General features: G+C 42.8%; 187 protein-coding genes. 87 read left to right on the top strand and 100 right to left on the bottom strand.

Annotation, left to right across the window (positions count from 1 at the left end):
* Window positions 1–177 precede the first annotated feature (177 nt).
* Window positions 178–1,047 carry a sigma-70 family RNA polymerase sigma factor gene (locus D1614_RS14050; protein WP_119438582.1) on the top strand — a complete coding sequence of 290 codons (870 nt, stop codon included), beginning with the start codon at window positions 178–180 and terminating at the stop codon, window positions 1,045–1,047.
* Window positions 1,048–1,079: 32 nt separating this feature from the next.
* Here D1614_RS14050 and D1614_RS14045 read toward each other — a convergent pair whose 3' ends face one another.
* From D1614_RS14045 to D1614_RS13980, 12 genes are all read right to left on the bottom strand, one after another.
* Complete coding sequence (locus D1614_RS14045; RefSeq protein WP_119438581.1) at window positions 1,080–1,961, bottom strand: class I SAM-dependent methyltransferase; 882 nt, start codon at window positions 1,959–1,961, stop codon at window positions 1,080–1,082.
* A gap of 22 nt (window positions 1,962–1,983) precedes the next feature.
* Window positions 1,984–2,430: a hypothetical protein gene (locus tag D1614_RS14040; RefSeq protein WP_119438580.1), complete on the bottom strand. Its 447-nt coding sequence runs from the start codon at window positions 2,428–2,430 to the stop codon at window positions 1,984–1,986.
* 93 nt (window positions 2,431–2,523) lie between these two features.
* Window positions 2,524–3,231 carry a DNA alkylation repair protein gene (locus D1614_RS14035; protein ID WP_119438579.1) on the bottom strand — a complete coding sequence of 236 codons (708 nt, stop codon included), beginning with the start codon at window positions 3,229–3,231 and terminating at the stop codon, window positions 2,524–2,526.
* Window positions 3,232–3,288: 57 nt separating this feature from the next.
* Window positions 3,289–3,690, bottom strand: coding sequence for a GFA family protein (locus D1614_RS14030; RefSeq protein ID WP_119438578.1), 402 nt, complete (start codon window positions 3,688–3,690; stop codon window positions 3,289–3,291).
* Between the two features lie 1,093 nt (window positions 3,691–4,783).
* A complete protein-coding gene (locus D1614_RS14015; RefSeq protein WP_119438575.1) occupies window positions 4,784–5,161 on the bottom strand; it encodes a heavy-metal-associated domain-containing protein in 378 nt (125 codons plus the stop codon).
* 77 nt (window positions 5,162–5,238) lie between these two features.
* Window positions 5,239–7,443: a TonB-dependent receptor gene (locus tag D1614_RS14010; protein ID WP_119438574.1), complete on the bottom strand. Its 2,205-nt coding sequence runs from the start codon at window positions 7,441–7,443 to the stop codon at window positions 5,239–5,241.
* Window positions 7,444–7,551: 108 nt separating this feature from the next.
* Window positions 7,552–8,049, bottom strand: a complete 498-nt coding sequence (locus D1614_RS14005; RefSeq protein WP_147384224.1) for a hypothetical protein — start codon at window positions 8,047–8,049, stop codon at window positions 7,552–7,554.
* A 191-nt stretch (window positions 8,050–8,240) separates the two neighbouring features.
* Window positions 8,241–9,422 (bottom strand): TolC family protein, encoded by a 1,182-nt coding sequence (locus D1614_RS14000; RefSeq protein WP_119438572.1) that lies wholly within the window; start codon window positions 9,420–9,422, stop codon window positions 8,241–8,243.
* Window positions 9,419–12,520 (bottom strand): efflux RND transporter permease subunit, encoded by a 3,102-nt coding sequence (locus D1614_RS13995; protein ID WP_119438571.1) that lies wholly within the window; start codon window positions 12,518–12,520, stop codon window positions 9,419–9,421. Before D1614_RS13995 ends, D1614_RS14000 begins: the two co-directional genes overlap by 4 nt.
* Before the next feature lie 11 nt (window positions 12,521–12,531).
* Window positions 12,532–14,052, bottom strand: a complete 1,521-nt coding sequence (locus tag D1614_RS13990) for an efflux RND transporter periplasmic adaptor subunit (protein WP_119438570.1) — start codon at window positions 14,050–14,052, stop codon at window positions 12,532–12,534.
* 196 nt (window positions 14,053–14,248) lie between these two features.
* The gene (locus D1614_RS13985; protein WP_119438569.1) at window positions 14,249–14,689 is read right to left on the bottom strand and encodes a DUF6769 family protein; all 441 of its coding nucleotides are present in this window, start codon (window positions 14,687–14,689) and stop codon (window positions 14,249–14,251) included.
* 158 nt (window positions 14,690–14,847) lie between these two features.
* Window positions 14,848–16,497, bottom strand: a complete 1,650-nt coding sequence (locus D1614_RS13980; protein WP_119438568.1) for a dipeptidyl-peptidase 3 family protein — start codon at window positions 16,495–16,497, stop codon at window positions 14,848–14,850.
* Window positions 16,498–16,929: 432 nt separating this feature from the next.
* Between D1614_RS13980 and D1614_RS13975 the strand changes: the two genes are divergently transcribed.
* Window positions 16,930–17,814, top strand: coding sequence for an enoyl-ACP reductase FabI (locus D1614_RS13975; protein ID WP_119438567.1), 885 nt, complete (start codon window positions 16,930–16,932; stop codon window positions 17,812–17,814).
* Window positions 17,815–18,123: 309 nt separating this feature from the next.
* On the opposite strand, the gene yidC is transcribed toward D1614_RS13975, so the two are convergent.
* From yidC to D1614_RS13925, 10 genes are all read right to left on the bottom strand, one after another.
* The gene (yidC, locus tag D1614_RS13970) at window positions 18,124–20,067 is read right to left on the bottom strand and encodes a membrane protein insertase YidC (RefSeq protein ID WP_119438566.1); all 1,944 of its coding nucleotides are present in this window, start codon (window positions 20,065–20,067) and stop codon (window positions 18,124–18,126) included.
* 3 nt (window positions 20,068–20,070) lie between these two features.
* Window positions 20,071–21,678 (bottom strand): CTP synthase, encoded by a 1,608-nt coding sequence (pyrG, locus tag D1614_RS13965; RefSeq protein ID WP_119438565.1) that lies wholly within the window; start codon window positions 21,676–21,678, stop codon window positions 20,071–20,073.
* A gap of 625 nt (window positions 21,679–22,303) precedes the next feature.
* On the bottom strand, window positions 22,304–22,813 hold the full coding sequence (locus D1614_RS13960) for a flavodoxin (protein WP_119438564.1): 510 nt from the start codon (window positions 22,811–22,813) through the stop codon (window positions 22,304–22,306).
* A gap of 12 nt (window positions 22,814–22,825) precedes the next feature.
* Entirely contained in the window at window positions 22,826–24,877 is a 2,052-nt protein-coding gene (locus D1614_RS13955) for an alpha-ketoacid dehydrogenase subunit alpha/beta (protein WP_119438563.1), read from the bottom strand.
* A 7-nt stretch (window positions 24,878–24,884) separates the two neighbouring features.
* Complete coding sequence (locus D1614_RS13950) at window positions 24,885–26,189, bottom strand: dihydrolipoamide acetyltransferase family protein (protein ID WP_119438562.1); 1,305 nt, start codon at window positions 26,187–26,189, stop codon at window positions 24,885–24,887.
* 267 nt (window positions 26,190–26,456) lie between these two features.
* Entirely contained in the window at window positions 26,457–27,368 is a 912-nt protein-coding gene (locus D1614_RS13945; protein WP_119438561.1) for a dihydroorotate dehydrogenase, read from the bottom strand.
* On the bottom strand, window positions 27,362–28,138 hold the full coding sequence (locus D1614_RS13940; protein WP_119438560.1) for a dihydroorotate dehydrogenase electron transfer subunit: 777 nt from the start codon (window positions 28,136–28,138) through the stop codon (window positions 27,362–27,364). The genes D1614_RS13945 and D1614_RS13940 overlap by 7 nt, the downstream gene beginning before the upstream one ends.
* Before the next feature lie 781 nt (window positions 28,139–28,919).
* A complete protein-coding gene (locus D1614_RS13935; RefSeq protein WP_119438559.1) occupies window positions 28,920–29,342 on the bottom strand; it encodes a helix-turn-helix domain-containing protein in 423 nt (140 codons plus the stop codon).
* A gap of 807 nt (window positions 29,343–30,149) precedes the next feature.
* Window positions 30,150–33,026: a TolB-like translocation protein gene (locus tag D1614_RS13930; RefSeq protein ID WP_147384222.1), complete on the bottom strand. Its 2,877-nt coding sequence runs from the start codon at window positions 33,024–33,026 to the stop codon at window positions 30,150–30,152.
* Between the two features lie 102 nt (window positions 33,027–33,128).
* The gene (locus D1614_RS13925) at window positions 33,129–33,830 is read right to left on the bottom strand and encodes a DUF7847 domain-containing protein (protein WP_147384221.1); all 702 of its coding nucleotides are present in this window, start codon (window positions 33,828–33,830) and stop codon (window positions 33,129–33,131) included.
* A gap of 180 nt (window positions 33,831–34,010) precedes the next feature.
* Between D1614_RS13925 and D1614_RS13920 the strand changes: the two genes are divergently transcribed.
* Window positions 34,011–34,955 (top strand): response regulator transcription factor, encoded by a 945-nt coding sequence (locus D1614_RS13920; RefSeq protein ID WP_119438556.1) that lies wholly within the window; start codon window positions 34,011–34,013, stop codon window positions 34,953–34,955.
* 5 nt (window positions 34,956–34,960) lie between these two features.
* Here the strand turns inward: D1614_RS13920 and D1614_RS13915 are convergent, their stop codons facing one another.
* On the bottom strand, window positions 34,961–36,538 hold the full coding sequence (locus tag D1614_RS13915; protein ID WP_119438555.1) for an ArnT family glycosyltransferase: 1,578 nt from the start codon (window positions 36,536–36,538) through the stop codon (window positions 34,961–34,963).
* Window positions 36,539–36,705: 167 nt separating this feature from the next.
* Between D1614_RS13915 and D1614_RS13910 the strand changes: the two genes are divergently transcribed.
* The 5 genes from D1614_RS13910 to D1614_RS13890 all read left to right on the top strand — a co-directional run bounded on the left by D1614_RS13910 (window position 36,706) and on the right by D1614_RS13890 (window position 41,214).
* Window positions 36,706–37,383: a response regulator transcription factor gene (locus tag D1614_RS13910; protein WP_119438662.1), complete on the top strand. Its 678-nt coding sequence runs from the start codon at window positions 36,706–36,708 to the stop codon at window positions 37,381–37,383.
* Between the two features lie 36 nt (window positions 37,384–37,419).
* Window positions 37,420–38,709: a sensor histidine kinase gene (locus D1614_RS13905; RefSeq protein WP_119438554.1), complete on the top strand. Its 1,290-nt coding sequence runs from the start codon at window positions 37,420–37,422 to the stop codon at window positions 38,707–38,709.
* 120 nt (window positions 38,710–38,829) lie between these two features.
* The gene (locus D1614_RS13900; RefSeq protein WP_119438553.1) at window positions 38,830–39,267 is read left to right on the top strand and encodes a PepSY-like domain-containing protein; all 438 of its coding nucleotides are present in this window, start codon (window positions 38,830–38,832) and stop codon (window positions 39,265–39,267) included.
* Between the two features lie 95 nt (window positions 39,268–39,362).
* Window positions 39,363–40,193 (top strand): PepSY-like domain-containing protein, encoded by an 831-nt coding sequence (locus D1614_RS13895; RefSeq protein ID WP_119438552.1) that lies wholly within the window; start codon window positions 39,363–39,365, stop codon window positions 40,191–40,193.
* Between the two features lie 283 nt (window positions 40,194–40,476).
* Window positions 40,477–41,214 (top strand): phosphatase PAP2 family protein, encoded by a 738-nt coding sequence (locus D1614_RS13890; RefSeq protein WP_162304507.1) that lies wholly within the window; start codon window positions 40,477–40,479, stop codon window positions 41,212–41,214.
* Here D1614_RS13890 and D1614_RS13885 read toward each other — a convergent pair.
* The 6 genes from D1614_RS13885 to D1614_RS13860 all read right to left on the bottom strand — a co-directional run bounded on the left by D1614_RS13885 (window position 41,186) and on the right by D1614_RS13860 (window position 47,333).
* On the bottom strand, window positions 41,186–42,436 hold the full coding sequence (locus D1614_RS13885; protein WP_162304506.1) for a tetratricopeptide repeat protein: 1,251 nt from the start codon (window positions 42,434–42,436) through the stop codon (window positions 41,186–41,188). The two genes, D1614_RS13890 and D1614_RS13885, sit on opposite strands and share 29 nt — an antisense overlap.
* Before the next feature lie 166 nt (window positions 42,437–42,602).
* On the bottom strand, window positions 42,603–44,021 hold the full coding sequence (locus D1614_RS13880; protein WP_119438549.1) for a M56 family metallopeptidase: 1,419 nt from the start codon (window positions 44,019–44,021) through the stop codon (window positions 42,603–42,605).
* Window positions 44,005–44,400: a BlaI/MecI/CopY family transcriptional regulator gene (locus tag D1614_RS13875; RefSeq protein ID WP_119438548.1), complete on the bottom strand. Its 396-nt coding sequence runs from the start codon at window positions 44,398–44,400 to the stop codon at window positions 44,005–44,007. The genes D1614_RS13880 and D1614_RS13875 overlap by 17 nt, the downstream gene beginning before the upstream one ends.
* Window positions 44,401–44,632: 232 nt before the next feature.
* A complete protein-coding gene (locus tag D1614_RS13870; RefSeq protein WP_119438547.1) occupies window positions 44,633–45,322 on the bottom strand; it encodes an energy transducer TonB in 690 nt (229 codons plus the stop codon).
* Between the two features lie 193 nt (window positions 45,323–45,515).
* Window positions 45,516–46,199 (bottom strand): energy transducer TonB, encoded by a 684-nt coding sequence (locus D1614_RS13865; RefSeq protein ID WP_119438546.1) that lies wholly within the window; start codon window positions 46,197–46,199, stop codon window positions 45,516–45,518.
* Between the two features lie 363 nt (window positions 46,200–46,562).
* Window positions 46,563–47,333, bottom strand: coding sequence for an amidohydrolase (locus D1614_RS13860; RefSeq protein WP_119438661.1), 771 nt, complete (start codon window positions 47,331–47,333; stop codon window positions 46,563–46,565).
* Between the two features lie 229 nt (window positions 47,334–47,562).
* Between D1614_RS13860 and D1614_RS13850 the strand changes: the two genes are divergently transcribed.
* Together D1614_RS13850 and D1614_RS13845 are read left to right on the top strand one after the other, a co-directional pair.
* On the top strand, window positions 47,563–48,489 hold the full coding sequence (locus D1614_RS13850) for a glutaminase (protein ID WP_119438544.1): 927 nt from the start codon (window positions 47,563–47,565) through the stop codon (window positions 48,487–48,489).
* Window positions 48,490–48,678: 189 nt separating this feature from the next.
* Entirely contained in the window at window positions 48,679–49,947 is a 1,269-nt protein-coding gene (locus tag D1614_RS13845; protein WP_119438543.1) for a metallophosphoesterase, read from the top strand.
* Window positions 49,948–50,020: 73 nt separating this feature from the next.
* On the opposite strand, the gene D1614_RS13840 is transcribed toward D1614_RS13845, so the two are convergent.
* Window positions 50,021–51,625, bottom strand: a complete 1,605-nt coding sequence (locus D1614_RS13840; protein WP_119438542.1) for a fumarate hydratase — start codon at window positions 51,623–51,625, stop codon at window positions 50,021–50,023.
* 314 nt (window positions 51,626–51,939) lie between these two features.
* On the opposite strand from D1614_RS13840, the gene D1614_RS13835 reads away from it, so the two are divergent.
* The 3 genes from D1614_RS13835 (at window position 51,940) to D1614_RS13825 (ending at window position 57,544) form a co-directional block, all read left to right on the top strand.
* The gene (locus tag D1614_RS13835) at window positions 51,940–53,946 is read left to right on the top strand and encodes a sialate O-acetylesterase (protein ID WP_119438541.1); all 2,007 of its coding nucleotides are present in this window, start codon (window positions 51,940–51,942) and stop codon (window positions 53,944–53,946) included.
* A gap of 88 nt (window positions 53,947–54,034) precedes the next feature.
* Complete coding sequence (locus D1614_RS13830; RefSeq protein ID WP_119438540.1) at window positions 54,035–56,443, top strand: TonB-dependent receptor; 2,409 nt, start codon at window positions 54,035–54,037, stop codon at window positions 56,441–56,443.
* A gap of 282 nt (window positions 56,444–56,725) precedes the next feature.
* Window positions 56,726–57,544, top strand: coding sequence for a PhzF family phenazine biosynthesis protein (locus D1614_RS13825; RefSeq protein ID WP_241558112.1), 819 nt, complete (start codon window positions 56,726–56,728; stop codon window positions 57,542–57,544).
* Here the strand turns inward: D1614_RS13825 and D1614_RS13820 are convergent.
* Window positions 57,534–58,784: an outer membrane protein assembly factor BamB family protein gene (locus D1614_RS13820; protein WP_162304505.1), complete on the bottom strand. Its 1,251-nt coding sequence runs from the start codon at window positions 58,782–58,784 to the stop codon at window positions 57,534–57,536. The two genes, D1614_RS13825 and D1614_RS13820, sit on opposite strands and share 11 nt — an antisense overlap.
* Before the next feature lie 117 nt (window positions 58,785–58,901).
* Between D1614_RS13820 and D1614_RS13815 the strand changes: the two genes are divergently transcribed.
* From D1614_RS13815 to D1614_RS13800, 4 genes are all read left to right on the top strand, one after another.
* A complete protein-coding gene (locus tag D1614_RS13815) occupies window positions 58,902–59,609 on the top strand; it encodes a class I SAM-dependent methyltransferase (protein WP_119438538.1) in 708 nt (235 codons plus the stop codon).
* A gap of 159 nt (window positions 59,610–59,768) precedes the next feature.
* A complete protein-coding gene (locus tag D1614_RS13810; protein ID WP_119438537.1) occupies window positions 59,769–59,999 on the top strand; it encodes a hypothetical protein in 231 nt (76 codons plus the stop codon).
* A gap of 103 nt (window positions 60,000–60,102) precedes the next feature.
* Window positions 60,103–60,912, top strand: a complete 810-nt coding sequence (locus D1614_RS13805) for an FRG domain-containing protein (protein WP_119438536.1) — start codon at window positions 60,103–60,105, stop codon at window positions 60,910–60,912.
* 94 nt (window positions 60,913–61,006) lie between these two features.
* Window positions 61,007–61,912: an aldo/keto reductase gene (locus D1614_RS13800; RefSeq protein WP_162304504.1), complete on the top strand. Its 906-nt coding sequence runs from the start codon at window positions 61,007–61,009 to the stop codon at window positions 61,910–61,912.
* A gap of 193 nt (window positions 61,913–62,105) precedes the next feature.
* On the opposite strand, the gene D1614_RS13795 is transcribed toward D1614_RS13800, so the two are convergent.
* Complete coding sequence (locus tag D1614_RS13795) at window positions 62,106–63,155, bottom strand: Gfo/Idh/MocA family oxidoreductase (protein WP_119438659.1); 1,050 nt, start codon at window positions 63,153–63,155, stop codon at window positions 62,106–62,108.
* 228 nt (window positions 63,156–63,383) lie between these two features.
* Between D1614_RS13795 and D1614_RS13790 the strand changes: the two genes are divergently transcribed.
* Complete coding sequence (locus D1614_RS13790) at window positions 63,384–64,109, top strand: cytidylate kinase-like family protein (RefSeq protein ID WP_119438534.1); 726 nt, start codon at window positions 63,384–63,386, stop codon at window positions 64,107–64,109.
* A 369-nt stretch (window positions 64,110–64,478) separates the two neighbouring features.
* A complete protein-coding gene (rbp, locus tag D1614_RS13785; RefSeq protein ID WP_119438533.1) occupies window positions 64,479–64,961 on the top strand; it encodes an RNA-binding regulator in 483 nt (160 codons plus the stop codon).
* 77 nt (window positions 64,962–65,038) lie between these two features.
* On the opposite strand, the gene D1614_RS13780 is transcribed toward rbp (D1614_RS13785), so the two are convergent.
* The 3 genes from D1614_RS13780 to D1614_RS13770 form a co-directional block, all read right to left on the bottom strand.
* A complete protein-coding gene (locus tag D1614_RS13780) occupies window positions 65,039–66,034 on the bottom strand; it encodes a glycosylasparaginase (protein WP_119438532.1) in 996 nt (331 codons plus the stop codon).
* Between the two features lie 95 nt (window positions 66,035–66,129).
* On the bottom strand, window positions 66,130–67,782 hold the full coding sequence (locus D1614_RS13775; protein WP_241558111.1) for a chloride channel protein: 1,653 nt from the start codon (window positions 67,780–67,782) through the stop codon (window positions 66,130–66,132).
* Between the two features lie 127 nt (window positions 67,783–67,909).
* Window positions 67,910–69,688 (bottom strand): chloride channel protein, encoded by a 1,779-nt coding sequence (locus D1614_RS13770; protein ID WP_119438531.1) that lies wholly within the window; start codon window positions 69,686–69,688, stop codon window positions 67,910–67,912.
* Window positions 69,689–69,797: 109 nt separating this feature from the next.
* Between D1614_RS13770 and D1614_RS13765 the strand changes: the two genes are divergently transcribed.
* On the top strand, window positions 69,798–70,670 hold the full coding sequence (locus tag D1614_RS13765) for a TIGR01777 family oxidoreductase (protein ID WP_119438530.1): 873 nt from the start codon (window positions 69,798–69,800) through the stop codon (window positions 70,668–70,670).
* Window positions 70,671–70,817: 147 nt separating this feature from the next.
* Complete coding sequence (locus tag D1614_RS13760) at window positions 70,818–72,947, top strand: FUSC family membrane protein (protein ID WP_119438529.1); 2,130 nt, start codon at window positions 70,818–70,820, stop codon at window positions 72,945–72,947.
* A 233-nt stretch (window positions 72,948–73,180) separates the two neighbouring features.
* Here D1614_RS13760 and pckA read toward each other — a convergent pair whose 3' ends face one another.
* Both pckA and xerD read right to left on the bottom strand, forming a co-directional pair.
* A complete protein-coding gene (gene pckA, locus D1614_RS13755) occupies window positions 73,181–74,785 on the bottom strand; it encodes a phosphoenolpyruvate carboxykinase (ATP) (protein ID WP_119438528.1) in 1,605 nt (534 codons plus the stop codon).
* A gap of 401 nt (window positions 74,786–75,186) precedes the next feature.
* Window positions 75,187–76,086 (bottom strand): site-specific tyrosine recombinase XerD, encoded by a 900-nt coding sequence (gene xerD / locus D1614_RS13750; RefSeq protein WP_119438527.1) that lies wholly within the window; start codon window positions 76,084–76,086, stop codon window positions 75,187–75,189.
* A 143-nt stretch (window positions 76,087–76,229) separates the two neighbouring features.
* Here xerD and aroQ point away from each other — a divergent pair, with 143 nt between their 5' ends.
* The gene (gene aroQ / locus D1614_RS13745) at window positions 76,230–76,646 is read left to right on the top strand and encodes a type II 3-dehydroquinate dehydratase (RefSeq protein WP_119438526.1); all 417 of its coding nucleotides are present in this window, start codon (window positions 76,230–76,232) and stop codon (window positions 76,644–76,646) included.
* A 99-nt stretch (window positions 76,647–76,745) separates the two neighbouring features.
* A complete protein-coding gene (gene pyk, locus D1614_RS13740) occupies window positions 76,746–78,158 on the top strand; it encodes a pyruvate kinase (protein WP_119438525.1) in 1,413 nt (470 codons plus the stop codon).
* An 82-nt stretch (window positions 78,159–78,240) separates the two neighbouring features.
* On the opposite strand, the gene D1614_RS13735 is transcribed toward pyk, so the two are convergent.
* Window positions 78,241–78,711, bottom strand: coding sequence for a hypothetical protein (locus D1614_RS13735; RefSeq protein ID WP_119438524.1), 471 nt, complete (start codon window positions 78,709–78,711; stop codon window positions 78,241–78,243).
* Window positions 78,712–78,978: 267 nt separating this feature from the next.
* Between D1614_RS13735 and D1614_RS13730 the strand changes: the two genes are divergently transcribed.
* A complete protein-coding gene (locus tag D1614_RS13730; RefSeq protein ID WP_119438523.1) occupies window positions 78,979–79,503 on the top strand; it encodes a nitroreductase family protein in 525 nt (174 codons plus the stop codon).
* On the opposite strand, the gene D1614_RS13725 is transcribed toward D1614_RS13730, so the two are convergent.
* The 3 genes from D1614_RS13725 to D1614_RS13715 form a co-directional block, all read right to left on the bottom strand.
* On the bottom strand, window positions 79,496–80,641 hold the full coding sequence (locus D1614_RS13725) for a pyridoxal phosphate-dependent aminotransferase (protein WP_119438522.1): 1,146 nt from the start codon (window positions 80,639–80,641) through the stop codon (window positions 79,496–79,498). The genes D1614_RS13730 and D1614_RS13725 overlap by 8 nt on opposite strands.
* 259 nt (window positions 80,642–80,900) lie before the next feature.
* Window positions 80,901–81,833, bottom strand: coding sequence for an SIS domain-containing protein (locus D1614_RS13720; protein WP_147384219.1), 933 nt, complete (start codon window positions 81,831–81,833; stop codon window positions 80,901–80,903).
* Between the two features lie 84 nt (window positions 81,834–81,917).
* Window positions 81,918–82,799 (bottom strand): fructosamine kinase family protein, encoded by an 882-nt coding sequence (locus D1614_RS13715; protein ID WP_119438520.1) that lies wholly within the window; start codon window positions 82,797–82,799, stop codon window positions 81,918–81,920.
* A gap of 192 nt (window positions 82,800–82,991) precedes the next feature.
* Here D1614_RS13715 and D1614_RS13710 point away from each other — a divergent pair, with 192 nt between their 5' ends.
* Complete coding sequence (locus D1614_RS13710; protein WP_162304502.1) at window positions 82,992–85,019, top strand: ATP-binding protein; 2,028 nt, start codon at window positions 82,992–82,994, stop codon at window positions 85,017–85,019.
* Between the two features lie 15 nt (window positions 85,020–85,034).
* Here the strand turns inward: D1614_RS13710 and ftsY are convergent, their stop codons facing one another.
* The 4 genes from ftsY to rpmB form a co-directional block, all read right to left on the bottom strand.
* The gene (gene ftsY / locus D1614_RS13705; RefSeq protein WP_119438518.1) at window positions 85,035–85,985 is read right to left on the bottom strand and encodes a signal recognition particle-docking protein FtsY; all 951 of its coding nucleotides are present in this window, start codon (window positions 85,983–85,985) and stop codon (window positions 85,035–85,037) included.
* A 188-nt stretch (window positions 85,986–86,173) separates the two neighbouring features.
* Window positions 86,174–86,326 (bottom strand): DUF4295 domain-containing protein, encoded by a 153-nt coding sequence (locus tag D1614_RS13700; protein WP_119438517.1) that lies wholly within the window; start codon window positions 86,324–86,326, stop codon window positions 86,174–86,176.
* Window positions 86,327–86,334: 8 nt separating this feature from the next.
* Entirely contained in the window at window positions 86,335–86,523 is a 189-nt protein-coding gene (gene rpmG, locus D1614_RS13695) for a 50S ribosomal protein L33 (protein WP_119438516.1), read from the bottom strand.
* A gap of 11 nt (window positions 86,524–86,534) precedes the next feature.
* A complete protein-coding gene (rpmB, locus tag D1614_RS13690; protein ID WP_119438515.1) occupies window positions 86,535–86,777 on the bottom strand; it encodes a 50S ribosomal protein L28 in 243 nt (80 codons plus the stop codon).
* Window positions 86,778–87,245: 468 nt separating this feature from the next.
* Between rpmB and D1614_RS13685 the strand changes: the two genes are divergently transcribed.
* The 30 genes from D1614_RS13685 to D1614_RS25565 all read left to right on the top strand — a co-directional run bounded on the left by D1614_RS13685 (window position 87,246) and on the right by D1614_RS25565 (window position 116,832).
* Window positions 87,246–87,899 (top strand): peroxiredoxin, encoded by a 654-nt coding sequence (locus tag D1614_RS13685; RefSeq protein ID WP_119438514.1) that lies wholly within the window; start codon window positions 87,246–87,248, stop codon window positions 87,897–87,899.
* Between the two features lie 177 nt (window positions 87,900–88,076).
* Window positions 88,077–88,601, top strand: coding sequence for a UpxY family transcription antiterminator (locus D1614_RS13680; RefSeq protein ID WP_119438513.1), 525 nt, complete (start codon window positions 88,077–88,079; stop codon window positions 88,599–88,601).
* A 139-nt stretch (window positions 88,602–88,740) separates the two neighbouring features.
* Window positions 88,741–89,538, top strand: coding sequence for a hypothetical protein (locus D1614_RS13675; RefSeq protein ID WP_119438512.1), 798 nt, complete (start codon window positions 88,741–88,743; stop codon window positions 89,536–89,538).
* Between the two features lie 265 nt (window positions 89,539–89,803).
* Complete coding sequence (locus tag D1614_RS13670; RefSeq protein ID WP_119438511.1) at window positions 89,804–90,331, top strand: ArsR family transcriptional regulator; 528 nt, start codon at window positions 89,804–89,806, stop codon at window positions 90,329–90,331.
* A gap of 20 nt (window positions 90,332–90,351) precedes the next feature.
* Window positions 90,352–90,750, top strand: a complete 399-nt coding sequence (locus D1614_RS13665) for a BT0820 family HAD-type phosphatase (RefSeq protein ID WP_241558110.1) — start codon at window positions 90,352–90,354, stop codon at window positions 90,748–90,750.
* 94 nt (window positions 90,751–90,844) lie between these two features.
* Complete coding sequence (locus D1614_RS13660; RefSeq protein ID WP_119438510.1) at window positions 90,845–91,645, top strand: polysaccharide biosynthesis/export family protein; 801 nt, start codon at window positions 90,845–90,847, stop codon at window positions 91,643–91,645.
* 210 nt (window positions 91,646–91,855) lie between these two features.
* Window positions 91,856–94,213: a GumC family protein gene (locus D1614_RS13655; protein ID WP_119438509.1), complete on the top strand. Its 2,358-nt coding sequence runs from the start codon at window positions 91,856–91,858 to the stop codon at window positions 94,211–94,213.
* 243 nt (window positions 94,214–94,456) lie between these two features.
* Window positions 94,457–95,875 (top strand): UDP-glucose 6-dehydrogenase, encoded by a 1,419-nt coding sequence (locus D1614_RS13650; protein ID WP_119438508.1) that lies wholly within the window; start codon window positions 94,457–94,459, stop codon window positions 95,873–95,875.
* 125 nt (window positions 95,876–96,000) lie between these two features.
* A complete protein-coding gene (locus D1614_RS13645; RefSeq protein WP_119438507.1) occupies window positions 96,001–97,806 on the top strand; it encodes an SLC13 family permease in 1,806 nt (601 codons plus the stop codon).
* 233 nt (window positions 97,807–98,039) lie between these two features.
* Entirely contained in the window at window positions 98,040–98,270 is a 231-nt protein-coding gene (locus tag D1614_RS13640) for a hypothetical protein (RefSeq protein WP_119438506.1), read from the top strand.
* A complete protein-coding gene (locus D1614_RS13635; RefSeq protein ID WP_119438505.1) occupies window positions 98,260–98,526 on the top strand; it encodes a type II toxin-antitoxin system RelE family toxin in 267 nt (88 codons plus the stop codon). Before D1614_RS13640 ends, D1614_RS13635 begins: the two co-directional genes overlap by 11 nt.
* A gap of 353 nt (window positions 98,527–98,879) precedes the next feature.
* On the top strand, window positions 98,880–99,104 hold the full coding sequence (locus D1614_RS13630) for a hypothetical protein (RefSeq protein WP_119438504.1): 225 nt from the start codon (window positions 98,880–98,882) through the stop codon (window positions 99,102–99,104).
* Window positions 99,101–99,361: a Txe/YoeB family addiction module toxin gene (locus D1614_RS13625; RefSeq protein WP_119438503.1), complete on the top strand. Its 261-nt coding sequence runs from the start codon at window positions 99,101–99,103 to the stop codon at window positions 99,359–99,361. The genes D1614_RS13630 and D1614_RS13625 overlap by 4 nt, the downstream gene beginning before the upstream one ends.
* 479 nt (window positions 99,362–99,840) lie before the next feature.
* The gene (gene wecC / locus D1614_RS13620) at window positions 99,841–101,043 is read left to right on the top strand and encodes a UDP-N-acetyl-D-mannosamine dehydrogenase (protein WP_119438502.1); all 1,203 of its coding nucleotides are present in this window, start codon (window positions 99,841–99,843) and stop codon (window positions 101,041–101,043) included.
* A gap of 96 nt (window positions 101,044–101,139) precedes the next feature.
* Window positions 101,140–101,514 carry a GIY-YIG nuclease family protein gene (locus D1614_RS13615; protein WP_206610023.1) on the top strand — a complete coding sequence of 125 codons (375 nt, stop codon included), beginning with the start codon at window positions 101,140–101,142 and terminating at the stop codon, window positions 101,512–101,514.
* A gap of 168 nt (window positions 101,515–101,682) precedes the next feature.
* Window positions 101,683–103,002: a non-hydrolyzing UDP-N-acetylglucosamine 2-epimerase gene (gene wecB, locus D1614_RS13610; protein ID WP_119438501.1), complete on the top strand. Its 1,320-nt coding sequence runs from the start codon at window positions 101,683–101,685 to the stop codon at window positions 103,000–103,002.
* A gap of 143 nt (window positions 103,003–103,145) precedes the next feature.
* The gene (locus D1614_RS13605) at window positions 103,146–104,642 is read left to right on the top strand and encodes a lipopolysaccharide biosynthesis protein (RefSeq protein WP_175579282.1); all 1,497 of its coding nucleotides are present in this window, start codon (window positions 103,146–103,148) and stop codon (window positions 104,640–104,642) included.
* A gap of 64 nt (window positions 104,643–104,706) precedes the next feature.
* Entirely contained in the window at window positions 104,707–105,909 is a 1,203-nt protein-coding gene (locus tag D1614_RS13600) for a polysaccharide pyruvyl transferase family protein (protein ID WP_119438499.1), read from the top strand.
* Entirely contained in the window at window positions 105,906–106,784 is an 879-nt protein-coding gene (locus D1614_RS13595) for a glycosyltransferase (protein ID WP_119438498.1), read from the top strand. Before D1614_RS13600 ends, D1614_RS13595 begins: the two co-directional genes overlap by 4 nt.
* Window positions 106,771–108,075 carry an O-antigen ligase family protein gene (locus D1614_RS13590; RefSeq protein WP_147384217.1) on the top strand — a complete coding sequence of 435 codons (1,305 nt, stop codon included), beginning with the start codon at window positions 106,771–106,773 and terminating at the stop codon, window positions 108,073–108,075. The genes D1614_RS13595 and D1614_RS13590 overlap by 14 nt, the downstream gene beginning before the upstream one ends.
* Before the next feature lie 18 nt (window positions 108,076–108,093).
* Window positions 108,094–109,257 (top strand): glycosyltransferase family protein, encoded by a 1,164-nt coding sequence (locus tag D1614_RS13585; protein WP_119438496.1) that lies wholly within the window; start codon window positions 108,094–108,096, stop codon window positions 109,255–109,257.
* Between the two features lie 12 nt (window positions 109,258–109,269).
* Window positions 109,270–110,205: a polysaccharide deacetylase family protein gene (locus D1614_RS13580; RefSeq protein WP_119438495.1), complete on the top strand. Its 936-nt coding sequence runs from the start codon at window positions 109,270–109,272 to the stop codon at window positions 110,203–110,205.
* Window positions 110,206–110,372: 167 nt separating this feature from the next.
* Window positions 110,373–110,831, top strand: a complete 459-nt coding sequence (locus D1614_RS13575; RefSeq protein WP_162304501.1) for a hypothetical protein — start codon at window positions 110,373–110,375, stop codon at window positions 110,829–110,831.
* Window positions 110,828–111,805 carry a GNAT family N-acetyltransferase gene (locus D1614_RS13570; protein ID WP_119438493.1) on the top strand — a complete coding sequence of 326 codons (978 nt, stop codon included), beginning with the start codon at window positions 110,828–110,830 and terminating at the stop codon, window positions 111,803–111,805. The genes D1614_RS13575 and D1614_RS13570 overlap by 4 nt, the downstream gene beginning before the upstream one ends.
* 1 nt (window position 111,806) lies before the next feature.
* Window positions 111,807–112,880 carry a glycosyltransferase family 4 protein gene (locus D1614_RS13565; RefSeq protein ID WP_119438492.1) on the top strand — a complete coding sequence of 358 codons (1,074 nt, stop codon included), beginning with the start codon at window positions 111,807–111,809 and terminating at the stop codon, window positions 112,878–112,880.
* Entirely contained in the window at window positions 112,840–114,069 is a 1,230-nt protein-coding gene (locus tag D1614_RS13560) for a hypothetical protein (RefSeq protein WP_206610022.1), read from the top strand. Before D1614_RS13565 ends, D1614_RS13560 begins: the two co-directional genes overlap by 41 nt.
* The gene (locus D1614_RS13555; RefSeq protein WP_119438491.1) at window positions 114,062–114,760 is read left to right on the top strand and encodes a WecB/TagA/CpsF family glycosyltransferase; all 699 of its coding nucleotides are present in this window, start codon (window positions 114,062–114,064) and stop codon (window positions 114,758–114,760) included. The genes D1614_RS13560 and D1614_RS13555 overlap by 8 nt, the downstream gene beginning before the upstream one ends.
* 585 nt (window positions 114,761–115,345) lie before the next feature.
* The gene (locus D1614_RS13550; RefSeq protein ID WP_119438490.1) at window positions 115,346–115,648 is read left to right on the top strand and encodes a nucleotidyltransferase domain-containing protein; all 303 of its coding nucleotides are present in this window, start codon (window positions 115,346–115,348) and stop codon (window positions 115,646–115,648) included.
* Window positions 115,645–116,130 (top strand): hypothetical protein, encoded by a 486-nt coding sequence (locus D1614_RS13545; RefSeq protein WP_119438489.1) that lies wholly within the window; start codon window positions 115,645–115,647, stop codon window positions 116,128–116,130. The genes D1614_RS13550 and D1614_RS13545 overlap by 4 nt, the downstream gene beginning before the upstream one ends.
* A gap of 219 nt (window positions 116,131–116,349) precedes the next feature.
* On the top strand, window positions 116,350–116,832 hold the full coding sequence (locus tag D1614_RS25565; RefSeq protein ID WP_147384215.1) for a hypothetical protein: 483 nt from the start codon (window positions 116,350–116,352) through the stop codon (window positions 116,830–116,832).
* A gap of 382 nt (window positions 116,833–117,214) precedes the next feature.
* Here D1614_RS25565 and D1614_RS13535 read toward each other — a convergent pair whose 3' ends face one another.
* From D1614_RS13535 to D1614_RS25735, 3 genes are all read right to left on the bottom strand, one after another.
* On the bottom strand, window positions 117,215–117,913 hold the full coding sequence (locus D1614_RS13535) for a hypothetical protein (RefSeq protein ID WP_119438487.1): 699 nt from the start codon (window positions 117,911–117,913) through the stop codon (window positions 117,215–117,217).
* A 272-nt stretch (window positions 117,914–118,185) separates the two neighbouring features.
* Window positions 118,186–118,371, bottom strand: a complete 186-nt coding sequence (locus tag D1614_RS13530; protein WP_147384213.1) for a hypothetical protein — start codon at window positions 118,369–118,371, stop codon at window positions 118,186–118,188.
* A gap of 610 nt (window positions 118,372–118,981) precedes the next feature.
* Window positions 118,982–119,167, bottom strand: coding sequence for a hypothetical protein (locus D1614_RS25735; protein ID WP_162304500.1), 186 nt, complete (start codon window positions 119,165–119,167; stop codon window positions 118,982–118,984).
* Between the two features lie 667 nt (window positions 119,168–119,834).
* Here D1614_RS25735 and D1614_RS13525 point away from each other — a divergent pair.
* The 4 genes from D1614_RS13525 (at window position 119,835) to D1614_RS13510 (ending at window position 125,427) form a co-directional block, all read left to right on the top strand.
* Window positions 119,835–120,557, top strand: coding sequence for a sugar transferase (locus tag D1614_RS13525; RefSeq protein WP_119438485.1), 723 nt, complete (start codon window positions 119,835–119,837; stop codon window positions 120,555–120,557).
* An 843-nt stretch (window positions 120,558–121,400) separates the two neighbouring features.
* Complete coding sequence (locus tag D1614_RS13520) at window positions 121,401–122,351, top strand: UDP-glucuronic acid decarboxylase family protein (protein WP_119438484.1); 951 nt, start codon at window positions 121,401–121,403, stop codon at window positions 122,349–122,351.
* Between the two features lie 241 nt (window positions 122,352–122,592).
* Window positions 122,593–123,981, top strand: coding sequence for an exopolysaccharide biosynthesis polyprenyl glycosylphosphotransferase (locus tag D1614_RS13515; protein ID WP_119438483.1), 1,389 nt, complete (start codon window positions 122,593–122,595; stop codon window positions 123,979–123,981).
* The gene (locus D1614_RS13510) at window positions 123,982–125,427 is read left to right on the top strand and encodes a capsule assembly Wzi family protein (RefSeq protein ID WP_119438482.1); all 1,446 of its coding nucleotides are present in this window, start codon (window positions 123,982–123,984) and stop codon (window positions 125,425–125,427) included.
* Window positions 125,428–125,647: 220 nt separating this feature from the next.
* On the opposite strand, the gene D1614_RS13505 is transcribed toward D1614_RS13510, so the two are convergent.
* The 5 genes from D1614_RS13505 to D1614_RS13485 all read right to left on the bottom strand — a co-directional run bounded on the left by D1614_RS13505 (window position 125,648) and on the right by D1614_RS13485 (window position 130,969).
* On the bottom strand, window positions 125,648–126,496 hold the full coding sequence (locus D1614_RS13505; protein WP_119438481.1) for a tetratricopeptide repeat protein: 849 nt from the start codon (window positions 126,494–126,496) through the stop codon (window positions 125,648–125,650).
* A 203-nt stretch (window positions 126,497–126,699) separates the two neighbouring features.
* Window positions 126,700–126,978 (bottom strand): tetratricopeptide repeat protein, encoded by a 279-nt coding sequence (locus D1614_RS13500; protein WP_119438480.1) that lies wholly within the window; start codon window positions 126,976–126,978, stop codon window positions 126,700–126,702.
* A 21-nt stretch (window positions 126,979–126,999) separates the two neighbouring features.
* The gene (locus D1614_RS13495) at window positions 127,000–128,124 is read right to left on the bottom strand and encodes a glycerate kinase (RefSeq protein ID WP_119438479.1); all 1,125 of its coding nucleotides are present in this window, start codon (window positions 128,122–128,124) and stop codon (window positions 127,000–127,002) included.
* A gap of 18 nt (window positions 128,125–128,142) precedes the next feature.
* Window positions 128,143–130,329 (bottom strand): RelA/SpoT family protein, encoded by a 2,187-nt coding sequence (locus D1614_RS13490; protein WP_119438478.1) that lies wholly within the window; start codon window positions 130,327–130,329, stop codon window positions 128,143–128,145.
* Window positions 130,330–130,456: 127 nt separating this feature from the next.
* Entirely contained in the window at window positions 130,457–130,969 is a 513-nt protein-coding gene (locus D1614_RS13485; protein WP_119438477.1) for a ferritin, read from the bottom strand.
* Window positions 130,970–131,276: 307 nt separating this feature from the next.
* On the opposite strand from D1614_RS13485, the gene D1614_RS13480 reads away from it, so the two are divergent.
* The 6 genes from D1614_RS13480 to D1614_RS13455 all read left to right on the top strand — a co-directional run bounded on the left by D1614_RS13480 (window position 131,277) and on the right by D1614_RS13455 (window position 137,317).
* Window positions 131,277–132,587, top strand: a complete 1,311-nt coding sequence (locus D1614_RS13480) for an acetyl-CoA hydrolase/transferase family protein (RefSeq protein ID WP_119438476.1) — start codon at window positions 131,277–131,279, stop codon at window positions 132,585–132,587.
* A gap of 215 nt (window positions 132,588–132,802) precedes the next feature.
* Window positions 132,803–133,207, top strand: coding sequence for a methylmalonyl-CoA epimerase (mce, locus tag D1614_RS13475; protein WP_119438475.1), 405 nt, complete (start codon window positions 132,803–132,805; stop codon window positions 133,205–133,207).
* 26 nt (window positions 133,208–133,233) lie between these two features.
* Complete coding sequence (locus tag D1614_RS13470) at window positions 133,234–134,793, top strand: acyl-CoA carboxylase subunit beta (protein ID WP_119438474.1); 1,560 nt, start codon at window positions 133,234–133,236, stop codon at window positions 134,791–134,793.
* Between the two features lie 12 nt (window positions 134,794–134,805).
* The gene (locus D1614_RS13465) at window positions 134,806–135,171 is read left to right on the top strand and encodes an OadG family protein (RefSeq protein ID WP_119438473.1); all 366 of its coding nucleotides are present in this window, start codon (window positions 134,806–134,808) and stop codon (window positions 135,169–135,171) included.
* 60 nt (window positions 135,172–135,231) lie between these two features.
* A complete protein-coding gene (locus D1614_RS13460; protein WP_119438472.1) occupies window positions 135,232–135,657 on the top strand; it encodes a biotin/lipoyl-containing protein in 426 nt (141 codons plus the stop codon).
* A gap of 19 nt (window positions 135,658–135,676) precedes the next feature.
* Window positions 135,677–137,317, top strand: coding sequence for a sodium ion-translocating decarboxylase subunit beta (locus tag D1614_RS13455; protein ID WP_241558109.1), 1,641 nt, complete (start codon window positions 135,677–135,679; stop codon window positions 137,315–137,317).
* 420 nt (window positions 137,318–137,737) lie between these two features.
* On the opposite strand, the gene D1614_RS13450 is transcribed toward D1614_RS13455, so the two are convergent.
* The 10 genes from D1614_RS13450 to D1614_RS13410 all read right to left on the bottom strand — a co-directional run bounded on the left by D1614_RS13450 (window position 137,738) and on the right by D1614_RS13410 (window position 150,896).
* Entirely contained in the window at window positions 137,738–139,309 is a 1,572-nt protein-coding gene (locus D1614_RS13450) for a sulfatase family protein (protein ID WP_119438653.1), read from the bottom strand.
* A 158-nt stretch (window positions 139,310–139,467) separates the two neighbouring features.
* Window positions 139,468–141,075: a sulfatase family protein gene (locus D1614_RS13445; RefSeq protein WP_119438471.1), complete on the bottom strand. Its 1,608-nt coding sequence runs from the start codon at window positions 141,073–141,075 to the stop codon at window positions 139,468–139,470.
* A gap of 144 nt (window positions 141,076–141,219) precedes the next feature.
* Window positions 141,220–141,396 carry a hypothetical protein gene (locus tag D1614_RS25660; protein ID WP_155523337.1) on the bottom strand — a complete coding sequence of 59 codons (177 nt, stop codon included), beginning with the start codon at window positions 141,394–141,396 and terminating at the stop codon, window positions 141,220–141,222.
* Window positions 141,397–141,417: 21 nt separating this feature from the next.
* Complete coding sequence (locus D1614_RS13440; RefSeq protein WP_119438470.1) at window positions 141,418–142,188, bottom strand: LytR/AlgR family response regulator transcription factor; 771 nt, start codon at window positions 142,186–142,188, stop codon at window positions 141,418–141,420.
* A gap of 23 nt (window positions 142,189–142,211) precedes the next feature.
* On the bottom strand, window positions 142,212–143,282 hold the full coding sequence (locus D1614_RS13435) for a sensor histidine kinase (RefSeq protein ID WP_119438469.1): 1,071 nt from the start codon (window positions 143,280–143,282) through the stop codon (window positions 142,212–142,214).
* 10 nt (window positions 143,283–143,292) lie between these two features.
* The gene (locus D1614_RS13430) at window positions 143,293–144,693 is read right to left on the bottom strand and encodes a TolC family protein (RefSeq protein ID WP_119438468.1); all 1,401 of its coding nucleotides are present in this window, start codon (window positions 144,691–144,693) and stop codon (window positions 143,293–143,295) included.
* 56 nt (window positions 144,694–144,749) lie between these two features.
* Window positions 144,750–147,806: an efflux RND transporter permease subunit gene (locus tag D1614_RS13425; RefSeq protein ID WP_119438467.1), complete on the bottom strand. Its 3,057-nt coding sequence runs from the start codon at window positions 147,804–147,806 to the stop codon at window positions 144,750–144,752.
* Window positions 147,806–148,879: an efflux RND transporter periplasmic adaptor subunit gene (locus tag D1614_RS13420; protein ID WP_119438466.1), complete on the bottom strand. Its 1,074-nt coding sequence runs from the start codon at window positions 148,877–148,879 to the stop codon at window positions 147,806–147,808. The genes D1614_RS13425 and D1614_RS13420 overlap by 1 nt, the downstream gene beginning before the upstream one ends.
* 319 nt (window positions 148,880–149,198) lie before the next feature.
* Window positions 149,199–149,858 carry a porin family protein gene (locus D1614_RS13415; protein WP_119438465.1) on the bottom strand — a complete coding sequence of 220 codons (660 nt, stop codon included), beginning with the start codon at window positions 149,856–149,858 and terminating at the stop codon, window positions 149,199–149,201.
* Window positions 149,859–150,002: 144 nt separating this feature from the next.
* Entirely contained in the window at window positions 150,003–150,896 is an 894-nt protein-coding gene (locus tag D1614_RS13410) for a carbohydrate kinase family protein (RefSeq protein ID WP_119438464.1), read from the bottom strand.
* A gap of 221 nt (window positions 150,897–151,117) precedes the next feature.
* On the opposite strand from D1614_RS13410, the gene D1614_RS13405 reads away from it, so the two are divergent.
* Window positions 151,118–152,653, top strand: a complete 1,536-nt coding sequence (locus D1614_RS13405) for an alpha-N-arabinofuranosidase (protein ID WP_119438463.1) — start codon at window positions 151,118–151,120, stop codon at window positions 152,651–152,653.
* 112 nt (window positions 152,654–152,765) lie between these two features.
* Here D1614_RS13405 and rplT read toward each other — a convergent pair whose 3' ends face one another.
* The 4 genes from rplT to thrS all read right to left on the bottom strand — a co-directional run bounded on the left by rplT (window position 152,766) and on the right by thrS (window position 156,068).
* Window positions 152,766–153,110 carry a 50S ribosomal protein L20 gene (gene rplT / locus D1614_RS13400; RefSeq protein ID WP_119438652.1) on the bottom strand — a complete coding sequence of 115 codons (345 nt, stop codon included), beginning with the start codon at window positions 153,108–153,110 and terminating at the stop codon, window positions 152,766–152,768.
* A gap of 139 nt (window positions 153,111–153,249) precedes the next feature.
* Window positions 153,250–153,438 carry a 50S ribosomal protein L35 gene (rpmI, locus tag D1614_RS13395; RefSeq protein WP_438268354.1) on the bottom strand — a complete coding sequence of 63 codons (189 nt, stop codon included), beginning with the start codon at window positions 153,436–153,438 and terminating at the stop codon, window positions 153,250–153,252.
* 101 nt (window positions 153,439–153,539) lie between these two features.
* A complete protein-coding gene (infC, locus tag D1614_RS13390; protein WP_119438461.1) occupies window positions 153,540–154,094 on the bottom strand; it encodes a translation initiation factor IF-3 in 555 nt (184 codons plus the stop codon).
* A gap of 24 nt (window positions 154,095–154,118) precedes the next feature.
* Entirely contained in the window at window positions 154,119–156,068 is a 1,950-nt protein-coding gene (gene thrS / locus D1614_RS13385; protein WP_119438460.1) for a threonine--tRNA ligase, read from the bottom strand.
* 659 nt (window positions 156,069–156,727) lie between these two features.
* On the opposite strand from thrS, the gene D1614_RS13380 reads away from it, so the two are divergent.
* The 6 genes from D1614_RS13380 to D1614_RS13355 all read left to right on the top strand — a co-directional run bounded on the left by D1614_RS13380 (window position 156,728) and on the right by D1614_RS13355 (window position 166,756).
* Window positions 156,728–158,944, top strand: a complete 2,217-nt coding sequence (locus tag D1614_RS13380; protein ID WP_119438651.1) for a S9 family peptidase — start codon at window positions 156,728–156,730, stop codon at window positions 158,942–158,944.
* Between the two features lie 54 nt (window positions 158,945–158,998).
* On the top strand, window positions 158,999–160,045 hold the full coding sequence (locus D1614_RS13375; RefSeq protein ID WP_119438459.1) for a TerC/Alx family metal homeostasis membrane protein: 1,047 nt from the start codon (window positions 158,999–159,001) through the stop codon (window positions 160,043–160,045).
* A 90-nt stretch (window positions 160,046–160,135) separates the two neighbouring features.
* A complete protein-coding gene (locus D1614_RS13370; protein WP_162304499.1) occupies window positions 160,136–160,717 on the top strand; it encodes a DUF502 domain-containing protein in 582 nt (193 codons plus the stop codon).
* 292 nt (window positions 160,718–161,009) lie between these two features.
* The gene (locus tag D1614_RS13365) at window positions 161,010–162,167 is read left to right on the top strand and encodes an efflux RND transporter periplasmic adaptor subunit (protein ID WP_119438457.1); all 1,158 of its coding nucleotides are present in this window, start codon (window positions 161,010–161,012) and stop codon (window positions 162,165–162,167) included.
* A gap of 10 nt (window positions 162,168–162,177) precedes the next feature.
* The gene (locus tag D1614_RS13360; RefSeq protein WP_119438456.1) at window positions 162,178–165,342 is read left to right on the top strand and encodes an efflux RND transporter permease subunit; all 3,165 of its coding nucleotides are present in this window, start codon (window positions 162,178–162,180) and stop codon (window positions 165,340–165,342) included.
* A gap of 16 nt (window positions 165,343–165,358) precedes the next feature.
* The gene (locus tag D1614_RS13355; RefSeq protein ID WP_119438455.1) at window positions 165,359–166,756 is read left to right on the top strand and encodes an efflux transporter outer membrane subunit; all 1,398 of its coding nucleotides are present in this window, start codon (window positions 165,359–165,361) and stop codon (window positions 166,754–166,756) included.
* Between the two features lie 87 nt (window positions 166,757–166,843).
* Here the strand turns inward: D1614_RS13355 and D1614_RS13350 are convergent, their stop codons facing one another.
* From D1614_RS13350 to D1614_RS13325, 6 genes are all read right to left on the bottom strand, one after another.
* A complete protein-coding gene (locus D1614_RS13350; protein WP_119438454.1) occupies window positions 166,844–167,722 on the bottom strand; it encodes a tetratricopeptide repeat protein in 879 nt (292 codons plus the stop codon).
* 109 nt (window positions 167,723–167,831) lie between these two features.
* Complete coding sequence (locus tag D1614_RS13345) at window positions 167,832–168,125, bottom strand: 4a-hydroxytetrahydrobiopterin dehydratase (protein ID WP_119438453.1); 294 nt, start codon at window positions 168,123–168,125, stop codon at window positions 167,832–167,834.
* Between the two features lie 83 nt (window positions 168,126–168,208).
* Entirely contained in the window at window positions 168,209–169,864 is a 1,656-nt protein-coding gene (locus tag D1614_RS13340) for an FAD-dependent oxidoreductase (RefSeq protein WP_119438452.1), read from the bottom strand.
* 256 nt (window positions 169,865–170,120) lie between these two features.
* Window positions 170,121–170,441, bottom strand: a complete 321-nt coding sequence (locus D1614_RS13335) for a DsrE/DsrF/TusD sulfur relay family protein (RefSeq protein ID WP_119438451.1) — start codon at window positions 170,439–170,441, stop codon at window positions 170,121–170,123.
* A 114-nt stretch (window positions 170,442–170,555) separates the two neighbouring features.
* A complete protein-coding gene (locus D1614_RS13330; protein WP_119438450.1) occupies window positions 170,556–173,192 on the bottom strand; it encodes a WD40/YVTN/BNR-like repeat-containing protein in 2,637 nt (878 codons plus the stop codon).
* A gap of 203 nt (window positions 173,193–173,395) precedes the next feature.
* Window positions 173,396–176,011: a glycoside hydrolase family 3 protein gene (locus D1614_RS13325; protein ID WP_119438449.1), complete on the bottom strand. Its 2,616-nt coding sequence runs from the start codon at window positions 176,009–176,011 to the stop codon at window positions 173,396–173,398.
* 107 nt (window positions 176,012–176,118) lie between these two features.
* Between D1614_RS13325 and D1614_RS13320 the strand changes: the two genes are divergently transcribed.
* Window positions 176,119–176,646 (top strand): YkgJ family cysteine cluster protein, encoded by a 528-nt coding sequence (locus tag D1614_RS13320; RefSeq protein ID WP_119438448.1) that lies wholly within the window; start codon window positions 176,119–176,121, stop codon window positions 176,644–176,646.
* A gap of 11 nt (window positions 176,647–176,657) precedes the next feature.
* Complete coding sequence (locus tag D1614_RS13315; RefSeq protein ID WP_241558107.1) at window positions 176,658–177,077, top strand: DsrE family protein; 420 nt, start codon at window positions 176,658–176,660, stop codon at window positions 177,075–177,077.
* Between the two features lie 61 nt (window positions 177,078–177,138).
* On the opposite strand, the gene D1614_RS13310 is transcribed toward D1614_RS13315, so the two are convergent.
* The 3 genes from D1614_RS13310 to D1614_RS13300 form a co-directional block, all read right to left on the bottom strand.
* The gene (locus tag D1614_RS13310; protein WP_038562297.1) at window positions 177,139–177,360 is read right to left on the bottom strand and encodes a DUF2795 domain-containing protein; all 222 of its coding nucleotides are present in this window, start codon (window positions 177,358–177,360) and stop codon (window positions 177,139–177,141) included.
* Between the two features lie 92 nt (window positions 177,361–177,452).
* Window positions 177,453–178,010 carry a cob(I)yrinic acid a,c-diamide adenosyltransferase gene (locus tag D1614_RS13305; RefSeq protein ID WP_119438447.1) on the bottom strand — a complete coding sequence of 186 codons (558 nt, stop codon included), beginning with the start codon at window positions 178,008–178,010 and terminating at the stop codon, window positions 177,453–177,455.
* Window positions 178,011–178,109: 99 nt separating this feature from the next.
* Entirely contained in the window at window positions 178,110–178,811 is a 702-nt protein-coding gene (locus tag D1614_RS13300; RefSeq protein WP_119438446.1) for an ABC transporter ATP-binding protein, read from the bottom strand.
* 239 nt (window positions 178,812–179,050) lie between these two features.
* Here D1614_RS13300 and recG point away from each other — a divergent pair, with 239 nt between their 5' ends.
* The gene (recG, locus tag D1614_RS13295) at window positions 179,051–181,153 is read left to right on the top strand and encodes an ATP-dependent DNA helicase RecG (RefSeq protein WP_119438445.1); all 2,103 of its coding nucleotides are present in this window, start codon (window positions 179,051–179,053) and stop codon (window positions 181,151–181,153) included.
* A 14-nt stretch (window positions 181,154–181,167) separates the two neighbouring features.
* Here the strand turns inward: recG and D1614_RS13290 are convergent, their stop codons facing one another.
* The 10 genes from D1614_RS13290 to D1614_RS13245 all read right to left on the bottom strand — a co-directional run bounded on the left by D1614_RS13290 (window position 181,168) and on the right by D1614_RS13245 (window position 190,258).
* Window positions 181,168–181,824 (bottom strand): cation diffusion facilitator family transporter, encoded by a 657-nt coding sequence (locus D1614_RS13290; RefSeq protein ID WP_119438444.1) that lies wholly within the window; start codon window positions 181,822–181,824, stop codon window positions 181,168–181,170.
* 190 nt (window positions 181,825–182,014) lie between these two features.
* Entirely contained in the window at window positions 182,015–182,515 is a 501-nt protein-coding gene (locus D1614_RS13285) for a hypothetical protein (RefSeq protein WP_119438443.1), read from the bottom strand.
* 198 nt (window positions 182,516–182,713) lie between these two features.
* Window positions 182,714–183,559, bottom strand: coding sequence for a D-amino-acid transaminase (gene dat, locus D1614_RS13280; protein WP_119438442.1), 846 nt, complete (start codon window positions 183,557–183,559; stop codon window positions 182,714–182,716).
* A gap of 148 nt (window positions 183,560–183,707) precedes the next feature.
* Window positions 183,708–184,019 (bottom strand): RNA-binding regulator, encoded by a 312-nt coding sequence (rbp, locus tag D1614_RS13275; protein WP_119438649.1) that lies wholly within the window; start codon window positions 184,017–184,019, stop codon window positions 183,708–183,710.
* Window positions 184,020–184,326: 307 nt separating this feature from the next.
* The gene (locus tag D1614_RS13270; protein ID WP_119438441.1) at window positions 184,327–185,040 is read right to left on the bottom strand and encodes a tRNA threonylcarbamoyladenosine dehydratase; all 714 of its coding nucleotides are present in this window, start codon (window positions 185,038–185,040) and stop codon (window positions 184,327–184,329) included.
* Window positions 185,041–185,048: 8 nt separating this feature from the next.
* A complete protein-coding gene (locus D1614_RS13265; RefSeq protein WP_119438440.1) occupies window positions 185,049–185,735 on the bottom strand; it encodes a TatD family hydrolase in 687 nt (228 codons plus the stop codon).
* A 20-nt stretch (window positions 185,736–185,755) separates the two neighbouring features.
* Window positions 185,756–186,403: an isoprenoid biosynthesis glyoxalase ElbB gene (gene elbB, locus D1614_RS13260; RefSeq protein WP_119438439.1), complete on the bottom strand. Its 648-nt coding sequence runs from the start codon at window positions 186,401–186,403 to the stop codon at window positions 185,756–185,758.
* A gap of 114 nt (window positions 186,404–186,517) precedes the next feature.
* A complete protein-coding gene (metA, locus tag D1614_RS13255; protein WP_119438438.1) occupies window positions 186,518–187,435 on the bottom strand; it encodes a homoserine O-acetyltransferase MetA in 918 nt (305 codons plus the stop codon).
* 120 nt (window positions 187,436–187,555) lie between these two features.
* Window positions 187,556–188,860, bottom strand: coding sequence for an O-acetylhomoserine aminocarboxypropyltransferase/cysteine synthase family protein (locus tag D1614_RS13250; protein WP_119438437.1), 1,305 nt, complete (start codon window positions 188,858–188,860; stop codon window positions 187,556–187,558).
* Between the two features lie 81 nt (window positions 188,861–188,941).
* On the bottom strand, window positions 188,942–190,258 hold the full coding sequence (locus D1614_RS13245) for an ACT domain-containing protein (protein WP_119438436.1): 1,317 nt from the start codon (window positions 190,256–190,258) through the stop codon (window positions 188,942–188,944).
* 385 nt (window positions 190,259–190,643) lie between these two features.
* Between D1614_RS13245 and D1614_RS13240 the strand changes: the two genes are divergently transcribed.
* Entirely contained in the window at window positions 190,644–191,123 is a 480-nt protein-coding gene (locus D1614_RS13240; protein ID WP_119438648.1) for a MarR family winged helix-turn-helix transcriptional regulator, read from the top strand.
* A 14-nt stretch (window positions 191,124–191,137) separates the two neighbouring features.
* Here the strand turns inward: D1614_RS13240 and D1614_RS13235 are convergent, their stop codons facing one another.
* Together D1614_RS13235 and D1614_RS13230 are read right to left on the bottom strand one after the other, a co-directional pair.
* Window positions 191,138–192,940, bottom strand: coding sequence for a glycoside hydrolase family 15 protein (locus D1614_RS13235; RefSeq protein ID WP_119438435.1), 1,803 nt, complete (start codon window positions 192,938–192,940; stop codon window positions 191,138–191,140).
* A gap of 84 nt (window positions 192,941–193,024) precedes the next feature.
* Complete coding sequence (locus D1614_RS13230; protein ID WP_119438434.1) at window positions 193,025–195,226, bottom strand: bifunctional alpha,alpha-trehalose-phosphate synthase (UDP-forming)/trehalose-phosphatase; 2,202 nt, start codon at window positions 195,224–195,226, stop codon at window positions 193,025–193,027.
* Window positions 195,227–195,440: 214 nt separating this feature from the next.
* Between D1614_RS13230 and kamA the strand changes: the two genes are divergently transcribed.
* From kamA to D1614_RS13200, 6 genes are all read left to right on the top strand, one after another.
* Window positions 195,441–196,745: a lysine 2,3-aminomutase gene (kamA, locus tag D1614_RS13225; RefSeq protein WP_119438433.1), complete on the top strand. Its 1,305-nt coding sequence runs from the start codon at window positions 195,441–195,443 to the stop codon at window positions 196,743–196,745.
* Window positions 196,746–197,582 carry a putative beta-lysine N-acetyltransferase gene (gene ablB, locus D1614_RS13220; protein ID WP_206610021.1) on the top strand — a complete coding sequence of 279 codons (837 nt, stop codon included), beginning with the start codon at window positions 196,746–196,748 and terminating at the stop codon, window positions 197,580–197,582. It begins immediately after the preceding gene.
* Complete coding sequence (locus tag D1614_RS26070; protein WP_119438432.1) at window positions 197,579–197,782, top strand: hypothetical protein; 204 nt, start codon at window positions 197,579–197,581, stop codon at window positions 197,780–197,782. Before ablB ends, D1614_RS26070 begins: the two co-directional genes overlap by 4 nt.
* Complete coding sequence (locus tag D1614_RS13210) at window positions 197,772–197,999, top strand: hypothetical protein (protein WP_119438431.1); 228 nt, start codon at window positions 197,772–197,774, stop codon at window positions 197,997–197,999. The genes D1614_RS26070 and D1614_RS13210 overlap by 11 nt, the downstream gene beginning before the upstream one ends.
* 192 nt (window positions 198,000–198,191) lie before the next feature.
* Entirely contained in the window at window positions 198,192–199,028 is an 837-nt protein-coding gene (locus D1614_RS13205) for a mechanosensitive ion channel family protein (protein WP_119438430.1), read from the top strand.
* A gap of 183 nt (window positions 199,029–199,211) precedes the next feature.
* The gene (locus tag D1614_RS13200; RefSeq protein WP_119438429.1) at window positions 199,212–200,456 is read left to right on the top strand and encodes a glycoside hydrolase family 27 protein; all 1,245 of its coding nucleotides are present in this window, start codon (window positions 199,212–199,214) and stop codon (window positions 200,454–200,456) included.
* Window positions 200,457–200,772: 316 nt separating this feature from the next.
* Here the strand turns inward: D1614_RS13200 and D1614_RS13195 are convergent, their stop codons facing one another.
* From D1614_RS13195 to D1614_RS13175, 5 genes are all read right to left on the bottom strand, one after another.
* Window positions 200,773–201,558, bottom strand: a complete 786-nt coding sequence (locus D1614_RS13195) for a hypothetical protein (RefSeq protein WP_119438428.1) — start codon at window positions 201,556–201,558, stop codon at window positions 200,773–200,775.
* 18 nt (window positions 201,559–201,576) lie between these two features.
* On the bottom strand, window positions 201,577–203,241 hold the full coding sequence (locus D1614_RS13190; protein ID WP_119438427.1) for a RagB/SusD family nutrient uptake outer membrane protein: 1,665 nt from the start codon (window positions 203,239–203,241) through the stop codon (window positions 201,577–201,579).
* Window positions 203,242–203,256: 15 nt separating this feature from the next.
* The gene (locus tag D1614_RS13185; RefSeq protein ID WP_119438426.1) at window positions 203,257–206,460 is read right to left on the bottom strand and encodes a SusC/RagA family TonB-linked outer membrane protein; all 3,204 of its coding nucleotides are present in this window, start codon (window positions 206,458–206,460) and stop codon (window positions 203,257–203,259) included.
* Between the two features lie 341 nt (window positions 206,461–206,801).
* Window positions 206,802–207,983, bottom strand: a complete 1,182-nt coding sequence (locus D1614_RS13180) for a DUF5009 domain-containing protein (RefSeq protein ID WP_119438425.1) — start codon at window positions 207,981–207,983, stop codon at window positions 206,802–206,804.
* Between the two features lie 23 nt (window positions 207,984–208,006).
* Window positions 208,007–208,879, bottom strand: coding sequence for a M23 family metallopeptidase (locus tag D1614_RS13175; protein ID WP_119438424.1), 873 nt, complete (start codon window positions 208,877–208,879; stop codon window positions 208,007–208,009).
* 53 nt (window positions 208,880–208,932) lie between these two features.
* Between D1614_RS13175 and D1614_RS13170 the strand changes: the two genes are divergently transcribed.
* A complete protein-coding gene (locus D1614_RS13170) occupies window positions 208,933–209,406 on the top strand; it encodes a DUF4268 domain-containing protein (protein ID WP_119438423.1) in 474 nt (157 codons plus the stop codon).
* An 11-nt stretch (window positions 209,407–209,417) separates the two neighbouring features.
* On the opposite strand, the gene D1614_RS13165 is transcribed toward D1614_RS13170, so the two are convergent.
* The 4 genes from D1614_RS13165 to D1614_RS13150 form a co-directional block, all read right to left on the bottom strand.
* Window positions 209,418–209,915, bottom strand: coding sequence for a cupin domain-containing protein (locus tag D1614_RS13165; protein WP_119438422.1), 498 nt, complete (start codon window positions 209,913–209,915; stop codon window positions 209,418–209,420).
* A complete protein-coding gene (locus tag D1614_RS13160; protein WP_119438421.1) occupies window positions 209,915–210,292 on the bottom strand; it encodes an SRPBCC domain-containing protein in 378 nt (125 codons plus the stop codon). The genes D1614_RS13165 and D1614_RS13160 overlap by 1 nt, the downstream gene beginning before the upstream one ends.
* A gap of 86 nt (window positions 210,293–210,378) precedes the next feature.
* On the bottom strand, window positions 210,379–212,370 hold the full coding sequence (locus D1614_RS13155) for a DUF3078 domain-containing protein (protein WP_119438420.1): 1,992 nt from the start codon (window positions 212,368–212,370) through the stop codon (window positions 210,379–210,381).
* Window positions 212,371–212,495: 125 nt separating this feature from the next.
* The gene (locus tag D1614_RS13150; protein WP_119438419.1) at window positions 212,496–212,954 is read right to left on the bottom strand and encodes a CYTH domain-containing protein; all 459 of its coding nucleotides are present in this window, start codon (window positions 212,952–212,954) and stop codon (window positions 212,496–212,498) included.
* Between the two features lie 87 nt (window positions 212,955–213,041).
* Between D1614_RS13150 and D1614_RS13145 the strand changes: the two genes are divergently transcribed.
* Together D1614_RS13145 and D1614_RS13140 are read left to right on the top strand one after the other, a co-directional pair.
* A complete protein-coding gene (locus tag D1614_RS13145) occupies window positions 213,042–213,596 on the top strand; it encodes an HDIG domain-containing metalloprotein (protein WP_119438418.1) in 555 nt (184 codons plus the stop codon).
* A 160-nt stretch (window positions 213,597–213,756) separates the two neighbouring features.
* Window positions 213,757–214,914 (top strand): hypothetical protein, encoded by a 1,158-nt coding sequence (locus tag D1614_RS13140; protein WP_119438417.1) that lies wholly within the window; start codon window positions 213,757–213,759, stop codon window positions 214,912–214,914.
* A gap of 60 nt (window positions 214,915–214,974) precedes the next feature.
* Here D1614_RS13140 and D1614_RS13135 read toward each other — a convergent pair whose 3' ends face one another.
* The 3 genes from D1614_RS13135 to D1614_RS13125 form a co-directional block, all read right to left on the bottom strand.
* Entirely contained in the window at window positions 214,975–216,471 is a 1,497-nt protein-coding gene (locus tag D1614_RS13135; RefSeq protein ID WP_119438646.1) for a TolB family protein, read from the bottom strand.
* 11 nt (window positions 216,472–216,482) lie between these two features.
* Window positions 216,483–217,475, bottom strand: a complete 993-nt coding sequence (locus D1614_RS13130) for a GntR family transcriptional regulator (RefSeq protein ID WP_119438416.1) — start codon at window positions 217,473–217,475, stop codon at window positions 216,483–216,485.
* Between the two features lie 71 nt (window positions 217,476–217,546).
* Window positions 217,547–219,328, bottom strand: coding sequence for an L-fucose isomerase (locus D1614_RS13125; RefSeq protein ID WP_119438415.1), 1,782 nt, complete (start codon window positions 219,326–219,328; stop codon window positions 217,547–217,549).
* A gap of 327 nt (window positions 219,329–219,655) precedes the next feature.
* Here D1614_RS13125 and D1614_RS13120 point away from each other — a divergent pair, with 327 nt between their 5' ends.
* Together D1614_RS13120 and nhaC are read left to right on the top strand one after the other, a co-directional pair.
* The gene (locus tag D1614_RS13120; RefSeq protein ID WP_119438414.1) at window positions 219,656–222,316 is read left to right on the top strand and encodes a DUF5686 and carboxypeptidase regulatory-like domain-containing protein; all 2,661 of its coding nucleotides are present in this window, start codon (window positions 219,656–219,658) and stop codon (window positions 222,314–222,316) included.
* Window positions 222,317–228,158: 5,842 nt separating this feature from the next.
* Complete coding sequence (gene nhaC, locus D1614_RS13105; protein WP_119438411.1) at window positions 228,159–229,622, top strand: Na+/H+ antiporter NhaC; 1,464 nt, start codon at window positions 228,159–228,161, stop codon at window positions 229,620–229,622.
* The last annotated feature ends 1,064 nt before the right edge of the window (window positions 229,623–230,686 follow it).

Genomic DNA, 230,686 nt, shown 5'->3' with positions numbered 1-230,686 from the left:
TGCTCTACCTTGTTTGCATACTGGAGATGACAAACAGGTTCCGCAGAAATAATGCAATTTCGCCGCAGCTGGGAGGCATTTTACCCGGCCAGGTGTACTACTTTTTGCATCGTAACTTTTGAAGCCAGCATTGTATAAAATGATCAGAAAAACAATAACAACAGAAACAGAAGAAATATGCGGCAGTTAAAAATAAACCAGCAGATTACCCATCGAAACGAGAACTCTGTTAACATCTATTTTAAAGAAGTGGCCAGGCATTCGTTTGTTTCTCCGGAAGAAGAGGTGGAACTGGCACGGAGAATCAGGGAAGGCGACGAGGCAGCCTTGCAAAAACTGGTGGAAGCCAACCTTCGTTTTGTAATTTCGGTAGCCAAACAATACCAGAACCAGGGCTTATCCTTTGTCGACCTTATCAACGAGGGGAATGTCGGATTGGTAAGAGCTGCCGGAAAATTTGACGAAACCCGGGGCTTCAAATTTATTTCCTATGCTGTGTGGTGGATACGCCAGTCGATTATGCAGGCCCTATCGGAACAAACCCGAATTGTAAGATTACCGCTCAACCGAATGGCTTCCATTTCCAAAATAAAAAAAGCCACCTCATTTCTGGAACAGCGGTTTGAACGAGAACCCACCAACCGCGAATTAGCGGATTACCTGGAAGTAAAGGAAGACCTGGTGGCTAAAAACAATGCCATCAAATTTCACCACATTTCATTCGACAAACCTTTGTCGCACGATGGAGACAGTGACTTTACGCTTTACGACCTCATACAAACCGACAATACGCCTTCTCCCGACACCGAGCTGCTGGTCGAGTCGACCAGGATCGATTTGATTCGTACATTGCGAAAACTGGACAAACGAGAAGCGAAAATCATTATCCTGCATTATGGTTTAAACAATCACAAACCACACAGTCTTACTGAAATATCCGAGATTTTACAAACATCTACCGAGCGGGTCAGACAGATCAGAGGTGTTGCCCTGTCGAAAATGAAAAAACTGTTATCGGGAACAACCTGTATTTACAACGACATTTAACACTGCACTTGCTGCCATTTTCATCAACTAGCTCATCCCAATCTTTTGATGACTGTTGATTTAAAATTGTATTGATTCACCTCCTGCTTTTTCAGGGCAAACCGGGTTGTATCCAGGTATTTTTCAATAAACGGCAAATCGGGGGCATAGTAAAAACTTCCGCCGGGTTTTAAGCCATGCAAAATATCCATGTAGGCTTTTGCATACCCAATGTAGTTACCGTCTTCCCGTAAATGGTGGTGGTTAAAATGATTCGAAAACCCCAGGTTGCTAATGATTGTCCCCCACTTTGCGTGCCCGTAATCAAACTCCAGCCAGTCGCCGGTGAATAAATTGGCCGCCTCAAACAAAAACCGGTCGATCCCGAAAACTTCCACACCCCGCTCGTGCAGAAATTTTACCAGGTTTCCCTCTTTCCCGCATCCCACATCCAACACCGGCTGCATCAACGATTCGGGATCAATTGTTAAAATCCCGAGTTGCAAAGCTGCGCTGTACTCCGAACAGGCAACCGGCTCAATATAAGGCCCGGCATTTTCGTACAACTTACCGCCAAAGGCATTGTACTCCTGCAACCAGCTTTTTAGCTTTTTATAATGATTTTCGGAGATGGCGTCGACCGATTGGTCCTTTTGCTGAATGGAGGCCAGTAAATCGGCATAAACGTCGCGTAAAGCCTTTTTCGATTCGGCACCAAACGAGTAATACTGGTTTACCCGGCAAAACTCTTCATGCGCTTTATCGGCGGCATAGTCAATCAAAACACACTGCTGTTCCGGGCTTAGCTCATTGAGTTTTGAAATAGCCTCAACCGTTTCACGAATAAAACGAAGCAGACCGGGCTGGTCGAGAAACAGATTCTTTCCCCGGTTGGAGGCGATTTGCTTATCAATACTTTCAAGGAAATTATTCATGTAACTTTTGTTGTATCCTTAATTAATCGCTAAACTTTTTGTTTATCATTTTAGAACCCCAAGCAACTCCCACCTGAAGAACAATCATAACAATTGCCCATAACAATGACGCAAATGTTTCCTGGGTACTTATATCGTCGTAAACTAAATGCACTTTGGTACGAAAATCTGTTTGCAAACGGTTTATTTTCATAAAATCTGTATTCCCCAAATATTCTTCACAGTTGAGTTTAACATTGGTTCTTACTTTATTGTGTAAAATAAAATTCTGAACCGAGTCACAATAAGAGACCAATATTTCTGCATCTGCTGGCATGTCGGAACGAATGTGTTGAAACATTCTCATTTCGAACAAAATAAACTCATCAGAAATTCTGTCTTTTTTTATCCAATTTAATAAAAGGCCGCCTACGATAATTAAATAAACAACATTGAGCAATGTCTTCAGGGCAATTCTTTTTTGCTTCATTTTCAGTTTTTGGAATGTTGGTCAATTTTGATTTTAAAGATAATCTTTTATGTTAATCCCAATCATTTCCAGAGCAAATGCTTCTCAATACGTTTATTTCTTCATTGCCTCCTGCCTCAATTCCCTGGGCATTTTTTCGATGGCGTACCGCAAAGCCGTTCGCGGCATCACGGCTTTTTTTTGCATCACATACTCAAAAACCCTTTGCTGATCGTACTGACTGGCGGCTTTTAACATCCAGCCATAACCTTTCTGGACCAGGTCGTCGGTATCGAGCAGCAGCAAGTCGGCAATTTCAAAAATATCGGTATGAAACCGTCCTTTCCGTGCAGGAATGATAAAGGTAACGGCTGCCGCACGTCGCATCCACCGGTTTTCGGATTGGGTGAAGGTTTTCAACTCTTGTACATAATCGGGGTACATTTCCATAAACTCAGCCAGCGAATGGTTGCAAAAGGTATCGCACGAAGCCCAGTTGCTGATGTACGAATCCACCCAATGCCGGAACAGCTTAAAATCATCGGGCTGAAATTGTTTTCGAAGAGCATACGTCCAGTTACAGGCAATAAACGACTCTTCAATCATTCCCGATTGCCACAGCGTTTCGTTAAGGGCGAATATTTCGGCTTTGGGCAGGTGTTTTATATCGGCAAAGCATTCCTTGCTGATCTTTTGCACCACAGCGGTTTTAACGCCGTAAAAACGAATGGTTTCCTTGAAAAAGCGCTGGCTGTTTTTTTGGGTGTTTTCGTCGGTGCTTTGCAGCAAGCGCTCCCGAACGCGGTTAATTATTTCATGCATAGCTGATGGTTTTAGTTGAAGGTATCTGTTACTTTCTTTGCAAAAGTAATGCTTTTGTTAACCGGGAAGCTTTTCAAATTGGGGAATTTCTCCCAGGTTGTTATCCCAGTTGGCTTTGTAGGCCAGAAAAATATGTCCCTTGGGTTGTATCGGCACATCGGTGTTGAGGCTCCCCGCAGGCACTACCAACAAAGCTCCGTCCATTTGCGTGTTGGGCAGTGCCGAGCCGCAGTTGGTACAAAACGCTTTTACGTGCTGTGTTGATTTGTACTGAAAAGACTTGACGCTATCCTCGCCCGAAATCCATTTAATGCTAGCGGTTGACGAAAACAGATTGGCGGCGTGCGCCGAGCCCGTATCTTTCCGGCACCACTTGCAATGGCAAAGAAAAAAATCCTCGAAATCGCCGTTTACTTCAAAAACTACTTCACCGCAAAGACAAGATCCTTTATGTGTCATTCTATTTTATTTTTAAGCTTGAAACCCGAAGATGTAAATATTTTTTTCTCTACCTACCAGCAGGCAGTTGTCTTAGGCCCCATTATCAATTAATTAAATGCAAAGTGCTTTCTTTTTATCCCCGGAGGAAAAGATTAACCAAAAAACAAACGCGCTTGTTGGCTGATTGTTTTGTTAAATTGATTGAAATTGCCTGTGTAATTAACCGGCCTCAGTCTCCGCAAAAACGAAATAGTTGAATTGAAGGATCAGGAATCCAGAGGATTCAAATATTTGTAGCCAGAAAATGTGCCGAACAAATATTCGACTCCGGCCGGAGTCGCACCTTCAACGAGGGGTTCTCCTTTTTACAGACATGCAATCCTTCCGGGATTTTGATTCATTTAAATAAAAACTAAAACATTCAATGTATGAGGATCAGGAATCCGGAGGATTCAAATGTTTGTAGCTTGGAAAATACGACGAACAGCCATACGACTCCGGCCGGAGTCGCATACAGAACCACTACCCTTTTTTCTACAAATATGTAATCCCTCCGGGATTTTGTTATGCGGGCTTTAGCTATCGTCCTGCCAGTTGCGGCTTTCAGCACCATTACCCATATTCGAACATCGTGTAATTATCTGTTTTTCAGGCTTCCTGCAGCCGTGTAATTGTCCAGCCACGATTGTGGCTGGCTTGCCGCAGCCGTGCGACAAAGGAAAAAATGTTCCGGAAAGCTTGCTGCAGCGCTGCAACAAGGAAAAAAATATTGTGGCTCGCCTCCCGCAGCGCTGCAACAGGCAAGAAAAAGTTGTGGCTGGCGTCCCGCAGAACTGCAGCACCCAAAAAGCAAACGTAGATTGCCTCCCGCAATTCTGCAACAGGCCATTTAAAACTGTGGCTCGCCTGTTGCACAGCTGCGGCAAGGGTGGAAAAACATTTTTTTGCCTCGATCTGTATTGTTACACGCCCTCTAAAGCATTGGCAAATCCATCCCCCCTTCAGCGTTCGGCATTTTTATATTTCGCTTACGTGCTGCCGATAAAACAAACAGGAGCGGATAATCAATACCCGCTCCTGTCCTATTTTCGCTCCGAAAGTAATTACAACTTTACTTATGCTCCCGTTCCTGATGCTGTTCGTGATCATGATCGTGGCCGGCTTCCTTTGCGTGGGCCACTATTTTTTTGTACTCCTCCTGGCTGATCTTTTCGGCTTTGTAGCCCTTTTTCTCCACAGCTTTAGCCATGTTTTCGTCACTGCTTTTTCCTTCTTTGTACTCAACCATAATGGTATTCGAAACGTGATCAACCTTCAGGTCTTTCACCCCTTTCTCAAATTTCAGGTACTCAGAAAGCGTTTTCTCGCAATCAGAACAGTCCATGTTGCTTTTAAAGCAAACAACTTTGTTTCCCTTTTTTTGCGCGTAAAGCGGATGGGTGGCAAAGCCTGCCAGCAACACGATGGTAAGAATCAATAGTTTTTTCATTTTTTTAGTTTTTTAGTTTCCAACTACGAGCGTCGAGTCTGTTGCCTGATCGCTCCTGACTCACAGCCCGCAGCTGATTATTCATAATTCAAATTAAATCGTAATCCGAGGTACACTTTTCGCCCCATTACCGGCCCCCAAACTTTGGTGGCGTCAAAATTGGGCCCGAACGGATTGTCAGCTCCCTGTATCGGGTGCGACTGTTTAAAATCACCCAGGTTTTCAGAGCCAAAGTAAACACTCCAGTACCTGAAATACTTGGTAACCTGTGCATTCATCACCACATACGGATCGAAAGCAAGGCCGCCTGCACTAACTTCGCCGGGATATTCCGGAATACGCCCGCCGCCGTTAAACTGAACCGTGTAATCAAACATCCACTTTTTCAGGTTGGTGGTGTAATTCAGGTTGATCAGCCCTTTGTAATCGTTGGTAAGCGGTTTATCCACCAACTCTCCGCCAATGGTTTGTTTGATGTTGTTGATTCGGTAAGCCAGCAACAAATCGAGCCTTTCGATGGGTTGCCAGCGCACATCAAACTGCAGGCTGTTGGCAAACGAAGTCCCCTGTAAAGGTGTCAGCATCACATAATCAGGAGATGTTTCGCGGTCAACAATCAGCTGCGAATCAAAACTGGTGCGGAAAAATTCCGCATTCAGTGTCAGCTCGCGTCCCAGCAAAGTGTAATTCTGAATAAAGGCAAAACCGTAGTTCCAGGCTTCCTCCTGCATCACATCGTCGGTCCACTGCAAAGGGCGCGATGAAGAGAGCAAATAAACATTCTCCGAAAGCACATTGGCCGTACGGTATCCTTTCCCGGCACTGGTACGAATGGTAAAATGATCAGCAAAATGATAACGGAAGTGCATACGCGGCGTCACAAAAGTTCCGAACAGGTTATGAAAATCGGTACGCAAACCCGCCATCAGCGTAAGGTTCGGATTGGGCTTGAACGTATATTCAGCAAACAAACCGGGCACTTTTTCGGTGCGCTCGATGTTCTGATCGTAAATAGCTTCGTTGAAATCGTCGTACACAAAACTGGCTCCTGTATTCAGAATATGACGGGCATATGCGTCCAGGTCATGGGTTAGAACAGCGTTGGCATAAAACCGGGTTTCATCGGCATTGTAAGGCGTTAATCCGTAGTATGATTCGGTTTCGTGGCGCGAAAAGTTCGACAGCCAGGCGATGGCCGATTTGCCATTGTTAAAAGTATAGCCCGATTTTAGAAAAGCATCTATCCGGTCGTTTTTGATGTTCACCCCGAAAGGGTTATTCACCGAAGGCTGCATGTTCCAGTCAACCTCCTTCTGCCCGCCCAAACGTTCTTCGGTCAGGAAATTAACATAGGCCTGAGCCATGAAACCATTCTGATTATTGTACTTCCACCGGTTTGCTACCTGGAACATTTTCGACAGCGGCTCGTCCAGAAAACCGTCGTGGTTATGATCGTTGCGTTTCGAGAGATCGTGCCCGTGCACAAAAATCCCCGTTGTCAATGTATCGCCTTTCAGCCGAATGTTCCCGTTTCCGTTGTATTCGAGCCGGCCATCGATGTTTCCGTACAGGTTCAAAAACAGCTTTTCATCCGAATCGGGCTTTTTGAGCTCGGCGTTGATCTGCCCGGCAATGGCATCGTAGCCGTTAACCACCGAAGCAGCGCCTTTCGACACCTGGATGGATTCCATCCACGGTCCGGGAATGTAGGTCAATCCCGAAGCCGTAGCCAGTCCTCGCAGGTTGGGCATGTTTTCAATCTGCATCAGCGAGTAAGTTCCGTCGAGCCCCAACAGTTTGATCTGTTTGGCGCCGGTAATGGCATCGCTGTAGCTCAAGTCTACCGAAGGGTTGGTTTCAAAACTCTCGGCCAGGTTGCAACAGGCCGCCTTGTGCAGCTCCGCACTGCTGATGTTTTCTACCTGTATCGGGTTGATTGTAGATAAATAAGTTCCGCGGTTCTTTTTCACCACTTTTACTTCTTCAATCTCCAGGTTGGGCTCAAGCACCACTTCCAGTGCGCCCATTTCATGAACATGAACCACCTGCTTTTCGTAGCCAACAAAACTAAACACCAACATGTGCTGGTTGTTTTTCTGACCGATGCTGAAACTTCCGTCAGCCACCGAAGTGGTTCCCTGTGTACTTCCTTCCCAGTAAATATTTACTCCGGGAAGTGGTTGTTTTCCGTTTCCCTCTTTTGCGTATACAATTCCTTTTATTTCGTCGGCAAAAGAAAGGCCGGGTAGTATCATTAAAATAAATAATAAATATTGCTTCATTGCTTAAGATATTACAACCGGAATAGGATACAAACGTCCGTATTCCAACTGTTTAACATTGGTTAATACACTTATTACCCACCAAAACGATGGGCATCAGAAAAAATCTTAAGCCAGTGAAGGGATTTTTAGCTGTTGAATGCTGATTAGAAACTCGAGCGAAGACTCAAGCCTCGGTGGCGGAATGTGAACTTCAGATTCGTTCTCAAACGCTTCGGTATCCGGAAGTAAAGTTTCCGGCACATCCACCGTAACTATTTGAAGGGGCTGCGGCGTGGAAGCAAGAAACTTCACTCCCTCGTTAATCGCATTGTCCTTCAATTTGAAAAAGTAAATCTCGGGCGACTCACATCCACATTCGCTGTGGTGCCCGTGACAGGTGTCGTTTTCGTGGCATTCTCCGGCAGTGCATAACTGTTCATTTCCATCGGCATCGTGGGTGTGATGGCTGTGAAACTCGGTCTCGCAGGTATCCGGCCGAACAAAAACACTGGTGTACTTCTCGCCCGAACACAAGCAGGTACTGCTATACAAAACATAGCCCGACGAAGATATCAGAAAGATCATCGCCAGTAGTACAACCAATATGTTTCGAAAAACTTTCACCGTTGCAAATATAACACAAAAGGTTAAATAGCGTTGTTAACAGCTTGTTAAACGCCCTTTTGTATTCGCTTCCGGCTCGGCCCTCAAATAAAAACTCCCCGCAGCTAAGCCGACGGGGAGTATCATTTTGTTAAGGATTTCTATTCCCAGGTGATGATCTCATGGCAGGCCACGAGAAGTTATTTGATTAACTACTGTTCGAACTGCATCAGTTCGGCCTGGGTTTGGTGCAGATCTTTTTGAATTTCGATCATGTTGTTAAAGCTTTCGTAATACACCGTCAGCTCCAGAATGTAATCGATCATCGATATTTCTCCTGCTTCCAGAGCTTTGGCAGCCAGCGTGGTGTTGTTGCACAATTCCAATTCCTGCTGATAGTCGCTCAGACTGCTTTGCAATTGCAGACCTTTTGCATGTAAGGCTTTCAGCGAGTTATAAAACCTGAGTTGGTTGTCCTGCTCTACCGCCCTGGAAACTTCGGTAAGCGCGCGCGCTTCTTTTACTTTATTCTTGCTCTCCCACAGCGGCACCGACACTCCAACCGAAATCCCCTGAAAACGTTCTCCCACCACTTTTTCACTCATATAACCGGCCTGAAACTTTGGCAGAGCAAGGGCTGAGTTCAGTTTTTCATTTTGCCGGCCTACCTCGGTTTCAAGTTTAAGCCATGCCAGCACCGGGTTGTTTTGTTCGGCCTGCGCATACCAGCTTTCAAAATCATCGGGAATAATGATCGCCGGAAAGTCAGCGAGCTGAAGATCGATCTCTTTTCCACCGTTCAGACGAGTCAATTCTGCCAGCTGCTCCTCGCGGGTTACTTGCAGCGCTTCTGCTTTTTTGCTCAGATCGAGCAAGGCCAGGCGCGCTTTGTTGTAATCCAGCACATTGGCTTCACCTGTTTCAAATTTTGTTTGAAAAAGATCCACCATCCGGCGGGCATTTTCAATCCGCTCATCATATTCTTTCAGCATCGAATTCAGGTAAATCACTTGATTGCAAACCTGGCGGGTATGCAAGAATAATTCTTTTTGCTGACGTTTGTATTCCAGTAACACCTGCTCGTTTCTTAAATTCGAAATATCGCTTCGGCGGCTGTAAACCGTCGGGAAGTCAAAGCCTTGTGTTATGCTGATGTCTGTGCGGTTCCCGATGGACGAAGGACTTCCGAACAGGTAATTAAATTCCACTTCGGGATTGGGTAAAAAGAGGTCGGTTTTATTTCCGGCTGTCTCCGCATCCACTCTTCGTTTTAAAGCCACCAGCGTGGTGTTGTTCTGCTCTACTTCGCGCAATACCTGATCGATGCTGGTTTGCGCTCCCGCATCAACAGCCATTACGATAGTTGCCAGCACATAGATTATTAGTCGTTTCATTCTTTTTCGTTTTTGATGATTCCACGTTTTCTCAATTCAAAGTACACGATGGGTACCAGGAAAATATTCAGCATGGTGGACGTCAGCAGTCCGCCAAGGATCACTTTTGCCATCGGGCTTTGGATTTCGTTTCCTGACACGTTTCCGTTCAGTGCCAGCGGAATTAGCGCCAAAGCCGCGGTGAGCGCCGTCATTAGTATGGCGTTCAACCGATCTGAAGAACCTTTGATGATCGTTTCTTTCAGTGAGTTGGTACCATTGTCCAGTTTTTGGTAGTTTGAAATAAGAAGAATCCCGTTTCTGGTGGCAATTCCGAACAGCGTAATAAAGCCGATAATGGCGGGTATACTTAGAATTCCCGAGGTGAAATAGATGGAGAACACGCCGCCAATCAGTGCCAGCGGCAGGTTCATCAATATAATTCCAGCCAGTTTAAAGTCTTTAAATTCCTGGTAAAGCAGGAAAAAGATCAGCAACACGGCCAGTATGGAAGTCAGCAACAAAGTGCGCGATGCAGCTGCTTCGCTTTCAAACTGTCCGCCGTACTCGATCCGGTAGCCTTCGGGTAACTCTATTTCCTGTTCGATGTTGTTTCTAATGTCGGTTACCACTCCGCGCAAGTCCCGCCCGGCAACATTGGCCGAGATCACCACTTTTCGCTGAACATTTTCGCGCGAAATGGAACTTGGTCCGGCCACCGAAACCACATCGGCCACTTGCTCGAGGGGCACTTTTTTGCCGTTCTCCGTGTCAATCAAAGCCGATTTTATGCCCTCGATGCTCTCGGTAAAATCTTTGTTCAATCGCAAAATCAGGTCGAAACTGCGCTGCCCTTCGTAAATATCGGCTTGCTTTTCGCCCCCAAAAGCCACATCCACAAACCGGTTGAATTCCTCCAGCGAAATTCCATATTCGGCAAGTAAATCGCGGTTGGGCCGGATTTGAATCTGGGGAATTTCCACCTGCTGATCGACGTTTACATCTACCAGTCCTGCCACATCCGCAATCGTGGCTTTTACTTGATTTCCGATGGCGAACATCCGGTTCAGGTCGGTCCCAAACAGCTTGATCGCAATGTTTGCACGTGTTCCTGAAAGCATGTGGTCAATGCGGTGCCCAAGTGGCTGCCCCACCGTAAAGGCAATCCCCGGAACATGTGCCAGTTTATCCCTGACATCTTCCATAAACTCCTCTGCATCGCGTTTGTCAAGCGCAAATTTTACATCAATTTCGGCACTGTTGGTTGTCTGCGAATGTTCGTCCAGCTCTCCCCTGCCCGTTCTTCGCGCGGTGTGCAGAATTTCGGGTACCAAAAGCAACTCCGTTTCCACCAGGTTACCAATCTTGTTGCTTTCTTCCAGCGAAGTCCCAGGTTTGGTAATGACTGAAATGGTCAGCGATCCTTCGTTAAACGCAGGCAAAAAACTACGGCCGAATCCGGATAAGGTAACAAGGGCTAACACCAGGATGGCCAAAGTTGAAAATACAATCACCCGCTTGTGGTGAAGCGACCAGTTCAGCGCTTTTTCGTAAGCAACTGAAAGCTTTCTCACCAGCCATTTTTCCTTTTCGTTTTTCTTCAGGTATTTTTCGTTGGTAAGCAAAATCTTCGCGAGTAAGGGTGTTAATGTCATGGCAACAATCAACGACACAAAAAGCGACACAATGAATGAAATTCCCAGCGGTTTCAACATGCGCCCCTCCATCCCCGTGAGGAAAAAGAGCGGTAAAAAGGCCACCATAATAATCAGTGTTGCATTCAGAATGGAAGCACGGATTTCCTTTGAGGCTTCAAAGACCACATCAAAAGCCGACCGTCTTTTTAAGGCCGGTAATTGTTGGTTTTGCCGTAGGCGTTTGTATACGTTTTCCACGTCGATAATGGCATCGTCAACCAGCGATCCGATGGCAATGGCCATTCCGCCCAAACTCATGGTATTGATGTTCATTCCCATCAGTTTCAGCACAACAATGGCACCTAGCAGCGACAGCGGAATCGCCAGCAATGAAATGAGCGTAGTCCTGAAGCTTCCCAGGAAAAGGAACAGGATGATCACCACAAGGATACTGCCTTCAATCAAAGCTTTCTGCACATTGTTTACCGAAGTTTCAATAAAATCGGCCTGGCGAAAAATGCCGGTATCCAATTTTACGTCGGGAGGCAATGTTTTTTGAAGCACTTCCAGGTTGGCCTGAATTCGGTTCGTAACATCAATGGTATTGATATTCGGTTGCTTCGAGATCGAAATGATGACTGCCGGTTTCGCATTTTCAGAGGCATACCCCATTTTTACGGCACTCCCGATCTGAACCGTTGCCACATCGCGCACACGAACCGGTTTTTCGTTATTGGATTTGATGTACGAATTAGCCAGCGTTTCGAGGTCTGACGATCTTCCGATGCCCCGAACCACGTATTCGTTACCAAATTGGCGCACCACGCTTCCGGTTGAATTTCGGCTCATCGACTGACAGGCTTCTGCCAACTCGTCCATCGAAACTCCAAAATAGCCCATTTTGTGTGGATCAGCCAGTACCTGGTACTGCTTGTAGTCGCCACCGATGATCGTAACCTGCGAAACTCCGCCGGTAGCCAGTACCAGGGGCTTTACGTTCCACTCGGCAATGGTGCGAAGGTCCATCATACTGGTGCTGTCGGCCTGCATTCCGATAAAGAAAATCTCGCCCATCACACTCGATTGCGGCGCCAGCATGGGTTGTCCCACGCCCAGCGGCATCTGCGACGACACGCTGATCAGTTTCTCGCTCACAATCTGCCGCGCTTTAAAAACATCGGTTCCCCAGTCAAATTCAACCCAAACAAAGGAAAAACCATAGGCAGAACTTGACCGCACCCGGCGCACATCGGTAGCGCCGTTTACTGCGGTTTCGATAGGAAAAGTTACCAATCTCTCTACTTCCTCCGACGCCATTCCGTGTGCATCGGTCATTACCACCACTGTAGGCGCGGTCAGGTCGGGGAACACATCCACATCCATTCGGGAGGCCGTGCGGGTTCCCACCACAACCAGTGCCAACGAGCAAAAAAGGATGAAGTATTTATTGTTGAGTGAAAATCGGATTATATTATTCAACATGATTTCCGGTTTTAATGTACGTGTCCGGCGTGTGGGTCAAGCGCCCCGGTTGCCTGCGACAGTTTAATAAACATCGCTCCCTGTGTAACAACTCTCTCGTGCGAAGAAAGTCCTGCTTTTATCTCTGTTGAAAGTCCGTCGGTAGTCCCGGTTTTTACTTCCCGTTTTTCAAATAATTCAGGCGTAAGCTGAACATACACAAAGAAATATCCCTGTTCTTCGAGTAAAGCCGAATTCGGAACCACTACTTTATTTTCTTCCGAGGCCGTTTTAAGGTACAATTCAACAAAATCGCCCGGGATCAACTCCACTGAAGCATCTGTTCTTAAATGTACCGGAACCATGAAATTCCCTTCACCGGTGCTGTTTCCGGTGGCCATCAATTCACCATTCAGATCCTTCAATGCGTAAGATTTATTGCTTCCCATAGTCCGGATTACCGCATCCGAATAATGCTTCATACATTCGCGGTATTTGGGCTGAATTTCGGCGTACAACATATACCCCCGGTTCCGGGTTATGGTGGCCAGTGCCTGTCCGGGTTCGGCGTACTCGCCATTCTTCACCAACACCTGCCGGATGTAACCATTGGCAGGGCTTTTTACCCATTCGCCGCGATCGTTAAAGTTATCCTCCAGGTTCTGGTAAATTATTCGTGCATTTTCGTATTTATTCCGCGCCTCAAGCAAATCCTTCTCCGAAACAATCTTTTCCTTTGCCAGCTCCTGTTTGCGCTCGTAATCCAGTTTAGAGGTTGCGTAGTTGTTTTTGGCCTCGGCATACATCACCGCCGAATTATTCACTGCCAGCTGATTTCCGCTAATGCTGAATAAATTTTCACCGGCCGCAACCGTTTTTCCAGCCACCAGGTTATGGCTTACAAACTGCACCATTCCGTTTGATTTGGCAGTGAGTGTGATTTCATCCGAAGGAACTGACTGAACCTGCGCCACGGTTTTTATCACCTGCCCGAAAGGTTCGTTGGCGGGCAGTTCTGTTCTGAAATCGATTTTCCAGGATTGTTCTTTAGTAAAAACGGATGCATTAATCCCTGAAATTTCCGCTTTTTCTGCCGCTTCGTGGGCAGCTTCATCGTTCTGATACACCGTAATATTGGGGACTTCCAACCGAAACGTTTCTTCGCCTGATTGGATTTCATAAACCAGCTTTCCGCTTCCTGCCATTTCCGACTTGAGATTGAAACTGTAAATCCCCGGCCGATCCGTTTCTTCCAGTGTCTCGCTCACTTCGCTTGTATTCACTTGCAGTTTAAGCGTTACCCGTGTGTTATTGACAGGTTTAAAATTGCTCAGCCACGAAAAATGCGATAAAACATTGCTCTCTTCCCCCAAAACAAAAGGATCGGCTTCAGCAAAACACTCCAGGCTTTCGGAATAACCGGTGTATTGAAATTTTACTTCCTCGTGTTCATGGTCGTGATCGTGATCAGCCTCATTCTCCACCTTCGCGTTTTCTTTGCAGCCCCATGCTAATACGGATAACGCGGTAATAAAAAATAATATTCGTTTCATTTGTTTATGATTATACTAAGTATTGAAACTGTGATCCGGTATTGGATCTTTTGAAAAATAAGTGCGCATTCACTCTGAAATACAACCCACTGCCAGGTTGAATCAGATTCAAACCCATTTGGCATCGTACATCAAAAAGAAAGCGAAAGATTCCGGTCAGAAACCAGCATGAAATGTTATTCCAGTCTACCGGAATTTAGCCGACAAAAGGAGGACCTCTTAAGCCAAAGGCCTTGCTGGCCAGCGAATGATAAATGGGAAGTTGATCGTTGAAAACAATCTCGATAAAGAAACGGGGATTCAAAATCCCTGAATTTTCGTTGCCTTCGAGTGCGACAAACGATACATTGCTCAGCAAATCATGTGAACTGATGTGAGCTCGGATGTTTTGTTTGATATCTCCGTTGAAAAGCGCAATAATGTGAGAAAGCGTGCAGCAGTCAGACTCTTTATCCGGATCATCCGGATGATTCTCTTTGGTACAGATTCCGCTGCAGCAGGTTTCGGTGTTGCTCTGCTCCGTAACGGTGAGGTCGAAACAAAGGTTTTCGCTGTGATGATGATGCGGAATAACAGCATGCACCAGCAAAACCAGGTTTGCCAGAAGAATTAAGAATGCTGCCAGAATCCGTTTCATTGTGCGAATTTTAGTGCAAGATAAAAAATTTCCGGAACTAGATGTCTTTCAACGAAGTAATTGGCCGCCACAAAAAGCAGCTACACGTGCAAATACAAAAAAAATACCTGCCGGAAACTTTTCCTGACAGGTATTTCGCTTATGATTTTACTATTGATTTACAAGCCGAGTGCTTCCGGTCCCTGTTCAAAAACGATGTCGCGCGGAATTCCGGCTTCACCGATTCTATCCAGGTCTTTTTGCAAAGCTTCGCGGATGTTCCCTTTTTCGTCGATCATCTTTTTAGCCGTTTCGTAATCGCCGTCACCCTGGATTTTTAATACCGTTTCAGAAAGTCCAAGCATGGCCTGTTTCATTTTTTCAAAATCAACACGGTAGGTTCCTGTTGTTTCATCGCGCGTAAAAGCGCCTGTTTCCTGGAAGTAATAAAAACGCATCATGTTGGCTTTACCATGGGCGCTGGCGGCTCCAAATCTTACCGAACGGAAAATGCCCGCCATAAAAGTCACAAAATTATCCATCATGTCTTTGTCGCCCAGTTCTCCCATTTCGTTGAGCTGGTAAACGCACCACAAGCCCAGAATATCGGCTTTGTTTTCTTCAATCGAAGTATAGGTTTCTTTTAATGCCTCGCGCACCGTAGTGCTTTGGTCAACGGTATTTCCCAGCCCCAATCCGTGTGCTACTTCGTGAAACATGGTATTTTCAAAGAAAGCATCGAATTTAACGTGCGAACGTTGATCTTCGGCAATCAGAAGTTCAGCAATCGGAACCAATATCTTGTCAAATTTTGCCTGCATCGAATTTTTCAACTGAAGTTTGCGGCTTCCTTTTGATTCGCGCACCCGTTCGTCGTTGGGCAGGTTAATGGCAATGGTTTTACTTCCCGAGTTGCAGTCGCCGGCATAAAAAACGGCATCGTAAACATTCATATCCGAATCCACACCGGGTGTTTCGTTTTTGTATTTGGGCTCGCACGGCAGGGCTTTTTGTAGTCCCGGTAACAAAGCCGCATATTTTTCCAGCTTAACGCTCCAGTTTTTGTCTTTAATAAGAATGTACGATTCATGCGCAGCTTTGTAGCCATACAATTGGTCCTCGTAGTTTTCAATCGGCCCAATCACAAAATCGATGGTATTGTTTTTCATCTCCATCCAAGCTACATCGCTCTCGTAATATTCGTCGGTAAGCAAAGCTTCTGCCCTTTTTTCCAGGTAATTTTTCAAGCCTGGGTCTTCAGCCAGTTCAGCTGCTTGTTTCAGCAATGCCGAGGCCTTATCCACCTGCTCCTTAAAAGCGACGTGATATGGAATCGATTTTAATTCCCCGTCTTCGCCCCTTCTGATCAAGGTATACAAGCTTGTTTTTGTTTCATCTTCCCAAGCGTCAAATTCTGCCTTTGTCATATCGGCCGGATAGAAATTGGCCCCTGCAGGCTTGGCTCCAAAGCCCGGCAAAAACGGCTCATTGTTGTGCAATCTTTCCCACGGACCGTAATTGATGCTGATAAATTTCCGGGTGTACTCATCCCAGTCTTTTCCAAGCAATTCTTCTTTATTGCCGTAGGCTTCCTGCCAAAAAATGTCATCCATAATTTTAGCAGCTTCAAACAACAACGGCAGCATTTGTTTTTCTTTTTCTGAAAGAACAGACAAGTCGGTGGTTAACTTGAAAGAGGCAAACTCATCCGCCTTGTTCTTAATTTCCTGGTTCACTTCCATTTTATCTTGTTTTGTTTCCTTTTTAGAGGAGTTTGAACAACTGAATGTTGCCACTGACAACAACAGTATTAGAAAAGTGTTTCTCATATTTCTAGGTTTATGATAAATGATGAAAAATTCCAGTTCAAAGCTATAAAAGATCGAACGAATTCCAGCATCTAACGGGTGCTAAAGTTTATGAAATGCGAATGATTAACAGCATATTCTGTAGTAATCCGCCTTAAAGCATTGGCAACAAATCACAAATTTTAAAAGTGTTTTTATTCATTTGGCAAAGTCTTCACTACCAACCAGAAACCGCATAATATCTGTCTTCTCAACGAGGTCAATGTTAAAAAACAAACAAGTATCTGCGGTTTTCTACCCATTCATATAAAACTTAATTTTTGAACAGTTCTGAACAATATTCGGCGCAAACAGTTAATTATAGGCGAGTTTCACACGTAAAAAGTACATTCTTTATTCGTTTTATTTAAACTCAATTAAATTTGCAACTCATTATTTATAATTAAAACCATCATGGGTAATAACTTATTAAAAGGAAAAAGAGGAATTATTTTTGGGGCTCTTAACCCCGATTCCATTGCCTGGAAAGTAGCTGAAAGAGCACACGAAGAAGGTGCCAAAATTACGCTTACCAACACGCCGGTGGCCATCCGGATGGGTGAAACCAATGGACTGGCCGAAAAGTTAAATACCATCGTAATTGGAGCGGATGCTACTAATACAGATGATTTAACCAACCTTTTTAAGGAATCGATGGAATACCTGGGAGGAAAAATTGACTTTGTTCTGCACTCCATCGGAATGTCTCCCAACGTAAGAAAAGAAAGACATTACAGCGACCTGGATTATAACTACCTGGATAAAACGCTGGATGTTTCCGCCATATCTTTCCACAAAGTAATGCAAACCGCCCGTAAACTGGATGCCATCAACGAATGGGGTTCGGTAGTAGCACTGTCGTATGTGGCAGCGCAGCGTACTTTTTACGGGTACAACGACATGGCCGATGCCAAAGCGCTGTTGGAATCGTTTGCGCGTAGCTTTGGTTACATCTACGGACGTGAGCGCCGCGTAAGGGTGAATACCATTTCGCAATCGCCCACCATCACCACTGCCGGAAACGGTGTGAAAGGTTTTGACCGTTTGCTCGATTTTGCCGAAAGAATGTCGCCGCTGGGTAATGCATCTGCCGCAGAATGTGCCAATTACTGTATTACCTTGTTCTCCGACTTAACCAAAATGGTTACCATGCAGAACCTGTTCCACGACGGCGGTTTCTCGAACATGGGTATGAGTTTAAGAGCACTGGAGCAGTATGAAAAAGGACTTCATCAGGATTGTGCCTGCGGATCAGCCAATGACGATTATCCGTCAGCTGACGAACACCGTTACGATTGAGCAGTTTAAAATCACTCCATATAAAAAACCGTTCTTCTTGAGAACGGTTTTTTTTGTGAAAGTCAATTTTTAAAAATATCCAATTATCAATTTTGAATGTAAAATATCCAACAAAATCCGAAAAATTGGATATTCGGAATTCAACATTGGATATTCGGCATTAAAAAATAAAAACAAATCCCGGACAGGCGTATGCTCCTTAACTTTCATTTCAGTTAGTGATTCCTCGGAATAATAATTGCTTTACGCCCGGTACCAAAAAAAACAGCGACATAAATGCCGCTGTTCCTGAATTATCTTTTCTCTGAATTATTTTTTGCGTTTCTGCATTTGCTGTTGCTGCTTGGCCATTTCTTCCAAACGCTTTTGAAATCCGGATGCCTTTTTAGCCGGTTTCTTTTTATTGGCAGTCAGCTGTGCCCTGATTTTGTTTTCGTCAACAAACTGACGGATGGCGTAAGTTTGCCCGATGGTGATTACGTTTGCCAGGAAATAGTAATAACTCAATCCTGACGGATAGCTGTTAAGCAGGAAGAAGAACATCACCGGCATTAAATACATCATGGTTTTCATACCCGGCATACCCGGCGTACTTGCTGCCGATTGGCTCAACCTGGTTGAAATGATGGTTGTTATCGTCATCAAAACGGTAAACAAGCTGATGTGATTTCCCATGAAATCTCCGATTAACGGAATATTAAAATTCCAGCTAATGATAGAGTCATAGGTAGAAAGGTCTTTTGCCCATAAAAAGCTTTCTCCTCTTAATTCGATTGAAGTCGGGAAGAAAAAGAACATCGCAAACAGAATCGGCATCTGGAGCACCATTGGCAAACATCCACCCATCGGATTTACCCCGGCTTTTCGGTAGAGCGCCATCGTTGCCTGTTGTTTTTCCATGGCTTTTTCTGAACCGCTTCCAAACTTCGCATTAATTTCATCCACTTCAGGTTTTAAAACCTTCATTTTAGCCTGCGACATGTATGACTTGTAAGTGAACGGGAAAAGCACCACTTTAATCAACACAGTCAGAATCAGGATAATCAATCCGAAGTTATCGATGTATTGTCTCAGGAAGTTAAACACCGGAATGATCAGGTATTTGTTTACCGGACGTACAATGGCATAGCCCAGATCAATCTGGCTTTCCATATCCAGATCGTACTGTTTCAGTGTTTGATAGTGGTTAGGACCAAAATAAAACCGCATTCCGATGTCCTCTTTTGGAGACGCATCATATGGAATGGCTATATCGGCCTTAAAATTGGCCAGGTAATCCTTGTTGTCTTCGTAGTTGTATTTTTCCTGCTGAACCGATGCGTTCGGGAACGATTCTCCGGCAATAATGGTTGAGCTAAAGAAAAGTTGTTTGAATCCAACCCATTTAACACGGGTGGCCAGTGTTTCCGCGTCCGATTTGTTTTTGTTCAGGTTATCTACATCGTCCTCAAAAAATTTGTAGGTCATGTAAGTGTAACGGTCTTCACCAAAACGGGAATAGTGCTCCTGACGCGGAACATCGTATGCCCAGATAAAATTCAGGTACGATTGATTGCTGGCGATGTAGTTATTCATCCCTTCCATTTTTACGTCGAAACCAACCATAAACGAGTTGTGTTCCAGCGTGTAAACATATTCGATGAACTTGCCCGGTTCGGGCTCCAATCTAAACGTAACCGATTCTTTTCCACCCGGATGCTCCCGGTTGTACTTCATTTTTCCTTCGTTACCCTTTTTTACATCGGGGCCGCTCACTACCACATTCCGTATTCCACCCACCTGCTGGAAAAATAGCTGATCGGTTTCAACACTTCTGTTCTGCGCAAAAAAGTTCAGGCCAAATTTGGTTTCGGGCCCGTCGAACAAAACCAGTGCGGTAGAATCATAACGACTGTAATCTTTTAATTCAACTGAATAAATACGTCCTCCCTTGTTCGAGAAAGTAATCTTCATCCGGTCGTTTTCGAGTGTCGAAAATTCTTCTTCCCCAATGGCCTGGGTTCCAAAAATTCCGAACTCGTCTATTTTTTGTTTCTGAATGATGGAGTCGCCTCCCATCGCCACTTGTTGACTGGCAGCCTGTTCGGCCAGAAACTTTTGTTGTTCGAGCGCCCGCTGCGCTGCAACCTGTTCTATGGAATCGCGTCGGATCTTTGCCGCTTCAATTTCTTCTTTGGAAGGTTGGTTGATGTACGAAAACACCACCAAAATCAAAAAAATAAGAGCGATTCCAATTATCGATTTTTTATCCATCTTCTATTTTTCAACTATTGCATTTTTAATGAAATCAACAAACAGGGGGTGAGGATTAAGCACCGTACTGCGGTATTCAGGATGAAACTGAACACCTACAAACCACTTGTGCCCCGGTATTTCCATAATTTCAACCAGGTCGGTTTCCGGGTTTACGCCCACCGGTACCATTCCTCCGTCAATAAATTGCTGACGGTAAGTATCGTTGAACTCGTAACGGTGACGGTGACGTTCGTAAACTGTGAGTTTATTGTAAGCCGAGCAAACATGAGAGTTTTTATCAATAATCCTGCACTCATAGGCTCCCAAACGCATGGTTCCCCCGTAATGAGTGATGCCTTTTTGTTCTTCCATCAGGTCGATAACGGGATACTGGGTTTTAGGATTCATTTCTGATGAATCCGCACCTTCCAGCTTCAGAACATTCCGGGCAAACTCAATCACTGCCACCTGCATTCCGAGACAAATTCCAAAAAACGGAACATTGTTTTCGCGGGCATACTGGCACGCAACAATTTTTCCTTTCATACCGCGGTGACCAAACCCCGGGGCAATGATTATCCCGTTTAAATGTGACAGACGTTCTGCAACATTCTCACTATTAATTTCTTCCGAATGAATCCAGTTTAACTTAACCTTGCAGTGATTTTCAGCTCCTGCATGTGTAATCGCCTCTGCAATTGATTTGTAAGCATCGTGAAGCTCAACATATTTTCCAACCAAACCGATTTCAACTTCCCGCGTTGGGTTCTTATGTTTTAACAGGAAATTGTTCCAGGCAGACAGATCAATGTCTTCTTTAATGGCCAAATCCAGTTTCTTTAAAACTGTTATATCCAGTTTTTCCTCCAGCATTTTAAGCGGAACCTCGTAAATCGTTGGCACATTCACCGACTGAATTACTGACTCCAAACCTACATTACAGAAAAGTGCTACTTTTTTACGCACTGCAAGGTCAATGTCATGCTCGGTTCTAAGCACCAGAATATCAGGTTGAACTCCTGTTTCCAGCAGCATTTTTACCGAATGCTGTGTAGGTTTTGTTTTTAACTCGCCGGTTGCGGCCAAAAACGGAACCAGTGTCAAATGGATCACGATTGCTTTGTTGCCCAATTCCCATTTCAGCTGACGAACAGCCTCAATGTATGGAAGAGATTCGATATCGCCTACCGTGCCACCAATTTCTGTAATAACAATATCGTAATTCCCTTTCGACCCCAAAATTTTTATCCGGCGTTTGATCTCGTCCGTAATATGAGGTATAATTTGCACTGTTTTCCCAAGATAATCACCCCGTCTTTCTTTCTCAATAACAGACTGATAGATTCTCCCGGTGGTAACATTGTTGGCCTGGGAAGTTGCTTCGTTCAAAAAGCGCTCGTAATGGCCAAGATCCAGGTCGGTTTCGGCACCGTCTTCGGTTACGAAACATTCTCCGTGTTCATACGGATTCAGAGTTCCAGGATCTACATTAATATAAGGGTCGAGTTTCTGGATGGTAACATTGTACCCCCTCGACTGAAGTAACTTAGCCAGCGAAGCAGCTAATATTCCTTTTCCAAGCGATGAAGTAACTCCACCGGTAACGAATATGTATCTTGTTTCAGGCACGGTAAAAACTTTAAATTATTTGAAGCCACAAAATTAATTAATTAAAGCTAACCGAAAACTTTAGCAGAACGATTTTAGGCTATATCGCAAATAGTTAATAACAAACTTTTTTTAACAAACCATTCTATTTAACAATAATTAAACTAATTTCCTTTCCATATTTAGATCGCAGCGAGCAGCTGTTCGAAAATTTGGAATTTACTTCAATCGTGTGTTTAGGCACCAAATAATATCGGAGCTGACTAAAGAACGGGACTTCGTAAAAACTCATTTTACAAATGTATTTACATATGTAAAAAACAATCCATCACCATAGCAGAGCCCTTAATGCTGCATATCAATAACTTACAGCAATGAGCGCTTAAATGTAGAATAATCAAAAATGATCAACTGACAGACTGACAGTCCGGAAGATTACATTTGTAATAAGTATTTATTGAAACAACTTTTTCAGGAAGGATCAGTTGCCAACAATAAGAAAAAAAAGACAGGAGATTAACTAATCTACTGATAAAGAGTGTGTCATCCATTCAGCCTTGGTCCATTTTCTTTTGACCAAAAAAAGGCCATCCGTCCGTCAATTGACGTGCAGACAGCCTTCGCGATTGCAAATAGAAAATTCTTTTTAATTAAAGAATTCCTCTTTTAGTTTTTCCACCCACTTTCCAACTCTCTCTTTGGTTAAACGTGCCTGGTTTTCCTGATCAAGCGGAAGACCAATAAATTGATTGCCACGTTGTGCCCTGGATGCTTCGTAGGTATAACCTTCCACTGAAGTCTGCCCTACTATCTTGGCTCCGCATCCTTCCAGAATCTCGGCCAAAAGACCGATCGCATCGCAGAAATTCTCAGGATATCCTTTCTGATCTCCCAAACCAAAAATGGCAAAGGATTTCTTTGAAAGATCCATTTCTTCCAGATCCGGAACAAATTCATCCCAGTAATTGGGCAACTCCCCGTCGAACCAGGTGGGTGCACTTAAAATGAAGTGATCGTATTTTTCAATGATTTCTTTTGTCAACTCTTCGGCATTGACCGCTTCCAACTGGTCTTTTCCAAAAGCCTCCATAATTTTCTCGGCAACTTTTTTAGACTTTTGCGTGTGAAAGCTATATATAATCGCTGTTTTGCTCATGATTCAAAGATTTTAGTATTCAATTAATTCTTTTGCAGCATTGTAAATTCTTTCCACATTTGGCAACACGGCACGTTCCAGTATACGGTTGAAACCTACAGGAGTGTAAGTGGATCCCACTCGTTTAATCGGTGCATCGAGGTATTCAAATGCTTTTTCATTCAAAATAGCGCTTAATTCGCCACCAAATCCACCAAATACTTTGTCTTCGTGTACCACCAGCACTTTATTGGTCTTTTTAACTGAATTAAGAATGGCTTCTTCATCCAGGGGAACCAGCGAACGTAAATCGATTACCTCCACATTTGCCAAACCTTCTTCGGCCAATTTCTTAGCAGCATCGAGACTTAAATGTGTGGTGTTTCCGTAGGTAATAATAGTAAGGTCTGTACCTTCTCTTCTTACACGAGCTTTTCCAAAAGGCACTTCAAAATCATCCGGAACAACTGTTGCTGCTTTCGGATCCTGGTACAATGTTTTTGGCTCCATAAACATGGTTAGTCCTTTTGAACGCAAAGATGTGCGCAAAAGGCCTGCTGCATCATCAGCAAACGAAGGATATACGATACGCACTCCCGGAATGGCAGCCAACGAACCTTCGATGTTTTGCGAGTGGTACATACCACCTCCGATATAACCTCCGGAAGCTAAGCGAATGGTAATGTTCGGCGAAAATTTTCCGTTCGATCGCCAGTAGTCGTGGCTAGTATCAACGTATTGCTCCATGGCAGGCCAGAAATAGTCAGCAAACTCGGCCCCTTCAACAACCACACGGATTTTCTCGTCGTAACGCGACATTCCGTTGGCAGTTCCCAGGATAAAGTCTTCGGCAATTGGTCCGTTAAATACACGCTTCTCGCCAAATTCCTGCTGCATCCCTTTTGATACGTTGAAAATACCACCTTTGTCCTTGTTGGCCATATCCTGCCCCCAAATAAAGGTATCCGGATTTTCTCTGAATTCAGCTTTTAAGGTTTCATTCAGCGCTGTGATAAATTTCTTCTTTTCGCCTTCTTCGTTGTGTAGTCCTTCCGGGTATTTTTCAGAAACCATTGGTTCGGCAAACACAAAATCATGGATCGATTCCGGCGTCGGATCCGGAGCTGCCATTGCCGCTTTGTGTGCAGCCTTGATTACGGCTTTGGTATCGGCCTCAATGGTTTGCAATTCTTCTTCAGAAAAACGATTGTAACGCAACAATAACCTTCTGAATTTTCCCAGCGGGTCGTATTCGGTCACATAGTTCCTTTCAGCGTCAGAACGATAGAGAAGATGATCATCCGAATTTGAGTGTGACCCCATTCGCACACAGTTGGCTTGCAAAATAACGGGTTTGCTTTCTTCTATGGCAAAACGCTTGGCTTCGGCCATTGCATTCATTGAATCGAACACATCTTTTCCGTTACAATGGATGATCCGGGTGTTTTTGAATCCTGAAAAGTTATTGGCAACTTTTCGCTGAGCTGTCTGATCTTTCTTTGGAACAGAAATTCCATACCCGTTATCCTGGAAAACAAAAACAACCGGTAATTCCTCTTTATCAGCCCCGGTTATTGCTTCGTAAACATAACCTTCGCTAACCGATGATTCTCCCTGGCTGCTGATTGAAACCACCTTTTCATCGTAGTATTTAATCGCCCGGGCAACCCCTACTGCATGAAGCGTGTGGTTTCCGGTAGCCGACGAAACACTGTGGATGTTCCATTCAGGCTTTGCCAGGTGGTTCGACATATGACGTCCGCCACTTGAAGGGTCAGTCGCCTTTGAAATACCATTCAAAATTATTTCTTCGGCTGTCATTCCACACGAAAGTGCGGTGAGCATATCGCGGTAGTAGGGGAAAATGTGGTCTTTATTTTTCTCGAAATGCTGTCCGATGGCCAACTGAATACCATCGTGCCCGGCATAAGGCGCATGATACGACCAACCAATCGCCTGTTTCAGGTAATTGGGGGCTTTTTCGTCAATTGCGCGCCCAACAGTAAGTAAACGGTACCATTTCTCCAGCGTTTCTTTTGGAGTTGTTTTGATCGTATAAAGTTTTGGTACTTTTAAATCCTTCATAATAAAATTAAATTGCGCGGTTTGTATCAAAATTTTCTAAAATATCAGCTATTCGGCGCAGAAATGCTCCGCCCAAAGCACCATCAACTATGCGATGGTCGTACGATAACGACAGAAACATTTTGTGGCGGATTGCAATTACATCGCCGGTTGGAGTTTCCAGAACAGCTGGTTTTTTCTCAATAATACCTGTGGCCAGAATGGCTACCTGTGGTTGGTTGATAATGGGCGTTCCGATGATATTTCCAAAGGAACCAAAGTTGGTTATGGTAAAGGTTCCTCCCTGAATTTCAGCAGGATCGAGTTTGTTGGTGCGTGCAGCATTTGCCAAGCGGTTTAACTCTTTGGTAATACCAATCAGGTTACGTTGTTCAGCATTTTTAATTACCGGAACAATCAGGTTTCCATCTGGTTTTGCTACTGCGATACCAACATTTATATCTTTTTTAAGGATGATTCTGTCGCCGTCAACCGAAGAGTTTACCATCGGAAATTCGGCCAAAGCCATTGCCACAGCTTCTGTAAATACCGGCATGAAAGTGATCTTTTCACCGTATTTTTGTTCGAAAGCATCCTTGTTTTTCTTTCTCCAAAGTACCAACTCGGTTACATCGGCTTCAACAATTGAAGTTACATGAGGTGAAACCTGTTTCGACATAACCATGTGATCAGCAATCAACTTCCGGACACGATCCATTTCAATTACCTGGTCGCCTGCTCCTACTGAAACCGGCATTGGAGCCTTTCTTTCAACCGCAGGAGTAGCCTTAGGTGCTGAAGCTTGTACGGAAGGAGCCGCTTTGGGTGCTGGTTCCGTCCCTTTGTTCTCCAGGTAAGCCAGTATATCTTTTTTCTGAACACGTCCGCTTGCACCTGATCCTTCAATGGATTCCAGTTCTTCCAGTGAAACATTCTCCTGTTTTGCAATTGTTTTCACAAGCGGAGAATAAAAACGATTGGACAATTTACGGCTGTCATCCACAGAACTTTCTTTTGTTTCAGCCTGAGCTTCAGTCTTTTCATTTTTTGCTTCAGCCGGAGCAGCTTCTTCTGACGATTCTTCCACTTCACCGTCTAAACTAATAACAGCGAGAACTTCCCCCACAGCAACAAGGCTGTCTTCGGGATATAAGATCTTGGTAACAACTCCGTCAACCGGAGAGGGAATTTCTGAGTCCACTTTGTCCGTGGCCACTTCAAATAACATGTCGTCTTCTTCGATTGTATCTCCCTCTTTTACAAACCATTTGGTGATTGTTCCTTCCTGGATACTTTCACCTAACTTGGGCATTACGATGTTAAAGCTTGCCATACTATTAGATTCTTTAATTATTTTATTTTGCTATTTGCAGTTTCTATAACGAATTTAAAATTGAAATGTTCACATTGCAATTTTAAATCGACGCAAAAATATAACTAATAGAAGGTCTACCCTAAAACAAGCCCAGAAAAAACACTAAAAAGTATTTATCTATTATAGATTTTATTGAAGAAGATAACCGTGAATACAGTTATCACATTTGAGATTAAATCAAAATGACTACTTTTATTTCATGACAACAAATGTAATCTACACTAATTATATTTGTAATTCACCAATTAAATCATTCACTGACTGCACTTTATGTCGAAGCATATAATCTTCCAACTCGTTGATGATTTGAACGGGAAGTGTTGGGTCTTTAAAAACTGCGGTACCGATCTGTACAACAGATGCACCAGCCAGCATAAATTCAATGGCATCGGCAGCATTCATAATTCCTCCCATTCCAACTACGGGAATTTTTACAGCATTGGCCACCTGCCATACCATCCGAAGTGCAATCGGTTTAATGGCCGGCCCGGATAAACCACCGGTGATGGTTGATAGTTTTGGCTTCCTGGTTTCCGCATCAATTGCCATTCCCAGGAAGGTGTTCACCAAAGAAACCGCATCGGCACCCTGCCCTTCTACAGCCCGGGCTATTTCACTGATATCCGTAACATTTGGCGACAGTTTCACGATCAGGGTTTTATCATAAACCTTCCGAACTTCTCGCGTAACCATCTCTGCTCCCGGGCAGCTTACTCCAAAAGCCATCCCTCCTTCTTTTACATTGGGGCACGAGATGTTTAATTCAATACCGCGAATCTTGTCCAGTTCATTCACTTTCTCGGTTAAAGCAATGTAATCTTCTACCGTTGAACCGTTAACATTAATAATTAACTGTGTATCGTAATCTTTTATTTCGGGGTAAATATTTTCGATAAAATAGTCGATCCCCTTGTTTTGCAGCCCCACAGCATTTAACATTCCCGAAGGAGTCTCAGCCATGCGGGGATACTCGTTTCCATCCCTGTTTTTAAGCGTGCTGCCTTTTAAAAAGAATCCACCTACTATCGCCGGATCAAAGAAATCGGCCATTTCGCGTGCAAAACCACAAGTGCCAGACGCCAGGGTGATTGGGTTTTTAAACTCCAGGTTGTGGACTTTTACTTTTAAATCTACCATTTCAACTCATTAATATTAAATACCGGTCCATCAGTACAAACACACAAATTTCCTTTATTGGTTGGCTCAATACAGCACAGGCACACACCAAAGCCGCAGGCCATGAGGTTTTCAAGGGAAACTTCACAAAAAACATCCGCTGCTTTGGCAACTTTTGCAATGGCACGCATCATTCCGTCTGGTCCGCATGCATATATTTTATCGTATTTATTAAGATCATTTACAAAAACCGAATGTTGCGTCACGAAGCCTTTTTCGCCCAGTGAACCATCCTCTGTTGCATAATGCAGGTTGGCATATTTCGAGTAAGATTCAACATCTATATGGTCTTCTTTGGTTCGTGCTCCCAGCAAAATATCAACCTGCGTTTTATCTAAACCCGACTCTTTCGCCAAGAACAACATAGGGGCAACTCCGCTCCCCCCCCCAATTAACAATACTTTGTCAGTAGCAGCGGGATACGTAAAACTTTTTCCAAGCGGATATACCAGGCTAATATTGCATCCGGCTTCTATCTCAGTCAGCTTTTTTGATCCTCTTCCCAGAATCTTAACGATCATGGAGATAGTATTTTGGTTGTAATCCACCTCGAAAACAGAAAAAGGTCTGCGAAGAAATATTTCTTTTGCATCGTTAATCTCCACATTTACAAACTGTCCGGGAAGTATAGTTGGTAATACCGAATTGCTCCTCGCTTTAATCAGAAAATTGGTAGCATTCAGAGGTTTATTGTCGACTACCACAAAATCAGCTACAAATTTTTTTGCCATGCGTTTAAATTTGCGCACAAAGATAATAGATTATTTCTGCCGAGAGACAATAAAAAAGACCGTACGAAACGGTCTTGTATAGAAATTTATAATTAGATAAAAAATAAAGGGTCTGACTTGATTTAGTACAAATGTAACTATAATATTTACATCTGCAAATTATTTTCAATTTTCTCTACAATTTATATACAATCTTCATAAAAACCAGAAAGGCCACTATTACTAGTGGCCCAAGCGACTTCTGGATTTATCAACTTAAAATTGGGTTTGTAAAAATTATAATCTGTTAATCATCTTGTCTTTTGTTATTGTTGTAATTTGATTACGAAACAAATGTAAATAACAAATTTCACATATGCAAACTATTGTTGATTTATTTTTGTAAACAGCGTAATAATTTGCAAAAACAATTGTTAATGGCTTGTTTGCATATGTTTTTAATATAGTATGTTACTTATAATACAAATGTTTATAAAAAATAACTAGAGAGATAGTCAGATAATTCAAACACAAAAACCTTTGTCTTTTAGATAAAGTAGGCAATGAATGCGTTTTATCGAGTAAATACATATAAACAAAAACAGAAAGACCGATTTTAAAAACCAGTCTTTCTGTTCTTTTACCTCTACTAACAATTAGATACAGGTAGCTAAATTGACCAACAAAGTTCTTTACAACAACAATTAGTTACAAATGTATGCATTTGATTTTACATTTTCAATACCTGCTGGCAGATTATTAAATAAAAGTATATTACAATATTTTTAGAAAGAGTATTCCGTTACTTCTTACTTTGAAAGGTAGAGAAGGTACCATCTTTATAAAGTAAGATGATCTTCTCAACAGCATCCGACGAAAGAATTTGAGCGGTATCGATTTCCGATTTGGGTTCAATCTTTTCGGATCGTTCTTCAGAGGAAGTTTGTTTTGGCAAAATGTCCTGTTGAATTGGCTGTTTAAGCTCTATCGTATCATTTTTATCCGAGCTACTAACGCCGTCAATCATCTCCCCTAAACCGGTTAGTAACCAACGCGCATTAAGATCCTGAAACACTAAGAGCATTTTCTCAATGAAAGCAGCCCCTGGTTTGTTTCTGCCATTAAGTATATGGGAAATATTTGAACGTTGGACTTCTAACATTGACGCAAGTTCCCCTGCATTAATGTTTTTATAATCCATATACTCTTTGATTCTGTCTTTCATTTTTTCATAATTAGATTAACACTTGGGCAATCCAATTAAGTTGTGCGTCCAGTTAATCCATCGCTTTATTCACAACAAATGTAACATTAATTTTTACTTTCCCAATCAAATTGAAGTCATTTTTTTATACAAATAAGCCTACAAATTCAATTTAAATCCAATAATTAACTTCACTTAAAGTTTATATATTATTGAATAATAATGATATATGATTAATTTATGGGCTGTATTATTCGACAATATAGATATGTAATCAATATATCCATATATGACTTCAGTTAGTCGACATAAAGAATTGATACAATGAATAGTATGATAACAAACTTTCAACATAGCGAAGTTATTGTAGTTATACAAAAGATGATTAGAACTGTAAAAGCTTAAACATTTTCTTTTGTAATAAAACATGTTGGTGAATCATTTTAACTGATTACATAGTTATATCTGGCATGAAACTACGCGACACAAATGTAACGATGAGATATTTGTGCTATTAATTCATCTATACATATGTAATTACCTCCTACTTGTTAGGTTGTTACAAAAGTGATACTAATATATCTTTTAGGTCTCAAGCGAAATGATGCCTCTACTCTCCTTTTCGAATGAGTTATACCTTGTCAGTAGCCACTATTTATGTACACGGAGACACAATCTGAAAAATATTCAAATCTCAGAGGCTTAAAAATGACTATAGCTTCCCGTAAATGACTGTAAATATTTCGATTACATTAGATATGATATATTGCCCGTTTGTAATCAGATATTTTAATTGGCGGTTATTTCTTAGTTTGTACCCAAAATTTTCTAGAGTGATGAAAAATCGACCGATAAAAGAAGCGCAACATTCGCGCTCTTCACTTCGGGTAAATATGAAACACGACCTCCTATCTGAACCGGTGCATAAAAGCGCAGAAAATTGACATCATTCAATATCTCCACTCCCAAGGAAGAAATATTCTGAGAAAAGGTCCCGGTAACCTGACCGTTTGAATAATAATTGCGAATCATGTGCGCATAGTCGAAAAAGAGCGACGCACTTATTCTTTTCACATATGCGAGTCCACCAATGCTCCAGTCGGGATTTAGCAAAGGGAGTTTATAATCTACGGCTCCCACCAACATTTCTTTGGTGGAAGTTCGTTTCCATCCCCTTGGAAACCGAATATCATCGGAGTAACTGTAATGATCTCCATTTAGCCTTTTCTGGGCTCCTCCGTAAAGTCTCAATCCGTGATTTGCTTTTACTCCCGGCAAATACATAATACCTTCGCCGCTTAGCAGGCTTCCCAAATTGTGATCGCCAAAGGGAGAATGAACATAACTACCGTCCACTATTATTCCAAAGTCTGGTAATATGTCCTGGTAACTACGTTTCCTGATTTGATGGTAATACATTCGGTAGGTTAGCGACTGAAATGAGCCGCCTGGAAAACCGTCCGGAACCGAGGCATCGGCCTTGTAATGTGTGAAATCATAGCCAATTTCGGGTTGTAGCAAACGATGAAAGATACCGCGGGTAAGATTTACCGGAAATTGAATTGTTGTACTCAGATTGATATCCCGCCAGTCAAAACTCCTGACACTTGTGTCTCTGGATACTACTTGTCCATTCTGCACATATTCCGTAACCTGGCTGTATTGGGAAGACCGGCTTGCCCGGCTAATTTCAAAATCGATTACCGGATACCAGCCTTTGTAAATATAATGTGCATACAAGCGTCCGTAACTCTCGGCACTATCCCATTTGTATCCCAGCACCGTTTCCGCAGTCCCCAGCTTATTTTGAGACATAAGGCTAACGCCTGATTCAAATTCGTATGTATAAGGATCAACAAAAACCGGTGCCCAGCTATGAAAATTAAACAGATTAGCAGCCTTGCTGTATTTTTTTGATGTATAACTGGCGTTATCACTGGTGTGGAGATCAGGAACACCTTTTTCCTGGCCGGCCAGCGAACCAGCCAAAGGATAAGTCTCTTTCTGAACGTGGGTCAACTCTGCCGATCTCAATTCAACCGGTTGAATCAAACGATATCCGTTGGCAGTGTAATCGCTTAGAATTATCCCGCCAGCAGCATTAACAGCCGGATAAGCAACTCCAAAACGGGGTTCGTAAACCTCCTGAATTTTACTTGTATTAAAATCGAAAGTATAGAGTGCGTCTTTCCCTGAATAAGCACTTATAAAATACAGCTTGTCTTTGCTGATGTGCAACTGTTTTATATCTCCCATATCCCGGTCAAACAGTATATCGAATTTCTGAGATTCCAGGTTAAACTTTGCCAAACGTTTGCCATGCCTGGTAAGCAAAACTGCAATCGCTTCTTTCTTATTTAACCACTGGGGCGATAAAAAATAGTTATTCTCCGGAGTCTGATAGCGGCTTACCATTTTACCCGATGCCACATCGTAAACAGTGAGGTAATAATTACTTGAAAAATCGGCTTCAACCACCAGAATCTGATCGTGAGTGGAAGAAAGCACCGGAGCAAAAGCTTTAAATTCGGTATCAACACTTGTTTTGTGTTTAGTTTTCACATTCAACAGTTGAATACGCGAACGCCCGCTGTGCGACCAGCGAAGATCGGGTATCTGTTCCGACCAAACAATCCATTCTCCTTCATAACTGACAGATTCGTAAAATATAACCCCGGGACGATGAATCACTTCTTCCTCACCTTCCTGATTGATTTTTACAAAGGCCGGGATATCGTCAAAACTGGTTTTGTAAGAGACCATTTCATGGTCGTTAAGCCAATGATTGTACTCGTAATTTTTGTGTGTATTGGATGGTTTTGAAATGGTCAAACTTCCCGGCTCCACATAGGCTGCATCTTCACTTTTCCAAACATGCGCCAAACTGTCGAACACCGATTGATAAAGTTCAACCTTGTTCATTCCGGTTTCCGTTTTTAGAGCAGTATTAAACGGAGTGAGCGAAAAAGGTTTCCTGCCAACACGCTCCATCACTTTTTCCCAAAGGTCAGCGCCATAACGCTCACGTGCGTTGCCCACTAAATAATAGCCTAACTTGTAGTGGTTCGGAACGTAATCTTTGAACGATCCCAAATACGCTTTATCGTACGAATCCACTCCTTTTTCAACCGCCAAAGCGCGGTGTTCCATCAGAAACGAAGGCAAGCGCCCGCGACCGTAAGAACTAAGTGCTGTTTCTGTTACCACTGCATCTCCTTCAATAAACCACCACGGCAGATAAGTGCCAAAAACCAGCGCCGTTCCCTGTTCCCCCAAAAGCAGTTTGATAATCTTTGGCAGTTCTGAATTTATTTTATCGATCTGAACCACGTGCCTGAACTCGTGAACCGCCAGCTGCTCCAACCAGTCGAGTGCATAAATTGCCTGGTGTGGCGTGGTATAGAATTCAGAACGTTTGGGCGCATAAGCCACCAAACCATTCGAATTTACGGTTTGCGTATGCAGGATCACCGATATTTTTTGTGGCTCGTATTTCAACGAATAGCTTGCATAATCATACACTTTCTCCAGTTTTTGGGCCAATAGCTGTGCCTGACTTTCATAATAGTCAGGAAAAATAAGTTGAAAATTTTCAGTGTTGATCTGGCGCCATTTTATGGAAGAAGGATCCTGCCCCGTTTGAAAATATTGCGCCTTCGCTACAACTGCTGCCAGTAGAAAGAGAAAAAAGAGTAATTTTTTCATGCGGATGATAATTGGCATCCAAAATACTCAAAGCAATTCAAAAAAAAACAAAAGCCCGGAAAAATCCGGGCCTTCTGCCTGCTTTTGTTTTTTGTTTCAAATCTATTGTTCGTTCACACCAAGTATGGGTATTGGGTTGTCATCATCCGATTGATTTAACACCGACTGATAAAATGTAGCGAAAGCTGAATGTCTCCACATCCGGGCAAAAATGATCCCCACAAAGAACACCATGAGCCCCCCGATTGTGATAAAGAAAGAAAGGATCAGCATCGCAAATATTTCCCATCCGTGCCCGCGGGTCATCTGCCAGCTCTTCTCCACTGCTTTCATGGCTTCCAGATTTTTGTCCATCACCAGGTAAGGCACAAATATTAATCGGCACAAAACAATAATACCGGGGATAACAAGCATAATAAACCCGATCGCTACCAATGCCACCACAATCAGGTTGGCCAGTATAATGTTCAGGTAATTTTTCCGGAATCCTTCAAACAATGTTTTCAAATCAGCGTCTTCGCCGCGCATTGCCTGGAGAAACATTAAATCTCTGCCATATTTAATAACGGGCAAAAATAAGAAAGCATAAGCCAGTCCAAACAAAGCCATCGGCAATAAAATTAGCCCGGTAAACAGTGAATGATGATCATCAAATTTTAATCCCGCTGACGGGCCGTTAAGCAATCCCATAATTATAACAGCCACGAAAAGCATCAGAAACGATTTCCCAAACATCGTACGCCATCCGTAACTGAAACTTCCTCCGACAGAAGGAATCTGATTGTAATAATTGTCGCGTTCCATTTCTTGTAATTTTAATTTGTTTCTAAACTTCGTTTTTTGTTTTCGTTGACTCAAAGCTACGGCATCCTTCAAAATTTTCCTTCCTACTTTAGTTGGATTTCTTAAATTCACTACTTTCGTAGTTAGCAGTAAATACTGGGAGTTCGTAAAATTGTACGACACTACTTTAGTTTCAGAATCATGTGGATCGGCAACCTTGTTTACATTATCGTTTTTATCATTTCCGGCGGAATGGCGGCCTTGGGAATCCTTACCGCTTTCCAGTTATACCAAACCGAGAAAAAGCCGGCAATGGCCATGTTGCTTTATCACCAGATTTTCCTTTTCTCGTTTTTGATTTACAGCATTTGGGGAAACGCCGTTCTGCACCTTTTGCTCAACGACCTGCAACTAAGTACCGAGCTTAGCTCCAAGCTGGCGTTTTTCTTTCCTATGATCGGCATTCCTTTTATGGTCGTAAGTTGGTTTATGTTGCTGAAATTTTCCTTCCTGTTAAACGCACGCGACACTCAACCACTCTTTGCCTATCTCTTTTTCCCTATTTTGGTGCTGTTGGTTTTTCTGATTGATTTTCTGATTTATAAAGAAGTCATTGAAATGCCAGACAACGCTACCCTTTTTGTTATCCGCATTATTCTTGGGCTGAATTTACTGATACACTTGTTGTTCCTGCTTCCCTTTTTTATTATTGCTTCGCAGAAAAGGCTTACCAAAGAAACAGGATTTGGGAAAAAACAAGCGCTGCTTTATTTTCTATCCGTGTGCGTTTACTCCCTGGCAATGAATTTCTACGACACTTTTGATTTCATTTCGGGCGGAATTGCCATTGTCCTGCTTTTTGCCACGGGGGTTTTTATTCCTTTAACCGTAAAACTGGGGCAAAAATTACCTTCCGCTGAGTTGAGCATTGATTTTGAGGCTTTTTGCCAGGCTTACGAAATTTCAAAACGCGAAGCTGAAATCATCCTCGAGATTTGCGAAGGCCATAGCAATAAACTGATTGCTGAAAAACTATTCATCACCCTTCAAACGGTGAAAGACCACAATCACCGGATTTTTACCAAAACCGGCGTGAAGAGCCGCGTACAACTGGCCAACCTCGTTCGCGAGAGAACCGGCAATTAGAAAAATCAATCCGCTAGTTTCTTCAAAGCGATCAAAACCGTAGTTGGCGATTCAAACAAATCTTTGCCTTCATATATAATTTCGTACTCCGGACCAAGGTTGGCTTGCTGTATTCTTTTTCGTGTGGAGATCAAAATTCCATCCGGATACTCCTGAAAGAAAGCCCCAATTTCTTCCTTCTCGAGCGGGTGAATTGTCTTTTCCAGGTAGAAAGGATAAGCCGGATTGAACTTTTCAAAATAGGCGACTTCCCTATCTTTAAGCAAATCCAAACTTTGCAACACCGGGTTTTGATGACTGAGTTTTGGAGCCAGCACCCCAACAAAAATCAGGGCTGTTACAATTCCTGAAAAACCGGTAATCAAAAGCATTTTTTGAACCTGTTTTCGGAAAAACCAGGCTAAAACAAGCAGTATCGGAAACGCCAGTAACCAGGCATAACTTTCTTTTACTGGGGCAAGCGAAGAATCAAACTTTATTGAAATAAAGCCACCGATCGGCAATAAAATCCCGAAAAATAGAAGAACAACATAAGATGTGCGAAGCGACTTGAATTCCCGCAACTTTTGGGTGATAAAAAGCGCTATAAAAAAGGCCCCAAAAGGATAGGCCGGAACGGTGTAATTAGGAAGTTTGGTTTGTGAAACCGAGAAAAATGCAACAATACTTATTGCTGCAATCAGAGCAAAAAGCACAAAATCGTTTTCACGTTTTTTGAAAGCATACACAATTGCCTGTGGCAGAAAAACGGCAAACGGAAGCAGTCCAAGAAAAACATAAAGAAGGGGCACCAGGAAAAATCCATCGTGTCCTTCCATGGTATATGAAAAACGATGCAGGTTATGTTTCAGAAAAAATCCGCGTGTCCACTCCCAATCAGTTTGCAGGCCATTCAGAAAAAACCAGGGAAAAGTTATGCCCAGAACAATTGCCAATCCCCAAAGGGGCCTTAAACTCCGGATTGCTTTCCATGTAAAATTCCTGGAGAAGATCAGGAACAGTAAGAAGATCAGTCCGGGTAGCAAAATGGCCACCGGACCTTTGGAAAGGATGCCACAAGCCATTGCCACATACATAAAAACAAGCTCCCGGTTTCGCCCGGTTTTGAAGGCCGAGAAAAACGCCAGCAAACTCCAGGTAAAAAAGAAAACCAGGTACGGATCGGGAACAGCCAAATGAAACTGAATGGCCAAATGAATGGAGGAAAGAAGAACAAAAGCAGTCCAAAAAGCAGTTGGCAAATCACAAAAACGCCGGATGTACTGAAAACTAACAAGAATTGTCAAGGCCCCGAATACCGCAGAAAACAGGCGGGCGGCAAAAGGATTCACGCCAAAAACACTGTACGACAGCATCATAAAAAAATAATGCAAAGGCGGCTTGTCGGTACGCAAAACCGAATTAAAGCTTGGAACGAGCCAACTATTATTTTCCAGCATTTCGCGGGCGCAACCTGCATTTTTAGCTTCGTCGAGAATAAAAATACTTGTATCCCAACTGCCAAAAGAAAACAATCCCAAAGCAAATACAAACAGGTACAATGGAAACAAGGTGTGTTCAACCAGTTTCTGGAGCGTTTTCATCGTTCATCAAACTCTTTAATTGAATTGAATTCACCTGCAAGTTATTGAAACTAAAGTGATACATGAAAACCTTCCTGTTAATTTTTTGTGAATGAACGATTGCAGTATCTCCTTAAATATTTCAGAATTATTTCAGTTTTATATTTCTTACTTTGCATAAAAAAGGCGTGAAAATATTAATTGTTGAAGACGAACCTTCCTTAAAAGAAATTATGGAGCGCTACCTTACACAGGAACGCTACATTGTGGAAACGGCTGAAACATACGTGGATGCAATGAGAAAAATGGAAGATTACGATTACAGCTGTATTCTGCTCGATATCATGCTTCCGGATGGTAGCGGCTTGTCGCTGTTGAAGAATTTGAAGGCTCTGAACAAGAAAGACAATGTTATCATTATTTCAGCCAAAGATTCAGTGGACGACAAAGTAGCCGGGCTGGAACTTGGCGCCGACGATTATCTTACCAAGCCCTTTGACCTCTCGGAACTGAATGCCCGCATCAAAAGCGTTATTCGCCGAAACCAGGTTGGCGGACAACTGAGCATTGTACTTGGAAACGTAAAGCTTTACCCCGATAAATTTGAAGTACATGTAAATGAAACGCCTATTGAGTTGTTGCGAAAAGAATACGACATTTTGCATTTCTTTATGATCAGGCCGGGTTACCTGGTAAACAAAACCAACCTGGCTGAATCGGTTTGGGGAGACCACATTGACCAGGTTGACAATTTTGATTTTATTTATGCGCAAATCAAAAACCTTCGAAAAAAACTGAAAGAAGCAGGTGCTTCCATCGAAATAAAATCGGTTTACGGCCTGGGATACAGGCTGATTGCCGAATAAATTATGTATCTGCGGTAACCATTAATATAAAAGTAAATGAAACTTGTCCATCGAATAACCATACGTATATCCACAGTGCTGCTTCTCTTGCTCACTGTATGGGCCAGTATTTTTTATTTTATTCTGATGGATGAAATAAACGACGAAACGGATGATTCGCTGGAGGATTATTCGGAACAAATTATTACCCTGGCACTTGCCGGCCGGCAACTCCCCTCGGAAAACAACGGAACAAACAACAGCTATTTCATTCGGCCGGTAACCAACGAGTATGCCGCACAACACGAAGGCTTTCGCTACAGCGACGAAATGGTGTACATTGAGTCGAAAAAAGAAACAGAGCCGGCGCGCATCTTAAAAACAATATTTCGGAACTCAAACGATCAGTTTTTTGAACTAACCGTCGCCATTCCAACCATCGAAAAAGATGATTTACAGGAAACCATTCTTTATTGGATAATTTTCCTGTATTTGCTGCTATTGGTAAGCATTGCCCTTGTTAATTTCTGGATTTTGCGCCAAAGCTTCAGGCCTTTGTACGCACTTTTAAGCTGGCTGAGAAGTTATACTATCGGCCAAAAAATCCCTGTTCTTTCCAATTCTACCAAGGTAGAAGAATTTAAACGCTTAAACGAAGCAATGCTGAAAACTGCCCGGAGAAATGCGGAAATGTATGAACAGCAAAAGCTATTTATCGGCCATGCTTCGCACGAAATACAGACGCCACTGGCTGTTTGTAAAAACCGGCTGGAGTTGTTGATGAACGATCCTGAGCTTTCGGAGAAACAGCTGAAAGAGATCTTAAAAACATTAGAGGATTTGGAGCACCTGGTTAAGCTAAACCGGACACTGCTTCTGCTTACCAAAATTGACAATTTCCAGTTTCAGGACACAAAAACCATCAACATAAACGACCTGACAAAAAAACTTCTGGATGATTTTAATGAAGTTTTTGCCCATCAAAACATCGATGTCAACATTGAAGAAAGCAGCATTTTACAACCCCGAATGAATGAAACCCTTTCCAATATCCTGATTCGCAACCTTCTTAAAAATGCGTTTGTACATAATCAGGAGTATGGACAGGTAAGTGTTTTTATACAAAAATCGGAATTGATTGTTGAGAACAGCGGACAAACCAGGGCTTTGCCTGAAGAAGAGATTTTTAAACGTTTTTACCAGGGAAGCAAAAAAGCAGGGTCTACCGGGCTGGGACTGGCACTTGTCAATTCTATTTGCAAATTATATAACATCAAGCGGGAGTACACTTTTAACAATGACAGACATCGGTTCCGGCTTGTCTTTCCGGCCTCGATACTGATTTAACAGCACCTGGTTCATCCCTGAAACTTTCTGGAAAATTTTGTCAGTGTGCGCTTATTTCAAATTTATTTCAGAATTGTCCCTCATTTTTGTCCCCGTAATCATTAACAAAAAACAGAAACCATGAAACATTCTTTTTTAATACTGTTCTGCCTTTTTGCTCTGAACAGCGGAGTAAAAGCCGGCAATTATAAAATGATTCCTTTTGAGCAACTCCCGGAAACTTCGCGGAAGTTTATAAAAGATCATTTTCCCGATCTGAAAATATCGTACACAGCCAAAGAAGTAGATTTTCTGGAGCTTAGTTACAAAGTAATCTTTGCCGACGGAAACAAACTTGAATTTTCGAGGAGCGGACAATGGAAAGAAATTGATTTCAAGTTTTCAGCCATTCCGCCGAGTGCTGTTCCTCAACCAATTCTGGATTTTGTAGCACAAAACCACTCACAGCAAAACGTTCTGGAAATAGACCGGGAAAGATGGAAAACGGAGGTAAAACTAAGCAACGAGATGGAACTGAACTTTGACAACGATTACAACTTTATCGGGTTAGATGATTAATCTTACAAATCAATCGCCCCACCAAAAGACAGTATAATCATAAGTGCTGGAAAGCCACATTATCAATTCATATTAATTCATAAAAACAATTAGAAATGAAGAAAACAATTTATTTCGCATCAATTCTTTCGGCAGGCCTGTTGGCTGCTTCGTGTAGCGACGACGACAACTCAGTTTCAGTAAATGCAGCGGTAGAAAGTACTTTTGAAGCCAAGTACCCCAACGTAAACAAAGTTGACTGGGATTTGAAAAGCACCTACTATGTAGCCGAATTCGCGATGGAAAACAGTGAAATGGAAGCCTGGTTCAGCCAGGATGGAAACTGGATCTATACCGAAACCGATCTGGCATACCAGCAGTTACCGGAAGTTATTCGTAATTCTTTTGAAGCAGGAGAATATGCTTCGTGGGAAATCGACGACGTTGATAAAGTGGAACGTCCGGAAGGAGAAAGCTTGTTTATCATGGAAGTGGAAAGCGGCGACAAAGAACTGGATCTGTATTTTACCGATGAAGGCGAGTTAATAAAAGTAAGCGACAGCTCTTTAGATGACGATTATATTCCGCTACCCCTGTCGGAAGCCATCCTTTCGCACCTTGCCGATAAATACCCCAATGCGGTTGTTGTGGAATCGGAACTGGAAGACGGAGTATTTGAAATTCTGATAAAAGATGGTGATACATACCGGGAAGTTGAATATTCGGAGAATGGCACCTGGATAAAAACCACCACCGATGTAAAACAGGCAAATGTTCCGGAAGCGGTAATGACTGCACTTGCCAATTCGGAATATGCTGCTTACGAAATCGACGACGTTGAATTTGTTGAGACCGCCGATGCTGAGTTCTACCTTTTTGAGCTGGAGCAAAACGACACTGAAGTTTATCTGAAAATTTCTGCTGACGGTACAATCATCACAGAATAGTCAAAATTTGACGGTTAATACTTTTACAATCTATAAATACTTACTACGGAGCTATCCTGCTAAAAAAGGATAGCTCTTTTTTTGTATACTATCATAAGTTGGCCTCTATCCACGCAAACACAAAAAGATTACACAATCATCCCGATTTTTTAACGTACAACCTGTTTCCCAAGATTAAACTGCCTTCAGATAAACCTTTTGTTATCAAACAGGTAACAAACAGCAAACATTCCCCCCCTACTTTCATTGTAGCTTTGAACTAAACAAACCAACAATAGCAAAAGTGAAGAAATTTGTATTCAGGAACCGTTTTTTTCTGATTCCACAAGCGTTGTTCATCGTGATAAGCCTTGTTTTTATCTCCCTTTTCCCGAAAGTTGAAATCCATCTTTTTCTCAACCAATTACACGCTCCGGTTTTCGACCACTTTTTCAGACTGGTTACTTACCTGGGAAACGGACTGTTCTACCTGGCTGTTTTTCTGTTTCTAATGCAGCGAAAGTTTAAGTTCTTTATCGTATTTATTACGGCCATATTGCTAAGTAACCTGCTTGTTTTCGTATTTAAACAAGCTTTACTACCCGATATGTACCGCCCTTCCAAATATTTTGAATTGTACGAAACACACCAGCTGCATTTTGTTCAGGGAGTTAAACTGCATTCGATTCGCAGCTTTCCTTCGGGACACACCACCACCGCGTTTACTGTTTTCCTGATGTTGGCAACACTCACAAAAAACAATGCTACCAAATTTTCCTTTTTCATAATAGCATGGCTAACCGGTTATTCCAGAATCTACCTGTCGCAGCATTTTCTGATAGATGTAGTAGCGGGCTCGGTCGTCGGGAGCGGAAGTATTATCCTCAGTTTCAAACTGTACAAATACTACAAAATGCCTTGGATGCGCAAATCACTCACTCGCTTGTACCGAAAGGCACGAAAGAAAAGAATTCCGGCACGCGAAATACCTGCCGGAATTTCTTTACAGGAGGCTACTCTTCAAAAAAGAGATCTTCCTTAAGTTTTTCAATCCGGTCGAGGGCGTAAGAAATGTTCTTGCCGCCCTCTCCGGCTTCTTTGATGTATATATTATAGTAGTTTAGTGCCAGTGTTTTATTGGAGTTAAATTCCTCGTAAGTAGTCGCAATTTCAAACAGAACCTCCACTTTTTCCGGGTTGAGTTCCAATGCTTTATTCAGGGCTTCAACCGACTCTTTGAACATTCGCTGCTGTCCGAATATTTGCCCCAAATGATGATACATTTCGGCCACATAATCCGGCGTTGAAGCATCAATCGCCCATTGCATCAGTTTCCCGGCCTGCTCAAAATCCTTCATCTTTTTGTAGCATAAACTTTGGTAATAGATGACCAATGCATCGTTCGGATTTAACTGGTTCAGTTTATTGAAAATACCCAGCGCTTTGTCTTCAAAACCCGCAAAATAAGTGGCAATACCGTAGTTCATTTCGGTATCGTACTCCGGTTGTTTTTCCGCTTCCAGGTACTTTTCAAAATGAATCATGGCCGGCCCGTAACGTTTGGTACGGTACAGAAACATGGCTTTTTCCAGCAACAAATCAGGATCACCCGGAAACTGAATCAGGCCTTTTTCGATGGTCGCCATAATCTGATTCCCTTCTTTCTGCGGGTGATAGCAATTAAGCAGGTTCAGATACGAAGTATAGTCGCGCGGGTTGGCTTCCAGCACGTTTTCGTATAAATAAACGGCCTGCTTACGTTTAAAAACCTTAAACGCACAATAGGCCAGCTGTTTATTCCAAAATACATTGGACGAATCGCGTGCATAAATAGAAGAAAAAACATCGTAAGCTTTGTTATGGTCTTTCAGGTTGATAAACACACGCCCCAGTTTCCCGGCCAGCACCAGGTCGTCGGGCGCCAGATCAACCGCTTTTTGATAAAATGAAACGGCATCCTGGTTGTTTCCTAAAATGGCAAAACTTTCGGCTGTCTCTCCCAGCATTGTTACATTTTCGGGCTCATACATCAGTCCTTCTGAAAATGCTGCCACGGCCTGCTGGTAATCCTGCAGGTTTTGATACACCACGCCTTTTTTCAGGTACAACTCTGCCGAAGGAGCTTTCTCCAGCTGTTTATTGATTTCTACCAATGCTTTGGGGTAGTTCTTGTTTATAATCAGCTGATCGATGGAATGCTGCGCTTGTGTTAAAACGGGAAGCATCAGAAAACTGATCAGTATGTATTTAAATGCGTGTGTCATGTCTGAATCTTTATATTCGATTTTTTCTATCTGAAAGTGAATACCCAACGTATCCAGATTCCTCATTATAAGTGGAGTAAAGTAGACTGAAAATATTCTCCGCGTTTCTGACTGACTTCAATATCTTAAACAATCTACAGATAGAATACGACTAATAATCAAAGCTTTACTGCAACGCAAAATTGATCGGTACCGTGTAGCTTACGTCCACAAATTTTCCCTTTTGTTTTCCCGGTTTCCATTGAGGCAAGGTATTTACCACGCGTAAAGCCTCTTTGTCAAGCACCGGATCAACACCTCGGGCAATTCTGGCATCTTTTACGTAGCCGTCTTTTCCCACCACAAAAGTTACATATACTTTTCCCTGAATACCGTTTTCCTGCGCCAATACCGGATATTTAACTGTGTTCGCAATGTACTTGCGCAAAGCAAGCTCACCTCCCGGAAACACGGGCATATCTTCTACAATCAAGAATACATTGTCCGTGTCTTCATTTCCAACATAAGCTGATTTTTGCGATTTTTCGCTCCACATGTAAGTATTTCCCAGGCTGTCTTTGGACACCCGGATATTTCCGGCCGACAGAATTTCTTCAATTTTCTGAATGTCCGCATCTTCGCCGCTAAGTTTTATTTTCCCGTCTTCAATTGACAGTTGCAGGGAAGCCGACTTGTCAGTATTCGCTTCCATATCCATTGTTTCTTTGTTCTCGCAGGCAAAAACGGTTACCAGCGCGATGATGCTAATAGCACCTGCCACATATTTAATGTTGGCTAACTTCGATGATTTAATCTTTGAGATCATTTTAATGCGTTTTTTTATTAATGATGAGTTGAAATGATTGGCAACTTCAGGTTGGAGGCCCAACGCCTGGTTAAGCAGCAACTGCTTGTAACGAGCAGCATTTACGCCTGAATTCAGTACGGCACGATCGGCCAAAAACTCGTGGTTTTCGCGGATCACGCTTTTCAGCATCCACATAAAGGGGTTGAACCACTGCAGAATGGTCAGTACTTCCAGAATCAGCACGTCAAATGTGTGCCCCTGGCGAATATGTTCCATTTCGTGGGCCAGCACTTCTTTGTAGTCCTTGTCTTCTCTTCGCTGCGGGTTAACAAACACATAATTCAAAAAAGAAAAAGGACTCATTTCGGTTTCCAGTAATACAAACTTTATTTTTCCGCTTGTCTGAACCGGATTTTTACGGATCAATTTGAAAACCTGGTTTAACTTCAGCGCAAAGCGAAGGGTAAAAAAGAGCAGCCCCAGCAAGTAAACAAACATTATAAGCCAGTTGGAACTGATGGTTTTCACAACGCTTCCGGATAAGTCCTGCCCGTAAATGGTAACAGCTTCCATCAGGTTTCGGTAGGGAGTAACTGTAACCTCGGCCAGCATAATGGGTTGTGCTTCATACACCCGAAAATGCAGGAAAGGCAACAATACTGAAAATGCCACTGAAGCCAACAGGAACAGCCTGTTTAAACGAAAGAAAGTCTCCTTTCTCAAAAACAGGATGTAAATGAGCGAGAGCATCGACAAACTGATGCCCGATTCTACCAGAAAGTTAACTGCGCTGTTCATTTTCTTCCGGATTTTCGTTTTCAAGATCACGCTTTACATCTTCCATCAACTCGTCCAGCTCCGAAATACTCATATTGTCTTCGCGGGCAAAAAACGAAACCATTTCCTGAAAAGAACCGCTGAAGTAATTGCGCATGAAGTTCTTCATAAACGATCGCGTGTATTCCTTCCGGCTTATCAAGGGATAATATTCGTGGGTTTTCCCGTAAGCATTGTGCCCTACAAAACCTTTTCGTTCCAGTATCCTGATAATGGTTGACACGGTGTTATAGGCCGGTTTCGGTTCATCCATTCGCTCTACAATTTCTTTTACAAAGGCTTTTTCCAGCTCCCAGAGAAACTGCATAACCTGTTCTTCTGCTTTTGTTAATTCTTTCATGAATATTTAATTGATCTGATGTACTTATTTTTCTATGGATTAACGATAACTCTTCCTGCTTTCGGGTAACGAACCGAACAATATTTCATCCTTGTTACCCTGTTTCATTCTTGTTATGCGCTTCATAATCCCCTACCCTTGATAACAAATACCATACCTAAAACTAAAGAAATAGTTAAAAAACTATCTCTTTAGTTAATTTATTGCTGAAATATCGTTTTTCTTTCATTTTCTACTGAAGCTGAAAATTAATTACAGCTGTGTAATAAACCTTTACAGGCTTCCCCCGCTGTTTCCCGGGTTTGAACTTAGGTAAACTGTTAATCACACGAAGGGCTTCGGCATCAAGCGAGCTATCTACCGGACGGGCAATTTCGGCATTAACGGCGCTGCCATCCTTATCTACCACAAACTTTACGTACACTTTCCCCTGAATTCCGTTTTCCTGTGCAATTACAGGATATTTTACCTGATCGCTGATGTATTTGTACAAAGCCCTGTCTCCTCCCGGAAACTCAGCCGGTTCTTCAATAATGTTGAAGAAGATTTCTTCCGCCACTTCTTCCTCTTCCTTTGTTTCGATAACCGGAGCCACGTTTATCACCGTGTTTTCATCGGCTTCGGTATCTTCAATTTCAAGGTCGTCTTCAATTTGCACTTCATCGTCAACAATGTTCAGCACTTCCACCACTCGTGGCGGCGGTGGCGGTGGCGGTGGTTGCGTTTGTGGCTCGCGGGTGATCGGGATAAATTCTTCTTCCACTGCCTGCGCTTCCAAAACCCCGAGCGATTCAGCCTTCGCGGGTTTGGTGGTCCACTCAAAAGCCAGCAAGGTAACGCCGAGGGCCACTACCAACCCAATCAAAAAGAGGGTGTTTCGTTTTCCCTCCAAATCAGCTTTTAACGTTTTTTTCTGTTCCATGATTTAATAATTACGGTTTAACAATACTCCGTTCAGTTTTGCAACCACTATAAACTAAATCAACTAAATACTGTGGCAGATCAGATTGAGACAAACATATAACTAATTGTTTAGTTTTCAAACTAATTTATTAGTTATATGTTTGAGAAATTAAATACAAATAAGTTAAATAAAAGATTATTAATAAGATAGTTTATTGCAACTGGAAGTTAATAACGGCTGTATAGTATACCTTAACGGTCCTTCCGCCTTGTTTAGCAGGTCTGAAACGAGGTAAGCTTTCAATTACGCGTATGGCTTCCGCATCAAGCGAAGCATCGCCGGCACGCCCCACTGTTACGTTGATTGCATCGCCGTTTTCATCCACCACAAAGTTTACATAAACTTTTCCCTGTACCCCGTTTTCCTGGGCAATGATGGGGTAGTTCACATGATCGCTGATGTATTTGTACAAGGCACGCTCGCCACCCGGAAATTCGGCAGGTACTTCAACTGTGTTCACAAAAATCTGTTCTTCAGGCTTATCTGCCGGAACCGTAGGAAACACAGGTAAATCAACAATTACAGGATCACCCGGCTCTCCTAAATCGAAGATTGGATCTTCAGCTATGGCAATTTCGTCGGGAATAATGTTGATGAGCTCAATAACCTTAGGCTTCTCCGGTTCCGGAGCTTGTTCTTTGGGCTCTTTTAGAATAGGGGGAATTTCATCTTCCACGAAATAAACAGGAGTTCCGCCTTGTAGTTCGGCTTTTCGGGGTTTGGAAGTCCATTCAAATGCTGTAAAAACCAGCCCCAATGCAACTACCAACCCAATGAGAAAGAAGGTGTTTCGTTTTCCTTCCAAATCTGCTTTCAAAGATTTTTTTCGTTCCATGATTCTTAAAAATTTGGTTTAACAATACTTTTACCGCTCAGTTTGTTATACCCTCTTTTCAAATCACTCCAACACTCACAAATGGTGTATTAACATAAACCTGTAAGGAAGAATGACTGACTCACGAAAAAAATAACTTGAATTGAACTGATGATTTCCTGACTTTAAATTTAGCAGGCACTTTCAATTTAAACACTTTTTAACAATAACTGTGCCGTGCTTGGGTGCGCATGATTCTGAAAAAGAATTTAAGAAAACTTGCCATAAAGAAGGCTAATGAAGTTTATGAAGCTACATATGACCGGTTAAGATTGGTTGCTGGCAGTCCTTTGTAATCACAAGCAATTGCAAAAAGAATTACACTTACGCTTCTATTTTAAAGCTATCCCGGTCATCAAGTAAAGGAAAGCTTTTTCGAAACTTGTGAAGATCATCGTACGAAATCTCAAACGTCTGCACACTTTCTTCTTCGGGCAGAAAATCGGCAAAGCCTTTGGGCGAAATGCACGCTGAATTTCCAAGGTAACTCAATCCGGCGCCGTCAGACCCCGAGCGGTTTACACCGATACAATAACATTGATTTTCGATGGCACGCGCCACCAGCAGGTTTTTCCACACATGATGTCGTGGCGATGGCCAGTTAGCCACATAAATCAACACATCGTAGTCTTCTGTGTTGCGCGCCCACACCGGAAAACGAAGATCGTAGCAAATCAGGGGGCAAAACTTCCATCCCTTGTATTCCACAATCGTTTTCGAGCGTCCGGCCGCATAATGAAGGTGCTCCTTCCCCATTGTATACAAATGCCGTTTATCGTAGCTCATTGCTTTTCCATCCGGAAAAACCCAAATGGCCCGGTTGTAAGTCAGGCCTTGGTCTTCAATTATCACGCTCCCAACCACTGATGCATTCTTCCCGGCTGCCAGCTTCTTCATCCAATCGATTGTTGGGCCGTCCATTGGCTCTCGTAACTTTTGCGGATTCATGGAAAAACCAGTCGTAAACATTTCGGGCAGCACAATCACGTCTGTTTGAATATATCCGTCAAGCAAACGAGAATATTTTTCCAGGTTGGCTGCTGTATCTTCCCAAATAATGTTGGGTTGAACGATGGTTATTTTTAGGTTTTCCATGGTATTTATTTTATCCACTGCTCTCTTTATTTATGATAATCGAAACTCCGGATACGCTGTTCAACTGGCAGAACAAGTTCAACGTGCAAATTAGCTATTATTCGGGTATTCCTTCTTATTTTCGTCCAAATCCCGACAAAACTCATAATTCACAAGCACTGTGCTTTTTATCTTCACCTCCGTTAATCAGGGAAAAAACTGCGCGGCATCGTGCAAGAACAAAAACAGAATGACCACAAGAATTGATTACGGCGCCATCATCAACGAGATATTTGAAGCGGTTAAAAACGAAGAAAATACAGGCGAAGTGGCCCAGTATATACCAGAGTTATCGGGGGTTGATCCGGAGAAATTCGGAGTTTATCTTACCACTCTTTACGGCAAAGGCTTTGGAACCGGCGATTGGGAGACGCGTTTTTCCATCCAAAGTATTTCAAAGGTTCTGTCGCTGAGCCTTGCTTACAGTATTTTGGGCGACAAAATATGGGAACGCGTGGGTGTTGAGCCGTCGGGAACACCCTTCAATTCGCTCATCCAGCTGGAAACCGATAACGGTATTCCGCGTAACCCGCTGATCAACGGAGGTGCACTGGTAATTTGCGATATGCTCATTAGCGAACTCAAGGATGCTCCGATTGATTTTCTGGCCTTCGTGCGCAAACTGAGCGGAAATCCTGATCTGGAGTATTCTGCCGGAATTGCCCGTTCTGAAAAGTCGGTGGGCTACCGGAATATTGCGCTTTGCAACTTTATCAAATCGTATGGCAACATCCGGAACGAACCTGACAAAGTACTGGATTTCTATTTTAACATGTGTTCGCTCGAAATGAACTGCCGCGAACTGACTCAAACTTTCATGTACCTGGTGGATACGCATCATGTGACCAGTAACAGTGCCACTTTGCTTAGCATGAGCCAAACCAAACGCTTAAATGCCCTGATGCAAACCTGTGGATTTTATGACGAATCGGGTGAGTTCTCGTTTAAGGTAGGATTGCCCGGGAAAAGTGGTGTTGGTGGTGGCATTGTGGCCATTCATCCCGAAAATTACTGCATTGCCGTGTGGAGCCCGAAACTCAACCTTAAAGGAAATTCGTACCGCGGCATGAAGTTTCTGGAATTGTTCACCACCCGCACCGAACTATCGATATTTTAACCCAACGAGGCTTGCGTGAAAACGAACCGAAGCAATGTTTCCTGTTTGTTATTTGTCATTCATCAAAATACAGGAATAGTGCGTGTTCGTAACAACATTTTCAGAATAAACCTGTTTTTAGCAGTGTAATAGTATGTAGATTTAAAAGTTGAACCGTTTGAATCGCTAACCGAAAAGAATTACCTGTAAATGAGAGCCAGTATATTTTTATTGATTCCCCTGCTTATTTTTATGTTGCTCGTCGACTTTTATACCTGGCGCGGCATAAAACCACTGATCGCCCGGATACGGATGAATCGGATTAAGTTATTGTTAACCACAACCTTCTGGGGAATTTCAATGTTAATTTTCGCAAGTTTTGTTGTGTTTATGCTGGGTATCAAGCACGTAAAACAATCGGAAGCATACCTTTACGCCGGATACCTGGTGGCAGGTTTTGCGCTCTTTTATTTTCCAAAGTTTGTGTTTATTGTCTTTGTACTGATGAATGACATTCAGTTGGGTGTCCGAAAAATAGTTGGCTGGTTAAAAAAGAGTGCCAACAAAAAGGAAACAAAAGTTTATACGGGGAGAAAAATGGGGAGATCAGAATTTTTGTACCAAATGGGGCTGGCTTTGGCAGCCATTCCTTTTGCCTCTATTCTGTACGGAGTTACAAAAGGAAAATTCAATTTCAGGGTAATGCGTGAGAAAATCCGCTTCGAAAACCTTCCGGCTTCGTTTAGAGGATTGAAAATCGTTCATATTTCCGATATGCACCTAGGCAGTTTTAACCGAAAGTTTGAACAGGTTGCCAAAGCAGTGGAACTGATCAACGAGCAGGAACCCGACCTGATTCTTTTTACCGGTGACTTGGTCAATAATTTTGCTGAAGAAACCAACGACTGGGCGCCCGTTCTTGCTCAGATGAAAGCCAACCTGGGGAAATATTCGATTTTGGGAAATCACGATTACGGCGATTACTCCGAATGGAAATCACCTGCAGAAAAGGCCAAAAACCTGGCAGCAATCAAAGGTTTTCATAAAGAAATGGGCTTTCGGCTACTGCTAAACGAATCAGAAACCATTCGAATTGACGGGGAAGAGATTGCATTGATTGGCGTAGAAAATTGGGGAAAACCACCCTTCCCGCAACACGGAGATTTAAAGAAAGCAACGGCTGAAACGGATGCGAACCAATTTAAACTGTTAATGAGCCATGATCCTTCGCACTGGGATGCCGAGGTTTTGGATAAAACCAACATTGATCTGACTTTTTCGGGGCACACACACGGAATGCAGTTTGGAATCGAACGTGCCGGAATCAAATGGAGCCCCGTTCAGTACAAATATCCGCGCTGGGGAGGCCTGTACAAAGAAAGCAAGCAATACCTGTATGTGAACCGGGGTTTTGGCTACATCGGTTTTCCGGGAAGAATTGGAATGCCTCCCGAGATTACGGTAATAGAGTTAGCCTGAAAAAATTTGCAAGCAAAAAAAGAACCGTTCTCTTTATAAGGAGAACGGTTCTTTTTTTATATCAGTTCAGAATTTACAGCGCTTTAAAGAAGTCTTTCCCTTTATCATCCACAATAATAAAAGCAGGGAAATTCTCTACTTTGATTTTGCGAACAGCTTCCATCCCCAATTCAGGGAAATCTACTACTTCAACTGATTTTATGCTGTTTTTCGCCAGAATTGCAGCCGGTCCGCCAATCGACCCCAGGTAGAAACCTCCGTGTTTTTTGCAGGCATCGGTAACAGCCTGTGAGCGATTGCCTTTGGCCAGCATAATCATTGAACCACCGTGATCCTGGAATTCATCCACATACGGGTCCATACGTCCTGCAGTGGTAGGTCCAAAACTTCCGGAAGCCATGCCTTTTGGTGTTTTGGCAGGCCCAGCATAATACACCGGATGATTTTTGAAATATTCCGGCATTGGTTGACCTTCATCCAGCATTTTTTTGATTTGTGCATGCGCAATATCGCGGGCAACAATCAAAGTACCGTTCAAATTCAGGCGGGTTTTGATCGGGTATTTGGTAAGTTCTTTCAGCACTTCTTCCATCGGACGATCGAGGTCGATATCCACTGCCGGTTGCATAGCCGGAGCTTTCGATGGCAGGAAGCGCGCCGGATTTTTCTCCAGTTGTTCCAGGAAGATTCCGTCTTCAGTAATTTTTGCCTTGATGTTGCGGTCGGCACTACAGCTCACCCCCAGTCCCACCGGGCAAGATGCTGCGTGACGTGGCAAACGAATCACTTTTACATCGTGTACAAAATACTTTCCGCCAAACTGAGCACCCACGCCACTCTCCTGGCAAATTTTTGTCACTTTTTCTTCCCACTCCAGATCACGGAAAGCTTGTCCGCCTTCGTTTCCTTCAGTCGGCAAATGATCGAAATAACCCGCCGAAGCTTTTTTCACGGCAGCCAGTGTAGCTTCAGCCGAAGTTCCGCCAATTACCAGTGCCAGGTGATAAGGAGGACAAGCAGAAGTACCCAAATCCATGATCTTATCCTTTACAAATTTGGTCAGGTTTTCTTCGGTCAGCAACGATTTGGTTTGCTGGTACAAGTAGGTTTTATTTCCCGAACCACCACCTTTGGTCAGAAACAGAAATTCGTATTTATTACCCTGCTCAGCATAAATATCGATCTGTGCCGGCAAGTTGGTTCCTGTATTTTTCTCTTCAAACATGGTGAAAGGAACGACCTGCGAATAGCGAAGGTTTCTTTCGTCGTAAGTTTCATATATACCTTTTGACAAATGTTCGGCATCGTTGGCCCCGGTAAAAACGTTTTCCCCTTTTTTCCCAAGTACAATGGCCGTTCCAGTGTCCTGGCAGGTTGGAAGTTCGCCTTCGGCCGACACTGCCTGGTTCATCAACATTGTGTGCGCCACAAAGCGGTCGTTATCGGTTGCTTCCGGATCTTCCAGAATTTTGGCCAGTTTTTCAAGATGAGCAGCACGCAGGTAAAAAGAAACATCAGTAAACGCCTCTTTTGCCAATACTTCCAGCGCTTTTGGCTCCACCTTTAAAATCTTACGCCCGTCCACTTCAACCGTAGAAACATAATCTTTGGTAATCAAGCGGTATTCAGTATCGTCTTTTAAAATCGGAAATGGTTTTTGATATTTAAAATCTGCCATGGTAAAATCGGTTTAAAATGAAATTTCTTCAAAGATAAAACTATTCGTTGGTTTGTCTTTCTTTTAAACTTTTACTGACCATAAATTTAAAATAAATCAAGGAACACAATCTACGTTTGTGGAAATCGCCGGTTATAGACGAGAGCCCTCTACTACTGATTTGTTCTGCTCTTCGCACAGCCGGATATCTGGACTGAATTGCCTCCAAAAAGTTACGTCAACTAAAAGCGAATCATCTTCTTTTGGCAGAATATTTCCGCATTGGTTTCATTCATTTTAATTAGATTTGGCAAAACTTAAACCATCTCATAACAATGAAACAGAATAAACACCTGATCCTTCTGGCCTTCTTATTTTTTGTACTTAGCGCCAGCAGTGAGGTAAAAATGCCGCGTATTTTCAGCTCAAACATGGTGCTTCAGCAAGGAATTGAGATTCCTGTTTGGGGATGGGCAAGTGCGAATGAAAAGATAACTGTCATTCTCACTAAAACAGCTTCTCGCGAAGATTCATTAACGGGAGCAAAAGTATCAATGACCAGTATAGTGGCGTCTGCAAAAACAAAAACAGGAGAAAATGGAAAATGGATGATAAAACTTCCGGCACAAAACTATGGCGGGCCATTTACGCTGAGAATAAAAGGCGAGAACACGATCACTTTTGATAATGTGATGATTGGCGAAGTTTGGGTTTGCTCCGGCCAGTCGAACATGGAATGGAGCCTTCGAAACACCAATAATGCAGAAGAAGAAATAAAAACAGCCACACATCCGAATATCCGGCTTTTTACCGTACCTAAACGAGTGGAACAATCACCAAAAGACGACCTGGAAGGCGGGGAATGGCTCGAATGTTCTCCGAAAACCATCCCTACTTTTTCTGCCGTTGCCTATTTATTCGGACGCGAGCTTAGTGACAAACTGAATGTTCCCATCGGATTGATCCATACATCGTGGGGCGGAACAGTGGCCGAAACCTGGACCAGCGAACAAACCATAAAAAATGATCCTGATTTAAACGAGCCTTTGGCCAAATTACAAGCACTTGATCTGGACACGTATCGCGAAGAAAAAATAGCTTCCCTCAAAAAAATACTGGGTGGAGAAATCCCTGAAAAGGATCTGGGCATGCAAAACGGCAAAGCAGTTTGGGCTGCACCTGATTTTGATGACAAAGACTGGGGAACCATTCCAACACCGGGGCTGTGGGAAGAACAAGGCTATACCGATATTGACGGAATTGCGTGGTACAGGACCGTAGTGAACTTAACAGCTGACCAAATCAAAAAAGATCTGACGTTGCACCTGGCCAAGATCGATGATTCGGATATTGCGTTTGTAAATGGCAGCAAAGTGGGGCAAAGTCTTCAGTACAACACAGACAGAATTTATCCGGTTAAGAAAGAATACCTAAAACCGGGACGTAATGTGATAAGCATTCGCGTGGAAGATACCGGCGGTGGCGGAGGTATTTACGGAGATGCCCGGGAACTTTACCTGACTGATGGAGAAAACCAAATTAATATTGTCGGAAACTGGAAATTTAAAATTTCAAAAGCCACAATAGGCAGCTTTAACATTGGCCCCAACTCCTATCCTACTTTGCTGTACAACGGCATGATAAACGCACTTATTCCATACGCCATAAAAGGCGCCATCTGGTACCAGGGCGAATCAAACGCTGGCCGGGCCATGCAATACAGAAGAGTATTTAAAAACCTGATCACCGATTGGAGAACTCACTGGGGGCAAGGAGATTTTCCCTTCCTCTATGTTTCGCTCGCAAATTTCAGACAGCCCGTTGATCTTCCTTCAGAAAGCCAATGGGCTGAACTTCGCGAAGCACAAACCATGACACTCCGGCTTCCGAACACCGGAATGGCCATGGCGATCGATATTGGCGAAGCCGACGATATTCATCCGCGCAACAAGCAGGACGTTGGGAAACGACTGGCATTAAATGCATTTAAAATTGCCTATCAGATGGATGTAGTTAACTCGGGGCCCATATACCAATCGGTAGAATTCGCTGATGGAAAAGCCATCATTACTTTTTCGGAAACCGGAACAGGACTGGTGGCCAAAGATAAATACGGGTATGTAAATGCCTTTTCGCTGGCGGGAGCGGACCGTAAGTTTTATTGGGCAAAAGCCAAAATTATCGACGGGAATAAAGTGGAAGTAAGCTGCCATGAAGTAAAAAATCCGGTTGCTGTGCGCTTTGCCTGGGCTGATAACCCCGACGATCTGAATTTGTACAACAATGAAGGTCTGCCAGCAGTTCCATTTCGAACCGACGACTGGCCGGGCGTAACAAAATAGACGAGACAATTAAATTTTTAGACCTTCCTTCACAATTAATTTATCAATAAGAAGTTGATAATAAAACCTGATTTGTAGATTTGCGCCTATGAAGCACCTATATTCTATTCTCTGCCTTCTTCTAGTGGCTTTTACAGCCCTGGGCCAAAGCAACAATGCAACGCTAAAAGGAACGCTGAAAGACACCAAGGGAGTTCCGCTCGACATGGTGAATATTGTTATTAAAGAGTATCCTACGCTGGGTACAACCACCACTGCGCGCGGGGAATTTTTGTTGCGTATTCCGGCGCAAAAACACTTAACCATTGTATTTTCGTCGTTGGGCTATCAAACATTTCAGGATTCGGTTTATGCCAAACCTGAAGAGACAGTCATCAAAGAAATTGTGATGCCCGAACAAAACCTGGAACTGGCCGAGATTGTGGTAAAAGAGCAACGACGCAACGGCGGCAACCTAACCAGCATCGATCCGAGGGTGATCAATATCATCCCCAATGCTTCAGGGGCTTTGGAAACCATGCTAAAAACCTTACCGGGCGTTTCATCCAACAACGAATTAAGTTCGCAATACACCGTGCGTGGCGGAAATTTTGATGAAAACCTGGTGTATGTAAACGACGTGGAGGTTTACCGCCCGTTTCTGGTACGTTCGGGGCAACAGGAAGGACTCAGTTTTATCAACAGCGATATGGTTTCCACCATCGATTTTTCGGCCGGTGGCTTTAATGCAAAATACGGCGACAAAATGTCGTCGGTGCTCGATATTAAATACAAAAAACCAAGCGATTTTAAAGGATCGGCAACCGCAAGCATGCTGGGTGCTTCCGCTCATTTCGAAGATGTGGCTTTGAAAGGAAAGCTTTCACATATTTCCGGGATTCGTTTTAAGACCAACAGATACCTGTTGGGGAGCCTTGATGAACAAGGCGAATACAATCCAAATTTTCTGGATTTTCAGACTTACATTAGCTACCAGGTTTCGGAAAAGCTAGATGTTTCATTTTTAGGAAACATTGCTCAAAACCAGTATAATTTTATTCCTCAAACACGCGAGACCACCTTTGGAACCTGGCAAAACCCGTTGAATACCAAGATTTATTTTAGCGGACAGGAAGAAGATGTCTTTAAAACCTATCTGGGCGCGGTAACTTTTAACTACCATCCGTCAGTGAACCTGAACCTGAAATTTATTGCTTCGGCGTATCATGCCAAAGAAGAAGAAACCTACGACATTCAGGGGCAGTATTACCTCAACCAGCTGGAGCGCAACATGGCTTCGGGCGATTTTGGCGACAGCGTACTAAATCTGGGGGTTGGAACGTTTCTGAACCATGCCCGCAACTACCTCGATGCCACAGTTTACAGCATCTCGCACAAGGGAGCTTTTAATTCGGAGAATCACCTGTTAAACTGGGGAATAAAATACCAGCATGAAAAAATTGAAGACAAGCTGAACGAATGGATCTATCGTGATTCTGCGGGCTATTCTATTCCTTATTCCGATTCAGAAGTGCTGCTGTATTACACACTGAATGCCAAAAACAAGCTGAGTTCAAACCGAGTTACGGGTTACATTCAGGATACCTGGAGTGTTCCTGTAAAAAGTGGCGACTTATACCTGACGGGAGGAGTTCGTTTTAACTATTGGGATTTTAACGATGAGTTGCTGATCAGTCCGAGGATGACACTGAGTTATTACCCTGAGTGGGAAAAGAAAATGTCGTTTCGCTTATCGGCCGGAATGTATCACCAGTCACCTTTCTTCAAGGAGCTTAAAAACAGCGACGGCAGCATTAATTACAATTCTAAGGCTCAAAAATCGTTTCAGATTGTTGGAGGAAGCGACCTGATTTTTTCGGCCTGGGACCGCCCGTTCCGCTTCACCACCGAAGCCTACTATAAATACATGAGTCACCTTGTTCCCTACCAGGTCGACAATGTGCGGATTCGTTATTTGGGCGAACAGGAAGCGACCGGTTATGCCACCGGGCTTGATATGAAAGTAAACGGTGAATTTGTGAGCGGCTTGCAATCGTGGGCCAGTCTTTCCTTTCTGCAAACCAAAGAAGATGTAAAAGGCGACGGTCATGGTATGATTCCCCGTCCTACCGACCAGTGGATGAATTTCAGCCTTTTCTTCCAGGACTATCTTCCGGGAAATCCCAGCTACCGCATGCAGTTATCGGGCTTTTACGGCGCACGTCTACCTGCCGGACCACCCAACGGCGAACGTTACCAGGATGTGTTCAGAATGCCCTCGTACCGGCGTATCGACCTGGGATTTTCGAAAGTGTTTATCAGTACTGCCCAACCAAGCGAAGCTCCGTTTTTCAAACACATTACCGACATGTGGCTGAGCCTCGAAGTATTCAACGTACTCGACATCAACAATACGATTTCTTATTTCTGGGTTTCGAGTATTTACGGCGATCAGTTTGCCGTCCCCAATTACCTGACTGGCAGAAAATTCAATTTAAAACTAACCCTTAAGTTTTAGCATCTTAAACAGGTACAATCAACTTTATAAAGCTTGAAAGGATTAAAGAGATTGATGAGTTTGATTCCATTCTTCTTAATCTTTTCCGGCTGTCATGCCTGAGCCTACAAAACAAAAGTGTTAATTGTTGAAAATGTTGATTTTCAAAAAGTAGAACACCACGTTTGATCCTCGTTGCTGAGAAATTAAAGTAAAAAGAGCCCTTCCCCACTCCACATTTCCGTAATTCAATAATAATTAATAAGTTGCATAACTTTTTAGAACAAAGTAACTGTTGCAGCGATGAAATCAGAAACATTAAAACATCTTCCTCAGAAGATAAGCCTCCCTGTTTTTCAGGTAGATGCCTTTGCAAGCCAGGTTTTTTCAGGGAACCCGGCCGCTGTTGTTCCCCTTAAAGCATGGTTACCCGACGAAATCCTGCAAAAAATTGCGCAGGAAAACAATCTTTCCGAAACGGCTTTCTTTTGTGAAAGTGGTGACGGATTTGAAATTCGCTGGTTCACACCGCTCGTAGAGGTTGATCTTTGCGGGCATGCAACGCTGGCTTCGGCCCATGTTCTTTTCAATCATCTTGGGTATCCCAAAAAGGAAATCGCGTTTGAATCGCGAAGCGGTACATTGCGTGTCAGCAATAACGATAGCCTGATTTTACTTGATTTTCCAAGCTCTCCCATCGAAGAAATACCGATGCCGGCGGCCATAAAAGGAGCCTTTAATATCAATCCAAAATCGTGCATAAGAGGACGCAATGATCTGATGCTGATTTTTGAAGACGAAGATGACGTTGTAAAATTAAAACCCGATTTCGACTGGTTGGTGCAAGCGCAAACCCGTGGGGTAGTTTGTACTGCAGCCTCAAAAGAATTCGATTTTGTTTCGCGTTTTTTTGCACCCGCTGTCGGCATTAACGAAGACCCCGTTACCGGCTCAGCACATACGATACTGATTCCCTATTGGGCACAACAACTTGAAAAAACAGAAATGGTCGCCAAGCAGGTTTCCCAACGAGGCGGTATTTTATATTGCCGGCACTTAAACGAACGGGTGGAAATCGGCGGGAAAGCGGTTACCTTTTTACAGGGTGAAATTACGCTTTAGCCTTGATGTTGTAAGCCATTAACGAATCGCCGTGGCGCACATACAAAACGCCGTTGTGAATCACCAAATGTGCCCAATGTTCAGCTGTTCCCATCGGAACGCTAAAACGGCTGATTATTTCAAATCCTTCTTCAGGATCAGCTTTTGCCAAAGCCACTTCTCCTTCGCGCTCGGCATAGCAATAAAAGCGCTTATCTGCATAAATAACTGACCCGCCCCCAAATTCCTTGTTCTGATTCAAGGTTTCTCCTGTGTTCCAGTTAATCACCTGCCAGTCTTTTTTCAGGTACGACGAGCCATACAAACAGGTATCCATCTGAATAAGACCTCCCATCAGATTAATGAACTTATTATTCCGCCACACTTCAGAAACACTTTTCCCGTCCTCTGCCAACTGAAACTGCACCATGCCCGAATTCTTTGTTCGACCGGCAGTAACCACCAAAATTTTCCCATCGGCATACAAGGGCGTGTTGGCATGAATCCGGTTTTGCTGCACCTGCTCCACGCGCCAGTATTTTTCACCGGTTTTTGCATCAATTCCCATAACCGATTCTGAAGTCATCGCAACGACTAGTTTTAAGCCGTTGTGCTCAATTAAAATGGGCGAATTGTAAGTAGCGATTTCACCTTCACCCGGGCAGCTCCAAATTGTTTCGCCGGTGAAGCGGTTCAACGCAACCACGTTATTCTCCTTCCCTCCCGGAACACAAATCAGTTGATCGCCATCGATTAAAACCGACTCAGAATACCCAAACTGGATCACCGAATCAACACCAAAATCCTTTATAAAATCTTTGGCCCATATTTCTTCGCCGGTTTCGGTATCCAAACAATAAACCGCTCCCATTCCGCTTTCAATGTAAATACGGTCGTCAACCACCACTGGCGCAGAACGTGTTCCGTGAAAATTCAGACTAAAATCCTTCCCGTATTCTTTTTCATACAGCCGGGTTCCCTGTGTATCAAAAACAAACAGTGCCCCCATGGAAGCAATCGTATCTTTCAACCCCGTAACAAAAACACGATCGCCAATAACCGCAACCGAACTATGGCCGTAGCCTAATCCGTTGGCCGACCAAAGCAAGTCAGGACCTTCATCCGGCCATTTTTGCATCAGGCCTTTTTCCATGTAAATGCCGTCACGGTTGGGGCCCCGCCAATCTGAAATTTTAGCTTGTTTTTGACACGAAGCCATTATAAATGGGAATAGAAGAATCGGGAAAAAGAAATACTTCATTGTTTTGGTTTTTGTAAGAAGTGCCAAATTTATATTTATCAAAGGATTTGTATCTTCGCGGTGGTCAGAAATTACAGTCTGTACCCGATAAAATTCAGCATTAAACATTTTGCATTGATGAACGATCCGTTTGGCACAGCCATAAAAGAGTATTTTGAAAAGGGAAAAGCCCCTGACCTCGTGGTAAATTCAAACTACACCGAAGATGAAAACATCCCGGTTTCTTATTTTTTCAGAAATGCAAATGAGATGCCTGAATTGGAAAAAAAGGCTTTGCAATTATGCCGGGGCAGCATTCTGGATGTGGGAGCCGCAGCCGGTTGTCATGCGCTTGTACTTCAAAACAACCAACAGGATGTAACTGCGCTTGAACAATCGGAACTGGCTGTGGAGGTAATGAAAACCCGGGGCATTAGAAAAACCATCGTATCCGACATTTACAAATTTGAAGGAGCGCAATTCGACACCATTCTGTTGCTGATGAACGGTGCCGGAATTGGAGGCACCGTAAACGGATTAAAAAAGTTGCTTTTTCATTTAAAACCTTTGCTGAACGAGGGGGGACAGATTCTGATAGATTCCTCCAACATAAAATATCTTTTTGAAGAAGAAGACGGTTCGATGTGGATCGACCTGTCAAACGATGGGTATTACGGTGAAATGGAGTACGAAGTGTTGTTCCGAAATATCAAGTCAGCATTCGACTGGCTCTTCATCGATTTCAACTTATTGCAAAAAACAGCCATGGAAACCGGTTTTAAATGTGAACAGATGTTTGAAGGTGAACATTACGATTATTTGGCCAAACTTGAGATATATAAGTGATTTCCTCCTGATTGACAATGCATTTTAATCCTTAAAATTTTCATTTCGTAGAAAAAAACGTGTCGTTTGCAGAAAAACGGGCTTTGTTCACCGAAATGATTTCTCACTTTTAAGTGATTTACATAATTTGCATGAGAAATTCGAAAACAGAAATCGACAATGAAAACAATCATCCTTATCTCTTCCATCTTTTATATCCTCGGATTAAAAATCAGCAATAAGTTCGATTTCGTAAAAAGAACTACCCCTGTGGAAAAGATAATTGTTCACAAAGCCCAACCTGCTACACCGGAAAAAGCAATTGATTACAAGGAAGCTGAAGCCGACAAACCGGCCACAGATACGGTAAACGGTGGTTGCCCTACGGATAAAATACTTGAAAAAGAATAACCATTCGAAGAACAGACGAATATTTCATTACTCACATTGAGTGACCAAAGGGGATGTTTCATCCCCTTTTTTAGTACCTTGGGAAGAGTTAAATCTTTAACCGATGAATTGCAAAATCACCTCCAACGATATCAGAATTTCGAGCTGGGATCAGTTGGTCAACGAAGTATACCACGATTCATGGAAGCCGGAAATGGGCCGCTTCAGAAGCGATTATGCGTTCCGGGGGCTGTCGGATTGCCAATACCAGCTGGAAAACAGTTTTCTCCGGAATTGCGGACTTCGTCCCGAACTCGAATACCACATTCTTCGCAATTTCAGAAAGTATGCCCGCACCGAAGAAAGTCACCAAACCAGCACACAACTTCGTGCTTTGGTACTGGCGCAACACCATGGCCTGTCTACCAGACTTCTAGACTGGACTTATTCGCCTTTTGTTGCCATGCACTTTGCCACGGCCAATACGGAAAAGTTCGACATTGACGGAGTGATTTGGCAGGTGGACTTTGTTAAAGTAAACGAACAAATTCCCCGCCCCCTTAAAGTTTTGCTCGACTACGAAAAATGCAACGTTTTTACGGTTGAATTGCTTGAATCAGAAATACCTTCGGTACAAAAGCTGGATGAAATAATCGGTGCCGGTCATGTTTTGTTTTTTGAACCACCATCGCTGGACGACCGCATTGTAAACCAGTTTGCCTTGTTTTCGATTATGACAAGCCCGACCGCCATTTTGGACGATTGGCTGGTAAAACATCCCGAAGTGTACCGGCGCATCATTATTCCGGCAGCATTAAAATGGGAAATACGCGACAAACTCGACCAGGCCAACATAACTGAAAGAGTTCTTTTCCCTGGCCTGGACGGACTGGCGCGTTGGCTAAAACGTCATTATCAACCTAAAATCCACTAATTTGTTATCTTTAGTGAGAGTGAAAAATTCCGGGGTGAGTTTTTCTTTGGAAATACCATTTAAATCTAAACAAAACAATATGTCAGGCTTAAACATGAATCGCAGAAAGTTTATCGGTGCTCTGGGGTTGGGAACTGCCCACCTGCTCTTTTCCAACCCGTTGTACGCCGCAGACACCCGCTTTAGCAGTCTTGATCCGCTTCAAAAAGTTACATTGGGAAATTCGGGCATTCAAACAACTTTACTCGGGATGGGGACAGGTGTTCATGCTACTAACCGGTCCAGCTTTCTAACACGGCAGGATGAAGCCAAAAGCCTGGAGTTACTGCATCATGCGTATGAAAAAGGCATCCGCTATTTCGATTTGGCCGACACTTACGGAACCCACCAAATGCTGGCAAAAGCCATGGAAAAGATGGATCGGAAAGAGCTGACCATTACCACAAAGATATGGGAACGTGGTGGCGGAATTCCAGAGAACGAGCGTCCTCCTGCCGATGTGGTAGTGGATCGCTTCCGGAAAGAGCTGAACACCGATTACATCGATCTGGTGCAGTTGCACTGCATGGTGGATGACAACTGGACCGACAGCATGAAAGCGCAAATGGATATATTGGAAAATCTAAAAGCCAAAGGGATTATCCGCGGACACGGAGTTTCGGTTCATTCGCTGCCGGCGATGAAAGCGGCGTTGGAAAGTTCGTGGGTAGATGTCATTCATGTTCGGATCAACCCTTACGGAATTGCCATGGACAAACCAGACCCGCAGGAAGTGGTAGAGGTGATCCATCAGCTTCACAATTCGGGGAAAGGTGTTATTGGCATGAAACTGGTTGGCGATGGGAAGCTGCAAAATGACAGCGAAAAGATTGACAATGCACTCAACTTTGTGCTTGGGCTTGGCAGCGTCGATATGATGATCATCGGGTTTGAAGAAAAAGAACAAATCGACAATTACATTGGCCGAACACAAAAAGCACTGGCGAAGCTCCATAATTAGTGCCGGATGCGAGATACTTGATTCCGGATACTTGATACTGGATTCGATGACCAGTGACTACTGGTTCAAGGATTGATGGATTGAAAGACAGAATGCTGTAATGCTTAAATGCTTATGATTCGATACAGGATTCTGGATTGTCGATGCTCAATACTCTGTACTCATTACTAGTTTCTTTTGACTCTCTACCTGTTTAGCGAATTTCAACGGTTCGCTTTTCACGGTTGCTTTGCAGGCAAGCTTCCAAAATTCGGATAACACCGGCGGCCTGCTCCGGTTTCACCAACAATTCACCCTGCCTCCGAATAACATCGTACACATTATCGTAAAAAAGACCGTAATTCCCGGGAATCGTTTCCACCAGCTCTTCCACTTCATCCCCGCCTTCTTCGTAAAACAATGTTCCCCACTCTTCTGCCGGTTCTGAGCCCCAGGCCTCACCGGTTGGCAGATTGCCGGCTTTCAATAGCTCTTCCTGCGGATCGATCCCTGACTTGTAAAAAGTTCCCAACTCGCCATGAATTGTATACCGAGGCCCCGGATCTTTCACCAGGTAAGAACACTTCAAAAGAGCAGCAAATCCGGCATATTCGAGCCTGATATCGTAATAATCATAGACCACTCCCCCTTTTCTTACAATTCGCAAATGAGCGGTAACTTCTTTCGGCATTCCAAACAAGACAACAGCCTGGTCAACCATGTGCGAGCCCAGGTTGTAAAGCACTCCGGAATATTCGTCTCCTTCTTCCTTCCAGGTGTTGGGAGCAACGAAGGTTCGGTAGCGATCAAAATGAGACTCAAACTCAACCAGCCGGCCAAATTTTGCCTCCTTTATAACCTGCTGAACAGTTCTGAAATCGGCATCCCATCTCCTGTTCTGAAAAACCGTTAGCATCCGGTTCTTTTTTTCTGCCAGATCGATCAACGCTTCGGCTTCTTCACATTTTAAAGTCATAGGCTTTTCCACCACCACATGTTTCCCTGCTTCCAGGGCTTCTCTGGCCATATTGAAATGAGAACTGTCTGGCGTATTTACCACCACCAGCTCTATCTCGGGATTATCGAGGATCTCGGAATAACTGCGAACAATGGTCGCTTCCGGGAAAAGCTTTACGGATAAATTTTTTGTTCGCTCCAAAACACTTACGACCTCAAACCCGGGATTCACCTTCAATAAAGGCCCGTGAAATACCTGGCCCGACATTCCGAAAGATGCTAAAGCAGTTTTTATGGTTGTTTTCATAATCCGATTCTTTTGATTTTCAACAAACAAGCACACTCGCAAATATCCTTCAATTCAAATACCCAAGGTATTCGCGAACGTTTTAAAAGTAGCTATTTTGCATGACTCAGCCAGAACTTGTTAAAAAACATCTCCAAATTCACCTATTCTATAACATGTTTTATGTGTTTACAGAATATTTGATTGTAAATTAGTTTTGATGAACCAGTTGCTTAACTAAATCAAAAAATGGATAACTTCTTCAATAACTATTTACAGAACTACCGGCACATGAATTTTGAAACCGGTGATTTCCCAGGCCCTTTTATTACAATCTCCCGCCAGGCGGGATGTTCAGCCAAGCGAATTGCCATAAAATTGTCAAAGATTTTAACCGGATACAGTTATATGTCCGATACAAAAACTGATGCAGATTGGAAATGGGTTGACAAAGAGGTTTTCTCGCAGGTGGTTGACGAAATGATAACAGAAGTGGTTGAAGGTGGATACGACAACGAAAAAGGCGATGCAGTCAAATTCCTGAAAACCGTTGACAATGCATTTTCGGAAGAAACCATTTACGATATCTCGGACCAGAACCTGATCCTGACGCTTAAAGGTATCATTTGCAGGCTGGCTTGCCAGGGAAGGACCATCATTGTTGGGCGGTCGGCAGGCGTAATTCTCAAAAATGTACCCAACAAGCTTAATATAAGGCTCGAAGCACCAATCGATTGGCGAATCAACAGGGTGATGCAAATCAAAGACCTGACACGAGCCGAAGCGGAGAAGTTCATTGTTGAGATGGATGAAAAGCGGGATTCCTTTATCGAAAAAGTGATCGGAAGAAAAGCTGAAAACAACGATTTTGACGTAATTTTTAATTATGCTTCGCTGGAAGATGACCTGATTGTTGACTCCATTGTCAATATTTTAAGAAACATGCAGATTATTGCCCGTTTAAATGACTATTAGACGTTCTTGTTTAAATTTCCGCATTAGTTTGAGAAAACCTTATAAAACAATATATTTGAAGATCAATGAGAATAACAACTCCCGTAAACCGGGAGAATTAATACTTAAATCTCACCTTACAGAGGCCTTTTTTCGGAAAGGCCTTTTTACTTTCAAAAATTTTTCTAAAAAAAGAGTTGTAGGTATAGTGTAAATCTGATAAATAGTACTTTTATTTGCATATAGAATTTAATACGTTCTTCACCAAATTGAAACCTTGTGATTTTCTGTCTTAATTTCTAACGTTCTTCTTAATTCATTGATTTTAAAAGGTGTTAACAGCACCAGTGTTTTACAATTTATACATTACTTTATTTTTCTATTTTTTTTATGAATTTATTTGTTGCAAGGTTAAACTCATCTACTACAGATGAAGACCTACTGAATCTCTTCTCTGCTCACGGAGAAGTATCCTCTGCCAAAGTTATTATTGACAGAGAGACCGGGAACTCGAAAGGTTTTGGTTTTGTTGAAATGCCAAACGATGAAGAAGCAAATGCAGCTATTGCGGCTCTGAACGAAACGGAATTAGACGGGAAAAGCATTGTTGTTAAAGAGGCCAATCCTCAACAGGAACGCCCCAGAAGGGACTTTAACCGTGGTGGCGGTGGCGGCTTTAACCGTGGCGGTGGCTTTAACCGTGGCGGCGGCGGCGGTGATCGTCGTGGTGGCGGTGGCGGCTTTAGAAGTGATGACCGACGTGGCGGCGGAGACCGTAAATTCGGTGATCGCAGAGGTGGTGGTGCAGACCGCAGAGGCGGCGGAGATCGTCGCAGCGGAGGCTACGGCCAAAGCTACGACGAGCAATGGTAGACAACTAATGCTCTGATAGTATAAAAAAGGTGTTTGGAAGTCCAAACACCTTTTTATTTTTATCGGGTATAGGATTCTTACAACTTTTTTAACCAGGCTTCGGCATCTTCCATGCCGGTTTTCACCTCATTTTTAATCGCAAAATTAAAACCAGGCTGAATACAAAAAGAGCCATATTCACCCTTTTTGTTCAGCGCTATATAACCAATCTGGTGATTTTCATAATCCGGAATTTTTCGGGCAATACGTTTAACTGCTTCTTCGCAGGCTTCAGACGGAGACATGCCGTTTCGCATTAACTCTACCACCAGAAAAGTTCCCACCGTTTTCATTACCAACTCTCCGGAACCGGTAGCTACCGCACCACCTACTTCGCCATCCACAAACAAACCGGCGCCAATGATGGGAGAATCGCCTACACGGCCAGGCATTTTATACCCCATTCCGCTGGTGGTACATGCCCCCGATATTCTGCCGTCTTTATCAATTGCCAGCATTCCGATGGTATCGTGGTTGTCTTCGCTTACATTCTCAATATTTATTTTATTGCTGAACTTGTTTTGCTCTTTCTTCCACTTTTTCCATTCTTCCTTGCGTTTTTGGGTGAGCAGCTTCTCTTTTTTAAAGCCATTCTCCAATGCAAATTTCAAAGCTCCTTTACCGCTCAGCATCACATGTGGCGTTTTTTCCATTACCAAACGGGCTACAGAAATAGGATGTACAATATGCTGTAGGTAGGTAACACACCCGGCACGGCCTTTTTCATCCATAATGCAGGCATCAAGCGTTACTTTACCCTCGGCATCCGGAATGCCCCCTTTACCAACAGTAATCACATTAGGATCGGCTTCGGGAACACGCACACCCGCTTCCACCGCATCGAGCGAATGACCACCTTTGGAAAGTACCTTCCACGCAGCTTCGTTGGCTGGCAAACCATGATTCCATGTAGAAATTACAACCGGAATATTTCCGCCGTTTTCGGTACCAACTGATGACAGTCCCTGCTTTGCAAGGCCAATTCCGGCTAATGCCAAAGAGCCTTTCACCAAAAAAGATCTTCTTGAAGTCATAACTATCTGTTTCTAAATGTTCATTCAAAAATACGTAAAATCCACACACTCCTTTGTTGAATTGCTAAAGCATACATGGCTTGCAACTCCCGGAATCAATCGTGTGAAAAGTACTCCAATGTTTTCCGGTAGTTGGAAAATACCAAGGCACGAGAGATAAACCCAAGGTATTTACCTTCGTCAATAACGGCCAGGTTGTAGCGGTTCGAAGTCTCAAACTTCTCGGCCACGGTCTCCATGCTGTCCTGCGACGAAATATAAAACTCGGGCATGAACATTAAATCCTTCACCTTTACCTTATCATATAATTCCGGTTCAAAAATCAATGATTTGATCTTTGATAATTTGACCATGCCTTTTAAATAACCTTCCTTATCCACCACCGGAAATAAGTTTCGGTTCGATTTTGAAATAGCTTTTACGAGGTCTCTTAATGTTCCATCGGGCGAAAGAATAACAAAATCGTTTTCAATCAGTTTTTTCACTTCCATCGACCTCAACACCGCTTTGTCTTTGTTGTGGGTAATCAGTTCGCCGGTATCTGCCAGGCGTTTGGTATAGATTGAATGTGGCTCAAATGCCATAATGGTTACATAGGCTACGGTGGAGGTGATCAATAGCGGAATAAACATTCCGTAACCACCTGTTATTTCAGCCGTAAGGAAAATTCCGGTAAGTGGTGCATGCATTACTGCTGCCATCATTCCGGCCATTCCCGCCAGGGCAAAGTTGTTTTCCACTACATTAAGTCCGAATAAGGTATTCAGCAGTTTAATGACAAAATAACCAGCCAGGGCTCCTGAAAACAAAGTAGGGGCAAAGATTCCGCCATTACCTCCTCCCCCGGTGGTAGCTGACATGGCCAGCACTTTAAATATCAAAATACCGGCAACTACCAGTAACACGATATACGGATTATCTTTCCAGGGAGCAAAAAGAGATGAATCGAGCAATTCATGCCCGTGATTGTTAAAAACGGTAATAATACTGTCGTACCCTTCCCCCCACAGCGGAGGAAAAAGAAATATCAGCACTCCGACGATGAACCCACCGGCCAACATGCGAATAAACCAGCTATTAATGCCCTTAAACCGACTTTCGAAGTACATGGTGCCACGGGTAAAGTAAAGGCCTAAAAACCCCGTAAAAACGCCTACCAAAAGAAAAATCCAGATAGTGTTGATTTCGAAGGGAGCAACCTGAACGAATTTTAAAAGTACTCCTTCGCCCATAAAAAAGTATGCTAACACGGTGGCCGTTACGGCTGAAATCAACAGTGGAATTAAAAAGGCCATGTTCAGATCGAGCATCAAAACTTCGAGCGTAAAAACGATACCTGCCATTGGGGCGTTAAAGATACCGGCAATAGCACCGGCTGCTCCACATCCCACCATCAGCGTGATGTACTTGTAGCGAAGTTTAAAGATACGAGCCAGGTTGGAACCAATCGAAGCACCTGTAAGCACAATGGGTGCCTCCGATCCTACCGACCCTCCAAAACCAATGGTAAGCGAACTGGCCACCATCGACGAATACATTTTATGTGGTTTTAGCTTACTGCTCTTCTTGGATATGGCATACAAAATTTTTGAAACACCATGCCCGATATCGTCCTTAATAAAATACCGGATAAACAAAACGGTCAGAAAAATACCAAACATCGGAAAAAACAGGTACAGGTACCGGAATCCCTCCAAATCAATGTAAGAAGTAAGTCCTTCTGCCACAAAGTGAATACTCCTTTTCAAAATAAGAGCAGCCAAACCACTCAATAAACCCACAACCAAACTCAGTATATAGAGAAAATTCTTCTCACTGACTTTAGCTATCCTCCAAGCAACCAATCGGTTAAGTAACCTTTTGGGATTGTATTTTCTAAACATGTGAAACATTAATTATTTGTTTTCGGTAGCGGGTAAACACCCTCGCACGCGATATAAAACCTATATATTTTCCTTCCTCTATTACAGCCAAATTATACCGACCTGACACCTCAAACTTATTGGCAACCACCTCCATGTTGTCGTTTGGATCGATCGAATATTCAGGCATGTACATCAAATCTTTTATCATGATCACGTCATACAATTCATGTTTAAAAATCATATCACGTACATCGTCCATTTTCACCATGCCGATCATTTTTCCGTCATTTTCAACCACCGGGAACAAATCACGGTGAGCTCTTGCGATGGCTTCCGTAAGATCGCGCAAAGTAGCGTTAGGTTTTAGTATTTCGAAGTCGGTTTCAATCATTTCCCGTACGTCCATCATTTGCAATACATTGGCATCCTTGTCGTGCGTCAGCAGCTCTTTCCTTTGTGCCAGCTGAATATGGTAAACCGAATTAGGAGTAAAAGCTCTTACAATCAGGTACGAAAAAGTACCCGTAATCATCAACGGTACAAACAGTTGATAGCCCCCCGAAATATCCGCAATCAGGAAAATGCCTGTTAAGGGAGCATGCAAAACCCCGGCGATAAGCCCCGCCATGCCAATCAACGCAAAATTATTGGTATTTATCTGATGAAGGCCCGTTTGTTTAACCAGCAGAGAGAAGAGCATTCCGGTATTTACCCCCATAAACAGGGTTGGTGCAAAAATTCCACCAACACCACCTGCTCCAAAAGTAAGCGAGGTTGCCACAATCTTCAATAAAATCACAGCAGCGATCAGGATCATAGCCACCCAAAGTTCATCTTTAAATCCGTAAAACAGGCTATTGTCGAACAAATATTCCAGGTTTCCCGCCAGGCAATCGTTTATGGCCTCGTAACCTTCGCCGTACAAACTTGGAAACAGGAAAATAAGCAGTCCCAAACCGGTTCCTCCAATCAGCAAACGAGTACGCTTATTTTTGAGTTTTTCGAACAAACCGCCAACAAACAGGTACATTTTGGTGAAATAAACCGAAACAAAACCGGCGATGATCCCCAGCAAAATATAATACGGAAGATCGTTCATATTAAATGCCTGTTTTACTTCAAAAGGATACAACACATCCTGTCCGAGGAACAGATACGAGGTAACAACACCGGTTGCTGATGCCAGCAACAAAGGCACCAGTGAAAATACTGTAAGGTCGATCATAATTACCTCTACAGCAAAAACAATAGCTGCGATGGGCGCCTTAAAAATTGCGGCCATGGCCCCTGCGCATGCACAGGCCAACATCAGTATCGTATTTTTGTAACTCAGCCGGAAAGTAGTAGCTAACCACGACCCCCAGGCCGTTCCGGTAGCAACTGTAGGTCCTTCCAACCCCACAGAGCCCCCAAATCCTACGGTTAGTGAACTGGTAAGCACAGAGGAATAGAGGTTGTGCAAACGAATCTTTCCTCCCTGCTTCGAAATGCTGTGCAATACGTTGGGAATCCCATGCCGCACTTCGGAGCGAACCACATATTTAATGACCAGTACTGAAAGAAAAATACCAATAATAGGTAAGGCAAAATAAATATAGTTCTCTACATCGGTTGTTACCACCGAATGCACGATCCGCTGAGTCAGCCAAACCGTATTTTTAATAATAACCGCAGCAACCCCGGAAAGTATCCCGACAACGATACTCAAAATGGTGAGAAACCCCCTCTCGCTCAAATGTTTCAGACGCCATCGGTGTAAACGTACCCAAATATGTAAGTTACCTTTCATTTTCAGAAAAGCAAAAGTAACAAATAGGTGCTTCGCTTAACAATTTTTAAGAACTAAAAACAGCCAAAACTTGTTAGCTTAACAAACGTAAATTACAGAATTCTGCAAGATGAACGAACAAACGAAAACGGTTGTTATTACAGGGCAAAGCGGTTACCTGGGAAGTCTTCTGACAACCCAACTGAAAGCTGCCGGTTTTCCGGTGAAAGGTATCCCCCGCCCAACACTGTACCAAAAGGATGAATTGATGAACGAAATTCGGTCGTGTTATGCAATTATTAACCTGGCCGGAGCGCCGGTATTGCAACGCTGGACCCCAAAAAACAGAAAAATAATTTACGAAAGCCGGGTGTTTAGCGCCCACAACCTGGTTGAAGCCATCAATGAGCTGCCTGCCGAATTTCGTCCGAAGAAATTCATTTCGGCTTCTGCTATCGGAATATACAAAAACGGACTCCTTCACGACGAAAACAGTACTGTCTTTGACGATGGTTTCCTCGGAACCGTTGTTCAAGACTGGGAAAAGCCACTCGCTGAATTACCGGCACAGGTTCAAAAAGTGATATTCAGAATTGGCCTGGTGATTGGAAAGCAAGCCTCAACCATCACCAAACTGTTGTTGCCATTCAAACTTGGTCTGGGAGCAAGCATCGGAAACGGCCAACAAGCTTTTCCATTTATTCACCAGGAAGACCTGGCCCGTGCTTTTGAATGGGCGATGAAGGAATATTCAGAAAGCAATACTTTCAACCTGGTTGCTCCCGAAAGAATTGACAACACTACTTTTACCCGAAAACTGGCACACCAACTCAGGCGGCCTGCCTTTCTTTTTATTCCTGAGATAGCAATAAAATTAGCCTTAGGAAAAGCTTCCGTTCTGTTGACGCAATCACCCGAAGTTTCATCCCAAAAAATACAAAAAGCCGGTTTTAAGTTTCATTACCCCGATATCGATGCTGCTTTGCGTGAAATCCTGGGATAGATCGGCCTTATATTTCTTCAACATTACCGAATCGTTTCTTTATATTTATTTTAAATAAGGAAAGGACAGTGAATAAAATAGATGTCAACTTCATTCACTAGCTTTGCAGCAGAATTCATTTAATAACAACCAAATAGTAGAATTGAAATGGAATACCTGCAAAGCAACCTGAAAAAGCTCAAAAACGTTTTCTGGCGTCATCCTGACCGCCTGTTTGCTTTGCGTTCCACCATTTCGATGGGAGTTTTGGCCATTCCATTCATTGTAGCAGGAAAGCCATTCTTTGGGGTAACACTTGCTTTGGGAGCATTGGCCGGAGCACTTTCCGAAACCGAAGATCATCCCAAAGGACGAGTAAAAGCCTTGTCCATTACGGTTTTCAGCTTCTTTATCTCCAGTTTTGCCGTTGGGCTGCTAAATAATTACCCCTGGCTGCTCGGAACTGGTTTTGTTCTTTCCACCATTGTATTTATTCTTTTGGGCGGACTGGGAGAACGCTACCGCGCCATAACTTTTGGCTCTGTTTTGGTGGGAATTTATGCCATGCTGGGTATCGAGATAAGTCCTGCCTGGTACTGGCAGGCGGTGTTGTTGCCTGCAGGTGCCCTGTTTCATGGCATTCTCACGCTCATTTTGATGTATTTAAATCCCTGGCGTTTGTTGGACGAACAATTGGCCAAAGGCTTTACTACTCTTTCCAATTACCTCGAAAAAAAATCGATGCTTTTCCCCAGCGAGGAACAGGAACAGGCAAGCATCAACAAAGACCTGGCATTGCTAAATATCAGTGTTGTTAATTCGCTCGAAAAAATAAAAGAAGTACTCAATAATTACGGGAAAGAATTAAGGAACGCCGAACCTTTGCGTCCTTACCTGCAACGATTTATGCTTTTGCAAAGCCTCCACGAGCGAGCCGCCTCCAGTCACGAGCGTCATGATAAGCTCAGCAACGAAAAAGAGAACCTGGAAGTAATGGAAGGCTTTGGTGAAATGCTTCGCCAGCTGGCTTATGCTACCCGGCAAGTGGCCAACAATGTCCTTACAGGATCTTCGTATCATCATCCAATGGCTCTGGAGTGGATTTCAAATGCAATTGAAGAAAAGCTTAAACACATTGACGCAAACACTGCTCAGCCACTTGTATTGCTGCATCATAACCTGTACCGTTCGCAATTGTCGTTAAAGTATCTTGATGACACCGAAGAAGGGACAGCTATTCCCCGTTTAAAACGGGACAAGCGAAGCCCGATAGAGCGCTTTCGGTCGCTTTTGTCGTTCAAACATCCGCGAATGCGTTATGCGCTGCGACTTAGCTTAAGCTTTATGATTGGTTTTATCCTGGCAAAATCACTTCATCTCGACAAAGGAGCCTGGGTAATGCTTACCAGTTTATTTGTCAGCCAGATAACCTACAGCGATACGCGGCGCCGGCTTTTCCAACGCTTGCTGGGGACCGTAACCGGAGTGGTACTGGGAGCCTTGCTGTTGCATATTTTCACCACCACTGCGGCGCAGGTTCTTTTGATGCTGGGCTCGGCGATGGCCTTCTTTTATTGGCTGAAAACCAACTATTCGGTGGCAGTGATCTTTGTAACTACTTTTGTTATCAGCGCTTTTAACCTTATTTCGAAAGATGCCGGGTTGCACATCCTGGAGCCTCGCCTGATCGCCACCTTGCTTGGCGCATCTTTGTCGTTTATCGTCATACGTTTTCTGTGGCCCGGATGGCAGTACCGCCGTATGCCCGAACTGATTTCGAAAGCCATGCAAAAAAACAGGGCCTATTTGCAGGAAATTTTGCGCGAATACAAAGAAACCAGCAAAGATGACCTTGCGTACCGGATTGCCCGCAGAGAAGCTCATTTGGCAGATAACGAACTGGCACTGGCCTGGAACAGCATGCGCCAGGAGCCCAAGAGCAAGCGCAAATTAATGAAACATACTTTTACCCTCACTTACCTGAACCATGCCTTGCTCTCGCAGATTTCGGCTTTGGGCGCTCACCGCGAAACCCATCTTCCGGGTATCGAAAACATGCAGGAAATAATGGAACGGGTAAATAAGGTACTTAACGAAGCGGGCTGCTACCTGCAAAGCCAAACTCAGGGAAATACAAGTAATCTCTCCCCTACACTACTGGAGTTAAAACAACAGATTGTTACAACCGAATCAGGACTAAAAAAACAGCAACTCCGGCTTTTATACAACATTGCCGATTCTACGGCCAAAATAATGCAGGAACTTCAGGAAACACAAGTTGACAGGGCTGTCAATTAACGCTTAAGCTTTTCAAAAAATAGCACTTACTACTTCATTTAATCGGCAACACAAAACCTCAGTAAAATTTATTATACCGATTGGCAGTTGCTTTTTGATACTAATTCCGGGATAATTTCATCGTTTCCTTTAAAGCTAAAGCTGAAAAACAAGTGGCAATCTCACTAAATATTGGAAAACAAAAAGCCTCCCGTTTAACAACGGAAGGCTTTGTATAATAACTAAACCAATAATTAGTCAAGTTGAGGACCAGCAGCAACCAATGCTTTACCTTCTTCGTTATCAGTATATTTAACGAAGTTTTTGATAAAACGGCCACCTAAGTCTTTAGCTTTAGTTTCCCACTCAGCAGCATCAGCATAAGTGTCGCGTGGATCCAAAATTTTAGGATCAACACCTGGCAATGCAGTAGGTACTTCCAGGTTGAAGATTGGGATAACTTTTGTTTCAGCTTTTTCAATCGAACCATCCAGGATAGCATTGATGATACCGCGTGTATCTTTGATTGAGATACGTTTTCCTGAACCGTTCCAACCTGTGTTCACCAGGTAAGCTTCTGCTCCGTGCTCTTCCATTTTCTTCACTAATTCTTCACCGTATTTTGTTGGGTGAAGTGTAAGGAAAGCAGCGCCAAAACAAGCCGAGAAAGTTGGAGTTGGCTCAGTGATACCACGCTCAGTTCCGGCTAATTTTGCAGTAAAACCTGACAGGAAGTGGTATTGTGTCTGATCCGGAGTCAGTTTAGAAACCGGAGGCAATACGCCAAATGCGTCAGCACTCAGGAAAATCACTTTCTGAGCATGACCAGCTTTTGAAGGAACTGCGATGTTGTCGATGTGGTAAATTGGGTAAGAAACGCGAGTGTTCTCTGTTGTAGAACCATCGTTGAAATCGATTTTACCATCAGCATCAACAGTAACGTTTTCCAACAATGCGTTACGTTTGATAGCAGCGTAAATTTCCGGCTCTGAATCTTTGTCCAATTTGATGGTTTTAGCGTAGCATCCACCTTCAAAGTTAAAGATACCAGCTTCGTCCCAACCGTGCTCATCGTCACCAATTAACTGGCGGTTAGCGTCGGTAGAAAGAGTAGTCTTACCAGTACCAGACAAACCGAAGAAGATAGCAACATCACCGTCTTTACCAACGTTAGCAGAACAGTGCATAGAAGCCATACCGCGCAGTGGCAGGTAGTAGTTCATCATCGCGAACATACCTTTTTTCATTTCACCACCGTACCATGTACCACCAATCACCTGCATTTTTTCAGTCAGGTTGAATACAGTAAAGTTTTCTGAATTCAAACCTTGCTCTTTCCAGTTCGGGTTGGTTGTTTTGGAACCGTTCATTACAACGAAGTCTGGTTCACCGTAGTTAGCCAATTCTTCTTCTGTTGGACGGATAAACATGTTTTTTACAAAGTGTGCCTGCCATGCCACTTCCATAATGAAACGAACTTTCAAACGAGAATCTTCGTTGGCACCACAGAAAGTATCAACAACATACAATTTTTTACCTGACAGCTCTTTTGCTACCAAACTTTTCAATTCGGCCCAAACTTCAGGAGTTGTTGGCTTGTTGTCGTTTTTAGCTTGTTCTGAAGTCCACCACATTGTATCTTTTGTAGTGTCGTCCATAACAATAAACTTGTCCTTAGGTGAACGGCCAGTGAAAACACCAGTCATTACGTTTACTGCGTCCAATTCAGTAAGCTGACCTTTTTCAAAGCCTTCCAATTCAGGTTTCATCTCTTCTTCGAAGAGCTGTTCGTAAGATGGGTTATGTACGATTTCCTTCACATCAAGGATGCCGTACTTGGTTAGATCCAAATTTTTCATAACTACCTAATAATTAACTTTATAAATGTTTCGTTCGAATTATAAACGGGTAACAAAAATAATTTTTTTTTCGGATCAGCTCCTCTAATCCCGGGCAATTAGTTGTATTAGCAGACCAATTAAACAATCTGTTAACATTGGATTTTTCTTTCAAAAAGTGAATATCTGTGCGAATAAAATAATCATGATCACCTAAATCACCAATAGAAATGAAAGTAAAGATTTTTACTCTCCCTCGCTCCCTCTATATTCATTGAGAAGGAAGATCCGTCAGTTGACGAACCAGGGTGATTATGAATATTTAAACCATATTTTGCTGTTGATTTTCGATAGACTTTCACAGAAAATAAAAAAGGGTGCAACATTTCTATTGCCCCTTGCCATACTTTATACTAAAGATATTAAGACCGAGGATGATACTGATGAATGGTATTCCGCAGGTAATCCCTGTCCAGGTGGGTATAAATTTCTGTTGTTAAGATCGATTCGTGCCCCAGCATCTCTTGCACGGCTCTCAAATCAGCCCCACCGTTGATTAAGTGTGTTGCAAAAGAATGCCTGAATGTATGCGGACTGATCTTTTTGCCGAGCCCAACTTTTTCAGCCAGGTTCTTAATGATGGTGAAAATCATTACCCGGCTTAATTTTCTACCTCTCCGGTTCAGGAATAAAATATTCTCACTGTCCTTGCTTACCCGTAGTTTCTTGCGGTACGTGGTCAAGTATTTATTAATCTCCTCAATGGCACTTTTACTGGCCGGAACAAGACGCTCTTTCTCCCCCTTTCCTTCTACCTTGATAAAGCCCTGCTCAAAGAAAAGATTGGTGATCTTCAGGTTAACCAACTCCGACACCCGTAACCCACAGCTATACAATGTTTCGAGCATTGCTTTGTTTCGCTGTCCTTCCGCTTTGTTTAAATCGATCGCATTGATCAATGTATCAATCTCTTCCATCGTTAAAATATCCGGAAGTTTTCGTCCGATTTTTGGAGATTCCAATAATGCTGTCGGATCATTGGTAATCTTCCCTTCAATAAGAAGGTATTTGTAAAAAGATTTTATCCCCGAGATTGTCCGGGCCTGGGTGCGCGGGCTCACGCCCCTTTCGTTAAGCCATTCAACAAAAGCCTTGAGTTGGTCCAGCTTCACTTTATCGGGAGCCACTCCTTTATACTTATTTGCTAAAAAATCGGTCAGCTTATTGATATCGTTTATGTAGGCTGCTATCGAATTCTGAGACAAAGACTTCTCCAGTTTCAGATAATTTTCGTAGCCCTTTTTACTATCCTCCCATTTCATAATCTACCAAATTAAGTTATTTTTAATGTCTGTTTCTTCCCTACTGATTGTCATAATATTCAGAACCTACAAGTTCGTTTGCAATCATTAATTACGATCAGCCTAGAATAAAGTTACTATAAAAAAAATTAAAATTGAAATAAATGAAAATATTGATTATCAATGGTCCGAATCTCAATCTATTAGGTGTTAGAGAGAAATCGATATACGGCTCTGAAAGTTTTGAATCATTTTTTCAACAGTTAAAATCTGAATTTCCGGAGGTGGAGTTTACATATTATCAATCAAATGTTGAAGGAGAAATTGTAAACAAATTACATGAATTTGGTTTTTCGGCTGACGGCATCATCATCAACGCGGGTGCCTACACCCATACCTCGGTTGCCATTCGGGATGCCATTGCCGGAATAAACACACCCGTAGTGGAAGTTCACATCTCCAATACGCTCACCCGCGAAGACTTCAGGCATAAATCCCTGATCGGACCGGTTTGCAAGGGTTGCATCATGGGATTTGGATTAAAATCATACACACTTGCAGTAAAAAGTTTTGTAATTTAGGTAATGCATACTGAGCATTAAATTTAACTTCCGTTTAACGGAATATTAATCGTTGCCAGTGCTTTTATTGTACTTTTGCAGCCTTAAAATTTCGAAGATATGAGAGAGACAAAAATTGTAGCAACAATATCGGATCAGAGATGTGAAGTTGATTTTATCAAGTCGTTACATGAAGCCGGTATGAATGTGGCAAGATTGAATACTGCCCACATTACTACTGAGACCGCCAGAAAAGTGGTGAACAACATTCGGAGTGTTTCGGATAAAATTGCGATTATCATCGATACCAAAGGTCCGGAAATAAGAACCTGCAGTATTCAAAATGATCTGGAAGTAAATGAAGGAGAAGAAATTGCCTTTTCATTCTCACCTATCAATACCATCAAAAATGTTTGCGTTAACTACGAAGGTTTTGTTGACAACCTGAATGTGGGTGACAAGATTTTGATCGACGACGGAGACATTGCCGTTACTGTAAAAGAAAAACGAATTGATTATTTGCTTTGCAAGGTAGAGAACAAGGGGATAATCAAAAAGAAGAAAAGCGTTAATGTTCCGGGGGTTGAAATCAAATTGCCTTCGTTGTCGACCCGTGATGTGGAATTTATCCATTTCGCCATCGAAGAAGACGTTGATTTTATTGCCCACTCTTTTGTGCGCCACAAAGAAGATGTAAAGGAAGTTCAGAAAATTCTGGATGAACACAACAGCCTGATCAAGATTATTGCCAAAATCGAGAACATGGAAGGCGTCGATAACATCGACGAAATTCTGGAATATGCGTATGGAATTATGGTTGCCCGTGGCGACTTGGGAATTGAGCTGCCCGAAGAACGCCTCCCGGCCATTCAGCGCAACCTCGTTCGCAAAGCAATTCTGTATAAAAAACCGGTAATTATCGCCACACAAATGCTTCACTCGATGATTGATCATCCACGTCCGACCAGGGCCGAGGTAAGTGATGTTGCCAGCGCTATTTACATGGGAACGGATGCCATTATGCTGAGTGGAGAAACCGCTTACGGAAAATACCCGATCGAGGCAGTAAAAGTGATGAATAACATTGCAGAAAAGGTAGAACCGGATCGTGACAAGCGTGAATTACTGGTTCCCTTAAAACCGGATATCCCTGCATACCTGGCACAATCAGCTATTCGTGCAGCCCGCGAATTAAAACCCGATGCCATTGTGACCACTACCACCACCGGAAAAACAGGACGTTACCTGGCAGCACACCGTTCATTCTTCCCGGTATTTGTGAAATGCCACTCACACCGGGTAGTTCGGGAGTTGGCTTTGTCATTCGGAATTCATGCTTCTTTCCTTGAGGCCAAAAAGAACAAGATGAAGATACAAAAGGCCGCCATTCAGCAACTGCTAAACGAAGGCACCGTTCAAATGGACGATCTCATCATATACGTAGGAGGTCGTTTTGGAGAAGATGCGGGGGCTTCCTTTATCGAGATATCAACAGCTGACAAACTTTTTCTGAAACCGGTTGAACAACGTTAAAAAGCAAACGTAACTACATAAAAAAACCGCGGTATACCGCGGTTTTTTTGTTCCCTTAAACTTTACTTATTACTACTGTTTATTAATTTAAAAGGTGAGTGTAGCCTTTATTAATAAGGTCGGGCAAATAACTTGCGATCAATCCCAACGCAGTTTCATCGTCTACTTTTGCCGGAGTTAAAATCTCCTGGCGAGCCAATTCCTGCTGATTGATAACTGCTCTGTTAATTTTCTTTGGAACAGCACACCAGGCTCCTTTGGCTGCCTTGGCACCAAAGCCTGTTGGTGTTGAGCTGTAGCAAACTGCAAAATATTCAGACTGAACAAGGTATTCCGTTCCGTCTATTGTTTTTCTTTTCACCACAGTTACCGGAGTTTCGTTTTTACTGTAACTCAACTGCCACACTGCTTTTACCTGTTTTCCCATGTGAAGGTCCTGAACAAGGTTGATTTCGTACTCTGTGAATGCCGAACGGTTACCGGTTGCATTCGCCAAATTTGCACTCAAAAAAAACACAAGGATAAATGCTGCTAGATAGCTAATTCTTTTCATGACTTTAAGTTTTAAATTGAACAATCGTTTCTGTTTTCGTTTAATTTGTATGCAAATGACGTATAAATTACGCGTCCGTTACAACATTTACTCCTGCTTTATAACATGTTCTGTTCTTGGCTAATAATCAAAAAATGAGAAACTTATTTTGGCAAATCAAAGACGGGTAATAATTGACAGAAAATTTCATTTTTTTGAAAAAGAATTGAAACAAAGTGATTTTTTTACTTACGATTTTTGAAAGATGAAAAACGCTAAATTTACACGATGACACTACCTGATATTATCAAAAAACGCTTTTCCGTACGAAAATTCAAAGGCCAACCTGTAGAAAAGCAAAAGCTTATACAGATTCTTGAAGCCGGTCGTATGGCGCCATCGGCCGTAAATTACCAGCCGTGGCATTTTATTGTGGTTGAACAGGAAAAGCTCGCAGAACTCTGCACCACCTATTCCGCCCAATGGTTGCAACAGGCCCCTTTGGCCATTGTGATATGCTCAGATCATTCGCAATCGTGGAAACGGGGATCAGACGGTAAAGACTCTGCCGATATTGATGCTGCCATCGCCATTGATCATATGACTTTAATGGCCACATTTCTGGGACTTGGAACGTGCTGGGTATGCAATTTCAATGCAAACCGCTGTTCTGAAATACTTAAACTTCCCAGAAATATTGAGCCAGTGGCACTGCTGCCCTTCGGGTATCCGGATATTAGCGCTCCGAATAAACAAAGAAAAAGCCTGGATGAAATCGTTCATTACAACGAGTTCGGACAAAAGCTTAGCTAAAGTTTTCCTTTAAATACGTTGCGAGTCTGTTCATTCCTTCCTCAATGTTTTCGATTGAATTGGCATACGAGAAACGAATAAAACCTTCGCCGTTTGCTCCAAAATCAATTCCGGGAGTCACACCCAGATGAGCTTTCTCCAGTATATCAAAAGCCAGTTTGTAGCTATCAGTGGAAAGGTGTCGTACATTGACAAACACATAAAAAGCTCCGGTTGGCTCCACTTTTATGGAAAACCCCATTTCTGTCAAACGTTTTATCAGGTATTGGCGGCGTTTGTCGTAGGTTTGCCTCATGTGTTCAATATCTTCCCCGGCGGAACGCAAAGCTTCAATTCCCGCCCGTTGAACCGTAGAACCGGCACAAATAAAAAGGTTCTGCTGCAACTTTTGCATGCACCGCACATATTCAGCCGGAGCAATTACATAGCCCAACCTTAGCCCGGTCATAGCATATCGCTTGGAAAAGCCACTCAAAACAAAAGCGTTTTTGGTGAACTCCAGAATCGAATGGGCATTCTCGTTGTAAACCAGCCCGTGGTAAATCTCATCGGATAAAACAGGAATGTTAAATGCGGCTATCTCTTGCATTACTTCAACCGACAAAAGATTACCGGTAGGATTCATCGGACTGTTTATTACAATCGCCCTGGTTCTGTTTGTGATTCTTTTGGCAATTTCAGCTGGACGGTATTGAAAACCGTCTTCTTCAAAAACAGGAACTGCCACTGGCTTCGCATCAATAAAACGAATAAAATTGCTGTAGCAGGAATACCCGGGATCTGAAATAATCACTTCGTCACCGGCATTGCACAAAACGCCCAATGTCAACAATATGGCAGGAGAAGATCCGGAGGTAACCAGAATCTGATCCGGCGAAACCTCGACATTGTATTCCTGTTTGTATTTTAAAGCAATGGCAGAACGAAGCTCCGGGTCGCCCAAACTGTGGGTGTAGTGCGTGCGGCCCTCGGCATATGCCTTTTGAACAGCGGCCGACACACACGAAGGAACAGCAAAATCAGGCTCCCCCACCTCCATGTGAATCACATGGATACCTTTTTGTTCCATCAAAGCTGCTTTCTCCAGCACTTCCATCACAATAAAAGGGGTAATTTCTCCGGCTTTTTGAGCAATCATTCAAACGATTTTTGGTTTTCCAGCAAAGCGAACGTAAGATTTATCCGGCAAACTCGTTGAAAACAGGTCATCCTTTTAAGTGAAAAGCCACCTGTTTTCATCCGAATCTACAGTGTTATAAATCTTTATTATTTCTGATTTGTAAGTTAGTTCTTTCAGATAAAAAATGAACCACCATGCATAGAAATACGCAGGTTTTAATGCAAAAAGTCCGAATAATTGAATTAGCTCGATGACAATGAAAGTACACAAATGTAGGTTACTGCCTGTCTTTTGAGGGAAGATCAACAATCGTTACTTTTTTCCCAACCTCAAAAATCGACTTAACTTTCAATTTATCCAGCAAGTATTCAGCGGCAAAGAAAAAGATTAGCGGGTAAGTAAGCGGACTGTAAACTGCATCTACCTTGGCATCCTTTAACTCAAACACCTCCCCTCCTGCTTTTTCAATGGTTTTCAAAAGCTGCCGGGTCCTGCTCTTTTCCGGCCCTTTGTGGTTGATGGCAATCACCAAAGTATTCTTGGAGGTCTCTTTGTATCCGTGATCGTAATTGGAAGCCGAAATTGATTGTACCGGTTTCTTTAAAACCTCACTTAAAATCATGGCAGCCAGATCGGCAGTTGCAATGTTGGGCCCGTTGCCCAAAATATAAATACTCTTTTTGTACCAGCCTTTTATTCTGCGGCGTATCAATTCGCCCAGTTCGGCACCGGTTTCTTCAAAATACGAAAGTTCCTTTTTATATACCTGAATAACCTCTCGCGGATCAAAACCAAAACCCAGGTATAAAACCAAGAGAGTATTTAAGTAGGTTTTGGAAGGAATACGTTTTTCGATGCCGGAATGTAGCAGAATTTGATTTTTGCAATTGAGATGCGCCGCCAGTTTACTTTCTTCACTGTTTACAACCGCAGTAAACGACGAAAAATAATCGGCACACCAAAGTGTCTCAGAACTTTCTCCCGACTGGGAAATTAAAACGCCATTGGATAGTGTCCGGTTTTTAACCAGGTAATTAAAATAATCGGAAGCCCTTTCCGGAAACAGATCGATTCCGAGATACCTGAATGTTTTGGATGCAATGTACGAAGCGCCCATGCCAATATAGGGAACACCTTCCGGAAGTATTATCCCCTTATTTTTCTGATAGCAAAGCTCCGAACAGTAAGGAATTTCGTATAATTCATTCAACACCATTTTGTTTTCTGTACATTGTTTATCTTCAATATACAAAAAAGACCCCTAATACTATATCATTTACGCTGTTTTAACAAACTACAAATAACTTCGGGCTACCGACAAAGCCTGAGACCCATAGCCACCTCCAAATAAATAATAATGATTCAGAATATGGTACAGTTGATAAAGCCGGTTTCTTGCCCGCCAATCTTTTTGCAGAGGGTAGACATCGTTGTAGGCGTCAAAGAAACGCTGCGAAAAGCCACCAAACATGGTAATGATGGCAAATTCCATTTCCCGATCGGCATAATACACAGCCGGGTCGATAAGCGCCGGTCCCCCCGGGGTAATCATGTAGTTTCCTGACCATAAATCGCCGTGAATCAGCGAAGGCTGCGCATCCGGAGGAAGTAACTCAGGAATTCGCTCCATCAGTTTTTCATAGGTTGATTTTTCACCCGGAGTTAGCCCGCGTTCGCTTTCTATCAGCTTCAGCAGAAAGCCTATCCTTTGATCCCGGAAAAATTCAATCCAGCTGCTGTTCCATCCATTATCCTGCGGTGTGGCTCCGCAGTAGTTGTTATGATCAAAGCCAAAGCGTTTGTTTTGAAAACGGTGAATATGCGCCAATCCCCGCCCAAGCATTTCATCCGTATTTTTCCCCGGATTTCCGGTGGGTAAATACTCCTGCACCAGAAATCCGGGCGTTTCATTCTCTTCCTTACAGCAAATAACCGCCGGTACCAGCAGGTGAGCATCAGTGGCTTTTGCAAGCTCCTGCATTCCCTCGGCTTCCCGCTCAAACATATCAGCTGCACAATTGGCATTCGATTTCAAAAAAAACGCTCCCACATTGGTTTGCAACTTTGAAGCATTATTGATACACCCTCCGCCCAAATTTTTCGACGAAAGAATTTGCACTTTTTTATTCAATGCCCGTGACATAATACTTTCTATATCTCTCCAAAACAGATTCATCTTATTCTTTGAATTGTGATTCAATACCTAAAATAATACCATTTAAACGGGGCTTGCAAAAGAAGATTCAACTTAATGGCTTGAATTATGATTTCTGACTACTAAAAAAACTAAATCTTTTTTTTAGATTTGTTAAAAGCGACCAAAAAGATGCAAACCTTGACCAAGACTCTTTTAGTTCTACTTTGTTTTATGCATTTAAGTGCTTTCTCCCAATACAAAGTAATGATCAGCGATAATTATCCCCCATACAGTTTTAAAGATTCAGAAAATGAAATCACCGGTTTTAATGTTGATATAATTAAGGCCATCAGCACTCTTTATGATATAGATATTGAACTTGAAACCGGTACCTGGGACCAAATAAATCAGAAACTGAAGAACAACGAAATACAGGCGATCGGAGGAGCCAATTATCCCGGCTATCCCGACAGCGAATATCTTTATACACGCTCCATCGTCAATACGTCTCACTGTTTTCTTTACAACCACAATTTTGTAAAAAAAATTACACCTGAGTTTATTCGCACAGCGCATAAACCGCTTATAAGTCTGTATAAAAACGATGTTTTGGTGCATTACATTCTTTCGTTAAATCCCGATGCCGAATTCTTGTACGTAAACAATTACAGCAACCTGATCAGTAGTCTCGACCGCCCGGATGTAACCTGTGCCATTTCCAAAAGAGCCAGGGGCTTGTATTTTGCTGATTTAATGGGGAAAGATTACATCTACAACACTTCTCATGTTTTACTGGAACAAAGTATCGGTTTCAAAGTAAACCGTTCGGCCCCGGAGTTGGCCGACATGTTGGACAACGGCCTTGAAGTTATTATGGCAAACGGTGAATACAATCGTATTTACGACAAATGGATCGCTCCGTATTACCAGGAAAGAAACGAATGGGCAACTTATCTGAGGTACATCATCTTTGTGGGCATCCTGGCTACGCTGAGCATTTTTCTTCTAATGGCAGCCAACCGGTTATTGCAGATGAGAGTGAAAAAAAAGACACAGGATTTGCAACAACAACTGGAACTCAACTCACACATATTATCAGAACTAAAAGAGCAAAAGCAAAAGGCGGTTGAGAGCGAAAAAATGAAATCGGCCTTCTTAGCCAACATGAGCCACGAAATCAGAACTCCCATGAACGGTATTCTTGGTTTTGCTGAACTACTGAAAGAACATGCTCAAAACAATGAAGAACAGCTCCAGTTTATTGATATAATCAGGCAAAGTGGGGAGCGCATGCTAACAACCATCAACAACATCATTGAAATATCGAAAATTGAAGCAGGCGTAGAAAAAGTAAAGATTGAGAGCATTGATTTTCGAAAAATGATCAGAGAATGGGAACGTTTTTTTACCATCGAAGCTCGGCGAAAAGGCCTTGTGCTGCTTTTCCTGGACAAAAATCCGGAAAGTGACAGTTACTTCTGTACCGACGAACAAAAGCTGAATTCGATTGGCATGAACCTGATCAAGAACGCCATCAAATTTACCAGGGCCGGGCAAGTAACCGTTGAATACGAGTTTAAATCGAACAAGCTTCATTTATCGGTGACTGACACAGGTATCGGTATCCCGGAAGAAAAGCAAAACGATGTGTTTGGACAATTTATCCAGGCCGATCCCTCGCATTCCAGCGGCTACGAAGGTTCCGGATTAGGGCTTTCCATTTCAAAAGGATATGTAAAACTACTGGAAGGTTCTATCAGCTTGCAATCGACTCCCGGAGTAGGCAGTACTTTTGGGGTGGTTCTTCCCAACCTGAACAATCTGCATGACTGTGAAAAGAAACTTTCAACCAGCCGTCTTTTAAACAATACGGTTTTAAACAACCTCCGGATATTGATTGCCGAAGATGACGATATTTCCTACCGTCTTCTGGTGCATGTGCTTCAGGATATTGCGGCCAGCATAAAGAGAGCTAAAAACGGAGAAGAGATCGTACAAATGATTAAACAGGAGCCGGATACCGATCTTATTCTAATGGATATGAAAATGCCTGAAATGAGTGGAAAAACGGCCACTCAGACCATTCGCACTTTCAATTCTAAAGTCTGCATCATCGGGCAAACAGCAGAATCGCTGGAAAGCAACCAGTTTGCATTCTTAAAAGCCGGATGCAATGCATGCATCGAAAAACCGATAAACCGGAATAAACTTCTTCAAACCATCCAGACATGTATGGCATCTGCTGAAGAGTTGGCATAGATTGGACGTAGGATCTTACGAAAAAAGCGAATCAACAAATTCCCGGCGACGGAAGATTTGCAGATGCTCTAGTTTTTCACCAATCCCAATGTATTTTACAGGAATTTTAAATTGATCGGAAATACCGATCACCACTCCCCCTTTGGCTGTTCCATCGAGTTTTGTAAGTGCCAGCGCACTCACCTCTGTTGCTTTTGTAAATTGCTTGGCCTGCTCAAAAGCATTTTGCCCTGTTGAACCGTCCAATACAAGCAATACCTCCTGCGGGGCATCCGGAACAATTTTTTGCATCACTTTTTTGATCTTCGACAGCTCGTTCATCAAGCCAATTTTGTTGTGCAAACGTCCGGCGGTATCAATAATCACCACATCGGCGTTACTCGCCACAGCCGACGATAAAGTATCGTATGCCACGGAGGCAGGATCGGATCCCATTTTTTGCTTCACAATGGGTACATCTACTCGTTGCGCCCAAATTTCAAGCTGGTCGATGGCGGCAGCCCTGAATGTATCAGCCGCACCCAATACAACCGATTTACCGGCTTGCTTGAAATTATAGGCCAGTTTGCCAATGGTAGTGGTTTTGCCTACTCCGTTAACACCAACCACCATAATTACGTAGGGTGTATCAGATTTGGGAAGATCGAAGTCGGTAATATCTGCCGAATTGTTTTCCTCCAACAAGGCGGCAATCTCTTCTTTCAAAATGCCGTTTAACTCGCCAATACCCATATATTTATCACGCGAAACACGTTCTTCAATACGACCGATAATTTTAAGCGTGGTATCAACACCCACATCCGAAGTAATCAACACTTCTTCCAGATTATCCAGCACTTCGTCGTCAACCCTTGATTTACCAACAACGGCTCGACTTAATTTTTTGAATACGCTTTCTTTGGTTTTAGAAAGTCCTTCATCCAGACTCTCCTTCTTCTCTCTGCTAAAAATGCCAAATAAGCCCATTTTTTTAATTTGATTTGCAGGCTAAAGTAATACAATTATTTTGATTGTTCCCGGTTCTGACGAAGCTCGCCTCAAATTCTTAACAGGGAAAACAACAGGCTCGTAAATTCCTGTTTTTACAAGCACTAACAATGCACAAAAAAAGCTTTCATAAATATGAAAGCTTTCCTGTTATACAGTATATTTTCTTATTTTTTAAAATAAGTTTTAACGTCGTCGTTCGGAACAATTTCTTCCTTAAAAGTGTAGGCACCGGTTTTTTCCGATTTTACCATTTTAATCACTTTTGAATAGCCTTTACCGGCACCTTTCTGTAATGTTGCAACTGCTTTCTTTGCCATGTTTCAACTTATTTAATTTCTTTGTGAACCGTTACTTTTTTCAGAATCGGATTGTATTTTTTCATTTCCATACGATCCGGAGTATTTTTTCTGTTTTTAGTAGTAATATACCTTGATGTTCCTGGCATACCACTGTCTTTGTGCTCTGTACATTCCAGGATTACCTGGATCCTGTTGCCTTTACTTTTTTTTGCCATCGCTCAGATCTTTAAATGTTATCGATAAAACCTTTTCCCTGTGCTTCGGCCAAAGCGGTCTTCAAACCCTTTTTATTAATGGTGCGCATGCCGGCAGCAGAAACAGTAAGTTGTACCCAACGATCTTCGTCAGGCAAATAATACTTCTTTTTGAACAGGTTAACGTCGAAGCGTCTTTTTGTTCTTCTTTTAGAGTGCGAAACATTGTTTCCCACCATTGCTCTCTTCCCTGTTATTTGACAAACTCGTGACATTTTATTTTAATTTCTTGATGATCAAAACTAACACGTTACTCAAAACGGAGTGCAAAGAAAATACTTTTTTGGAAAACAATCAAATAGTTACACCAATTTTTGTAAAAACAATTAACAAAAAAATGTTGATTATTGTCCCCCTGGTCGGTGCGAATCTAAAAATTCACACAAAAACCCGTATTCAAGGTTGACTTTTCAACAATTATTTTCAACTAAAGATCATATCCGGAAATCATATTTTACTGAATAACAGGCGAAAGTAATCATTTTATAAATACCTCCTTCTCACAAATTCCAAACATCCTTCCTTTTACCACATCGGCCTTTTGTTCAATTCTGCACAAAACAATAGATTTTTCCAAAGAAACATCAAGAATTACAATGAAATAGACACAACCTTTATCAAGCGAATGTTCTTTTAATATTGTAAATTTGTTTGGTACACTTAAAATAAAAATTTAAAAAATCATGGAAGAACAAAACGTAAGCTCAATGCCAAGAATTGGCGACATGGCTCCCGATTTTAAAGCCAATACCACCTATGGTCCCATTCAATTTTCGGAATACATTAAAGACAGCTGGACCATCCTTTTTTCACACCCGGCAGATTTCACCCCGGTTTGCACCACCGAAATGAGTGGTTTTGCGGTTCGTGGAGACGAATTCAGAGCATTGAATTGTAAACTCATCGGTTTAAGTATCGACAGTATTCATGCACACGTGGCGTGGGTTAATAATGTTAAGAAGAACACCGGCGTTCTTTTCGACTTCCCCATTATTGCCGACATCGACATGAAAGTATCTCAGTTGTATGGCATGCTGCAACCCAACGAAAGTGAAACAGCTGCCGTACGCGCCGTATTCTTTATCGATCCTAAAGGCAAAATTCGCCTGATTATGTACTACCCGCTGAATGTGGGCCGTAACATGGATGAAATCCTTAGGGTGTTGAAAGCACTTCAGGTTTCCGACAAATACAGCGTGGCACTTCCGCTAAACTGGACACCGGGCGAAAAAGTGATTGTTCCGCCACCAAAAACAGTGGCAGAAATGGAAGAGCGCGAAAAGAGCGACTACGAAATGGTTGACTTTTACCTTGCCAGAAAAGATCTCGACGTTTAATTACGATACAAAAAAATGCCTTGCTTTTGCAGGGCATTTTTCGTTACTCCCCGGCCGCTTTGCATTTTCGATCCTTCAGGCTTTTTTCACTACCTGCCATTGAAGTTTTTCCGTATTCTTATTTGAAAAAGCAATCAGATTTAACTTACTTGCACGCTCTTACGAAGGCACAAAAATATGATACAGAAGGATCCCGAAATAAAAAGATGGTACGCCATTTACACCCGTTCGCGTGCCGAGAAAAAAGCACACGACGATCTTCTCCGGCAGGGCATCGAAAGCTTTCTGCCGCTGCAACGCAAACTCAGGCAATGGAAAGACCGCAAAAAATGGGTGGAACTCCCGCTCATGTCAGGCTATTGTTTTGTTAATATCACCCGGCACGATTACGACCGCGTACTGCGAACCAACAATGTTGTTTGCTACATTACGTTCGAAGGATCAGCTGCAGAAATCAGGAAAGAACAAATTGCGGCACTGAAAAAGATGTTGGAGCAAAACGAATTTGAAGTAGAAATTAACCACGAAACGTTTAGCCCCGGCAAAAAAGTGGAAATCATCCAGGGACCGTTGGTGGGCTTACGAGGCGAACTGGCCGACATCAGGGGTAAGCACAGGTTTTTACTTCAAATCGAGCAGATCGAACAAAGTTTTACGGTTGAAGTTCCGTCAGAATACCTGAGTGCAATCCCCGAAAACTAAAAAGAGCTTATTCCGGCGAGTGTAAAAACAACAAACGATAAATTTACCTTACCTCCGAACTATCAATCCACTAAAACAAGACAATAACACAAATAAATATTTTGTTTTGTTGAATGTTAAAATGTAAAATCCGAACCAGGTGAAAAAAATAAACATTGTCACTTTTCTTCTACTGACTTATTCAATTGCTTTTGCTCAAAATCCAACTTCAGGAATTGTAATCGGAACCAAAGTTGGGGCTTCCAAAATGATTACGGAGATCACCCCCGATTTCAAAGAGCACCTCACCGAATTTGACCACAAACCGGGACTTGCCATTGATCTGGAAATTTCAAAACTGCTACTGAACCACTGGGAAATTGGGACAAACATCTTTCTTACCAATCTTCGGGGAGAAAACGACAATCCTGATTTTACTGCCGAAGGATTTCACTACAAAATGAAAGACCCGATCGACGATCCGGTAGAATACACCAACCGGCTAATGGGGCAAAAATTTTTCGTAGGCTATTATTTCCGGTCGTTTGAAAACATCAATGCTCTCTTTACTCCCGAACCTTTTCTTCGTGCCGGCATCGGATACCTCCAATACGGTGTTGAATTAAAATACCAGGACCCGGAATTGGGGTCCATCTTTGGAAAAGGCACAGGAGATTTTACCAACTTCTCAACATCGTCCATGCTGTTTTTTCTTTCTGCAGGGGTAAAAAGCTACCTCTCCCCCAACTTCTTTATCAATACAACACTCAGCTGCAACTATACCAATTACGATTTTCTGGACGGTGTATACAACTATTACAACGATGGTACGCGCGCCGATCTCAGAGGAATTTATACCGAATTCAAACTCGGATTCTACTTTCAAACAAACGGCAGCGGAAAAAGCCGCCGACACGGAAAAGGAAGCAGTGCAGATCCCCTGCCATTTTCACGTTGATTGATCCTTTTTCCAAGTCCGCATCAGCAAAAACCTTAAAATCTGATTCACAAATTCCGATTTTAAGGTTTTTCTTCAAAGCTAAATACTACTGCCCGTTTTATTACGTATTATTGTCGGTCGAAAACAAGAATGAGTATTTTTGCTACTCAAAAAACTAACGTCCACTCATGCATTTTAATGTAACTGAGGAGGCGAAGCTGTAAGAAGCAACGTCACTCCAGCCAAGCACAGAAACACCATTTTCTTACCTCATTACAACAACATGCTTCAAACAATTATTACCAGCAAAACACGCATAAAGCTTTTGTTAAAATTCTTTCTAAACAAGGATACCAAAAGTTACCTGCGCAACCTGGAATCAGAGTTTGGTGAGTCGACCAACGCCATTCGAATTGAATTAAATCGTTTGGAATCAGCTGGATTACTGACATCTGAACTTTTGGGGAACAAAAAATTTTTCCAGGCCAATACGCGTCATCCGCTGTTTGCTGATATTCACAACATTTTAAGAAAGACAATTGGCATCGACCAGATTATTGAGCATATTACCTCTAAAATTGGCGACCTGAAAGAAACCTACCTCATTGGCGACCTGGCAGTGGGACGCGATTCGAGTGTAGTAGACCTTTTATTGATAGGAAAAGAGATCAACCAAACCTATGTTTCGGAGTTAATACAAAAAGCCGAAAAATACGTTGATCGAAAGATCCGGTATTTAATTATACTCCCCGAGGAAAAAGAAGCGTTTTTAAAATCCAATTCTTCTTTTTTAATTTGGACAAAAGAGTAAACAAGTAAAAAGCTGTTATCGTGAAAAAATCAATGATAATTGCCGTGGATTTTGACGGCACCATTGTAGAACACAAATATCCGCAAATAGGAAAAGAACTTCCTTTTGCCTTTGATACGCTGAAAGCGCTTCAACGAAAGGGCCACAAGTTGATTCTCTGGACTTACCGGACCGGGAAGGAACTTGATGATGCAGTTGAACTTTGCCGGGGAAAAGGCCTGGAGTTTTATGCCATAAACCGTAATTACCCGGAAGAAAAATTAACCGAAAACATTGGCCGGAAGATTTTGGCCGATCTTTACATCGACGACCGAAATTTTGGCGGAATGCCACAATGGACAGATATTTTCCAGACACTGCACCCGGAAGAAACTTTTAGTACTCATAAATATTCAAAAAAAAAATGGTGGAAAATATAGCAAATGGGAACCCGGGAATAATGGACGCCGGAAGTTTACCCAACAACTTAATTTTCAGCTTTAATCATACATTCAAATCCAATTATTTATCACGATGAGAACATTAAGAATAAAAAAGATCATTCTTCTTGCTGCAATCGCACTGTCATTATCGCTCTTTTCGTGTCGAAGCAGCAAAGAACTGATGTACATGAAAGATGTGCACAACAACCAGCTGATAAAAGCACTGGCCGACACTGCCACCGAATACATCATTGAACCGGGAGACATTCTGTATGTCAGCATCAAATCAATGAATGCCGAAGTAAACGCTCTTTTCAATCCGGAATCAAACATGGAAATGCAGAGTTCCAACTCGTACCAGAAGTATACAACTCCGCAAGGAGCTTATTTGTACGGATTTGAAGTAAACGACTTGGGGAACTTAACCTTGCCCATTATTGGCGCAATACCCGTTTCCGGCCACCCCAACTCAAGAATTGAAAAAATTGTTCAACAATACGCCGATAAATACCTAAAAGAAGCCATTGTGAAAGTAAAGCTTCTGAATTACAAGGTGACAATAATGGGCGAAGTAAAAAGTCCCGGAGTTTACTACAACTACAACAACAACTTCACCATTTTGGAAGCACTGGCCATGGCCAATGGCAATACCGACTATGCCAACATCACCAACATAATGGTGATCAGGCCCCAACCCGACGGGCAAAAAGCGATGATACTGGATATGTCGACTTCCAATTCATGGGCTCAAAAAGGCTTTTATCTTCATCCCAACGATTACATTTTTGTGGAACCCGATAAGCACAAAAATTTCCAGCTCAACGCACAAGCCTACTCCATGATCATTTCCTCAGCCAGTTTATTGCTGGCCGTAATCGGATTATTGAGGTAATATTTTGCAATTGCCCAAACGCTGAAACAGTACAAAATAACACTTGCACTTGCAAGAGTAAAAATGTTTTTTTTATCCAAAACATGATTCATATCCAACAAGGTTGATATTCGAACAAAAAACACTTGTTTTGAATCGATAAATCGATAATGACAGGAAGCCCTACAAAAATTAAATGGGTACCACATCTTCTAATAAAAACAAAACCATATGTCAGATAACACTTTAAACACCCAATCACTGACTTCCATTCAGGAGGACGAGATTGACATAAAACGATTGATTTTTCTTGTATTGGGAAAATGGTACTGGCTGGCCATTTGCCTTTTTTTAGGCTTAGCCGGTGCTTATTTCTATGTAAAATATACACCTAAAAAATTCCAGGTCGACACCAGCTTGCTGGTTACCAACGAACAAAAAGGGCTGGATGTGCAAAACATGTTCATGGAAAGCATGATGGGGGGTACCAATAAAGTTATGCTTCAGAATGAAATTGAGTTTCTTCATTCTTATACATTGACCAATCAAGCCATCAACAATCTTAACTGGCAAACGTTTTGGCAACAAAAAAACGTGTTTGTATGGAATGGCATTTACCTGAACGATCCTTATATGCTGAATAAGGCAGAAGGAGCATTGAATCCCGAAGGTGTTTCGATATTTATTACTCCCCTGTCATCAACTCAGTTTCGTGTCGAAGCTGACGATGAATTGCTTATTGAAAACCAACCGGTGAAAATTAAGTTCAATGAAGTTGCCGACTACAACAAGCCTTTCAAAAATGAATATTTTGGATTTACCCTGCACCCAAAGGAAAATCCGGAGAACCTGATCGGGAAGGAATATAAATTCAGTTTTATCGATAAAAACAAGCTTACACTTTCCTACTTAAAGAAAGTAAATGCCAATTTCAGTAAAGACAGCGAAGTAATCAAACTAAGCCTGGAGAGTACAGAACCCCTGCGCGATATTCATTACCTGAATGAGCTAGTACGGGTATACCTGGAACAAAAGCTGGAACTGAAAACCCAAACGCAAAAGCGTTCACTTGACTTTATCGACAGTCAGTTGTCGGGTATCTCAAGCGATCTGAACAAGGCAGAAAATACCTTTACCGAATTCCGTTCAAGAAACCAGATCATCGACCTGAGCAGCCAGGGAAGCCTGATCATGGAGCAGCTCAAGGAAATCGAAAAAGAAAAATCGCAGTTGCAAATGCAGCTGGAATATTTCAAAAGTCTTCAGCGCTACCTGGGCAATATTCAAAGTGCCGACCAGCTAATCGCTCCATCGGTGGTAGGCATTACAGATGCCTCCCTAAATTCGCTTGTAATCAAGCTCAGCGACCTCTACAGCCGCCGGAAAATAATGGAGTTTAGCGCACGCCAAAACAATCCTACGCTAATTCTTATGAACCAGGAAATTGAACAGATCACGGTACAGTTGCGCGAGATACTGGTGAACCTGGTCCAAAACACCGAAGTGTCGGTAAAAGCACTTAACGACCGGTATAACCGCATCAACAAGCAGCTCAACAACATGCCTGAACAGGAACAACAACTGATCAACATTCAGCGGCAGTACGACCTCACCAACGAGATCTACACCTTTCTGCTGCAACGCCGGGCCGAACTCGAAATCTCGCTGGCAGCAGCAGTGGTTGATATTCACATTATTGATCCGGCCCGTTACGAACGCTTGGTTCCAATAAACAAAAGCACGCTGCTTATTCTGCTCATTGGGGCCTTCCTAGGATTATTGATCCCCGCACTTATCATTCTGATTCAAGATTTCTTTGACAACAGCATCCAACTTCAGGAAGACGTTGAAAAATTAACCCCGCTTTCTATTTTAGGAAATGTCTTTCACAGTAAAAACAATTCAGAACTGGTGGTAATCAAGGACCCCGCAGCAGCAATTACGGAATCGTACCGAACCATTCGTACCAATCTGCAATATAAATTTACAAGTCCTAATCAAAAAATCATTGGACTGCATTCCGTACAACCATCCGAAGGAAAAACCTTTACCTCCATTAACCTGGCCAGCATCCTGGCCATGAACGATAAAAAAACCGTGCTGATTGGTGCAGACATGCGAAAACCAAGACTGCATCGTATTTTCAATTTAAATAATAAGAGCGGGCTTAGTACTTATCTCACAGGTCAAAACGAGATCAATGAGATCATTCGCCCATCTCAAATCGAACACCTGAGTGTAATTACCTCCGGCCCCATCCCTCCCAACCCGGCCGAATTGCTGGAGCGCGAAGCTTTTAAAAAATTACTCGATACATTAAAAAGCCAATTCGACTATATCATTATTGATAATGCTCCGGTATCGCGGGTAACTGATGGATTAATAACCAGTAAATCTTCGGAGCTCAACTTATTTGTACTCCGCTATAAAGTCAGCAAAAAAGACCAGCTAAAATTTATCAACGAAATCGCGGGCAAAGGGGGAATGAACAATCCTGCACTCATTATCAACGATGTAAAAATAAGCCGGTTGAGCTATGGATACTCCTATTCTTACAAACATGCATACGGGAAAGGATATTCTGATTAATGTTTAAGGAGAAAGAGAACACCCGTGATTTTATCCGGAGGATCATCCCGTTTAAGAAGATTGAATACATGCTGTCAACATGATAAATTTTCATAGAAAGAATTCATATAAATTCGCATTTTTACAGCTGGAAACAAGAACGGGACCGGATGAACACTTCCCAAAGAGGCATTTATCAGCCAACGGAGGTGATAATTCATCCGGCAAATACGAATAAACAAGAACGATAATACTTATAAACAGATGAAGCATACCATAAAAACCATCACCTGTATTGGCGCCGGATACGTTGGCGGGCCAACCATGGCCGTTATTGCCCAAAAGTGCCCGGAAATAAAAGTAAATGTGGTAGACATTAATCCCCAGCGAATTGCCGAATGGAACGACACCGATCTCGACAAGCTTCCCATTTACGAGCCGGGATTAAAGGAGGTGGTAAAAGAGGCACGCGGCCGCAACCTGTTTTTTTCCACCGAAGTGGAAGCCTGTATCCGCGAAGCTGAAATGATTTTCATCTCGGTGAACACTCCCACCAAAACCTACGGAGTTGGAAAAGGCATGGCTGCCGATCTGAAATACGTGGAACTTTCGGCCCGGCAAATAGCACGCATCGCCCCCGAGGGAAAGATTGTAGTAGAGAAATCAACCCTGCCCGTTCGTACCGCACAGTCCATTAAAACCATATTGGAGGCCGAAGGAAACGGCAATAAATTCCAGGTGCTTTCCAACCCTGAATTTCTGGCCGAAGGAACAGCTATCACCGACCTGCACAACCCCGATCGCATCCTTATCGGAGGAGATCAGGACGAAGACGGGCTCGCAGCCATCCAGGCCTTGGTGGATATTTATGCACATTGGGTGCCACGCGAGCAGATCATCACCACGCGGCTATGGTCTTCCGAATTATCCAAGCTCACCGCCAATGCATTCCTGGCACAACGTATTTCGTCCATCAATGCCATTTCGGCCTTGTGCGAAAGAACCGGTGCCGATGTCGACGAGATTGCACATGCCATAGGCGCCGACACTCGAATCGGACCTAAATTTCTGCGCTCATCCGTTGGCTTTGGCGGAAGTTGCTTTCAAAAAGACATTCTGAACCTGGTGTACCTCTGCCGGCATTTTAACCTGCCCGAAGTAGCCGATTACTGGGAAGGGGTGGTGAAAATGAACGACTACCAGAAACACCGCTTTGCCAAACAGATCATCGACAGTCTTTTTAACACGGTATCCGGAAAGAAAATTGCTTTCCTGGGCTGGGCTTTTAAAAAAGACACCAACGATACCCGCGAGTCAGCGGCCATTTATGTGGCCAAAGAATTGCTCGACGACCTGGCCGAGATCCACATATACGATCCCAAAGTAAAAAAAGAACAGATATTCAGGGACCTGGAGTATGTTTATTCACAGGATCCAACTCAATCCTTCGATCCATCAGTCCTTCAGTCGCTGATCACGATTCACGAGGAGCCTTACCAGGCATTGGAGAATGCACATGCAATTGCCATTCTCACTGAATGGGACGAGTTTAAAACCTACGACTGGCAAAAAATACATACCCGCATGTTAAAACCAGCCTTTGTTTTCGATGGCCGGAACATTCTGGACGCATCCGAAATGAAAAAGACCGGTTTTGAATACAGGGGAATCGGGAAAGGGTAAGTTAGCTGCAAGCTACTAGCTTCAAGCCGCAAGCTTCGAGAATCCAGCATCAAGTATCCAGTATCGAGTATCCATAATCGAATAACTGAAAACTGAGACTGAGACTGTAAACTAAAAATCCAGCTTTGAACATCGACATCCTGATAGCAATAATTGTAATCGTCTACATCCTGGCAGCATTCCTTTTTCAATGGCTGCGCCCGGGGCTGATTCTTTTTAGTGCTGCCGTTATATTTCTGGCCACCGGAATCATATCGGCACAGGAGATGATCCGTGGATTTTCCAATCCCGGCGTTCTCACCATCGGTGTGCTTTTCCTGGTAAACGAAGGAATCAAACAATCAGGGCTGATTACACGGCTGGCACAGGCCTATCTTCCGCGCAAAAAAAGCAGGATGACCTTTATGCTCCCCCGGATCATGGTGCCGGTTTCCTTTTTATCGGCCTTTTTAAACAACCTGCCCATTGTGGTTAACACCACTCCCATCCTGTTAAAATGGGCTAAAATGATGAACATTCCCTACAAGAAACTGCTCATTCCGCTGGCCTATGCCGCTATTTTCGGGGGTATGTGTACACTCATCGGCACCTCTTCCAACCTGGTGGTGCACGGTTTGATGATCGAAAACGGCTACAAGGGCTTTCATCTTTTTGAACTGGCAAAACTCGGGCTGATCATCGCCGCCTTTGGTTTTATTTACATGTCGGTGCTGGGTAACCGCCTGCTCCCCGGGCAACGGGTGCTTGCCAAAGCCAAAAAGAAAGCTGGCGTAAAAGACTATTATTACAACGTTCTGCTTAACGATGACAGTCATTTTATAGGTGAAACCATCAACAACGGCATGCTGAACAGTTTAAACGGACTGGAAGTTTACTCGGTTGAACGCGATGGAAAAATCATTCGCCCCGGACACGGACAGCTAACATTGCTTCCGGGTGATGAGTTGCTGTTGACCGGCAATTCCGACCGTTTGAACTACATCCTCACCCACAAGGAGATCCGCTTAAAAGGAGTCGACTTTCTGAAAGACACCGACCCCAACGAACTAAAAAATTACGAGGTAGTGCTGGCGCCGCGCTTCCCCGGGCTGGGGATGACACTGACTGAGTTCAACTTTTTTGAACACTTTAACGCAGCAGTGCTGGCCGTGCACCGAAACGGAGAACGCATTACCGCCAACCTCAACAAGCTCGAATTAAGAGTGGGCGACAACCTGGTATTGCTCGCCACCGACCATTTTGAGAAAAACTGGGGCAGCCGTTCCATGTTCTACCTGGTCAATTACATGCAGGACATGCCTGTTGAAAAAACCAGCCGCAAACGTTGGATCGCGCTCTTCATTCTGCTCACCATGGTGGCCGGTATCCTTATCAACGAGATGGTAAGCTGGGGCTTTGGCGTTCGGCTCAACATTTTTGTAATGGTAGCAGTAGCTGCCATGCTGCTTGTCTGGACCCGGATATTGCCCGCACAGAACTATACCAAAAACATTACCTGGGACCTGCTTATCGCCATTGCATCGGCTTTTGCCGTGAGCGCTGCCATACAAAATACCGGTATTGCGCAGGCGCTGGCACGCGAGTTCATCGAAACCGTACGCTCGCTCGGCCCCTGGGGGGTACTCGCCCTACTCTACCTGTTTACAACTGTTTTTACAGAAATAATATCCAACAATGCAGCCGTGGCACTGGTGTTCCCGGTGGCTATTGTTGCTGCCCAGATGTTGAACGTAGACCCGAAACCCTTTTTTGTGGCCATTGCCATTGCCGGAGCCTCCAGCTTTATGACAGCCCGTGGTTACCGTGCCAACCTGATCATCAAATCCATTGGCCACTATTCCGCCAACGACTTTGTCCGGATTGGCCTCCCGCTGCAGGTAATGGTCTTTATCCTCAGCGTACTGCTGATCCCTTACATCTGGAGTTTTTAGAAGAAAGCCACGAGCCACGAGCTCTGCGCTTAGCGGATCACAGCCGCTTAGCGCATAAACAGGCAGAAAGCACAACGCAAAGAGCATGGAGCAAAGAGCAAAAAAAAAGTAATGAGTAATTAGTACAGAGTAGTGAGCCGCGAGCTGCGAGTATCAAATAACGAGAATCCAGCATCAAAGATCAAGTATCCGGCATAAAGGTCATTTTCGTATATTTGTAAAAAGAATAAATCATGGATTCCATCATCATACATCCGAGAGATAAAAAAGAATTTCTTTTTTTCGTAGAACTGGCACAACGACTGGGCCTCGAGATCAATACCACCAGCGACGTCATCGACGCTCAGTTACTGGCAGATATGGAAGCAAACAAAAAAACCGGATATGTTGCTAAAGAAAAAGTTTTAAGCACGATCCAAAATATTCTTAACGAGCAGAAAACAGACTATAAAAATGAGGATTAGCTTTCTCAGCGGTTTTGAAAAAGACCTGGCTCGAAGTAAAGATCATGCACTGGCTAAAATTGTCTTTCAGTGTATTCAACAATTTGAACAAGCCGATACCCTCGATGAAATACCTAACGTCAAAAAACTAAAAGGCCACCCTACTGCGTATCGTTACCGAAAAGGAAAATACCGGATAGGTTTCTTTTTTGAAAATGATACAATAATTTTCGCAGCATTTGCACCACGAAGTAAAATATACAGTAAGTTCCCTTAAACGGCAGTTTCTTGAAATTAATCCCGATCCGTCAGCAGACAAGCATTGGGGAATCAAGCATCAAGCCACAAGCTTTGCGCTTAGCGGATCACAGCCGCTTAGCGCATAAACAGGCAGAAAGCACAACGCAAAGAGCGAAGAGTAAAGAGCATGGAACAGAGAGCAAAAAAACAAATAGTGCGTAGTGAGTACAGAGTATCAAGCATCCAGTATCGAGAATCAAGTATCGAGAATTCAGTATCAAATACAAAATCATCGAACATTAACACAGCTACACAGCAACACGGCAACACAGTAATCCCTGCCAACAAAAACTTTAGTATCTTTGTTTTAAACAGCATAAAATCATAAAGATGGAAACAACAATAAAAATAAATACCGATTCAATTACTCCGGAATTTATTGAAGGCATAAAGAAGTTATTTCCTCACAAAACCGTTGAAATAAATATACGATGCGCCGATTCCACCGAATACATCCTGAGTAATCCGGAATATGCCCGCGAACTGCAGGAAAGAATTGAAAGATATGAAACAAAAAAGAAGGTCATTTCTTTAAAAGAAGACGACCTGGTATGAAAACGATTGAATTTGTACCCGAAGCATTTGCCGAATATCAGAAATGGATTGAAACCGACCGCCGTGTTGCGCTTCGAATAGGAGATTTAATACGCGATATTCTTCGCCAGCCATTTAGCGGATTAGGTAAACCCGAAGCCTTAAAACATCAGTTTAAAGGGTATTGGAGCAGAAGAATCGACCGCGAACATCGGCTTATATACAAAATAACCCAAAATTCAGTAGTAATCATTTCATGCTTTTCGCACTATCAATAATGACAGAACAACAGCTGCCAGCCACGAGTATCAAGTATCCAATCCATCAATCCATCAGTCCTTCAGTCATTAGTCATTGGTCATTGGATATTCAAGCATTTTCGCATTAACAGCTTCAAGCCACTAGCTGCCAGCCACGAGTATCAAGTATCCAATCCATCAATCCATCAGTCCTTCAGTCATTAGTCATTGGTCATTGGATATTCAAGCATTTTCGCATTAACAGCTTCAAGCCACTAGCTGCGAGCCACGAGTATCAAGAATCGAGTATCAAGAATCGAGTATCAAGCATCCAGTATCGAGAATCCAATCCTTCAATCCCTCAGTCCTTCAGTCATTGGTCATTGATTATTGGATATTAAAACACGCATTAACAGCCACAAGCCGCAAGCTTCAAGCTACGAGCTCTGCGCTTAGCAAATACTCAGGCATTACAACAGAATACTCAAAAATCAAGTCAAAAAAATAAACCATAAATAATGCAAGTACAATTTATTGGCTTAGGCTATATCGGATTGCCAACAGCAGCAGTCGTTGCACAAAAAGGAATCCATGTACACGGTGTGGATGTTAACCCCAAAGTGGCTGAAACCATTAATCAAGGGAAAATTCACATCATCGAACCAGGCTTGGAAGAAGTCGTCAAAGAAGGGGTTGAAAAGGGTTTCTTCAAAGCCTCAACAACACCGGTCGAAGCTGACGTTCATTTGGTGGTCGTCCCCACTCCTTTCAAAGGAAACCATGAACCCGATATTTCCTTCGTAGAAAGTGCCACCATGGCGGTGTTACCTTTTTTGAAGGAAGGTGATACTTATATCATCGAGTCCACATCCCCCGTAGGGACCACCGAAAAAATGGCAGATCTGATTTTTCAGAAACGCCCGGAGTTAAAATACAAAATATACATTGCATATTGCCCCGAGCGCGTATTACCCGGAAATGTGTTGTATGAATTGGTGCATAACGACAGGGTGATTGGAGGAATCGACAATGCTTCCACCGAAAAAGCCAAAGCGTTTTACCGCACCTTCGTACAAGGTGAATTACACAGTACCAACGCGCGAACTGCCGAAATGTGCAAGCTCACCGAAAATTCCTCGCGTGACGCTCAGATCGCTTTTGCCAACGAATTGTCGTTTATCTGCGATAAGGCAGGAATCAACGTTTGGGAACTCATTGAACTGGCCAACAAGCACCCCCGTGTTAACATCCTTCAACCCGGTGCCGGAGTTGGAGGTCATTGTATCGCTGTAGATCCTTATTTCATTGTTTCGGATTACCCGCGCGAATCACGGCTTATCAATACCGCACGCGAGATAAATAATTACAAGGCTTTCTGGTGTGCCGAAAAAACAAAAACAGCGATGCTGGAATTTGAGCTAAAAAACGGACGGAAACCCACGACTGCCATTATGGGTCTCGCCTTTAAACCCAACATAGATGACCTGCGCGAAAGTCCCGCCAAATACATTGCCCAGAAGGTAATGCAAAGCGAACAAAACAACTTCCTGGTGGTTGAGCCCAATATCGAAGAACATTCGGTATTTAAACTTACCAACTACCGCGAAGCCTACGAGAAAGCAGACATTATCGCCTTTTTGGTGGCTCATAATGAATTCAAAACACTGGAATACAATAACGACAAAATAATCCTCGACTTCGCCGGAGTCTTCAAACGATAAGACCACGAGGGATCCGTGCAACCAAACCAGGTTAAGAAGTAGGAAAGTCCCTATTCTAAACAATGTTTAGTGCACGACTTTGCGAGGGAGTGAGACATGAACGACCGCGGCAAACTCCATTCCCCAGCAGAGAAACTTTTAAAACAAGCCACTCGGCAGCCTTACTACCTCAGCAGAGGACTACTTATGACTGCCTGGACCTACATAACAACAAATAAACACAACAAAGTTCTCTATACCGGAGTAACAAGTGAGCTAAAAGAACGCATCAAGAGCCACAAGGATAAAAAATACCCTAACGCTTTTACAGCACGATACCATGCCGACAAACTCGTTTGGTTCCAGAAATTCGATAGTATTATAGACGCTAGAGAAAGAGAGAAGCAAATCAAGGCAGGCTCCAGAGCTAAAAAGATAAAACTCATCGAAGAGATGAATCCTGAATGGAAAGACCTCTTTGAAACATTGTAAGGTGCTGGGGGGTGAGACCGCTTCGGTCGTGCCTCCCTCGCGGAACCTTACTACAAATAAAGTTAAGAAATAGGAAAGTCCCTACACCTAACAACGTTTATAGTACGACTTCCCGAGGAGCGCAGCGACGAAGGGAACTCATTACCTCAGCAAAAAACAATTAATAAAATGACAAATACAATAACAAAAAAACGCGTCCTTCTGGTCTTCGGCACGCGCCCTGAAGCCATAAAAATGGCGCCACTCGTCAAAGAATTTGAGAAGCATCCTGAGCAATTTGAAACCCTGGTGTGTGTTACCGGGCAACACCGCGAAATGCTCGACCAGGTGTTGCAGTTATTTGAGATCAAGCCACAATACGACTTGAACATTATGAAAGCCGGTCAGGATCTCTATGATGTAACCTCCCGGGTATTACTAGGAATGCGCGATGTATTAAAAGAAGCACAGCCAGACCTGGTACTGGTTCATGGCGATACAGCTACTTCAACAACGGCTGCACTGGCTGCTTTCTACCAACAAATACCGGTAGGCCATATCGAGGCAGGATTACGGACACATAACATCTACAGCCCCTGGCCAGAGGAGATGAACCGACAACTCACCAGTCGTTTGGCGAGCTATCACTTCTCCCCCACACCACTCAGCAAGCAAAACCTGCTGAATGAAGGAGTAAGTGAAGACAAAATTCACATCACCGGCAACACCGTGATCGATGCGCTTTACTGGGTCATCAACAAAATGAAAACCGACCACAACATCAACGAAACAATAACAAAAGCACTTGTTGACGTTGGACTTCCTTTAGATAAATTAAATTCATGGCACGACCTCGCGAGAAGCGATGAAGGAGCGACGAAGCGACCTCATGCCGATATGCAGAACTCAGCGAGCGAAGCGACGCTGCCTCTCCGCACACCCCGAAAGCTTGTTTTGATCACCGGCCACCGACGTGAAAATTTCGGACAAGGTTTTATCAATATGTGCGAAGCCATCAAAGAACTGGCAGAACAACACCCTGATGTCGACTTCGTCTACCCCATGCACCTCAACCCCAATGTCCGCAACGCCATCTCAAACGTATTCGGCAACCACGTCATTGCGAGGAGCGACGAAGGAGCGACGAAGCAACCTCTTGACTCACACTCCGGCTATCTTGAGAACACCTACTTCATCGAGCCCCTCGACTATCTTCCCTTTGTTCACCTGATGTCCAAAGCCTACCTGGTACTCACCGACTCGGGCGGCATCCAGGAAGAAGCGCCCGGCCTCGGCAAACCCGTACTGGTCATGCGCGACACCACCGAACGCCCCGAAGCCGTTCAAGCCGGAACCGTAAAACTGGTCGGAACCGATAAAGAAGTGATTATTCGTGAAGTATCTGCATTAATCAGCGAGCCAAAGGCATACGAGGCCATGTCGAAAGCGAATAATCCTTATGGGGATGGGATGGCTTGTAAGCGGATTGTAGAAGAATTGAAAAAGTAATTCGTGCTTATTCGTGATTTCCCTGTAGGGATGGAAAGGATGTGAGAAAATAGTGGTAGCATTATTAGATATAGAACTAAGGTATCTAAATCAACAACCGACATATGTCATCTCGAAATAATAGACGAATAGCAAAAAATACCATGATGCTGTATTTTAGGATGCTTCTAATGATGGGGGTATCTTTATTTACAGTACGGGTGGTCTTAGACACATTGGGAACGGTAGATTATGGACTTTACAATGTAGTTGGTGGTATTGTAACTATGTTTTCTTTTTTAAGTGCCACGATGTCTGGAGCATCTCAACGTTTTTTCTCTTTTGAATTAGGACGCAAAGACTATACTCAATTAAAAAGGATCTTTAGTATTACATTACTCATTTATGCAATATTTGGAGCAATTGTTCTTTTCTTAGCAGAAACAGTAGGTTTATGGTTTTTAAACCACAAACTGACTATACCCTCAGAACGAATAAGTGCTGCGAATTGGGTATATCAGTTTTCTATCTTTTCTTTTATTGTAACCATGTTTCGCACTCCTTATAATGCTATAATTATAGCTAATGAAAAAATGGATGTATATGCTTATGTTAGTATTGTTGAAGTAATATTAAAACTGTTAATTGTTTATCTTCTATTACTATTTTCTTTCGATAAATTAAAATTATATGCTGCTTTAATGTTCGTTGTAACATTAATAGTTGCATTGGTATATATAATTTATTCGCGACGAAAATTCGAAGAAACAAAATTTACATTTTATTGGAATATATCTCTTTTTAAAGAGATTTTAAGCTTTTCCTTTTGGAACTTATTTGGAGCTATTGCCGGTATATTCAAAGGGCAAGGAGTTAATATTGTTTTAAATATGTTTTTCGGTCCGGCAGTAAATGCGGCACGTGGTATTGCTTTTCAGGTAAATAGTGCACTCAACCAATTTGTACAAAACTTTATGACAGCGACAAAACCTCAAATAATAAAATATTATGCAGAAGGAGAAAAGGGAAAAATGTTTAAGTTAGTTTTTTTAAGCTCTAAACTATCTTTCCTATTACTCTTTATTGTTACAATGCCGGTCATACTTGAAACCAATTTTGTATTTAATCTTTGGCTAAAAGAAACTCCTGAATATGTCATTTTATTTAGCAGATTAATTCTTATTAATACGTTAATTGATTCTTTATCGTACCCATTAATTACAGCTGCCCAAGCCACAGGGAAAATAAAACAGTACCAAGCATTAATTGGAGGTGTAATGTTATTAAACTTACCTGTTTCATATTTCTTTTTAATGCTAGGCTATTCCGCTCAATCCGTTTTTATTATTGCAATTATAATTTCTATTATAAATCTATTTCTTCGTTTATTTATGTTGAAAAAGATGATAGGTTTATCTTTAAAGCAATTTGTGTCTGATGTTTTGATTCGTATATCCATAACTGCTGTTATTGCTTATATTCTTCCTTGTTTTGTTTTCATAAAATTAAGTTATGGCATCTCCCGATTCTTTATCGTTGTTTTAATGGGGTTTGTTTCATCTTGCATTGTAATTTACTCTATTAGTCTATTAAAAAACGAGAGAAAATATATAATTAAATCTATACTATTCATAAAAGACAAAATATTTCATTTAAACTAAAGAACCCATACAGGCTCTGCCTTGGGTAGTTTAGTTATTTACTAAAAAATGCCAAAGTTTATTCATGAAGAGAATTTTATATTTAATTGGTCCCTATGATCGATACAATTACGGTGATATTTTATTCCCGATACTTATAACGAAAGAACTAGTAACTCATTTCGATTCTATCGAAATTCTTTCAACGACCAAATCAGATCTTACAAAAATAGGTGGATTTAAAACAGAAGATTTTAAAGGTCTAAATAGGCTTAAATCAAATAATAAAAACACATTGGTTGTTGCTGGGGGTGAAAGTTTATTTGTTAACTGGGGTATACTCGCCTCATACCTTATCAAGCAATTCAGACATTTAAATGTAATATTTGTAATCATAAGGCGTATTTTTGGATATTCAGCTAAGTATAGACTTCAGAATTTCATTGGAAGAATACTTCTAGGTGGAAAAACATATATTCCACTAGCTGTTGGAAAGCATGAAATAAAAAATTTAAATTACTTAGTATATAATTCACTTGGAGGAACAGCTTTAAACAATGATCTACTAAAAAAATTCCCTAAAATAATAAGAAATTATAACAGTGTGGATTATTTGGCTGTTAGAGATAAAAAAACAAATCTGGTTTTAAAAAAGAATAATATAAAATCTCTTTTAGTTCCAGACATTGCAATTTTAATTTCTAAACATTTCAATAATACCTTTCTAAAAAGTAAAATTTCGAATCAAGTCAAAAACGAAAATATAACGAACAAGTCTTATATATTTTTTCAAATAAGTAAAAGCATAGGGAACGATAAAATAGACATAATAGCTGATCAATTAAGAATAATTCATGAAAAAACAGGTAAAGAAATTGTTTTGTGTCCTATTGGCATTGCTTTAGGCCATGACAATCATCTGGTATTAACTAAATTAAGTAACCAACTAGAATTTAATCATTTAATTTTTGACGAGAATGTGAATATTTGGGACATTATGTACCTAATTTCTAACAGCTGCTTATATATAGGGACAAGTCTACATGGAGTAATTACATCAATGAGTTATGGAATACCCTATGTCGGGCTTGAGATATTAAAAGTTAAAGCATATATAGAAACATGGGGAGTAAAGGAGATGTCAAAAATCTCTAATGTTAATAATTTCACAAATGATGCTATTAAAGCTTTAGAATTGAATTCCTATGATCAATTACGTAAATCATTCGAAATGCAAAAACAAATAGTTGAAGATTTTCTTGATAAAACGATAAGAACTTTAAAATGAAAAAGCTCATAAGTATCATTATAGTTACTTACAATTCTCAAAAGCTGATTTTTGATTGTTTGTCATCAATTATCGCACAAAATGATATTGGTAATAGTCTAGAGATAATTGTCGTTGACAATTCTAGCGATGATGTTGACAATATATTCGATCGGATAAAGGATCAATTTGGGGAAAACATCATACTTGTAAAAAACAAGATTAACGGGGGATATGGTCAAGGTAATAATGTGGGAATAAAAATTGCGAGTGCACCTATAATAATGATTATGAATCCAGATGTCAGGTTGTTTATTCCAATCTTTCAAAAAGCCATAGCTCATTTTTCAAAAGAAAACGTAGTTATGCTGGGGATGAGTCAATGGGCATCACCTTACAAAAAAGTTAGAGCGTTTGGATTTGATTCTGTCAAAATAAATTACTACACAGAGCTATTAATATCAAAAATCGCCTTTAAGCTTGATTTGTACAACCAAAAGTTAATGCACATTTCGGGTGCTTGTTTTTTTCTTCGAAAAGAATCATTTGAAAACATTGGAGGATTTGATGAAAATATATTTATGTATGGTGAAGAGGTCGACATAAAGTTTGGCTTATTAAGTAAAAATTGCAAGAATAAGATAAGGTATGACAACAAGATGAAGTATATACATCTTATGGGTAATAGAGAATACAATTTTACAAAAGACAAAAAGATTATTCATTCGCGAATTTATGTATGTAATAAATTCAATATTACTTCTATTAAATATATTAAAAATAAGATATTATCTATTAAGTTCCGCTTAAGCAAGATCAAGGAGAATAATGATTTAAAAAAAGAATACCGCAATACTCTTCAATATTTAAATGAAAAAAAACATGAGTGTTCTTAATATTCAATTATCCGATTCTCAGAAGAATTATTCATTTGATTTTATTTTTATTGCGCTATTAACTAGTGTTCTCTCTGGAATCATTGGTCCTTTGCCTGTTATATTATATCTAATTTATAAATTAGGTAAGTCAAATAATATTTCCGCTGCAATTGTATTACTCCTTTATGCAAATCACTCAATTGGAGCTTTTTTTAAATTTGTACAATTCCCTATTCCTGGTGCAATCGTAACATTATTGCTTGGAATACTTTTTATTAGAAAAGAAATATATTCTTTAGTCCGTTCGAATAGTTATTCCATTATATACTTTATAATCGTAATTGTAATTTGCCTATTTGCATTTTTATATGGACCAGTACATAGTTATAGCATAGCTAAGTTAATTACAATAACATTTAAAGGAAGCGTTTCGTTAATTGCTTTTTTACTGATCACAAGCAGAAATTTTAGCAATCGAAATGTTGCAGAAATTTTAGCAATAATTTGTTTGTTGTACCTAGCAATGGCATTTCAGTATGCGCGTTTCCCACACCCAACATCTGTTTTTGATTTTTCGTTTTTTCGCCAAACTGCTGTTCTCAACATGCATGACGATAACAGTATCTCAATTTCATACCACCACCTTGGTTTAACAAGTATGATGGGGATTGCATTTCTAATTTATGGCAATAATAAATCAGTCGTAACAAAAACTAATATTATTTTATTTATTCTTTTCCTGTATATAATTCTTTTGTCACAGGCAAGACAAGCCATTTTGGGTACAACAATACTTATTGGTGCCAAGATGTTTTTATCATCGAACAAACCAACCATAACAAAAACATTAAGATTATCACTTTTCTTTTTATTTGCGATTGTTCTGCTTCAGCTTATTAAAACCACTGAAATGCAGAATTCTTTGACTTTTAATCAAGGAATTGAAAAGGCAATTAACCGGGATTTTGCGGATGCTTTTAGTATTATTAAACAGTATCCAATCTTCGGAAAGGGATTAGGCGGGTACTCTAGCACAGGATTACGGAATTATCCACATAATATAATTCTGGAGATTTTATGTGAATTTGGAATTATTGGGTTCATATTATTAACTTTTACGGTAATGTCTTATGTAATGCTAAAAAAATTTAGCATTACATATTTTACACAAAATAAATCATTTTACATGCTAATAATTATAGCCTTTTTTATTCGTGCGTTGATTAGCAGTGATTTAACTGAAAATATTGCCTTGTTTTCTGCCCTATTTGCAATTCAATGTAATCCTTTATTCAAAAGAATCAACTAACATAATAATACATCATCGATGAAAAAAATTAACTGCCTAATATATTTATGCGTTGGAAATCCTTCTGTTCTTGAAGCTCAGGTATTAGAGCTTCTAAATTATTATAATTCGAACAACACTTTTCCAGAGGTAATTTTATTGCAAGGGTATAAAAATAAAAAGGAAAAAATTGCAATAGAAAAAAAATTACAACCATATCCTATAAAATATATATGGTTTAAATATTATCCGATATACTTTTTACCTTCAATATTTACAATCATCTCTTTATATAAATCACTGAATAGAATTATAAAGGATAAAAAATCATACTTCCTGCATATTAGGAGTGATATGTTTGGTTTCTTTGTCAAAATAATATTTGGAATAAAAAAATGGCCATTAAATATTCTTATTGACGTTCGTGGAATCGGTACTGCAGGATTAACATATAAAAAGAGATTATCTAATACCGCTTATGTTCGGTCTTATTTCAAAATGAAATTAATAAAATTCGAATACAAGCATCTTTTCAAGCAACCTTATATTCATTTATCTGTGGTTTCTCCTGCAATAAAAAAGGAATTTATTTCAAAATATAATTATCCTGAGAAATATATTACGGTTAATCCTAATATCTCCGGACAACAATTTAAATTCGACCCACTATCCCGAAAAAACATACGAAAAGAATATGGGTTCCGCGATAGCGATTTGGTTGCTATTTGTTCTTCAAATGGTGGAGCTAAATGGCAAAAAGATTTTGAAATTATTAAACATCTGGTAAACATCGGAATTAAGGTTGTAAACCTATCGCCGCATCCTGTTAAAATTGAAGGTTTAATTAATAAAATAGTACCGTTTCAAGAGATGCCCAAATATTTGTCTGCTGCAGATATTGCAATTTTATGGCGTGAAAATGATTTTATGAATGAAGTGGCATCTCCCTCAAAGTTTAGCGAGTTTGCTTCTATGGGTTTATTTGTAATCCATAATGGTTCTGTAGATATTGCTCAAAAGCACATAATCAATACTAATGCTGGAACTATTATTAAACAGCCCGAAGAAATAACCTATGAAAAATTAAAAAATATTGATTTTAGTAAAAGAGCGTATTGGTCTGATGCTGGGATTAGTTTATTCGGTATTGAAAATATTGCTGAAAACTATGTTTCAAAATATAACGAAATATACAATTCATAAATAAAACTATTCATGAAGCGCAGTATTTTATTTTACTACATCAAAACGTTATTGTCTATACTGCTTTTTTATTCAGGCAGCATATTTTTATTAAAATTATTCTTTTCAAAACGTGAATCATTGTTAATTCTCAACTACCATAATTTCTCAAAATACAACAACTACAAAATCAAACGCGGGAATATACAGGAAACCGGTTATGCCGATAATTTCGAAAAGCAAATGCGTTTTTATAAGAAGCATTTTAATTTTTGTTACCCCGAGGATTTTTTTGCTGGCAAATGCGCCAAAGGCATCAATGTGCTCATCACCTTTGATGATGGCTACAAAGACAATTACGATATTGCCTTACCCATATTGGAAAAATATAAAGCAGCGGCTGTGTTTTTTATTACAACCAATTTTATTGGCAGTAATAACTGGTTGTGGCACGACAAGGTGCGTTACCTGGTTGTTAAAGGTAAAATGAATGCAAACGAAGCGGAACATCAACTAAAAAAAATGAACCTTGGCTTTCCGGTTGATATTGCTTTTAAAAATAAAATTGAAACACTTTTTCATGAGACACCAAAGCGTTTGATAATGAGCTGGGAGGAAGTTAAACAATTGTCCGATAATGGTTTTGTAATTGGAGCACATACTGCTAATCATAGAATTTTGGATTCACTGGATGAAAATGAACAGCGAAATGAAATTAAACCCTCCATAAACAAGATTAAAGAAAACCTGCAAATCAAAACTGAGCATTTTGCTTTTCCAAATGGCTTGTACAATGAAACAACACTTGATATACTTAAAAACAACAAAATTAAATATGCATACACTACAAAAAATGGCTTTAATAAATTTGAGAATTGCTCAAAAGTGCGGTTAAAACGCATCGGGATAAATGCTTCTGATACTATTGATATGGTACTTTTAAAACTTTTACGCAACGCAAAAAAATGAGCATAAAAGCCAAAATAAAACAATACGGAATTAAAAACAGCTTAAAGCGGGCTGTTAAAGCAATGCTACGACGTATTGGCATTCAATACGAATCGTTTTGGTATATGGTTTATCATATCAACGAAGCAGAACTTTCCGGCAAAATGATGCGATACGACTATTCTGATGTGCAGGAACTGAAATACGAGGATTTTTTAAAAGGTGACCCACAGATTTTTACGAATAAAAAAATGGAACTGATTCAACAACGTTTCAAAACGGGGAAATATTGGGCTTATGGAATTGTGAAAAATAATACCCTTGCCTATTCATGCTGGGTAAATGCTGAAAAATTGCAATATCCCACCGTTATAAATAAAACAACACCTTTCAGCCAGAATGAAGGTCTATTGCAAGATGCTTATTGCCATTCTGAACACAGAGGCATGGGGTATCATTCAAAAATGAACCTCTACCGCTTGTTTAAGATGAAAGAAAAACAACTGAAGAGAGCAGTCGCAATCGTTCTGACTGAAAATATTCCGGCATATAAAACGCAACTAAAGTCAGGCTTCACTGCATCAAAAAAAGTTACTTTTTACAAAATACTCAACAAAACCTTCTTATTTGAAAAAGAACTGTCATGATTGAAATACAAGACGCAAAACTTTTTTTTGAAATACAATCAAAATTTGAACGGATACCCTTTACACAATCCGAAGCCTGGTATAATTATTCGCAAGCGAAAGGCGAATCCATCGTTTTTTTTGTTGATGATGAGAATGATACGCAAATTGCATTTTGGGGAAGAAAAAAGAAACTCCCTTTCTTTTCAAAACATATTTTACTTGTTGATACTCCTTTGTTGAAGCCAAATCTTACGGAAAGAACTATCCGTAAACGGTTTTTATCGATGATAGAATACAATTATATTGGATTTGAAATTGATTCAATTTCTGAATACGATGTCGAATACGAAGTTGGATTACGACGAGCTGGTTTTCTGAGACCTTTGGGATTTTCCAAGTGCCCTCTTTCAATAGAAATGGACTTAACTCAACAATTTAATTATGATTCGAATTGGAAGCGAAATGTCAAACAAGCTAAAAGTCTAAATATCACAATAAATGAAGTCAAAAATCCAACTTCTCATGACGCTCAAATTTTTTGTGATATTTTTAATGAAACAAAAAGAAATAAAGAACTAAGCTATTCGTTTAAAAATAAAGAGATTTTTAGTCTAATAAATAGCCATTCCATAAGCCTATTCATTGCCCAAGATAGAAACAATAAAATTGTTTCTTCTCAAATATTTTATTCAACCAATAAATATTGTTATTCCATTCTAAGAGCAAATAGTACAAGCTCAAGGAACAATAATGCATCATATTTATTATACAATGATATTTTTGAGACTTTATCAAAAAGTAACTATAAAACCTATGACTTTGGCCGAATTCCTCCAAGTAACCATTCTACAGACTCTGTTTATGTATTTAAAAATGCCTCGCGGGGAAGAAAAATTCAATACAATGGAGAGTGGGTATTCTATAAAAAGAAATGGGTGGAATATTTGATGTTCGTTTATAAACAATTTGTATTGAGAAAGCAACGCTATTAAAATGCTTAAAATATTGTTAATAACACCCAATCTAAATATTCCCGGTGGTGTTACCGAATTTAATAAAATGCTACTGCATTACAGTTCTCTCAAAATTATTTCATTTAACCTATGGGGAGCAGGGAAAAAACAAAATAAGGTCACAAAGTTCTTCGCGTTAATCCTTAACATTTTTCGATTTACAGCAATTGTAATTGTATCCAAAGCAAATATAGTTCATCTGGGCCCATCGCTTGGATCTAACTCCATTAAACGAGATGGCATTATGTGTGTTATCGCAAAGTTTTTCAACAAAAAAGTATATCTCCATTGGCATGGGTGGAATCCGGACAACGAGTTCTTACTTGAACCGCCAAAACTTAGATTTATACAAAAAACCATTTTTAGGGCAAATCATATCACGTTTCTGTCTTCTCACTTTCAAAGCCTTTTTATTTCAAAAGGCTATAAAAATAGTTCAAACGTGGGTAATACCTTTGTTGACGATAATTTATTAAAAGATTTCAAATTATCGTCTAATTCAAAATCAACGGTAAACATCTTGTTTCTTTCAACAATTTCGAAGAATAAAGGAATTTATTTAGCATTAGATGTATTTTCAAGCTTAGCTGATGATCATAATATTACCTTCACAATAGCAGGTAGTGGTCCTGAGTTAGAGAATATAAAAATGCAAGTTCCAAAGAATTTACAGAATAAGATATTTTTTCTTGGACACGTATCCGGCGCAAAAAAGGTAGAAGCGTTTAATGAAGCTGATATATACATTTTTCCATCCTACTACGAAGGGATGCCAACTTCGGTTTTGGAGGCAATGGCATTTGGGTTGCCAGTGGTTTGTAGTAAGGTAGGTGCCATACCCGACTTTTTTGAAAACTCAAAAATGGGTTTCATTCATGATAAAAATGACATTGAAGCATTCAAAAATTCAATCAAAAAACTAATTAATGACGAAGCGTTGCGAAACTCAATAGGCAGATTTAATCACAAATTTGCAACAGAATATTTTTTAGCATCAAAAGCTGTAGCCCGGATTGATGCAGATTATAAACAACTACTTATCCATGGATGCTAAAACACTCAATTCATTTCTTGCATTAAAGTCATATATAGAATCCCAAAACTTCGCCGGGTGGGACCCCTACGATGGCCTCAACTCCCGGGTATTCCAGGCTACGCCATTAAAGCATTGGGATTTGGCTCGTTTAGCCTGGATACAGGGTTTTAAACGCTCCCCCATTAATTTAAGAAAACTGTTGTTGGTGCCCAAAGAATACAATGCCAAAGGCATCGGCTTATTTTTAACAGGCTATTGTAATTTATTCAAAGCACAAGCATCTTCTCAATCCACCGGTTTTGGAACACAACAAGAGATACGAACGACCATTGATCATCTGGCGGAATTGCTCATACAACTGCAAAGCAAAACTTACTCGGGCGCTTGCTGGGGGTACAATTTCGACTGGCAGGCACGGCGCTTGTTTCTTTTTCCCAAAAATACGCCAACAGTTGTTGCCACTTGTTTTTGTGCTTCCGCTCTTTTTGAAGCTTACGAAATAACAAAAAACGAAACGTATTTGGAGACCGCATTGTCGGCAGTTAACTTTGTTATCAACGATTTAAACCGGACACCGAAAAAGGAGGGATTTCTATTTTCATACTCACCTCGGGAAGGTAATAATACGGTTTACAATGCTTCGTTGCTGGGTAGTAAGTTGCTGAGTTTATGTTATAAATACAGCAAAAAAGAACAGCACAAAGAACTGGCTAAAGAAAGTATTATTGCTTGTTGTAATGCACAGGAAAAGGATGGTTCGTGGGTGTACGGTGAATTACCCGTGCAGAATTGGATCGACAGCTTTCATACCGGATACAATTTGGATGCGCTGCAAACTTACCAGGAGAGCACAGGAGATCGTTCTTTTTCAGAAAATATTGAAAAGGGGTTTGAATATTATATCAAAAACTTTTTCAGGAAAGACGGAACACCTAAATATTATCATAACAGCACATATCCGATAGATATACATTGTCCTGCCCAGCTTTTTGTAACGCTAAACCGCCTGCACAAATTCGACGAAAATAAACAGCTGGCCCATACGGTGATGAATTGGACAATTAAAAACATGCAGGATAAGAAAGGATACTTTTATTATCAGTTAAAGAAAGGAATTAGTTCAAAGATTCCTTACATGCGTTGGAGCAATGCTTTTATGTTCTATGCCATGTCGTACTATTTATTAAATACCACTTCCAATGGATAACACCACCATCAACGGCGTTAATGTTTATTCATTTTCATCCCGAAAAGAATTAATCCGTTACGTTTCCACACAAAAGAAAAGCTTGATTGCAATAAATGCAGAAAAGATATTGCACGCCAACGAACAAACACGTTCCTTGATCAATCAGAATATTGGCTATGCGGATGGCATTGGTGCTGTTTGGGCCTTAAAGAAAAAAGGGTTTAAAGAAGTTGTCAAAATCCCGGGCTGCGAATTGTGGCTGGATATTGTAAAAGAGTTTTATCAATCAAAAAGCTTCTACTTAGTTGGTTCCAAAGAAGAGGTTATTCGGGCAACAGTGAAAAAGCTTCAGCAGGAATACCCGGGTATCAATATTTTGGGTTATCGTAACGGCTACATCAAAACACCAGAAGAACAAGCTGAATTAATTCGAACAATTGCCGAGCAAAAACCCGATGTTGTTTTCGTAGCCATGGGCTCACCCAAACAGGAATTAATCATGCAGGAAATGCAGCAACATCACCCTGCTATTTATCAAGGCCTGGGAGGTAGCTTTGATGTGTACATAGGCAATGTGGAACGTGCCCCCGAATGGTGGGTAAAAAATAACATGGAATGGACCTACCGCCTGATCAAACAGCCTTCCCGTATCAAACGGCAGATTCATTTGGTACGCTTTGCGTTTCTCTTGCTGATAGGAAAGTATTAAGGTTTTAGACCCCGCTGCCGCGACATTGCATCTCGTGATGAACAAACAACACCACATTACTTGCGGCGCATACAGCGCCCAATTTCTAGTAAACGATTTAATTGCGCCGCTTTTATTCGCTGCGCTCATTACCCCCGGGTTAAAACCCGGGGCTACAAAGGCCTGTCCGTCAACTGACGGATTCCGCCCCGCCGGGGCTTAAAACCCCGCTGGTGCGCGATTGCATCGCGTTCCCTCTCAAACCAGCAATAAAGAATAAGGAATAAAGAATAAGAAATAACTAATAAGGTTTTACCATTGCAAGAACTACCTTGAAGTGTTTTGAAACGACCATGACAAATATTTGCCACAAATAAGCATTATTAAAATCATGGGAGTTCCATCTAATACGGTTGAAAGCTTTTAATTTTAATTAGATGAAACGAACATGAGAAAGGTTTCACACATAAGAGAATGATTATAAGTCTGCGGGTTCTCCCGGGTGCTCGGGATTACCAACGAAAATTATCTCTTATAAACAGATGTAAACCTTCAGGGTTTAAACCGGCTACAATATATTTTAAGTAAATTTTCTACATTTGTATTATGCGGCTCACCAGCTACGAAATAGCATGTATAAAGGAACAAGCTACCCGGTATTTTGGGAAAGATGTAAAGGTGCATTTGTTTGGTTCCCGCACCGACGATTCGAAACGCGGTGGAGACATCGATTTGTTTATTCAATCGTATGAAAGGCAAATGCTCTCTGTTCGGAATAAGATTAAATTTCTGGCTGCTTTAAAGCAACAGTTGGGAGAACAAAAAATTGATGTTGTCCTTGATAATTCTGCCGAACGCCGCAAAACAACCTTTTTTCAAACCATCAGTAAATATGCCGTTGCTTTATGAATGTTGCCGATAAATCCGATAAACTGAGGGAAGCATTTTTGATTTGTGAAGTGCATTGGAAGCGTATTTCCTTTGCCCGTACTAAGGTGCTTAATTTTTTCCCTCTCACCGAAAACAACTATAAATCACTCGCGCCGGAAGACCTGAGCTATTTCGACCAGTTGATATTTCGCTTTTCAAAATTTCAGGACAATATGGGCAACCGTTTGTTTCCGGCTTTACTCGAAAACCTTGGAGAAGACACAACAGGTATCCCGTTTATCGATCTCCTTAATAAAATGGAACAATTAAAGCTTCTGGAAGACCACAACGAATGGCTTGAATTACGCGAAACACGTAATATTGTAACCCACGAATACCCGTTTTTTACCCCTGAAATAATTGAGGGATTAAACCTTTTAATTGAACAATTGGAGGTACTGCAAAAAATATGGAAGCGCATAGAAACATTTATTCGTTCCAGGTTCGACCTGGCGATTTAAGTTTTGCTGCGAATTTCCACCGCTGGTGCGCGATTGCATCGCGTTCCCTGTCAAACCAGCAATAAAGAATAAGAAATAACCAATAAGTAATAAGGTTTTACCATCACAAGGACACCCTGCTGATGAGAAATTACCCCGCTGCCGCGAGATTGCATCTCGTGGTGAACAAACAACACCACATTACTTGCGGCGCATACAACGCCCAATCTCTAATAAACGATGTTATTGCGCCGCTTTTATTCGCTACGCTCATTCCCCCGGCATAAATGCCGGGGCTACAAAGACAGCGCCCCGCTGGGGCTAATAACTAGCTGCTGCGTTATTGCATCTGTTTCAACAATACAATTTACGATGCCGCCCTGCAGCCGGTTCTTAAGCAACAGCGTTGCGGTACTATTTATAGAAAATTCCAGGAAAGAAAAAATAAGCCCCAGCGGGGCGGAACATCCTGCAACAACGCTGGTGCGCGATTGCATCGCGTTCCCCGTCAAACCAGAAATAAAAAATAAGAAACAACCAATAAGTAATAAGGTTTTACCATTACAAGGACACCCTGCTGATGAGAAATTACCCCGCTGCCGCGAGATTGCGTCTAGTGGTGAACAAACAACACCACATTACGGCGGCGCATACAACGCCCAATTTCTAATAAACGATTTTATTGCGCCGCTTTTATTCGCTACGCTCATTCCCCCGGGTTAAAACCCGGGGCTACAAAGGCCTGTCCGTCAACTGACGGATTCCGCCCCGCTGGGGCTAATACCCAGCTGCTAACACCGCTGGTGAGCGATAGCCTCTGTTTCAACAATACAATTTATGATGCCGCCCTGCAGCCGGTTCTTAAGCAACAGCGTTGCGGTACTATTTATAGAAAATTCCAGGAAAGAAAAAATAAGCCCCGGCGGGGCGGAACATCCTGCAACAACGCTGGTGCGCGATTGCATCGCGTTCCTCGCTAAACCAGGGACAAAATATAGAATAAGGAATAACAAATAAGAAACGAGTATCAAACATCAAGAATCGAGTATCAAGCATCAAGAATCGGGTATCAAGCATCCAAAAAAAGGCCCCGCAGGGCCTCTCTTTAATCCATCGCCGGCGCCGGGTCCGGAGTTTCTTCCTGCGAAGTTCTTCGCCCGGTGTAATCAACAATGATTCGGGCATTTTTGTACTTCGCATAAAAATCGGGATGCATAAACTGAAACGGAAGCATCAGCGTATCGATCTCTTCGCGCAGCAAACGGCTGGTTTCGGCAATCAAAGCGCCAATGTTGGTGGTAGAAGCTTTCCGGGTACCCGCAGCTACGCGGTTTTGCGGAATCGCCAGCTTAAAAGCAGCTGTTTTTTGCTGCAGTTCATCCAGCTCGGCCTGCGTTACAAAATAAGGCTCCAGTTCGGTCACCACAGGCACAGCCAGGTTATAAATCACCACTGCAATGTCGAACAATTCAGGATCAGAAACTTTGCTTAGGTACGAAGGGCTGTACTTCACCTTCTTCCGCAAATTGGCATCTTTGGTGGCCGTTGCAAAAGCAGCCAATGCGGCCGTCACTCGTTGTACCAGTTGGTTAAGGTCGATACGTAACTGCTCTTTTTCCAGGGTAAGCCCCGAAATCGCTTCTTCCTGCACTTGCCGGTGTCCTTCCAGTTCGCCCAGCTGCCCTTTAAACACCTGGTGCGTTAAAGTTAGCACCCCCGAAGAGGCAAACAGCGTTGAATGGTCCTCCAGCACCTGGTTAACAGCACTGAACATCCGGATCTTGTTAATTTGTTTTAAGTTCATACGTCTGTGATTAAATGGTTAGAAATTATTTCCAGCCCTCAATGATTTTTCCGGTTCGGATGCATAGTTCCCAACTGTTTGCTAAAATGGATGTTTGGAAAGAATACATGTTTACTGAATAAAAATTGAGTTATGGATGTTATCTTTTTCAAGATAAAACCTTCCGGATAAAAATCAAAATAAACACAACAAATTAACATACAAAACACTAGAATACTGATACTTGAATACAAACATCCATATAAAAGCGTCAACAAATATCAAACGAATGATCAATAAAAAAGAAACAACGACAATACTCTATTCACGGCAGGCAATCTTTTATGATCAGGTGTCATCACATCCCGCAGCAGTGCCATTCTTCCCCGCACCGCCGACAGAATAATATGCAGTACCGACAATGCTTTTCCGGTAAGTGTCAATTTGTTTCCGGCAAGTGCCAGCTGACAGCGCGTCATGTTCAGTTTGTTTCCGGCTACCTCCAACTGACAGCGCGTCACTCGCAACTTATATCCGGTCGCTAACAACTCGTTTCCGGTAAGAGACAATGCGTTTCCGGGTAATTTTTAGATACGAAACAACACCGCGCCGGATCGCATCTCCCAGCTGGTGCGCGATTGTCTGTCAACTGACAGATACTTCTTTGGGCACAAAAGAACAAATAGAAAATACGCAAGCCAGTAGCTTAGTGCTTAGCGCATAAGTAGCGAGATAGTCAAGAGCTTCAGGCTTCGAGCCACAAGAATTAAAGCATTGAATTGGAATACCGACATTTTTCGCTGACGGGATGGCTGTTTCCCCGTAAGCATGAAAGAAATAAGATCTTTACCATTTCAATAACAACCCTCAAATGTTTTCAAAACCTTCAAGGTTTAAATAAACAGAAACACGCTGTTGATGAAAAATTACCCCGCTGGTGCGCGATTGCATCTCGTGGTGAACAAACAACACCACATTACTTGCGGCGCATACAACGCCCAATCTCTAATAAACGATGTTATTGCGCCGCTTTTATTCGCTACGCTCATTACCCCCGGGTTAAAACCCGGGGCTACAAAGGCCTGTCCGTCAACTGACGGATTCTGCCCCGCTGGGGCTTAAAACCTGCTGCTGCGCTATTGCATCTGTTTCAACAATAAAATTTACTATACTGCTCTGCAGCCAATTCTTTAGCAACAGCGTTGCGGTGCTATTTATAGAAAATTCCGGATGAGAAAAAATAGACATTGTAGAACAACCCTGAAGCGTTTTCAAAACCTTCAAGGTTTAAATAAACAAGAAAACCCCCGCTGCTGAGCGATTGCATCGCGTTCCCTGCTAACCCGGCTGCAAAAAAATAAGAAATAAGGAATAACAAATAAAAAACAACGAATAAACACTACGCTAACAGGATGGTATTAACAGCACCACCTCCCCCTAATTCCGCTCAGCTACATTAGGGTACTCCCTGCCTGAACTACGAACGGCAGGCAGGCTCCTGGCCAGGAAGAGAAACGTTCGTAGTTCAAAAAATACAATAACCATAGCGGCGTATCCGCAAAATTTGCACTGGCAGAAATACAACAACGCCGTCGTACTAAAAAATAGCCGTCATTGCGAAAGAGGCGCAGCCGATTGAAGCAAACCATTCGCGAAGTCCGTGCAATTCGTGGATAAAATAAACACACCCGCTGCTGCGCGATTGCATCGCGTTCCCTGTCAAACCAGAAATAACCAATAAGTAATAAGGTTTTACCATTTCAAGAACAACCCTGAAGTGTTTTCAAAAACTTTAAGGTTTATAAACAGATGAAACCATCATGCAATTGCACCTCACGACAAATGCACATCAACGTATTCCGGTACAATTGACCAGTTGATCAATTTAGCAATTTTACAATTTAACAGTTTCGCCGTTTAACAGTTTATCAATTTATAAAAAATGACAACCATTGAAGAACCCAAAGAGGCATTTCCCTATACACCTCCCACAACTGAGATCAGGGAAAAATATGCCGAGATTTTTGCCTTGAAAGAACCGCTAAAGGTGCCTTTCCCAAAGCTCTTGTTTGATAAGGCAGTGGCCTTGTTTTTTCTACTGCTCGCCTCCCCCATACTCTTGTTGCTGCTTATTGCCAACTGGGTGGAAGGACTGCTGATCAAGGAAAACAAAGGACCGCTTTTCTTTTATTACTACGGAATGAGTCACGGTCGCAGGTTTAAAAAATGGAAGATCCGGCTGATCAAGGAAAGCTACATCGACAAAGAACTGCAGGCGATGGGTGACTGGCATGCCTACCAAAACGAATGGATGCCCGAAGCCAGAACCTACGTTGGAGCCTTTGTCAAAAAGTTTTACCTCGATGAAATACCGCAGTTCTACCTGATCCTAAAAGGCGATATGTCGTTTGTGGGGCCGCGTCCGCTGGCAGTGCATCACTACGAGCGCGACCTGGCACAGGGCAATGTCACACGCCGTTTGATTCGCGGCGGTTTGCTGGGCTACGGACACGTAAGAAAAGGCACCTCCGAATTCGGGAAACCCCTGTATGAATATGAATACGTGTACCGCTACCTTCACTACTCCCCTTTTCAACTTCTGATGACCGACCTTTATGTGATCTGGCGTGGCATAGTGGTGGTACTAAAAGGAGGCGGACATTAAGAAGATTGGAAGGGTGGAAAGTTAGAAGATTAGGAGATTAGAATGATGAGTAACGATGGTCGATTTCAGACCTCCGCCACAATGCCCCGCTGCCGCGAGATTGTATCTCGTGGTAAACAAACAACACACTCTAGTACAATTTATCAATTTCCCCTCCTGGCAGGAGGGGTGTCAGCGTGGCTAAACAAAAAAATTGAAATACCTACATATTTACGCTGACGGGGTGGTTGTTTTACTGCGACACACCACGGCGGCGCACACAACGCCCAATCTCCAACAAACGATTTAATTGCGCCGCTTTTATTCGCTTCGCTCATTACCCCCGGATTAAAACCCGGGGCTACAAAGGCGGCGCCCCGCTGGGGCTTAAGAACCCGCTGGTGCGCGATTGCATCGCGTACCTTATCAAACCAGAAATAAAAAATAAGAAATAACCAATAAGTAATAAGGTTTTACCATCACAAGAACAACCTTGAAGCGTTTTCAAAACCTTCAAGGTTTAAATAAACAGAAACACCCCGCTGGTGCGCGATTCCATCGCGTTCCCTCTAACCCGGCAGCAACAAAAAAATAAAGAATAAAGAATAAGAAATAAAAAACAAGGGATTCCAGCCTGGCTGACAGGCAGAATTCAAAAATCCGCGCAATCCGTGGATAAAACCCTACCGGCGCGAAAGCATCCAGAATCCAAAATCAAGTATCAAGTATCAATCTTCAAGCCTTAACTCAATCCATCAGTCCTTCAATCCCTCAACCCCTCAGTATACAATCGTTTTCCTTGTTACTTCTCCAAATAATAAGTAACATTGAGGCAGCCAAATTTTAGCCAAAACCAGTGATGCAATGAAAAGAATTCTAGTAACAGGAGGTGCGGGATTTATCGGGTCGCATCTGTGCCAGAGACTTTTAAACGACGGGCACGACGTGATATGCCTCGATAACTATTTTACCGGCTCGAAACAAAACATACTTCCCATGCTGGGGCATCCGATGTTTGAACTCGTTCGGCAGGATGTTACCCACCCCTATTTTGCTGAAGTGGACGAGGTGTACAACCTGGCGTGTCCGGCCAGTCCGGTGCATTACCAGTACAACCCGATCAAAACCATTAAAACCTCCGTAATGGGGGCAATTAACATGCTGGGCCTGGCCAAACGTGTAAAAGCCAGGATACTGCAGGCCAGTACCAGTGAAGTGTATGGCGATCCTACCGTTCACCCGCAACCCGAAGAGTACTGGGGGAATGTAAACCCCATTGGTCCCCGCTCGTGTTACGACGAAGGCAAACGCTGCGCCGAGTCGCTGTTTATGAATTACCACGTACAGAACGATGTTAAAATCAAGATCGTACGCATATTCAACACCTATGGCCCCAATATGAATCCCAACGACGGCCGGGTGGTTTCCAACTTTATCGTACAGGCCTTAAAGGGAAATGACATTACTATTTTTGGAGACGGATCACAAACCCGCTCTTTTCAGTACGTCGACGACCTGGTGGAAGGAATGGTGCGAATGATGCAAACTCCGGATAACTTTTTAGGGCCGGTGAACATTGGAAACCCCAACGAATTTACCATGAACGAACTGGCTGAAACCATACTGGAGCTAACCGGCTCCTCGTCAAAAATAGTCTTTCAGCCCTTACCGCCCGATGATCCCAGGCAACGCCGTCCCGACATTTCTCTTGCCCGGGAAGCTCTTAACGGTTGGGAACCTAAAGTGCAACTTCGGGAAGGACTAAAAAATACGATTGCTTATTTTGAACAGCTGCTGAAACAATTGGAGGAATAGACAATCATTTTCTTTTTTAAACAATAAAACAATATTTCCGACCTACGCTTTGTTTATACCATATCACTGGTTTACAAATGCCATCTGTGAATTGAAACAGTTTTTTACAAACCCGAGTTAATACTTGTCAAGCTGTCTGGTTCAGTTTTTTTATTGATTTAACCAGTTAGCTGTTATAAAGCAGCAAATATTTTGCATTAAACAATAACTTTGACAGTCGTTAGCAGAAACAGAAACTTAAATGAAATCCCGCGAAACCGAACTACTTATTCTTTACCTGGCGATTGATCTGGTCCTTTTAAACACGGCATTAGCCATTATGGCGTGGCTCAGTTTTGATATATCAGCCAGGGACTACCGTACCATGAGTATTTACCTCTTACACGGAAACCTCGCCTGGATCATATCGTACCTGGTATTTTCCAAAAAGAACCTGTTCCTTCGTGACAGCATCTTCAATCGTCTGGCTCGAATTACCAAGCGGCAGCTGGTATTTTACCTGGTAGCGGCCGTAATCGAATTTGTTTTTATCCCGGGGAATTTTTTACGGGTATTTTTCTTTCAATATACACTCCTGTTTTACCTCGGAAAAATCCTGTTTTACTGGGGCTTCTATCATTACCTGAAGTACCGGAGAAAAGACAGCACCAAATCGTTAAATACGGTGGTTATCGGATGCAACGAAACAGGAGAGATTCTGAAAAGAATCATTGACAGCAATCCATCACTGGGTTTTCGTTTTTCGGGCTATATTGGCTCTGTCAATACCGATATTGAAGGCTACCTCGGACACCCCAATAATCTGGAAGAGTTGATCGATCAACACGATATTCACTTTATCTACTACACGATATCGCTCTTTAACGAGGAAAACAACGAAGAAAAAGCAAAAAAAGTACTAAAGATCTGCAACCAGAAAGGTGTACGGCTTCGCTTTGTTCCCAAAAGCCAGTGGTGGTTCAGGAGTCATCAAAAAGATGTGGAATCGATCGGTGATTTGCTGGTGTTAAATCCGCAGGAAATCCCCTTGGACAAAGTAGCCTTCAGGGTACAAAAGCGTTTGTTTGACATTGCGTTTTCCCTGTCGGTGATTGTTTTTATCTTTTCCTGGCTCTTCCCCATTCTGGCAGTTGCAATAAAACTGAGCTCGAAAGGCCCTGTTTTTTTCAAACAGCAGCGAACCGGCATCAATAACCGCACTTTTTTCTGCTATAAATTCCGTAGTATGAATCCCAGTAACGATGCGGATAAAGTGCAAGCTACCGCAAACGACACTCGCATTACCCGCATCGGGCGCTTTTTACGCAAAACCAATATCGATGAATTTCCCCAGTTTATCAATGTCTTAAAAGGTGATATGTCAGTTGTCGGTCCGCGTCCGCATATGCTAAAACATACCGAAGAGTATTCAGCCCTGATCGATCATTACCTGGTGCGTCACTATGTAAAACCGGGAATAACCGGCTGGGCGCAAGTAAGAGGATACAGGGGGGAAACAAAAAGGCTCAGCGCCATGCAAAACCGTGTGAATGCGGATATGGAATACATTAATAACTGGAACTTTAACTGGGACATAAAAATTATCTGGTTAACGGTGTTCAGTAAAAGAGCCTGGAGAAACGCGGTATAAATGAAGACAGTAATTCCATCATTTGCGAAAAAGATCCTTGGGAAAAGGCTATTATTTTTTGCCTTTCTGTTTTTAAGTGTTTATCAAGGCAGCGGACAAAACATGGATCTCAGCTTCCATTCGCTTGCCGGTACCAACAACCGATTACCCTTTTGGCTGTGGGCCAATCAGCTGGGGCGTTATACTTCCGAAAACGAGACGATTCAGAACCTTGAATTCAACGGAAACTATAACAAAGCCATAGGCGAATCTGCCTTCCGTATTTCCAGCGGCGTACGTTTAAATCTGCTGCTGGCAAACAATAACGATGTTCGCTTTACTGAACTCTACGGGGGTTTGGGATGGAAAAGCCTACAATTAAATTTTGGAGCCTTTTCTGATCAGGAGAGATACGAAGGATTATCGACCACCAATGGCAATATGGCCTCTTCGCGCAATGCTCGCCCGCATCCGAAAATACGCGCAGGCTTTAACCGTTTTGTTCCGGTAAACACCTGGTTTTCGATTTACGGTTTTTACGAAGAGGGGCTGCTTAACGACAATCGCTACGTAGAAAACAGCCATTTACACCGCAAAGCTTTGTACCTGCGTTTTGGCCAGGCAGCATCGTGGCAGTTAACTGCCGGGCTCGAACACTTTGTGATGTGGGGCGGTACCCATCCCACCTACGGAGAGCTTCAGGAATGGGAAGCTTATTTTGATTATGTATTGGGAAAAGCAGGAGGCGAAAATGCTTTGCCAACCGATAAGGCAAACGTAGCCGGCAACAGTTACGGAACCTATCAACTCGAAATAAAAAAAGAATGGAACCGGTTTGCCGCAACCTTATACTTAAGTCATCCTTTTGATGATAAATCGGGGATGGAATGGGACAATTACAAGGATAACCTTTATGGCCTTTACCTGACAGGAAAATCGGAACGGCCGTTGATCAAATCCCTGCTGCTTGAATATTTCCATACAAAAAATCAAAGCGGAAGCACTCACCTTGTCCCCAAACCTGATGGAGAATTACACGGCCGGGGTCTGGATAATTACTATAACCACGGCGTTTACCGATCGGGGGTTACCTATCATCAAATGGCAATGGTAAGCCCACTGTTTGGCCCGTTAAACGACAGCGAAGGCATTTCTATGGGATTCGAAAATACCCGCTTCTCAGGATTTCACATCGGAGCCATTGGTTTTCTTACTGAAAGCATCCGCTGGAAAACGATGCTGACCTACAGCAACAATTTCGGTCAATACAAAAGCGGAGGTTTGGACACCTATCAACCTTCGCGGAAACAGGCCATGTCGCTTCTAGAGCTATCGTGGCAACCTTACGGAAAAGACCTGGAATTTGGTGCATCAGTAGCGGCCGACCATGGCAGCTTGTACGACCAGGGAAAATCAACAACCCGTTTGGGTGCTATGCTGTCGGTTAAATGGCATATCCTGAAATGATCCAAGGACTGAAGGATTGAGGGATTGAAGGACTGAAGGACTCAATTCCGGATACTTGATACTTTGTACTCATTACTTGTTCCTCTTTGCTCGTGGCTCGTAGCTGGATACCCGGTACTTGCGTCTTGGATTAAAAACAGCTACAAAGCCTTTGCTGCCGTACAATAAAAAACGCCCCGGGAAGACCCGAGGCGTTTTCTTTTGTTCAACCAAAATTAACTTACATAGCTGCTTTGCAAGCTTCAATCAATTTTGTTGCGTTGGCATTGCTTGCATCCAGTTTCAAAGCTTTTTCCAATACTTCCAGTGCTGAAGCAAATTCTTTTTTAGCCTTGTTTACTTCGGCTGTATAAGCTTCGTCGGCAGTTGATAAACTACCGGCGTTTACTTTTGTATTGGCCGCGCTTAAAATCTCTGCACCTTTTTTGTACAACTCGTTTCCTTCAGATACATACACATTGGCCAATCCTTTGCCAAGTTTGTCATCTTTCGGAAATTTAGCAACACCTTCTTCCAACGCTGCTTTGTACTCAGCATCTTTGTTCAGTTTGTTCAAAGCAACAGCTTTGTAATACTGGGCTGTTTCACCTTTGTAATTACCCGCTACAGAAGCAGTAAAAAAGTCAACAGCTTTTTGATAAGCTTTCCCTTTGTAAGCCACAATACCTGCATTGTACGACAAGCTTGCTTTTTCTTCCGGATTGGCTTCAATCGCTTTTGCGTAAGTTTCCAACGCTTCATTGGTTTTATCCAACTTGGCATAAGAACCAGCCATGTACTCGTAAGCCTTATCTACATTTGCCTTGGCAACAACTGCTTTTTCGAAATATTGAATAGCTTTTTCATATTTGTCGGCGTTATAGGCAGCCAAACCAATATTGAAATTGATGGCTTCAGGTACCTGAACATCTCCAAGATTAGCCATTGCCGATTCGTATAACTCCAATGCTTTTGCATACTCTTTGGCCTGCAATGCATCATTGGCCTGATTAATTTTTTCCGCAGCATCCTGTGCAAACGAAACCACAGCAAAACATACTGCACAAAATAACAATACTACTTTTTTCATTTTTTCAATTCGTTTAATTCTTATAAAGTCTAAAATTTTGACGTTTTTTTTGGATGAGCATCAAAAATAACAAATCTGATCAAAAAACCTAAAAAGCCGGTAGCAAGAATCTTGTCATACCACCAGACAATTGCGTTCAAATCCAACTACACCACAAAAATGGCCGCTGACACCCTTCCACTAAACAGTTCACCTTTAGTATGCTAAGGATTGTATTGATCAGGATTCCAAAAATTCAAAATATTTTGAATCAAATGGAGATTATTTTTCGCCTCCTCGTTGTCCGGATCTATTTCAATCACCCGGTTGTACGCATTAATTGCCTCTCCCCAATGCTGAAATTTCTGTTCAATACTTCCCTTCACTAAAAAATAGTCCACGCTGTTAAAAGCACCTATCAAATCAAAAGCCTCTTTTGCTTCCGAAGCTTTTTCATTCTTTAATAACACTTTTACCCTATTTAATTGTTCTGTTATTTCCATTTTATATTGATTGACAACATTTTATTTGCGTGATCCGATCCCGGTCAGAATTTTCACTGTTTTGGCAAACTCGCTGCCAAAAGCGTACAACAATTCAGGTGTATTGGCCATGGCTTCTTCCAGTGTCATTGCACCGTTTACCAGCGAATAAATTCCGTCGAATGCCTCCGACGCTTCGGCTTCTGTTTTCCCGCCAATGGCAAAAACAGGTTTTCCGCAGGCACGAGCCATCTTCGCAACGGCATAAGGCGCTTTGTTGTTCAGGGTCTGACCGTCAATCTTTCCTTCGCCCGTAATCACGATATCTGCCCATTCAATTTCTTCTTTCAGCTTCAGCTGTTCCAGCACAAAGTCGGCACCCGGCACAATCTCAGCCGCAAAAAAGGCCATCAGCGGCAAAGAAATTCCGCCGGCAGCACCCGCTCCATTAACTGTCCGCAGGTCTTTACCACTCTCCGACTCCAGGATTCCGGCCCAGTTTTTCAATCCGTTTTCCAGCTCAACCACCATGTCGGGAGTAGCACCTTTCTGCGGACCAAATACAGCGGCTGCGCCACTCTTGCCCAACAAAGGGTTATCCACATCGCAAATGATTTTAACGGTTACTTCCTGTTTGGTATCCGGTTTTTCAACAGAGGCTATTTGCCCAAGAATTCCGCCTTTGGCATTTAGTTGAACACCATTTTCATCCAAAAAACGAAACCCCAGCGCTTCCAGCATGCCCACTCCCCCGTCAACCGTTGCGCTGCCACCAATAGCGAGGTAAATTTCCCGGCAACCATTACCGATAGCGTCGGCAATCAGTTCGCCCGTTCCGAATGACGATGCTTCCAGCGGATTTAATTCGGAGCTGTTTACCAGTTTCATTCCGGAGGCGTCGGCCATTTCAATAACAGCTGTTTCGCCTGAAATCGCATATTTTGCCTGAACCGGTTTTCCTAAAGGTCCGGTAACGGTCAGATGCACCTGGGAGGCCTTTAAACTTTGTGCCAGTACTTCGCCGGTAAAGTCGCCCCCGTCGGCTACCGGAACTGTGTGCACCTCAAATTCGCCGGAAACTTTACTAAATGCTTTTTCCAGCACATCACAAAAGTCAAAGGCATTCAAACTGCCTTTCATCGAATTGGGTGCGATCAATATCTTCATAGATTGTATTTTCTTCTTTTATTTTTCGCCTCTGAAAACCGAGGTAATTCCCTTCACTTTTTGCAAACGTTGAATCAAAAATTCAAGATGTTCCAAACCGTGTACAAACACCTGAAGTTTTCCTTCGAAGTTTCCTTTATCCGTTTCAATGTTCATCGACCGCATGTGTGTGCCCACATCTTTCGAGATAATGTGTGTTATTTCACCGATGATTCCCACTTCGTCGGTTCCCGAAATGTGCAGCGTGGTAAGAAACGATCCTTTGTTCGACAGGTCTTTCCATTTTGCCTTGATAACCCTGTACGGATAACGTTCTTTCATTTGCAGTGCATTCGGGCACCTGTCGCGGTGAATCTTAATCCCGTGTTTAATGGTAACAAAGCCAAAAATACGGTCTCCGAAAACCGGATTGCAACACTGCGCCAATTTATAATTTACATTGTTAAGATTGTTGTCGATTACCAGAAAATCGTCGCCGCCACCGTAATTAAAGTCTTTTGTTTGCGACTGCGGCAGCAACTCTTCCACCGTTTTGCGGGCATCTTCTTCCTCTTTCTCCACAAACAGCGCCTTCACCTCCAGCGGATCTATTTTGCCACCCGCAATTTCGTAATAGAAATCAACGGCCAGTTTAAAATTGAAATGCTTTAGGGCTTTCCGAATGGCATCGTCGTTTAAATCCAGCTTCCAGTTTTTAAACTTGCGTAACAAAATCTCACGCCCGTGAGCAGCCTGTGTATTGCGCTCCTCGTTCAAACTGTTCCGAACTCTGTTTTTGGCTTTTGAGGTTACCAGAAAATCAAGCCAGTCCAACTTGGGCTTTTGGTTGTTCGAAGTATCGATCGAAATCTGGTCGCCGTTTTTCAGTTTATATTTCAGCGTTACCTTTTTTCCGTTCACCAGTCCGCCCACACAGGTATCTCCCAATTTTGAGTGGATTTCGTAGGCAAAGTCCAGTAAAGTAGCCCCCTGTGGTAACTTTCGCAAATCGCCTTTGGGTGTAAAAACAAATATTTCGTCGCTGTAAACATCAGTTCTGAAATGATCAATAAAATCCACCACATTCAAGCCTGGATTCTCAAGTACATCGCGAATGCCGGTTAGCCACGAATCAATGTTCGACGACCTTCCGCCTTTGTATTTCCAGTGTGCGGCCAGTCCTTTCTCTGCAATCTCGTCCATTCGCCGCGTACGAATCTGTATCTCTACCCATTTGTTGTGCGGCCCCATCACCGTAGTGTGCAACGATTCGTAGCCATTTGATTTCGGAATCGTGATCCAGTCGCGCAAACGGTTTGTATTTGCCTGGTACTCCTCGGTTACGATGGAATAAGCCATCCAGCAATCCGTTTTTTCATCCTCCGGTTTTGAATCCAGGATTATCCGAATGGCAAACAAATCCATTACTTCATCAAACGACACATCCTGCTTTTTCATTTTGTTATGAATGGAGGAGATGGATTTGGTACGCGCTTTCATCGAAAACTGAAGGCCTCTTTTCGCCAGTTTCTTTTCGATGGGTTTTACAAACTCGGCTACAAAACCCGCCCGTTCCTTTTCGGTTTCCTTTAGGCGGGTTACTACGTAGTTGTATTCTTCGGGTTTCTGAAACTTGAGGCTCAAATCCAACATTTCGGAATTAATGTTGTACAAGCCCAAACGATGTGCCAGCGGAGCATACAAATGCAGGGTTTCGCTTACCAGCTTCGGCTGCTGCTCCTCGCTGTACCATTCGAGGTTGCGCATTACCTGCAAACGGTCGGCTATTTTTATCAGGATCACACGCACATCACCTGCCAGGGCCAGCATCAGCTTCCGGTAGTTCTCCGAATGCAGATCAATGGTATCGGTCCCCATGGCATTGATTTTTGCCATGCCGTCGAGTATCGAAAAAATATGCTCGCCAAACTTACTGGCTATTTCTTCGTGTGTTGCCTTTTCTTTTAAGCCGGCATAACGAACATTGTGCAAAAGCCCGGTAATTACAGAATCGGGCTCCAGGCCAATTTCCATGGCAATTACGGAAGCTACATCCAGCGAATGCCCCAGAATTACCTCGTTGTGCGAGAAACGGTGTTCGCCCAGTATTTCGCGGGCAAAATCGAAGGCATTTTCCAGCCTTATCATGGATCCATCGTCCCAGGTAAGCTGGCAAAACTCCTTTAAATGCTCGTACCTTGTTCGTATTTCCTCCTGGATTGTCATGTTCGTTTGCTTTATATTTTGATTAAGAGCCCTGCTTTATCGGACTTAAACCTCTCCTCACCCCTTTTGAATGAAAAAAAAAAGGCTACAACATTGTAGCCTCTTCCTTATTATATAATTGTACTAATTACTTGGCTACAGTAGTATCCACAAACTTACGGGAACGCATTTCACGGTCGAGCATGAAAATACCGTTACCCTGTCCGTTGATAAGCTTCAGCGTATCCAGAATTTCTTTCACGTTGGCTTCTTCTTCCACCTGCTCGTCAACAAACCACTGCAAGAAACTTTGTGTTGCGTGGTCTTTCTGTTCGAGTGCAATATCTACCAAATTGTCGATTAAAGTAGTTACATGTTGTTCGTGTTGCAATGTGGCTTCGTACACCTCAATAATACCACTCCACTCGGTTGGCATTTGCTCAATCCCTTTCAGCACCACTTTTCCGCCACGCTCGTTTACATAGTTGAAAAATTTATTGGCATGTGTCAATTCTTCCTGGTATTGCACATACATCCAGTTGGCAAATCCGGGAAGCCCTTTATCCTGAAACCAGGATGACATGGACAAATATAAAAGGGAAGAGTATTGTTCTGCGTTTATTTGCTCATTCAGAGCGTTTAACATTTTTTCCTTCAACATGATTTTGTATGTTTTTATTGTTCTGCGTTAAAATTAGGAAAAAGCCAACAGATTATAAAACTAAATCTCGGTATTTGACGCTTTCTTAACGATCTTAATGCAATCAATGCCTTTCATTCAAACAAAAGAACGGGTACATCTGACAACGGTAATTACTCCGGGAAAGAGACCAAAAAGTCTTCATTAACACTAAGTTTACAAAAACATTCGAACACTCATAATTAATATTCGAAAAACGACCAAAGATAATTGTTTTCTTACCTTTGCCGCCTGAACTATAAGCTGATTTATAAAAATCCAGAAAAACATGAAGAACATAAAATTCATCTCAGCTGCGGAAGCGGTAAAAGTTGTCAAATCAAACGATCGTGTGCACCTGCACAGCGTAGCGGTGACGCCCCATCCGCTAATCAAAGCGCTCGTTGAAAGGGGCAAAAACAAAGAATTCAGAAACGTACGTATTCAGCACATCCACACCGAAGGTCCGGCTCCTTATGCCGATCCGGAATTGGAAGGAATCTTCCAGTTGGAGTCGTTTTTTGTGGGACATAATGTGCGCAAACAAACACAAGCTGGTTTTGCTGATTACATCCCGGTATTTCTCCAGGAAACACAACGTCTGATCAGAGAAGGTTACCTGAAGGTAAATGTGGCCATGATCCAGGTTTCTACACCGGATAAATTTGGTTACGTTTCGTTGGGAACTTCGGTTGATGCCACATTGGCTGCCGTAGAAAATGCCGATACTACCATTGCGATTGTAAACTCAAATGTACCACGTGCATTTGGCGATGCAATGATTCACATTGATGATATTGACCTGTTTGTGGAAGACAACAGCGAACTGGTGATTGCTGCTCCCGGACCGATTTCGGACACCGACCGTAAAATTGGCCGTTATGTAGCCGAACTGGTGGAAGACGGTGCTACCCTTCAGATGGGTATTGGTGCCATTCCAAACGCCGTTTTGAGCATGCTGGGCAACCACAAAGACCTGGGAGTTCACTCTGAAATGTTTGCCGATGGTATTCTTCCGTTGGTAGAAAAAGGGGTGGTTAACGGAAAAAACAAAGCCATCGACAAAGGCAAAATGGTAGCCACTTTCCTGATGGGTACCAAAACGCTGTACGATTTCATCCACGACAACCCGGGAGTTGCCATGATGGATGTGGAGTACACCAATAAAGTAAGTGTAATTGCCCAAAACCCAAAAGTAACAGCCATTAACTCGGCTCTGCAAATTGATATTACAGGCCAGGTTTGTGCCGACTCTATCGGTATTGTACACTACTCGGGTGTGGGTGGTCAGATCGACTTCCTGCGTGGTGCTTCGTTAAGTAAAGGTGGAAAACCAATTCTTGCGATGCCATCAATCACCAATAAAGGAATTAGCAAAATTGCACCAATTTTGACCCCGGGTGCGGGTGTGGTTAGTACACGTGCCAACATCCACTGGGTAGTAACTGAATTTGGTGCTGTAAACCTGTATGGAAGAACCTTGCAAGACAGGGCAAAATTGCTGATTTCGATTGCGCATCCGGATCATCAGGAAAATCTTGACAAGAGTGCTTTCGATAGATTTGGGTCGCATTTCCATTTTGTTTGGGACCAAGATTAAAACCAAAGATAGGAGAGCAGACGTAGGTCTGCTTTTTTTTATGATAGAAATCATGTGTTCAAAATGAATCGCGTTCGAATATTAACTTATTCTGAATTCGGCGTATGTTATAAATCAGTTTTTGATTTTCAATTGAAGCATGAAAACTATTACATCTACCTTTAGAGCTGTTTAAAAAATTGACTATTAATCTTTTATAATCATTCTAAATAATTATGAATATTTCACATATAGAACACATCGGAATTGCTGTTAACAGTATTGACGAAGCGATTCCATATTACGAGAACATGCTTGGCCTAAAATGCTACGCTGTAGAAGAAGTAGCCGACCAAAAAGTAAAAACCGCCTTTTTTATGGTGGGCGACACCAAAATCGAATTACTCGAATCAACCGATCCGGAAGGACCCATCGGAAAATTTATCGAGAAAAAAGGACCGGGTGTACACCATTTGGCTTTTGCCGTTGACAACGTAAATGACTCGCTCGCCGAACTCGAAGAAAAAGGCGTGAGGCTAATCGACCAAAAAGCAAGAAAAGGCGCAGAAGGTTTAAACATTGGTTTCCTTCACCCAAAATCAACAATGGGAGTATTAACCGAGATCTGCGGAAAAGAATAGATTACAATTAAACAACCGATTTTTTTATGAGTACCCAGGATAAAATTAAAAAGCTTATTGACTTAAGAGCTGAAGCGAAGCTTGGTGGTGGTATAAAACGTATTGAAGCACAACACGCAAAAGGAAAATATACCGCACGCGAGCGTATTGAAATGTTATTGGACGAAGGTAGTTTTGAAGAATTTGACATGTTCGTAACCCATCGCTGTACCAACTTTGGTATGGAAAAATCAAAATTTTTGGGTGACGGCGTTGTAACCGGTCACGGTACCATCGACGGACGTGTGGTGTACGTATTCTCGCAAGACTTTACTGTTTTTGGAGGTTCACTTTCCGAAACCTTTGCCCAAAAGATTTGCAAAGTAATGGATATGGCCATGAAAGTGGGAGCACCGGTTATTGGTATCAACGACTCGGGTGGTGCACGTATCCAGGAAGGTGTTAACTCGTTGGCCGGTTATGCCGAAATTTTCGAGCGTAACATTCTGGCTTCCGGAGTTATTCCGCAAATCTCAGCCATTTTTGGCCCATGTGCCGGTGGTGCAGTATACTCTCCTGCCCTAACCGACTTTATCATGATGACCGAACAGAACTCGTACATGTTCGTTACCGGCCCCAAAGTGGTAAAAACAGTAACCGGAGAAGATATTTCAGTAGAAGATTTAGGTGGAGGTAAAGTTCACGCTTCAAAATCGGGTGTAGCACAATTCCTCGTTGAAAACGAAGAAGAAGGGTTACTGATCCTTCGTAAACTGATCAGCTATCTTCCACAGAATAACCTGGAAGACCCGATCGTTACTGAAAATACAGACCCGATCGACCGTTTGGATGACGCCCTGAATCAAATCATCCCTGAAAATCCGAACCACCCGTACGACGTAAAAGATATTATCCACATTTTGGTTGACTACTCTGAATTCCTTGAAATTCACCGTAACTACGCCAAAAACATTGTGGTAGGTTTTGCTAAATTCGACGGACAACCCGTAGGTATCGTGGCCAACCAGCCTAACTACCTGGCCGGTGTTTTAGATATCAATGCATCGATTAAAGCTGCGCGCTTTGTTCGTTTCTGCGACTCTTTCAATATCCCGATTATTACGCTGGTTGACGTTCCCGGATTCTTGCCTGGAAGCAAGCAGGAATACGGCGGTATTATTACTCACGGGGCAAAATTAATGTTTGCTTACGGTGAAGCTACTGTTCCGAAAATCACCATCACTTTACGTAAATCATACGGTGGTGCCCACGACGTAATGTCGAGCAAGCAACTTCGCGGCGACCTCAACTATGCATGGCCAACTGCAGAGATTGCGGTAATGGGTGCAGCAGGTGCAGTGGAAGTACTTCACGGGCGTAAACTTCGCGACATCGAAGATCCGGCAGAACGCGCCAAGTTTATTGCCGATCACGAAGAAGAGTACAACGAGAAATTTGCCAATCCATACCAGGCTGCGTCTTTCGGCTACATCGACGATGTAATTGAGCCTCGCAACACCCGGTTCCGGATTATTCGCGGATTGCAAAGCCTTGCTACCAAAAAGCTGGTGAATCCTCCTAAAAAACATTCAAATATTCCATTATAAAAAGAACACCTTATGGAACCATTAAGTATTTTATTGGCAAGTTCTTACGACTTTGGATTCACGGTAGCAATCGTAGGTTTTTCTATCGTGTTGTTCTCGCTTACTGCTTTGGTACTGATTTTCTCCAGGTTGCCAAAGATTATTAACATGAAGTTTAGTCGCAAAAAAGCAAGCAGCGAAGACAAGAAGAAAAAAGAAACTACTGAAAGTGATTTTGTTGAAGGTAACGTTACCGCAGCTATCAGTTTAGCTTTACATATGTATTTTAACGAATTACACGACGAAGAAAGCAATGTTGTTACGATCAAAAAAGTAAAAAAAGCCTATTCGCCGTGGAGCTCAAAAATTTATGGAGTAAACAACAACTGGCCGCGTTAAAAATCAGATATCTGCTGCCAAACAGCAATTTTGTTACCTTAAAAAAACAATTATAAACAGATGAAAAAATATAAATTCACAATAAGCGGTAACCAATACGACGTTCACTTAAAAGGCATCGAAGAGAATGTTGCAGAACTGGACGTTAACGGTACCATATACGAAGTTCAAATTCATGGAGAAGTAAAAACTTCAAAAACTCCCACTCTGGTGCGTAAACCGGTAGAACAAAAACCAGGTGAAGGTTTGATCAAAAAAACCGAATCATCAGGCAAATTCAAGGTTACTGCCCCACTGCCGGGAACCATTCTAAAAATCAACATTAAAGTGGGCGACGTAGTTAACGAAGGCCAGAACGTGATGGTTATGGAAGCCATGAAAATGGAAAACCAGATTCAGACAACCAAAGGTGGTGAAGTAACTTCTATTAAAGTAAATGTTGGCGACAGTGTACTGCAGGACGACGTTTTAATTGAGATTGGTTAACCTTTACTTTTTTTAGAAGATGAGAAAAATATTGCAACTAATAGTATTGCTGATTTTTGGGGCGACAACGGCATTTGCCGGGCAGCCCGAAAAAATCAGTGATGTACTTACCAGCGGAAAATGGATCAATTATTCCGATGGATATGTACCGATTCCGACCTACAAAGAGGACGGAACTCAAACCGAAAAGCCCAAAACGGTAAAGCGTTACAAAACGTTTTCGTTTGAAGAAGACGGAGCTTTTATGCTCGATTCGGCTAAAACTCGTTTTACGGGCCATTACCGGATTTCGGGCGATAAAATAGTGCTCGATTTTAAACCGGTTAAAGTAACGCACCTGGGAGCCAATACCGATCCCAACCGTTCTACCGGGTACGATATGGTCGATGAAACCGTTCATCTTCCGCAACGTGAATTACAATTAACCAAGGACGGAAAACTTGCCGGCGACGGATTCGAGTACAAGAACTACAGCGGCGCTGTTTCGGGGCTGTTTAACTTCTACGAATTCTCGGGTTTTGCCAACATTGCATGGGGTAATATCGTCATGATGCTGGTAGGATTTGTATTCCTGTTCCTGGCCATCAAATACGACTTCGAGCCGATGTTGCTTATCCCCATTGGCTTTGGTATTCTGATTGGGAACATTCCCATGTTCCAGGTGGTTGACTTCAACCTGAAACTGGGTGTATACGAGCCGGGATCGGTTATGAACATTCTATACCAGGGGGTGGTACAGGGATGGTATCCTCCCCTTATTTTCCTGGGCATTGGAGCGATGACCGACTTCTCATCCTTGATTTCGAACCCGAAATTAATGTTGCTGGGAGCAGCCGCGCAGATTGGTATCTTCCTGACTTTCCTGGGAGCTCTTTACCTTGGCTTTGCTCCTCCCGAAGCAGGTGCAATTGGTATTATCGGTGGCGCCGACGGTCCAACCGCTATCTTCCTTTCGTCGAAACTAGCGAACGGACTTAACGTAATGGCCGATGGAACAGTCGTGAAAAACCTGATCGGGCCTATCGCCATTGCAGCCTATTCGTACATGGCGCTGGTACCGGTAATTCAGCCTCCGGTAATTAAACTGATGACCTCCAAAAAGGAACGTCTGATCCGTATGAAACCTCCACGTGCGGTTTCGAAAACAGAAAAAGTACTGTTCCCGATTGTTGGTTTGATTTTAACAGCTTACATTGCTCCTTCGGCTCTTCCGCTGATCGGTATGTTGTTCTTCGGAAACTTGCTGAAAGAATCGGGTGTTACCAAACGTTTGGCAAATACAGCTGCCAACCCGCTGATCGATACCATTACGATCTTGCTGGGGCTTACTGTGGGTGCTTCAACCCAGGCTGATGTGTTCCTGACTCCTTCTTCAATTAAAATCTTTGCATTGGGTGCAGCTTCGTTTGTAATTGCAACTGCCGGTGGTGTTGCCGGTGCAAAAATCATGAACCTGTTCCTGAAAAAAGAGAACAAAATCAACCCAATGATTGGTGCTTCGGGTGTATCTGCAGTACCCGACAGTGCAAGGGTTGTTCAACAAATGGGACTACAGGAAGACCCAACCAACCACCTGCTTATGCACGCCATGGCACCGAACGTTTCGGGTGTTATTGGCTCAGCAGTGGCAGCCGGTATTCTTTTGAGTTTCTTGATGTAAAAGCCCTTTGGGTTATAATATTTCAAAAGGCCGCTGAAAAACTCAGCGGCCTTTTTTGTGAAAGTCTCCCTGTCAACGACTGCAGTAATTTTAAGAAAATCATTTTCTGTCCGTGCTCTATGGCAACAATGATTTGTTCGATAAGTCTGCTATCTGTTTTTTCTGTTCGTTCCAAGACACCCAAGAAAAACTCAACTTATCTGGTTATACCGCTTTCATGCTGATTGGTGGCAAATTATTTTCACGAAGTTTTTTCTGAAAGTCAATCTCAAAAAATATCCAACAAAGTCCGGAAAATTGAATATCGGGAATTCTATATTGGATATTCTGCTTTAAAGATTAAAAACAAATCCCGGATAGAAGTACACATCTTAACTTTCATTTCTGTTGGTGATTCCCCCAAATCATGACTGTCTTGCTTTATTGATTCCAATACTCTTCAAATATCTTCACCATTTCGGGATACTGTTTGTCGGTGTCTCCAATATCTTCGCGCAGTTTCATTAGTTCATTCTTCATTTCAGAAATAAGGCCTTGGTACTCGGAGTCTTTGTAGGCATTGTGCAGTTCGTTCGGGTCTTTTTCAAGATCGTAAAATTCCCAGGCAGGTTGTGTGGTTTTGGGCTCGGTGCCTTTCATATCCAGCGGCTGACCGTAAAAGAATGCCAGCTTGTATCTTTTATTACGGATACCAAAATGCCCGGGTCGGTTGGTTTGGTGCTGCCAATAGCGGTAATACATCTGATTACGCCACCCCTCGGGTGCTTCGCCTTTCAGATTGTTTCGGAAGCTTACTCCGTCTACAAAGTCAGGTTTATCAATACCTGCATAATCGGCAAGTAAGGCGGCAAAGTCAATATTCAGAATGATATCGTCGATTCTGGAGCCTCCCTTAATTTCTTTTGGATAACGTATTACAAATGGCATGCGCAATGATTCTTCGTAAATCATGCGTTTATCAAAAAAGCCGTGCTCACCCAGAAAATATCCCTGGTCGGCGGTGTAAATAACGATGGTATTGTCAGCAATTCCTTCTTCTTCCAGAAAATTCAAGAGCTTACCAATATTGTCGTCGATGGCTGCCCCGCTTCGGATCATGTCTTTTACCAGTTTCTGGTAAACTTTTTTTCGCACAGCCACACTATCCAGTCCATCTACAATAAAAGGCAGATCGGGATACTGCGCCCAGTAATTTGGGTTTTGGGTATTTTCCAGAAAACGCTTGCCCAGGTTATCGATCGATTGCCCAACAAAAGAACGCCCGGTAGTTTCCGGACCATAATCAAACAAGGAGGCCGGTTCGGGAACTTCCACGCTATCGAGTAAATCTTTAAAGCGATCGGGATAATCATACGGTTCGTGTGTCGCTTTAAAATGACACATCATCATAAACGGTTGTGATTTATCCCGGTTTTTGATCCAATCCATCGTCAGTCCGGCAATCACATCGGTTGAGAACCCCTCGTATTCTGCTCCTCCTCCATAACCATCCTGCCAGTTTTCCTTGGTTTTCAGAATCGGGTTCCAGTATCTTCCCTGACCGGGTAAGACGTTGAAATAATCGAAGCCAGCCGGTTGTTTTTTCAGGTGCCACTTCCCCACTATGGCCGTTTGATAACCGTTGTTTTTAAACACTTTGGCAATGTTCATACTATCCGGTTCCAAAGCATCTTCCAGCGTAAATATTCTATTGTGATGACTGTATTGCCCTGTCAGAATCGCTCCCCGGCTGGGCGTGCATATCGAATTGGTACAAAAGCAATTATCGAGTACACATCCTTCTTCGGCCAGGCGGCTGATGTTGGGTGTGTGAACATAATCCTTTAAAATTCCCCCATAAACACCCCATGCCTGGGCAGTATGATCATCACTTAAAATAAACAGAATGTTGGGTTTTGGCTCCGGTTTTTGTTTGCACTGATAAAAGAACAAAGGGATCATGGTCAGTAAAACAAACAAAACTTTTGATACTCCTTTTCCTGATAAACTCATCTTATAAAACATTTTAATTTCATTCATTTATTAAGTTCAAACTGTGTTTTTAAGGAGTTGTGCAAAGATACACGTGCTTAATTTTTAAAACAAGCCTTCTTTGTTGTGCACTTGCAAGATCGTTTGGGAAACGGGTCGTTAAACGTAAAATCTTTAGCCTAATGGGTGGCGGAAATATTTTTCAAGATTATTTCCATTTGCTCCTGACTTTCAAAATCCGATTTATTCACCCAACCGGCATTTACTTCTTCTCCCCGCATAAAACGGTTGTAGAAATCCACATCTGCTTTATAGGAATAGAGATAGCGGTCAAAAATGTCTCCCTTACCCAGCATTCGGGGATCCTGCTGCTTTGTAAGTTCTGTTACCAGTTGGTTTTCCAGCTCCAGAATAAGCGGTTGAAGCGATGGTTCATTGATCAGATTCACGATACAGTCCGGATCATTTTTTACGTTGTATATTTCGCGTTCGGGCCTTTTCCCAAAGCAGTAACTCCAGAATTGATTACTGCCGGTCTCTCTTCTGTCGGCCAGTATCTGACTCTTTGTTGCACCTCCATCGCAGTTAAGATAGCCGGTTTCCGGGTTTCCGGAGGGCCAGCGATCTGTTTTATAATTGTGGAGAAACAAATAATCGCCTTTTCTGATTCCGCGAATGGGATATCCAACATCGTCGGGCCGGCCCACATCGTGCCGTTCTTTGCCGATCAGCACATGATCGCGCTTTTGAGAATTACGTTTGTTGTACAACAAATCAGTTAGACTTTTCCCTTGAATGGTTTGCATTTGAGAAGCCTGCTGCTCAATTCCGGCCACTTCCAGGAATGTTGGAGCAAAATCAATAAAACTTACAAAATCTTCTACTATCCGTCCCGGCTTTTTAATACCCTCTTTCCACATTACTGCCATAGGCAAATGGTTGGAATACTCATACGCCTGGCCTTTTACCCGCGGAAAAGGCATTCCGTTATCCGAGGTCACCACAATCAGTGTATTGTCCAGCATTCCCTGTTCTTCCAAAACGGCTAACATTTTTCCAAGATGTGAATCAAAGTATTCAATTTCAAAAGCATAATCCAGCATGTCGGTACGGGTAGATTCTTTGTCGGGCCAAAAGGAAAACACTTCATCTACGTCTTCCGGATTTTTGTTTCCCTTGGCAATTCCGCTTCCATATTCGTAGCGGCGGTGTGGCTCCATGCCACCATACCAAAAACAGAACGGCTGATCGCCGGGTTTTTCCTTCAGAAATTTCTCAAAATTGGCTGCATAATCAATGTTCGAAATCTGCGAGGTTGGCGGTGTACAACGTTCCGAATTGTAAGCTTTCCCAAGGAGTAAGCGGTTTTCTCCGCTTTCGGTTTTTGCTACCACCGGTGCCACTCCTTTGGCAGTATAACCTACGAAGTAGCCATTTTCTTCCAGCGATTCGGCATAGGTTTTAAATTTTACCGGGAAATAACTCCAGTGGTTACCTGCTTCTTCCAACTGCCACGAGTTGCGGCCGGTTACAATACACGAGCGCGAAGGCGCACACTTTGCATTGGGAGTATAAGCATTTGCGAACAATATGCCTTGCTGGGCTATCTTGTCAAAAGCAGGAGTGTTTACCCAGGCGCATCCGTAGGCGCCCATGTGTTTATAACTTGCATCGTCGGCAATACAAAAAAGAATATTGGGACGTGTTTTTTCGGTTGTTTGTTTTTCGGTACAGGCAAACAAAAGCGAGCACATAGTCAACAAAAGAAACAGACGGTTTAGATTCATCGGTGAGATTTGATTTAGTTTCTAACTGATGCAAGTTAAAATTTATGCTGGTAAAAGCATCATTGCTTCCCTATCGTTTGCTCCTCAATCGTATTTTACCGAACCGTCTAATGCTCCATATGAAGTATGTGAATTGGGTACAGTTTAGTACAGATGGTTAAGAAATTTGACCAGCCCGATTACATCTTCACGTGTTGAAAACGGATAAACTCCGTTCATTTTCACGGTGTAGATATTGTGGTATAAGATGCTTTCTTTTAGCGGACTTGTGTTTTCAATCAGGGCAAGGGCCTCTTCGTATAGTTGTTCTCTTTTTTTCATGAAAATACTTGGTTGGTTTCACTAACTCTCCATCCACTCTTTAAACTCGGCGGCTTTTAAACGACTGATCATTATCGGCTCATCAAAAGGATGGATCAAGCGCAAAATTAGTTTGCCTCCGAAGTGGTTCTCAAACTTCCGGATGGCATTAATGTGTACAATGGTACTTCGGTTGGTTCTGAAAAACTGTGTCGGGTCAAGTTGTTCTTCCAGCTTTTCGATGGTTAAATTAATAGTGTATTCTTTTCCTTTAAAAGTAACGGCATTTGTTATCCTGTTTTCGGTATAAAACCAGGCTATTTCTTCTGCATCCAGCTTAAAATAAGAAGTGGCCCCACTAATAAGAAAGCGTTTCCGGTATTTCCGTTCGCCCCTGATTATGGCTTCCAGCAGTTCTTTATAATCAGGTCTGCTTTCGGTGCTTTTACGCTGAACGTTTAGTACGTTTTCAAATTTATCGATAGCCTGTTCCAGTTTTTCGAGTTTAATTGGTTTTAGCAAATAGTCGATGCTGTTAACCTGAAATGCCCTGAGTGCATATTCGTCGTAAGCAGTTGTAAATATAACCATACTATCTACCTGCACACTATCGAATACCGAAAAACTTATTCCGTCCGTCAGTTGAATATCCATGAAGATCAAATCGGGAGCAGGGTTGCTTTTGAGCCAGTCTACCGTTTCTTTAACACTGTCTAAGCCTGCAAGAATGCTCCAGTCGGGCCGCAATTTTTCTACCATTCCTTTTAATAAACGGTAGTTATGCAATTCATCTTCCACTATAATCACTCTCATAATTACTGCCTTTTTACGTGTCCTTACAGCAGAGGAACCTCTACCTCGAACTTTTTATCGTCACGATGAACCTCTATTTGTTTTTCCGTCAGCATTTTATACCTGCCAATCAGGTTCCCCAATCCTGTTTTAGTTGAATACGAAGTGGTTCGAAGATTTAAATTATTCGAAACGGACAAATATCCGTTTTTGGCAAAAACAGTTATTTCCAGTGGTGTTTCCTTGCTTGTTATGTTGTGTTTTATGGCATTTTCGATCAGCAGTTGACCGGTTAAGGGAGCAATCTCTCGATCCAGTTCCTCGGCTGATATATCATGTTTGAACAATAAACCTTCGCCCAGCCGTTCCTTATGCAAGGCAAAATAGGCATTCATAAATTCAAGCTCATCTTTCAACTTTACCAGCTTTTTGTTTTTGCTTTGAAGTACATACCTGTAAACATCGGTAAAATTCTCGGTAAAATACACAGCAGCTTCCGGGTCGTATATAATTAACGATTTTAAAACACTCAGGTTATTAAACAGGAAATGCGGGTTTAACTGGTCTTGCAATGAATTGTAATCCATTTCCAGTTTTTCTCTTTTCATTTTGGCAATGATTTCCTGTGCGTTGAGCCACTTTATACTTATCCGGGCCAGGGTAAGCGAGTTAGCCACCATTTGCACAAAGATCAAACCGGCAGCCATTCCAAGGATCACTCCCGGGCGTGAATTTTCGCCCCCCAACTCGGGTTCTATAAAATGCATGATAACCCGGTGTGCCAGAATCAAAAAAAGAAATCCTACGCTGATCTGTAAAATAAAACGCAGTTTCATTTTTGTTGGAACCGGAAGAAAGCGTTCCAGAACATTGTCCAGAATAATTTGCAGCTCCACGGCCAGGTTAAAAGGAATAATTACAGCCACGTATATAACCGCCGGAATGCGCAGGTTTACGCCAGAAGGTCCATCAATAATATAAACAATAAAATGAAGTATCAGAGTGGCAATCAGACTAATAACAGTGAACCTGATCATTATACTCGGAGCCGCATAACTGGGCAAACGCAACGCCAGATCTGGTTTTCTCTTCTTATTTTGTTCTGTATACTTCATTTAAAACGATCTATTCCTCTCCTTCTGCTTTGTAAAGATTGCCGGTAACATTCTGCCAGCGGGTTTTTAGCACTTCAAAATTGGCCACTGCCTGTGTCAAGCGGGCTTTTGCTTCTGCCCATTTGGCCTGTGAACTTAGCAAATCGGTGGTGGTATTTAACCCAACGTCGAAACTGGCACGGGTTTCATCCAAACTCTCTTTGGCTTCTGTCACACTTTTCTCTGCAATCAGAATAGATTCGTAGGCTTCTTCAACCTGCACCTTAACTTGCATGACCTCAAGATTAATCAAATCATTTGTATGTTGCAAATCTGTTTCGGCCTGTTGTACTTTCAATTGAGCGGCCCTCATTTTCTTTTTCCCCTGTCCCCACTGAAAAATGGGGATAGATACCTGTGCCGCGAGCATCGGCTGAAAATCTATATCTTCATACAAATCCCGAAGCCAGTAGCTTGTGTATTGTGCACTCACTCCTACCGTTGGAAGATAATCGGCCCGCGTGATTTTAGCATCCAATTCGCTCAGTTCCTTCTGCTTCTCCAGAATTTTGAGTTCGTTTCTGTTGTTCGCAGCCTGGTTAATACCGTTGTTAAAGTTGATTAACTGAACGTTTCCCAGCTCTTCTTGACTGATCTGGATATCTGTATCCAATGGCTGTCCCATCAACTGGTTCAGGTACATTTTGGCCACTTTCAACCCATTTTTGGCTTTTAACAAGTTCAAGGCAGCCTCGTTTTTCTGAACGGTTACCTTAAGCTTTTCGCTGGCAGGCTGAAGCCCGACCTCGTACATTGCTTTCATCTGATCTTCCAGCTCGGTCAGCATTTTTATGTATTCATCCGCAATTTTAATGTTCTCCTGAACGGTTGCCACCTGCCAAAAGGCTTTGTCGGTTTCTTCCACAATTTCTGAATACTTCAGATTCAACGCCAGGCCGGCTATTTCCACACCGGCATCAGCTTGTTGATTGGAATACCTGATTTTTCCACCCACATAAATGGGCTGGTTCAATGTAAAACTGCCGTTGATCATCGTAAGGCTTTTCATATCAATGCTTGTACCGGGTTTCCATACATTGCTCGTTCCTGAAAAGTTGCCATTCAGGGCATCTTCCTCGCTGGCGGCAGTGGGCAGAAAGTAACCGGGGATACTGATTGGATCCATATTCGGGCGGTGCATCAGCGAAGAAGAAAACCCCAGCGACGGAAGATAGGCCGTTCTCGCCACTTCCTGGTTAACTTTGGCTTCCCTGTTCTGCAAAGCTGCCTTTTTTAGTTCTTTGTTGAATTCAACCGACTGCTTCCTGCAATCTTCAAGGGTCATCACTTTTTGCCCAAAAGCAGGACTGAAGGCAAGCGTTGTTACCAATAATACAAATGTTCTTATAATGATTTTAACTGATCTCTTCATTTTCGTTTTCCTGTTAAATTGAATTTTTAACTGCTTCCGGGCAGCCCGATTTTAGTCTAAACGTTGACTGTGGCCGGCACTGTATTTTTTCCGTCGACCTTGTACAATACGGTGTATAAAACCGGTACCACAACAAGCGTAATAACCGAACCAACAGCCAGACCAAACATTATAACGATGGCCGTTGAACTAAACATTGAATCGGTGATAAGCGGCGCCATTCCCAAAATGGTTGTGAGTGAAGCCATCATTACCGGACGCAAGCGCGACAAGGCAGCATCAATGGTGGCAGTCAAACGATCTTTGCCTTCCCGGATATTTCGGTTGATCTCATCCAGCAATACCACGGCATTTTTGATCATCATACCAATCAGCCCAAGAGCGCCGATGATACCCGCAAATGTCAGGAAAGTACCTGTACTTACCAGTCCCAGAACGATTCCCACAAAAGCAAACGGTACGATCAGGAAAATAATAATGGGTTGTTTCAGGTTGTTGAACAAGCCAATTATAATGATCGCCATTAAGCCGATGGCCAGCGGCAGAAACATAAACAGGGCCTCGTTCGCTTCGCTTGAGCTTGCAGTAGCTCCCTCCCATTTCATTACGTATCCGTCAGGCAATTCAATGGCTTCCACTTTTTCCTGAAATTTAGTCTGTACTTCAGCCGCTGTATGACCTTTAACAGCATCGCATTGTGCTTTTATCGAACGCTGGTTATCCAGGCGGTTTATAAGCTCGTAATCCCAGGTAACCTTCATCGTGTCGGCAATTTGCGACAGAGGCACACTTGCCACACTTCGCTGCCCCCACACAGGAATATTCATCAACTGTTCTACATTGTCGCCCAGTTTGGTGTCGGTGCGCAGAACAATCGGAAGCATTCTTTCCCCTTCGTAAACAGCGCCAATAGGCATTCCGTTGGTAGCAACAAGAATGGAGTTTCCCATATCGGAGCGAGTTAAGCCCAGCGGCTGAGCTTTTACAACCGAATATTCAGGAACAATCTTTTTGGTTTGATTTTTCCAGTTATCGGTAACATTGGTTGCAGTGGGTTCATCTAAGAATATCTTTTTTGCCTGGTTGGCCAGATCTTTCAGAACAGCAGGATCGGGTCCGGTAAACTGTGCTTCGATATCTGCATCAGCAAAAGCGGCTCCGTATTCCTGAACTTTGAAAAAGGCATCCGGGTAATTTTCAGCCAGGTATTTCTGAATCTCAGGAATAATCTCCGGTACGCGTTCCGTATTGTCGGTTTGGACGATGATGTCGCCGTAATTAGCGCCACCTGTTTCCATATGCCGCATCAGCAGGTAGCGCGCCGGTGGCCGCCCCACCGAAGCGGTAACCGAGTGTACGCCGTCCATTTCCAAAATATGTTGCTGAATTTTCAGCACATCCTTTTCCACCGCCTTTATGTCGGATCCCTGGGGTAAATAGTATTCAATAAAAAACTGGTCGTATTCGATTTTCGACATAAAATCAACTTTCACAAAACGGAACGACCAGAAAGCAAAAATCAAAATGGCAAACGATCCCAATGCAAAGGGGTATTTGTTTCGGATCCCCCACTTCAGAAACCTGCCGAAAATCCGGTAGAATTTTGAATCGTAGGCTTCGGCATGTTCGCCTTTGGGCCGTGTTTTCCGGTAGAAATACTTGGCATTAAACGGGGTTTGAATCATGGCAAACACCCAGCTTAGCGAAAGAGAAATAATCAATACCGAGAACAACGAGGCCAGGAATTCACCGGCAGCATTTGGTGACATTCTCAAGGGCAGGAAAGCCAGGATGGCTACAGCTGTCGCCCCCAACAAGGGCAAAGCCGTTTTTTTGGCTGTGTTTACAAAAGCTTTGCTTCGGTCCATTCCTGCTTTCAGATCGACCAGAATACCGTCAGCCACCACAATGGCATTATCCACCAGCATCCCCATGGCAAGAATAATGGCGGCCAGTGTTACGCGGTGCAACGGCAAACCGATGGAAAGCATCACGATCAATGTTCCGAGTATGGTAAATACCAGTCCGCTGGAGATCAATAATCCGGAACGCAGCCCCATGGCAAACATCAGCACGACAATTACAATCCCCACCGACATTACCAGGTTCATCATAAAATCTTTTACCGCAGCATCTACGCGGTCAGGCTGGTAATACACCTGGTTGATTTCAATTCCGGCCGGAAGCTCTTTTTCAAGCTCGGCTAGTTTTTCATCCAGCAACTTCCCCAGTTTTACAACGTTGATTCCACTTTCGTTTGACAAACCCAGCGTTAATCCCGGCTTATTGTTGTAGTACAAAGCTTCATTTTCAGGTTCCAGGTACGATTTTTTTATGGTAGCAATATCTCCCAAGCGAAAATTCCCTCCCCCGGGAACCTGAATCAGAAGATTCTCAATTTCTTCGAGGCTGGAGATTTTTTGCCCCACTCCCACGCGGATGGATTCGGTACCCGCCACCACCGAGCCGGGATTGATAATGGCCGTTTCGTTTTGAATGGCTGCGGCAATAAACATGGGGTTAACACTCAGTCCGGCCAGTTGTTCCGGAGAAAATATGATATCGATGGTTTGCGTGTGCTCCCCAAAAATCTGCGAACGCCGCACACCATTTACACCCAGCAATTCACGTTCGATGTATTCGGTATAATTTACCAGTTCCTCGTGGCTGTATCCGTCTGCGGTTACCGCATACAAAATTCCGTAAACATCGGCAAAGTCGTCGTTTACAATGGGCTCCATTGCTCCCGATGGCAACGAACCTTTTACATCGTTCACCTTTCTGCGCAGATGATCCCAAAGCTGTGGTAACTGGGGCGTTTTAACCGTAGGCTGTATATTAACTGTTATAATAGATAGTCCCGGACGCGAGACAGAGGAGATTTCATCGATATTCTCCAATTTCTGAATGGCTTTTTCAAGCACATCGGTTACTTCCAACTCTACTTCGTGTGCCGTTGCTCCGGGATAGACGGTGATTACAGTGGCTGCTTTGATCGGAATCTCTGCATCTTCGAGTTTCCCTATCTTGTTGTATGCAATTAAGCCGCCAACCAATACTGCGAACAGTATGGTTGAAATCATGGCTTTCTGGTTTAAAAGCTTTTCAAACATTACAGCAACCCTCCAATATTCGTTACTGAAGGTGTTTTCAGCGGTTTTACCTTTTGCCCTTCAACCAGGTAGTGAACACCGGCAGTAACCACCTGCTCACCAATGTTTAAGCCCGAAGCAACATTTACCCGCCCCTGTGTGCCGTCCAAGTCAATTTTTACGGAACGTTTTTCAACTTTACTGTTCGAAGGATTATAGACCCAAACATAAGTACTTGTTTTTTCATGAAAGATGGCTGTTTGAGCCACCGATAACTGGTTGGCATCCGTTTGGCAAAAAATGTGCACTTCAGCCGTCATTCCGGGAGCAACTTTCAATTCATTTTTGTTTTCAAACGAGAATTTTACTTCGTACAAACCATCCTGCATGGCTTTCTCGCTTACGCTCAATAACTGAACAGGAAGCTGATGAATCCCGGCATTGGCCACATTTACATAACTTTTTTTGTCGCTTTTCACCCTGTTTAGCTGGCTTTCAGAAACAGAAACAACAACCTCCAGATGCGAGTTGTCGATGATGGACACAATGGGAGTTCCGGCACCGACCGTTTGGTAATTTTCTACAAACTTCTCGTAAATGTACCCCGAAAACGGAGCTTTCAACTCCGTATCCAGCAACTGGTTCTGAGCATTCTCAAAAGCTGTTTTTGTCATCAGGTAACCCGATTTGATCTTTTCAAAAGTGTTTTCCGGAATTTTCTTTTGCTCAATCAATTGTTTGTAGCGCTGGTATTCTCCTTCTATCTGTTCCAACTGAGCTTTGGTTGTTGCCAGCTGAAGCTGATAATCGCGTTGGTCGATTTCGGCAATCACCTGCCCTGCACGAACATAATCACCTTGTTTTACATTTAATTTGGCGAGGGGGCCACCCACCCGGAAAGAAAGTGCCGTAAGGCTTTTTTCCTTGATCTTTCCGTTGAGTGTCATGGCATTCTGAACAACACCATCGCTAATTGTTTCTACTTTAACGTTTTTAATTGTTTCGGCTTGAGGCGTTTCTCCCGTTGAACTTTTACATCCTGCAAATGCAAGAGTAGCGGCCACCATAAAAAGAAAAAATCTTTTGAACTTCATTGTTTAATTCTTCTTTGTTTCTGTTTTTAATCGGTCAAAAGTAGCTTGTGCACTTTTTCATTACCATTGAAAGTGTGCCAACTGCTAAAACTCATGCCTGAAATGCAAAACAGAATACCCGAATTTTCAGGATCAATGTTGCGCACTTAATAATGTTGATCGGTGATTGGCCCGGAAAGCCTTAAGAAAATATGATAGCAACTGAACCAGAAAACAGAAATGTGGTTTAGAGTGGTCTGAATGAAAAATAAGAAGTAGCATAATTGAGCTTCTTCTTACTGTTTGTTCGGCGTCTTTTGTTTGGGTAACTTTTTACTGACTATTTCCCAAACTGGTAGGCAATGGAAATTTTTACGACCCGGTTTCTGGCAATGGTTCCATTCTCCTGGTTGGCCGCTATGTTGGCAAAGCCCAAATCGTACGACAAGCTTAACTCCACCTCTTCAATCTGAATTCCACCGGCAAATGACCAGCCCCAGTCCAGTTTTTTAAAGTCGTCACTTTTATTGCTGCCCCACTTCACATCTTTTTTTTCACAAACCCTTTCTCCCTGGTATTCGGTTGTGGTCTGCGATTGGCCACTTACTCCCATCCCCAGATAAGGGCCTGTTGCTCCAAATATTTTCTTGTCATTCCCCCAATTATAGCGGGTTTTTAGCATTACCGGCACGTCAATGTAATACAATTTTATATCCGACGAAATGTTGGAATCATCTTCACTGAAATCATATTTCAGCCCCTTGTTGGTTAGCAAAATTTCGGGACTTAAAGCAACAACATCATTTAGCGGAAACTCAAAGGTAAAGCCAAAGTGAATTCCTGAGTTCGCAGAAAAGTTATCGCTGTAACGGTTGTCGTTGTCCTTCGAGAGCATGGTTGCGAGGTTCATCCCACCTTTTATTCCAAAGTCTTGAGCAGGCAAGAATTCGCTTTGGAGAAATAAAGCAACGAGAATCAGAAGTTTAAAAGCCTTGTTCATTTTGGTCTGAAATTTAGTTTTATCACTCTAATGGTTGTATTTCAATCGTACCGGTTTCTACGAAATGAAGACCTCAAAAGTTAACGAAATCTGTGGATTTCAACAACTGAACGAAACAGAGTTTAACGACATCGGGAAACACAGTTATTCCTGGGCGAAGACTTTTGCAATATCCTCAGGCAACAGTGGCATCGCACCTTTTTGGGTGCATACATACGCCGAAACGTCCACTGCCAGCTGATGAACCCTATTTACCGGCCATTTCATTAAAATCCCCATAGCTAAAGCGGCGGTAAATGAATCACCCGCTCCCACCGTGTCAGCAATAGTTACCTTTGGAGATTCCAACCAGCTTCTTTCTGCATTTGTCCGAATTAAACTTCCTGCTCCACCTTTTGTAAGGGCAATCATTTCAATTCTGAAATCATTCAATAAGCGATCAAGAATATGCGTCTCGTCCCCTTCTATCCCAAATAGTTTTGCCACAACCGGAAGTTCATCTTCGTTCAGTTTTAAGATGTCACATTTCTGAAGCGATAGCTCTATCACGTCTTTGGAATAAAACGTTTGCCGGAGATTGATGTCGAAAATCTTCAGGCAATTTACCGGAAGTTCATCCAGTAAACACTGAATGGTATGAAATGAAACAGAATCGCGTTGAGCCAGCGCTCCAAAACAAAATGCGGAAGCCTGATTCACAAGTTCACTACGTTGATTGCACAAGGGAATTTTATCCCAGGCAACGTTCGTTTCGATCGTATATTCCGGTACCCCGGAGGAATCAACCTGAACATCTACCCTGCCTGTGGGGTATTCTTCCAATTGCGAAATAAAACGGGTATCCATCCCTCTTTTACTCAACAGATCAATTATTTCATTTCCCAATTGATCTTTTCCGACACCGCTGTATACAATCCCCTGCCCTCCCAGTTGAGATGCATGCCAGGCAAAATTGGCAGGTGCTCCCCCCAGTTCCTTGCCTCCGGGAAGCATGTCCCATAAAAGCTCTCCTGCTCCAACTACAATGGACTTATTCATATTTTTGGTTCAATGTTCGTTTTATTTGTAATTAAGGTTCACTAAAATAATGATTTCAGCTTAGCTATTCTAATTCTGTTGTAATCTACTTGCTTCTGTTTTTCTCTTATCTGCGCCCAAATTCTGGTTGGAAACACGATCAATCACAAATAACTTTCAGATAAGTGTTCAAATGACGATAATTATTTATATTTAGGAAATCAAAATTTAATACATTCAACATGATCAAACTTAAACCACTATTAACCATGATATTAGTTACCTACATCAGCGTATCATGGGGACAAACTAAACTTACCCTGCATACTGAGCAAAGCGATACAAAGATCAGCAAAGACATTTACGGCCATTTTGCCGAGCACCTCGGACATTGCATTTATGGTGGAATTTACGTGGGTGAAAATTCAGAGATTCCAAATGTGCGAGGCTTCCGCGACGATGTAATCGGCGCTTTGAAAGAGATGAAAATTCCGGTTTTACGATGGCCCGGTGGTTGCTTTGCCGACACTTACCATTGGAAAGACGGTATCGGACCGCGTGAAAACCGTCCGTCGATTGTAAACGTTAACTGGGGAAATGTTACCGAAGACAACAGTTTTGGAACACACGAGTTTCTGGATTTTTGCGAACTGATCGATGCAGATGCTTATATTAATATAAATGTAGGATCGGGTACCGTACAGGAAGCCAGCGAATGGGTAGAGTATGTTACTTCGTCCAACCTCAGCCCCATGACTGAACTGCGCAAAAAGAACGGTCGCGAAGAACCCTGGAATGTAAAATACTGGGGGATTGGAAACGAAAACTGGGGCTGCGGAGGAAACATGAGCCCGGAATATTATGCCGATCTGTATAAACGATTTGCCACCTTTACACACGGTAATCTTTATAAAATTGCATGTGGACCGAGCGAAGGCGACTACAACTGGATGGATGTTGTGATGCAAAAAACAGCCAGCAACTGGGGTCTGATGCAGGGGATTTCGCTTCATAAATACACGATCCAGACGCGTAACTGGGGAAACAAAGGAAACGCTACCGGTTTTGGAGAGAAAGAGTGGTTTGAAACACTTCATGAAACCCTCGATATGGAAACACTGGTAACCCGCCATTCAACCATTATGGACAAATACGATCCGGGCAAAAGAGTTGGCTTAATTGTGGATGAATGGGGGAACTGGTTTAACGTGGAAGAAGGCACGAATCCCGGCTTCCTCTATCAACAAAACTCTTTACGCGATGCCTTGGTTGCCGGGGTTAACCTGAATATTTTTAATAACCATGCCGACCGCGTGAAAATGGCCAATATTGCGCAAATGGTGAATGTATTGCAAGCCGTAATTCTTACCAAAGGTGAGGAAATGGTGCTCACGCCTACTTATTATGTATTTAAAATGTACAACGTGCACCAGGATGCGAACCTTGTGCCGGCCCATATAGAAACCGGGAAATACAGTTACGAAGGAAAATCGGTGCCCAAAGTACATGCTTCGTCATCAGTAAAAGACGGGGTACTTTCGGTTACGCTCTGCAACCTCGATCCCAACAATTCGGAACAGGTTGAGATTGTAATCTACGGAAATGAATATGCCTCAGCTACTGGGCAAATCATCACTGCCGAACAATTAAATGATTACAACGACTTTGGAAAAAATGAAAACGTTTCGATCAAGGAGTTTTCGGTAGTCCAACCCAAAGGAGGTAGATTATCTGTAAACCTGCCTTCAAAATCAGTTGTGCTGGTTCAGCTCCAATAAGAGCAATTCGAATAAAACAGAAAAGGAGGCTTAGGCTTCCTTTTTTTTGGTACAAAAAAACCCGCAGGAAATTCCTACGGGTTCAATGTATTTCACCTAAGTAATAGTCTTCTTATTTTACTTTTTCTACGATTGCTTTGAACGCTTCGGGCTGATTCATTGCTAAATCGGCCAAAACCTTGCGGTTGATTTCAATATCGTTCTTTTTCAACAATCCCATGAATTGTGAATACGACATTCCTTCGAGGCGAGTAGCTGCGTTAATACGCTGAATCCACAATCCACGGAATGTTCTTTTTTTCGCTTTTCTGTCGCGGTATGCATACTGCTGACCTTTTTCCCAGGTGTTTTTTGCAACCGTCCACACATTTTTACGCGACCCGAAATAACCTCTAGTTTTTTTCAGTAATTTTTTTCTCCGGGCACGTGATGCTACATGATTTACACTTCTTGGCATACTTTTTACTTTTTTGATAATCGGCGCTCCCAACCGTCGGTTGACAGAGGAATACTTTAAAGCACAATCATCTGGTTTTTAACTTTTTTTACCTTTCTCGTTAAAAGGATAATTGAAGGTAAGTCCGTCAGCTGACGGATTACTTCATGCACAACAAAAGTTTAACGTTGCTTTCGTTTGACTTATCGATGGTTGTCCAATAAGTCAAATTACGCTTACGTTTTGTACTCTTTTTAGTCAGAATATGACTTTTGTAGGCGTGCTTCCTTTTAATTTTACCACTTCCGGTGAGTCTAAAACGCTTTTTAGCTCCGGAATTCGTTTTCATTTTTGGCATAATTCCTACTAATTAAAATGTTATCAAAGAACTATATATTTCGTGCACATCGGAAGCTCCTCTGTACACGCGAAATAATTCCGTTAAAAGAATTATTTCTTCTTAGGTGAAATAAACATTGTCATACGCTTGCCTTCCAGCTTTGGCATTTGTTCTACTGTTCCAAGCTCTTCGAGAGCTGTTGCCAATTTCAGCAACAAGATTTCTCCCTGTTCTTTAAACAGTATCGACCGACCTTTGAAGAATACAAACGCTTTCACTTTTGCTCCTTCCTGAAGGAATTTCTCGGCATGACGCAACTTAAACAGGAAGTCATGCTCGTCGGTCTGAGGGCCAAAACGGATTTCTTTTACCACAATCTTGGTGGCTTTGGCCTTCATTTCCTTTTGTTTCTTCTTTTGCTGGTAAAGAAACTTAGAGTAATCAGTAATTTTACAAACGGGCGGATCGGCCTTTGGCGAAATTTCTACCAAATCCAATTCCATCTCATCAGCCATTCTTAATGCATCACGTAACTGAAATATACCGGGGTTTTCAATATTTTCCCCTACCAGACGTACTTGCGGAACACGGATTTTCTGGTTAATCCTGTGTTGTGGTTCTTCTTCTCTTCTCGGCTGAAAGTTTCTCGGGCCTCTTCTTTTAATAGCTATTTTACGTTCCTCCTAAAGTTAGTTATACAATCCTGATAATTGCTCTCTTACCTCGTTTGCTATAAATTCAGCAAATTCATTTATTCTCATTGTTCCTTTATCTCCTTCTCCCTGGCGCCGTACCGAAACTGTTTCTTCTTCGGCTTCTTTTTCGCCTACGATCAGCAAATAAGGGATGCGTTTTAATTCGTTGTCGCGTATCTTCCTACCAATCTTCTCGTTACGGTCGTCAACGACGGTGCGAATATCGGAAATATTTAGAACTTCTGAAACTTTTTTAGCATAATCGTTATACTTTTCACTGATTGGCAGGACAACTACCTGTTCTGGTGTCAGCCACAAGGGGAACTTACCGGCAGTATGCTCAATAAGCACAGCCACAAAGCGTTCCATCGATCCAAACGGTGCACGGTGGATCATTACCGGGCGGTGACGTTTGTCGTCGGCTCCGATATATTCCAACTCAAAACGTTCGGGCAGGTTGTAATCTACCTGAACAGTTCCCAGCTGCCAGCTCCTTCCCAACGCATCTTTGATCATGAAATCAAGCTTCGGGCCGTAGAAGGCAGCTTCTCCCAATTCGGTAACCGTATTTAATCCTTTTTCTTCGCAAGCTTCAATAATTGCCTGTTCTGCTTTGTCCCAGTTCTCAGGCGTTCCGATGTATTTTTCCGGTTTTTCAGGATCACGCAACGAAATCTGAGCCGTGTAATTTTCAAAACTCAATGCTTTGAAAATGATAAAGATAATATCGATTACTTTTTTGAATTCGTCTTTTACCTGGTCGGGGCGGCAGAAAAGGTGGGCGTCATCCTGGGTAAAACCACGCACACGTGTCAGCCCGTGCAATTCACCACTCATTTCGTAGCGGTAAACCGTACCAAACTCGGCCATGCGAATCGGTAAATCCTTGTACGAACGCGGCCAGGCTTTGTATATCTCGCAGTGGTGCGGACAATTCATCGGTTTCAGCAAGTACTCTTCGCCTTCGGCAGGAGTTGTAATCGGCTGAAACGAATCTTTTCCGTATTTCTGGAAATGCCCGGAAGTCTTGTACAGCTTCACATCGCCAATATGGGGAGTGATCACCTGTTCGTAGCCATATTTCTTTTGCACCTTTTTCAGGAAGGTTTCCAGCTGTTCGCGTAACTGGGCGCCTTTCGGGAGCCACAACGGAAGCCCCTGCCCTACATTCTCAGAGAAAGTGAACAGTTGCATTTCTTTTCCGATTTTGCGGTGGTCACGTTTTTTGGCTTCTTCCATCATCACCAGATACTCGTCCAGCATTTTCTGCTTCGGAAAAGTAACCCCGTAAATACGGGTCAGCATTTTATTGTGCTCGTTACCACGCCAGTAGGCACCTGCAATCGAAGTTAACTTAATCGCTTTTATATAACTGGTATTCGGAAGATGTGGTCCGCGGCAAAGATCGGTGAAATTCCCCTGGTTGTACAAGGTAATGGTTCCGTCTTCCAATTCGCTGATCAGTTCCTGTTTTAGCTCGTCGTCTTTTTCGGTGAACATGTTCATCGCATCGTTCTTCGAAATTTCAGAACGAACAATGTCATTTTTCTGACGGGCCAGCTCCAGCATTTTCTTTTCGATCTTCTCCAGATCTTTATCCGAAATCGTCTTTCCTTCCGGCAGGTCAACGTCGTAGTAAAAACCGGTATCAACAGTTGGGCCTATCCCAAACTTGGTTCCCGGATAAAATGATTCGATCGCCTCAGCCATCAGGTGAGCCGACGAATGCCAGAATGTATCTTTTCCTTCCCGGTCATCCCACGTGTGCAGCTTAACTTTTGCATCGTGATCAATTTTTCTGGTGAGGTCCCAAACCACACCGTCAACTGAAACCGACAATACGTCTTTAGCCAGCCTCGAAGAAATGGATTCTGCTACTTCCATTCCGGTAACTGCCGCATCAAATTCGCGCACACTGTTGTCCGGTAGTGTTATTTTAATCATTTTTATGTTTGTTTTCGGTTCTCACAAGATGTTCGTTCTTCCAACTCCTGCAGTCACGCTGCTTTCAGAACAGACAAGGATAAGAACAGTTTAAACTTACTAATGCTCCTTAAAAAAGTGGGGCAAAGATAATGAATCCTTTAAGATTTCAAGCTTTCAAAGGATTTGTAACGAAGAATTTTAACCCAAATTTTCAACACCTTTCTATTGATATCTTCGCAGCCTGACATCGTTCTTATTTACGACTGCACATCTCCCCCTCCTAATTCACTGTTCTATTATAGATTACTGCTAAAGATTGATTAAAAACAGAAAATTAAAGGCAAAGTGATGATTTTAGTGTCACAATAATACTTGCAAGAGAAAATTATTCCGTTATTTGTATTTCTGAAAATTACATGCGGGTTTTAAGGTTTCGGGACATGGCACATAAATGGCTCCGCCGAATGTAGTTTTCAAAAGTATATTTTTGGTGAAATCCAGATTAATTTCATAACTCGACCTATTTAGGTACAAATGCCGTCCGGGTGAATTCCCGGGTGGCATTTTGTTTTAGGGCGTTTATTTCAAACCTGAAATGTTAATTTTCCCATTGGTCTTTTGGCTTCATTAACATTTGTTATTTTTGTCCGGAGTCATAAATATTAATGCAAAACAAGATGAAACAATTTCTGTTTATTGCGCTTCTGTTTGGAGTGTCATTTGCCCTTCATGCACAAGAAGCTCAAAAAATTACACTCGAAGATATTTTGGTAAAAGGAACTTTTCGTGCCTCGTCGGTTTACGGACTTCGCTCCATGAACGACGGTATTCATTATACAACCATGGAAGGAAATACCAAAGTGGTGAAATACAGTTACCAAACCGGAAAAGAGGTGGAGGTTCTTTTTGATATCAAAAGTGTAAAAGATGCTCCAATTGCTTCGTTTACTGACTATGAATTTAGTAAGGACGAAACCCAGATACTTTTTACCACCGACATAAAACCTATCTACCGCCATTCTTTTACGGCCGAATATTATATCTGGAACTCAGTAACCAAAGAACTTACGGCACTTTCGGATAAAGGTGCGCAACAAGGAGCTACTTTTTCGCCCGATGGTAACCGGGTGGCTTATGTGCGTGACAACAATATCTTTATTAAAAACCTGAAATTCGGAAGTACAACACAGGCTACTTTCGACGGGAAGAAAAACGAAATCATCAATGGCTTGCCCGATTGGGTGTACGAGGAAGAATTTGGAGATTTTACTTCGCTCACCGGTTTTAACAAAGCGATATGGTGGTCGCCCAACAGTGAGTTCCTGTCCTTTATCCGTTTCGACGAACGCGAAGTTCCGGAGTTCTCAATGCCCATGTACGCAGGTGCTGCTCCTGAGTATGCAGCCTTTAAACTGTACCCCGGCGAAGCTAGTTGGAAATATCCTAAAGCAGGTGAAAAGAACTCGGTAGTTCAGGTATTGAGTTACGAAATACGAACCAAGAAAACAATCCCAGTTAATACTGGAACCGATACCGACATTTACATTCCGCGTTTGAAATGGTCGCCTGCAAACGACCTGGTGGTAATGCGGCTTAACCGCTTGCAAAACCAGCTCGACGTACTTTACGCCAATCCTTATACCGGCGAAGCGCGCGAGGTGCTGACCGAAAAAAACAAACGCTATGTGGATGAAGATTTTCTGGATGCATTTACTTTTTTAGACAACGGCAACTTTGTAGTTCTGAGCGAACGGAATGGCTGGTCGCACCTGTATTTATACGACAGCCAGGGCATTGAACAAGCGCAGTTAACCGATGGCGAGTTTGACGTAACCAAGTTTTACGGCTACGATGCGGCCAAAAAAGTATATTACTACCAGGCAGCCGCTGAATCGCCCCTTCGCCGTGAAGTGTACTTTATCAGCCAGGACAAAAAACTACAAGGCAAAACGTCTAAAATGGAAGGCACCAACGATGCCGTTTTCAGTAAGAATTTCAACTACTACATCAATTATTTCAGTAGCAACACTGTGCCCAATTACATTACGCTTCACGAAAACAAAAAGGGTGAAATTGTGCGCACATTGCAAGACAACACGGTGTTGAAGAATACTCTGAAAGCCATGAATGTTCCGCAAAAAGAGTTTTTCAAATTTAAAACTTCGGAAGGTGTTGAGCTGAACGGATACATGATCAAGCCCCTTGATTTTGACGCTTCTAAAAAATACCCGGTGTTTATGACACAATACAGCGGCCCCAACTCGCAAAGTGTAAGCGATTCGTGGGGCGGTGTTGGCTGGAACCAATACCTGGCTCAGGAAGGTTTTCTGGTGGTTTGTGTCGATCCGAGAGGAACAGCCGCGCGTGGTGAAGATTTCAGAAAGGTTACTTACCTGCAGTTGGGAAAATACGAATCCGACGACCAGGTGGAAACGGCCCGTTACCTGGGAACACTCCCCTATGTGGATGCGTCGAACATTGCCATTTTCGGGTGGAGCTACGGTGGTTTTATGACTTTGCTTTCGCTTGAAAAAGGAGGTGATCTGTTTAAAGCGGGTATTGCGGTTGCTCCGGTTACCAACTGGCGCTTTTACGACACGGTTTATACCGAACGTTACATGCGTACACCCCAGTTAAACCCTGGAGGATACGACGATAATTCGCCCCTAAACCATGCGGGCAATATTAAGGGAAGGCTGTTGATTATTCATGGAACAGCTGATGATAACGTGCATGCCCAGAATACCTACGAAATGACAGAGAAGCTGGTACAAGCCGGTGTTCAGTTCGATATGGCTCTGTACACCAACCGCGATCACAGCATCAGGGGAGGAAATACAACAATGCACCTCTACACTAAAATGACCAACTTTTTAAAGGAGCAGTTGCAGTAATTTCCAATATAATCAGTGCATTTCTCTGTTTTTTTCAATCGGTAAATATCCATCATGAGTATTGAAATCATTTCAATGGCAGTATTTCTGGCGTTTATTGTCGGAGTGCTAATGATTGACCTTGTGTTTGTAGGAAGGAAGGTGCATATTATTTCGGCCAAAGAGGCCATCGTGTGGAGCGTTGTCTGGATATCTCTTGGACTATCGTTCTATTTTGTTCTGTTTTACTTTGGCCATTTGCTCCATGGCATTACCACACCCGAAGAATTACGGGAAATATGCAGACTTTACAATCCCTATCTCGAATTCAAAACCAATACTTTTGACCAAATGCTGGCAGAATACCGGAAAGCACAGGCCATTAATTATCTCTCCGGATATTTTATTGAAAAGACCCTTTCGATCGACAATATTTTTGTGATGATGATGATTCTTACCGGATTTTCCGTGCCGCAAAAAGACTATAAACTCATTCTTTTCTGGGGGATTTTTGGTGCGATTGTTTTACGTTTTGCGTTCATTTTTGCCGGTGTGGCTATCATTCACCGTTTCGAGTGGGTGCTGTTTGTTTTTGGTGGATTCCTTTTGTATCAGGGCATAAAAATCCTCTTTGAAAAAGACAAGAAACCCAAAGACCCCAAAGATTCCAAATTGGTAAAATGGGTAAGCCGTCACATAAACGTTACCACCGAATATGGGCACGACAGTTTTTGGTTCCGCGAGAAAGGGAAACTTGTATTCACCCCGCTTTTCCTGGTGCTGATCATGATTGAATTCTCGGATCTTATTTTTGCATTCGATTCCATACCGGCCATTTTTGCTGTTTCACGCGATCCGTACATTGTATTTTTCTCTAACGTTTTTGCAATTCTGGGATTACGTGCACTGTTCTTCCTGCTGGCCAATCTGATCAACAAATTCCGCTTTCTTAAACCGGGAGTGGCATTACTGCTTGTGTTTGTGGGAGCCAAATTATTGTTTCACAAAAACCTGAGAGACTGGGGCTTTCAACCCGAATATTCGCTTTATTTTATCGGAACAGTGCTGGTGATAAGCGTTTTGCTTTCTGTGCTTTTCCCGAAAAAAGAAGTTAGTAATTAGCAATAACATGGCAGCAGGGCTAAAACCAACCTCCATTTTATGTTTGTAAAAAATGGAGTACTTTCACAAAACGGAATAATCATAAGGAATATGAAAAAGTTGGGCAGTTATTTTTTTCAGGGAGTGTTGCTGGTAGCACCGGTAGCCATTATCATTTACATTCTTTACACTGTTTTTGTAACCGTCGACGGCTGGCTGGCCAGCAACCTAAAGCCCGTAATCGGCGTTCATATTCCAGGCCTCGGAATTGTTATTTTGGTTGTATCACTTACCATTCTTGGGTTTATTGGACAAACAGCGCTTGTGTCGCCCATTAAGCGTCTTGGCGAAACTTTTATCAAGCAAATTCCTTTGTTAAATCTGCTGTACACTTCACTGAAAGATCTTTTTTCTGCTTTTGTGGGCAACGAAAAAAAGTTCAATGTCCCCGTAAAAGTTCACTTCAATAAAGAGAATAACCTCTGGAAACTGGGTTTTATTACCAAAGATTCGCTGGACGAATTCGAACTCAAAGACATGACAGCGGTTTACTTTCCACATTCCTATAACTTTTCCGGCGAATTGTACCTGGTTCCTGCCGAGCGCGTGGAAAAACTATCCATATCTCCGGCAGAAGTAATGAAATTTGTGGTTTCGGGAGGGGTAACCCGTATTTCCCAACTGAATGAATAGCTGCTTATACATCCTTTAATTATTACAGTATTTGTGCATTTCTGGCAAAATACAATCAATTTCTTACTGACCGCCGAAAAACCAAAATCGCTGTAATCAATTCAATCTTCATCCAACTATATTCAGTCTGAAACTAATGTTTTCTGGCTTGTCCAGGTTCAATTTATCTATAATACAGCCCCTTAAACTTTCCCAAAAGCTAAAAAAATGTTCATTTTATGATGTTCTAACACATTCTGAATTTCAGAAAATCACTAACTTATAAGAGTGATTCGCTATAAACAAACAAAAAATGAACAAACCAAACTTAACAAAAAGCAGATTAATCGTTGCTTTTATGATTGCATTCTCACTTTTTGGATGCAGACAGACAGGCGTGAAACAAATGCCCCCCGTTAATGTAGAAGTAGTAAACGTAAAACAACAAAACATTGTTGAGAAAGTCGATTTTGTTGGAGAGGTATCCGGTTACCAGGACATTTCTATCCGGGCCCGCGTACCGGGATATTTGGAAGGAGTACATTTCAAGGAAGGATTTCCGGTAAAAAAAGGACAGCTTCTTTATACGGTCGACAAACAAGTCTACGAGGCAGAAGTTGCCGCCAAGCAAAGCCTGCTTGCCGAAGCAAGGTCACAGTTTGCCAAAGCAAAGAGCGACTTCGATCGTTACAAGCCACTAGCAGAATCAAACGCTGTAAGCATGGCCGATCTGGATGCAGCCAAACTACAATTCGATGCAGCAACATCAATGGTTGAAGCCGCCGAAGCAAATCTGGAAATCGCTAAAATTAACCTCAGCTATACCCAAATAAAGTCGCCTATCGACGGAATTATTGGAAAATCACAGGCCGATGTGGGAGAATTGGTTGGTCAATATCCCATCGTTGTTTTGAATACAGTATCTAAAATGGACGAGATCTTCGTGGAATTCTTCTTGCCTGAAAACCAATACCTCAGGGTAATTAAAATGGCCGACAACAGCAAGGATATTTTTGATGCATCCCGTTACCTCAAAGAAGATATGGAACTTGTTCTGGCCGATGGCAGCATACACGATTACAAAGGTTCAGTAACATTTATCGACCGGGGGGTAAACAGCAACACCGGAACCATCCTGGTACAAACACATTTCAAAAATCCCGACAGGATCGTTCGTCCCGGTCAATATGCAAAAGTTCGCATTCCGATCGAACATAAAAACGCCTTGCTGGTTCCTCAAAAATGCATCAAGGAACTTCAGGGGCAATATTCGGTTTTTGTCGTAAATCCTGAAAACAAGGTCGAAACCCGACAAATCACCCCCGGCAACAAAATTGGGGATCTATGGCTAATAAAGGACGGTTTGCTGGCGGGAGACCGGATAATAAGCGAGGGAATCCAGAAGGTTAAAAACGATATGGTCGTAAATCCGACCGTAGTTGAGTTCAACAGTCAATACCACGAACAGTAAAATCGAAGTTATGTCGGAAAGTAAAGGCAACCTTTTTGTTCACAGGCCAATTGTAGCCATGGTAATCGCCATTGTAATCGTGATTGTTGGCTTTGTTATGCTCAACGGCCTTCCTATCGAACAGTATCCCAACCTCACGCCTCCCATTGTGCAGGTCCGTGGCTCTTATACCGGCGCCAATGCGCTAACGGTGGAAGAATCGATGGCCACACCGCTCGAACAGCAGATCAACGGCGTTGACAACATGATCTACATGAAATCAACCAACGCCAACGATGGCTCCATGAATATTCAGATTTCGTTTGAAGTGGGAACCGATCCGGATATGAACACCGTTCTGACACAGAACCGTGTTTCTGCCGCTACCGCCAAACTACCTGAGTCGGTAAAAAAAATGGGCGTAACCACAGTAAAATCATTGTCAAATGTTCTGATGCTCATCACCCTAACCTCTGACGGAAGATACGACCAGGATTTCCTGGGGAACTACGCACTTATCAATATCAAAGACCAGCTGGCGCGTATTCGCGGAATCGGGCGCGTAAATGTTATTGGTGCATCCGATTATTCCATGCGTATTTGGGTAAAACCCGACCGGCTGGCTGCCATTGGAATCACGATTCCCGAAATTCTGGCTGCCATTAATCAGCAAAATGCTGTGGTTCCGGGTGGAAAATTCGGGGCCGAACCCGCTCCTCCGGGAACGGAATTCACCTACACCGTGCGCATGCCCGAACGCTTTAACTCTCCCGAAGAATTCGGAGACATCGTAGTCAGAACTGAATCCGACGGTTCTCAGGTTAAACTGAGAGATATTGCCGAAGTTAAACTGGGCGTGGAAACCTACAGCACGTTCAACCGCTTAAACGGAAAAAAATCCTCGATCATCGCACTTTACCAGGCTCCGGGCTCCAATGCCGTAGAACTGGCTTCCCGGGTCAGGGATGAAATTGAAAACCTATCAGGCAGTTTTCCGGAAGGAATAAAATACGATGTGTCGCTCGATTCAACTGCTGCCATTAGCGCCGGTATCAGCGATATCGTGGAAACACTCATTATTGCGTTGATTCTTGTGGTTTTGGTGGTATTTCTTTTTATCCAGGACTGGCGTGCCACCTTGATCCCAACCATCGCCATTCCGGTTTCGCTGGTGGGGGCTTTTATCTTTTTCCCTTTGCTTGGATTCTCGATCAATGTACTGTCACTACTTGGTCTGGTGCTCGCCATCGGAATTGTAGTTGACGATGCCATTGTGGTGGTTGAAGCGGTTCAGGTAAATATTGAATCCGGAATGAATGCCAAAGAAGCAACCCTCGATGCCATGCGAAAAGTAACCGCTCCGGTAATTGCAACTACCCTTGTGTTGGTAGCGGTATTTATCCCGGTAGCAGGAATGGCAGGTATTACAGGGCGCTTGTACCAGCAGTTTGCCATTACCATTGTGGTTTCGGTGTTGGTTTCATCGGTTAATGCTCTGACACTGAGTCCGGCGCTTGCTTCTCTTCTATTGAAAGAACCCAAGCCCTACAAAGGCCCGCTTGGCTGGTTTTTTGGCAAGTTCAACAAATGGATGGGGAAATCGACCGAAAGCTATATGACGCTGACCGGTATTTTGAGCCGCAAAATAAAGCGGGGAGTTATTTTTATTGTTATGCTTACCGTATTGGCCGGACTATTTGGCAAGCTTGTCCCCGGCGGGTTTATTCCGGAAGAAGACATGGGTTATTTCTTTGTGAATATGCAGTTACCCGATGCCGCCTCTTTACAGCGATCGGATGTGGTGGCTAAACAGATTGAAGGAATCCTGGCTGAATACCCTGAAATTGAGTTCGTAACCACCGCTACAGGTTTTAGCCTGCTGTCGGGGGCCATGGCCACCAATACAGGTTTTATGTTTATAAATCTGATCGACTGGGATGAGCGCGAAAAAACAGTAAAGGATCTGATGCAGGAAATCAATATAAAATTAGCCACCCAAATTAAGGGAGCGCAGGCTTTTGCCATCGGACCGCCAGCCATTCCAGGCCTTGGAAACGGTTCAGGTTTTAGTTTCATGCTACAGGATCGTGCCGGCAACACACCGGATTATCTGGCTCAAAATGCCAGTAAATTTATTCAGTCAGCCATTGCACGAGAGGAAATTGCCAGTGCGTTTACGACTTTTCAGGCCAATGTTCCGCAACGGTATTTAAATATCGACAAAGAAAAAGCTTTGAAAATGGGTATTTCGCTCAATGATCTGTATACTACAGTTGGGGCTTTTATGGGCGGTGCATACGTCAACGATTTTACGCGTTTTGGGCGGCAGTACAAAACCTATATTCAGGCTGAAAACCAATACCGTTTATCCGAAAAAGACATTAACAGTTTCTTTATCCGGAACAACAACGGAGATATGATTCCGCTGGCAACACTTGCAACCGTTGAACCTGTTACCGGTCCTGAATATACCAACCGCTTTAACTTGTATCGGGCCGTGGAAATAACCGGAACACCTGCCGCGGGATTTACGTCAACACAAGCCATGGATGCCCTTGAAGAAGTGGCGGCAGAAGTTTTGCCGGAAGACATGGGCTACCAATGGAATGCTATGTCGTACCAGGAGAAAAAAGCCTCCGGTTCGCTCGGAATTATTATGGCTTTCTCGCTCTTGTTTGTATTCCTGATTTTGGCGGCACAATACGAAAGCTGGTCACTACCTTTCAGTATCTTGCTCGGAACACCTTTTGCCATTTTCGGGGCGCTGTTTGCGCTTTGGAGTGCCCGCTTTCTGAGCACTTCATTCGAGAATAACATCTTTGCCCAGGTAAGTTTTGTGATGCTGATCGGGATGGCGGCCAAAAATGCCATTCTGATTGTGGAGTTTGCCAAAGAGGAATTTGACAAAGGGAAATCGTTGTACGATGCAGCTATCGAAGCTGCCCGCTCACGTTTTAGGCCTATTTTAATGACAGCCTTCTCGTTTATCCTGGGTATTCTACCGTTGATTGTAGCCTCGGGATCGGGAGCTGAAGCGCGTAAAGTGATGGGAATGGCCCTGATGGGAGGAATGGTGATTGCCACTTTCCTGGGCGTTTTTCTTTACCCGATGCTTTTCATCTTTATTGGCAAACTGGCCGGTTACGAAAAGAAACGCGAGAAGAAGCTTCAGTTGGCTGCAGAAAAGACACAATAAATCAACTAATCTGAAAATGATGAAACATCACATACTTCAAAAATCGGGCACTATCATTTTATGCCTTGTGATAATGACGGGATGCATGGTAGGTCCGAATTTTCAAAAGTCGGAAATCAAAAGCCCGGAAAACTTCCGTGCACAAACAGCAGCCACCGACACAAACGCGCTTCCCGACTGGCAAAGTATTTATACGGACAAAGCGCTCGCTGATCTCATTGATTCGGCCTTACAGAACAACCTGGATGCGCGAATGGCGCTTTCGCGGGTAAATGAATCGCGGGCTTACCTGGGCATGGCGCGGGCCGACCTCTACCCTTCCCTTATGCTTGGAGGAAACACAATGTATGGCAACACACTGGGTGCTTTCCCAACAGGAAAAACCAGTGCGTCGTTAACGGCAACTGCCAATATCAACTGGGAAATTGCCTTCTGGGGAAAGTACCGGCGCGCCAACGAAGCTGCCCTGGCAGAGTTAACCGCCAGCGAATACGGGCTGAAAGCCATACAGCTTAGCCTGGTGGCCGGTGTAGCCGAAAGTTATTACAGCCTGCTCGATTATAAAAAACGGCTGGTAATTGCCCAGCGAACATTGGCAACACGCACCGAGTTTCTGCGAATTATTCAGGAACGTTTTGATAAAGGAATTGTACCGGAAATTGATCTGAACCAGGCACAAATACAGGAAGCGTATGCCGCATCATCGATTCCGGTGTACAAGCGCTCCATTGCATTTACTGAAAATGCCTTAAGTGTTTTACTCGGAAAAGCTCCGCAAACGCTGGACAATGTATCAGAACTCGACAAGCTGACACCTCCGGAAAATATTCCCGTTGGAATGCCCTCTCAATTGCTTGCGAGAAGACCAGACATTCTGGAAGCAGAACAACAGCTGAAAGCACAGAATGCACGAATTGGTGTTGCACAGGCTTTGCGTTTTCCGTCGATAAGCTTAACCGGTTTATTTGGGCTCGCCAGTACCGACCTTGAATCGTTCAATACCGGTGATGCCGTGATGGGATCGGTAGGCGCGGGTATTTTGGGGCCCATCTTCCAGTTTGGCAAAAACAAGCGGAGAGTTGAAGCAGAAAAAGAACGAACACAGCAAATGCGTTTGAACTACGAAAAAACGGTGCTTGCTGCCTTTCGCGAAACAGAGGATGCATTGGTAACCATACAAACATTACTGGAAGAAAAACAACTGGTGCAAAAGCAGCTGAGCGCTTCCGACAATGCCGCCAAACTGTCGAAACAACGGTACGACGGCGGCATAACCAGTTACCTGGAAGTATTGGAAGCCGAACGTACTTTGTTTGAAATTGAACTTTACTATTCTGAGCTTCAGAAAAGAGTTTTCACCGCTTATTCAAATCTATACAAAACGCTCGGCGGTGGTTGGGCTGATGATTTGTAACTCACCCACCGATTTATAAAACAAATGCAGCACAACCAGGAATATCCTTTTTATGCTGCATTTGTTTTATTGATCATCCGGAAAAAATTACTGAGACAAATATTTTTGATAGAAATCCACCTTTTCTTCGTCTCCAAAACGCGCGTAAATATTCACAAAATAACCTGCATATTCTTTGCCCGGCTTTTGAGCCCACAGCTTTTCCAGGTAAGGAAGGGCTTTTTTGAAGTCGGCGGTTACCAGGTCAAGTTCTTTTAGTAATGCTGCGTATTGTTTGCGGGTTTTGTTTTGCTCGTATTTTTCAATTTCCACCTCGTAACGCTTCTGCCCTGCCCGGTAATATTTCTTTGCCAGCCAGTCTATCGCTTCCGGCTGATCCGGATTCAGGTTCAAAAGAGCGGTCGCAACCGAATCGCATGTCGCATTATTTTCGAGCTTTTTATTTACTTCCAGGTAAGTGCCCAGGTTATTTTCAGTCTGCTTTGCCGTTGCGTTCATCTTTTCCCAGAATTCGTTAGCCTTTTCCCACGAACTTATTTCGGCATACATTTGAAAAAGGCGTTCATTTACCGTCGCGTTCTCACTACCAAATTTTTCAGAATAGCTTTCCAGTGCGGATAATTCTTTGGAAAGATTGCCTTCTGAGCGGTAAATTTCGGACAGGGTTTGATACATTTCGGCATCAGCAAAGTTTTTGTACCGGGCCTGATCGAACCAGCTTTTGGCCGCTTCCGAATCGCCTGCTTTGAAAGCCAGTTTTGCGGCCTTCGCAAAGTCAGCACCCGCGATCTGCTCCAATGGAGTGGTTTCAACAAATGACTTCCACTGCGCCAATGCAGCAGCATAGTTTCCGGCTGTTTCGTAGGTTTCCGCTTCGGTTTTTGCGTTGGTCAATACTTTGGGAGCGCCGCAGCTATAAATCAATAAGATGAAAAGCAGCCCCGGCAGTAGTTTGTTTAATCTCATAGTTGTTTTTTATTGCGTCGCAAAACTAAGCATTTCGCAAAAGAATCGAAAAGAGCTATGGATTATTACTTTGAAACCGGCCAAAGTTTCAGTCTTTGCTTACTTCTATTTATGAGATCTGACGGAAATACGCATCGATTTTTGTAGCCAAATAAAAATCCTTTTCGGTTAAACCACCTGCTGAATGTGTAGTTAAGGCAATATTTACCCGGTTATAACTATTCTCCCAATTCGGGTGATGATCTGCTTTTTCGGCCAGCAAAGCCACTGCTGTCATAAACGAAAAGGCTGCCGTAAAATCTTTCAGCCGAAACGAACGCTTTATAAACTGTCCTTCCAGTTGCCAGGTAGAATCGAGCTGCTGTAAATTTTCCCTGATTTGTTGATCACTTAATGTTTTCATGTCCGCTGTTTTTCTGTTTATACTAGTAAAACAGACAACACTTCAACATGTTCTGATCCAATGGTCCAGATCATGACAATGCCCTAATAACTCAATACCTGTCCGGCTTCCAGCAGCTTTTTCTCTACCGCTTCGTAATCGATATTCTGAAGATCCTGCTTCTTATTCAAAGCCATCTCTGCCATTATCGCTGCACTTTGTCCGAGGATCATAAAAACAGGCTCCATGCGAATCGATCCGTAGGCAATGTGCGAGCTGGAAACCGCAACGGGTACCAAAAGATTGGTGCACTCATTTTGCTGCGGCAAAACCGATCCCATCGAAATCTGGTACGGTTGCTTTGGATGAACGCCAATATCGCCCTCGTTTTGCACATAGCCTTCCGGTGTAATGTAGCGTTGCGTATTGTGAGAATCCATGGTGTACGAGCCCATTCCGATGGGATCCAAAACCGGATTTTTCCCCAACACTTCGTTTTCCGTCATTACAAATTCGCCTCTCATTCTGCGCGCTTCCCGCACATAAATCTGGTGTGGCCAGTTTCCGTTATCGGTAAATTCATCCTTTGCCAGCCCCCATTGCTGCATTTCCTGCTGTATCTCTGCCGGAACGCGCGAATCATTCGCATAGAAATACAAAAGCCCTTTTTGATAGTTTTCATGCTCCCGGATAATTTCGGCCCTGCGTTCGTAGCTCGCCTCCGGGTAATCGTAATTCATCCCGATGTTATCAAAGCTGAAAGGACCGTGGTTATTTACATCGGTTTTGTGGTTCGGAATGGGATCAAATTTCTGGAACGTTTCCCGCCAACCGCTGTCCAGCACCCGAACCAGCAGTTCGTATTGCGTTGAATCGTAGTCCGCAGGACGTTCAAAAGGAACACGGTTTTCGGGTGTTTTTGTCAAACACATGCGAAAACAGTAGGCCTGCAAACGTTGATCTGCATCTCCTCTATTCCCGGGAAAATCGGTGGAAATTCGCGGTAACACACCGCTTTCCGGATCGCCGGGAATAACATACGGACTGATCTTCAGGTTTCCGAAATGATGACTGTGGTGCAAAACTCCCACCTGCACGCCGTTCCATTCTTCGTTGTATTTTTTGTTCGATTCCCGGCCAACGGTATAGCTTATGCCCGCAGCAGCCATCAGGTCTCCCTCGTAAGTGGCATCCATAAATATTTTCGCCTTAAACGTTGCTCCGCTAAGTGTGCGAATTGATGTGATCTTTGCCTTATCTTTGGTTACTCCAGTTTGGCGGTCGAGCCAGTGGTCGCGAAAAACCCGGATGTTGTTTTCACGGATAAAATCCTCAAAAACCTTTTCGGCTACGTGCGGTTCAAAAATCCACATGGTGCGTTTATCGCCGTCCATTGCCGGAGTTCCCTGCCCCTTGTTGCCATAACTGTCTTTTGTTTGCCACTTCCAGGCTTCGTCCTGTTGGTAATAATCGTAAACACGCTGGTAAAATTCGCGCGCCAAACCTCCGATAACTTCTTTATTCCCGGTATCGGTAAAACCCAGTCCGCTGGAACTTAATCCTCCCAAATGCTTGTCGGGGCATACAATAATCACCGATTTATTTGACCGGGCCAGTTCCACCGCAGCAGTAACAGCTGCCGACGTTCCGCCGTAAATCACTACATCGGCTTCATGCGAGTCTTGTTTGTCGGAATTACTACATCCGGTGAGTAAGATAAAAAAGCTAAAAATGAAATAGATTACGTGGTTTAATTTCATAATGGTTCTTTGAATTAATTATCGATGGTTTTTGTTCTTTGCCCCAAACATCGGGTTGCCGATTAAAGCCAGTTAGTTCATCTTCATGTTAAATCTTTCAACAGCATACGTAAGCCCGTCGCCGGAAACAACAGCAATTATGCATTTACGTTTTCCCGGAATTATCACTTTATTTAATGATAAGCAACAATATCATCGAATTAAGTGATTTTTTAAAATATCATTTATTCAAAAGATATAAATGAAAAACGTGACGTTAAAAAGTAACCGTTTTATCGGCCCACTCTACCAAAGCAACACAGTCGATCATGGTCGAAATCGGGCACGCCTCGGTACTCTCGAGTTGTCGCGATGTCAAACAGGTGCCGCAGGCCAGTATTTCACCACCCGCACCAATAAAGGCTTTTAACTGCTCATCAACATTGTAAGTCTCGTGAACCAGTCCTTCGCATTCCACCGCTTCTCCCATCAAAAAAACTTTTACATCGTGTCCTTTTTTTCGGGCTGTTACTGCAAAGCGAAATGCATTCCATGCTTTTTCGTATTCTTTTGTTTCAATGATAATTCCAAGTTTCATTCGTCTATAATTATTTATCTAATTTGCATTCGATGGTACTCCATGATCTCAATAGTGGTTTTCATGAAGCATTTCTACAAATTAACCGTAAATTTCTGATGTGTGTAAGATACTTTATCTTCTTCGGAATTCTTTTACCTCCAGTTTCTTTTCTTCCTCAAATCCCCGACCTGCTATCTTTATGATGTATTCCCCGGCTTCCACGAATTCTTTGTCATGGTTCTGAAGATTCCAGTTCACGTAGTTCAAACCTTTTCCGGCGTTTTGATCTTCGCTGAAAATAATTTTTCCATCAGTATTACTTACCATTGTTGTCACGGTTTCTCCATTTTTCAAGTAAAACGGAATTTTTAAACCGGGAGCATTTCTCCAATACCGTCGTCCCCGGGGAGAATAAACTTCCGGAATTTCAAGAATCTTTGCCACGGCATCTTCCGCAGTAGCTTGTGCTACCTCACGCATAATCCGAACATCGAGTGCCCACATACCGCGCCCGTGCGTGGCAATCACGGCAATGTCATCGCGCTGATGAATGTTGATATCGTGCACATAGGTCGTAGGCAAATCCCCCACAAGCGTTTGCCAGCTTTCTCCTTGATTGGAAGAAACAAATACACCATAATCAGTCCCCACATACAATATGTTTTCATTTTTTGGATCCTCGCGAATCACATTCACCGGTCCGTAAGGAAGGTTGTTTTGAATGCTTTCCCATGTTTTTCCGTAGTCATCCGATTTCCAGATGTAAGCGGCAAAATCATCGTCACGTTTTCCGTTTTGTGTCATATAAACCCGGCCGGGAGCATAACGCGAAGCTTCCATATGTGATATCCATTTATGATAGGGCAAGCCTTTGTTGATCTCTTCCCATTTTTCTCCGCTGTTTAACGTCATCCACACCCGGCCATCGTCGGTACCGGCATACAACACGCCAAATTTCAGCGGCGACTCGCTGATCGTAAAAATGGTTTGATACGGAATGTCTCCTTTTTTATCCGGTTCGTTGTAAGTGAGATCCCGACTGATCCGCTCCCAGGTTTCTCCTTCATCCATGGAACGATGCACAAACTGGGTCCCGTGGTAAATAATGCCGGTGTTATGGGGTGACAGAATAAAAGGCGCCAGCCATTGACCTCTCAGTTTATCCACACCCTCCGGTACTGGTGGCATTATCTCTTTTGATTCACCGGTACTAAGCACACTGCGGGTGATGGTTCCGTAAAACCCCGCAGAATACATAATGTCGGGATTCTTTGGATTCACCACATGAATGCTTCCTTCTCCTCCCGGCGTACTCTCAAACTCCACGGCCGGAATCCGGTCGCGGCCACGATGCAAATCCACCACTCCCCGGTAACTAAAATGATCCTGAATAGAACCGTAAACATGAAAAGGATTCGAGTTATCCATGCCTACGTTGTAAAACTGAACCAGGGGCAGATTATCATAGAAGGTGCGAAAGTTCTCGCCGTCGTACGAAATTGCCATGCCACCATCGTTTACATTTACCAGGTAGTTGGTATTAGCCGGATCAATCCACAAACCATGGTGGTCCATGTGCATATTCCCGATACGCCGGTAAGTCTTCCCTCCGTCTTCCGAAACATTCAGAAACAGCCCCATCGCATACACTTTATCCGGATTTACCGGATCGACACGCACCTGCCCGAATACCCATCCGTAAGTCCCCGACATGCCTTCCATGTATTCGTTTTGCTCGCTTACCTGGCTCCAGTTTTCTCCGGCGTCATCCGAACGGTAAACAGTTGCGCCCTTAATTCTCCCGCTGCTTGGCCGTCCGTAGGCGTCTTCTTCCTCGTTGAGCGAATGATCTTCAGCGAGTTTCTCGTAATTATCAACAAAAGCATACAGTGTATTGGGTTGTGCCCGGCAAAGATCTATCCCGATTCTGCCGCGTTGATTTGGCTGCGGCAACCCGGTATTTATTTCCTTCCAGTTTCTGCCCCCATCCATTGTTTTGTACAATCCGGTATTTTTATAATCCGCCTCGGTACGCGGATCGTTCCATTTTTTACGAATTCGCTGCCACATGCTTGCATAAATCGTGTTCGGATCATTCGGGTCCATCACAAGATCGTAAGCCCCTGTCATTTCATCAACATATAGAATTTTCTTCCAGTTTGTACCTCCGTCAGTAGTTTTGTAAACACCCCGTTCCTTGTCATTGGTCCACTCATTTCCTCCGGCAGCCACATAAACAACCTCCGAATTATTCGGATCAACCAAAATACGGGCAATGGTATTGGTATTTGTCAAACCTTTGTGTGTCCAGTTTTTGCCACCGTCCTTCGAAACATAAATTCCGGCACCTGCATTCGAACTTCTGAAAATATTGGCTTCTCCGGTTCCTGCCCAGATTGTTTCCTGGTTTTGCGGATCGAGAGCGATGTCGCCAAAAGCCGTTGACATACCGTGCTCAAATACCGGAATCCAGGTTACTCCTTCGTTTTCTGTTTTCCAAATTCCGCCTGACGCTCCGGCCACATAAATTGTATAGTTCTTTCCCTTTGGCTGCACAACTTCCACATCGGTCATACGTCCGCTAATGTTGGTGGGGCCAATAAATTGCCACGGAAGTTGCTTGTAGTCTGATGTTTTTTTCATTACTACAAACTCACCGTACCATTTCTCCCGCTCTTTGGCAGGTGTTTTTTCAATTATCTGCTGAGCCATCAACTGGCCGGACAGAAAAAGCAAGCATATGAAGATGGGTAAAAGTTGCCTGATCATAAGTTTGGTTTTAAAGATGTGCTTTAAAGCTAATCATTCCATTCATTGTTCGCAAAACAATAATGGCTTTGGAGAAAACGTGTTAGCTTAAGTTTTCACACAGAACAATAGCACCACCAATTATTTTGAAGTGGTTTGGTATGACCAGGATAGCCGCCTCCGCTCTATCTTTTGTGTTCACTTTATCCGAAAGTCGTTATATCTTATTCAACGTACAGCTCTTTACCTGTTAAAGTCAGGTTTGCCGATACTGAATTGGAGTTTCTCACATTCGGTTGTCCCCCACCTACAAACAAGGTAAAATCACCGGGTTCGATCACACGCTTGTCCTCCTTCCCAATAATTGAAAACTGACGCGGATCAAGTTCAAACTCCACCGTTTTTGATTCGCCTGCTTTTATGGCTATTCGTTGAAATGCTTCCAGTTGGTATTGGGGGCGCGGTGTGCTTGCGACCAGGTCTTTCAGGTATAGCTGAACTACTTCTTCGCCATCGCTGTTCCCGGTGTTGGAAACCACAACATTTACGATTATTTTTTCACCGGTTTTGGCCTTTTTAGGCACTTTCAGCGAAGAATATCCGAAACTGGTGTAACTCAGCCCGTATCCAAAAGGATACAATGGTTCTCCTTCAAAATATTTGTACGTGCGTCCTTTCATATCATAATCTTCGAAAGGCGGCAACTGATCTGCCGATTGATAGTAGGTAACCGGTAAACGTCCGGCGGGATTATAATCTCCAAACAAGACATCGGCCACGGCAGTTCCCCCTTCCTGCCCCGGGTATCCGGCAGTCAGTATGGCATCCAGGTTATCGTTGGCCCAGTTAACTGCGAGCGCGCTGCCATTCAGCAACACAAGAACAACCGGTTTCCCGGTGGCTTTTACTGCCTCCATTAACTCACGCTGTGTTTCCGGTAATTTGAGATGCGTACGGTCGCCACCTTCAAAACCATCCACTTTTATGGGCATCTCTTCGCCTTCCAAACGTTGTGACAAGCCCAGCACCAAAACAACGGCATCGGCTTTCCGCGCGGTGGCCACCGCTTCCTCAAGCATGTTATCGTTGGGCATGGTCCACATTAATTTGGCATCACCATCGCCGTGCCAGTTTTTGTATTCATAAACAAACTTGTATTTCTTTCCGGCCTCGAGTTTAACAGCCTTTTCGTGGTGAAAGGCATGATGCTCGGTGTTGTGTTGCAGAATCTTTTCTCCTTCCAGCCAAATATCGAGCGTGGGCATGCCCCAGCAACCAATGTTGTAAGTTCCGCTCAGCGGAGGAACCAGGTAGCCGGTCCAGCGAATGCTAAAATCATCATCGTTTAATTGCGGAGCGGGAGCGCCATTTTCCCAGTAGAAATCAATATTCTTATCTACACGCGTAAAAGCAGGTTCTCCTTCCAGTTGGGCATTGGCAAAATATTCGCCTGCAACTCCCGGGTTGCCATCAGGGGTTTCAAGATACGCTCCCGGAATTACATGTAGGTTGCTTACCCCTTTTGCCAGGTGACTTCCTTCAGCATACAGGATTTCGGTATCCGGAAGCTTTTCCTGCAAGCCTTTCAAAACCGTTATCGGATGCCTGGCTATTCCGTTGTAGTTGCCTACCAGCGATTCCCAGTTATCGGCGTTCGGGCCAATTACCGCCAGCGTTTTTATGTCTTTCGAAAGCGGCAAAACCTGCTCCTTGTTCTTTAGCAACACAATACTTTTCCGGGCTGCTTCGAGTGCAAGATTCGCATTCTCTTTTGAAGTATTCACCGAAAACGGAATCCGGGCATAGGCCACATCTTTATCAGAATCAAACATCCCTAGTTTGAAACGCGCCATAAACAAGCGTTTCACGGCCACATCAATTTCATCTTCGGAAATCAATCCTCTTTTAACAGCTTCAGGCAAATGAGCGTAAGCAACGCCACAATTCAGGTCGGTGCCCGCCTTTACCGCAGCAGCAGAAGCTTCAGCCGCATCTTTTGAAAAGGTTTGAAACATATAAAAATCAGAAATGGCCCAGCAGTCCGAAACTACGTATCCCTGAAATCCCCATTCATTGCGGAGAATGTGAAAAAGATCGGGACTGGCACAACACGGATAACCTTTAAACTGGTTGTAGGCGCCCATTACTGAATAAACATCTGCCTCTTTTACCAGTGTCCGAAATGCAGGTAAATAGGTTTCTCTGAGATCCCGTTCGCTGACCACGGCATTAAATTCATGCCGCAATGGCTCCGGACCGGAATGGACCGCGTAATGCTTGGCCGTGGCAACCACTTTGAGGTATTTCGGATCATCTCCCTGCAAGCCTTTTACAAAGGCAGCTCCCAAAACGCCCGTCAAATAGGGATCTTCACCATAGGTTTCATGGCCTCTTCCCCAGCGCGGATCACGAAAAATATTGATGTTTGGCGACCAGAAAGTCAAGCCCTGGTACATGCCCCGCTTGCCATCTCTTACAAACTGGTGATGTTTTGCCCGGGCTTCATCCGAAATGGCGGTAGCCGTTCGGTGCATCAGGTCTTTGTCCCACGATGCAGCAATGGTAATCGACTGCGGAAAAACCGTTGCATAACCGGCACGGGCCACTCCGTGCAAGCACTCGTTCCACCAATTGTATTCCGGAACCTGCAAACGATCCACCGCCTTTGAATTATAGAGCAGCTGATCTACTTTTTCTTCCAAAGTCATTTGAGAAACAAGAATATCCACGCGCTCATCAACGGGCAAACTGGGATCCAGAAAATCGAAATTTTCATTCTGTGCCAAAAGAACGCTGCTGTAAATCAGCAATATTACCGGGAGAAATAGTTTTTTATTCATAGTAGTTCATGTCTTACTGTTCTGTACTGTTCTGGCAAAAATAATGATTTGGAAATGAAAACACAGAAGTTTACTTTTATTTTGAATGATTTTACTACTCTTGCCAAATGGAAAATAAAAACATATTAGAAAACTACAGAAAGCAACGGGATCAGATAGATGCTCTTGCTGCCAAACTCGCTGAAAAACACCAAAAGCACATGATGTGCAAGGCCGGCTGCGATCTGTGTTGCATGGATTACAGCATTTTTCCGGTTGAATTTTATTCCATCCGCGAACGGCTGAAAGAGAAAGAATACCAACACGATGTTCCTGCGACCAAAGACGAGAATAGCTGCGTTTTTTTGAAAGATCACAAATGCGCCATTTACGACGAAAGACCGGTTATTTGTCGCACCCATGGGCTTCCCTTACTTTATATGAACGAAGACGGCGACTGGGAGTTATCGGCCTGCGAATTGAATTTTACGGAGTTTGACATGGATGAGTTCTCGGAAGAAAACACCTTTCCGCAGGATACTTTTAACAGCAGATTATTTATGCTGAACAAGGAATTTATTGCTCATTTTAAAGAAAAACAATACAACGAATTTGACCTGATTCCGGTAAAAGAACTATTGAAACATATCACCTAAAATATACGCATATGAAACGGTCGATTTTTTTCCTATTTGCACTTACTTTATTTTCAGGAGTATTTGCACAAAACGAGACAGAAATGAAAGACAATTCAAACAAGCTGGCGGTGCTTTGGACCAGCGGAGATCCGGAAGTGGCCGAAAAAATGGCCTTTATGTACACCTTAAATGCCAAAAAGCAAGGCTGGTTCGACGAGGTGGTGCTGATCATTTGGGGGCCATCGGCAAAACTGGCTGCCGAAAACACCATGATTCAGGAGTATATAAAAAAGATGCAGGATGCCGGTGTTAAAACAGAAGCTTGTTTGTACTGTGCCAAAATGTACGGTGTGGATAAAAAGCTGGCTGATTTGGGTGTGGATGTAAAAGGCATGGGAATTCCCTTGTCAGATTATCTCAAACAAGGATGGAAGACATTAAGTCTTTAAAAAGAGGAATAAGAGGAAACAAAAAAGCATCCAAAATCATGGATGCTTTCTATCTTGTGTTTTAATACTCGTCTTCGTTAAAGAAGAAATCGTCTTTGCTGGGGTAATCCGGCCAGATGTCTTCGATACTTTCGTACATTTCACCTTCATCTTCAATTTCCTGAAGGTTCTCAATCACTTCCAACGGAGCGCCTGAGCGAATGGCGTAGTCGATCAATTCGTCTTTTGTGGCCGGCCAAGGCGCATCTTCGAGTTTCGAAGCCAGTTCCAGAGTCCAGTACATGTGTCTTAATTTTATGAAGTTAAACTCGTTTTTAAAATTTTCGCGAATATAACAAAAAATCAATACGAACAAACTTTCACTATAAAAAAATATCAATACTTCCAGGGAGTTTCGTCCACACCTTTTTGATGTCCCAGGTAACGCGCCAGTACAAAAAGAAAGTCAGAGAGCCGGTTAACATATCTTATCAGCTCGGGCTGCACCGCGTCTTGTTCTGAGAATTCAACAATGCGACGCTCGGCCCTTCGGCACACGGTACGTGCCACATGACACTGAGCTACTGACTGTTCACCTCCTGGAAGAATAAAGTTGCGCAACTCGGGAAGCTCTTCCTCGTACCGGTCGATTGCCTTTTCAAGTACCTCAATGTCTTCTTTTTGCACCACCAACCCCAAGGTAAATTCATCCCCCTTTTCGTCGGATGCTAACCGCGAACCTATGTTGAAAAGTTTATTTTGAATTTGTATCAGCAACTCAACTATTTCCTGCGGAATGTCCATCGAACGGATCACACCCAGGTGCGAATTTAACTCATCAATTGTTCCGTAAGCTTCCAAACGAGGTGCATATTTCTTTACGCGGGTCCCTCCTACCAGGCCGGTTGTACCGTCGTCGCCGGTTTTTGTATAGATTTTAAATTCCTTTGTCATAATTCTGAATTTGTCAGCAAGTAAATAAAAAATCCCGGTAATCAATGCTACCGGGATTTACAACACATACTCACTTTTCTATTTTAATTGCACTTACTTTCAATAAATAGGATTTTTGTTGATTGTATCCGATTCAATTTCACCGTCTTTCAACCGAATGATCCGGTGCGCATGTTTGGCAATGTCTTCTTCGTGTGTCACCATTACCAGCGTATTTCCTTTGCGGTGAATATCGGCAAACAACTTCATGATTTCTTCTGATATTTTGGAGTCGAGGTTACCCGTTGGTTCGTCGGCCAAAAGCAATGCGGGTTTATTGATCAACGCACGCGCAATGGCTACCCTTTGCCGCTGTCCACCCGACAATTCGTTGGGACGGTGTTCCATACGGTCTTCCAAACCTACTTCAGTCAGGGTTTTCTCTGCCATTTGTTTGCGCTCGGCTTTTTTAATTCCGGCATATACCAGCGGCAGCATAACATTCTCGAGGGCAGTATTTCGGGGTAACAAATTAAAAACCTGGAATACGAAACCGATTTCCGAATTTCTGATTTCAGCCAGGCTGTCGTCAGTAAGGCGGCTTACGTCTTTTCCGTTTAATACGTACTTACCACTGCTTGGCGTATCCAGGCATCCCAGAATATTCATAAGCGTTGACTTTCCCGAACCGGAAGCTCCCATAATGGCGACATATTCTCCTTTGTAAATGTCGAGAGATACTGAACGCAGCGCACGCACAACCTGGGTTCCCACCCGGTAGTTTTTGACGATATTCTCGAGCTCGATGATTTTTTCCTTCATTCGTGTGGTTTTCTATATTGGTAGTTATTTTTGAATGCGCATTACATCTAACAAAAATCAAGCCATAAAGATATCCCTTTCTTTTCAGAAAAGTCAATGAAAACCTAACTTTTAGCAAGCGATTTAAGCCGTTTATCCTCAGCAGCATGAGAGAAACTGGTACTCTTTATGAATATTTTGTTTAGTATTTCAACATTTCAGATTCCGGTATAATAAGCTGAATAATTATCTTTGTTTTTATGCCGGTTTTTCTTGATCAGGAAATAAAATTCTTACCCGGAGTCGGGCCGCAAAGAGCCGAGATTCTGAAAAAGGAACTGAAAATTACCACTTTCAGGGACCTGATCTATTATTACCCGTACAAATACATCGACCGCACCAGGTTCTACAAAATCTCCGAGATACATTCGCAGATGCCTTACATTCAGGTAAAAGGAGTAATTCGTGCGATGGAAACCGTCGGAACCGGCAATAAACAACGCCTGAACGCCAGGTTTTACGATGAAACCGGGAGTATTGAACTGACCTGGTTCAGGGCGATAAAATGGCAAAAGGAAAACCTGAAGCTTAACAAAGAGTACATTGTATTTGGCAAACCGACCGAGTTTGGAGGTAAAATAAGTGTGGTTCATCCGGAGTTGGAAACCGAGGAAGAAAAACTGCTGCAACCATCGGGACTTTTTCAGGGGTATTACAATACCACCGAAAACATGAAAAAGAAATACCTGACCTCCAAGACCATTCATAAAATGCAGTTGACACTGTTGAATGTTGTGAAGGGCAAAATACCCGAGACTTTACCCAAAGAACTGGTGGCGCGCTTAAAACTGATGTCCCTGGAAGCAGCCTTGACCAATATCCACAAGCCCGAGACAACGGTGGAACTGAAGAAAGCAACTTTCCGCCTGAAGTTTGAAGAGCTTTTCTTTATTCAGCTAAAAATACTCGCCTTAAAACACAACCGGAACCAAAAATTCAAAGGATTTCGCTTTGAACATGTAGGCTACAATTTCAATAAGTTTTACAGCGATTTTCTTCCTTTTGAGCTAACCAATGCGCAAAAGAAAGTAATCAAGGAAATACGCAGGGACGTAAACCAGCATACGCAAATGAACCGCTTGCTGCAGGGCGATGTGGGAAGTGGAAAAACGCTGGTGGCACTAATGACAATGCTTCTGGCAATGGACAATGGTTTTCAGAGCTGTTTGATGGCACCGACTGAAATCCTGGCCCAGCAGCATTTTCAGTCCATTTCCAGGTTTTTGAATGGGATGAATATCAAGGTGGGGCTCCTTACCGGCTCTACCAAAGTGAGCGAACGAAGAGAAATACATGAAGCTCTTCAATCGGGTGAAATGCAGATCATTATCGGAACGCACGCGCTGATCGAGGACGCGGTGATGTTTGACAAACTGGGCCTTGTGGTCATCGACGAGCAACATCGTTTTGGCGTAGCACAACGTGCCAAACTGTGGCAAAAGAACGAGCTGATTCCGCCACATATTTTGGTGATGACCGCCACCCCTATTCCGCGAACGCTCGCCATGACCGTTTACGGCGATTTGGATGTTTCGGTAATCGATGAACTACCTCCGGGCCGAAAACCGATCCAGACCATGCACTTCTACGAAAACAGGCGAAAACAGGTCAATAATTTTTTGAAACAGCAGATTGATAAAGGCACACAGGTTTACATTGTTTATCCGTTGATTTCAGAATCGGAAAAAATGGATTTAAAAAACCTGGAGGAAGGTTACCGGCATATTTCAGAAAGCTTCCCGGAATTTAAGATCAGCATGGTTCACGGCAAGATGAAACCCGCGGTGAAGGAAAATGCCATGCAGCATTTTAAAAACGGCGAATCACAAATCATGGTGGCAACCACCGTCATCGAAGTAGGCGTTGATGTGCCTAATGCATCGGTGATGGTCATCGAAAGCGCCGAACGTTTTGGACTTTCGCAGTTGCACCAGTTACGCGGACGGGTTGGCCGCGGTGCCGAGCAATCGTATTGTATTCTGATGTCGTCGTATAAGTTGAGCAACGAAAGCCGCAAACGACTGGAAACCATGGTACGCACCAACGATGGATTCGAAATTGCCGAAGTGGATATGAAATTGCGCGGCCCCGGCGATTTGGAAGGAACGGCTCAAAGCGGAATGGGATTCGACCTGAAAATTGCCAATCTTGGAAAAGACGGAGAAATTCTTCAGATGGCGCGCAACGTAGCCAATGACATTCTGGATGACGATCCGTTTCTGCAAAAAGAAAACAACCGTTTATTGCTGCAAAGTTTACTGTCTAACAAAGAAACCGAATTCGACTGGAGCTCGATCAGTTAAAACCTCCGGGATTTTTAATGATGATGGGGATGATGATCGTGGGAGTGGCTTTCTTTCATACCCAGTAAAACCATCCCCGAATCTTTTAACAATCCGATGGACCACTTTATGATAACCGCCGAACTGATAACGGCAGCGATGGTATCAATAAAGGGAATATCCCAAATCATGGCAGCGAGCAATCCCAATATTGCAGACAAACTGGTCAGCGCATCGGCAATTACGTGCAGGTATGCGGCCCGTATGTTGTGATCGGAATGCTCGTGGTCGTGATGCAACAGAAAAGCGCTGACAATATTTACCACCAGTCCAATCACCGCCACCATAATTGCGTCGCGATAAACAATGTCGGCCGGTTCAATAAAACGCCTGACTGCTTCGTACAAAATAACAACAGCGAACAATAGCAAAATAAGGCCACTGCTGTATCCTGAAAGCGAAAGAATTTTCCCGGATTCTCCGTTAAATTTTCGGCTGTTTTGGGCCTTTCTCACCAATACATAAGCCAGCCAGCTCAACCCGATTGCCAATACGTGTGATCCCATATGAATTCCATCGGCCAGCAAAGCCATCGATTTGGTGCTTAATCCAAATGCAATCTCCACCACCATCGTTGCCATGGTAAGCAGTACTACCCAAAGTGTCTTCTTTTCGTATTTCTGAACATCCATATCTTCTTATTTCTGAACCGAACGCGCGGTATTAAGCTCCAATAAACCGTTCAGTTCTGCCACTTCTTTCGCTAACTAACAATTGGGGTTCAAAATTGCTCATCAATTTTCTGGTTCATTTTATTAATCTTCAAAAAAGCGGGATACCAACTGATGATATCCCGCTTTCAATATGAATAAATTACCGGTTTTATTTCTTCTTTTCGATGGGGTGTGATTTTTGTTCCAGTTGCGGCAGCGCCTGTTTGAAGAAGCTTTCCCGCAGCGAATCCATTTGCTGAAACATTTTATCTACGTCAAAAAAGTCCTTTTCCAAACGGTCGTGAAAATAATTGTCGCTAAAGAAATCGCGGCTTAATAACGAATCACCAAACATCGGATTCATTAAACTTTCGCCCCAAAGCGACGGCATTTTTTCATTAAAAAACGATTTGAACGACTGCATCAGGCTGTCTGCATTTACATCAACCGAATCGCCTTCGGTGTTGGTGTACGACCATGTATAGGTGGAGTCGTACGCAATTACATTCCCATTTTCATCCACCTCTTTGTTTACTATCCAACGTTCTTCGGGCTTGTTTTTTGAATCCTTTTTTCCTGTCAAATTTTCAACGCCCTTTCCTGATTGATCCTGAGCCTGGCAACCCAGGGTAAAAAGGGCAACTACCATTGAAACAACCAGTGTTTTCATTTTTCGTTCCTCCTTTATTTTAGTTAAACATTTTCAAGAAAATTACCGGGCAACAGGGATCAAATCCTGTACCATGCCCGTGTTAAAAGCGTTTAACAGTTAGGAGCTTTAGCAAAGTTTAACACTATAGAAAAAATGTAACACTTATTTAGATTTCTGACCAGAATCAAGCTGAATATCTGTCAGTTATTTCAGAAACTACCATTTCTTTACTGCCTCAAAAAATAGTTGTTGAATCTTCCTGGTTACCGGGCCCGGTTCAACGTTGCCAATCCGAACATCGTCAACTTCCACAACCGGCAGAATTTCGCTGCCCGTTCCGCAAATAAAAACTTCGTCCATTTCTTTCAATTCGGCTTCCGTAAACAGCTTTTCTTCCACCAAAAATTGGTTTTCGGCACAAATCTCCAACACCACTTTGCGCGTAATGCTGGGTAAAATCAGGTTCGAAAGTGGCCGGGTAATCAAAACTCCGTTTTTTACGGTGAACAGTCCTGAATGAGTTGCTTCCGTAACATAGCCGTCACGTACCAGGATGCTCTCGCCTGCCCCCTTTTTTACGGCTTCGTTGTACAGCATGGTGTTGGGCAAAAGCGAAACCGATTTTATGTCGCACCGCTTCCACCGGATATCTTCCTGAACGATCACTTTTATGCCTTTTCTGAGTTTCTCTTCGGCTGATGGCAACGGAAAAGCAAAAGCATACAACGTTGGTTTTATATCACAAGGGAAATGATGAACCCGCGGATGGGCTCCCCGGCTGATTTGCCAGTAAACACCGGCATGTATATTTAACAGGTTGTTTTTCTCAAGCAGGGTTAAAGAAATAGCTTCCAGTTCCGACACATGTTCGTATTCAATATCAATCTCTTTCAGACTACGTTTCAGGCGTTCCAAGTGATCTGCCATTCGAAAAGGCTTTCCATGGTAGAATTTGGTTACTTCGTATATTCCATCGGCAAAAATAAACCCGCGGTCGTCGGGCGAAATGCCGGCTTTTTCCCGCTCAACATATGCCCCGTTCAGAAAAACTATTTCATTCATTTTATCACACTTTCAAAGCTCCCGAAAGTAGGACTATTCTATAAAAAAGAAAAGGAACTCTTTCGAATTCCTTTCTTTATTTTTTCAACTTGTGCAACTCATTCCAGGCTTTTCCGGAATAAATGCCAAGATTTATTTCAACCAATTACTAGTAACGGCTTCTTTGACGGAAACCACCACCACCTCTGCGGTCGCGGTCACCACCACGAGGATTGTTTTCGCGTGGTTTAGACTCGTTTACTTTAATGTTTCTTCCGCCCACTTCGGCGTTGTTCAATTCTTCGATAGCTTTTTTAGCGCTATCATCGTCGTCCATTTCAACAAAACCGAAACCTTTGCTACGGCCAGTCAGTTTGTCCATTACAATTTTTGCAGAAGTTACTTCTCCGTACTCCTCAAAAATCTCTACTAAATTTTCTTCGCCCAGGTTAAAGGGCAGATTACCAACGTAAATGTTCATTTTATACTGTTTTAAAGTGAATATTAGTTTTTCTACCAGCAGTAAACCATTCAAAATGGATTACCCCCTAGAGGTTACTTAAATACAGTACAAATGAAAATTGAAAGCAATAGAAATAACTTCGGGAAAACACAAGAAAGATGAACTGACCGGTTTGAAATAATCAATAAAAAAAGACCAACTTTGTTAATTATCAGAGACATACTAAATTGACTCCGACACTATTAACATGCCAAAGGTAACGGAATCTTTGAAACAACAAGGATTTTTACGCATTTTCTTTCAAAATACTCCATTAAAAATATGTTTAGGAGCCTGCCAAATCGCGAATTACGGCACTGGCAATAAAGCATCCAAACATTGGAGGCATGTACGAAATAGTTCCCACGGTTGATTTTTTATTACGGCTTTCTTCAAGTTTCACGGCATTTTCGTCTATCTCTTCGGAAGAGAACACCACTTTTAGGCCTTTCTTCACCCCTAAACGGGAAAGTCGCTTCCGCATCATCTTGGCCAGTTTACAATTGTAGGACTTGGAAATATCGGTAAGCTCAATTTTTGAAGGATCGGTTTTTCCTCCGGCTCCCATTGAACTAACTACCTTCAGCCCCATTTGCAGCGCATGATACACCAAAAAAACTTTGGGTGACAGCGTGTCGATGGCATCCACCACATAATCGAAAGGCTGGCTCTTAAGGAGCTCAATGGTTCGCTCGTCGCGGATAAAATCGTTGACTATCGTCAGTTCAATCTCTGGATTTATGTCTTTGAAACGTTGAGCCAGTATCTCGGCTTTGGGCAATCCCTTTGTACTAACCAACGCCGGAAGTTGCCGGTTACGGTTGCTTTCTTCCACTACATCGCCGTCGACAATCGTCATTTTTCCAATTCCGGCGCGGCACAATTGCTCGGCGGCATAAGCTCCCACTCCTCCCAGGCCAACCACCAAAACGTTTGCCTGTTTTAATTTCTCCAGCTTCTCCTTTCCGAAAAGCAATTCAGTTCTTTCTAACCAACCCATTTAGTAATTCAATAACGTCCGGACAAGGTTTTTTCAATGCGGTTGAAATTTTTCCAGACGGCTGTTTTTAATTCTTCCACCGGGATTTGTTTGAGTGCAGCAGCCCGGTTGTAGATATGTTCCACTTCCCCATCCATTTCGTCGGTCTCCAAAAAAATCCGGTTTAGCGGTAAATACTGAAACGACTCGATCGCTTTTGCATTTTCCCGGAATAAAATATCTCCGAACGAAAACATAAAATCCATTTCGGCCAGTTGCTTTGTCATTTCCAATCCGGCAGTGTATCCATGGAGAATCCAGGTCATGGAAGGTTTCATTTTTTTGCGCAAGGCAATCACTTCGTTGTAGGCTTTTACACAATGAATGATCAAGGGATACTGGTATTCTTCGGCAATAAAAGCCTGCGCTTCAAACACGCGACTCTGTTCAGCGAAGTCTTTTCCGCACAACTTGTCGAGACCGGCTTCGCCCACAAAAATAACATGATCGAATTCGAGTGCTTCTTCCATCAACTGCAAAGCTTCGTTGTTTTCTTCTGCTGTGCCAATGTGCCACGGATGAAGCCCCACCGAATAAAAATTACGGCCCGAGAAAGCAGCAAAACCATCTCCCGGATAAATGTTTTGTACCGTAATTGTATCCGTTTCGTAATGACTCGGATGGGTATGAATATCAATATAAGGAACAGGTGTCATTGTGTACCAAAAGCAAGTTACTATGCCATTTCCAGAACTTTTGCCACCACGTTGTTTGCACCGTCTGCAATTTGACTGATTGTAGCATCCAGCATGTAGCAAGGCGTTGTCACCACTTTGTATTTGTTGTCCACCACAATTTCTCCGTGTGTCGTTGCAATATGTGTTGCCCCCAGTTTTTCAATGGCTGCAGCAGTTCCTGCATCCTGTCCGATGGTTACTTCCACATCACCTAAAACTTTGGTAATTAAAGCAGGTGAAATACAAAGCGCCCCCACCGGTTTTTCTGCTACTACCGTAGATCGGATGGCACCTTCCACATCCGGATTAACCGAACAATCGGGGCCATCGAACGCAAAGGTGCACAGGTTTTTAGCCGCACCAAAACCACCAGGAAAAACAATAGCATCGAAATCAGAAGCTTTGTATTCTGAAAGTGGCTTAATATTCCCCCGGGCAATACGGGCAGCTTCCACCAGCACATTCCGCGACTCCGGCATCTCTTCCCCGGTAAGGTGATTCACTACATGTGCTTGCTTTACATCCGGAGCAAAACACTGGTATTCGGCACCCTGCTGCGAAATGGCCAACATCGTTAAAGTGGCTTCGTGAATTTCGGCGCCGTCATATACGCCACATCCGGCCAAAACAACCGCTATTTTTTTCATGATTGTAATTCTTTGATAGGATTTTATTTTCAATCAAAATTACAGTTTAATACTGAATTTTTGAAATGAAAAGGCCCTGATCCCTCAACGCCTTTTATTATAAAATCCTTTCAACTAACTGATTTCATCCAGGTTGTACGGAGTTTCCTGGTATACGTAATAATTCAACCAGTTTGAAAAGAACAGATTGGCGGTCGATTGCCAGCGCATCAACGGCTTCTCCTCCGGGTTATCCTCCGGGTAATAATTCACCGGAACTTCAATCGGAAGTTTCTTTGCCTTGTCACGATGATACTCTCCATCGAGCGTATTTCGGGCATATTCAGCATGCCCGGTTATAAACAACTGCCGTCCGTTTTTGGCTTTCAGGATGGTAACACCGGCCTCCTCAGAAGAAGCAATGATTTTTAACTCATCCACTTTTTCAATGTCTTCTGCCCTGATTTCTGTATGACGGGAATGAGGCACAAAAAACACATCATCGAACCCTCTGAAAATGGGCAGATTCTCTTCGATATGTGTATGTTTGAATACGCCGAACATTTTCTTGTCAAGCGGGTATTTCTGGATGCCGTAATGGTGATACAACCCGGCCTGAGCTGCCCAGCAAATAAACAAGGTAGAGGTTACGTTTTTCTCGGCCCAGTCCATAATTACTTTCATCTCTTCCCAGTATTTTACTTCCTCAAAAGGAAGCTGCTCTACCGGCGCACCGGTAATGATCATGCCATCGTATTTCTTTTGTCGGAGTTCATCAAACGTCCGGTAAAAGGCCTTCATGTGCTCCATGGAAGTGTTTTTCGGCGTATGCCCCTTGATCTTCAAAAAATCGATCTGAATCTGTAACGGAGAGTTCGACAACAATCGCAGCAGATCGGTTTCTGTGGTTATTTTCAAAGGCATAAGGTTCAGGATCACAATTTTCAAAGGTCTGATATCCTGATGAGAAGCACGTGATTCATTCATCACAAAAATATTCTCCTCTTGCAGTATTTTTATGGCCGGCAGTTTATCCGGAATATTCAACGGCATCTTTTATCGATTTTAGATTTGAGTAATGAGATTTGAGAGGTGAGAATTAGTGAGCAATTTTCACTTCTTACTCACGACTCTTAACTCACTACTCATATCTCATTACTTACTACTTTATTTTTACTGAACTTTCTCCAAAGCCTGTTCAAAATCGGCGATAATATCGTCGATATGCTCCAGACCAACGCTAACGCGCAACAATGTTGGGTATACTCCCGCAGCAATCTGTGCTTCTTCCGACAGCTGCTGGTGCGTGGTTGCCGCCGGCTGAATGATCAGGGTTTTGGTATCTCCCACGTTTGCCAGGTGACTTACCATTTGCAAGCCTTCCACCACCTGGTTGGCATGGCTTTTATCTCCTTTTACATTGAACGAAAGAACACCACCGGCACCCTTCGGAAGGTATTTTTTCGCATTCTCGTACGAATGGTTGCCTTCCAGCCCGGGATAATTTACACTTTCCACTTTCGGATGATTTTGCAGCCATTTGGCAAGTGCCAGCGTATTTTCTACGTGGCGGTCCATCCTCAGCGAAAGTGTTTCCAGCCCCTGAATCAACAGGAACGAGTTAAACGGACTTAAAGCCGGTCCCCAGTCGCGCAAGCCTTCAACACGTGCCTTGATAATAAAGGCAATGTTTCCGAACGGGCCGTCAAAGTTAAACACATCCCAGTATTTCAATCCATGATATCCCTCAGATGGCTCGGTAAATCCGGGAAATTTTCCATTTCCCCAGTTGTAAGTACCCGCATCAACGATTACACCGCCAATGCTGTTACCATGTCCGCCAATCCATTTGGTGGCTGATTCAACCACGATATCGGCTCCGAAATCAATCGGACGGCAGAGGTAGCCTCCTCCGGCAAAAGTATTGTCTACAATAAACGGAAGATCGTATTTTTTGGCTACCGCCGAAATGGCTTCAAAGTCAGGAATACTGAACCCCGGGTTGCCAATGGTTTCCAGGTAAATTGCCTTTGTTTTTTCGTCGATCAGCGCCTCGAACGATGCAGGTTCCAAATCGGCTGTTAAGCGAGCCTCAACACCCAGTTTTTTGAAAGAAACCTTAAACTGGTTGTACGATCCTCCATACAAATAAGGCGAAGAAACAAAGTTGTCTCCCTGGTCGAGTATATTGTTTAATGCGATAAACTGCGCGGCATGTCCCGATGATACTGACAAGGCAGCCACTCCCCCTTCCAACGCAGCCATGCGTTGTTCAAACACATCGTTTGTCGGGTTCATGATGCGGGAATAAATGTTGCCAAATTCTTTCAAACCAAATAAATTGGCTGCATGCTCGGCATTGTTAAACACATACGAAGTGGTCTGATAAATAGGTACTGCCCTTGAATTGGTTGTTGGGTCAGGTTGTTGACCAGCGTGTTGCTGGAGGGTTTCAAAATTAAGTTTTCTTGTTGTCATTTTAATTTCTTTTTGGGTTAATAGCTTTTAGTTTAACAATCTTTGGCGCTTCTTTCTTTTTCAAAACCTCAATAAATTGATTTAACCAAAGAATGCACTGTAAATTTCCCGAACGCTTTTTTCTTTGTCTGATTTACTAACTACCAGGTAACTAACCAAATCGGAAGCTCCTGACCCGCTGATCACCACGTTTATATGGTTGTTGGCAACGGCTGTAAAAATTTTAGCCGACACACCGTAAGCATGTTGCATACCGTGCCCAACGATCCCGATCAGGGAAAGATCTTTTAGCACCGAAATATCGGTTACCGACGAAAATCCCATTCCCTTGACCAAGGAAAGTGCCTTGTCGCCGTTTTCCTCACTTAAAATAAAGTTAATGGATGTTTGCGAAGTAATCACCGACTTAATGTTTATACCCGCTTTATTTAGCTGGGTGGTTACCCGGGCCAGAATACCGGGTTTTAAACCAACGCCGGGGCCATCGAGTTTCAGCAGTGAAATATCATCGGTACAGGCAACACTCTTTACAATCTGATCTTCAATAAATGTTTCCGTATTAATAACGGTCTCAACCACTCCATCAGAAGATGCCGAACTTAACACCTCGATCGGAATATGTGTACTTTCCAAAGGTTCTACGGTTCGCGGATGAAACGAATAATGATCAAAATAGGCCAGTTCGCTGGCTTCGGAATAGGTCAAACGCTTGATTACCTCCGGATTATTGATGATTGCGGGATCGGCCCGCTGAAAATCAAAATCCAGATCCCACAGTTCGAGCCGTTCAACGCCCAAACTGCGTGTCAGAAATGCAGCGGTGTAATCGGCCGATGTTTTTCCGGTACGCGCGATTTTATTGTTTTCAGTAATTCCGTAGGTTCCGGGAATGATAAAACTTCCGGCAGGCAACGACTTTAAATAATCGTTATTAGCCGCCAAAAACGAGGCACTTCCATAATCAGCAGTTGTTTGCAAGCCAATTTGTTCAGGCAAAAGAACCTGCGATTCCGGCCAAATGGTTTTGACGATTTCAGCCGTAAGTTTTTCAGAAAAACTCAGCACCTGATCTTTCAGTGCCCTCGAATAATCACCTATCAGCGCAATTCCTTTCAACAAACCACTGGCCTGTTCCGCCAGCTGACGGTAAGCATCGCTTGCTTCTTTGCTGGTAATATTCCGGTGTACCGAAAGTAACTGTGTCAATAACACATCATGTTCAGGCTCTCTTTGCAACACCGTTGCCATATTACCGCTCAAAATAGCTGACAGTGCAGGCACTGCTGAAACAACGATAAACTTTCGCCCCACAAAATGTTTGAGATACTGTGCTAAATGCCCCATCGATTCAGGGTTGCCAAGATGGCCTCCGCCCAATCGAATAACCTTATCCGACATACGAATTTAAGTATTTAAGTAAAAAATTTATTTGCTTTTAAACGCTCAGGATATGAATGCCTTCAATCAACGGAAACCATCGAGTGAAGGCTAGCGCATAAACATAGAAACCGACGACATGAGCATGGCGCCACAGTAGTTTACTGTAACCATCGAAACGTTATTTCCGAAATCCATTTTCATTCCTGTCGATTTTGTTTGCCCCAAATATACTGTGATTTTTCTATCCGGCAACCCTATTTAAAATGATTTCAGATAAATTTCACATTAAGCTCCTTTTTTCATTTTTCGCCAAACAGAAATCATGAAGTCGGTTTTATTTCTATTTTTCAAGATCCCGGCCATCAAAAGTTGCAAATCTCAAAACATTTGTATTTTTGTTCGTATGGAAACTACTGACATTCTTATCAAAATTCGCAAGATCGTCCGTTCCATCGATATTGAGTCGAAGAAGATTCAAAAGGAGTACGGAGTAAGCATTCCCCAGGTGCTTTGTTTGAGTTATTTGCACCAGTCGCAGAATTACCGGTCGACGCAAGGAGAAATCAGAAAGTTCCTGAACCTGAACCCAAGCACCGTTAGCGGAATCATCGACCGGCTGGAAAAGAAAGGCTACCTGGCGCGTTTGCCCAAGTTAGGCGACAAAAGAGTGGTGAACATTGTACTCACTTCTTCGGGCGACAAACTTTTAACACGTATTCCTGAACTGCTTCACATGCAGCTTTCAGAAAAACTTGAGTTACTGAACGAGGACGAATTACAGGTGGTTGAATCAGGGCTGAATACACTTATCCGCATCCTGGATATAGAAACGCTGGAAGCCTCTCCCATGCTCACCCTCGAGGATGAGCTGGAAGATCAGTAAAGAACTTTTAGTTCCTATTGAATGGCTTCAAGAATTTGTTCGTCTTCAGTAAGTTCTCCTTTTGCCAGGTTAATGGCGGTTTCAATCAAAGCCAAATGCGAATAAGCCTGCGGAAAATTCCCCAGCAAGCGTTTGGTTTTAAAATCAATGTCTTCGCTGAACAGCCCCACATGATTGCTGTACGAAAGAAGTTGTTCGAACATTGCCTTCGCCCGTTTCTTTTCTCCAATGGCATTCAATGCATTGATTAACCAGAAAGTGCAAATGGTAAAAGAAGAACTTGGCAAGCCAAAGTCATCCCTGTTTCGGTAACGATACATCAGGCCATCCACACACAATTCTTTTTCGGTAGCTTTTACGGTTTGCACATAGCGCGGATCGCGGGCATCAATAAAACCATAAGATTCCATTAAAAGCGTGGCTGCATCCAGATCGTCGGAACCATAAAACTGTGTAAAAGCTCCCATTTCAACGTTCCAGGCTTTCTCCAGAATTTCGTTCCGAATGGTATCGGCCAGCGGCTCCCACTCTTTCACATATTTGTCTTTATGAATAAACCCGGCAATTTTAATGGCTCGGTCGATGGCCACCCAACACAGCACTTTTGAAAAAGTAAAATGTTTTTCGTCGGTACGGATTTCCCAGATTCCCTTATCCGGCTTCTGCCAGTTGTTCTCCACAATCCGAACAATGCTTCTGACGATGGTCCAAAGCGATTCACTGTCTTCGAGTGAAATTTTAAAATCGGTAAATTGCTGGTAAATCACATCCACCAGAATACCATAAATATCGTTCTGCTTTTGCAGATAAGCTGCGTTCCCAACCCTTACCGGCGACGATCCCATGTAGCCGGTCAAGTGGTCAAGGGTTTCTTCGGTCAACACCTTTTCGCGGTTAATACCGTACATTATCTGGATTTTTTCATCCTTGTCGGGGATAATGTCGATAATAAAACGCATAAAGCGCTTCACCGTGTTTAAATGCCCCAGGCTCGACATTACTTTTATCACCATCGAAGCATCGCGTATCCAGCAAAAGCGGTAATCCCAGTTTCGCTCTTCACCAATGGTTTCAGGCAGCGAAGTGGTTGCTGCGGCTAAAACGGCGCCTGTTTTGTCGTAACTGAGCAGTTTTAGCACCAAGGCACTCCTGATTATTTCGTGGTTGTATTTTGCATACGAAGTAAGCTTGTTGGCCCATTCGAGCCAATACACCTTTGTTTTTTGCAGTTTTAAATATTGCCGGTCGAGTGTTTGCGAAAGCAATTTCTGATCGTACGACATTAACGCAAAACAATCCTGTTTCAGGTAAATGGTATTCTGCTGAAGAATATCCTGCTTGTTAAAATCCGTGTACAAATACATCGAATCATAATCGCCCTCGGTGGTATAGCATTTTATGTATTCGTCTTCATCTTCGAGCCGACTGTGAAAGCGGGCATACTCTACCCGCGGGTCGTATTTTAGCCGAAAAGCCGGGTTTCCCGAAATATATTTAAAGTAACGTATGATTTCGGCCGGATTAAAGTAACCGGAACCATTTAAATAACGAGGCATAAAATCAAACACCTCAAAACAATCGTTCCCACTTTTAAAAACAGTAGAAACGATATTGGTTGTTCGCTCGTACGATTGCTGAACCTGGTAACTGTCATCCACCAAAATCTCAAAACTCCCTCCTCTGTTCTCATCCAAAATTTTTGCGAAAACTGAAGGCGAGTTAAAATCCGGAAGACAACACCAGTCAATCGATCCTTTATCTGAAATTAATGCGGCACTTTTGCAATTCCCGATTATCGCATAATTCAGGTTATCCATTCTTTACTTTTTTGAATTGCCCCCATTAAGGGCCCGTTTAACAATTTTTTTCTAATTCTTTCGGGGGATTTTATTGTTCGTATTTTAGTGTATGATCTCGGTTAAGAAATTACGTACTTCCCTGTAATTGGTGAGGTAATATTTCGCAACCGAGTTTTCGCTTCCCACCTTAATGGTATGTGCACTTTCGGGCAATTCTCTGAAAAGAAATTCATCGGTCCAGTCATCGCCAATGGCCATACAAAAGTCAGCCGGGTATTCGTGTAAAAATTCGGATGCTGCAATGCCTTTGTTTATTCCGGAAACTTTTATTTCAATTACCTTCTTACCTTCCAGTATTTCCAGGTCCTGGTTGTAGATCATATTGGAAACATCGTGTCGCAGTTCCAGCGCGCGCAAAACTCCCAGGTCAATATCGGTTTTCCTGTAATGCCAGGTCAGCGAATACGTTTTTTCTTCGATCAGACTTCCGGGCGTTCGGTCCACATACGACTCCAGAACAGGCAAAATACTCTCTTTCCACTCCGAGTTGATGGGTTTTCTCTCTTTCCAGCCTTCTCCCACCTTTTTAATCCAGGCACCGTGTTCTGCAATTAAGGTGTAGTTGTGATTTCCAAACCAGTTGTTAAACGTTTCGCGGTCGCGACCGCTTACCAGCACCAAACGGGTATTTTCTATTTTTGCCAGGTTGTCGAGTATTGTATACAATTCCGGATCAGGGCCGGCTGCCTGCGGATTATCGTAAAAACGCTGCAAGGTTCCGTCGTAATCCAGAAACACGACCTTCGATTCTCCCTTTTTAAAGTCCTTGTATATTTTATTTTTGATTGATACCGAAACTTTTCGGGCATGGTAATCCGATTGTTTATCCACTGTGCTTGTCAGCGATTTCATAAATTCGTTGGCCCATTTATGAATGTCGTATCTTCTGATTCGCTTTTGCATGGTTCGCATGGCTTTTGTCCGCTCTTCATCGTCCATGGTCAACGCGTGATAAATCGCATCCGCTGTATCGGCAATGTTGTTGGGATTTACTGAAATAGCCTCTCCCAACTCTTTGGCCGCACCTGCCATTTCACTCAATACCAGCACTCCCCGTTGTTTTACTTTCGAGGCAATGTATTCTTTTGCCACCAGGTTCATTCCATCGCGTAAAGGAGTCAGCAAAGCCACATCGGCCGAGCTGTAGAGCTCTATCAAATTTTCCAACGGCATCGACCGGTAAAAGTAAATCACCGGGTTCCAGTTCAGGCGGCCAAATTCGCCGTTAATACTTCCCACCAGAATGTCCACTTCATTCTTCAGATTCTGATACTGTTCCACATCCGTTCGCGACGGAACAGTCAACATAATCAGCGATACTTTCTCCAGGTATTCCGGGTATTTCTGCAAAAAGTGGCGAAACGCTTTCAGTCGCTGGGGAATTCCCTTTGTGTAATCCAAACGGTCAATCGAAAGAATCAATTTACGGTTGGGCATACTCATCAAAAAACGATCAATGTCCTGGTGAACAGGCGACCGGTCCTGTATGGGTTTACTTTGAATCTCGGAAGCCAGCTGGTCAAACTTTTTATAATCGATCCCCATCGGGAATACATCTACAAAAACTTTCCGGTTATCAAGCTTTATCTGGCTAAACTCCACATCGTGGCCCAACAAGCGTTTAACGGAACTGATAAAATGCCGGGCATAATCGTAGGTGTGAAAACCGATTAAATCGGCCCCCAGCAGTCCCTCTATAATTTCTTCACGCCAGGGTAAAATTCGTATGATCTCGTACGAAGGAAAAGGTATGTGCAGAAAAAATCCGATGGTCAGGTCAGGACGTCTTTCCCGAAGAATTTGCGGAACCAGCAACAGCTGGTAGTCGTGTACCCACACCTGGTCGTTTTCTTTGGCATTGTCGATAATCGTTTGCGCAAAACGTTCGTTTACCTTCCGGTAGGCTTCCCAGTATTCTTCGCTAAACTCGGTAAATTCGGTAAAATAATGAAAGAGTGGCCACAGCGTAGCGTTGCTGAAACCATCGTAATAATTGGAAATCAATTCTTCATCCAAAAACACTGGCAGACATTGCTCCCTTTTTACCAGTGCTGTTACTTTTTCTGCTTCTTCTTCCGACTCCGGAATAATACCCGGCCAGCCAATCCAAACGCTGTTGTTCGCTTTGTGGTACGACTTTAAACCTGTTGCCAAACCTCCGGCACTAGGCGTAATATACATTTCATCGTCATTCTTGTCAATCTTCACCGGCAACCGGTTCGAAGTTATTATTAATCGTGTCATATGATTATTTCAATAGGAATTATTAATGATACAAAGATAAATAAATTGTTTTAAACCATTCTAAATATCGTGTTAATGCATTGTAAAGTAAGTTAAATGCGGGATCAGCGATTTTTAGGGTTGGTTTTATTTTTATATTTTTGTTCGTATAGAAACTATATGAAATCAGTTTTATCGGATTATTTTCAGAACCGACAAACAAAAACAGACGTACATGATTTTTACCAAAAAACAACAACTTATTGCCAACCAAATTGAAAATGAATCACAAATATCAAAATGGAAAGACTGGAAATGGCAACTAAGCCACTCCATTAGAACATTGGACAAATTTGAGCAGCTTACCGGAATTACTTTTGAAGAGGAAGAAAAAGAGCAGCTTCGGGAAACGCTTGATAAATTTCCATTGTCTATCACCCCCTACTACCTGTCGCTCATCGACAAAACACATTTCAGAAACGATCCCGTATTTAAACAATCCTTTGGCAGCGTGGAAGAACTTATTACGCTGAAGTCGGAACATGCCGACCCCTTGTCAGAAGAAAAAGACAGCCCGGTTGAAGGCATTACACACCGTTATCCGGACCGGGTGTTGTTTCATGTAAGTAACATCTGCTCGATGTACTGCCGCCATTGCACCCGAAAAAGAAAAGTAGGCGATATTGACTACGTGCCTTCAAAAGCACAGTTAATGAAAGGCATTGAATACATCCGCAACACACCCCAGGTAAGGGATGTGCTTTTATCGGGCGGCGATCCGTTTATGCTGTCTGACAGCAAAATAGACTGGTTGCTTTCTGAAATTTCGCAAATAAAACATGTGGAAGTCATCCGAATCGGAACGCGAATGCCGGTAGTGCTCCCCTACCGCATTACTGACGATTTGGTTAAGATTCTAAAAAAATATCAACCGCTGTGGATCAACACACACTTTAACCACCCGAACGAAATTACTTCGTCGGCAAAAGAAGCCCTGGCCAAACTGGCCGACGGTGGATTTCCACTCGGAAACCAGTCGGTATTGCTGGCCGATGTAAACGACTGTCCCCGGATTATGAAATCGCTGGTGCACAAACTGGTTCAGAATCGTGTACGCCCGTATTACCTATATCAATGCGATCTTTCGGAAGGGTTGTCGCATTTCAGAACACCCATCGGAAAAGGTATTGAGATAATGGAAAGCCTGGTGGGCCACACCAGCGGGTTTGCGCGTCCTACTTATGTTATTGATGCACCTGGTGGTGGCGGAAAAATACCGGTAATGCCCAATTACATCATCTCGTGGTCGACCAACAAAGTGGTACTTCGCAACTACGAAGGCGTTATAACCACTTACCAGGAACCCGATGCTTATGAGCAAAAGTTTTGTGATCGCGACTGCGAAAATTGTAACCTGGATTTGAAATTGAACGAAATAGATGAATCGTATGCAATCGGTATCGAAAAGTTATTATCAGACACCAACGATACCATTTCGCTGATTCCGGAAGACAACGAACGTATTTTGAGGAGGGAATAAATGCAGGACAAGATCGAAAAAATAGGCACCGGAACGTGGATTCAGCATGGTGATTTGAACAAGCGGGTTTACCTGATGAAGCTGGCAAAACAAGACTGCCCACAAATAATACAAGAGATAAACGAGCTGGCAAACCGGAAGCAATACTCAAAGATATTCTGTAAAGTACCTCAGAGTATGGCACCTTATTTTACGGCTAACGGATTTATCGTGGAAGCCCAAATCCCTCGTTTTTTCAGCCATTCGGAAACGGTGTTTTTTATGTCGAAGTTTCCGGACCCGGACCGTTTGTTGTCTATTGAGACCCAACAACTCAACCAGTTGAGCAGCTTATTAAGAGAGACAAAAGCAATTGATAAGGAAACTCTCGGCGAGAATAACTATATTGTAAAAATGCTGAAAGAAAACGATTGCAAAAATATTTCATCGGTGTATGAAAGGGTATTTGAAAGTTATCCTTTCCCAATTCACGATCCGGATTACATACTGCAAACCATGAACAATGCAGTTCGCTATTTTGGTATTGAACACAAGGGAAAATTGATTGCACTGGCATCGGCAGAAATGGATCGACAAGCACAAAATGCTGAAATGACTGACTTTGCCACCTTACCTGATTTCCGGGGGAAGGGACTGGCGCTAAAGTTACTGGCCAGCATGGAAGAACAGATGAAACAGGAGGACGTAAAAACCCTGTACACCATTGCCCGGTTAAATTCGGCAGGAATGAACAAGACGTTTTTGAGGCTGGGTTATTCCTATTGCGGAACGTCTTTAAAAAACACCAACATATCCGGGAAAATTGAAAGTATGAACATTTACTATAAACACGTATGATGAATTTAGGAAGTAGATGCAGGTTTGCCAGGGAATGCGACATATTTCAGGGCAAAGTGGCGGTAAACACCCCGCTACCTATTTACAGAAATGTATTTTGTAACAGGGGAATAAAAGGTTGGAAAAATTGCGAAAAATACAACGAGTTAATAACAGAAAACAGGATAACAGAGAAAAACTTCAAGGCCAATGAACGATAAAAAAGAAGTAGATATAAGCCGAGTGAATAACCCGTATGAAAAAGACGTTTTAACTTTTTTAAGCCGTAACGGAAAATGCATATACGGCGATATTATTAAAGAATTGAAGATATCCGCCAGCAAAGGCCAGGAAGCCATTTATTCCCTTCTAAACAAGGGATTCATAAAACATCAAGACAAAACATCCTACATTGAGCTAAATGTTGATCTCAAATAATGAGTTGGATTGACATTAAACCCAAAAACACATACAGCACAGCTCGTAGGTATGAAAATAGATGCCTCATGTTATATGAGCCAGATGGGAGTCTGTCATTTGAATCAGATCAGAAAAACCCGGCTTTGTGTTCTCTGATTATTGTGGGAAACAAAGAATTAAACTACATTTAAAAGTAAAAATATAGTTTACATGGGATCCTTAGAACAAGCACTCGACCACACGATTTTTAAATACAAGGAATTTGTTTTCAGCCTGAAATCATTTCTGGTTATTTTGATGGCGATACTGTTCACAATGGCTTTGCTTTGGGTTATCAAAAAAATTCTTTTCCGGAAAAGAAAGGCCATGGACGCCTCAAAACACGGAAGCCTGATCAGCATATTCCAGATTATAAAATACGTAGTCTGGATCATTGCAATTCTTATCATCCTCGAATCGTTTGGCCTTAAACTAACTGTTTTGCTGGCAGGTTCGGCCGCTCTGCTCGTTGGTGTTGGGCTGGGGTTGCAAAGTACCTTCAACGATTTTATTTCCGGTATTATTCTCTTGTTTGAAGGTTCCATAAGGGTGGGCGATATTCTGGAAGTAGACCAGGACTTGATAGAAATAACTAAAATCGGCTTAAGAACTTCGGAGGCACTTAACCGCGATGACATTGTCGTAATCATTCCCAATTCTATCATCACCAATAACAAAGTGATCAACTGGAGCCACCAGTCGCACAAAACCAGGTTTCGGATAAAAGTAGGCGTAGCATATGGAAGTAATATCGATTTGGTGGAAAAACTACTGAAAGAAAGTGCACAAGAGCACCCCGAAGTAATTGAACACGACAAAATAAAAGCCCGTTTCCTCGATTTCGGCAACTCTTCGCTCGATTTTGAACTGTTGTTTTTTAGTCAGAATATCTTTCGTATCGAAAACGTAAAGTCAGACATCCGGAAAGCCATCAACCAAAAGTTTAACGACAACAAAGTAAATATTCCTTTCCCGCAATTGGATTTGCATATAAAATCAGGCAAATAAAGAAAACACATACTTTCAAAAGGATGAACACTAAGGCAGACTATGGCATTGTTCGTTCGAAACAGAACCTAAAACGAGGTACTTTTTAGTAGCTTTGTCCTGGACAAAAGAAAATACCTGCGTTAAAAGGGTCTGTAGTCAATATTTTAAAGCATACAAACCGATTATAATTAACTTACATCCATGACAAAGCTTCAATTTGCCTCCATTATTTTTAGCTTCCTGCTCTTATCCTGCAATACCAAAAGTCCTGAAAACTCTGCTGAAGAACAAGCGGAATTAAAACCACCGTTAATGGGCTGGGCCAGCTGGAACCACTACCGGGTTGATATTGATGAGAATATTATTAAATCGCAGGCCGACGCAATGAGCGAGCTAAACCTAACACAGTATGGCTACAATTATATAAACATCGATGATGGTTTCTGGGGAGGAAGAGATTCTTGCGGACAAATAATATCGCATCAGGAGAAATTCCCAAAAGGGATGAAACACATTGCCGATTATATTCATTCGAAAGGCTTGAAAGCCGGGATTTATACAGATGCCGGCATCAACACCTGTGCCTCCTATTGGGACAATGACACCATTGGTGTTGGCATGGGATTATATGGTTATGAAGTACAAGACCTAACTACTTTTTTAAAAGACTGGGACTTTGATTTTCTGAAAGTGGATTGGTGTGGCGGAGAGTGGCTGGGACTTGACGAAGAAACCCGCTACACTGAAATCGGACAATTGGCCCGGGCGATAAAACCATCGGTTAATTTTAATGTATGCCGTTGGAGATTTCCGGGAAAATGGGTTACACAAGTTGCCGATTCGTGGAGAATTTCGGGAGATATTGCCAACAGCTTTGGCTCTGTTCTTCACATTATCGATCAGAATGCAGATCTCTGGAAATATTGTTCCTATGGCCGCTATAACGATATGGACATACTGCAGGTAGGAAGAGGTATGTCGTACGAAGAAGACAAAACGCATTTCACCATGTGGTGCATGATGCATTCGCCCTTGCTTTTGGGCAACGATTTAACCCGCTTGTCGGAACAAACAAAAGAGATCATTACCAACAAGGAAATAATTGATTTAAACCAGAGTAAATTTGTTTACCAGGCACGCAGAATAATAGATTATGGCGATCTGGAGGTATGGGGAAAACCACTCGTTTCAACGACCAGCGGACAGGTTGCCATTGCACTGCTCAACAGATCGGCCGAAAAACAAACCATAAGCTTCGAGTTGGAAACTGTGGGCATAAACCCGGAAAAAGGTTACATCGCGAAGGATTTATGGTCGAAAGAAACTTTTGAACGTTCTTTTCATACCACCATTTCAAAAGAAGTTCCTTCGCACGGTGTAGTGGTTTTAAAAATCACCGGAGAATCAATTCCCTTTAATGTATTTCAATACAAGGATAAAGAGTAGGTTGGAAAATTTAAAGGAAGCCCAAACCTCTATATTTTTCTTTCTCTGACTCTTTTCTCGTTCTGATATTATCCCGAGATAAATCCGCCAAGGAAACTCTTAAGTTTGCGTATATGAAAAGACTTCTTTAGACCGAATGACTATAGCAGACTTTCCCATTATTAGCACTATAAGGATTGATGCGATGAAGTAAAGCTTCAAATTTAGCTAGTTTTTAAGCATGCTCGCAAGAATAAATCCTAACCGACATAAAAAATCCCGGAGGAACAGCACCCCCGGGATTTATATTGCAAAGACTATACTCTTTTACGTCTTTTTAGAACTTGTTTGTAATTTCAAATGTATCGTTATAAACACCAAAGGAACCAGCACTTACAGTCCATTTAATTACAAAAGTATAAGTATTGGTAGCACTGTTGAAACTTGAACCAGCTTGTGCTGTTGCCGATACCATACCATATGTACTATGTACATACCCTGTTTCAGTAGTCTCCGGCACCTGGGTAATTGTTCCGTCTTCTGCTACTTTGAATATGTAATTATATCCAGTTTCCCAACAGTCTTTAAATCGATATTGATCTGTAGCTGGAGAGTACTGCAAAATTGTCTCCCAAGAATCTTCAAAGAATTCTGTTGTAAAAACTCCTTCAGCATAAGGAGCAAAATCTTCTTTTGTAACAGTAAGCTCAATTCTGGGATATACATCTTGCTGTACGTAAGGCTTTGTTTGCTCCTGATCAATTACAATGGCCAGATGATAACTTTCCATCAGTACAATATCCTCATTAACTTCAACTGATATGCTCTTTTGTGATTCACCAGCTGCAAAGGTTACAGATTCCGGAATACTGAATAAATCACTTCGTACGTTTTCTGCACTTAGTAATACAGTCTGTTCTGAAGCGCTAACTTCTCTTGAAATAATAACATCAAAACTAGTTGATTCAAGTGGCAGCACGACAGCAGAAACATTATCCTTTGAAAAATACACGTTGGTACTATTGGGATTTTGCTCGGGAGAAAGTTCTCTTTCAACATCATCCTCGCAGGCTGCCGATAGTGCTACAACCGCTAGTATTATAAAATATTTTAATGCCTTCATATTCTATTACAATTTATTTTATATAACACCATCAATTAAAGAAGCTCCATCTCCTTGCGACGGCTGAGCTCCGCCTTCATTTTGTTCAACGGCTACATTGTTATTGGTTTCACCCTGAACAAAACGTAACAACAGCCACGGATCATCTTTTGATAAGTTAAAACGATAATCTTCAGGAACATTTGTAGGTTGATTCGGATGGTAACGAATAATATTTCGTCCTAAACGCATTGCATCGGACATTCCAAAACCTTCACCCCACAATTCGATACGACGCTGCAACCAAACTTCGTTCTGAATATCTTCTGCAGAACTGGCCTCAGTCGTGTACGACGGATCCCGGTATTCTTTTACAAAATCTTCGAGTATTTGCTTACCCTGGCTGGGGTTTCCACCCATTGCAATTGCTTCTGCTTTGATCAGGATCATTTCTTCTGCACGCATCATACACCAGTCACCATCATTGTAGGCAGAACCAATACCCGAACGTTGTCCGAATTTAACATTAGCATAAGCTTGCATTGGTTCCTTAACATTCGCAATACTAGCTGTTGCAATAGCCTGCCCTTCATGAACAACACCAGAAGACGGATCGACCCAGGAAAGTCCCTCAAGATAAGGAGATGTCCTATTCTCATCCAGCCACCAGTTTTTTCTTACGTCAGTATCATTGATTTTATTATACAATAAAATGTTGATCGACCTGTAAATACCGGCATAAGCAACGTAGGCATCTCCAGAAAATGAACCTAACTGAGAAGGCCATGTGGCATAATTAGCCGCACTGATAACATCGGTAGGTAAAAGTAATGCCCATATCCAGTTATGGTCCGTTGCCTGATTGAAACCTGGTTGTGTTAACTCAGAAATCTCATAAGGATTATAATTTGCCATTGCCTTATCAGCATCAGCTGCAGCATTGCTCCAATCTTCCATATTCAGGTATGCTCTTGCACGCAGACCGTAAGCAACATTCTGATCAATCGCACTTTTGTTAGGACGTACATATCCGTCAAGGTCAGCGATAGCGTCAGTTAAACTCGTTAAAATATAATCATACAGATCAGTTAAAGAAGCTCGTGGATTATTCCTAAAATCAGTACCCTCCTCAACAATCGGAACCGATGGTTTGTCTTCATTACCAACATATTTAAATTGGAAATACGGAGCTAGCGACAGATAACAAAATGCTCGCATTGCTTTTGCCTGCCCACGCGCATAAATCAATTGTTCATTATCCGTATCTTCCGGAATTGCGCTTAATACATCATTGGCTGCATAAATAATTTTATAAAACAATCCGTAACGAATACGAGGATTGGCATAGGTAGGAGTACGGTCAGAGTATTCTAAAGCGGTAGAAAACCAATCATAACCGGAAACAACATTTACCATATTCCCACTATTCAGGTCCTGACTTAAAGCAATACCCGGATAACCAACATCATCCGCTCTATAGTTATCGCCCCTATCAAAGAATCCATCTGGTTTTCCTAATAATGAGTACATTCCGCTAATAGATGAATTAATTCTATTGGGTAAAGCTTCTACAGTTTCCTGTATCTGATCATCATCTAAAGTTCCACCTTCGTAGTGCCTTTCCAAAAAATCTTCATCACATGAAGACAATAAGGCTACTGCAACAATTGTTGCAAATACTAATAAATAATTTTTTATTCTCATAATGCTATATTTTTTCTAGAATGAAATAGATACACCTCCGGAAACTACCCTTAATTGGCTATAAACGTAGTTACCTGAAGAGGTTGAAATGGCTAAACCTGATCCGCGAGAGTTTTGAGTCTGACGTGGATCGAATCCTTTACGTGCAGAGAATAGAGCTAAATTATCGCCCGAAACATATATTCTAAGTTTCTGAACATTCGCTTTACGAGTGAGTGATACGGGGAAAGTGTATCCCAACGTAACATTATTAAGACTCAAGTAATTAGAATTAGTCAGGAAGCGGCTAGAGTTTTTCTGATCAAAATCATCAGACGATGAAATACGGGGAACGTTGCTATCCTTATTATCCGGAGTCCAGGCATTCAGAATATCTGTGTGCCAGTTACGACCTATCTCTTTTCCTGTATGCATCAGTTCCTGGTAAGTTCCCTCATAAGATTTTCCTCCTAATTGATAAGCGAACTGAACGCCTAGGTCAAATCCAAATGCGTTAAGGTTTGTTCCAAAACCACCGTACCACTTAACACTAACATCTCCCAAATCAGCCTGTTTTGCAGAACCGTAATCTGTTGTTGTCGTATAGTCGCCATTATCAGGATCGACATAATACAGCGACATTCCTGTTTCACTGTCAACACCGGCATATTCAACCAGGTAAGCCTGATTTAAGGAGCCGCCTTCTTTCAGAATAAATGAAGAGTTTTTAATACCACCCGATGACTTAGTATATTCAGGTAATTCCTTAATCTTGCTATTAATATTAGTAATATTTGCAAATACACTCCAAGTCAATTCATTTGTTCTTAATACATCCGATCTCAAATCAATTTCAAAACCGTGATTAAGTACCGCACCAACGTTCTTTGGAATTGTTGACAAACCAGATGAAACAGGCTGTGGCTCATTAAATAACATATCAGAATTATAACGGCTAAAGTAGTCAACGCTACCAGTCAACACATTATTTACCAACGAAAATTCGAATCCGGTATTAAACAGCTTTTGTGCTTCCCATGTTAATTCCGGATTTCCTTTTTCAGAAAGTACTTTGGTGTACTCACCTGTATCACTGTTGTAAGAAATCTGGTACCTGTTTCTGTAGGCATAGTAGGTTCCAATTTGATCGTTACCCTGCGTTCCGAAACTAACTTTGTATTTTAATTCACGAAGCCAGCCAGAAGTAGACTGCATAAATTGTTCTTTCGTTAGCATCCACGCTGCACCAACACTCCCAAAAAGTCCCCAACGGTTGTCTTTTGCAAACCGTGATGATCCTTCATACCTCATAGAAGCATTAAAAAAGAAACGTTCCTGGAAATCGTATTGTGCACGGCCAACGAAACCTTGGGTTGCATAGTTATCCGTAAAAGAGCTTGCATTTGCGCTAGTAGGTTGTGTACCAAAAGCGTTATCTAATTCAGGAATAAAAGGATCATACAGATGATCATTTTCTGCTGATAACTCCTGATTTTTTAATTCAAAACTCTCAAAACCTACTAAAAATTGTAAGCTATGCGAATCTGAAAAAGTTGTTTTGTAATCAGCCAAATATTGCTGATTCAAAGTAAACAGGCGTCTATGACTCACAAAAACAGAACCTTCAGTTGGAATAGATCCATAGAAAGGATTTGATAAATAATTTGAACGGATATTAGAAGCTTCCGGAGATATACGTGCCGTGAAAGAAAATCCTTCAAACGGAGTTAATCTTGCATAAAATGACCCTGTAAAAAGATCCCTTACTTCTTTATCTGTATCTAACTGCAAATTAATTGCATTGTTCCCTCTGGGAGCAGATCCCGGTCTGGTGAAATTTGTTGAAGTTCCCTGATCATAAATTTTGTTTCCATTGCTATCGTATGAAATAGTACCGTCAGGATTTCTAACATAAAACGGATAAATAGGGGCCATCATGTTACTTGCATAGAACACATTACCTGTGCTTCCCCACGATGTTTGAGAGCCCGGGCTTTCCAGCTGTGTATTTACATATGCAGTTGACAATCCTACATGCAACCATTCTTTTGCCTGAGCATCAATTTTTCCGCGAAGAGTAAAACGTTTAAAACCCGAGCCATCGATAATACCGGGATCATCCAAATAACCTCCTGAAATAAAATATTGAGATTTATTCTGTCCGCCGCGTATTGAAATATTATATTCTTCACGAAGATTGTCTGTTGCCAGCGTTTCATCTTCCCAATTATCTGGTGTGTAGTAAAATTCGCCATCAGAATAGCCTAAAGTTGCTTTAGGATTCAATTTAAAATTGGTACCGATTAAACGTTCTCCTTCAGGATAAGAATAAATCTGATAACCAACACCTTGCTGTGAAAAAAAGTTAGCATCGGCGTAAGCAAATGCATCAGCCGCAGAAATTCCATTATAGGCCTGCGAATTATACAATGCTTTATAAGCTGTTTCATAATACATAGCAGGGTCAGTCATTACGTCATAGTTTGGAACACCACGGGTTGAGTGTCCCCATTTGGCGTCAACATCAATAACAACGTTACCATCTTTAGATCCATTCTTTGTGGTAATAAGAATAACACCGTTCGCCCCGCGAGCCCCATAAATCGCAGTTGAAGCCGCGTCTTTTAAAACGGTCATCGACTCAATGTCGTTGGGGTTTATTGTGTTTAAGTTGAACTCGTACGGACTTCCATCAACAATGTACAACGGGGTTGTTCCACCATTAATGGAACCAACACCGCGGATACGAATGGTGGCTTCAGAACCTGGTTGTCCACTACCATTCACAACCTGAACACCAGCAACAGCACCTTGCAAAGCATTCGTAACGTTTGACGTAGCTTTCATGGCCAGCTCCTCCCCTTTTACTGCTTTCGCAGAGCCTACAAATTGAGAGCGTTTTGTAGTTCCATAGGCTACTACCATTACTTCATCTACTCCAATAACATCGGCTGATAAAGAGGCATTCAGGGTAGCTCCCGAAATTGGAAGTTCTTCTGTTTTCATGCCCACAAAAGAAAAAACTAAAATTTTAGCGTCACCGGGAACATCTAAAGTATAGTAACCGTCTATATTAGTAACGGTACCAATTGTTGTTCCTTTAACACTTACTGAGACACCAGGTATACCAGAACCATCTTCCGTACTTGTTACCGTTCCGGTAATAGTTTTAACCTGAGCCTCAGCTACAAGCATGCCAAAAAAGGCAATGCTAAACAGCATTAGCGCAATTTTTTTCATAGAATAAAATTTAAATATTAATAACTCACTCACTCAATAAGTCGACTAAAATAGAAAAAAAACGAAAGAGTTAACATATTTTCACAAATTATTAGCTCTATCTTATTTTTTCTAAAACAAATAGCCAATTGCTTTATAGAATAGTAATGTTTATTGACTTTTCGCGATAAAATCGCATTCCCCTTCTAATAAGCTGATTCTAAATTATGTTTTTTGAAGGAAACATTAATTGATCTTTATCATAAAAACGAACTGACCATAAGATCAATTGGTTAAAAGCTTGTTAACACAAACTTAAAACTTCTGTTAAAAGGATTAAAATGAAACAAAGCAAATATTTATTACAACCTGAGCTGAACCTTTATTTTCGCCAGCTTCATGGTTAAAACAAGCATTAGTAATGCCCATACAATGGAACCAATTATTGCCAGTAAAGGAGAAAAAGACTGTTTGTAAACAAAAAGAGGAATATTTGCATACCAGATAATATAATAAATTACACTTGGTACCAAATAAGTGGTTAGTGAATTGGTACCTGCCTGCTGAAACAGGAAGGTCCAGTTGCTTTTATGATACTTATCGATTATTACATATAATAATACAAATACCAAAATACTGATTCCAATGCAAAGCATTCCCCAGCTGGGAGTGCCTTTTATTTTGGATATAATAAACCAGTTTCGCAGGATAAAGCCCAGTAAAATGGCAAGTCCCCCTACAATGGAGGTTATTAGAATAAACCTGTCCGGAAACTGTTTTAGTCTTCGCAAAAGAAGACTGATGATCAACCCGGAAATCACAATCAAAGGAACATTGCCCTCCAGAACAATCCCGAACAGAGGTTTTACGGGATCCAAAAATTCAAGATACCCCAACTGTGAAAAAATATTCAACATGAGAAACAGCATCCAAATCAGTGTAGTAACAAACAAGTTATCGCGGGCAAAAAGATAGGTTAACGAAGTTGCCAGGTATCCCCAACCTATCAATCCCAGTATTCCCCACCAACCGGTGATTAACCAGCCCGGTTCCTCTTCCGTGCCTGACCTGAATAACACAAGAAGCACCATCAGACAAAGAACAGCCGGGATCTTTAAGGCAAAGGCTTTGGACGAATTACCCTCAGGATAACGGTTCCAAATAACAAATACACACACATACATTAATATAGCCCACAAATATTTGTGCATCCCTGTTAAGGCAGGATTTAAACGCCCGCTGTTTAGCATTAAAACGCCAATCAACAACAGGCTGAAGGTCCGGATAAAAATATGCACCAGTATTCTGCCAATAGAATCTCCTTTTTTAAGCCTGTTTTGAACGGCAAAAGGAACTGCCATTCCAACCATAAACAGGAAACCGGGGAAAACCCAGTCGGCCAGCCCCATGCCATCGAAATCAGCCGGGCGGTGCGTAAGCCATTCGGGAACGCCGTCAACATATAAATCGTTTACAAATAGCATAAGAAAAAGCGTGATCCCACGCATAACGTCAATCGAAAGTATACGTTTTGATGCTGCCATATTTAACCTATTTGATTTAAAATCTATTTTCCAAGAATGCGACGTTGCTCTTTCTTACTCATTTCAAGGGCGCGAATTTCCCGCGGGTGAGTAACAACATAGGTAGTACTGGAATTTAAGATCCCCTTTCCGTTCTCATCTGTTACAAATTGCGGAATGACAAAAAGTAAGTTCCTGGTATGCAACGAATCGTGGAATATTAGAAGTTTTATATTGTCGGCACCACCAGCTACCTTACCTATCTCCTGCCCAGCATACAGAGTGTCGCCTACTTTCAACTTTTCAGAAGAAGCCAAAACGTTCCGGTAGCAGATCAGTGTTCCATCGGGCTGTAACAAAGTGATCGAGTTATTCCAGGCGTGGTACCACGACTTTGGATCGCCTTTTCTTTCTGCTCCCACAATTTCTACCACAATCCCGGTTCTTGCCGCATATACAGCATCTCCCGGCTTTGCCTCATAGCCTGTTGCCGACCAGGAGTCAAGTCCGTCCTTCCCCCGGAAACCATTGATTTCCTTCACATCAAAAACCGTTACTTTACTGCCCGGTGCAAATGGGATTAAATAGGGAAAGTCAAGATCTACCTGGGCCATCGGATCAGAACGAAACATTTTTATGTCGTAATTAAACCGGGGAACATCGGCATCCGGGTCGCGCGGCAAAGTAAACAGGTTATTAAAACCCGGCGCAAGCCTTTTAACGTATGGCAGCGGCTCACTAAAATAAGTATTCTCCAAATCAGCAAAATTTATTTGAAGATAAACCGGTACCGTTGCGTTATTGTAGGCCGAAAACAAACAATCGCCCAAAGCATTGTAATCGGCCTGAACCTGGACTTGAGCTTTTAGATTGTGATGGCTTAAAAGTACTGCAATAAAAATCAGGAGTCTTCTCATAAGTTGCGTATTTCAAACTCAAAAATAATCATTTAAACCAATAACTTTGCCGCATGTATTCTAAAGAAGAGATTAAGCAGTTACGGGTCAGCTTTTGGGAGAAATTTGGACAACGTTGTGAAATTCACCCTGATTTAATGTTCAAAAAAAGAAAGTGGATTTTGCACCGTACCAAAATTAAAGATGTGGCTTTTCGCTTCGATGTTAACCGCCAGAATGCGCAGGTTATACTGGAGCTGGGAAACCGTAACGAGAACCTTCGTTTGCGGGCCTTCGAATTTCTGGAACGTTACAAAGTAGTAATGGAAGATGGTTTTGAGGATGGTTTGATCTGGGAGTTCTTTCACGAGCGTGAAGACAGCAACAAACAAGTTTGCCGGATTTACACCCAGCTAGACGGAGTTGATTTTCACCGCCAGAACCAATGGCCCGACATCTACAATTTCTACATTGAAAACATGCTCCGTTTGGAAGACAATTTTATGTCGATCAGAGATCTTTTGCAGGAGGAACTAAAGCAGGAGTAAAAAGAGAAATGCTAGCATTTTATTAGCGAAGCAATGTCGGCTGCCAGCCCAGGGAATTCATCCAGCAGTTTTGCGTCTGCCATTTCAAAATCGTCAAACTGAAAACCGGGAGCTACCGTGCAGCCCACCAATGCAAAACCGCTCCTATCGGTTAAGCGTGCAGCAAACCATGTATTTTTAGGAACAACTGCCTGAAAAGCATCTTTCTCACCCACCCCAAGTACAAAACACCTGAGGGTTCCCTTATCGATCCACAAAACTTCGATCGCCGAAGTTCCGGTGTAATAATGCCAAACTTCGTCCGACTTTATCCGGTGGAAAGCAGAGAAATCGTCCCCTTCCAACAGATAATAAATGGAAGTACAGACATTCCGCTCGCCACTTTGCCGGAAACAGGCCGCATCCGGCAGCATTTGCTCTTCAGACCGGTACACCTCCTTAAACCAGCCGCCTTCCGGATGTCGCGCCAAATCTAACTTTTCAATCCAATGTTGCGGGGAATAGTGCATCAGATAAACAGTTCGTTCAGTGCACCAAAATAGTCTTCGTCCCAGCCATCCGAAATGTTTTCATAGGCATCGTCCGGAATGTTGGTGTGGATCAGCTCAACACTTGTTCCTTTTTTATGGGGATGAAGTTTTATGGTAACAATCGACTCCTTTTCATCGTCGCCAAAAAACCATTGCTGAACGATCTTTTTGTTCTCCTCAAACTCCAGGTTGACTCCGCTTATGCTTCCGTTCCACAACGAAAATTCGGTATTTGGCTCGGTTTGCATAAGCACCTCTTCGCCGGTCCAGATTTCAAGCATTCGCTGGTTGGTAAGTGCATTGTAAACATCCTTTGGATCGGCATGCAGGGTATAATATCTTTTTAAATCTTTCATTTATTAAATACTTTTATTCAAAAGTAGTTTTTCCGTTCAAAGCCTGAAGAACAAATCTCAGAAAAATAACCTGCCATCTGCACAGGCTATCTGATTCTCCGGGTTTTCATTACTTTTTTGTTGATCTTGTAGTTAAATCCGATGGTAATGAATTCTTCCAGCTGAAGTTTTGCCTCGTGACCAACCACCTTGCCTGCATCGTCCTTAATCGGGAATAACACATTGTCATCGTAAATCAGATGAAGCATTATTCGCATGTTCATATGGTCCGTAAATTTTACCTGCAACTGGTTTTCCAAATCAATATCGAGGTTGTTAAACGGATCGTTGTAGTTAAAGAACGTTTTGAACTTTGTCATCAAGGTAATATCCTCCGTAATCTTGGTATTCATCTTCAGGTCGGCGTTCAAACCGATTTCCCAGAAAGCCCTTTTATCGGCATCAATACCAAATTTTGTCTGATCGATCAATGCTGTATCCTTTACAAACACATTCTTGAGTGATAAAGGAGAAAGCAACATCGAAAACCGATTGTTGGGTTTGTAGTCCATACCCACTTTGAATACGGTTTTGGATGGCCCCAAAAAGGCAGAAATAGGCGTTGGATTATTGGCTTTCGGATATTTATACCCTCTGAAAAACTGGGTATTAAAGTTTAACTCAGTACTGTAGAACCACTTTTTGTAGGCACTTAAACCAAAGCGCGAGGTAAATTCAAATTTATCGTCGTTTTTACGCACTTCTTCGCCACCGCCGGGTTTCATCCAGCCGTTGCGAATCTCGGCCGAGTTTTCCCATTTCTTTTTCCCGTTGGCGCTGTTGTAGTTGGCAAAGCCTTTTAATACCAACAATATAGAGAGTGCACTTTGTCCCCCTTTTTTCCAGTTTTCGAAATAGGTTTGCGTAAATCCTGCATTGCCATCACCACCAATCACCCAAGGGGTTTCCAGTTCGTAACTTTTCCCCAGTTTAGAGAATTTTGAATGATCGGTTTTCAAGGTTTCAAAATCAAATCCCTTGGTCTGACGGGTCGAGAAACGGCTAAAAGTCACCCCGTCATTAAGCAGAAACTGCATTTCCCGCTTTCCGGTAGACTTAATCAGCAACTGGAGCGAGTCTTTCTGTTCGTTTTTCAACCATACCCGGGCAAAACGTTCAATGTTGTTTTGCAACACAATGTCACTCCCCTCTCCATTCAGGTTCTTCATCCGGATCGAGGTTGTGTCGATATAGTCGGCATACGCAGTTAAAACTTCAATTACGGCTCTGATGCTGTCGTTAACCATCGCAATTTCGCGGTTGTTGTACTCGTTCAGCACCTCGTAATTATTCAGGGTTACTTCGTCTTTATAGCGCTTTATCCTAAACCGAAGTTGTTCTTCAAACACCAGTTTTCTGAAATCGGCCACCCGTTTGTTTACAAACTCATTGGTAACTGAATCGTTGTAGGCCAGACGTTTATTTTCAACATATACATTGCGAAGGCTATCAATTGCCACCAGCTTTTTGAATTGTTCGGGCGAGTTTAGCACCGAATCCGGGATCACTTCGGGAATGATCAGTTCTTCTGGAAACGAATAAACTGAATCGGCAAAAAGATCCAGTCCTTTTCCTTCCGGAACTACCGGGGCCAAGCGCCTGGCATCGTCAATCACCCGCTCGGGAACCGAAATCGGATTTTTTTCGACTTCGCTTTTGAAATCGGAGGCTATTTTTTCAACATTCTGCTGAACGAGTGCCGATGAAATATACCCCGGTACCAGCAAACTGTCTTTCACATTCCCGGGCAAACGGTATACATAAATACTGTCGCGTTGTTGTGCCTGATTCAGGTTACTCAGAATCGAGTCAATCGGTTTATCTTCCAGGAAATTTATAAGCCCAGAAATGTTTGAATGCACATCTGGCTGAGTTAAATGCCAGTTATTATCTTCCAAAAAATAATTGCGAAGAATACGGATCCCGTTCTCCAATACTTTTTCATCTTCACTTTTTACATTCTCCTGCGCAAACGAGTATTGAAACAGAAATACGCCAAAGAGAACAATGAATATTGATTTCTTTTTGAAATGGAACATTGACTTGTTTTTTAGCTTTTAGTTGGAAACGTAAAATTAGTATTTATGTTATTCAGGAGCATAAATATTCAGTTTTACTATCAACAATTAACTATTAATAAATTATTTAACGCTGCAACACAATTTCACCAGGCCGAATAAGGCGTTTGAGACATGTACGAATTGTAATACCGCAAATCCTGTGTCACTTCTTCCCCAACCCATCCTGGCAATTGTACCTGTTCATTTTCATGTTGCAACTCAATCTCGGCCAGAAGCAATCCCTCATTTTCACCTTCAAAAACATCTATCTCCCACCATTTTCCGAAATGAAGTTCTTTGTAGCGGGTTTTCTCAATCGGATAATTCAAACACATTTTTAACAATGCAAGCGCATCATTCACAGGAATTTCATACTCAAACTCGGTTCGTGTGATTCCCTGCATTTTTCCTTTAATGGTCAGAAATGCCTTGTCGCCCTTTGTGCGCACCCGCACCACTCTTTCCTTGTCGGTCGACAGATATCCCTGTCGTATTTTCTCGCCGGCAACCGATGGCTTCCACTTGTTATTATCTACCAGAAACTTGCGTTCAATTTCCAACATATTCAACAGATTAAATAATACTACAGCCGAAGCAAATCGCTGTCCGGCAAAATTATTATTTTTATGATGCCGTAAAAAATATCATTTATGATTTCAAGAGAAGAAGCCATTCAGTTACTCGAAGACTGCATTAAATCGGAGAACATGCGCAAACACTGCCTCGCATCAGAAGCTGTATTGCGGGCAGTGGCCCGACGTTTGGGCCGGAACGAAGAAGAATGGGGACTGGCCGGACTGTTACACGATATTGACGTGGAAATCACCAACGCCGATCCGTTTACTCACGGTCCGTATGCCGAAAAACTACTGAAAGGCAAGGTTAGCGACGAAATGCTGGATGCCATTGTGATGCACAATGAAGTTGCCACCGGCAAAGAACGAACCACCGAGTTTCAGCATGCCTTGGCGGCCGGTGAAACAATTACCGGATTAATTACGGCCACAACCCTGGTTTATCCTGATAAAAAGCTGGCCAGCGTGCAAGCCAAATCAGTTACCAAACGCATGAAACAAAAGGCTTTTGCAGCATCGGTTAAACGCGAAAACATTCTGGAATGCGAACAAATCGGAATCCCGATTCATGAATTTGCAGAGCTATCCGTCAATGCCATGCGCGATGTAAGCGACAACCTCGGTCTTTGAACCGCTTGCGAATCAATTTTTATCTGTTCATCCATTCCTCTCCACTCACATCCTTGACATAATCATGCAATTTATCCTTTTGGAAATTACCGGCTGAGTGTTGTAAAATCAACATGTGTTTTTACTTTTGTACACATCAACACCCGATAAAAACCAGAGCATGAAAACGAACATCCTGTTAAGCCTCAGCTTTCTCATCCTGTTTCCCGTCTTTGCATTTGCACAGAACGACATCCGGCAGCAAATTATTGGTTATACCGATTCTACCGAAATAATAATCCGAAACGGAAGAAAAATGGTCGTCGATAAAACCATTCACGGAGACAGCCAGGGAGCCACCGAAACCATCAATTTTCTGAAAAACAATGTCAACAAAGATTATGTGATTTTTTACCCGGTAGAGGAATTATTATTAGCACTTGCCAACAGCAACTTCGAGCAATTTCTTTTTGCGGCTGCCCATTTTGATGATCTTCTGGAAGGAAAAACCAACTACATCCAGGTAGAAAACATTACGGGGCAGTTACAAATGTTTCTGGGGCAGGAATTAACACTGATAAAAAAAGACCTGGAGCGTACCAACCTCCCGGCGGCTGACAAAGAACTTATCGAACTTTACATCCGCTACTTCGAAGGCGAGGACATTTACAAGATTAACCGTTCAATTCTTGCCTATCGCAAATCTTATCCCGACACAAAGTACGGTTCATTTCTGGAACTTATCCAGGGCTATGTGGCACCTTATGCCATGAATTTTTGCCTCGGTTACGGACATGAGTTTTTGAGCGGAAACATCAGCCAAAACTTCACCTCACATTTTCAAAGTATGAATTTTGAGCTGGAATGGTTTTTTAACCAGCTTTACATTTCCCTGTTTTTCCAGGGCAGTGTGGGGCTAGTGCGTTCAAAGGTTGACATGCCGGTTAAAAAGCACGACCTTATTCACACACCCGACGACAATGTATTCAGCATAAAATACGGGCTAAAGCTTGGTAAAGCATGGGTTACAACGCGCCACATTAATTTTTTCTCGTATGTTTCGCTGGGTAATTATCAAATGAAATCCGACAAATCGAACTTTGATATTCCGGATGACGAAACAGCCAACCTGAAACTTACCAGTGTTTTTAGTCCGGGAATTGGCACTGCCTGCGATATTAACCTGAAACGCTTTAAGAGCAAATTCAGCGGCGAAAATGTTGGAAAGTGGTTTATCCGTCCCAATATTTCGTACGACTTCTTTTTAACCGGAAAGGAAAAAGCCAAAGGCGGAAGTTTGTTTGCCGGCATCACCATGGGCATCGGAATTGGGAATTAAGCACTTCATACGGACGCAAAACGCTGCATCGCTAAAAGCTCTCTCTGAAAAACATTTGGTTTAATAAGTATAGGAAACAAAAGCCACCTTTTTTGAATCGGGACTCCACGAAGGCACATTCAGCGTTCCCTGTCCGCCGTATAAAAAGGCCATGCTTTTTATCTCTCCACCAGAAGCAGGCATTACACGCAGCATCACCCGCTGATTATGCGGATGTGAACCTGCCGGGACTTCTTTGAGATAGGAAATCATGATGAGTTGTTTTCCATCCGGAGACGGGTGTGCAAACCAATTCTGAAAGTCATCAAAAGTCACTTGTTCCTGGTCTGTCCCATCAGGCTTCATTCTCCATATCTGCATCATTCCGGTGCGTACAGAATTGAAATAAATAAACTTCCCGTCCGGCGAGTATTCCGGGCCGTCATCAAGGCCTTCAGCGTTTGTCAGACGAATTTCCTCCCCTCCTTCCGATGGAATTTTATACACATCGTAGTTTCCGTTTCTTTCGGCACAATACGTCAGCCATTTGCCATCGGGCGACCAGCCGTGCCAGTACGAGGGGCCTTTGGCTGTTATTCGTTTGGGGATACCTCCCTCAAGCGGAACCGTGAAAATGATGGAATGACTGTTGCCATTTTCCTGCACGTGGTTGCTAATGGCCAGCGTTTTCCCGTCGAATGAAATTCCGTGATCGTTGTTGTTCGACTGCGCAAAACCGGTGTTGATCTCCACCGGAGTTTTTTTATCCAAATCGAAACGGAACAACTTTCCGCCCGAATTATAGACCAAGAATTTCCCGTCGCGCGACCAGTTGGGAGCTTCAATGTGTGCATCGGTTTCGTAGACGATGGTTCTTTGTCCCGTTTCAACATCGAGCACCTCCAGTCGGCTCGGCGATGGTGTCCGGTATCCGTCAACACCTGCAGCCGCCGGAATCTCGAGGCGAACGTTGCTAAACCGAGCTGTTTCAATCACATCTTCGTCGTGCGAACAAATAAATAATCCGGCCAGCACTTCTTCTCCCAGCTCCAACTCTTTTTGTGCAACGGTTATCAAGGCCTGTCTGTCTTTAGAAATCCGGACAATGTAGCTATTTCCTTTTCTTTCAAGCTGAATAAACCCAGGTGCTGAAACATCCGATTTTACTTCCTGCGTATTTTCACCGTCCTTTTCACGAAACTGCATCCCGGTAAGCCCGTCGCCATGTACACAAGCATCCGCATATGCAGAACCGGCCCCGGAACCGGAACGCGCCATTATCCCCATCTTCCGGTGGGCATTTACGCCCTCGCCAACAAACTCAACATTGGCAGAAAGGATAAAATCACCTTTGATTTTGGTACATTCAAACCAGCATTCGTCGCGGTCAAACCACATGTTGGCTCCGGCTCCTTTCAGGGTAAACACCTGGCTCTGCACGTCAAAATCAGTGCTTCCTGTTAATTTTGGATCACCTAGGGAGATGCCGGAAAACCGCTCAAACATACCCTGGCTGTTTGAATCAGGCGAGAATGTTAAGAGGCTCATCGTAAGTAGAAAAGTGTAGAGTTTCTTCATCATTTTAAGGTTCAAAGAGAATCCCTTAAAATTAACGAAGTTGATAAGACTTTTCCAACTTTGTGTTTATGTTGTACAAACGTTGCCACCTCTTGTCCCATTTCTTCAAAATTGGTGGAGATAACCGTAATTCCGCCGCCCACAATCTGTTTCATGGGCGTATCGTTGTACGAGATGATGCCCACCTGTTTTCCCAGCTCCAGTTGGTTGGCACGGCACGATTTAATCACTTCCACCAAATCAGCATCGCGGATGACAAAATAAGCCTGGCCACTTTCTAGCTGCGAAGGATTGAACCTGCTGACACGCGAAAATTGAATGGAATGTTTTTTACAAAACGACTGAATGGCCGGAACCACCTCTACCGGATGTGGCGTATCTTTTTCGGAATAAATCAAAACCAGCTCCTTGTATTTGCTAAGTCGCCCGACACCTTCTTCCAGGCATTTCACTACCGACTCACCAAAATCCTGTAACAGGTAATTTACCTTGTCGTTATCAGGTTTTCCCATGTCGAGCAGCAAAAGTTTATTGGCATCAATTTTATGCAAAATGGGATCCATCGACTGGTGATCGATGTTCATAACCACATACATACTGTAACGCCCCAAGCTGCTTTCGATCAGTTGCGCAAATACATCGCGGTTGTAATGATGAAAAAGCAAATCGACGGAATACGATTCCGGAAGATTTTGACGCAATGCCTGGTAAAGCTGTTCTTTGAAGGCACTGAAATCATCGAGTAGCACAAAAACCCGGTACGATTCGTTGGCCACAAAATAACCTTTCGTTGGCGCCGACTCAACAATGCTGCGCTGCTTTAAAATGTTGTAAGCTTTAAATACGGTATCGCGCGAAAAACCACTTTCGCTGCTCAACTGATTCACCGAAGGAAGCGGATCGCCCGCCTTTAATTCACCCTTCGCTATTGCCTCTGTAATGGAATGAACCAATTGTTGCAACTTGGTTTGCCCTGCCGCTATTTGTGTCGATTGCAATTTCATGAAAGGTTCTGACTTGTTTTTAGAAAAAAGATGGCAGCATTTTTTGCCACCATCTTTTATTCATCCAATGTTTATTTATAGATCGGACCAAAATTAGCACATGCGCGGTAATCTGATCCTTCTTTGTCTTCACCAAAGGCATTCCAGGCACTCGGACGGAAGATCTGATCTTCCTCTACGTTGTGCATACAAACCGGAATCCGTAAAATAGAAGCCAGCGTAATCAGATCGGCACCAATGTGTCCGTAACTGATCGCACCGTGGTTAGCTCCCCAGTTGGCCATCACTGAATATACATCTTTGAAAGCCCCTTTCCCTGTAATTTTCGGAGCGAACCAGGTAGTCGGCCAGGTTGGATTGGTACGTTCATCAAGAATCGCATGAACATCATTGTCCAAATCAACTGTATATCCTTCCGCAATCTGTAACACAGGCCCCTGCCCTTTTACCAGGTTTACACGGCTCATGGTAACAGGCATTTGACCATTTGTTTTGAATTGACTGGAAAAACCGCCGCCACGGAAATAGCCCTTATCTCCCGGACAGAATTTTGTATTTTCCAAACATGCTTTTACATCTGCATCCGAAATTTCCCAGAACGGTTTCATTACTGAATTTCCATCGGCATCTTTTTGCTGGCCGGTAGCATCCATGGTAGTTGAGCCCGAGTTGATCAGGTGAATAATACCATTTTGGGCAATACCTGTTAACTCTTTGCCGGTTACGCGTTTCACTGCATCGGGGCTCCAGTAGGTACGAACATCCGAGAAAATCTGCGCGGTATTGGTCAGCAGGTGTCCGAACAACATCGGAACAGCATTTAAACTATCGTTTTCGGTAGCAAATACGAAAGCCTCACGAATTCCGTTCCAGTCAAAAGAAGTATTCAGGATTGTTTCCGAGAAATCACCGTTCGGGTAATAATCGGTCCACTGACGTTGCCCCTGGAAACCACCTGCAATGGCGTTATGTCCGTGCGATTCTTCGCCAAAACCGGCTTCCTTCAGTTTGGGGTTACCAATCATCAGATCGCGCATGATCAGGGTCATCTTCACCACCACTTCCCATTCCCAGTCTTTGCGGGCACGGTCCGATTGTGCTTCCGGTGCGTTGTAATCATCACCTTCCGTAATATTTTCGTTGGTCCAGGCCATTGCCTTTTCAAACTCCGCCTGGTCGTAAATACCTTCGTCCAAACGACGTTTTACTTCCACCATGTCCACAAACTCGGTACGCATTCCCAGATAATCCTGGAAGAAATCGGCGTTTACCATCGAACCGGCAATCCCCATCGAAGTATATCCCAGCGACAGGTATGATTTTCCTTTCATTTGTGCAGCCGCCAACGCAGCTTTTACAAAGCGGAGGAGTTTTTCACGCACATCTTCCGGGATGGTTTCATCGCCCGAATCCTGCACATCGCGGCCATAAATGCCAAAAGTCGGAAAGCCTTTTTGCGTATAACCAGCCAATGCTGCTGCCAGGTAAACCGCACCCGGTCTTTCAGTTCCGTTAAAGCCCCAAACTGCTTTCGGGATCAGCGGAGTCGCATCCATTACTTCGGTTCCGTAACACCAGCAGGGTGTAACAGTCAGCGATACTCCAACCCCTTCGCGTTCAAACTTGTCGGCACACAAAGCCGCTTCTGCCACGCCGCCAATGGTAGTGTCAGCAATTACGCACTCTACTTTTTCACCCCCCGGAAAACGAAGGTTTTCTTCAATCAGCCGGGCTGCATTTTTAGCCATGTTCATGGTTTGAACTTCAAGCGACTCGCGTACGCCTCTTTCGCGCCCGTCAATTACCGGACGAATCCCCACTTTGGGAAGTCTTCCTATTAATCTGTTTGCCATTTTTGATTATTTATTGATTCAAAATTTCCTTGTTGACAGGCCTGTTATGCTGTCCTGTACTGTGCTGCAATTTATCAATTAAAACAGACAGAAAAAATAGTTTTTACAACATGTTTTGTCTTTAATTATCGTAAAAGATTAAAATAATAACCACACTACATTCAACAAAACCTTTTAGAGAAAATTAGCAGTGTTTGTAGTAGAATCAGGCGCCCAACCGTTATAGTAGTGTGTAAGTAAATCCTATAAAATCTTAAGGAAACATAAAATACTCTGACGCTTATCGTAAATTTGTTTACTTGTAAGCCGAAAACAAAAAACAGAACTATGAAACCCGGAAACCTTACTTATTCTTTTGATTGGATTTTTCTGAAAACCCTTCTTATCTTCCTTTTTGCTATGATCTTTGGGGCTGCAAAAGCACAGGTCATTTACGGAAAAATAAGCGACGAAAACGATAAGCCCGTTCCCTATGCCACCATTTTTATCAGTGAAACCAAAGAAGGCACTACCTCCAACATCGATGGAAATTTTCACCTGCAACTCCCCAAAGGAACGTATCATTTTACCGTTCGTTCGATGGGCTATCTTCAGCAAAACAAACAGATCACGCTGGATCGCGACAGCCTCTACCTCCCCATTACCATGCACGTTCAAAAATTTGAATTAAAGGAAGTCAAGATCTTTCCCGGGAAAGAAGACCCGGCGTATCTAATCATGCGAAAAGCCATTGCCAAAGCCCCCTATTTCCGCGACCGTATCAAACACTACACGGCCGACCTTTACATAAAAAGTAATTTTGAGTTTCAGAATATTCCGAAGATCATCAAGCAACAGGAAATGGATGATGGCCGGAAATTCAAGGATTATTTCAAGGAGAATGTGACCTACGTAATTGAATCGCACAACAAAATAACCTATGATTATCCGAATTCCTACAAGCAGCAGGTAATCAGCAAACGTACTTCGCTGACAGGCATCGACGAACCTCCGGTAATGGGACTAATGACCGAAAGCTTTTACCAGGAACGCCCGGCTGAAGTGATCTCGCCGCTTGCTCCCATGGCCTTGCGCCATTACGAATTTCAGTACGAAGGATTTATTACCGTGGGTGATTTTGATGTTTTCAAAATAAAAGTGACACCAAAACGCAAAAGCGACGAGTTGGTGGATGGTTACATTTACATCGTTGATCAGCTTTGGTGCATCTACAACATCGACTTTAGCTCTACCATAAAGTTTGTGGAATACCGCATTAAGCAGCAATTTGAAAACCTGGGGAACGAAAACTGGCTCCCGGTAACCCACCATCTGACCGGAAACTTTGGCGCACTCGGCATGCGGGGAAATTTCTACTACGGTGCTTCGGTAAAATACGATTCGATTGTTGACAATTACACCTCGGGTGTTTTGCCTGAAGTGGCAGAAATTGATACCGCCAAAATAGAAACGGTAGTTGAAAAAGAGGAAAACGAAGACATAAAAAAAATGCAGCAGGAGGTAGAAAGCATCACGCAAAAAGAGCACATGAGCAATGCCGATGTGCGCAAAGTAGCGCGTTTAAACCGGCAGATCACCAAAGAACAATTCAAGGAAATGGAAACCACCAACTATTTTCAGAGTTACGACATTGAGGACAAGAAAACCACTGCAAGCCGCGAAGAAGCCTGGGATTCGATCCGCACCATTCCTTTAACGCCTGCCGAGGTACAGAGCTACCAGATGGCCGATTCTATTCAGGCCCTGCACAACATGAGCCGGGATACTTCTGCTGTAGGTTCCAAAGCCAAAAACAAGTTTGTGAAAACACTTCTGGCCGGTAGTTTCGATTTAAGCTCTGACTCCCTGATACGCCTGCGATACCGCGGCTTACTCGATCCCAACAACTTCGATTACAACGCTGTTGACGGGTACAAATTCATGCAATACATGCGCCTGAGGTACAACCCTGATACGGCAAAGTTCCTGAACTTTGAAGGCCAATTGGGATACGCTTTTAACCGAAAAACCTTGTTTGGAAACTTCAATACCAGCTTCATCAATGTGTTTGGTAAAATGAATCGCGTCGATTTGTCAATTGGAAAAGAAAGCCGCGATTTCAAAGGAACAAATGGAATCACCCCTGTAGTAAACGCGGTGAGTACCTTCTTTTTTGCCGAAAACTACATGCGGCTGTACGAAACATCTTTTGTCTCGATGAATATTAGTCAACGCCTGCAGAAAAACCTGACATTGCGGGCCAATGCGGCCTACAATCATTTTTACCCGCTTAGCAATCATGCCTCCTTTCCTTTGAGTGACAAAAAACACTACGCCCCCAATATTCCCAAAGGTTACGAGGCTGACAGTCCGTATTTGAGCCAACAGCAAAGTTTTTCGTACGCTGCCGGAGCCACCTACCGGAAGCGTATTCGAAAGCCCTGGGCACAACAATCACCTTTTCTGTTTTTGAGTGATTTTTACCGCTTCGACCTGAATTTCCAACAGGGAGTAAAAGATATATTCTCCTCGGTGTCCGATTTTAGCCGGATTGATTTTCGTTTTCAGCACCAGGCAAACCTATCCATCAGTACCGGGATTGACTGGAGTGTGAATGCCGGTTACTTTTTCAATGCCGACCAGTTGCATTTTTCGCAATTCAAGCATTTTAATACATCCAACATTCCGGTTAGCATGAAATCGTTCTCCGGAATGCTGCAATTGATCGACGATTACCAATACAGCACCAACAAAAGCTATGTTAATGCTTCTTTTGAACTGCGTTCTGAATACCTCCTGCTACGTTATTTGTCGCTGGTTAACAGAAAGGCATGGAGCGAAAGCCTGCATTTTAATTACCTGACAACTCCCGCATTGCATAATTACTGGGAACTTGGATACAGTTTGAACAACCTCTTTTTTGTGGGAAATCTGGGAGTTTTTACCGGGTTCGAAGGAGGAGAATTTAAAAGCGTAGGCTTTAAATTCTCTCTCTCCTTAACCGATTAAATGAATGAACCTGAAAAGATTGAAAGCAGATTGATGTAGATTGAATCAATCTGCTTTCAATCTTTTCAATCGAAAACCAGTTAAAAGTAATTTGCCTGTAATTCACGAATATTTTTAAAATACTTAATTCTTCGTTGCATTTAAACCATCGCGGGCTTCCTGGTTTTCAGGATCGAGTTCCAGCGCTTTTTTGTACCAGAAACGCGCTACGTTCATGTTTCCTTCGTCAAAAGCCTTTTTCGCGGCAGTATTGAGTTGAAGCACCCGGTCAGCCGATCTTCCCTGCAAACGCTCCTGAACCATCCGTTCAATTTCTGCCAACTGGTCTTTCGGGTATTGTTCGGTTGGCTTCTGGCTCAGTGCCTGGTTGTACCATCCACGCGCAACGGCCAATTCAGCATCCCGGAAATTGGTGTCGGCCAAGTCGATAAAACGCTGGTATTCGCGGTCGCGCTGACTGGTCATCATTCCGTTTAACAAGCGGTTGATTTCATCGATTCGCTGCTGCGGATAAGCCTCTTCCGGCTTCAGGTCAAGCGCTTTGAAATACCAGGCACGCGACACATTGTACTGTGTATCGTCAAAGAAGGCATCAGCCTTTTGAATCAATTGATCGTACAGGGCATTTACGCCCGATTCTGCCAGAATCTTCTGTTCGTCGATCTCTTCCTGCATCTTGGCAATGTTGGCCCGGCGGCGATCCACATCGGCAGCCGCATTGGCCTCTGCCTGTTTACGCGCTTCGGCCTGTGCCAGCAGTTCATCTATCCTTCTGATCTGCGACTTCGGATATTCTTCCTCAGGTTTTAGACCCAATGCAATTTCGTACTGAACCCTTGCATCGCTGTATTTTTGCGTACGGAAAAATCCATCGGCCACCACAATTATGTTGCGGTACTTTTCATCCTGCGCGCGCTGTTCCACGATCCGGTCAATTTCCACTATCTTATCTTTCGGATAAACCTCTTCCGGTTTCAGGTCAGAAGCTTTCTGGTAATGTTCTTTTGCCGGTGCAAAGCTGTTGGCAGCAAACATCCGGTCACCTTGCTGGATCAGCGTCGCATATTGTTTATCAAGCGCTTCCTGAGCTGCTTTCGCATCGGCCAGTTCTTTCAAAATATTGCCAATCTCGTCGATCCGTTGTTGAGGATAAGCCTCTTCCGGTTTAATATCCAGTGCTGCACGGTATTCTGTTCTTGAGTTATCGTAATTCTTTTCGTTGAACAAGTTATCAGCTTTGGCAATCGCATCGGCGTAGTTTTTATCTTTTTCAGCCTGAATAGCAGCCAGACGGGCAGCTTCGGCTTCGGCGGCTTCTTTTGCCAAACGTTCGCGGGTAGTTACAATCGAATCAATTTTCGCCAGCTGTTCATCCGGATAAGCTTCGTCAGCCTTGGCTTGCTTGGCATCGTTGTAAGCAGCAATCGCGGCTTCCCAACCTTCGTTTTTAAACTCATGGTCGCCTTTTGCCACTGCATCTTCATAGGCTTTCTGTGCCGCTGAAAGTTGCGCCAGAATGTTGCCGATCTCATCGATCCGTTGTTGAGGATAAGCTTCTTCCGGTTTAATATTNCAATGCTGCACGGTATTCTGTTCTTGAGTTATCGTAATTCTTTTCGTTGAACAGGTTATCTGCCTTCGCAATTGCATCGGCATAATTCTTATCCTTCTCTGCCTGAATAGCAGCCAAACGGGCAGCTTCGGCTTCAGCGGCTTCTTTTGCCAAACGTTCGCGGGTTGTTACAATCGAATCAATTTTAGCCAGCTGTTCATCCGGATACGTTTCGTCAGCCTTGGCTTGCTTCGCCTCGTTGTAAGCAGCAATGGCAGCTTCCCAACCTTCGTTTTTGAATTCGCGGTCGCCTTTCGCTACCGCGTCTTCATACGCTTTTTGCGCAGCCGAAAGTTGCGCCAGAATGTTGCCAATCTCATCGATCCGTTGTTGCGGGTAAGCTTCTTCCGGCTTAATATTCAATGCCGCACGGTACTCTGTTCTTGAATTATCGTAGTTCTTCTCGTTGAAAAGGTTATCAGCCCTTGCAATCGCATCGGCATAATTCTTATCCTTTTCAGCCTGGATGGCGGCCAGTCTTGCAGCTTCGGCTTCGGCAGCTTCTTTTGCCAAACGTTCGCGGGTGCTTACAATCGAATCAATTTTTGCCAGCTGTTCATCCGGATACGTTTCGCCGGCCTTGGCTTGCTTCGCCTCGTTGTAAGCAGCAATGGCAGCTTCCCAGCCTTCGTTTTTGAATTCACGGTCGCCTTTCGCCACTGCATCTTCATAGGCTTTTTGAGCCGCTGAAAGTTGCGCCAGAAGGTTGCCGATCTCATCGATCCGTTGTTGAGGATAAGCTTCCTCGGGTTTAATATCCAGTGCTGCACGGTATTCTGTTCTTGAGTTATCGTAATTCTTTTCGTTGAACAGGTTATCTGCCTTCGCAATTGCATCGGCATAATTCTTATCCTTCTCTGCCTGAATAGCAGCCAAACGGGCAGCTTCCGCATCTGCGGCTTCTTTTGCCAAACGCTCGCGGGTAGTTACAATCGAATCAATTTTCGCCAGCTGTTCATCCGGATACGTTTCGTCAGCCTTGGCTTTCTTGGCATCGTTGTAGGCAGCAATCGCAGCGTCCCAACCTTCGTTTTTGAATTCACGGTCGCCTTTCGCCACTGCATCTTCATAGGTTTTTTGAGCCGCTGAAAGTTGCGCAAGAAGGTTACCGATCTCGTCGATCCTTTGTTGAGGATAAGCTTCCTCGGGTTTAATATCCAGTGCTGCACGGTACTCTGTTCTTGAGTTATCGTAATTCTTTTCGTTGAACAGATTATCAGCTTTGGCAATCGCATCCGCATAATTCTTATCCTTTTCAGCCTGAATAGCAGCCAAACGGGCAGCTTCGGCTTCAGCGGCTTCTTTTGCCAAACGTTCGCGGGTGCTTACAATCGAATCAATTTTTGCCAGCTGTTCATCCGGATACGTTTCATCGGCCTTGGCTTGCTTGGCATCGTTGTAAGCAGCAATCGCAGCGTCCCAGCCTTCGTTTTTGAATTCTCGGTCGCCTTTTGCTACCGCATCTTCATAGGCTTTCTGAGCCGCTGAAAGTTGTGCAAGAAGGTTACCGATCTCGTCGATCCTTTGTTGCGGATAGCTTTCCTCGGGCTTAATATTCAATGCCGCACGATATTCAGTTCTTGAGTTATCGTAGTTCTTCTCGTTGAAAAGGTTATCAGCTCTGGCAATCGCATCGGCATAATTCTTATCCTTTTCTGCCTGAATAGCAGCCAAACGGGCAGCTTCCGCTTCAGCGGCTTCTTTTGCCAAACGTTCGCGGGTGCTTACAATCGAATCAATTTTCGCCAGCTGTTCATCCGGATACGTTTCGTCAGCCTTGGCTTGCTTCGCCTCGTTGTAGGCAGCAATGGCAGCTTCCCAACCTTCGTTTTTGAATTCACGGTCGCCTTTCGCCACTGCATCTTCATACGCTTTTTGCGCAGCCGAAAGTTGCGCCAGAAGGTTACCTATCTCGTCGATCCTTTGCTGCGGATAAGTCTCTTCGGGCTTAATATTCAATGCCGCACGATATTCAGTTCTTGAGTTATCGTAGTTCTTTTCATTGAACAAATTATCAGCTTTGGCAATCGCATCGGCGTAGTTCTTATCCTTTTCAGCCTGAATCGCGGCCAATCGAGCGGCTTCGGCATCAGCGGCCTCTTGTGCCAGGCGTTGCTGTTCGGCAACCAAGCCGTCAATTTTGCCGATCATTTCGGGCGGATAAGTTTCTTCGGGTTTTATTTTTCCGGCATCTGCAAAAGCTGTCCGGGCATCCGGATACTGTTTTTGCTGGAACAAGCGGTCGGCCTTAGCCACAGCATTCTGGTAATCGGCATTGGTTTTGGCAATGGCTGCCAAAATAGTTGCAATCTCCGTCAGTTTTTGTTTCGGATAATCTTCCTTCGGTTTTATGCCCAACGCTTCGTTGTATCCATTTCGGGCACTCTCGTAATTTTTCTTGGCAAACTGATCATCAGCCGAAGCCAGCACCTGTGCGTAACGCGCATCTACCTCCATTCCGGCCACAATCTGATTGATTTCGGCAATCCGGTTCCGGGCGTGTTCATTTTTTGCATCCAGTTCCAAGGCCTTTTCATAGAGTGCTTTTGAATCCGGATATTTCTGTTCATCAAACTTTTTATCGGCCTGGGTCAGGTAACTATCAATGCTTTGTTTGGTGTAAAGAATCTGCCGAATCTCTTCCACCCGTTTTTTGGTACGAGGTTCATCGGGAACCAGCGTCAAAGCCTCTTCATAATTCGAGAGCGCGCTTGCATAATCTTCTTTTTTGTAGGCTTTGTCACCTTCTACAATCAGGCGGTCAAAAGTCATTTGATTCAGGATGCCTTGCATGATCTTCCGTGTATCTTCAATCCTGCGGGTGGCTTCCAAATCGCCCGGTTTGTAACCCAGCGCATTTTCAAACTGGGTAAGTGCGCGGTCGTAAAACTGCTTCGAGAACTGACGCTCCCCTTCCATCATGGCATCTTTGTAGTTCTTTTGCTTCTCGGCATCTTTCGCCTGGTTGGCAATCAAGCCGTTTATCTCATTGATCTTGTTTTTTGGGTATTGCTCATTGGGTTTTATCTCCAAAGCCTTTTGGAACAAGCCCAGCGCTTCGTTGTAAAGTAATTCTTTAATCGATTGGTCTCCGTTGGCAATCAACTCCTGGTACTCCTGATCCAGCAGCTGCTGTTTCTGAAGTGTGGTTATTTTCTTGATCTGATCGTTTACGTATTCATCAAACGGCTTGATGGAAAGTGCGCGGCTGTACGAATTTTTTGCATCGGGGTAGTTACGCTGCGAAAAAGCCAGATCGCCTTCCTGTACCAACTTATTGAAACGCTCGAGCATGGCTTTGTCCAGCTCTTCGGCGGCCATAATCAGGCCCAAAAGATCGTTGATTTCATTGATGCGGTCTTTCGGAAACTGTTCCTTCGGAAATATTTTGCTGGCCGCTTTATAACCATCAAGCGCATTCAGAAATTCTTCGTTTGAATATTCTTTTCCGGCCTGCTCCAGCAATTTGTTGTACTCCTGCCGCAACTCAGCCAGTTCGGCACGGGTGAGCTTCGACATGTAATCGGCCCGTTTATCCACAATCTGTGCCTGCAAAACCGCCTGTTCAATCAGCTTTTTTATCTGGGCATCGTTGTAATACAGCTCCTTGACAAAATTATCGACACTCGGACTGTAAAATATTTTCAGAATATTGTTTTCCGAAAAAGAAGCGTCTATTCCGGGAATTTCGGTAAACAAGGTTATATCAACCGGAAAGGGAGGAAAACGCGGATCGGTATCCAAAACATTTTTCGGGACAGCCGTTTCAACCGCTATTTTTTGCGAGAAATGCCCCGCATGTTCAAAAACCAGCTCGTACTTGTGGTTGTATTCCAGCTCCACTTTGTAGTGCCCATCAGCTCCAACTCCGTAATTATCCAAACGCAGGCCGTCGCGGTGCATCTGAATAATGGCACCTTCGGGCGAGCCATCTTCAACCGATATTTTACCTTCAACAGCCAAACCGCTACTTCGCTGAGCAAAAGCGGCGTTCATACTAAAAATCAATACAATAACAGCAAATGTCCGGACGTAAATTCCCCTCATAAAAACGCACTTAATTATAAACAAACGAAAATAAGACTATTTAATTATCCAATCTTAAAAATGCAGGCTGAATTTAAAACAGCAACATCTTTTTATAATTTGCAGGAAACAGTCCGCATTTTTTGACACTTTTAAATTCAAAAGTATTATTTTGCCTTATCCTAAAATTTTCGACATACAATTATGGTCAAAAAAGAAGCAACACTTCTGCTGGCATTGCTGCCAATTCTCATCCTGATTTTTCTGCTTACCCTGAATGTGATTTTATTTGAAGACACGCTGGCCGGCGCCAACCAGATTGCCCTGATGCTTGCTGCTGCAGTGGCCGGTTTGGTAGCCACTAAACTGGGGTACGGATGGGGCGAAATCAGCGCGAAAATTGTTTCAACCATCGGATCTGCCATGCCCTCTATTTTGATTCTTTTACTGATTGGTTCGCTGGCCGGTACCTGGCTGATCAGCGGTGTTGTTCCCGCCATGATTTACTACGGACTTGATCTGATCAGCCCCAAGCTGTTTCTGTTTACGGCCGTTGTGGTAAGCTCGATTGTGAGCGTAGCCACCGGAAGCTCCTGGTCAACGATTGCCACCATTGGTGTGGCACTGTTGGGAATCGGGCAAGCCATTGGCATAAACGAAGCGATTGTGGCCGGAGCGATTGTCAGCGGGGCCTATTTTGGTGATAAAATGAGCCCGCTGAGCGATACCACCAACCTGGCACCTGCCATGGCCGGAACGGATCTTTTTACCCACATTCGCTACATGATGTTTACCACTGTTCCCACCCTGATCATTACCCTGATCATTTTTCTGGTGATCGGATTTCGCTACGATTTTTCAACGGCTGTGGTAGATGTGGAAAATGTAAAAACAGCCATTGCCGGAACTTTCAATACTTCTCCCCTGCTTTTTGCTGTGCCGGTAGTGTTGCTTGGTGTCATCATTTTAAAAGTACCGCCGCTGCCTTCGCTTTTTATCGGAACCTTGCTGGGGGGTATTTTTGCCGTCATTTTTCAGCCGCATATAATCGAAGAAGTGGCCGGACACCTGGAAAATTATGCAACCGCCTCGTATTATTCGGTTATGCAGGCCATGTTTGGCGACATTAGTCTTACCACGCCGGATGAAAACGTAAACGACTTGCTGAGTACATCGGGAATGAGCGGAATGCTCGATACGGTTTGGCTGATCCTGTCGGCCATGATTTTTGGCGGCGTAATGGAATCGGCCGGATTGCTGAAACGAATTACCCAGCCCATTGTAAAATATGCACAAAGTACGGGCAGCCTGGTGGCTTCAACGGTGGGCACCTGTTTGTTTTTCAATACCACTGCCTCCGACCAGTACATTGCCATTGTGGTACCGGGCCGCATGTATCGCAAAACTTTTGAAGAAAAAGGTCTGAAGCCCGAAGTACTGAGCCGTACCCTGGAAGACAGCGGGACCGTAACCTCCGTGCTTATCCCGTGGAATACCTGTGGGGCAACGCAGTCGAGGGTGCTGGGTGTGGACACCTGGGCTTACGCACCCTATGCTTTTTTTAATATCATCAGCCCGTTTATGACCATGTTATTTGCCTACCTGAACATCAAAATCAGAAGGTACGCCGCCGGCGAGAAAAAAGCGCTGGCCGAGGTGGAAGATTAGTTAGAAGTTGCAGTTGGGCATTGGGAAATAGCCACTGGCCCCTGAACTCTCAATCCTTCAACTACAATGCGTGAATGCAAGAATAAGCTGCGAGCCACTAGCTGCGAGCCACTAGCCATTGGCAATTGGATATTGATTATTGGAAATTCAGTCCATCAATCCCTCAGTCCTTCAGTCCTTCAATCCCTGCCTACTGCGACTGAATACTGATCACTTCCCTTCAATCCTTCAACTACAATGCTTGAATGCGAAAATGCTTGAATGCATGAATAAGCTGCGAGCTGCAAGCCACTAGCTACTAGTCGAAAGCTTTTGAGTATTGAATATTGATTATTGAATATTGACTATTGGGAATTCAATTCTTCCTGAAAACTGAGACTGCGACTGATCACTGCACTCTCAATCCCTCAGTCCTTCAGTCCTTCAATCCCTGCCAACTGCGACTGAATACTGATCACTTCTCTTCACAATGCTTGAATGCTAAAATGCTTGAATGCATGAATAAGCTGCAAGCCACTAGCTGCGAGCTGCGAGCCATTGGCAATTGGATATTGATTATTGGAGATTCAGTCCATCAATCCCTCAGTCCATCAATCCCTGCCAACTGCGACTGAATACTGATCACTTCCCTTCAATCCTTCAATCACAATGCTTGAATGCTAAAATGCTTGAATGCATGAATAAGCTGCAAGTCACTAGCTGCGAGCCACTAGCCATTGGCAATTGGATATTGATTATTGGAAATTCAGTCCATCAATCCCTCAGTCCATCAATCCTTCAGCTACAATGCGTGAATGCAAGAATAAGCTGCAAGCCGCTAGCTGCGAGCCACTAGCCATTGGCAATTGGATATTGATTATTGGAAATTCAGTCCATCAATCCTTCAGTCCTTCAACCCCTGCAAACTGCGACTGAACACTGATCACTTCTCTTCAACTACAATGCTTGAATGCTAAAATGCTTTAATGCGAGAATAAGCTGCAAGCCGCAAGCCACTAGCTACTAGTCGAAAGCTTTTGAGTATTGAATATTGATTATTGAATATTGACTATTGGGAATTCAAT

This window comes from Maribellus luteus, assembly GCF_003576475.1.
GTDB classification, from domain to species: domain Bacteria; phylum Bacteroidota; class Bacteroidia; order Bacteroidales; family Prolixibacteraceae; genus Draconibacterium; species Draconibacterium luteum.
Note: the sequence above shows the minus strand (reverse complement) of the source record. Positions and strands in the feature narration are given on the sequence as shown.

Coding starts and splice junctions, on each gene's coding strand:
- D1614_RS13485 (WP_119438477.1), bottom strand. CDS start 130,969: ATGTTGAAGGAAAAAATGTTAAACGCTCTGAATGAGCAAATAAACGCA.
- dat (WP_119438442.1), bottom strand. CDS start 183,559: ATGAATGAAATAGTTTTTCTGAACGGGGCATATGTTGAGCGGGAAAAA.
- D1614_RS14010 (WP_119438574.1), bottom strand. CDS start 7,443: ATGAAGCAATATTTATTATTTATTTTAATGATACTACCCGGCCTTTCT.
- xerD (WP_119438527.1), bottom strand. CDS start 76,086: ATGAAATGGGAGGATAGTAAAAAGGGCTACGAAAATTATCTGAAACTG.
- D1614_RS13145 (WP_119438418.1), top strand. CDS start 213,042: ATGATTTCAAGAGAAGAAGCCATTCAGTTACTCGAAGACTGCATTAAA.
- D1614_RS13845 (WP_119438543.1), top strand. CDS start 48,679: ATGAGAGCCAGTATATTTTTATTGATTCCCCTGCTTATTTTTATGTTG.
- D1614_RS13865 (WP_119438546.1), bottom strand. CDS start 46,199: ATGGAACGAAAAAAATCTTTGAAAGCAGATTTGGAAGGAAAACGAAAC.
- D1614_RS13320 (WP_119438448.1), top strand. CDS start 176,119: ATGGAAAATAAAAACATATTAGAAAACTACAGAAAGCAACGGGATCAG.
- D1614_RS13245 (WP_119438436.1), bottom strand. CDS start 190,258: ATGTCGGATAAGGTTATTCGATTGGGCGGAGGCCATCTTGGCAACCCT.
- D1614_RS13315 (WP_241558107.1), top strand. CDS start 176,658: ATGAAACGGTCGATTTTTTTCCTATTTGCACTTACTTTATTTTCAGGA.
- D1614_RS13205 (WP_119438430.1), top strand. CDS start 198,192: ATGGGATCCTTAGAACAAGCACTCGACCACACGATTTTTAAATACAAG.
- D1614_RS13790 (WP_119438534.1), top strand. CDS start 63,384: ATGGATAACTTCTTCAATAACTATTTACAGAACTACCGGCACATGAAT.
- D1614_RS13820 (WP_162304505.1), bottom strand. CDS start 58,784: ATGAAGTATTTCTTTTTCCCGATTCTTCTATTCCCATTTATAATGGCT.
- D1614_RS13480 (WP_119438476.1), top strand. CDS start 131,277: ATGAAGAACATAAAATTCATCTCAGCTGCGGAAGCGGTAAAAGTTGTC.
- rpmI (WP_438268354.1), bottom strand. CDS start 153,438: ATGAAAACGAATTCCGGAGCTAAAAAGCGTTTTAGACTCACCGGAAGT.
- D1614_RS13140 (WP_119438417.1), top strand. CDS start 213,757: ATGAAAACGAACATCCTGTTAAGCCTCAGCTTTCTCATCCTGTTTCCC.
- D1614_RS13595 (WP_119438498.1), top strand. CDS start 105,906: ATGAAAAAGCTCATAAGTATCATTATAGTTACTTACAATTCTCAAAAG.
- D1614_RS13435 (WP_119438469.1), bottom strand. CDS start 143,282: ATGAAGTATACAGAACAAAATAAGAAGAGAAAACCAGATCTGGCGTTG.
- D1614_RS13525 (WP_119438485.1), top strand. CDS start 119,835: ATGACAACCATTGAAGAACCCAAAGAGGCATTTCCCTATACACCTCCC.
- D1614_RS13460 (WP_119438472.1), top strand. CDS start 135,232: ATGAAAAAATATAAATTCACAATAAGCGGTAACCAATACGACGTTCAC.
- D1614_RS13860 (WP_119438661.1), bottom strand. CDS start 47,333: ATGGAAAACCTAAAAATAACCATCGTTCAACCCAACATTATTTGGGAA.
- D1614_RS13555 (WP_119438491.1), top strand. CDS start 114,062: ATGGATAACACCACCATCAACGGCGTTAATGTTTATTCATTTTCATCC.
- D1614_RS13125 (WP_119438415.1), bottom strand. CDS start 219,328: ATGGCAAACAGATTAATAGGAAGACTTCCCAAAGTGGGGATTCGTCCG.
- D1614_RS14000 (WP_119438572.1), bottom strand. CDS start 9,422: ATGAAACGACTAATAATCTATGTGCTGGCAACTATCGTAATGGCTGTT.
- D1614_RS13735 (WP_119438524.1), bottom strand. CDS start 78,711: ATGAAAAGAATTAGCTATCTAGCAGCATTTATCCTTGTGTTTTTTTTG.
- D1614_RS13650 (WP_119438508.1), top strand. CDS start 94,457: ATGAAGCATACCATAAAAACCATCACCTGTATTGGCGCCGGATACGTT.
- D1614_RS13960 (WP_119438564.1), bottom strand. CDS start 22,813: ATGAGCAAAACAGCGATTATATATAGCTTTCACACGCAAAAGTCTAAA.
- D1614_RS13935 (WP_119438559.1), bottom strand. CDS start 29,342: ATGAAAGACAGAATCAAAGAGTATATGGATTATAAAAACATTAATGCA.
- rplT (WP_119438652.1), bottom strand. CDS start 153,110: ATGCCAAGAAGTGTAAATCATGTAGCATCACGTGCCCGGAGAAAAAAA.
- D1614_RS13800 (WP_162304504.1), top strand. CDS start 61,007: ATGAATCGCAGAAAGTTTATCGGTGCTCTGGGGTTGGGAACTGCCCAC.
- D1614_RS13655 (WP_119438509.1), top strand. CDS start 91,856: ATGTCAGATAACACTTTAAACACCCAATCACTGACTTCCATTCAGGAG.
- D1614_RS13835 (WP_119438541.1), top strand. CDS start 51,940: ATGAAACAGAATAAACACCTGATCCTTCTGGCCTTCTTATTTTTTGTA.
- D1614_RS13380 (WP_119438651.1), top strand. CDS start 156,728: ATGAAACAATTTCTGTTTATTGCGCTTCTGTTTGGAGTGTCATTTGCC.
- D1614_RS13630 (WP_119438504.1), top strand. CDS start 98,880: ATGGAAACAACAATAAAAATAAATACCGATTCAATTACTCCGGAATTT.
- D1614_RS13895 (WP_119438552.1), top strand. CDS start 39,363: ATGAAGAAAACAATTTATTTCGCATCAATTCTTTCGGCAGGCCTGTTG.
- D1614_RS13805 (WP_119438536.1), top strand. CDS start 60,103: ATGAATTGCAAAATCACCTCCAACGATATCAGAATTTCGAGCTGGGAT.
- D1614_RS13580 (WP_119438495.1), top strand. CDS start 109,270: ATGAAGCGCAGTATTTTATTTTACTACATCAAAACGTTATTGTCTATA.
- D1614_RS13565 (WP_119438492.1), top strand. CDS start 111,807: ATGCTTAAAATATTGTTAATAACACCCAATCTAAATATTCCCGGTGGT.
- D1614_RS13570 (WP_119438493.1), top strand. CDS start 110,828: ATGATTGAAATACAAGACGCAAAACTTTTTTTTGAAATACAATCAAAA.
- pckA (WP_119438528.1), bottom strand. CDS start 74,785: ATGAAAAATTTGGATCTAACCAAGTACGGCATCCTTGATGTGAAGGAA.
- thrS (WP_119438460.1), bottom strand. CDS start 156,068: ATGATTAAAATAACACTACCGGACAACAGTGTGCGCGAATTTGATGCG.
- D1614_RS13235 (WP_119438435.1), bottom strand. CDS start 192,940: ATGGATAACCTGAATTATGCGATAATCGGGAATTGCAAAAGTGCCGCA.
- D1614_RS13685 (WP_119438514.1), top strand. CDS start 87,246: ATGGAAGAACAAAACGTAAGCTCAATGCCAAGAATTGGCGACATGGCT.
- D1614_RS13535 (WP_119438487.1), bottom strand. CDS start 117,913: ATGAACTTAAAACAAATTAACAAGATCCGGATGTTCAGTGCTGTTAAC.
- D1614_RS13510 (WP_119438482.1), top strand. CDS start 123,982: ATGAAGACAGTAATTCCATCATTTGCGAAAAAGATCCTTGGGAAAAGG.
- D1614_RS13520 (WP_119438484.1), top strand. CDS start 121,401: ATGAAAAGAATTCTAGTAACAGGAGGTGCGGGATTTATCGGGTCGCAT.
- D1614_RS13250 (WP_119438437.1), bottom strand. CDS start 188,860: ATGACAACAAGAAAACTTAATTTTGAAACCCTCCAGCAACACGCTGGT.
- D1614_RS13185 (WP_119438426.1), bottom strand. CDS start 206,460: ATGAAAAAAATTGCGCTAATGCTGTTTAGCATTGCCTTTTTTGGCATG.
- D1614_RS13765 (WP_119438530.1), top strand. CDS start 69,798: ATGAACGAACAAACGAAAACGGTTGTTATTACAGGGCAAAGCGGTTAC.
- D1614_RS13885 (WP_162304506.1), bottom strand. CDS start 42,436: ATGACACACGCATTTAAATACATACTGATCAGTTTTCTGATGCTTCCC.
- D1614_RS13625 (WP_119438503.1), top strand. CDS start 99,101: ATGAAAACGATTGAATTTGTACCCGAAGCATTTGCCGAATATCAGAAA.
- D1614_RS13490 (WP_119438478.1), bottom strand. CDS start 130,329: ATGACAATCCAGGAGGAAATACGAACAAGGTACGAGCATTTAAAGGAG.
- D1614_RS13550 (WP_119438490.1), top strand. CDS start 115,346: ATGCGGCTCACCAGCTACGAAATAGCATGTATAAAGGAACAAGCTACC.
- D1614_RS13335 (WP_119438451.1), bottom strand. CDS start 170,441: ATGAAACTTGGAATTATCATTGAAACAAAAGAATACGAAAAAGCATGG.
- wecC (WP_119438502.1), top strand. CDS start 99,841: ATGCAAGTACAATTTATTGGCTTAGGCTATATCGGATTGCCAACAGCA.
- D1614_RS13880 (WP_119438549.1), bottom strand. CDS start 44,021: ATGAACAGCGCAGTTAACTTTCTGGTAGAATCGGGCATCAGTTTGTCG.
- D1614_RS26070 (WP_119438432.1), top strand. CDS start 197,579: ATGATGAATTTAGGAAGTAGATGCAGGTTTGCCAGGGAATGCGACATA.
- D1614_RS25660 (WP_155523337.1), bottom strand. CDS start 141,396: ATGAAAAAAAGAGAACAACTATACGAAGAGGCCCTTGCCCTGATTGAA.
- D1614_RS13945 (WP_119438561.1), bottom strand. CDS start 27,368: ATGGTAGATTTAAAAGTAAAAGTCCACAACCTGGAGTTTAAAAACCCA.
- D1614_RS13660 (WP_119438510.1), top strand. CDS start 90,845: ATGAGAACATTAAGAATAAAAAAGATCATTCTTCTTGCTGCAATCGCA.
- D1614_RS13165 (WP_119438422.1), bottom strand. CDS start 209,915: ATGCACTATTCCCCGCAACATTGGATTGAAAAGTTAGATTTGGCGCGA.
- D1614_RS13375 (WP_119438459.1), top strand. CDS start 158,999: ATGAGTATTGAAATCATTTCAATGGCAGTATTTCTGGCGTTTATTGTC.
- yidC (WP_119438566.1), bottom strand. CDS start 20,067: ATGGATAAAAAATCGATAATTGGAATCGCTCTTATTTTTTTGATTTTG.
- D1614_RS13365 (WP_119438457.1), top strand. CDS start 161,010: ATGAACAAACCAAACTTAACAAAAAGCAGATTAATCGTTGCTTTTATG.
- D1614_RS13440 (WP_119438470.1), bottom strand. CDS start 142,188: ATGAGAGTGATTATAGTGGAAGATGAATTGCATAACTACCGTTTATTA.
- D1614_RS13305 (WP_119438447.1), bottom strand. CDS start 178,010: ATGACAAAGGAATTTAAAATCTATACAAAAACCGGCGACGACGGTACA.
- D1614_RS13450 (WP_119438653.1), bottom strand. CDS start 139,309: ATGAGTTTATCAGGAAAAGGAGTATCAAAAGTTTTGTTTGTTTTACTG.
- D1614_RS13505 (WP_119438481.1), bottom strand. CDS start 126,496: ATGAAAAAAGTAGTATTGTTATTTTGTGCAGTATGTTTTGCTGTGGTT.
- rpmG (WP_119438516.1), bottom strand. CDS start 86,523: ATGGCAAAAAAAAGTAAAGGCAACAGGATCCAGGTAATCCTGGAATGT.
- D1614_RS14030 (WP_119438578.1), bottom strand. CDS start 3,690: ATGACACATAAAGGATCTTGTCTTTGCGGTGAAGTAGTTTTTGAAGTA.
- D1614_RS13700 (WP_119438517.1), bottom strand. CDS start 86,326: ATGGCAAAGAAAGCAGTTGCAACATTACAGAAAGGTGCCGGTAAAGGC.
- D1614_RS13430 (WP_119438468.1), bottom strand. CDS start 144,693: ATGAAGAGATCAGTTAAAATCATTATAAGAACATTTGTATTATTGGTA.
- D1614_RS13190 (WP_119438427.1), bottom strand. CDS start 203,241: ATGAGAATAAAAAATTATTTATTAGTATTTGCAACAATTGTTGCAGTA.
- D1614_RS13975 (WP_119438567.1), top strand. CDS start 16,930: ATGGGTAATAACTTATTAAAAGGAAAAAGAGGAATTATTTTTGGGGCT.
- D1614_RS13810 (WP_119438537.1), top strand. CDS start 59,769: ATGAAAACAATCATCCTTATCTCTTCCATCTTTTATATCCTCGGATTA.
- D1614_RS13175 (WP_119438424.1), bottom strand. CDS start 208,879: ATGAGAAGACTCCTGATTTTTATTGCAGTACTTTTAAGCCATCACAAT.
- D1614_RS13370 (WP_162304499.1), top strand. CDS start 160,136: ATGAAAAAGTTGGGCAGTTATTTTTTTCAGGGAGTGTTGCTGGTAGCA.
- D1614_RS13640 (WP_119438506.1), top strand. CDS start 98,040: ATGGATTCCATCATCATACATCCGAGAGATAAAAAAGAATTTCTTTTT.
- D1614_RS13210 (WP_119438431.1), top strand. CDS start 197,772: ATGAACGATAAAAAAGAAGTAGATATAAGCCGAGTGAATAACCCGTAT.
- D1614_RS13300 (WP_119438446.1), bottom strand. CDS start 178,811: ATGAAGGAAAAAATCATCGAGCTCGAGAATATCGTCAAAAACTACCGG.
- D1614_RS13925 (WP_147384221.1), bottom strand. CDS start 33,830: ATGGAACGCGACAATTATTACAATCAGATTCCTTCTGTCGGAGGAAGT.
- ftsY (WP_119438518.1), bottom strand. CDS start 85,985: ATGGGCTTATTTGGCATTTTTAGCAGAGAGAAGAAGGAGAGTCTGGAT.
- D1614_RS13870 (WP_119438547.1), bottom strand. CDS start 45,322: ATGGAACAGAAAAAAACGTTAAAAGCTGATTTGGAGGGAAAACGAAAC.
- D1614_RS13840 (WP_119438542.1), bottom strand. CDS start 51,625: ATGGCAGATTTTAAATATCAAAAACCATTTCCGATTTTAAAAGACGAT.
- D1614_RS13500 (WP_119438480.1), bottom strand. CDS start 126,978: ATGGAAATAACAGAACAATTAAATAGGGTAAAAGTGTTATTAAAGAAT.
- D1614_RS13780 (WP_119438532.1), bottom strand. CDS start 66,034: ATGACTTCAAGAAGATCTTTTTTGGTGAAAGGCTCTTTGGCATTAGCC.
- D1614_RS13950 (WP_119438562.1), bottom strand. CDS start 26,189: ATGGCAAGCTTTAACATCGTAATGCCCAAGTTAGGTGAAAGTATCCAG.
- D1614_RS13195 (WP_119438428.1), bottom strand. CDS start 201,558: ATGAAGGCATTAAAATATTTTATAATACTAGCGGTTGTAGCACTATCG.
- D1614_RS13710 (WP_162304502.1), top strand. CDS start 82,992: ATGCATTTAAGTGCTTTCTCCCAATACAAAGTAATGATCAGCGATAAT.
- D1614_RS14050 (WP_119438582.1), top strand. CDS start 178: ATGCGGCAGTTAAAAATAAACCAGCAGATTACCCATCGAAACGAGAAC.
- D1614_RS13495 (WP_119438479.1), bottom strand. CDS start 128,124: ATGAAGATATTGATCGCACCCAATTCGATGAAAGGCAGTTTGAATGCC.
- D1614_RS13915 (WP_119438555.1), bottom strand. CDS start 36,538: ATGAAAACGCTCCAGAAACTGGTTGAACACACCTTGTTTCCATTGTAC.
- D1614_RS13920 (WP_119438556.1), top strand. CDS start 34,011: ATGTGGATCGGCAACCTTGTTTACATTATCGTTTTTATCATTTCCGGC.
- D1614_RS13410 (WP_119438464.1), bottom strand. CDS start 150,896: ATGAATAAGTCCATTGTAGTTGGAGCAGGAGAGCTTTTATGGGACATG.
- D1614_RS13120 (WP_119438414.1), top strand. CDS start 219,656: ATGAAACCCGGAAACCTTACTTATTCTTTTGATTGGATTTTTCTGAAA.
- D1614_RS13875 (WP_119438548.1), bottom strand. CDS start 44,400: ATGAAAGAATTAACAAAAGCAGAAGAACAGGTTATGCAGTTTCTCTGG.
- D1614_RS13900 (WP_119438553.1), top strand. CDS start 38,830: ATGAAACATTCTTTTTTAATACTGTTCTGCCTTTTTGCTCTGAACAGC.
- D1614_RS13160 (WP_119438421.1), bottom strand. CDS start 210,292: ATGAAAGATTTAAAAAGATATTATACCCTGCATGCCGATCCAAAGGAT.
- D1614_RS13180 (WP_119438425.1), bottom strand. CDS start 207,983: ATGGCAGCATCAAAACGTATACTTTCGATTGACGTTATGCGTGGGATC.
- D1614_RS13155 (WP_119438420.1), bottom strand. CDS start 212,370: ATGTTCCATTTCAAAAAGAAATCAATATTCATTGTTCTCTTTGGCGTA.
- D1614_RS13730 (WP_119438523.1), top strand. CDS start 78,979: ATGACACTACCTGATATTATCAAAAAACGCTTTTCCGTACGAAAATTC.
- D1614_RS14040 (WP_119438580.1), bottom strand. CDS start 2,430: ATGAAGCAAAAAAGAATTGCCCTGAAGACATTGCTCAATGTTGTTTAT.
- D1614_RS13240 (WP_119438648.1), top strand. CDS start 190,644: ATGGAAACTACTGACATTCTTATCAAAATTCGCAAGATCGTCCGTTCC.
- D1614_RS13130 (WP_119438416.1), bottom strand. CDS start 217,475: ATGAAATTGCAATCGACACAAATAGCGGCAGGGCAAACCAAGTTGCAA.
- D1614_RS13985 (WP_119438569.1), bottom strand. CDS start 14,689: ATGAAACGGATTCTGGCAGCATTCTTAATTCTTCTGGCAAACCTGGTT.
- mce (WP_119438475.1), top strand. CDS start 132,803: ATGAATATTTCACATATAGAACACATCGGAATTGCTGTTAACAGTATT.
- D1614_RS13360 (WP_119438456.1), top strand. CDS start 162,178: ATGTCGGAAAGTAAAGGCAACCTTTTTGTTCACAGGCCAATTGTAGCC.
- D1614_RS13135 (WP_119438646.1), bottom strand. CDS start 216,471: ATGAAGAAACTCTACACTTTTCTACTTACGATGAGCCTCTTAACATTC.
- kamA (WP_119438433.1), top strand. CDS start 195,441: ATGATTTTTACCAAAAAACAACAACTTATTGCCAACCAAATTGAAAAT.
- D1614_RS13850 (WP_119438544.1), top strand. CDS start 47,563: ATGACCACAAGAATTGATTACGGCGCCATCATCAACGAGATATTTGAA.
- D1614_RS13545 (WP_119438489.1), top strand. CDS start 115,645: ATGAATGTTGCCGATAAATCCGATAAACTGAGGGAAGCATTTTTGATT.
- D1614_RS13995 (WP_119438571.1), bottom strand. CDS start 12,520: ATGTTGAATAATATAATCCGATTTTCACTCAACAATAAATACTTCATC.
- D1614_RS13310 (WP_038562297.1), bottom strand. CDS start 177,360: ATGTACTGGACTCTGGAACTGGCTTCGAAACTCGAAGATGCGCCTTGG.
- D1614_RS13285 (WP_119438443.1), bottom strand. CDS start 182,515: ATGAAAACACTGGTTGTTTCAATGGTAGTTGCCCTTTTTACCCTGGGT.
- D1614_RS13265 (WP_119438440.1), bottom strand. CDS start 185,735: ATGACACCTGTTCCTTATATTGATATTCATACCCATCCGAGTCATTAC.
- D1614_RS13515 (WP_119438483.1), top strand. CDS start 122,593: ATGAAATCCCGCGAAACCGAACTACTTATTCTTTACCTGGCGATTGAT.
- metA (WP_119438438.1), bottom strand. CDS start 187,435: ATGCCGTTGAATATTCCGGATAAACTGCCGGCCATAAAAATACTGCAA.
- D1614_RS14015 (WP_119438575.1), bottom strand. CDS start 5,161: ATGAAAAAACTATTGATTCTTACCATCGTGTTGCTGGCAGGCTTTGCC.
- D1614_RS13445 (WP_119438471.1), bottom strand. CDS start 141,075: ATGAATCTAAACCGTCTGTTTCTTTTGTTGACTATGTGCTCGCTTTTG.
- D1614_RS13455 (WP_241558109.1), top strand. CDS start 135,677: ATGAGAAAAATATTGCAACTAATAGTATTGCTGATTTTTGGGGCGACA.
- D1614_RS13760 (WP_119438529.1), top strand. CDS start 70,818: ATGGAATACCTGCAAAGCAACCTGAAAAAGCTCAAAAACGTTTTCTGG.
- D1614_RS13355 (WP_119438455.1), top strand. CDS start 165,359: ATGATGAAACATCACATACTTCAAAAATCGGGCACTATCATTTTATGC.
- D1614_RS13425 (WP_119438467.1), bottom strand. CDS start 147,806: ATGTTTGAAAAGCTTTTAAACCAGAAAGCCATGATTTCAACCATACTG.
- ablB (WP_206610021.1), top strand. CDS start 196,746: ATGCAGGACAAGATCGAAAAAATAGGCACCGGAACGTGGATTCAGCAT.
- D1614_RS13980 (WP_119438568.1), bottom strand. CDS start 16,497: ATGAGAAACACTTTTCTAATACTGTTGTTGTCAGTGGCAACATTCAGT.
- D1614_RS13405 (WP_119438463.1), top strand. CDS start 151,118: ATGATCAAACTTAAACCACTATTAACCATGATATTAGTTACCTACATC.
- D1614_RS13615 (WP_206610023.1), top strand. CDS start 101,140: ATGAACGACCGCGGCAAACTCCATTCCCCAGCAGAGAAACTTTTAAAA.
- D1614_RS13230 (WP_119438434.1), bottom strand. CDS start 195,226: ATGACACGATTAATAATAACTTCGAACCGGTTGCCGGTGAAGATTGAC.
- D1614_RS13585 (WP_119438496.1), top strand. CDS start 108,094: ATGAAAAAAATTAACTGCCTAATATATTTATGCGTTGGAAATCCTTCT.
- D1614_RS13955 (WP_119438563.1), bottom strand. CDS start 24,877: ATGAAGGATTTAAAAGTACCAAAACTTTATACGATCAAAACAACTCCA.
- D1614_RS13905 (WP_119438554.1), top strand. CDS start 37,420: ATGAAACTTGTCCATCGAATAACCATACGTATATCCACAGTGCTGCTT.
- D1614_RS13590 (WP_147384217.1), top strand. CDS start 106,771: ATGAGTGTTCTTAATATTCAATTATCCGATTCTCAGAAGAATTATTCA.
- D1614_RS13635 (WP_119438505.1), top strand. CDS start 98,260: ATGAGGATTAGCTTTCTCAGCGGTTTTGAAAAAGACCTGGCTCGAAGT.
- D1614_RS13605 (WP_175579282.1), top strand. CDS start 103,146: ATGATGCTGTATTTTAGGATGCTTCTAATGATGGGGGTATCTTTATTT.
- D1614_RS13930 (WP_147384222.1), bottom strand. CDS start 33,026: ATGAAAAAATTACTCTTTTTTCTCTTTCTACTGGCAGCAGTTGTAGCG.
- D1614_RS13420 (WP_119438466.1), bottom strand. CDS start 148,879: ATGAAGTTCAAAAGATTTTTTCTTTTTATGGTGGCCGCTACTCTTGCA.
- D1614_RS13680 (WP_119438513.1), top strand. CDS start 88,077: ATGATACAGAAGGATCCCGAAATAAAAAGATGGTACGCCATTTACACC.
- D1614_RS13725 (WP_119438522.1), bottom strand. CDS start 80,641: ATGATTGCTCAAAAAGCCGGAGAAATTACCCCTTTTATTGTGATGGAA.
- elbB (WP_119438439.1), bottom strand. CDS start 186,403: ATGAAAAAAATAGCGGTTGTTTTGGCCGGATGTGGCGTATATGACGGC.
- D1614_RS13530 (WP_147384213.1), bottom strand. CDS start 118,371: ATGACGCGCTGTCAGCTGGCACTTGCCGGAAACAAATTGACACTTACC.
- D1614_RS13600 (WP_119438499.1), top strand. CDS start 104,707: ATGAAGAGAATTTTATATTTAATTGGTCCCTATGATCGATACAATTAC.
- D1614_RS13150 (WP_119438419.1), bottom strand. CDS start 212,954: ATGTTGGAAATTGAACGCAAGTTTCTGGTAGATAATAACAAGTGGAAG.
- aroQ (WP_119438526.1), top strand. CDS start 76,230: ATGAAAATATTGATTATCAATGGTCCGAATCTCAATCTATTAGGTGTT.
- D1614_RS13290 (WP_119438444.1), bottom strand. CDS start 181,824: ATGGATGTTCAGAAATACGAAAAGAAGACACTTTGGGTAGTACTGCTT.
- rpmB (WP_119438515.1), bottom strand. CDS start 86,777: ATGTCACGAGTTTGTCAAATAACAGGGAAGAGAGCAATGGTGGGAAAC.
- recG (WP_119438445.1), top strand. CDS start 179,051: ATGCCGGTTTTTCTTGATCAGGAAATAAAATTCTTACCCGGAGTCGGG.
- pyk (WP_119438525.1), top strand. CDS start 76,746: ATGAGAGAGACAAAAATTGTAGCAACAATATCGGATCAGAGATGTGAA.
- D1614_RS13815 (WP_119438538.1), top strand. CDS start 58,902: ATGAACGATCCGTTTGGCACAGCCATAAAAGAGTATTTTGAAAAGGGA.
- D1614_RS13200 (WP_119438429.1), top strand. CDS start 199,212: ATGACAAAGCTTCAATTTGCCTCCATTATTTTTAGCTTCCTGCTCTTA.
- D1614_RS13770 (WP_119438531.1), bottom strand. CDS start 69,688: ATGAAAGGTAACTTACATATTTGGGTACGTTTACACCGATGGCGTCTG.
- D1614_RS13465 (WP_119438473.1), top strand. CDS start 134,806: ATGGAACCATTAAGTATTTTATTGGCAAGTTCTTACGACTTTGGATTC.
- D1614_RS13990 (WP_119438570.1), bottom strand. CDS start 14,052: ATGAAACGAATATTATTTTTTATTACCGCGTTATCCGTATTAGCATGG.
- D1614_RS13825 (WP_241558112.1), top strand. CDS start 56,726: ATGAAATCAGAAACATTAAAACATCTTCCTCAGAAGATAAGCCTCCCT.
- D1614_RS13350 (WP_119438454.1), bottom strand. CDS start 167,722: ATGAGATTAAACAAACTACTGCCGGGGCTGCTTTTCATCTTATTGATT.
- D1614_RS13795 (WP_119438659.1), bottom strand. CDS start 63,155: ATGAAAACAACCATAAAAACTGCTTTAGCATCTTTCGGAATGTCGGGC.
- wecB (WP_119438501.1), top strand. CDS start 101,683: ATGACAAATACAATAACAAAAAAACGCGTCCTTCTGGTCTTCGGCACG.
- D1614_RS25565 (WP_147384215.1), top strand. CDS start 116,350: ATGTTATTGCGCCGCTTTTATTCGCTACGCTCATTCCCCCGGCATAAA.
- D1614_RS13830 (WP_119438540.1), top strand. CDS start 54,035: ATGAAGCACCTATATTCTATTCTCTGCCTTCTTCTAGTGGCTTTTACA.
- rbp (WP_119438533.1), top strand. CDS start 64,479: ATGAATTTATTTGTTGCAAGGTTAAACTCATCTACTACAGATGAAGAC.
- D1614_RS13270 (WP_119438441.1), bottom strand. CDS start 185,040: ATGGGTTGGTTAGAAAGAACTGAATTGCTTTTCGGAAAGGAGAAGCTG.
- D1614_RS13340 (WP_119438452.1), bottom strand. CDS start 169,864: ATGAAATTAAACCACGTAATCTATTTCATTTTTAGCTTTTTTATCTTA.
- D1614_RS14045 (WP_119438581.1), bottom strand. CDS start 1,961: ATGAATAATTTCCTTGAAAGTATTGATAAGCAAATCGCCTCCAACCGG.
- D1614_RS13325 (WP_119438449.1), bottom strand. CDS start 176,011: ATGAATAAAAAACTATTTCTCCCGGTAATATTGCTGATTTACAGCAGC.
- D1614_RS14035 (WP_119438579.1), bottom strand. CDS start 3,231: ATGCATGAAATAATTAACCGCGTTCGGGAGCGCTTGCTGCAAAGCACC.
- rbp (WP_119438649.1), bottom strand. CDS start 184,019: ATGAACATTTACGTTGGTAATCTGCCCTTTAACCTGGGCGAAGAAAAT.
- D1614_RS13670 (WP_119438511.1), top strand. CDS start 89,804: ATGCTTCAAACAATTATTACCAGCAAAACACGCATAAAGCTTTTGTTA.
- D1614_RS13345 (WP_119438453.1), bottom strand. CDS start 168,125: ATGAAAACATTAAGTGATCAACAAATCAGGGAAAATTTACAGCAGCTC.
- D1614_RS13170 (WP_119438423.1), top strand. CDS start 208,933: ATGTATTCTAAAGAAGAGATTAAGCAGTTACGGGTCAGCTTTTGGGAG.
- D1614_RS13940 (WP_119438560.1), bottom strand. CDS start 28,138: ATGGCAAAAAAATTTGTAGCTGATTTTGTGGTAGTCGACAATAAACCT.
- nhaC (WP_119438411.1), top strand. CDS start 228,159: ATGGTCAAAAAAGAAGCAACACTTCTGCTGGCATTGCTGCCAATTCTC.
- D1614_RS13415 (WP_119438465.1), bottom strand. CDS start 149,858: ATGAACAAGGCTTTTAAACTTCTGATTCTCGTTGCTTTATTTCTCCAA.
- D1614_RS13470 (WP_119438474.1), top strand. CDS start 133,234: ATGAGTACCCAGGATAAAATTAAAAAGCTTATTGACTTAAGAGCTGAA.
- D1614_RS13330 (WP_119438450.1), bottom strand. CDS start 173,192: ATGATCAGGCAACTTTTACCCATCTTCATATGCTTGCTTTTTCTGTCC.
- D1614_RS13715 (WP_119438520.1), bottom strand. CDS start 82,799: ATGAATCTGTTTTGGAGAGATATAGAAAGTATTATGTCACGGGCATTG.